Below are 230686 nucleotides of genomic sequence, written 5' to 3'. Positions count from 1 at the left end.
TCTTCTGAGAAACAGCCAACGCAATTTGCTCACGAATTTTCGCAGAGAGTTTGCCAGCTGCGAGTGCCCCGCTCAGTCCCAGATAGCCCTCCAAACCTGCTGTTGAGTTGGCCATCGTTCTCATCATATTGGGAACCATTCCCATCCGCGCCTTCACGGTGCCAAGCAATTCCTGGGTCTTGCCTTCTGTCTTGGAAACATCCACTGGAGCAATCCGGTAGCTCATCATCAACTCCTTAAAATCAGGGAAATACTGACTTGCCGTCTCAGGCGGCATCGTTCTGTTGATGAGAGTTACCGGGCCAACCAGCCTTTGTTACACGAATAATGGCCAGAGGACTTTCCTATGAATTGAACCCGATTTGCGTCGTTATTTCTTGCGGGCGGCTTCGCGCATCTGGCGGCGGGTGGTGAGGTATTCCTGCCACAGATCCAGCAGCGGCTTGCCAGTAGCTTCCTCAAAGAGGCTTTCCTGATAGGTTCCTTTTCGCATGTGGGCATTCAGTTTCGCAACAATCCCTGGCGCCTGATGATTCTCAAGCCAGAGAAAGAAGCCTCCCGTCAGACCATAGCCTTTGGTGAAACCTTTGGGGTCAGCACTGGTGGGGAACCAGGAAAGTGGTTTCCCTTCAAAAATCGCATATCGCAGATAATCTGCAATCCCTTCGGTCACCCAGCCGGGGCCGCTACGACCGGGATAAGCCTGGATGACATGCACCATTTCATGAATCACCATGCCGACATCTTCAGGATGCTTTTCGACCCAGTGCGAAGAGATCGTGATCTTATCGCGGACAGTAAAAGCCACCCCTTCATCCGTTTTCTTGAACATGATTTTCATCTGCCGGGGAGGGACATACCCTTCTGAGCCGAGCAGATTGACCATCCGTGGATACCACTCCTCCACCAGCGTCTTCGCATCATCACCCCACTTGGCAAGATCCGGCGTCTCCGTCGTGTCAACTTCCACCTGCACCATCGGCGAGAGGGCAGGTTGTTGAGCCAATGACACAGGGAGCCAGAGGCAACACACCACAAGAAAACCGGCATATCGAGCGGCCATAATGGTAGTCCTGATTAATCCACACTTAGCAATAAAAGCCTATCAACACTCCCTCTCCCGTAGGGCAGCCCAGAAAGTAGGGCAGGCTCCCGCCTGCCGATCCGGCTACCCGCGTTGCCACAAGAGGTTAACGAGATTGAAATGGGCGAGCGAAAGGTTTTCAACGCCTTGGCCACAACTCCAGCAACGACACGGGGTAGAAGCATTACGAGCCGGAAGCGTCAGCGACGGACATGATTTACAGCGACGGACACGACTAATTAATCACTCCACCGCCAAAAGAAAGTAGGGCAGGTTCCCACCTGCCGATTCGGCTACCCGCGTTGCCACAAGAGGTTAACGAGATTGAAATGGGCCAGCGAAAGGTTTTCAACACCTTGGCCACAACTCCAGCAACGACACGGGGTAGAAGCAGCGGCAGGCCTTGTTTTTATCGGTCATCACCCTCTTGTGCTTCCAGCACACAGGTCGCCCGAAAACAGGCAACCTGCGCCACCTCGCGAGCACGCGCGCTCAAGCTGCGACGCATAGCGAGAAGACGAAACCGTCTTGGGTAATGTACCGCTTGACTTAAACGCCTCAATCTCGCTGTCGATCGATTTGAGCAAAGTCAAGTCCCTGACACGCTGAGCCTTGACCCGTTCACGCTCGAGGGAACTTACAAGAGATTCACGTAGTTCGTTTATGGTTGCGGTGTATAGTTCATATGCCGCTTGAAGCTTGGCTTTACCGGAGTCCTGACCTCTCGCATAACTCGGGCAAATGAACGCGAGAACAGCCACGATCAACGTAAACCGTTTGAAGAAGGTCTGATTTATGGAGATACTCTAATTTGGATGAGGACGAGCGCCTACAATCACTGGGTTGTCGCCAGCAACGTTGATTTCAGATTCGAGCCGGACGGCAACTCCGGTGCATTGTATTGTCATCTGCCCGTTGCGATGACGGGGCTACGTACACTCATATTGTACGCTTATAGAAAAGCAGACTGGACACGCCATGAACTGGAAGTCGAAATAGCCAATCGAATCGCCAAGTCCCGGACTGTCAGGCGGACAAATGTGAGCGAGGCGCTTAGTTTTGACGCCACCTCGACAGTCAGGATTTGGGCAGTCGTCAATTCGTGAACCTTGAATCCAGTACGGATCGCCACACAGCTGCGAGTAGTAGTAATCGGGGTCTTCAGGAGGGACTTCCAGAGAGTCGAAATAGCCCTGAAGCTTTGCCGCGTCGTGATCGGGAAGCGTTTCCTGATAACCCAAGGACCGGTGCTTTACCCACAATGCATCGATTTCGGGCGTCATGGGATACAGTCGAATGGGTTGCTGAGTGATTTCGGGTCGCGCCTCATAATGAGGAGACTCGTAGTCAAAGAGCCAGTCGAGTCCCCCGTGCGAAAAACAATTAATCTCATCGTCAGCGACTACCTGATACGAAAGTACGCTGCATTGAGAGCACACATAGAGGGGGAGTCGTTGAAGTGGGCTGTAGCCTTTTTTCAACGTTACTGGGATGTCGTCCTCTGTGAGGTCCAAGTCCCAAGTCAAAGTCACTTCTCGCCTGCATTCAGGGCAGACGGCGCCCGAGTGTTGAGTCGGGCCGCCAAGCCTGTGCGGTGAAGGAGACGTCGTGCGTTGAACGTAGAAGGCCTCGGTCGTGAGGGCTTCCGATTCTTTAGCTGGTTTGCTCACACTGCTCTCCGTGTGACATGTGCGGGGTGGCGCAGGTTGACTGTACTCAGTCTAACTGGGTAGTAACGCCACAAGAGGTTAACAAAATTGAAATGGGCTAGCGAAAGGTTTTCAACACCTTGGCCACAAGTCGAGCAACGACACGGGGTAGAAGCATTACGAGCCGGAAGCGTCAGCGACGGACACGACTAATTAATCACTCCACCGCCAAAAGATCATCTTCAACTCCTTCCAAACCAAAGCATTCCTCACAACTCCACCTCGCTCCCGATTGCGAGATCACTAATGCGAGTGCCCGTCGCTAACGCTTCCGGCTCATTGGTATAGCTTGCAGGTTGGCCCAGTAAAAAGTAGGGCAGGCTCCCGCCTGCCGATTCGGCTACCCGCGTTGCCACAAGAGGTTAACAAGATTGAAATGGGCGAGCGAAAGGTTTTCAACGCCTTGGCCACAAGTCGAACAACGACGCGGGGTGGAAGCAGCGGCAGGCCTTGTCTTTATCGGTCATCACCCTCTCGCCCTTCCAGCACACAGGTCGCCCGAAAACAGGCAACCTGAACCTTCTAGCGATGTAGCAGCGGTTGACTGATTCCCAACCGACGCGCGACCTCGGAGACGGATAAATACATAGTCAAAGACCATGTTCAAAGCTTCACGCTTAAACTCAGATGTATACTTCTGACGCTCTTTCGACATGCTCTGGACTCCTCAAGGAAAAGCATACTCTCTTTTCCCCTCGCCCACATTTCATGGGCAAGTCCAGCCGGATACGTATCAACTCAAACACTTATAAACCATTTAAAAAAGTTTAATAATTCACAATTTACGTCTAAGTCGCATAAAAATGACGTACACAACCATAATAACAACTAGTAAGTTAAAAACAATTAAAAACGACACTGCACTGGAAATACCAAATTTACGAGCGTTTATATTCTGCAGGTTTTTACTCACTGCAGGCGTCGAACTAACAATTCTTTTTCCATCCCAAACAATCGCACCTACTTCTCCAGGAGGTGACATACTGGACGTCCAGTTCACCGAAACCCCAGGCTTAATTCCTTGAATTTTTTCTAGAGAAAACTCTGTTTCTGAAAAATCCAAGTTATACTTAATTTCTGAGTAACTTGCAATTTCAGACCCTATTACTACGCTATTCTCCCTTCGAGTATAAGAAACACTTACAGGAATACTAAAATCTAAATCAGAAACGTGCCTCCATTTCGTTTCAACGCTATCCTCAAGCCCCGAGCTATCCTTGCACGACAACATAAGCACATCGTTATATACGTCATCAGAAACAATCGCCTCACACCTCCCTCCTTGCATTGAATCCCACTTGATATTTAGACACGCTATGTCTTGAAATAGACGTTTCTCTGAAGTCACCGAGCTATTGTTCTTTGGTGCCCACACAGACTGAGGGTGCCAGTACCCCGACATAGACACCGTTGATGGAAGCAGACCCTGCCACCGTAAATCAGGCACAAATGCAAGCTGCGATATACGATTGTCGGCAACATCGTAAACAGACAACGCAGATGGCTTGACTTCTACAGCATCAGATTGATCTTCAAGAAAAATCGCTACAGTTTTCATTCCTGCGCAACCAGTGCAGATAGTCTTAGGCCTTTGACCATCATCAATAACCGCCATCGACCTTGCATTGGCGTAGTCGGAATTTATATACCATTCGCCACCGTATTTTTTATCACCGTAAACACCACTAATAGAACAACGAAAACTAACAGACTTTATTTGCAAACGACGATCAACAATATTCTTTAAAATATCGCCATCAGCAGCAATGCAGACTTGTGATACCGCCAGCATGACACAAAAGACAAAGCTTGTCATGCATAAGTGGAGCCTAGACCATACATATTGCATGTTATTTCTCCGGGTAAGTACACAGTAGTTGGACTCGACTTATTTGGTGTGTTTTATTGAGATACTGCTGTGGTTCACTTTTCCGAGCAAGGAGGCTCACGCATGCCAGGTTTCAGTCCTCATCAGTTTCCCATCTTTCTCACGCCCGAGCAACGTCAATCCTTCGATGAAATCACTCGCACTTGGGCATGCCCCGGCCAAGAAAATCCGGCATGCCCAAATGCTTCTCCTCAGCGATCGGCATCGGCCAGGTGGGCGGCTTACTGCGCACTGGCCCAAGTTGACTGTACTCAGTAAAAAGTAGGGCAGGCTCCCGCCTGCCGATTCGGCTAACCGCGTTGCCACAAGAGGTTAACGAGATTGAAATGGGCTAGCAAAAGGTTTTCAACGCCTTGGCCACAAATCGAACAATAACGCGGGGCGGAAGCAGCGACATACCTTATTTTTATCGGTCATCACCCTCTTGTGCTTCCAGCACAGAAGTCGCCCAGCGTAGTGATCAGGCAAAAGATGATGAGTATCGACAACTACTGCGTACGGAGTGGCAGGTCTGATCTTCCATCTTCAATTCTCTTAAACTCAGCCACTTCCGTGGATCGGCCCTCAACGTTTGGGCTGGGCCAAACCGAAACGAAAGCCGACGTTTCCAAAATAATGCAGTTCAGACACCAGCGTAAATCCAATCGTCTCTGCCCGGAACTTCAAGTTTGCCTGACCATATGGGTCTCGAATGTTCGAGAAATCATGTTGGCCCTGCCTCAATCGCTCGATGACTGCGCCGACCATTAACCCGCGGCAAATGCCTTGTGCGTTCTCGAAATACTCTCCGATCGGTGGTTCTCCGTAACCCGCTACGAGTGGGTTGCTCGCTGCATATCGATCATAGAGTTGCACGATTTGTTTTTTTGCTTCATGAAGATCTCGATCCATCAAAGTCGAAAGTTCTTCCAAGAAAAACGACAATTCACGAAGTTCGGCGATGACTTCCTGGTTCGAAATCTTGGCAAAAGTTCGAACGCTTTCATCACTGGCAAGCCACGGGCGGGAGTGCTGTAACAGTTGTGCGATGGTCACCAGCCCGTTTTCATAAGCGTTTGTGACTGCGCGGATTCGTTCTGCCTCGGCGTTCAACATTTGCTTCTTCGGTGAAAAACTTCCCAATCGGAAATGCCGCGTCGAAAGGTCATCAAGGGCTTCACGAGGGAATTCCAGCAGATACGCAGCGGCCGTCCCATTCGCCATGTTCTCGAACATGAAGCACTGGTGTTCAAATGGCCGAGCCTGCTCCGCCATGCGCCGTGCCAGAATTCGCACCCGCTCGACATCTCGATTGCCGTCAATCCATTCACCCGCTTCGTAATGCGCGCGTGCTCGAAGTAACACAACTTGGGCGAGCGTATGAAACTGGTTGTTTATTTCGGCATCGGACCAGCTTGAACTTGTGTATCGCCCCCAATCGCAATCACGCTGGGCCGACGAGTCATCGAAACGGACGAGCGCAGAGACAACGGCTGGCTGGCGGAGGAAAGACTTCTGTTTCTCTGAAAGTCTATTCATGAACCCGTAGTCACCATCATCAGACGTGGCCGAATCCACGTAATCCGGCACGTTTCTTCCCAGTTCAAGGATTGCCAGAAGGTAACTTGTGGCAGCGTTGTGATCAGCTGATGCTACATACCTGGACATTAAGGTGACGAACAGAACTATGAACATTGTTAGTAGCACGAGTTTTGGCAGGGTCGCTGCCGTCTGGAACTTCCGTGGCGTTGTGTTGCTCATAACGGCTTTCATGGGACAGCTACGTAGTAGTAGTAGGGCAGGCTCCCGCCTGTCGGTTCGGCTACGCGCGGGGTAGCAGGGTAGCCCAGGTTGACTGTACTCAGTCTACCTGGGTGGCAACGCCACAAGAGGTTAACAAGATTGAAATGGGATAGCGAAAGGTTTTCAATGCTTTGGCTACAAGTCGAGAAACGACGCAGGGTGGAAGCGCAACGAGCCGGAAGCGTCAGCGACGGGCATGACTTATTAATCACTCCGCCGCCACAAGTTCCTCTTCAACACCCCTCCGGATCAAAACATTTTTCTTGAATCCATCTCGCTCTTGATTGCGAGATCATTAATGCGAGTGGCCGCCGCTGACGCTTCCGGCTCGTTGGTATGGGACGCGGGGTGGAAGCAGCGACAGACCTTGTTTATCGGTCATCAGCCTCTTGCGCTTCCAGCACACAGGTCGCCCGAAAACCGGCAACCTGTACCACCCTGCGACAACAGCAGTTTGCTTCAGCACGTGGTTAAGCTGAATGGTCGGATGAAGAACAAACTTCCATTTTCCGAATCAAACCTTGCGCCAGGGAGAAGCGATGATCCACGTACTCGTCGGCTAGCACCGCTCCGGATAAGTCATGCACAACCTGATGAACCTTGACGAGGATGCACCCGTCCCCCTCAAGGTGAAAAGCTATCGGCTCCACATGCGGGCTGATCTCGCTCCATTGCTCTGTCCAATAGGCGCGAACGGCTTGCTGACCATCGACAAAACCGCCCTTGAACGCTCGTGGCCAAGCGACATCCGCCGTCATGGTCGCGAGAGCGGCGTCGATATCGCGGGCATTGAAGGCCGCATATGCCACACGCAATTGCTCAAATTCTAGCGGCGCAGGTTGATTTGGCATGGCTTCGCGGTGTTGGGATGTATTGCAGAACTGAATTTGTGATGTTCAGAACGAATTGAGCTGTTGATACCCGACTGGATCGGCTCGTCCATCCCTTTGTGCTGTGTCTCACTCGGCAGCGCTCCTCTCAGATCAGGCGCACGGCAAAGGACGCCAGCCAAAACAACGCGACTGTAGCATGAGTGCAATTCGACACAATACAAGCGGAGAGGACAGGACGCCGTTTGAACTTTTCATCGCCGGGGTCCGGGGCTGGGATACTGGATTGCAACGATTTTTCAACATTTCGGCGAATGGGACATGACCGCACAAGCGATCCAACTCACCTGTCGGTGAAGAACTCGGAGCTACGAACTTGGGAAAGCGATTGCGCACCCCGTCTGCCAGACGCAGCGCCGGTTCGGCGATGGCGACAGTGCCTCAGTATGGCACGAACACCTCGGTGATGATTTGCCCATTGACTTGGCGCTGCTGTGCCTTCCGCGGCTGTCCCCAGAATGTTCCCAAAAACCCTGCCTGCGGTCCAACAGCGATTAAGACCGAAAGAGGGACTTGGGTGATGTTGTAGAACAGGTGGTGGAGAGACTCGAAGGTCGAGCCATTGGGATTCTCTGAATTGTCATTCGTTTCGATCACAAACCTGTTCGCCTGATCGGGACCGACCAAGCAGTCGATTACGAGCTGAGAAATCGTCTGGTATAGGTGCGTGACGAGATCGGCTCGTTGAACATCGCGGCCAGCCGTCCGGTTCTCTACACCGAGGAAGCGATGGCTTCCGGTGTCGGCCACGTAGTCGTAGTCGCGGATGTCAGAGACGCAGTATCCATGTTGGGTAATGAGTTGCTGGAGTCGAGTCTCGAAAGCTACTTGGTCTGCGTCGTTGATGTTAAACCGGAACCGCAAGCTTCGGTGAAATCCGCCCTGATTGGGTTGAAGAGGTTGTTTGTACTCGTCAGGAATCTCTGCAATATCACAGTCGCCAGAGTCGTCGGCGGACGACCCGTACCTGGAAAACCAGAACCAGTTGAGCGAGCCAGTGAACTGAGCTGTGATGGGTTGAAACACCCTGCCGATGAGCGTCTCTGCCCAGTCACCGTGCTGTTCATTGGACGGCACAAAGACACGGGTTTGGCGAACGCCCATAGGTCAACCTCCGGTAGCAGAACTTCTGTTATCCTCCGAACGCTTGGATAATACCACACGGCATCCACAAACCCGAACCCACTGGGCAATTGGGATGCATTGAATCGACCTCGCAAAGATCTCCGATCAAGCGCTCGGCAGGAGATGCTAGCCAGAAAAAACAACGCAATCGCAACACGAACGCTACGTCGATGCAACATCAGCGGAGAGGACAGAACGCCATTTAAACTTTTTATCGCCGGGGTGAGAGGCTGGGGATCGGAACTGCGACGATTTCTCGATGCTTTGACAGAGGGAAATGACCGTGTGAACCGTTAAACTCAAATACTGCAGTGACTTCGAAGAGCTTGATCCGTGAAAAGGCGCAAGCAAAATTGGCCGAGAAGCGGATTGCGTGAACTTGGCATGCTCATGATCGACGACGAAGCCGGTTTCAGTGATGTCGCTGACCGAACAAGTCTCATCGTCGCCTCGAGTCCTTCTTTCGTACTCGTTCCGCCTTCTTCTCCTTGCGTCGCTGCTTCTTCTCCAGGGACTTTTGTGCCTTCGCCCGCTCAATACGATGTGCTTCGATCAACGGCTTATCCAGATGGCGGTCGAGCGCTTTGAGAATATGTTCGAACGCCTGCTCCTTCGTTGAGTACGACCTTTCACCCAAGAGCAGGTTGGACTTGTCGGCCTGGTGATAGGCACCGAGTGTGCCGTGGGTTCCAGTCGTCGCCTGTGCCATCCAGTCGTCGTCAATCGTATCCCTGCAAACACAGATGGTCCAACCTCGGTGGTGAGCGAGATGGTTGTCGAGATAGAAAGCCACGTTCCCCGCCACGGAGAACAGTTCTTTCTCCTTGCGCACCGGATACACGGGTCGCTTGTATTCGTCATCCGCAATCTCCTCAAGATTCTTGACGCCACTGCCGGACGTCATCGCAATGGAGCCGTGCTGAAAGAGAAAACCGTCGGGCGACAACGGGAGATATTCACCGGACTCATGGGCATAAACGTGAATCGCGATTTCTCGTCCCTGAAATGGCTCCAGATCGAGTGGATGGTCTGCGAATGGATTGATGCAGACATGCAGTCCGTCCAGCAGTGTCTCTTCGAACTCTGCTCGCGGCTTAGAGATGTAGTGAGGGTGGAGCCCATTCTCGTTGAACCGGGCTGCCGTCAAAATGGCGTTCAGTTTCCCATTCTTGGTCAGCGCACGCACTTTGGTGATTGTGGCCGTGTTGCTGAAGATGACCGCGCTGACTTCCGGCATCATCGTTGAAGTAAAGAACCCGAGTGGGATCGTCGCTCCATTATCCTTGATGATTTCGGGTAGCGAAGATTGGCCGATCGGCATTCGCTTTCCATCTGGCGTCGGAATCCACAGCGGTTGATCGAAGCCGTACAGAACTCGTCGCAGCGCATTATCGTTCTGCATGAAGAACGTGGGCTGTTCGAACGGTGCTGCACAGATCACAAACGGCTTGCCCTTGACGTGATCGAGTTCGGCGTAGCTCTCCTTCAGCTTCTTGTATTTCGACCAGATCGCACTCGCCAACCGAATCGTCGCGATGTGGACCGTTTCTTCCCGGTCGGCATTTACCAACTGGTCGAGGGACCGCCTCCACTCGGGGCAATACCCGTCCGCGTGGCTGGCAATCACCGCTTCCGCGACGACCGGTGTACCTGCGGCCGACTGGAGGACGAAGTCAGGACGATTGAAGGAGTAGTCTGCAGTAAAACCGAGTTCTCGAAACGCGGCGTGAAGATACAGTTCCCAGAACGAAGAATTGAATGTAGTCTGGAATTCCCTGACGAACTTGCCATCGCGGTCAACGAACCCGTCTGCCCACTTGTGCAGCGTATCCCACTCTTCGTCGAAGAATCCGGGAGCGATCAATGCTCGAAAGTTCGAGTGAAGCTTGTCTTGAGTAACGAGCGGCGTCCTCAGATCCATCACATGTCCCCCACACGTCTCTTTCGGCTGACATTTCAGACGGCTAGAAGACTTTGAAAATTTTCAAACGGGCGCGTTCGACCAGCAGAATTTCTTGAAACGTTCCCCGGCTGCAAACGCGCTGTACCTCTTCAATCCACCCACGAATCACATCATCGTCTTCGAAGGAGTAGTCTCCATCAAAGGCGACGATCAGAGTGCTTTGGTCCGCGTACCGCTTGGCTTGCTTTGACTCGATGGCGTCAACGATTGCGCGAGGGAACTGCAGGTGATCTTGTGCATGCTCGAAGTAGGTCGCGGGGCTGGCACCACCCGATGCGATATCCAATCTGATCATGTGCTCGTCCTTGGGTACGGCCTGCACCACTTCCCACAATTCGGCCTCGGCGATCCGGGCATCCCAGTTCTGCTTCTCGTCTCCGAGTTCGATCTGCTGATCCTCGGGAACGCTCCGGGCGTTGAGGACGGCGAGGATCGGTAAATACTCTTCCCGTAAATATTTGTGCGGATTCGTCTTGTCCGGCATTCGCTTGTGTTTCAAGTAGTCAGCGTAGACTGCGGGATGCACGCGATCCTGGGACATGTCGGAAATCATCTGCCGGAACTCGGCAATCGTCATTGTGAATCTCCTCAGCGCAGACATTCTCCGTAATCCATTCATTCATGCGACACCGAAAGGCCTGGAAAGGTTCGGCCGTGCTCGAAATCTCCCCGTCCGCAGCCTGGCCATAATACATCAGATCGCTACGCCGCAGGTCGGCTTTCACGTAGAGGATCTTGTGTTCGCGGTGTCTTCGCTTGGGAAGAAGTTCTTCAGGCGGTTAGTCTAAAACTGGACGGGGCAGTCGATGAAGCGGTTCTGGTCGGCGCGGGTGTAGTACCAGAGCGAATTTGAGTTTCAGAACGCGAAGTACGTCGCGTCTTGGAACGCACGGAAGCCGTCACGGTATTGGGCATATTTGGCATCAGCCATAACCGCGCGGAGGTGTTATGGCGTAGATGAGCAGATGCCAACAGAAAAGAAAAACGCCTCAAGTATAACCTGCAAAAACGCTTACAGCGCAAAACCGCAGGGCAGGCTGGGACCAAGTCGGCCTGTCAAAGTGGCGGCGGGATTTGAACCGCGTAAGTACCATTCTGGTAAATAGTTGCGAAAATTATTGGCCTGTCGGTATAAAGTTGAACCGACTCGTTTGAACCGGAAAATGGTTATAAATGTGCGGAAATAGCCAATCTCAGAAAAACAAGCGGAGAGGGCGGGATTCGAACCCGCGGTAGGATTTGACTCCCACGCCGCTTTAGCAAAGCGGTGCTATCGACCACTCAGCCACCTCTCCAGCACGCAGGAATGGTGGTCAACTCCCGCGTAGACCAAAAGTGTAACGAAAAGTTGTTCCATGACAAGAGAGTTGCCGCCTGTTCATTTGTGCTGGCTTTTCTTCACGACGGAAGGACGGATCATACCGGTTATGTCAGACCGTGCCCGGTTGTGCTTCATCTGAGCTGGTCGCGATTTGATGAATATTGCGAAGGGATTGTGAAAACAGACTTCAATTTCCAAGGAAAAATCCGCCAGTTAGTCACCGTAAAAGAGATTGTCACTTCGCAGTGTGGCTTCAATCAGTGATAATCGCCGCCAAACGGGTCGTTGCCTTCCGGGCTTGCCAATAGCTGTTGGGTCAAACTCAGCCGGGCAGCGACGATCGCTCCACAGGCTGTGCTGCATTCTGTCACATCGCTTAAGGGATGGCCGATGGCCACGATGACCTCGGTTCAAAATCTGCCATCCACTTCACCGAAAGCTCGCTGGGCGATTCTGGTGCTGCTGGTGGTGGCAATGATGCTGTCGTTCTCGTGGGATCTTCTCTTCGCAAGATGGGTTCACCAGTATCCGGCAAAAGGCGTTATCGAGGACTTTTTTGAAGCCGGTGAATATTACGGCCAGGCGTTTGGGGCCTTGCTGATCGTCATCACAGTCGGCGTGCTCGACCCCGTGAAGAAGCGCCTTATTCCCTGGCTGTTGGTGGCCTCGTTAGGCGCCGGTCTCACGGCCGACGTGGCCAAGCAACTCGTGGAGCGAAAACGCCCTCGTGAACTGCAATTGAAGGATCCCCAAGTCACCAACACCGTGTTATCATTGCTCCCCATTCTGGATGGAAAATTTCATAGCCACAGCTTCCCTTCAGGCCATACCGCCACGGCTTTTGGCTTAACAGTGGTTCTATCAGCCTGTTATCCCCGAGGTCGCGTCTGGTTTCTGATATTGGCCTGCATGGTCGGAATTCAACGGATTCAATCGCTGTCACACTTCCCCAGTGATGTTCTGGCTGGAGCAGCGATCGGTCTCACGATCGGGTGGCTTGTTCTTGATCGACGATTAAAGCCGCTCCTGAGCCTCACTTCAGAAGAAACGCTGCTCCCCGTGACATCCGCCTTGATCGATAACAAACAGCCTTTGCCCCAAACCGTTGAATAAGAAGCTGTCAATCAGGAACCTGAAGACAATGTGATTCTCTGTTACAGGATTCCCGATAAAGTCGGGGTGCCCCTCTGCGGAATTCAGAGTAAACTTCTCCCAGTCAACTCATGAAGACGTTTTGTCGATAAGTCATTCCTCACGACATTTGTCGGATGATCGTAGCCCTCTGATGGGGTGAGGTTGTGATTTGGCGAAACGTGATCTCTGGCAAGTTTATTTGACCGGATGAAACGTCAACGTTGTTGCTGTGGTACAACCTGTTTCTGATGAATTCAAAATCCCGTCTGTCCATCACGGTGAGTGTCATCAATTTGAGGAGCAAACGTCGGTGGCTAGTCTGAAGGTGATCAAAGGGCCGATTGTCGGACAGGTCGTTGAGCTGATTGAAGCTCGCATGATCCTGGGACGGCATGCCTCCAGTCAGATTGTGCTGGATCATCAATCGGTCAGCCGCCATCACGCCCAGATTATCCACGAGCATGACCAGTGCCGGATTGAGGATCTGCGCAGCCTCAACGGCACGTATGTCAACAACGAATTAATTCCAGGGCCTCGTCTGCTCCGCGATGGAGACATTGTTCGAGTATGCGATTTCGTCTTTGAATTTCACACTGGCCCTCTCACGCGCCACTTGCGCAAGCGGCCATCGAATGAAAACAAGTCAACGGCGGTCGAATCACGGGAAGTTCATCGATCGGAAGGGAGTGCGCCCCCTCCCGATTCTGCCTGGGCTCATCCTGTCTTCTCAGAACACCGGGTGATTGAACACCCCGGCCGCGCGACGTTGTCTTCTGAACATGAGGCCTACACGTCGCCAGCAGAGCGAGATGATAATGACGATGGCGGCAAGTCCTCGATTATTTCCACCCTGGATGCCGCCACAAGAGAAGGAATTCGCATCAATGTGAAGCCCGAGGTCAAACTGAGCGCCATTCTGGAAATCTCGTCAGCACTCGGTGGCCTGCTCGACCTGGAAGATGTGCTGCCTACCGTTTTGAAGTCGCTCTTTCGGATTTTTCCTCAGGCGGAATACGGCTTCTTTCTATTGAAATCGGACAGCGATTTCCCCAACACCGATGCTGCCAATCAGGCCCGAACTCCGAAACTGGCGGTCAGGGCAACATGGTCTCGAAGTGGTGAGCACCAGGAAAACGTGCCCGTCAGCATGACGATCATTCAGCAGGCCATGGAGAACGGCCAGGCAATTCTCTCGGCGGATGCTTCTGAAGACACCCGGTTCAATCGGAGTGAATCGCTGGCATCAATGAGAATTCGCTCCGTCGTCTGTGTGCCTCTGATGCGTTCTCCCACGGAAGCCTTGGGTGTCATTCAATTAAGTTCCCAGGATTTAATTCAACCCTTTACCAATGAAGATCTGGAGTTGCTGGTCAGCGTCAGTACCCAGGTGACTCTGGCCCTTGATAATGCCGCCATGCACGCGGCTGTTGTCCGCAAAAAAGCGTTGGATCGCGAACTGCATTTTGCGGCTCAAGTTCAAATGGGGTTTCTTCCTTCCAGTCGCCCGACCCTCAAATCATGGAAATTCGCCGACTTTTATGAAGCAGCGCATCAGGTCGGTGGAGACTATTTCGACTATATCCCTCAACCCGAAAAATCCAGCAGTGATGAATTGGCCGTCGCCATTGCTGACGTGGCTGGCAAAGGCGTTCCCGCAGCCTTGCTGATGGCCCGACTCTATGCCTCCACCCGCTATCATGTCCTCGCAGAAAATAGCTGGCCTGAAGTCATGCAGGCGCTCAACCGCGAGATGAATTCCGGCGGGCTGGGACATCGTTTCGTCACAATGCTGCTGCTCGCTTTGCAACCGGATTCTGGTGTGGGACGTGTCGTGAACGCGGGCCATCTTCCACCGCTGATTGTTCGTCAAAATGGAGCGATTGAAGTTCTCGGACTGAAATTTTCGGGAATGCCATTAGGTTTGGCACCCATCGGCACGGCCTACCATGAGTTGGAATTTGAATTGCTGCCCGGCGAAATGATCGTGGTCTATACCGATGGCATCACCGAAGCAATGAACAGCAACGAAGAGATGTACGGCCGCGAACGTGTCGTGGCATTGCTGAAAAAACAGAAATGGGAAGCCAACGCCTTTGTAACGGCTCTGGTCGCAGAAATTGAGGCCTTTGCCGATGATCGGTCTCAACGTGACGACCTGTGCGTGGTTGTCATGCAGTATGCACCAGTGACTCTCAAGGTGGGGGGCTAAAGCGCGCGGGCATGTCCTATCGATCGATTAAACGCATGCTGGGCGAAACCAGCCTTGAACGAAAATGTCGCTTTCTCTTTGGCAGCGGGCTGTTGCTGCTGATCACAGGCAGCTTCTATCTCTATGCCCGGCAGACCACCGACCTGGTCTTTCGTCAAAACCAGACCACGGCTCGATTGCTCGTCGCTCCCATCGTCATGGAGAAGCATTGGAAGTGGTCTGACAGCGGCAATATCGGCACCGACAACGTGGAACGCATGGCGGCTGAGCTAAAACCCGAAGGACTCAAGGATTACAGCTGGACGCTCCTCAACGCCGAACTTTCCAATCCTTCTCGACCCATGGATGGTGAAGGCCACATCGCATTAGAGGCCATTCGTGGCGGAGAATCTGAAGTCATCAAGGTCATCCGCGAACGCGCCCGGCAGGAATATGTCTATTACGGCGGCGTCTATGCCACCGAATCCTGCCTCGATTGTCATCGTCAACACAACCGCAATCCCAAGCTCAGAGCCGGCGATCTCATCGGAATGGTCAAGATTTCTCTCCCGCTCGAAAAAACCCAACGTTCGCTGGCGTGGAACAACGCCATCCTGCTCACCACGGCCATTGTCACCGCTTTCCTGGCAATGCTGGCGGCCTATGCGATTGTCCGCTACGTCATTGTCAAGCCGGTGCTGCACCTGAAAGATGTCAGCGATGCCATTGCCCGTGGCAGCCTGGATATGAGGGCCGATATCCGCACCGGTGACGAATTTGAAGAACTCTCCCATGCGTTCAACCGCATGTTGCGTCATCTGGTCACGGTTCAGGAAGAGTTGCAACATGTGAACCACGACCTCGATAGCAAGGTCGATGAACTGGCACAGGTCAACTTACGGCTCTTTGAACTCAATAAAATCAAGAACGAATTCCTGGCCACCATGAGTCATGAATTGCGGACACCGCTGAACTCCATTCTGGGCTTTAGTGAAGTGCTATTGGGAAACCCTACGCTGGTCGATAAGCAGCGACGGTATGTTTCCAACATTCAAACGGCTGGCAAAAATCTGTTGAATCTGATCAACGACGTGCTCGATCTGGCCAAGATTGAAAGCGGTCGGATGGAATTGCATCCCAGTGACTTTTCAATTCACGATCTTGTCGAAAGACAGGTGGGATCTTTGATGCCGTTGGCTGAAAAGAAGCATCTGGAATTGACCAGCGATGTTTCCACCGAGATCCCCCTGCTCTGGCAGGATGCCGGGAAATTGCAGCAGGTTTTGGGAAACCTGCTCTCTAACGCGATTAAGTTTACACCCGATGGCGGCAAGGTTCGCGTGCGTGTGGAGCAGTGCACGGCCCAGCATTTTTCCGAAGAAGGCACCAACCCTTCCGACACCAACGCCGAACGCGATCACCTGGCGTTGATTGTAGAAGACACCGGCATCGGCATTCCTCTGGAAGAACAGGAACGCGTCTTTGAGAAGTTCCGTCAGGGACAATCAACACCCGGGCAGAAAGATCTGCTGACCCGAGAATATGAAGGAACAGGTCTGGGACTATCAATTGTTCGCGAATTGTCGCGATTGATGGGTGGTGAAGTTCGTCTACAAAGTGAATTTGGTAAAGGGAGTGTCTTTACCGTCGTGCTGCCAATGCACGTCACGACTCCTTTGGAGTCAGACACCATTTTGCAGCTTCCCAAACTCGAATCACCCAGCCGCCTGATCGCTCATATCGGCCGCAACCATTAAACCCGTTTCCAAGCCAGTGTGCCGGCATCTGTACGTCATTTGTCCTGCTACAGACCCCAGGTTTTAACGACACGTTGCGCGCCATACTTGCGGCGTTTGGGCAAGCATGCTTTCGAGATCATCAACGCACCCTTTCAAATTGCGATTCGGATTACTGAGCGGTTTCCTTCAGAGACTTCACGCACTGCTGAATCAATGAGCGGGCTTCGATCCCTTCGGCCTGCCCATCATAATTCAGCAGCACACGGTGCTGAAGCACTTCCTGAGCAAAAGCACGAATGTCATCAATGGCCACATAAGGCCTTCCGTCAGCCAGAGCCTTGACACGTGCTGCACGAATCAGCCCCTGGGCCGCTCGTGGACTGGCTCCCCACTGCACGAATTGTTTGACCTCTGCCGGTGCGTCCTCGGTCTGCGGATGAGTGCTGAGAACCAGCCGGCAGGCATAATCACGGATAATGTCCGTCACGACCACTTTTTCCAGCAGTTGCCGCAACTCGAGAATCCGGTCACCCGTCAGCAACTGGGGCGTTTCCACGGGCTTCTTGAGAATCGTCCGGCTGACCACTTCATTAAGCTCTGCCCGGTTCAAAAATGGAACCACCACTTTGAAGAGGAATCGGTCAAGCTGCGCTTCCGGGAGGGGATAAGTCCCTTCCTGTTCCACGGGATTCTGTGTAGCCAGCACAAAGAAGGGCTGCTGTAAATGATGAATGATCCCCCCCGTCGTCACGGAGCCTTCCTGCATCGTTTCCAGCAGGGCCGACTGTGTTTTTGGCGAGGCACGATTAATTTCGTCAGCCAGCAATAACTGCGTGAAGATCGGCCCTTTGCGAAACTCGAAGCGATATCGGCCCGCTTCATCGGTCGACATGATATTCGTGCCAATGATGTCGGCAGGCATTAAATCGGGGGTGAATTGAATGCGACGAAACTCCAGCGCCAGCACGCGCGAGAGGGCCTTGACCAATTCCGTCTTTCCCAGGCCGGGAACCCCTTCCAGCAGAACATTTCCACCAGCAAAAATCGCCACCAGCACCGATTCAATGGCCACCTGCTGGCCAACAATCACATCGCTGATCGCACGACGAACCTTTTGAAATTCTTCGGCAAAGCGATTCGCTTCGTCGCGCAGGCCCTCGACCTGAGATTCCATGAAGACTCCGTTTCAGCTGAGTGCCAGGCTAGCACAACCTTGCCGACAGCAGATTTTTGGCAAAAAAGAGGCACGAGAACTTGGGAATATCCTACTGATCATCAGGGAAAATATCGCCATTGAAGCCTGATGCTTAAGGTGCGGCAGGTTCAGCGGGGGCATTGTTGACGACTTCCAGTTTGTGCTCTGCCACGTTGTATTCGTACTTCCAGCCACCCGGAAGGACAGGCAGGCGAATGTTGTTTCGCTTGATGATCTGCTCCATGAACTCTTCATAGGTCGCGGGGTATTTTCCATTCTCCGCTTCATAAAGCCTGACTGCGTGATCAATCTGAGCCACCATCGCCCGCTCAACCATTGGCCGATACGCCTCTAGCGGGCCGGTGATGGGATTGGTCACGTTCACTTTGTGATCACTGACTTCTTTCTTCTCTTCCGGCTTGAACTCGCCCACATCCTGCGTGGTCTTGCCAATGATGGAATCGGGGGATTTCTGCATCGGTTCTGTAAACCCGGGGCCACATGCACAAAAAGTGCTGATCAGCGATAAGCCGACCAGAGAGACTGACAGCCGGCGGGTCATCATGTTTGGAATGGCGTTGAAACTCATGCTCAAAGATCTCCAGTCGGCTATTGGTGAATAGCCGTCATCGGGTTTAATCAATAAAAACTTCATAACGAGGACGCATGCCATCGGATGGCTCGACGGCGGGCACTTGACCTGATCGGCACGGCATGTCTTTTCAAACAGGCTGGCTCAAGGTTGATCTACGCTATCAGAGACTTGCGGTTGACGGAGGGGTGAAATCAGCAGCTTGTCGCCTTTAGGGAGTCTGCTTTTTTCACTGGTCGTCGCGACATCAAAGAATCGGGTGTTGTAAGCCTTTTCGGGAGCATGCTTGGCCGCATCCAACGCACCGATATCGACCAGTTGCTGCGAAAGTTTCGCCCATTCCTCCGGCTCCATTTTTCCCAGATGGCCAGCAGGAAGCCGGGCAGGTTCGCAGAGAGGCTTCAGTGTTTCCACGCCAAAATCAAGGATATCCATTCCCATATCAGGATTGAGAGAATGGATGTACTCATTCGTCGCCTGAGGATCTTTCAGATACGTCTGCCAGCCTTTCAAAGAGGCTCTGACCACTTTCTCCACCAGAGCCGGGTCTTTTTCAATCAATGCCTGACTGGTAATGAGCAGACTGGTATAAGGATTAAATCCCAGATCGGAAACCATCAGATTAACAGGTTGGCCTCCCTGCTTTTTGGCATTGAACGGCTCACTGAAATTATAAGCCTGTGTGCCGAAGTCTTTCTCAGTCAGAAACGGAACAAGACTTCCGCCATAAGGGACAATCGTGGCCCTGGAAAGATCCAGCTTCTTTTGCAGGAACATGGCAAACGGCTGCCCGGGATTCATGGCCAGTGTGTACTTGGGTTTCGCCGCCAGGTCATCAAAGGTTTTGATCCCGGAACTTTCCTGAACCATCAGACAGCGCGGGCTGTCCTGTAATGGGGCCAGCACGGCCACCGCATCTGCTTCCTGAGCACGCACCAGCAGCAGTTTATCGGCATTGTCGACACCAAACTGGGATTGTCCCGCAGCCACATATTGAACAACGGGAATATCCGGCCCCCCCGGCTTAATACTCACCGCGAGACCCTCTTCCTCATAATAGCCCTTGATCAGAGCGGCGTAATAACCTCCATGCTCCGCTTCGGGAAACCAGTTCAAAGTGATTTCCACCGGAGTGAGCGGAGCGCCATTCTTCCCTTTCGCCTCTGTGCTTTTGGCTGATATGGTCGCATCAGAAGAGCATCCCCCCGCCAGTGAAAAAAGACTCAACACCAGCCCTGCTGCCGCGAAAAGAGAGACGCGTCTCGAAACAGAAATTGTCATGTTCATACCGGTTTCCTGAAGGGAACGCGTGTGAATTGTGATCAAGGTTAACGTTGCTCGCCCGGCGCCGCCGGTGCCCAACGGGAAAGGAGAGTCATGCTGAACAGGCCCACCGCCCCGAAAATGACCAGCCCCAGCAGTGTTGAAGCCAGCACCGCAGCGAACAGGGCATCCGTTTTCACCAGATCAGTATTCTGTCGAATAATAAATCCCAACCCAAAGTGCTTTGAACCATATCCCGCATAAAACTCTCCCACAATCGCTCCCACCACGGCCAGTCCACTCGACGTCCGGGCACCGGTGCATAACGAAGGAATGCTGTTGGGCAGACGAAGCTTCAGAAGGATTTGCCATCGCGAAGCGTTGTTCAGACGAAACAAATCCAACAAGTCGGCATCGATATTGACCAACCCTGCCGTGGCATTGGCGATCATGGGGAAAAGGCTGATCACAAAAGCAACAGCCACCACTCCACCAAACCCACGCCCCAGCCACAGGATGATCAGAGGAGCGACAGCAATAATCGGCACGGTCTGCAAAAAAATCGCATAAGGATAGCCACTGTTACGGATGATCGATGATTGCGAAAACACACAACCAATCAGCGTTCCCACAACCACACTGAGCAGAAACCCCGTCACCGCAGATCCTCCCGTCAGCAGCAGTGCCTGGGTCAATTTCTCCCGGCCATCTTCCACCGCCCGCAACACCTGCAAAGGGCTGGGAAGCACGTAAGGCTTGATCTCCCACCAGCGAACAGCCCCCTCCCAGCAGACCAGCACAATCAGAAACAGCAACACCGGCGAAAGGATCGTCCATCCCCATGAAAAGAGGATTCGTTTGAAGCGGGAATTTGACCCGAAATCGCCCGACAAAACAGGAGTTGTCATCTTGCCATGATCTCCCGCAATCGTCGGCTCACCTGACCGACAAACTGAGCAAACTCCACCGTCTCTCGTAGTTCTGTTGTTCGTTGAGGGCCAAACGGCACCGGAAGCATTTCCACAATCCGCCCCGGCTTAGAACTCATCAACCCCACGCGATCCGCCACAAAGACCGCTTCAGCCACATTGTGTGTGACGAACACGCCCGTCCATTTCTTTCGCATTCGCAAATGAACAATCTCTTCATTGAGCTGTTGACGCAGGACATCATCCAGAGCGGCAAACGGTTCATCCATCAGCACCATCTGCGGATCAGTCACCAAAGCCCGAGCCAGCGAAACCCGCATCCGCATCCCACCCGAGAGATTGCGAGGCCGCTTGTACCCATCAGCCTGATTCAACCCGATTAGCGGCAAGCATTGCTCAATAGCCGCCATTTGTTGAGCATAAGGAACGCCGCGCAGTTCTAACGGTAAGCGGATGTTATCTCTGACATTTCGCCAGGGAAGCAGCGTAGGATCCTGAAAGACAAACGCCAGACGATTCGTTTTTCGGGCAGAAACGGGATTCAATCCCCCGACAGTCACTTCTCCACTTGTCGCCGGGATCAATCCGGCAATGATCCGTAACAAGGTCGACTTGCCACATCCTGATGGCCCCAACAGCGAGACAAACTCTCCTTCAGCGACCTTCAGTTGAGTCTCATCCAGAATTTTAGGGCCAGTGGCATATTGCAGAGACAGGTTTTGAACGGCAATCAGTGGCTGCGATGATTGCAGCCCTGGTAATGCCTGCGCAACCGCAGAAACCGACGGCATGACCCCGCCGGCTTTCATCGATTCACTCTGTCCGGTGATGAGACTCTCGCCCAACGCCTGCCTTCCCCGCGCAACCTGAGTTTCACTGAGAGCCTGTCTGAGAAAACTCCCTCTCCCGCTTGCGGGAGAGGGCCGGGGTGAGGGCTGATGAACCATCAGTGTTTCCAATGGCAATGCACAAAACCTCATCGAGAGCCACTTGCTCCCCCCTCATCCGGCCTGCCACCCTCTCCCTCAGGAAGAAGGATTTGATACTTCCCGACAGACTCTGAGCCACAATGCAGCACTGGTGAAGCATAACCCGGCAAACGACTCCGACCACTCCCACTTCAGCAGAACTTTGTCAATCAGCTGACAAATCCGGCTTTTGCAACCACAGCTTTCACCTTCTCCAGCCCTGTTTTAACCACCACATCAGCCGGTTGCTGCCAATAGCTTCTATTAAACAATTCCAGCGAGAGGGCACCATTGAAGCCGCTGGCATGCAGCATGGTCAGCAACTCAGTCAAAGGGCAGACACCATCACCGGGATAAACGCGGTGTTCATCCTTGATCGCTTCCCAGGGAGGATCAGCCGGATAGTCGTTGATGTGGAAACACTTCATGTGCGAACCGGCAAAAGCTCCTAATCCCCCGAATCCTGAACCTCCTTTATAAATGTGATAAGCATCCAGCAGCGCCAGAGCCTGCGTGTCCCCGCACTGAGCCAACAGGTATGCGACCTCACCCAGTTTGTGCAGAGTCTTGGAGAAGCCCCACAATTCCAGTTGAGGCCAGACTCCCTCTTCCCGGCCCACCTGCACCAGAGCAGCAAACCGTTCAGAAAGGACATCCAGATTCATGCCCGTACGATCGGTGACACCGACAGGAGGCGCAGCAATCCGGGTGCCGCCAATCGCTTGAACCAATCGCATACACCGCCGGGCTTCATCCAGACCCTTTTGCCGCTGGGCAGGATCATCCACAAGAAACGCCGCAAAACCAATCGCACTTTCAACGGTCAGCCCTGCATCAGCGATCCGTTTTTTGAGATCAGGAAGTGTCCCACCTTCTTTAACATAAGCATCGATTTCATTGATCCACGGCTCGATGCCGTCGTAACCGGCCTGACTGATGATCTCAATTTCCTGCACCAGCGGAAGCTTCTGCCCGCGAATCGTGCTGGTGTTCAGGCAATATCGAAAAGGACGCGCGGAGGTGCTGGCTTGAATCACAGCCTGAGTTTTCTCCGCATTCGCCCTGGCTTGAGCCAATTCAACCCCGCCCATCGCTACGCCCGCAGCAGCCAGAGAAGACGCAGCCAGAAAGTTTCGACGGTTCGGCATGACATCGCTTTGAATTTGAGAAGATGAAAAATGAAAACGTTGCCTGGTTGTCACCAGTTCATGGATGAGTTAGTCTCTCAATCATATCCACTGATACTGATCTGAAAGATACCGGATTTGCCACATGAAGGCATCTCCCAATCGTATTTCGCACGGCCTGCCAGTTTGTTCTTCGCCTGAAAACCCACCCAGTGGCTCGTCAAACTTAAAAAACAGGGTTGAAACAGCAGCATAGTCCAACAACGAAGGACGTTGCCGCAACATCGACCCCAGGACGAAGCCGAGACACAGCACCAGAACTTCCCCCAGCCCATAATGTTTTGAGGATTGACACCATGGAATTCAATCGACGTCTGTTTCTTGGAGCCATGGCATTGGGTCTGGGAGCCTCACGGTACTCTTCCCACAGCGTCTGGGCCAAGGAAACGGCTGCCAACCAACCGATCCCTGCCAGCCCTAAAATTGTCGCAGCTGCCAACAAGTTTCTGCAATCCCTCAGTGATGAGCAGCGCGCGATGGTGCAGTTTTCGTTTGATGATCCCGAACGAGTCAACTGGCACTTTATTCCCAAGCCCCGCAAAGGGATCAAGCTGCGCGCATTGACCGGCCCTGCTCGCAGGTCGGCATATGCTCTGATGAAAAGTGGCCTGACAGAAACCGGCTATGACCAGGCCATCAAGATCATGAGTCTGGAAGAAGTCCTCTTCCTTTATGAAGCGGGCGACCGCGAAAAACGCCGCGAACGCCGCGACCCCGAGCAATATCATTTCAGCGTCTTTGGGACTCCGGGCACCGGCCTGTGGGGTTGGCGCGTCGAAGGACATCATCTCTCGCTCAACTATGTCCTCGATGGCGACAAGGTGATTGCTTCCACCCCTGAGTTTTATGGCTGCAACCCCGCCACAATGGAGTCGGCTCCCGGTCGTGTCCTGCGAGTGCTGGGCAATGAAGAAGATTTCGCTCGCAATGTGGTTCAGAAAGCCAATGACGCCACCCGCGCCAAGTTGATCATTTCCAGTGAAGCCCCCAAGGATATCTCTGGCCCGGCCGTTGCTCAGCCAGTCGTCGGCGCCCCTCAAGGCTTGTCCCTTCCCGACATGGGAATGGAATCCGCAGCCCAGGTGCGTGCTCTGGTCGGGGAATATCTGGCAAATATGACCGAACCAGTCGCTCAGCTGCGGCAGGCCGAAATTGAACGCAACGGCTGGGATAACATCCATTTTGCCTGGTGGGGAGGAATTGATCGCTATCAGCCGCACCACTATCTCGTTCAAGGCCCCACGTTTACCATCGAGTACAACAATACTCAGGATGGCGCCAACCACATTCACTCCATCTGGCGAAATGTGGGTGGAGACTTCGGAATCTCTCGCAACAGCTAAGTCATTTCACAACATGAGGTTACGAAACACTCTTGAGCTGTAACGTCCGTTCCTGTCCGGCGTTGCAACTCGCTGGACCCTGTTTCTTTGCGGTTTTTCAGGGTGGTAAAATCATCACCTGCGCTGCCGGTCATCCCTCCACTCAGGAGGGCACTGCCGTTGATTTTCCAGAGAAACGGGGCGGGCAGCTGGTTGCAAAAAGCAGAGTCCAGAAGTTTCTGAGTTGTAATCAACTCCCGATTTGATTTGGAGTTACGGCGATCTTCGCTCGTCGCTCGCTTGACGCTTCCCGCTCGGCACATTTATTCTCTGCTCGTGGCGCTTCCATTCTGATTTGACAGGTGAAGCAAAGAGTGATGAGCAGACCAGCGAGTCTGCGGACAAGCTCAACAACCTGTCTGGACAGAGTGGTCGTACCACTTGCCGGGAACAGGCGGATGATGCTGTTCTTGCGAGTTGTCATAGACGAATTTTTTAACTCCGAACGATGAACTGGCCCCATGAAGCCTGAACCGACCATTGAAGCACAGTTACAAGAACGTGAACTTGGCAAGCTGGTGCTGAAGTCCACTGGCTTTTTCGAGAAGTACGGGATCACACTGGTGGTGGTCTTTGCCGCTCTCGTGATTGGGATGCTGGCTTATGTTGTTTACGAAACGTCGCGATCTGCCCAATTGGCATCCGCCTGGTCAGATATTGAAGGGGCCACGCTCCCAGCCGACATGGAATCGCTGGCGGAACGCTATCAAGGGACTCCCCCTGGTGATTGGGCCTTGCTGAGAACAGCCGAACTTCGTTTTGACGAAGGGATGCTTCAGGCCAACCGGAACCGTGAGGCCGCCAACAGCGAATTCAAACAGTCCAAAGAAGCCTTTGAAAAGCTTCTGGCGGGTGCCGCTTACGCTGAAGTCCTGCGCGAGCGGGCGTTGTTTGGTCTGGCCCGTGTGCTCGAAGCGACCTCCACAGGCGACACCAAACCCGCCATCACCAAATACGAAGAACTTTCGGCTCAGTTCCCTCAGTCGATCTTCAAACCGATTGCAGATGAACGGGCCAAGGCTCTTGCATCACCACAAGCTCAGGATTTCTATTCCTGGTATAGCCAGCAGAACCCCAAGCCAGATCCTCTGGCCAAGCCACGCGATGGTTTGGGGGGAGCATTTGGCTTTCCCGGGCTGGATCTCCCTGGCCTGACACCTCCCGCTGGTGCTTCAACCGAAACAACGTCTCCTGTGAAATCTCCTGCTGACGAAATCCCCCCCGCAGCCTCGACAACACCTGCTCCTGAGAAACCAGCGACAGATAAGCCAGTCACAGATAAGCCCGCTGAAGGTGCTGCGACCGGCGAACTTCCTCCCACGCCAGCACCCTCTTCCTCTGCCAAGCCCGAAACTCCAGCAGCAGAAGGCACAGCCGCTCCTCAACCCGCCAAGCCAACGACTGCTGAGCCAACCACGACTGAGCCAGCCGCTCCCGAGAAGGCTCCTAATCCTTAACGGAAACCAGCTTTAACAAAACCTCTCAAGTGTTTGCGATAACCAAACATTCCACGTTTTCCGGCATACACAACTGGTTTTGTTAGACGTTCTCAGTTTCTGATCGAATCGATCAGCATCCTGTTGATAAAATATCCGTGAGTCACTCCCGGCGAGGATGGGCCTTGGTGCCGATTCTCGCCTCTTCCATTGAACGCCCCTTATCTCTCCAGGAACTGGTTGCCATGAACGAGCCATCACTCTTTGGTCTCGCTGACAACCCACAGCTGGTGCTGACCGTAGAAGCCAGAGCGCATGGCTGGCGCGTGGATCATTACCTCAGTCGGCTTTATCCCAACTTCAGTCGTGTCGCCTTCCAGCGAACGATTGAAGAAGGTCAGGTGCTGATTAACGGCCTCCCCGTCAAAATCTCCCGACGGCTGCGAGTCAACGATGTCATAGAGTTTTCCCTACCCGCCGAGCCTGATCAGCGCGTGCAGCCGGAAGACATTCCGCTGGATATCCTCTATGACGACGAAGCCTTCTGCGTGATCAACAAGACGGCGAACATGATCGTGCATCCCGGTCGCGGCAACTACCGGGGGACATTGGCCGGCGCCCTTCAGTTCCATTTTGACAGCCTGAGCGATGTCGCCGGCCAATACCGCGCGGGGATTGTGCACCGTCTGGATCGCGATACCAGTGGTGTGCTGGTGGTGGCCAAAGACAACACCGTTCACCAGCACCTCAGCAAGCAATTTGAAGAACGCTCGGTCGAGAAGGAATACCACGCCATCGTCTGGGGCGAGATGCAATTCGACGCCGACTTTGTTGAAACGCATGTGCGCGTCAGCTTCCGTAATCGCGAACGGATGATGGTCTGTCCTCCGGGGGACAACGCCCGCCTGGCAGCCACGTTCTATGAAGTACAACAGCGGTTCAAAGGTTTCACTTATGTGAAACTGCAACCTCAGACCGGACGAACTCACCAGTTGCGGGTGCACATGCACCATCTGGGACATTCGATTATCGCCGACCGGTTGTATGAAGGCCGATCCTGTGTGAAAATCTCTGATATTCTTCCGGAAACGCCTGAAGAGTCGGACGACACTTTGATCGACCGACAGGCGCTGCATGCCCGTCGTCTGGCGTTCAACCATCCCATCACCAAAAAGCGGATGGTTTTTGAAGCCCCATTGCCGCCTGACTTTCAACGAACGCTTGATTTCCTCAAAACTCACGCCATCAAGCCCAAAAAGCCCCCTTCGACACGACTGCGATAACCATTTTCTCGCCTATCGTGGCAAGCACAGACGGTCTGTTTCCTGTCTCTGGAACTGTTGTCAGAAATCCAATCCCTGGTGAGCTGACCCATGTCATACATGCAATTTCTGGTTCAGGGGACTCCCGATTCCGTCGATCACGCCGCCCTGCTGATCAAGGATTTGAGAACCGAAATCCGGCGGCATGACCAGCTTTATTATCAGGATGCCACCAACGAGATCAGCGATCTCGACTACGATCGTCTGCTGGCAAAACTCGTCGAACTTGAAACGGCATTCCCTCAACTGATAACGGCTGACAGTCCCTCACAAAAAGTGGGAGGCCAGCCGATCGATGGCTTTGTGCAGGTCGCACATGCCATCCCCATGCTCTCCATCGACAACGTCTACACCGAAGAGGGGCTAGCCGAGTTTGGTCATCGTGTGGCCACTCGAGCCAGGGAAGTCGGCTGGAAAAAACCGATGGAATGGCTGGCTGAATTCAAAATCGATGGAGTCGCACTCTCATTGATCTATGATGAAGGAAAACTCTCACGGGCCGTCACACGCGGCGACGGCCGCATGGGTGATGATGTGACCCACAACGCCCGGACACTCAAAGGGGTTCCTCTCGTTCTGGAAGAACCCCGGCAGCAAGGATCTCTCTTCAGCGAATCCACCTTGCCGCGCCTGCTGGAAATTCGTGGTGAAGCTTATATCAGCAATCAGGATTTCGCCCATGTCCGGGCAGCTCAACTGGAACGAGGCGAAGAACCTTTCAAGAACTCCCGCAACGCCACCGCAGGTTCCTTGAAACTGTTAGACCCCAGACTCTGTGCCCAGCGAAAGCTCCGTTTTTTCGCCCATTCGATCGGCGCGATTGATCAGGACGATGCCGCTGCTTTCAAAACCCACGCCGACTATCTCAAGACGTTGAAAGCCGTCGGCATGCCCACAGTCCCGATGACAGCTTGCCACGAAAGTTTCGAGGCCGCATTTGCTGCTGCCCAGCCGATGATGGAAGCCTTGCCAACACTTGATTTTGAAGTCGATGGCCTGGTCTTCAAGGTGAACGATCTCACCTTGCGGCAAGAACTGGGTATGACCAGCAAAAGTCCCCGCTGGATCGTGGCCTATAAATGGGAACGGTACGAAGCAGCCACCAAAGTGCTGAGCATCACCGTGCAGGTGGGGAAGACCGGCGTCCTGACCCCCGTTGCCAATCTGGAGCCTGTCGCCATCGCTGGCACCACAGTCTCGCGCTCCAGCCTCCACAATCGCGATGAAATCGAACGACTGGGAATCGGTGTTAACGATACCGTCGTTGTCGAAAAAGCCGGTAAGATTATTCCTCATGTCGTACGGGTGGAAGAACATCTTCGTCCAGAGAACTACAGCCCGTTCGTGTTTCCCACGCATTGCCCTGAATGTTCCACCGAAGTGGTTCAGGATGATGGCGGAGTCTATATCCGCTGCCCGAACATCAATTGCCCGGCACGTTTCCGCGAGTCCCTCCGCTACTTTGCTTCACGACAGGCGATGGATATTGAAGGGCTGGGCACCAAGCTGGTCGAACAACTCGTCAGCAGCGGTTTGGTGAAGTCGATCAGTGATCTCTACCGTCTGAGAGAGAAGCAACAGCAACTGCTGGATCTTGATCGATTGGGCGAAAAATCGGTGACAGCTTTGCTATCAGGACTGGACAATTCCTGCCAGCAGCCTTTATGGCGATTACTGACAGCCCTGAATATCCGGCATGTCGGCCAACGCACGGCCCAGATTCTTGCCGAACGATTTGGCTCCATTGATCAGATCAAAAACCAGACAATCGAAGAACTCTCCGCCACACCCGAAGTGGGAACCGTCATCGCCGCGTCGATCCATCAGTTTTTCCAATCCGGGTATGGGCAGACGCTGATTGAAGAACTGCGTGAACTGGGCCTCAATCTGGGGACTGACAAAGAAGAGGCAGCTGCAACTGAAGAAGCTGGCGAGAAAGCATTGACCGGAAAAACGCTTGTCGTGACAGGGACACTCCCTACATACAGCCGAGAGGAAATCGAAGACCTGATTCGGCAGCATGGCGGACATGCAGCCAGCAGTGTTTCCAAAAAAACAAGCTACGTCGTGGCAGGTGAAAATGCCGGGAGCAAGCTGACCAAGGCAGAGTCCCTCGGCGTTCCTGTTCTTGATGAAGCAGAGTTCATGAAACTGATTGGCAAGGCGTAGGGAGTTATGCCCACAATAAGAACGCCCACACAACCGGTTGTGCCTGTGAGAAACGCCCTGAATGCCTGGTAAAAACGGCACGCACAGAGGTTGTGTGAGAATGCCTCAGTTTTAGCCAAGTGCCACGTTGATGTCCGCATGACCTCACTCGATGCTGAAAACACCTCCCATGCCATCATCTGATCAATTTTCCAACGAGTTCCCGAATGCGCTGATCTGTCGCAGGTCATTCGTGACAGGGACTCTTGCCGGACTGGGAGCCACTTGCCTGGGTCTGATGGGTTGTCCGACTGGGCCAAAGGCACCTGTGGGACAACCCTTGGCGGGTGTCGGCATGAGAATTGTCAGTCCCGACGATTGGGAACTGAACAAGTTCTGGGATGTACTGATTGATGAATGGCAGGCCCAGACCGGGGCCAGTGTGGAGTTTACCGAAAAAGTGGAACCACCGGGGGGAGACGCCCGCCTGATTTTCGTGGCCAATTCCCAGCTTGTCACGTTAGACGAAGCGAAGCTGCTCTCAACATTTGAACCGGTCGATGCCGACGGTACGCCGCGAAAGGTCGATGTCTTTAACGGCCTGAAGCAACGTCTGGCGACACGAGATCAGCGCATGATCGCCATGCCCATTTCTCAGCCGGTCTTTGCCCTCTATTACCGCCGCGATCTTTTGGAAAAGGCCGGAAAGAAAGTCCCGAAAACCTGGGCCGAGTATGAAGCGTTGCTGGCATCACAATCGACCTGGGCCGAAGGACTGGGAATCATTGAGCCTTGGGGCGAATCGACTCGTTCAGCCTGGCTGCACGCACAACTGATCCCCATGCTCCGCCCTGCGGGTGACTTCTCGACCTGGTTTGATATTCGCACGGGCGAGTCCAACGTCAGCCAGGCAGTCGCAGAGGCATTCTTTCAGCGACTAGCCACCAAGTGGCCATCTCTGGCTTCTGAATCGGGTCAACTCACGGCAGTCGAGGCACGCGCCAAAGTTCTGCGGGGGGAAGCCGCGATGGCCGTGGGATACGAACCGTTCAGTCACCCGGGACAACCTCTGGATATCAAAATCGTGGATCATGATTCCACGGAATCGATCAGTACCGCCGAAGTGGGTGTCGCCATGCTTCCCACAGGAGTTGATGCCTATGATCCAAAGCGAAAAATCTGGTTGAAACCGACTTCCACTGAGTACCGTCCTACGCTCGTCGGTTTTGACGGCTGGAGTGTCGGATTTCAGGTGCCCGACAACATCAACCACGGCGGCCTGACCAGTCTTTGGGAATTGCTGACCATCAGCCGAGGTTCCGAAGCCTTTCCGGGCACCACTCAATCGTTGACGCGAGAGTCGCAGATGGCCGATTTAAGCCAGTTGCCCACATCCGGATTAAATGGAACCAGTGCCAACGAAGCCTTTGATGGCATTGCTCAATCCTTGCGTTCCACCGATGTGACGAACTATCTGCCAGTCACCGGTCAGCAGGATTTTATTGACGCAACCCAGGTCGCCATTGCCGCGTTTGTTCAAGCCCCCGATCAGCCGGATAAAGCGGCTCAGTTGCTGGTCGAAGGCTTTTCCAATGCCGTAAAACGAGTAGGTGCCCAACAGATTCGACAAAGCTACTGCCGTTCATTGGGGTTGCTTGCTGATTGACTCCAGGAGTTTCCTCTGAGAGCCGAGCCGACTGTGGACAACTCCCTCTCCCGCTCGCGGGAGAGGGCCGGGGTGAGGGCTGATGCTTCACTAACCTTTCCACTGGCAATGTTCGATCTCTCAACCATAACAACGCCCTCATCATCAACCAGCCTGCGGCCATCTTCTCCCTCAGGAAGAAGGGCTTGAAAGCTTCTGGTCACTCTTAAGAAAAGACGCACGCGACTGTCCATCGCGAAGCATTATCAATCAAGACGGGCTGATTCCTCTATCTCTCCCTTGAGAAATCAAGTAAAAGAGAGGGTTCACAAGACCTGTGAAACTCCGACTTAAGCACGTCAGTTTCACAGAAAAAACGAGTGAATCAATTTGAGAAGGGCTTTTTTTGCGAGAATTTCGGCGGCGGATGATTGGTGGCCTGGCCCTGTTGGGCATGCTCTGTGGGCTGGTTCCCACATGGGCCAACTGCTGCTGTCTCCGTCGATCCCTGGAAAAAGAGGCTGTCCAGCGGGCGGTGGCAGCTCAATGCGTGACAGACAACGCCACCGGTAACGTGGCTGACGATTCGTCCGCTGTCCCGACCCTGCCAGCTTGTTGCCAGAAACGTCAGGCGACGCAGACAAATTTCGCTGACGAATCGTTGAAGTCTGCAGCCAGTAAGGCCACGGTTTCACCCGAGGCGCCAGCCGGTGATCGTTTAGAAGAACCGAACTGCCAGTGTCACCTCTCGTGGCAGTTTCTGGTAGCTCCCAGAGAGCAGAAAACCGCCACTCAGCCATTCGGGCAAACACTCGCAACGCCATTGCCACTGGCCAATTGGCACCGCCTAGTGATGCCGAATCTCGTCTCTCTGACCGCCTATGCGAGGCCATCTCCTGATGGAATGGCACTCAAGACCGCGGCGCGATTATCGCGGCTGTGTCGTTGGACAATCTGAGCCGATTGTCTTTCAGCGAGACTCTCGTTTCATTGAGAGAACCTCGTTCTGCTCTCTCTGTTTTTACTCTCACGGTTTTCGATTGTGCGGGGATGATGACATCCCCTGAGGCACATCATCATTTCTCACAGCGATAATTGATCGCTGTTGATTCATCGTTATTGGGCACCAGTGTTGTGCCTCTTCTCTCAGAAAGAAACATCATGACCAAGTTCTTTGCCGCTGCTTCGTTCGTCGCTGTGTTTGCTGTGATGACTGCCACTGGTTTGATGGCCGCTGAATCCGCCAAGCTGGTTTGCCCTGTTTCCGGACAGCCTGTCGATCAGGCTCATTCCTCCACCCACAATGGGGGAAAAGTGCTGTTCTGCTGCCCCAAGTGCAAAGCGGCTTTTGATAAGGACGCCACCAAGTTTGCCGCCAAGGCCAATCTTCAACTCGTCGCTTCAGGTCAGGCTGTCCAGAAAAAATGCGTCTTCACCGGCGGCCCACTCGCTGAAGGCAAGACCGTGGACGTCTCTGGCGTAAAAGTTGGCTTCTGCTGTGAAAAGTGCCAGGGAAAAGCCTCCAAGACCACTGGCGATGAACTGACCAGTCTGGTCTTGAGCGACGCCGCCTTCAAGAAAGGTTTTGAAGTCAAAGCCGCCAAGTAAGCCTTTTTAGCGTCAGACATTTCATCGGTGGGCATTTCAAAACCGGGCTGTGCGGGTCGTTCATGACTGGCACAGCCCGGTTCTTTTCTGACGATCAATTCCCGACCGACGGAGGGTGAGCGGCTAAGGGCGACTCTTGCGCTGACTTGGCTTTTTCCACTTCAGCCACCAGGGCTTTAAGCGCGGCTTCATCCCCACGTCGGGCAATCAGCGTGGCCTGTGGCGTATGAACGATGACAAGATCGCTGACACCACTGGTCGCAATGAGATGTTGGTCGGTCGAATGAATAATGCAATGCCGCGTTTCAACGCCTACATGCTGGCCACGCACCACATTATTCAGCGCATCTTCTGGACAATGACGCGCAATCGCTTCCCATGAACCCAGATCATCCCAACCAAACGACGAACGAACGACCGCCAGCTTGGGGGCATGTTCAAGCACCGCATAATCCACCGAGATGGGGCGGAACTTCAGAAACACACGATTCCAGGCTGAGGGATCAGCCACCCGATCAATGACCGACAATTCCTCCAGCACCTCAGCGAGATCAGGAGCACTCTGCTTGAGAACGTTGAGGAACGTGCTGGCTTTCCAGACGAAGATACCGCAACTCCAGAGAAACCGCCCTGTGGCAAGATAGTTCTGAGCGGTCGCCAGATCGGGCTTTTCCCGAAATGAGGCGACTTCATGCAATACGGCCGGGCCATGATCAGCTGCAATAGCTGGCCCCATCTCCACGTAGCCATAACCCGTAGCAGGTGAAGTGGGAAGTGCGCCGATCAGCACAATGCGTTCAGGATCTTCCTCCACGGCCTTTTGAGCCAGTTGAACGGCTTCATGAAACGCCGGCAGGTCAGCGACAAGATGGTCACTGGGAAGAATGAGCAGCGTAGCATCGGGGTCTTTGGCAGCCACAATGGCAGCGGCAACAGCCAGGCAGGGAGCCGTGTCACGAGGGGCAGGTTCCAGCAGCAGGTGCCCACAAGTCATGGCAGGAATTTGTTGCAGCACCATGGCCTGAAAGGCTTCACGAGTTGATACAAGCATCTGGTCAACAGAGACCAGATCTTCCAGCCTCTCGACCGTTTCTTGCAGTAAGGTTTTTTCGCTCGCCAACGCGAGAAACTGCTTGGGATAATTCTTCTGGCTGACGGGCCAGAATCTCAACCCGCTTCCGCCCGCCAGAATGACTGCATGCAGCATGAATGATATTTCCTGTCGTTGATCCGGTTTTTGCCCGACGTTTCAAAGTCTCATTTGATTTTGAAGAGCATTGATTCGATCAACTAACGTCGGCTTACCAACGGTTTCCCCAGAATCGTCCTCGAAAGTCACTCATGATGTCCAAGAGGCACGGCGGGGGGTAGCATACAAGAGACGCCTGTTGATAATTCACCAGAAAATGTTCTTTGTTGCCGGCTCTCACCCCTGTTCATCCCGCACTCTTTAGCTGTGACCATCCCATGAGTCATGTGTTGATTGTTGATGACGAACCCGCCATTTGCTGGGGTCTGGAAAAGCTCTGTCGCAAGCAAGGAAATACCACTGCCGTGGCTTCTTCTGCAGAAGAAGCTCTGCAACTGAGCCACCGGGACGACTTCGATGTTGTCTTTCTGGATGTTCGCCTGCCGGGAAAGTCGGGCCTGGAAATTCTGGAAGCACTGCGTCAGCGAAGCTCTTTCCCACGCGTGATTGTGATGACAGCTTACGGCCAGCTTTCCACGGCTGTTGAAGCGGTACGCAAAGGGGCCTTTGAATATCTGGTGAAACCATTTTCCCTGGCTCAAGTCGAACAACTGCTGGAGCGTGTGACGCTGACATCGCAGGACACTTCCGCAAATCAGGATGAAACCACTGATTCTCTGGCAGCCAACACGAAACAACGCTCAGAAAGCCTGGTTGGTACTTCACCTGTGATGCAGGAAGTTTTCCGCCAGATCGCGCTGGTTTCAGGGTCGGAAGCTTGCGTGCATCTTTACGGGGAAAGCGGCACAGGGAAGGAACTTGTCGCCAGAGCCATTCACCGTTACAGCTTGCGGGAAAAAGGCCCCTTTGTCCCGGTCAATCTGGCGGCTCTCAACCCCGCACTGGCTGAAAGCGAACTGTTCGGCCACGTGAAAGGAGCCTTCACCGGGGCGGAAATGACACGAAAAGGCGTGTTCGATCAAGCCGCTGGCGGCACCGTGTTTCTGGATGAAGTTGCGGATATCCCTGCATCACTTCAGGTGAAACTGCTGCGGGCCTTAGAAGAGCATGAAATCTGGCCGGTCGGTGCCGATCAGTCTCATCATGTCGATTTCCGGCTGATTTCCGCCACAAATCAGAATCTGCTGGAAGCCGTCCGCAATGGCCGATTCCGGCATGATCTCTATTACCGGCTGGTCACGTTTCAACTGGAACTTCCCCCCTTGCGTGAACGAAAAAGTGACCTGCCGGAATTAGCACGCCATTTCTGTCGACAAGTGGCTCCCAAACGAGGGGAAATACATTTCAGCCAGGAGTTTCTCGATGCTCTGGAGAAACGCCCCTGGCATGGGAATGTTCGTGAACTGCGTAACGCAATCGAACACGCTCTGATCATTTCCCCGGTCGTCTCTCCCGCTCCCTGGCATTTGCCAGCACCCATGTCGCCCCTGCAACCTGGCATCACGCCAGACGTGCCTCAGTCACGTACTGAAAACTCTGTGTTGACCACAAACAAGTCGTTCACCTCACTGCCTCAAGCGGGCGAGGTCGAATCGCTGACACATGCGGTCAGGCATTGGGCACGGTCAATGACGCAAGAAGCCCGAGCGCAGAATCTGCGAAATCCCGATGCCGTTCTGGCACCGGATGGCACGGGACTGCACGCCCGGTTTCTGGAAACGGTGGAAGCGGAGTTATTTTCAACCGTTCTGGAACAATGCCGACAAAACATGTCCGAAGCGGCCCGCCTGCTGGGCATCCATCGCACAACCCTCAAGCGCAAACTCGAAGAGTACGGCCTGATTGCCGACGAAAACTGACCCCGCACCGTCGTCTGACCACTTAATTTTGACAGGCCGCTGACCTCATCCGCAGTCTCCTTGACCTGCTCAAAGGGCACCACAATTTTCGGTGACAAAGTTTGTCAGCGGCTTTCTTGTTGGAAATGCTGTTGCGCCCGATTAGCCTGCATATCGTTGGTAAATCAGTAATGTGCTGTGTTCAGAATGTCGCTCACGGAAGAATTGTTGCGTGCAATTCATCCATTGGCTGAATTTTACGTCTATTTCCATAGAGGCTTGCCACAGCAATGACGAATGCGCCCGATGCCGGTCGATCGACTCTTCCCGATTCATTGTTCACCTTTATTCGTGATGTTCGCAAAAAGGTGGGAACCGTTGTTGTCGGGCAGGATGTCGTGGTGGAACGATTGCTGATTGCCCTGTTCACAGGGGGGCATGTGCTGCTTCAGGGGGTTCCCGGATTAGCCAAAACATTATTGGTGGCGACCCTTTCCCGCTGTATCGATCTCGACTTTGCGAGAATTCAGTTCACCATCGACTTGCTCCCTTCAGACATTCTGGGGAGTGAAATTCTCGACCAGCGAAGTAACGATTTCCGCACGAACAAAGGGCCGATCTTTACGAACCTGCTGCTGGCTGATGAAATCAACCGCGCAGCTCCCAAAGTCCAAAGTGCATTGCTGGAAGCGATGCAGGAGCGAAAAGTCACCATCGGTAAAGAGACACACAAACTGCCCGCTCCCTTTGTTGTGATCGCCACACAGAACCCTGTAGAGCAAAGCGGGACTTTCGAGTTGCCAGAAGCGCAGCTTGACCGCTTCATGCTCTGCCATCGCCTGAGTTATCCCGGCCGGGCTGACGAAACTGAAGTGATCAAACGCAATATGCGACTGGGTGTTCGTCGGCAGGAAAAAGGGGCCGTTGCGCAAACGGAATTTGACGTTCTCGCCAACGAAAAAGTCGGAAGCATTGATGACCTGGTCGCCTGCATGGAAGCCGTCAACGAGGTTCACGTCAGTGACACCTTTGTTGAACATGTGGTCGAAATCATTGATCGAACGCGGCATCACCGGAACATCGAACTGGGGTGCAGTCCCCGAGGCGGGATTTCACTGGTGAAAGCAGCCCGCGCCAGAGCGCTCATTCATGGCCGTCCGTATGTGATCCCTGAAGATCTGTTCGCATTGGCGGAAGATGTCATTCTGCACCGCATCCGTTTGAACTACGAAGCCTTGGCCGATGGCCTGACACCTGCGCAGGTGCTGCGAGAAATTCTGTCCGAGCAGGAACCATCAGCCACTCGCAGAAATGGACAGCCCCTGACGATTTGACCGTTGACCGAATACGGTCGTTACCCGGCCAGAGTCAGAACTGGAGTCAGATTCAGAAAGCGGATGTCGCGGACTGTGAGTGACCGGATTACTGGGGGCGTTGCCAATTGGAAGGATTTCTGGAAACCACAGACACGCTGAGCAGTCGGCAGTTTCAAATTGCCATAAAACGCCTGGCGGATAGCTTGAGCTACGGAACAGATCGTTCCCCGTTTCTGGGGAGTGGTCTGGAGTATGTGCAATCGCGCCCCTATCAATGGGGTGATCCGATTCGTTCCATTGACTGGAGAATCACCGGAAAAACAGGCCGGATTCATGTGAAAGAATACGAAGCCCCCAAAAGACTTCCCTGTTATCTGCTCATCGATACTTCGGCCTCCATGACAGTCGCTTCAACGGGCAGAAGCAAATATGCCACCGCCCTGTTTATTGCCGGTGGACTGGCCTTTGCCTGCCTGGATCGTGCCAGCCCGGTCGGCGTGATCGGTGTCGGATCACGCGAGTTTCGCATCGAACCAAGCCTTTCCGCCGATCAGGTCATGCAATGGCTGCATCGTCTGCGGCATTATCGCTTCGATGAAACCACCGCGATTGCCACAAAAATCGGGGATCTTGCCAATCGTCTTCCCAGCCGATCTTTAATCATTCTGCTCAGTGACCTGCATCAACCCGAAGCAGAACCAGCAATCAAACTGATGGCACAGCGACATGACTGCCTGGTTTTGCAGTTGCGTGACCCGGCAGAAAACGGGCTGCCAGGGATTGGTTTTTTTCGTGGTCAAGAAGCAGAAACCGGGCGAACACTGACCGGGCATGGGCGAGTCAAATGGCTGGATCATCAGTCGATCACAGAGTCGCTCCGTCGCGCGGGAGTTGATCATTTACAGATCAATATCGACCAGCCCTATGCCCATGAACTGAGATACTTTCTGCAAGCAAGAAACGCTTTGTCGCGAGGAACCCGCTGATGCTGACTGCGCGAAAGATCCCCTTGCTGGCAAAACGCAGCCATTCAGTGATCGCAACAGGACAAGCCCTGGTGATTCGCCTGGCCTTGGGTCTGATACTGGCGTCGGGTCTGATACTAGCATCAGGCAGTGTCGCAACGGCCTGGGGGCAGGAAACCAGTGCTGCAAACTCGAAAAACATCGCCGAAAAGAAGACTCCCATTACGAATGGCGAAAAATCACCTTCAGCCACTGTGGGAATGCGGCAGCGATTGAAGCAGGTTGTGCTGCCGGGATCAGAACTCTCAGTGGTCGAAATTGATGATCGTGTTTCACCGATCATTCTCGGCATTGAACAGGTTTACCCACATGGTTCAGCCTTCCGTTATGACTTTGTCGTTCAGGGGCTGGAGCCTGGGAACTATGACCTGACCAAGTGGCTTCAGCGAAAAGACGGAACTCCCGTCGAAGGTTTACCACCGGTTCTTATCGAAGTGACCGGACTGTTGCCACCCGGCCAGATCGAGCCAAACCCTCCGGCCCCATCACTCTTTGGCCGACTGGGGGGATACAGCCTGCTGATCATGATCGGCACAATGCTCTGGCTGGCAGCGGGTTGGATGATCATGTTCTATGGCCGTCCACCCCATAGACAAACAATCGAAGAAAAGACCATCCCCCGAACATTGGCTGATCGTCTGCGGCCTGTCGTTCAGCGGGCCAGAAAAGGCGAGCTAACACAAACAGAACTGGCAGAGCTTGAACGACTGCTGCTGGCCTATTGGCGTCGTCGACTCAAGTTAGAAGACTTGCCACTGGCGGAATCCACCCGGCGATTAAAATCCGATAATGAAGCGGGGCCACTGATTCAGGCTCTGGAAAGCTGGCTGCATCAGGGCGTGACGCGCGATCAGGACAACGAGACCACCATCGCAACATTACTGGCTCCTTATGAAAACGTGCAGGCTGATGCGCTGGACACTGCGGAGGGTGGCGACATTTCCTCGACAGGACGAGCGACGCCGGTTCAGCAGGGAGCCACACGGTGAACTTCCAGCATCCTTATTTGCTGCTGTTCCTCCTGGCACCCGTCATATTGGCATGGTGGGTGTGGAATCGTCGCGACCGACGAGTGGTGTTGCCGTTTGATCATGGCCAAATGCGTTCGGGTCGTGGCTGGGCGTTTCTGATTAACAGTGTGGAAACGCTTCCCTCCCTGCTCCTGGCAGTGGTCGTGATCATTCTGGCGGGGCCACAACAATATGCAGAACCGCAAGACAAAAGGATCATGACCAATATCGAATTTTGCGTCGATATTTCGGGAAGTATGACGGCTAAATTCGGTGAGGGAAATCGCTACGACGCCTCAATGGCCGCGATTGATGGATTCTTGAACTACCGGAAGGAAGATGCCTTTGGTCTGACGTTTTTTGGTAGCTCGGTGCTGCATTGGTGCCCATTGACAAACGATGTCTCGGCGATTCGATGCGCGACACCATTCATGAGGCCCGAACGGGCGCCTCCCTGGTTTGGTGGAACAGAAATTGGCAAAGCATTGCTGGCTTGCAAAAAAGTGCTGGTGGGCCGACAGGATGGGGATCGCATGATCCTCTTGATCTCGGACGGTTTCAGTTCGGATCTGAGCAATGGCAACGATAGCGAAATTGCCCGGCAACTCGCTGAAGAAGACATTACGGTTTTCGCCGTTCTGGTCGGAGATGCGCCGGTTCAGCCCGAGTTGATCAACATCACGTCAGCGACAGGCGGAGAAGCATTTCAAGCCAGTGATCCGGGAGTCATGGAGAGCATTTTCCGGAAGATCGACACAATGAAACAGGCGCGCATGGAACGAACTGTGGCTGAGACGATGGATTTCTATTGGCCGTTTGCCTTATCGGGACTGGTGTTGCTGGCCATGAATACGCTCGGAGCCTTTGGATTGAGATACACCCCATGGTAGCTGAAATTGCCGCTGCTGGTGCGGTGCTGTTAATGCTGTTTGCCGAGTTGCTGCACGCCCGCCGGGTGAATGTGGCGGCTAGACTGGCGTTCGGCCCTGGTCGTCGACCGGCCAACTGGGTGCATGTGGCCGCTCCCTTGCGGATCGTGGCAGCAGGGGCACTGGCGTGGGGACTGGTGACGATCCTGCTGTTGCAACCCAAGGTTCATCAAATCTCTGAACCAATTTCTGAGAGCGAGCGTAAGCATCTGCTCATCGCACTGGATGTCAGTCCCAGCATGCGGCTGCAGGATGCCGGCCCCACAGGAAAACAGAGCCGGATCTCCCGTGCTTCAGATGTGCTGGCATCGGTTTTCAAGCGTATTCCCATGCAGATGTTTCGGTCATCGGTCATTGCATTTTACAGTGATGCCAAGCCGGTTGTGGTGGAGACCACCGATCTGGAAGTCGTGCGGAACATTCTCGATAACCTGCCGATGGATCATGCATTCAAAAGTGGGAAGACCGATCTGTTTGCAGGAATTGCTGAAGCCGCCAGAACAGCCAAACCTCTCCCCCCACGATCTGCCACGCTCCTGATCTTTTCGGATGGTGATTCCGTTCCCGCGACAGGGATGCCCAAGCTGCCGGCATCCATTGGACAGGTGGTGGTCGTGGGATTGGGCGACCATCTGGCGGGGCGGTTTATCGATGGAAAGCACTCCAGGCAAGAAGTTTCCACACTGAAGCAAGTCGCCTTGCGTCTGGGAGGGACATACCACAACGGAAATGAAAAGCACCTGGCGACTGATCTGCTTCGTGCGATGTCGTCGTCTCGCGGTGAGAGCCTGCTGGAACAACTCACCAAGCGGGAATACGCACTGATGGCCATCACGCTTGGCTCGCTGATCCTGTCGCTACTGCCGCTGGCGCTGCATTACGCGGGAACTCAATGGACACCCGGTGTGACGTCTCGTTCAAACAGGGATCTCCCCGGGCGAAAAATGGCAGGGAAATCACTGGCGGGACAATTGGTCAAATTTCGTCGGATCGGGTGGTGGAGTGGAAATCTCAGTGACAGTGATTAACGGACAGTGATTAAACTAAAAATGGAAGTCGCCTTCATGTAAAGATGTTGCTTGAGGGCAAATTGCCACAAAACGCTTCTTGCTATACTCCCGTTTTCTGACGAAGATATTAACCATCGCTCAAAGCGCGGAAATTGCTCAAATTCTGCGGAGTCACGTTTCACTCATTGCCAGTAGCGACACGTTGAGTGTTGCCGGAGTCTCCATTATGCGAATCGTAGCTTTGGCCATCTGGTGTCTGATTCCCTTATTCGTGCTGGGCTATCACTATGGCCCCGGTCAGCAAAGTGTGGCGCTGGATCAGGTCGACAGGTCACTTCAAAGTGCAAAAACGCTGGCTGGTGAGCAGGATTATGAAGCGGCCATTGCTGCGCTGAATGCGTCGTTAGAAAAGCTTCCTGCCGATAAATTTGACGAAGCGGCCCGGATTCGGCTGGAACGCGCGCGGCTGCAAATGCTCAATCACCAACTTCCCGAAGCCTTCAATGATGTGCAGGCTCTCGTCGATGAACTGGCTGAACGTCCTGCTGTTGATCCTCAATTGAAGTCGGAAGCTCAGGCCGTCTTTGCGAACTCACAATACTACGTGACATGGCTGATGCGATTGGAAGGCCGTTCACGGGATGACTGGGAACCACAGGTCGAATCCGCAAGGCAAATTTTCCGACAACTTGCCGAAGAAGCTGAGACCAAGGGAGACGCCGCGGCGGCAAAACTTCGCCGTGAAGATCTGGAAGCCTCGATCCGACTGGCCCGGATGGATGTGGGTGATCTCCAGGGATTGCCTTTGCCATCACAGTGCCAGTCATGCAAGAGCGGGAAATGCAATTGCAAAGGGAAAAAACCCAGCCAAAAGCAAGGCAACAAGCCACCGGAAGATGCCCGGGGCGCCAGTGCCGGCCCGCCACGCGATAACAGCGGTAACTGATTTTCACAGACTCTGATGTTCACCGCTCTGATGATTCTCTTGCGACAGTCCGTTTCTCTCCGGGACGTTGCCACTAAAGACCTTTTGTGAGTGATCAACTCTGGAAGAGTCGGGCGACGCTCTTTGGCATTCTGCACAGATTTCTCGTTCGTGACATTGAGGCGATTTCATGGTCTGTTCGTGTCGTTTTCTGTTAGTCACCGGGATGGCTCTGTCTGTTTCAGGAGGAGTTTTCCCAAGCGGGATCTTGCCGAGTGAATGGTTATCGAGTGCGGTCGCGCAATCTCCTCCCCAACCCGTCAGGATCCAGGGGGTGGGGAGCAACTCCTTGACCGGGGCAATTGTTCTGGACACCCGCGCGGCAGTTCCTGCATCAACCGTTTCTGCCAAGACTGCGGGAGCAACTGTAGCGGCCACCTCCGCAGCAGCGACACCCGCTCCTCCGACAAGACTCTCTCGCCTTCAACAACTGACATTCGATCGGCGACCTTCAGCCATTCTTAAAGCCTGGTCAACACCACCCAAGAGTGCAGACAAAACAGCGACAGAGACCACCGAAACGCCAGACCCTAAGGGAATCGCGACCACAGATTCTGCGCCAGTGGTCGATGAACCAGCAGATGCCACTGTTCCCGTCAAGACTGATGAAAAAACAGCGGTCGAAGCGGTTGCCAAAGCGGCGGAAGAGGCCCGGCTGGCCAAAGAAGCCCAGGCCAAGGCGGCCGAGTTGAGTGCTGAACTGACGCAATTTCAGCGGATGGTCACGCTGGGTGATTGGAATGCTGTCAGCAAGTACCTGAAAGGCTTGCCTGCCGATGAAGGGAAGGCTGGCTATGAGCAGATGCTGCGATCTCTCCAGGGCGGCCCACAGCGAGAGATCATGCCGGGAATGGGGCAACAGGATCCCGGACAGCAGTTCGCAGAAACAAACGTCTTTGAACCAGCCGATGTGGTGGGATTAATTGGAGCGGCTCCCTTGGCGATCGAGAAATCGCATCTTGCTTCTTTGGGAGGAATTGCGTCCATCTCGATCCGCACGACCGATGCCCCTGCTCTCTTGCGATCCCGATTGGCTGAACTGGTCGCCCAGGAAGGAAGTCCTTTGACAAAAAGGAATGCCGCCAGGTTGCTGGTCGCTGCGGGGCATCCCCAACTGGCCGATCAGTTCCTGTCAGATCTTGACACCGCAAAAGCAGCCAAAGATGCCGAAGAACTCAATCTGCTGGCAACACATTTTCTTTCGATCAACGACATTGCTGAAAAGACGGTGAATCTCGAAAAGGCATGGGCTGCTACTCAAAGCGTTCTGCTGATTAACGACGTTGCCGAAGACGAGTATCAGGTGGCCTTGCAGCGGGCGATTACTCTGGCACCCAGAGTGCGCGTTGAATTGGGAAAAGCCTGGCTGGCTGAGAGCTTTTCCAAAGATCAGGAACGAGGCAAACAAATCCTTGCCAATGTCGGCAGCAAAGTCTCACAAGGCATGCAACGGAGCGTGCGTGACTCGAACTCGCGGCTGCAGGGACTCAAGCTGCAACAGGGCGCCGTGACGGCCCTCCTGGAAAAAGACACCAAGCTGGATGAAACATGGTCACCGACATTGACGCTGCTGGTCAATAACTGGATTCGCGAAGCAGAGATCTCGCGGCTGTATGGAACATCCACCAGCTATGGGCCGCGCATGCAGCGGGACAATTTCGGCAACATCTACTTTATGAATTCCGATGGCATGATGGTGGGCGACCCGATGGGAGGCCGAGGGAATCAGGTCTCGGCGATTGCCGCAGGGGAACTGCTGGATCTCAAGCCGGGCGAAGAACAACTCCATCACGTGAATCAGGCGTTGCAGGAAAAGGTCATGCAACTCACCGCACAGCTTTATCTGAACGTCAACGCAGAAGAGGAAGCCTTTCCTTACATCGAAAAACTGGCGGCAACAAACCCTGACAAAGCCAGGATTCTGGCAGAAGAGTTTGTGCGTATCTGGACGAAAAATCACGATCCCAATGCCAATCGCCGCAACACCAACCCGTATATGTTCATGTACGGGTTTGAACAGCGGGCCGAGAGCATCCCTCTGACACGCTCCAAACAGGAACGCAATCTGAAAGAACTGTCGGACTGGATTGCCCGTCTTCGTAAACTCCCCATCGAAGATCTGGATGAGTCGCTGCTGGCGAACGCATTCACTTCCTGTCACAGTTCGGCCGAGGTTTACCGACCTGAAGCCATTGCTGCAGTCTTTGGTGGCCTGGAAACTCTCAAGCCGGAAACGCTCAGTAATCTGGTGCTCAAGATGCGGTCGAATCTGGGGACGCTCTGGCGGGCACCCGCTGTTCAGGACAATGCAAAAACCAATCGCAAGAAGCCGGATATCCAGCGGGAAGTACAACGCGGCTACGCTGTGGCAGGCGAGTTGACATCAGCCGCCATCAAAAGGTTTCCTGACGATTGGCGGCTGCAACTGGCCCAGGCGACCTTGACCCACGACGAAAACAATTACCGTCAGGAACTGGAAAAGACCTCCGAGTTTGTGCCTCGTCGGAATGAGTCCTTTGAGGAATTCGCCAAAGCAGCCAGTTTATATGCCAAGGCCGTGTTGGACATGCCCAAGGAAAAGCAGTCCGCTGAGGTCTATGAGCTGTGGTTTTATGCCAGCCTGGGAGCCGTCGATCTGGCAGCACTCGACCGGGATAAGCAACCGGATCTCAAGCAGCCTGCACTCATTAAAAAGGCTATCCAGGCTTTGCCTCCGGAAGTTGCCGAGCATCATCTGAGTATGTTTGCCAATTCGTTGTTCACGCGCATGAGTTCGGTTTCGCCCAATTCCAAGTCACGCTATCTGACCAGTGGCTTTGAAATTGTCGGTGACCACAAGCAGGCCCGTGAAGCCCGTAAAGTGTTCGACTATTACTCCGACCTGGTGTCTGAAATCAAACTGGCCACCCGCATTGATGGATCGAGTCTGGTGGGTCATGGACAACCCTTTGGCGTGTTTGTGGAACTGAAGCATACGGCCGAGATCGAGCGCGAATCGGGAGGCTTCCGTAAGTATCTGCAGAACCAGGGAAGCAGTACGAACATGTTCTATTACAACTATGGCCGGCCGTTGACCGATTATCGCGACAAGTTTGAAAAGTATGCCCGACAGGCTTTGGCCGAACATTTCGATATTAAGTCGATCACGTTCCAGGAAGAGACCGTCGCGTCGAAATCGGGAGACGAACATGGCTGGCGGGTGACGCCTTATGCCTATCTGTTGCTACAGGCAAAGGGGCCGCAGATCGATAAGCTCCCCCCATTGCGGATGGATCTGGATTTTCTCGACACGTCGGGCTTTGTCATTCTGCCCATTGAATCAACGCCAGTGACGCTGGATGCCAGCCCGACAAAGGTGGAGCCACGGCCTGCCGACAAGCTCGAAGTGGTGCAGACACTCGACGAGCGGCAAGCCAAAGAGGGGAAGCTGATTCTGGAAGTCAAAGCCACCGGATTAGGGGTCATGCCCGACCTGGATCAGTTGGTGAAAATGCCGCCAAATGAGTTTGAAGTCGTGAAGACGGAAGACAACGGGCCGCAGATTTCCCGCTTTGATAAGGAAGGCGATAAAACGGCAGTGGTCTCTGAACGACTCTGGACAATCACCTATGAGTCCGCGAAGACTACGGAAAAGCCGCCCACATCATTTATGTTTCCGCAGCCTGTTTCTGAAGCAACGAAAGCCAGCTATCAACGATATGTTGATGCCGATCTCGCGGAAGTCGAGCCTCGTGTTTCGCTGGAAGGAGCTTATCAGGCGAAGGCTTCACCCTGGCCCTGGAGAATCAGTATTGGTGGCGTGGTGGGCCTATTGGGAATGCTGTTTGTCTGGTTTGTACTTCCCAGGTCAAACACAAAAGTCACTCACACTGGTCTCTCTGTCCCTGAGCAATTAACGCCCTTCAGCGCACTGAGCCTGCTCCAGCATGTGAAAGCGTCTGCTCCTCTCAACGAGAAAGAAAAGGCGGAACTGGATCAGTCGATTGTTTCCATCGAACGCGATTACTTCGCCGAGGAAAAACCACCCTCCATTGATCTGCGGGCCACCGTGGAGCAATGGTTACGTCGCTCCAATCTCCAGACGAAGTAAAAGACAGTTTTCAGTGACGAGAAAGCAGGCAGGCGTCTCGTCGATCTGGTAACCATGGGTTGCTTTGAGTTTATACACAAGCCTGCTACTCTTCTGCCACGCTGCCAACTCATGAGTGAAGACTCACCGATGAGTGAGATCAATGAGAGGCCGATAGAACTTTTGGACTCAAACCGTGTGGAATTGGGTTGTTCGACATCTCGTGCCCGGAATGGCTGCCATCGCGACAGCAGCAGCAGTGTTGCTGCTGTCGGATCTTCCCAAAGGGGCACGTCCTCTTTCAGCGACCGATCAGCCGACAGTCCGGGTGGCGCTGTTACAGATGTCTTCCCAGACCATCATTGATGATGCCGCCAAAGAGGTGGTTGTCGCACTGGAAGAGGCGGGCTACAAAGAGGGGAGCACGCTGAAACTGTTGCGGCTCAATGCCGAAGGGGACATGGCCACAGCGAATGCCATGGCCACAGAAGTAGTGGCGGGAGAGTATGACGTGATTGTCACGCTTTCCACGCCTTGCTTGCAGGCTGTGGCCAATGCCAACCGGCGTGGCGAAAAGCGGCATGTGTTTGGACTGGTTTCCGACCCGACGGTTTCCGGAGTAGGGATTGGTGCCGATCCGCTAGCTCACCCGGCTTATATGGTGGGGATCGGTACGCTTCCACCGGCACAAAGATCTTTTGAACTGGCACGGCAGATCAATCCTCAACTGAAGCGTGTGGGAGTGGTCTGGAACCCTGCTGAAGTCAATTCTGAAATTGCTACGAAAGTAGCCAGAAAAACCTGCCAGGAAATGGGGATCGAGCTTCTCGAAGCAAATGCCGAAAACACGTCCTCAGTACGTGAAGCGGTGGTATCGTTGATTGCTCGCGATGTGGAAGCCATCTGGATCGGCGGCGATATCACCGTGCTGGCCGCGGTGGATCTGGTGGTTCAGTTGGCCGGACAAGCCAAAATCCCCGTATTCACCTGCATTCCCGGCAATGCGGCCAAAGGAACCTTGTTCGATGTCGGGGCCAATTACGCCGTCGTGGGCCATCAGGTTGGCACGCTGGCCGGACGGGTGCTGTCAGGGGAAGAGATCGCTCAGATGCCCTGGGAAGTCGCCATCCCTCCCAAACTCTTTCTGAACACTACGGTGATTGATCGGTTAGACGGCAAATGGAAATTCCCCAAAAGCCTGCTGCAAGAGGCTGATTCAATTATTGATGCCACGGGCGAAGTCCAGAAAGCCGCTCCCGAAAAAGTCCCCTCTGAGACCTCTCGACTTCAGGCTTCCCGACAGAGACAAACCTCCCCACGTCCACTGGCCAAACGCTGGGTGTTAAGGCTGCTCTCGTATGTGAATTCCATGGATGCAGAAGAAGCAGAAAAGGGAGTGCGTGAAGGGCTGAAAAAGGCAGGATTGGTCGAGAACCGCGACTTTGAATGGAAATCATTCAATGCTCAGGGAGATATGGCCAGCTTGTCGGGATTGGTCGATACGGCACTGGCCGACAAGCCTGATCTTCTGCTAACGGTATCAACTCAAGCCGTACAGGCGGCTGTGCAGAAATCTCGCGATGTACCAGTGGTCTTTACCATGGTGGCCAACCCCGTAGCGGCGGGATTGGGGAAAAGCGAAACGGATCATTTGCCGGGAATCACAGGGGCGTATGGCGTGGCTGATGCCGAAGGAATGATGCCACTGATCCATCAGTTACTGCCGCATGCCCGAACGCTGGGAACCTTGTATTCTCCTGCTGAAGTCAATTCGGTGTTTAACTTTGAGGTGCTTGGCAAGGCGGCTGAAACGTCCGGATTCAAACTGGTCTCGGGGGGAGTCAACACTTCGTCGGAAGTTCCCGATGCAGCGCAGGCTCTGTGTGGGCGAGGGATCGATGCCATCTGCCTGACGAACTCTAATCTGGTCAGTGCGGCTTTTCCGGGAGTGGTGCAAGCGGCCCGCCATGCCAAACTGCCGGTCTTTGCGTTTCTGGGAAGTGTTGCGGAAGGTGGCGCGGTCGTGGTGCTGGCCCGTGACTATCTCGAGATGGGCAAAGACTCAGGGGCCATCGCAGCAAGGATCATGCGTGGTGAGTCTCCACGTGCAATTCCCTGGCAGGCTTCAACGAGAAATCGGCTGTTAATCAACCTCGAAGCGGCTCGGGATTGTGGTCTGACAATCCCCGATTCACTGCTCAAGTCAGCCAATCGAGTCATTGGGCAGTAATATCAGCCAGTAACATTGGTTGGCAATCCTTGCTTTTGAGTCCCTCATGCAGATCACCTCGTTCCGAAATAATGACCTTCTGGAACTGCGTGTCAGCGGCCGCCTGGACGCTGAATGGGCAGATCAACTGAAGCAGGCCATTCAAAATGCTCTCCGAGATGGTTCTCATTCGGTCGTACTGGACTTTGCCGCAGTGCAGTATGTCAGTTCCGCCGGCTTGTCTGTTCTGGTTGATGCTCACAAACGATTTCAGGAAATTCGCGGATTCTTTGGCGTGGGCGGTCTGACAGAACCCGTTGAAGAAGTGATCCGTCTGACAGGTTTGGCCAAACTTCTCGTTTGTGACCTGGAGGCGATCCGGCTGTCTCACACCAGCGCACATGCCCTGAGCACGATGCACATGCCGGCAGGCATTAAGTCCACACCGCATGCGGACTATGAAGTCTATGATCTGGAAGCAACCGATCCGTTTCGCTGGCAATGCCAGGGAGATCCCGCTGCTTTTGATCGAGCGACCATTGATCCCGGTGTGGCCTGTCCCTGGTCAATTTCAGAGCAGGATTTTGTGATTGGTGTGGGAGCTTTTTCGGGCGGTTCAACGACATCCGGGATTCACCATGGCGAGTTGATCGCTGCTGCAGGAGCAGTGGCAATACAAACGGCAGGTGGCAGCGGCAGGCCCGACTATCAACTCTTGCAGGGTGGCTTTTCCCCCCGGCCAAATCTGCTCTATGGCGTGCGATGTACGGGGCAACCACGATGGCTGATGAGATTTGATCAGGAAGATCGGGAACGGCCGATTCCCTTGTCTTCGCTGGCACAGGATGCTCTGGATCAAGCAGGATCATCAACGGCGATGATTCTACTGCTTGCCGAAACAACGGGACTGGTGGGTGCCTCTTTGAGAAAATCGCCGACCGATTCATTCACCGGAAGTTCCCGTTTTGATCATCCGGCTATCCGGGAATGGCTGACGTTCACTTCAGAACGGGTCTTTGCAGAATCGTTGGCGCTGGTGGTGGGTGTTGTCGCGCGCGATTCAGCCACTCCCCAGAACTCACCATTGCGGACGTTTGTCAGGCCGCTGGCCGAATCATCAGATCTGCTGGGCCATTTTCATGCGGGTGTTTTCCCCTTCCGACCTTTCAAGAAGAGATTGCTGGAATGGGGCACAGTCATCCCGTCTCTCTTTGAAAGTGGCCAGCTTCAAGCCGTTATCCATTTATTAAACGACGATCGCCCCATTACCGGAGCAGGAGACAGCGAATTTGTTCGCGGTGCCTGTTGGGTCGGGCCATTGCAAGCGGAACAGGAGGTTCCCGAATGACACTGTTGATTGGCGCTGTCACGATGGGACTGATTCTGTCGCTACTGGCCATGGGAGTCCTGGTCAGTTTTCGCATCCTGTCGTTCCGTGACCTGACGGTTGATGGTTCGATTGCACTAGGTGGCGCAGTTGCCGCCACGCTGATTGTCAGTGGTGTTCCTCCTCTGGTGGCCACTCTGGCCGCCTTCTTTAGTGGTGCCCTTGCGGGAAGTGTGACCGGTGTGCTGGCAAGCAAACTCCGCATTAACGGCTTGCTTGCAGGGATTCTGGTGATGACCGCACTTTATTCGGTCAACTTGCGAGTGATGGGGAAAAGCAACGTCCCCTTGATGAGCCATACGACAGTTTTCACCAGTGTCCAGAAGTGGGCTGACAGTGACGACCGGTGGTCGTTTTTACTCTGGCAGGCTCCGACGCAGGATGTCTGGATGATGGTCTTCATTCTGAGCATGATCGTACTGACGGCTCTCCTGCTGTGGGCCTATTTCCAGACGCAGCATGGCCTCTCGATGCGGGCCACGGGTGATAACCTTGACATGATCCGGGCACTGGGAGTCGATGTCGGCTGGATGGTGGTCGCGGGGCTTGCACTGGCGAATGGCTTAGTGGCCCTGGCCGGTGCTCTCCTGGTGCAATACCAGGGGTTCGCGGATGTGCAGATGGGCATCGGGATGGTGGTCTGGGGTTTTGCAAGTGTCATCATTGGTGAGTCTCTGGTACGAGGAAAAAGTGTCAGCCTGCTGATCATTGGGGCGCTGATGGGTTCAGTCCTGTTCCGATTGCTGGTCGCGATTGCGCTGCGTTGGGGACTCAATCCGAACGATCTCAAGCTGGTGACGGCTCTCTTCGTGCTGGCTGCGCTTGTGCTGCCTGATGTGCTGGCCAAGCTTCGTCCTCGTTTGAAGACCACCGCGGAGGCCGCCGCAAATGCTTAAACTCAACAACCTGCGAAAGACATTCCACCCCGGAACACCCAATGAAGTTCGCGCATTGCGTGGCGTCAATCTGACGATTGAAGAGGGATCATTCGTGGTGGTGATCGGCACCAATGGTTCCGGCAAGTCAACGTTGCTCAATGCGGTTGCTGGCACTTTTCTTGTCGATGAAGGGCAGATTCATCTCGCCGGAAACGATGTGACCCGCTGGCCGGAACATCGACGGGCCAGGCACATTGGTCGTGTCTTTCAGAATCCGTTTACCGGGTCGGCACCGAATCTGTCCATCGCTGAGAATCTCGCTTTGGCGGCACGTCGTGGGCAGTCGCGCGGCCTGGGCTGGGCACTGCGAAGTTCTGAGCAAGATGACTTTCGCCAACAAGTCCGAGAGATGGGCCTGGGGATGGAAGATCGCCTCACCAATATGATTGGCAGCCTGTCCGGGGGGCAGCGGCAATCGTTGACATTACTGATGGCAGGGCTTCACCGACCCGACCTGCTTTTATTGGATGAGCATACTGCGGCTCTTGATCCCAAATCGGCTGACCAGGTCATTCTGTTAACCGAGAATCTCATTCGGAAACATCGGCTGACAACGATGATGGTCACCCATTCAATGCAACAGGCGGCTGCATTAGGCGACCGTCTGATCATGATGGTTCGTGGACAGGTCAGGTACGATTTTCAGGGGGAAGCCAAACGCCGCCTCACACCTGATGCAATTTTGGCGAAATTTGAAGAAGTCCGCCGGATGGATCAGCTGGACGAATCGGCCGCCGATCTCCTCCGCCGCCGATATGTCTAATGCGCATTCCCATTGAAAATAGCGACTGGCTTCCATGCTCGCAGTCGGAGGCCTGCTTATGGCTTTGAGCAGGCATTCCTTATGCAGTTCTCAACGCGCCGTTGAATTCTGGAAAGCGGATTAAGCGAGGGTAGCCCAGGTTGCTTTGCAACCTGGGCCGGCAAAGCCGGTGAGAGGTCGCAGCTTGAGTCAATCCGACGAGACCATACCCGGTCAAACAAAAGATGATCTGCCTCGCGTAGACAGAAGTGGTGAATGAACATTTCTTACCGCAGGCAGGGAAATGGCACGACCGATGACCACCGAACTGGTCATCGGTCGTGCGTCGCGGGCCAGCCAGAACCCCTTTGTTTCATTAACGCCTCCTGGAGACAACCTCCTACGGCTCTGCCGCCCAGGTTGCAAAGCAACCTGGGCCACCCATGTCAATTTCGTGGTGCGGTTCAGGTGGCGAAAAAGTTGTATGTAAAAGACTGCGGCTCTGAGCAAGCATGCCTGACGCATCTCTCAACACACCGATGAGTTCTGGAAAGCGGATTAAGATTACCCTCTCAGAAAGCAGCAAAGGCCGCCCTCAAAATTGATGAGGACGGCCTTTGCCTATTGATGATTCCGCCACATGGGAACACGCCCTTTCCCGCTGGCGGGAAAGGGCCGGAGTGAGGGGGATTTAACCGTCTGTGTTCCTGAGAGCCATCGGGTCAAACTCTCGTTTGCGGACGATTGGCACCCTGCACGATTGGCAACCTGTCAGAACAGAGGGTCGTACCACTTATTCCTTAGGAGTTTCAGCTGGGGCTGGTGTGCTATCAGCTGGCTTTGCGGGAGTTTCTTCAGTTGGCTTCGCTGGTGTTTCAGGAGTTGTTGTTCCGGCACCACCTGTCGAACCACCAGTGGCTGGCGCAGGAGCTGGAGTTGTGACTGGCTTAGGAGAAGAATCGCAACCAGCTGAAATCACCACGGCGAACGCACAGCAAAGACCCAATACAACCTGCTTCATTTTGTTCCCTTAAAGCGTGAGAATCATAAACCATGAACAGTCACAATCATTGGCATCTGCCGTTGCAAGATGCTCAAGAACATCTGCCGACTGGACTGTCCGATTTCATCTGACGTTGTAACATGCCTTGCAGGAGTTTTCCTGCCTCATTTTTCTATTCGTGGCAATTCAAGAAGAACAAATTTCCGGAACTCCTTCTGGTACAGTTTCCCTAACAAGAACGATCTGTTGATTTCTTTCTCTCTACTGAGACGAAAAAGTCCACTTTTGAGCCTGTTACCGTCTCTTCCTGGCGGGCTGCTGACTGGTATCTCGTGGCTGGCAGACAACACAATAGAACGTGGAACGCTGTGCCTGCACGATTCGCTCAATCACTCCATGACGGCAGGTTTGGCAGACTTCGCCGGCCTTGGCATAGACCCGATGTGAGTTCTGATACCCTCCCGCCTTGTTCAACGCATTGCGATAGGTTCCATCGGAAAGCGTGGAGCCTTCATGGAGAATGGCGGTTTCCAGGACATTCTTCGCCGATGATTCCAAACGACTCCATTGGCCTTGAGTCAGTTCTGATGCGGGCAGAAATGGCGAAATCCCCGCAGCATGCAGAATTTCACTGGCGTAGAGGTTCCCCACACCGGCCACCAGTTTCTGATCCAGCAGCGCCACTTTGATCGGGCGGGAGGTGCCACAAAATGCCAGACACCACCCAGCCGAGTCTAAACTGAGTGCATCAGGCCCCAATCTCCCTTGAGAAATCAATTCGTTGATAGCACCGTCTGGTCGCCAGGTGACCGTCCCCAGCCCTCGCCGATCCCAATACCAGACTGAAGTTGTCGCGAATTGAAATTCCAATCGCAGATGCTCTGGATCGGGTGGATCTGACATTAACATCAGCCCCGTCATTCGCGGTTCAATCGCCAAAGTTCCTCGCTGTGCGAAATCCAAGACGACACGTTTCCCCAGTCGCCAGACCCGCTCAATGGTGGCTCCTCGGACACGCCGACAGACTTCCCGCGGCGAAGGAATCAGCGTGATCGGACGATAGGGCGTTTTCATCAGCCGTAGATTAACCAGTTCCTGCTGTTCCATCGCAGACCGTACGCCACGAACCATGGTCTCCACTTCCGGCAATTCCGGCAAAACAGATCACTCCTTGCAAAAAACACGAAGAATAGCCAAGTCGAACTTGCCCAGTCGCGTCTGTTGGCCGATGTGACGACGACGGGTCTTTTCAGCAACACCTCAAGCCGGCCAGAAATGAATTGCCACGAACGATCGTAAGTCTTTCACCGATTGTGAGTAACAAATCGATCAAACCAATTCTACCTTAACAGGGCATCTCGTGGGATTCACGGAATGAGACTATCTGGCGCGAGGAGGCTGTAAATTCTCGACTCCAGCCAGAGTTTTTTACTGGCAAAGTGTCGGTGCTTTGAGGCAAACTAGGCAAAGCTGATAAATGACTCCATAAAATTTCGTTCGATTTTCAGAGATCGATCACATAGAGATCTCGCATAACTCATCGGGCTGGTGATCAACGAGCCTAATTGTTTGAACAATTTGACAATCCGAATCCACTGACTTTCAGCGAAAGAATGTGTTCCGAAGGGTGGTAAGTCGGCTACTGATAGCCATATGCCGCTTGCGGGACATGTTCGGTACGGCCTGATTCCTCGGGAGCCACGTTTCATGATTCATCCCATTTTCCGTCGCTCACTTGTTTCCTGGAGCGCTCGGGCTGCCCTGACTCTGGGAACGCTCGCTGCATCAACAACGGTGTCAGCAGCGGTTGATACGGAGATTGCCGGCCATCTTTCTGTTGGGGAATTTGGTCAAGCGACAGATCTGGCCATGGCGGTTGCTGATCAGGCGGAACGGACAGCCTTGCTCCAGCAAATTGCGGCGGCTCAGAACACGGTTGGGGAATTGCGTCCCGCCCATGCCACATTGCGACGAATCGCCAATCCTGCTGATCGCAATGCCGCCCAACGGGCTGCGGCTGGTGCGACGCACGCAGGCGGTGGCATGCAGATCGACTATGAAACCCTGATGCGTATCATTGTGGCTAACACCGGTGATCCCAGCGATCCTGGTCGTCCCGTTTGGCTGGAAAACGGTGGAACAGGCACGGTCGAGCCTTACCCCGCTGGTGTGCGAGTGGATGCCGATGGCCTGCTCCAACGCCAACCTCAATTGACGAGCCACAGCCTCAAGGCATTGAAATCAAATGCCCGTAAGGCGATCCTTAACGAAGACATGTCACAGACCAGTGGTCTGCGAATGGTCTCGCTCAAGCGATTAGAGCAGGCCGTGGCGGGTCGGTTGGCAGATGGCAACACCGTTCCCGAATCAATGGCTCATCTGGCGGGCCTGACGACGATTGAGTATGTCTTCGTCTATCCTGAAGAAGGTGACATTGTCATTGGCGGCCCTGCCGAAGGCTGGAATATTGATGCGGCTGGCCGGGCGATTGGTCAGTCGTCACAGCAGCCTGTGCTCAGCCTGGATGATTTTGTCACCATTCTTCGTGCCTATGCTCAGGGATCCAGCGATTTTGGTTGCTCGATCAACACCCGTGAGTCCGGCGTCAAAGCGTTAATGGAATACGCCGAAGCTTCGCAGCAAAAAGGGCCACTCTCACCTGCTGCTGTAAAGAGCTGGGTTAATCAACTCCAGAAGAAGCTGGGGCGGCAGGATATTGTTGTCTGGGGGATTCCCGCTGACAGCCATGCAGCACGAACGCTGGTTGAAGCCGATTATCGCATGAAACTGATCGGTGTTGACCAGCTCGATCTGGCCAAAGAAGTTCCCAGCTATTTTGACCTCCTGCCTGTCACGCTACAGAAGGGAGGCTCGATGGATGCTCTGCGATGGTGGTTGACACTCGACTGCCAGAGCTTGAGTCACTCTCCTGATCGCGATGCGTTTCAGTTACAGGGCACAGGGGTCAAGTGTCAGTCCGAAAACCAGATGTTAACGGCTGATGGGAAGCACCAATCCACCGGATTATCGGAAGGGACAAACCGCCAGTTTGCCGAAAACTTCACCAATCATTACGACAAGCTCTCGGCTAACGATCTGGTGTTCGGCGAAGCTCGCAATGTCTTTGAACTGGCCATGGCAGCCGCTGTGATTGTTCAGGAAAAGCTTGACGACAAAGCCCAGTGGAACTTTGGCGTGTTTGCTCCGGGTCAGGGCTATGAGTCAGCTCATCTTGCGGCTCCTACAGAAGTGGACTCAGTGGTCAATCACCGTGTTTACAACGGTAAGAACATTGTTGTTCAAGTGGCAGGTGGTGTAAGTGCCAACGCGGTGGCTGTTGTTCGCGACACCGCACGCAACACGGAATCTCCACGCCTGGATTCAGTTGCCAAAACTGCTGCCCGGCCCGAACTGCCAGAAGGCCGCTGGTGGTGGGACGCTGCTCGCTAATCCTCAGCACCACAAGCGATGCTTTAGCCGGCTTGCCATGACCGATTGATACGCATTATTCCGGGCAGGAAATCAAGCCCGGACAATCGATTAACCAATCACCCGTAGTTCTCCGTTCGCTGGAGATCTGCGGGTGTTTTTTTGATACGTATCGCCACTTGCCATCACGTTCTTAATGGCACGCAACTCGCCGTTGATTTCTGGAAAGAGGATGAGATTGTGAAAGGCACAACACATCAACGCGTGTGAATACTTGCAGTGGTGTGAAGCGTTACAGTAGGCTCTTCAGCGAGACTCTCTCAGGAAGGTTGCGGCTTTCCTGGGTCTTATGAACTGGCCTGCCTATTTTGTGTCACCAGGAGCCCCGCCACAATGCCTCATCAGTCATCACCTTTATTCTTCGCTCGCTCTCGAACCATTGCTCAATGGTATTCACGAGGCATCACAGCGCTTGCCGCTTGTGCCTTGTCAACAGGTTTGTTTTCCAATGACGCTCAGGCCGATGTGAAGCTTCCGTCGATTTTCAGTGACAACATGGCGTTGCAGCAAGGGCTTCCCGTCAAGGTCTGGGGTTGGGCCGATGACGGTGAAGAAGTGACAGTGACGGCCGGTGGTCACTCGGCTAAGACCACAGCGGCTGGCGGAAAATGGAAAGTCGAGCTTCCGGCCATTAAAGAGTTTGGCCCGACAACCTTTAAGGTGACTGGCAAAAACACCATTGAGCCAAAGAATGTCATCGTCGCAGACGTCTGGATGTGCTCTGGCCAGTCGAATATGGAATGGCCCGTTGCCCGTTCAAACAACCCGAAAGAAGAAGTCGCTGCGGCCAAGTATCCTTCCATCCGCGTGTTCATGGTGCCTAAGGTGGCAGCCAACGAACCCAAAGAAGACATCAATGCCCGCTGGATCGAAGTGTCACCTGAAACCGTCGGTGGCGTGACGGCTGTGGGCTATTTCTTTGGCCGGGAACTGCACACGACTCTTGATCGGCCCATTGGCCTGCTCAATGACTCCTGGGGCGGAACTCTTTGCGAAGCCTGGACAAGTGCCGCTCCTCTGGCAGCTGACCCTGACTACGCTGAGATTCTGAAGCGGGGCGAGGCAGCTAATAAAGACGACAAACAAAAGAACGGCCCGAATCGCCCTTCGGTTCTCTACAACGGCATGATTGCTCCTGTCGCTCCTTTTGCTCTCAAAGGAGCCATCTGGTATCAGGGAGAATCCAACGCCGGGCGTGCAGAACAATATCGCAAGCTGCTTCCCACCATGATTGCTGACTGGCGCAAGCAGTGGGGACAAGGTGACTTCCCCTTCTATGTCGTTCAATTGGCCAACTTCATGGCCAAGACGGAACAGCCCGTTGAAAGTCCTTGGGCCGAACTGCGGGAAGCACAATGGCTGACAGGGCAAAACGTTCCTCACTCCGGGACGGCTGTGATCATTGATATCGGTGAAGAGAAAGATATTCACCCACAGAACAAGCAGGACGTGGGTAAGCGTCTGGCTTACCTGGCATTAAAGAATACCTATGGCAAAGACATCCCGTCACAAGGCCCCGTCTATAAGGCCATGTCGGTTGATGGTTCCAGGGTGAAGCTGACCTTCGATCATGTCCATGGCGGTCTGGTGGCCAAGAACGGCGAACTCAAGGGCTTTGCTGTTTGTGGAGAAGACAAGAAGTGGGTCTGGGCCAAGGCCACCATTGAAGGCGATACGGTTGTCCTTGAAGCAGAAAAAGTCGCGAAGCCCATCGCTGTTCGCTACGGCTGGGCCAACAACCCCGACGCCACTCTGTTCAACAAAGCCAACCTTCCCGCCACCCCGTTCCGCACCGATGACTTCCGTGGCGCAACCACCGGCAACAAGTAGTGCCATGTCACGCCATTCTCTTGGGGTTCAATGCCAAGTCTTGAAATCGCCTTGAGTCTTACTGACCGTGGTGAAAACCAAACAAAGATCACCGGCTGCACGAAAGAGTGTGTTGCCGGTGATCTTGTTTTTAGCGGTCTCTATCGCTCAGAAAGCAATGGGAGATTCGAGTTCTTGCATTACTCCTGTTGTGAGAGAGCCGGGAGAATATTTCTGAACGGTGCTTCAACTCGCAGAACCGGGTAGCCGGGCTGTGAGATCAGAGGTTGTGCCAGTTCCCTTTGCAACAAACGATCCAATCCCGTCAGGGTTGCAGGAAGTGAACTCGCATTCGCTGTAGCAGCTGCTGTCGGCGCACAGCTCACGCAAGGAGGCGTGCTGGAAAGGATACCGAGTTGGATCAGAAAGTCTCCAAGATCGGTTTCTGTCTTGGTCGTTCCCACCGTCGTGACAAGCTTCATCTGCAGTTTCAAGGCGATCGGCTGCTCTGTTTGTAGCAGTTTTGTCGGACTGGGTTGCGCTGCCGCAGGAGCAGGAGTTGCCGCCCCCGCCGCAGGAGGCGCCGGTGGTGGGTTCAATACACCATTAATGATGGACTGAATTGGGAGTACTTTATCGCTTGCCGCTAATGAAACTCCCTTAAATTCACCCAGTGTCTTCTCCTTTCCAGAAATCAGAATTGCCGACAGCTTGCCTTCCAGAGTGCCACCCGGATGCTCAGCGACTTCAACCGCTGATTCCAGGGAGATGCCAGAAGCTGCACAGGCGGTGTAGAGAAGACAGCCGTGGAGTTCCCGCTTACCCACTTTGACTTCACTGGCTTTCACCGCCCCTTGATAAACAGGAATCTTGAGGTGTCCCGAAACGCCATAGGGGGTGGCGACGTGAGCATCGACAACGACTTCCTCACAGAGCATGCCGTTGATTCGTTCCTCTCTTTTTTCCGTCATGACCCCTTTCGGAACCGTGACCATCATGACATCGCGGCTGAGCAATTGCTTATCGGCACACTCCATCCCACCAATAATGACTCGCGTGGCATTGATATTGAAATGGCGTCCGACCAGGAAGAGTTGTGACGTCTTATCGGGATGGACGCCTGGCTCGCCATAGAAGCCGATGAGTTCCGGCCCCAGATGACGGGTGCCTTCCGAAAAGAGCTGGAAGCCACCCAGTGAGTTTTCAAACGGAATCTTGACCAGCGTGTCCTGCAATGGCAGCCGTTTTTCGAGTTGATCGACCGCCGTTAACAGGCGGCGGGAATCACCGGGGCGGCCAAATTCGCCATCGGTCAAACACTGAGCCTTGCATTGACGCAAATAGCCAATCTTTTCACCAATCCGGACAGAATCTTCAGTGGTAAATTCTTTCTGCTTCGGCTTGGTGAGATGGAACCAGTTGGTGCGAATATCCATGCGCATCTGTGGGACGAACGAGGGCATAATCACAATGGCGAGGAGTTCGCGAACACCCGGTTCTAATTGCCGGCGCTTGAGGTCATAATCCCGGCTGGGAGCACCGCAGAGCATCTCGCGGGTGATCGTTCTGAGGTTTCCTTCTGCGGGAGGTGCCTGAACGCGAGGATAGAATCGCCAGCCGAAGGTGTCGGAACCGTGAGAGAACCCGACAATCGTGCGGTTAAGCGAAATCGTGTCGAGTTCAAAGTCCAGACGACGGGCAAAGCGGCTGAAGTTCTGTCCGTTAATCTGGCCACTGGTGAAGGCGAGGGCCAGAGCTAACTGTGTTTCGCGGCGGCGGGCATAAGAATCCGCGACGTTCTGTTCCTGATTTTCGGGGTCGATGGCAAAGACATGGATCGGCCAGCGAACGCGAACATATTCACTAAAGATCTGCTTCGCTTCCGGGCTGGGATTGGTGTGATAGAAGGCGGGTTGCATATCACCAACAATCGCCGTCGATTTCTGCGATTCAACCCGCTTGATATCGGCAATCAACTGTTCGTTAAGCAGCGAAGACTCAACAACAATCGCCCAGGCAAGCGCGCGGGTAATATCTCCGGAGCAAATATCGTCAGCAGTGCCTTCAGGACAATCTTCTTCATGAGGCGCTGGCATTAGCTTATTCATGAACTGATTCCCAGAAGATCCCGCCGACTGATGTTTCACCATAGGCTGTATGCTTCTGTTTACAGGAACAGACGGCCCTTGCGGTGGTGTTGGAGGAATTTCTACATTATTTATATCATCTGCCGCTGGAACTAGCGGCACAGGCTCCCGCTGAAGCTGATGCGCAGAGATTTGTTTGATCTTTCCTGACGTTGGAAGAATCGTTGACTGACCATATTCTATGTCTGTTCCTGCTTTATCGAGGAAGTCTTCGCGAAGTTCCTGTAGGCCTTGAGTTCCTTGCGTGCAGGATTGAGAGTAATTGAGCATCCGCACAGATCGAACAACCAACGGTGCGTACTCTTCCCATGAGAATTTACACTCTTCTTCCATCTTACTAAGCAAGCGATGGGCAGCTTCGAGTTCTTCAGTCAGAAAACCGTGGACGTCCTGGAGGTGCAATCGATGAGCACCAGAAGATTCTCGGATGCGATCCAGATCCTGAGCAATAATCTTCAGTTCCTCAATCCCGAAGACACAAGGTATCTGTGTCGGAGAAACCGCATAGCGAGCTTTACGATCCCGAGGAGATCCGATGGAACTACTCATCGAGGAAGAAGAGATAGCTAGCTGCGATGAAATTGAGCCTGCAGCGCTATCAACAACAGAAGAGACCTTATCAATAGCCTCATTGACAGAGCTTGCAGTTAACATCACTGTTTTAGCATTACTTTGATCAGCTAAATTCTTTGCAAGCGAATCAATATCTGTTTGTGTTTGATTATCGCCTGTGATAGTGCTTTTAAGCTGATTGAAACTCATTACCATGGGTCGTTCAATGTTAATATTGAACCTACTAATATCGTTGGGCCGAACAATTACTTCGTCATCATCATCCATGACAGAATTATCGCACCCTAATGTCTGTTTAAGAGTTTCGAGAGATGGGGCTGACGTTGCAGACAAAATTAAGCAGGCAATATCATTCCTGGTCTCAATGACCTTAGGAAAGCATGATGGTGATTCCAGTATGCTAATTAATTCGCAAACTGCTATTTTTGCAGCTTCCGGATCATTAGTATCGATTTTTATGTCACGCAGCTTATCAAGGTCTGCCTTTAAGGCGACTCTTGTCTGGGGAGACATCTCCCACTTCCAGGGCCGTTGCTCGCTGAGTTTCAATACGGGAAGGCCGAGTTGGTCGATGAGGTCGTTGATGACCAGGTCTTTAAAAGTCGAGGCCAGCAGGTCGTCTGTGATTTCTGGTGTCAGCGTCATGGTGACTTCAGCGCCATAGCCCTGGCGGGTTTTATTGCCCGGCAGAATGGAGGCTGGCATCCGCATCAGGTTCAAGGCATAGCCCGGCGCGTCGGCAGTATCATCTCCTTCATTTATCCGACGAAGCTGATTGAGATGATCGACGTAGCGGGAGAGCTGATCCAGGAAGAGCGTCGGCTCAATCGAAACCCCGCCGATCGCTTCTTGTTTCGAACTTACGAAAGTTGTTCCTGAGGCCGTACGATCCACTTCGATAAACTCTGGCTGTGGAAAGCCTGTGCTGGGATCCTGATTAAAGACTTGCTGCACGCTCGCGGTCGGGGCTGTCGAGGAGCGATTAATCGCACCAGACAGCGTGGTCGCATTCAAGAGAAAGGCTGAGTCGGATTCGCGGATTTTGGCGTTGATGGTGGACTTAAACGTTGTGAGCTCTTGTTTGAGAATTTTCTCGTATTCGTCGCGGTGTTGTGTCCAGCGGGCTTCGCCCCAGACATCGGGTTGCTTGATGACAACACTGCCGTAGCCATCGATTTCCTTTTCGACCTCATCAATGGCGGCAGCCACCGCCTGAAGTGGGGTCTGGTGCTTACTGCTCCCCCACTTAATACCAGCGACTGCCGTTGAAGCACCAGGGGGAAGGAGCGTTGCCGTAATGGCAATCGCAGCTACCCAGCGACGGGTGGAGAGAGAATAGAGCTGGCCCATGAAAAGTCTTCCTTGACTCTCAACACGAGTAGACAAACGCGGAATTGTCTGGACAGCGCGCAAACCTATCGCGAAATGTCCAGTAGGCATCCTGCCTCGTGGCGAAAATCGGCTCTGTCTCCGTGTCCACTTGCCGCTATTTTTAACAGTGCATCAAAAGTTCATCTCGCCAATGGAAGACTAACGCTACGGTTTAACTATTCGTAAGGTTTAATGTGAGCTAATGGCTCTAAGTGAGTATTTCCACGATGAGTGAAAACCCTTGCGTATCCCGGAGAATTAAGAGTCTACCCGAGCGAAGTTTTGGAAACGCCACACAGTTTTCACACCTTCTTCAGCGAGGCGAACTTTTGGTTGCCGCGGAGACTGGTGACCGTGGGATTGAAGAAGTCGAGCAGCAGCAGGCCAGCGTTCTGGTCATAGAACAGTTCACAGTTTCCCGCTCGGCGCCAAGGATGCCGGCATGATGCAGTGGCTTGAGCAGATCGGAGAGCATGTCAAAATATTTGTCTCCTCCCGCTTTAGCGGCTCCCGCTGATCTGCCACTTTCCGCCCCGCCATCCTTCTCTCCTCTTCTTAAACGAAGAGGAAGAATAGCCGGCAAACCCCATGGCGCAAAAAAGCGTGCCGAACAGTATTGCCTGCGGCCGCCTTCTCCCTGAGGGAGAAGGGTTGGGTGGACACACTCGGGCAAATTCTATGCAAACAGTTCAGGCAGAACGGTGCCATCCCGCACAATCATCAGTGGTCGGCCTGTGTTGGTTTGATATTCTTTTTTCGAGTCAATCCCTAATGTGTGATAGAACGAAGCAGCCACATCATCAGGAGTGATGGCACGATGAGCCGGGGCCATCGCCTTGTCGTCACTTTCGCCAATGACCCGTCCGCCCCGGATCCCCCCGCCCGCCATTAACATAAACATGTTTCGGGCGAAGTGATCGCGGCCCACGCGAGTGTTGTTGATCTTTGGTGTGCGACCAAATTCTCCCGTCACAAAGACTGCGGTCGAATCAAGCAGGCCTTTCTGTTCGAGACCGGCGAACAACGCTGCCAACCCTTCATCGAAAGGCGGGAGCTGCTTTTCACGCAGCCGCGTCCAGTTGTCTTCGTGGGTATCCCAGCCCCCATAAGTCAGCGTGATAAAGCGGACGCCCGACTCAACCAGACGGGTCGCCAACAGACAGCTCATGCCAAAAGGTGTTGTGCCAAACTGGTTGGCAAATTGAGGGGACTCCTGGCTGACATCAAAGGCTTTTCGAGCCGAGGGAGACGTGATCATGGAGTAGGCCTGATGGGCGAACTGATCCATCCCTTCGAGCAGTTGGTTCTGCTTTTCATAGCCAGCGAATGTCCGATCCAGATCTTCCAGAAGATCTTTGCGGCGGTCGACTTCCTGAACCGTCAGATTTCCCTGAAGAGAAACCCCGCGCACGGCATAAGGCAAGCCCGCTTTGGGAGTATTGCCTGTGGCCAGAGGCGCATATTTCACACCCAGATAGCCTGACTTGGAACTGGTTTTGGGAATGGCGACATAGGCCGGGAGATCTAATTTGCCGCCCAGTTCTTTTGCTACGACCGAGCCATAGCCGGGGAACTCGAGTGACGGGATAGGCCGGTTCCCGCAGTTCACATACTGCGTTCCGAGTTCATGAGCCGCGAGTGTGTGCGACACGCCACGCAGAATGGTGAACTTGTCCATCTGCTGCGCCAGCTTGGGCAGGTGTTCGCTAATTTCAATGCCGGAAACATTCGTCTTGATCGGCTGGAATTCACCGCGGTATTCCGCAGGTGAATTCGGCTTCATATCAAAGGTGTCCATGTGGCTGGGGCCACCGCTCAGATTGATATAAATGGCGGCTTTCGCCTTGGCTTTCGATGACACTTCACCGGCCTGGCTCAATTGAAAGAAGTTGGCCAGACTCAGGCCGCCGACTCCCAGCAAGCCCGCTTTGAGTGCATCCCGGCGACGAACACCATCACAAGTAAAAGAAGTGGACATAAGAGAGAGCCTTTAGTGTTGAGTATTTATTCTGAATGATCGTGAGGTTGACCATCGGTTTAATCAGACGTCGAGTTTCGACAGCGGCAGATACGACAAACCGCTAAATGGCTTTTTTGAAAGTGCTGCGTTCTGGCGGCGTATTTTCCCATTCGTTTCCAAACAGATGGCGTCCACACGTCGCCACAATTCCCCGGAACCAGGGTTAATGATTGACGAGATATTCTTTGGTATTGAGCAATGCCCAGATCAAATCCCGGCTGCCCACTTTGACATCACTGGTTTCGTGAAAGTAAGCCATTGACCTGCGGCTTTCTTCGTTCGACGGATACCGCGAAAGTGTCCGCAAGTAGGCCGACTGAACAATCTGTGACAAGACCTGATCGCTGGGAAGCGTGCCCGCTTTTATCCCGGCGTTCGCTCCTGCTGTTTTTGAGGCTGGCGAATTCACCGCACCCTTCTGCTCGGCCCTGAGCTGCTGCTCAACCCGCTTGCGGAATTGCATCAACCCGGCAACCTGAGCCTGATTCTTCTCCTTGCGGGCCTTTTGAATTCGCTTGTCAATGCGATCCAGGGCATCGTTAAGATCGCGGCCTTTTTCATCCTGGCCATCAGCCTTGGCGGCTGGCTTGTTATCGCGGTTGGGCTTTCCTTTGCCTTCTTTCTCATCGGCCACCACAGAAGGAGCGGGAGTGACGGCATTGGCCCTGGTCACCACAGGATGCGGGCCAACCTTGATGATCTGCTCAACCCAGCCTCCTTTGCGGTCAATGGCTGCTAAAAGCTCCTGGTCGTTCTGGAGATACACCGTCTGTAGCAGACTAGGTTCCATAGATCGATCACAGTCGCAGTTGCTCTCACGGATTGAGCGGCCAAAAACGCCCAGCGCATAGACCTGAGTATTATTCCTCTTGCCACCCGCACCGACATCTTCAATGGCCCGAGCATTGAGTTGCTCGTTCCACTTGGCCAGTTCAAAATCGCTGGCGGTCGATTGCCGGATAATGTCATAGGCCACTTCGGCGGGGAGCCGACGAGGAACCGCCCGGCTGAAGTTCCGCTCATCCTGCTTGTTGGTTTCGTTAGGCTGCCATCCCAGTTGATAAGTCCGACTATTGGCAATGGTGCGATGTAACCATTTCATGTCATAGTGATGGGCGACAAACTCGCGCGTTAAATAATCCAGCAGTTCCTCGTTAGAGGGAGGATTGGCGAGGCTCAAGTCATCGGGTGGTTCAACAATCCCGACATTGAAGTAACTGGCCCAGACGCGGTTCACGAAAGAGCGGGCGAAGTAAGGATTCTCTTCCTCGCGCAACCAGTCCATGAGTGCAGTGCGGGGATCTTCCAGTTCTTCGATGACAATCTCGTCACCGCCCAGCACTTTGGCGGTTCGTCCCGACACGACCTGAGGCCGCTTGGCGTTCGGCTTGGCCTTGCTGTTCACAGGACGAGGTTTGACAGATGGCGTCACAAAGACTTCTTGGGAAGGAACCACACTCCCTTTGGCAATATAGTCTTTCAGTGCTCGATCCAGCATGTTCCCCTTCAGGTCTTTATCAACCCCCAGTTTGGTCAACATGGCGGCTTTGTCGTCACGGTTGCCGGGAACATCGCCGTAACGAACGCGGCCAAAGAAGTTTTTGAATCTGTCAAAGTCATCCTTCGTCCATTGATCGAAGGGATGTTTATGGCATTGGGCGCACTGCACCCGCAATCCCAGAAAAGTATAGGCAAATCCCAGAGCGCGCTCTTCGGGTGTGCGGAAGTTGCGACGTGCCCAATAGTGCGTCAGAGCGGGCTGATCGGCAAACGCACTTTGAGAATTCTTCGCGTAATATCCGCTGACTCGCTCGCAATACTGCTCGTAAGATTCCCTCTCCTGCCGACTGGTCGCAAGAATGATATTTTCCGCGATCTGATCGTAAGGGACGTTCTTCTCGACGCGATCATGAAGCCATTCATACCAGTCTCGGGCAGCCTGGCCAGCATTGTTTCCCACAACAGCGTTCTGGAGATATTGAGGATTATTCCCCGTGTAGTCGCACAGTTTTGTGGCCTGCCAGGCGGCATAGGCGGGGCGCTCAAGAAGTTCGTCAATCTTCTTTGAACGCTTGTCGACAGACTTCGATTTAAGAAACGCTTCCACTTCCTGCGGTGTCGGTAATGTCCCAGTGATATCGAGTGACACTCGGCGGAGAAACTCTTCATCACTGCTCAGGTCAGCCTGTACGACGCCGATCTTACGCAGCTTCTGAATGACTAACTCATCGATCTTCGTCGGAGTCGGCGTGGTGGGGTACTTGTCACCCGTCAGATTAGATACCGGCAGAATCACCGGCGAAGGGACAACCCCGTTGTCATAGAACGCCACCACATGGGAATCACCAGGGCCAGCTATCGTCACAAGACCTTCCTGAGTCACTTTGGCAATCTGATCATTATTCGACTGGAAGCGGCAGAGAGGAGTCACGTCTTCCCGTGAGCCATCCGACCAGACGGCGATGCACTGCAACTGCCAGGACTGACCAACTTTCTGGCCCAGCATCTCGCCGGGGATCACATCCAGACGCACGAACTCGGCGGTCTTTTCGGTGACTCCCTTTGCTCCCTGAGAAATCCATTTATCGAGAACGCGGTACTCCCACGTTCCCTGCTGGAGGACTTCGCCACCTTCGTGCGGAACTTGCTCAGTCGGCTTCTGTAAAATCAGACTTTTGGAACGATCTTTGAGATCCACGCGCGGCTTATCGCCCAGCACAAGGTTCTCATGATCAGATTTGAAGTCATACCCAAAGAGTGACAGCCGAAACCCACCTTGTCCCTGAAACGAACCATGGCAGGCACGGCCGTTACAACCCAGCTTGCCCATCAGCGGGACGACATGGCGGCGAAAGTCCGGCCCATCGACCGCTTTCACCTGCATGTCATAGCGTGCGTCAATGCGGCCAAGAACTGGCTGCTCACCCGTGGCTGCGTCGGCCTTCATACCAGCTTGGCCCAAGCCTGCGGAAGAGGCCTTGGGAACGTCGGGAGTGTTCGCTCCCTGCGCGACAGAACCCGTCCAGCCCGCCGTCATCCCCATCAGGATCCACAGGCAGGCGAAGGCACGCAAAGCGTCTCGCCGGTAACGAAGACTTTGGGATGGGTTCATCGGCGGCATATTCATCAGCCCAAGGCTTTCACGAGAAGGGATCATGGTATATCAATCCTTCGGTCTTACGTTTGATTCGTGCGGCTGGGCCAGTCAGTCCGTTTCCCGTTTGTCAGAACCAGTGCCAGCATTCATGTCAGAGTCAGATTTTTGTCGATTCTTTGGTTGCAGAGCTTTGGCTGGCACGGCTTTTTGTTGGCGTGACTTGGCCTGTGAAGCATTGGATTCCAGACGATCAAGCTCTCGTTCAATCGTCTGTCGTTCTCGCTCGGAGAGATCCGCTAATTGTTTGTTGACTTTCTCCAACCGTTCAGTGAGTCGTCCCCGCTCAGCCAGCAGGGAAGACTTACGCAATTCGGATCGCTCGATCAGTAATTCGCGAATCGATTCTTTGATGGAGAGGAGTGATTCATCACCGGCGGCTTCAGCAGTCTGTGCGCCAGTCATCGCCAGTCGGGCGGCGAGCAGGCGAATCCGCGATGTCAGTTTCCAGTCTTCCAACTCCACGCGACCGCGCTCGGCATTCTTCTCACCCATGCGTTCGATCCGCTGCATGGCTTTATGGACATCTTCAATCGCAGCGATGAACGAGGTCTTGTCGTACGTCTCAAGTCGCACCAAGAGTTCACTTAACTCGGGATGATGGGTCGCAGCGAATTCTTGAGCAGCAGCGATCATTCTGGGAGTCAGCTCCGGACTTTTAACCGCAGTTGCGCCGGGCTTGGTGAAATTCTTCGTATTACGAGCCGCAGGTTTGGGATTCGCCACTGCGGTTGCGCCATCAGTCTGTTTGGCAGCTTTCGTATCATCGGCAGAGACCACGCTGCCAAACATGATGGTCGCCGCGACAAGGCCAGCCAGCGTCTTTTCCAGGCCCTTCCAGACACGTCCCCTCTGCGGCACACGGGCTGTGTGGCAGAAGAATTTCGACACGGACAGGATGGCAAAGAAAAACCGCAGCATGAGTAAGTGACTTATCCTGATAAGCGAAATAAAAAATTTGAGGTGACTGAATGTCTATCGCACTGCTACTGAATGACGCCGGTGGCTCGTGGTAAAATGGATTCTGACTCAGGTGAAGGGGCTTGATGGTTATCCGTTCGATTCCGTGGTTCGCTGGCCATCAAAGCGGCAAACATCCAATCGGGAACATGTTCGTCGGTACGGTCGTCAGCGTCGTGAGACTGGCCGCTGGTCGACGAAGCGAGACTGTGTAAGCCTGTCTCTGGAGTCAATGAGCGACCGATTGACCCGATGGTGTCATGTTGATCGGACTCAATCTCGATGGCCTCCAGATCAATCGTGCGCCAGTTTCTCAGCAGCGTGGCGGCCATCCGGGCTTCATCGCCCGTGAGGGTCTGATCTTGAGGAATCAAGCCATTCCACAGAAACAGCACCACAGCAGCAGCGGTGGTTAAACCACAGCCAGCCAGCCAGCTTTGTTGCAGCATGGAACGACGGCGAACAGGCTTCTGGATCGAAGCTGGCACAGGTACTGAGGACACTGGTTCTGGTCTCACTGGTACAGGGGACACTGGCACCTGAGCGACAACCATCACCATGCGGGAGGCTTCAGCAACGGCATCGCAAGCAGCGAGATCATCCAGCAGTCGCAATTCAAACTGAGCCTGAACTTCAGAAGTCATCTCCCCCAGGACGTAACACAAAGCATCCCACTGCAAAGAACTCAGTGAGGCCTGGAGCGCGTCGATATCATGCCGCACGGCACCGCCGGGTACGGCCAAATCAGCGGGAGCGGGGTGAGAGTGTGCTGGAGGCTTCATAGTTCTGCTGCTGTCATCAATCACAGGTGGTCATCAATCACGGCTGAAGGGATCTTTGGCAAAAATCTGCTGAAGTTTTGCCATCGCCAGTCGCATGCGTGTCAACACGGTTCCCAGGGGAACGGAGAGTTCATCTGCGATCTGCTGAAATGTCTGATCCTGTCCAATCCGCTGCTCAATCACCTGTCTCTGTTCGTTGGGCAATTTTTTGAGTGCGGCCTGCAATGCCGCCTGCTCTTCGTGTTTGATGGTCTCAGTGATGGCCGGGCCGAAAGAATGAGCAGGCTCGACTCTTGAACTGTCTCTCACTTTTTCTGCGGCCCACTCCGTTAACTTGCGAGTCTGCGTTTGTTGATTCCGTCTTAACTGCAAGGCTTCGCGGTAAGCTACCTGAAACAACCAGCCGCGAATCTTGTTCTGATCAATCGTTCGCCCCGACTCCCACAATTTGACGAATGTTCTTTGAAGGGCTTCGTCAGCAGCTTCAGAGTCCTTCAACACACCACACAAAAACGCAAACAGTTCATGAGCGAACTGGGCATGCCAGTCCGAAAGCTGTTGTTCTTCCAGCTTTTGAGGGTCAGTTGGGTGCTTGGGGATTCTGTGGGCGTCACTCACGAATGGCCGATCTGCTGACAGCTCACGGTTTCACCTTGTCGATGCGTGCCGGGCCGGCGTTATTCTCAAAAAATCGACCCTGCCAGAAAAAAAGCCGCAAGATCCATCGTAACACCCTTCTGTGAAATGGGTTGAGAAATTATCCATTTCAAGGATTTTCTCGATCACATCGCGTGTCACTTGATTTTCTCACCAAATTCGAGCGAGTCCCCGGAAATTGGGAGTTGACATATTCCTGCATGGGAATACAAATAAAGCCATGCCAAGAGCCACGACCACTTCCGACGTTTTTAACGCGATTGCTGAACCCAGGCGGCGCGAGATTATTGAGTTACTCGCACGTCACGGAACCATGGCGGTGGGTGCGATTGTGGTGGCCATGGGGTTGGCACAACCTGCTGTTTCCAAGCATCTGGCGGTGTTGCATGAAGTCGGCATCGTTTCGGTCACTCAAGAAGGGCGACAGCGACTTTACGAACTCGAACCTCAAAAGTTGAAACAAGTGCACGAGTGGATGAGCCAGTTTGAGCGACTGTGGACGAACCAGCTCGATCGCATCAAAGAGCGGGCGGAGCGCATGGCTGCCGCACAACAAACCTCTCAACAGGAGATGAGTTAGCAATGAATTCAGACTTGATGAAGCTTGCGTCGGTCGAAACGCTGGAGATCCGCAAGGAGATTTCGATCGCCGCTCCGATGGAAATTGCCTTTGAAGCCTTGTTGGAAGAATTAGGCCCTGGCAGTGTTCTGCCTGATGGCAAGCCGTTCCCGATGAAGATTGAACCCAAGCCCGGCGGCCGCTGGTATCGAGATCTGGGCCATGACGCGGGGCATCTGTGGGGTCATGTTCAAGTCATCAAGCCACCCGCTTTATTAGAGATTTCCGGGCCGATGATGATGTCCTATCCTGCCGTGAATCACGTTCAATACCGATTAAAAACGGATGGCCAGCAGACCTTGCTGACACTATTGCATCGTGCCATGGGACTGATCCCCGATGAACATCGCGAAGGCTTTTCCGAAGGTTGGGAGCACGGCTTGCAAAGAGTCCGCCTGATTGCCCAGGAAAAATTCCAGCAGCAGCAATCCTCATGAGCCGCTGCTGTCCTGCCAACCGCCAGCAGACTCGCTGTTCGCAAACTCACGGCACGCAGACTTACCACCCTCCACAAACCAGTCCCGTATTCAAACCGATCACGGGGATGGCACGCATTCGCGAGGCGTTGGCCTGGGTGATTCCCGGCGTGCTCTTAATCCTGATGCCGAAATGTCCCGCTTGTCTGGCTGTCGCGGTCATGCTTTGGACGGGCGTGGGACTCTCGCTGAGTACAGCCGCTTTCTTGAAGTGGTCATTGCTGGCCACCTGCGGCGTTGCTCTTTCGATTCTCATCGTGCAGCGCTGGCGCGGCCTTTCACATTAAGTTTCTTGATCTTCCAATTCATTTGAGAGAAATCGTTATCATGTCGCATCCTGTTGTCAGTCGCGAAGAATGGCTTGCTGCCCGGATCGAACTGCTCAAGGAAGAGAAGGAACTGACTCGCCGGAGCGATGAACTGGCCAGAAAAAGGCAGGCTCTCCCGTGGGTCAAAGTGGACAAGGATTACCGCTTTGAGACAGAGCAGGGGAGTTCTTCGCTGGCCGATTTATTTCAGGGGCGTTCTCAGCTGTTGATTTATCACTTCATGTTCGGGCCGGACTATCAGGCGGGTTGCCCCTCTTGCAGTGCGATTGCTGATGGTTTTGATGGGTTCGCGGTTCATCTGGCGAATCACGATGTGATGTTCTCCGCCGTCTCGCTTGCTCCACTGGAAAAGCTCCGGGCTTATCAAGAGCGCATGGGCTGGAAGTTCCCGTGGGCGTCATCGGAAGGGAGTGACTTTAACAGTGACTACAGCGTGTCGTTTACTCCCGAAGAGTGGCGTCATGGAACGATCTATAACTTTCAGCCAACTCCTGCCAATCCGGAGGGCGCCCTGGCAGAAAATGGCGAAGTGGCCCGGCATCAGGAGCTACGGGAAAGCATTGCTGCGATGACGGGAACCAACTGGGCCACCTATTCCCGGCAAGCCCCCGGCATGAGTGCGTTCGTCCTGGAAGATGGCGTGGTCTATCATACCTACTCAGCCTATGCCCGAGGACTGGATGTTCTCTGGAGTGCCTATCAATGGCTGGATCGTGCGCCGAAAGGCCGCCATGAGACGGGCTATTGGTGGAAGAGGCATGACGAATACCAAACCAGGTAAGCCAGCCACTGGCCGGTCGTTGCTGACACACAGAAAACCATACGATTGAACCGTGGGATTGATCGGCCAGCAAACCATTCTGGCGCTGCGATGGGCCACATAACGCAAACAACCTGGTTTGATGAGGTGAAATTCAGGTTACGTTTCTGAAACATTTCGTTGCGTTTCAGCAACACGCCCCCGCTCCTGGAGCGTCAAAAATCAGGTGAAATACTCATTTTTGTGCTGAATCTTGATGGAAAATGACTTTGGCCTGAATTGTGCTAGTCATTCCCCGGAACTGAAGGCGAAAAAAGGCCATCACACGATGAACAGGCTGTTCATCATTATTTGGGAAGGAATCATCGCCTGGAATTGTTCGGGAGACGCCGCCATGGAACCTGTGGCTGACAGCAATGATGGCAACCTATATGCGACAAGTACCATTGAGCCGAGCATGGTCTATTTGTTCGTTGGCATGGGCGTGCTGTTTTTCTTTGTACTGACCATTTTTGGCTTTAGTCAGGGAAATCAGCATGCGGGCGAGCATGCGTTCAATACTCAACCGCATGCCACCGAAAGCTCTGAAGCAACTTCAGAGCCAGCCTCTGAAATCGGCGGGATCATTCCCGTTGCTCCGAGTCCTTGACTCATTCAATGATCAAGACCTGGAGCCATTGGTTCGGGATGACCATGTTGAAAAATGGAACGACATGGGCCTGCTCACTGGTCAAGTCATGAACAATTTGCCAACTTGAAGCGTGACAACAATACTGTCTCGCCGCACTTTCGCGAGTTTGTTCCCTTATGTCTGACCAGCCTCCTGCCGACTCTCCTGACGAACAGCCACCATTTTCCTCGAATCCGGATCCCTCGAATGCAGGGGCCTCTGGTGGTGGGGGAGATCTGAATTCTGGCGATGATCTGGTGCCAGCGAGCATCTCACCCGTCTTTCACCTCAGTCCGCGAATCACGCTGTTCCCGGTGATTCATGAGAGTGGTGATTTCGCCGTCGCGATCCGTCGATTCCTGCTGCATCATTCATTTGACTGCCTGGCTGTTCCGTTGCCCCCTTCATTTGCTGAGGCGGTGGAAGAGGCCATTCTGCAATTGCCGTCGGTTTCGCTGGTGATTCAGCGTGAGCTTCCGGTTTCTGCCAGTCCCCCCTGGTCACCAGGACGTGATGGCGACAGTCTTGAAGAAGGAGGAGCAGAGCTTTCCCGGTCAGCCAGTTATGTTCCCATCGAGCCTTGCCAGCCCGTGATTGCCGGGATTCGTGCGGCCATGGAAGAACGTATTCCCCGCGCGTTTATTGACCTTGAAACCGCGAACTTCGAGTGTCATACCGCCATCTATCCTGACCCTTATTCGTTGAAGCATACCACTCCGGAAGCGTTTGCCGCAGCGATTCTGCCCGCCATTCCTCCGCCTCCAGGCGAACAGGGCTGGCAGCGCATTCATACAATGTCGCATCGGCTGCGCGAGCTTGAGAAGAAGCATGAATCGATTCTCTGTATCTGCTCGCTGACCGATTGGCCCTGGCTACGCAAAGCCTATCAGGAAAATGTCCCGCCCTCTGACGATGATCTGGTCGAACCCGTCGAGGCCTATGCCGTTACGGCCGAAACGCTCCATTTCATGCTCGGGGAATTGCCCTATATTACCGGGCTGTATGAACGGGCACGGGCGGAATTGGAATCGGATGAAAACCTCAGTATCGATGGCGTCAAAGCCATGCTCCTGGCGGCGCGTGATGAGTACCGGGAAGATCTGGGATCGCGGGGCCGCAGGATTACGCCCAAACTGTTGCGAACATACCTGCAATATGTTCGCAACCTGACGTTGATCCAGCGGCATCTGACGCCCTCGCTGTATTCGTTGATTATTGCGGCTCAGCAAATCGCGGGAGACCTCTTCGCCGTCCAGTTGGCAGACGTAGCCCGGCAGTATGGCCATGCCCCGAACCGCGAATTGCCCGCGTTACGCATGGGGATTCATCAAGCTGCACTTCCTGATGGCACGTTATTGGGGATGAAAACGCGGCTGCCCGGTCAGACACGCACCTGGACTTCCCTGCAGCTCACTCCCAAGCCCCCGAAGTTACAGCAACAGGATTGGCAATCGCGTTGGAACCCTTTCCGTCAGTGCAGCTGGCCACCAGAAGATCTGGCGATTGAGAAGTTTCGCACGCATATCAAGGATGCCGCCATTGCTCTGCTGGGAGCAGACCTTGCACGGAGTGAGAAATTCACGACCAGCCTGAAAGATGGGCTGGATATGCGCGAGACACTCCGCAACTGGCATACGGGCGAGCTTTACGTTCGCGTCAATCCCCCCGCACGCGGCAGCCTTGATTGCGTGATCATGCTGTTCGATTCCCCTGCCGATCCTCGCACATATCCCTGGCGAGTGACCTGGCACGCTGAACATCACGATGAATCGACATTGTCGTTGTTCGCAACAGATTATCGAACGAACATGCAGGGGCCGGGCATCGGGATGGCCACATACGGCGGCGCGATGTTTCTATTTCCTCCGCGTCCGATTTCCGATATCTGGCGATCCCGCCAGTTCGATCATGCGGATACGCTGGAAGAACGACTCATTATGGCGGCCTGCCATTATTCGCGGGAAAAGCACGTGGCGATGATCAGTCCTTTACCGCCGGGGCTGGCGTGGAAGAAGATTGCTCAGCGCTATGGGAAAAAACTGATTCATCTTCCGCTTTCAAGGTTCAGTCAGGAAACCATTGAAAAGCTGAGAGTCTTCCATGTCCTGAACGGCACCAGCGTCCGAAGCTATGCGGCTCATTTCATTCGCAAAGGATGAACGCTCAACAGACAGGGATCAACAGAAAGGGCAAGTCTCCCGCAACGAATTCAGCCCGTTTGATTTTTCCAGGTCATTCTTCCCGGTTCTGTTCACGGATCTGTTCCTGAAACAGGATGGGTTCAATAAGAAACGTCATCAGGCGACCGTGGCGTTCAATTTCAATGGTAGTGGGCTTGTCGATGGCGTCAGCCGTGCGACGCCAGTTTTGAATGGTGCCAACCGGTTGATCATCCACACGATAGATCCAGTCGCCGGGTTGAATGCCGGCGACGGCTGCTGGTGAAAGTGGCACGACATCGGTGACACCCACGACGCCTGGCAGGGCGGCATCGCTGCGAGTTGCCAGCCCGACACGTACGGGAATACCGGCCAGCGTGACTTGCACTGTGGTTCGAGTGCCATCGTTTTTTTCCAATGCCACGGCCACTTGTTGAGGAGCGGAAACCACTAACGATTTCATCCGCTGAGTATTCAATTCATGATAAGGGCCAAAGGCCAGAATCCGATCACCGGCTGCGATTCCTGCAGTGTCAGCAGGGCCACCCGGTCGCACGCTGTTCACAATGATTTCCCCTTGCTCTCCCGCGTCTCCATTCCAGGTCATTCCAAGCCGTGGAGGGGATGCTGCAAGTGGAGTGGTGTAGCGAACACCCTGTCGGACTTCCTCGAAGACTTCATTGCGAAAAGGGAGCAACTGATCGCGTTCCGCCAGGTCTGCCGCCAGGTGAAAGACCCAGCGGGAAATTCGCTCAATCCCGTCGAAATTGAGACGGTCAGCGTCATCGGTGGGGCGGTGGTAGTCGTCGTGCAGTTCGGTATCGATTTGAATCGCCGGAATGCGTCGGCTGTAAAAAGGCCAATGATCTGTGTCAGGAGTTACGGTGTCGTCGAACTTTACGAAGAGTTGTGTTTCGCGATTGGCATGGGCCAGGGCTTGGCGTAACCCGGGTTGTGATCGCCAGCCTTGCACTTTGACCAGATCTTTACGCATGCGGCCTATCATATCGGCATTGATCACGTTACGAACTTGACCGGCCGGCATCAGCGGACTGTTGGCCCAGTGTGTTGATCCGTGAAGGCCGTCCTCCTCGCAGTCCCAGAAGGCGAAGATGATTGTCCGCTTCAAAGGTGGCAGTGCATCCAATGCTCGAGCAACAGCCAGCAGCATCGATGTGCCACTGGCGTTGTCATCGGCTCCGTTGTGAATCTGTCCCCAGCCACCCCGGCTGTTTTCCGAATTCCCAAAGCCGACATGATCGTAGTGAGCACCGATCAGAATGATTTCGTTTTTCAGCAGGGGATCAACACCGGGCTTCTTCGCGAGAATATTTTTGCACTCGCCGCGAAACTCCTGAAACCAGAGATTCGTTCCTGCGGGTTGGAGCTTTGTCTTTTTCAGTTCCGTCACGAGATAGGCCGCAGCGGCTTTTCCTCCACGAGACCCCGCTTTCCGGCCTTCCAATGAATCACTGGCCAGCACGCCTGCCACTTGTTTGAGGTAAGTGGTTGTAATGCTGGCTTCGGCTTTAGCCATTGTGGCCGCATGTAAGGTGCTGGTGGAACCTGCCAGTTCAGGAATGCTGGACGTGACGGAAGTGGGCGTTTCTGTCGCGAAGGCAGGAACCGTTCGGCTATGGCTGATGCTCAAACTCATGACCATGCCGACAGCTAAAAACCATCGCTGGCAGAAAACTGTCCAAGCCCCTGAGAACCGCGACATGTTGCATTTCCTGATCAAGGGCTGGAGTTGAGGTCAGCGGACAGAATTGATTGACCCAATTGTTCTCTACGTCCTATTCCGCTGATTGTGACAGAAAAGTGCATGCCGTAAGAGATTTCCTGCGTCATTCCTGAAGAGAACAATCAACACAAAGCCATGCTGTTTATGAAGTTGAGGTAAATCCAATGAAGGCATGACTGCTCGGTTGCAAGTTTTCCCAAGCTTATTGATACTACACGGACGCACAAGCTATGTGCAGTTCCTTCTCCCTCGCAGCGTTTTGCTCGGGCAGAGGGTTCTTTGCGTTTCCAGAATTGCCTGGAAACGGGCCTGTCGCCCAGGTCTCCACCCGAGAGGATTTTATGGCTCAGTATACGAAGACAGAAATTAAGAAGCTTCGCAAGAAGCGTCAGCGCCTCAAGAAGAAGCTGAAGTGCCGCTTCTGTCCTGATGGTTGCGATAAGCCACCACGTCCCATTTTTGTGGACTATAAGGATCTGAAGACCCTCCGTTCGATGATCGACCGTGAAGGGAATCTGCTGGCCCGTCGCAAGACTGGCACCTGCGTGAAGTACCAGCGCGCTGTCCGCGACGCCGTTCTTCGGGCACGCTTCATGGGTCTGCTCCCATACGTTGCCGAAGAATAACCGCTGTCTATTGCGGGCATCGCAATGACGTTTTGCCGATGAGCTGTGTTTGACATCCGTTTTTGATCGATTCAGCCCACTGATTGAGGTGCAACACCTTAACCAGTGGGCTTGTTTTTTGTGAGACCTGGCCATCACCGCCTTACTGATCGCGTAAAATCAGGCCAAAGCGTTTCTTCAGAGCGAGCATGCCCAGACCAGCCAGGATTGCCAACAGGGGTTCAATGGGTGCTCTCATTCTGGCGTTACTGAAATAGACCAGATGAGGAACGGCGACCAGCACGATCGTTCCTACAGCCCAGAATCCCCACAATGAACCGCTGCGTAACTGGCTCCAGGCTCCGATCGCTGCACTGACATAGAGCGTGGCATAAAAAAACGTCAGCATCCAGCGGAAGGATTGCGGCAGTTGATGTTCTCCCTGGCTTTGCGGCACGGCACTCCAGAAGTATTTCATGCGAAGAGTGGCCCCATGCAGAAAACCAGCCGGGTTATTGAGGATGGCTTCGCGTCCCCAGGCGGCTTGCAGACGGTCGCGTTCGACTTCATCAAGCCCGACCAGCTTTGTGGCATTATCGGCTTCCCATTGAGCAAATGCTTCGGGGGGCCAGACCGATGTGCCCGAGGTTTGCTCATGCTTCTGAATGACAGGATTATTGGCCAGCCACAGGGTGTAACCGCCGTGTGTTGTCGTGGCGATGGGATGTTTCATGACAACGGCATTGCGGAGTGTCCAGATCCCGATGGGTAAACTGGCTGCCACAAGCAGCAGGAGTAATCCCGGCCATTGTGAGCGTACTCGTGTGCCCGCTTCTGCTTGGGAAGGAGACCAGACCAGGCAAATGACTGTCCAGGGAATTAATAACAGCAAGGCAGGTCGAGTGAGCGTGGCCAACCCCAGGAGGATTCCCAGCAGGCCCATGAGGAATCGTCCTTGCGAGTGCGAAGATGTTGCAGCGAATGCGACTCCGCAGGCGATGAGAGCGACGATGGTCGCTGCCAGTGTTTCGGTCATCGGCTGAGCAGCATAAACCATCAGAAGAGGATTGATGGCGACGAGCAGGCCGGCCAGCCAGCCGGCGGCGAGGTCATTCCTTCCCCTCCGGCAACACAGCCGTAAGGCGGTTTGCACCGTTGCCCAGATGAGAACCAATGAGAGTCCCAACTGGATCGTCATGACAGCTTTGGGAACAGACGTCAGTTGAAGAAGTGGTGCCAGAAGAAGCGGGAACAGCGGAGGGCGGAAGGCGGTGGGAGTGCCGTTTGTGTCAACAAACCCCAAGCCGCTGGCGATGTTTTTTGCGAGCAGAAGATAGGCATCCCGGTCGATGGAAAGGGAACCGGAGCGAAGCATCATCCCTCCCAGACGAACAGCGACCGCCAGAAGCATGAGTAACACGAGGCTGCCGGTCGTACTGGTGACCCATTTCGAGAAGGCTTCGGGAATCAGTCGACGACGTGGCGGTTGAGAAGCCGGTAGCGTCGTCATGTTGGGAGGGTCTTCCTTCAATGCGTCTCTGGAAAAATGAATGCCGGACTTTGGCAAAGGAACTTGATCATGGAAACAATTCCCGGTCAACTCTTCTCTGTCGGATTGACTTGAGGTTCATGTTCCGGCCGAGATGTTGTCGCTCACATTCTCTTATTGAGGTATTTGTCATGACACAGGCTTTCCGTTCTGGCCTGCTGGCCGGTGTGGCGTTGATGGCAGGGATCGGTGCTCAGATGTTTGGCACTGGTTCTCCTGTGTTTGGGGCGGATAGCAAAGTGAAAATCACGCCCGACGTGGTCTATGGGCATAAAGATGGATTGGCTTTGACGTTTGATGTCTTCACGCCTGCAGAGAATGCCAAAGGGATTGGCGTCATTTTCATTGTCAGTGGTGGCTGGTATTCGAACTGGTCGCCTCCCGAGAAGTTGCAAGGAATGTTTACGGCTCTGACATCCAAGGGCTTTACGGTCTTTGCCGTGAGACATGGAAGCAGTCCTCGTTACGGGATCCCTGACGCTGTTGCTGATGTTCGCCGGAGTGTGCGTTATATTCGCAAGAATGCCGCCGAGTTTGGCGTGAATCCCGATAAGTTGGGCGTGTTCGGTATCAGTGCGGGAGGTCATCTCTCGTTGACGTTGGGGACAACCGCCGATGATGGCTTGTCCCAGGATGCTGATCCCGTGAACAAGGTGAGTGACCGGGTGCAGGCTGTTGTGGCGTTTGTGGCTCCGACCGATCTCACGGTGGCTGTCAAAGGGGCGAAGGATCGATTGCCTGCCTATGATCGTTTTCCGGCATTGAACCTCGACATGTCACAGGCCAAAGTCTATTCGCCGTTGTTTCATGTCAGTGCGGATGACGCTCCCACGTTGCTTCTTGCGGGAGCCAAAGATGACCTTGTCCCGATTTTTCATAATCGAAATATTCACGCCGCTTTCGATGAAAAACAGGTTGTGAATAAGCTGATCGAATACCCTGATGCCGGCCATGGCTTCCCGCCAGCCGATATGCAAAAGGCCATGCAGGAATTAGTGGGCTGGTTTGATGAGCATCTGGTGAAATAAGTCGTCAGTATTGGACGTGTTCTGCCCTCTCCTGATTAACTTCTTTGGACATCACTAATAATGAACGTTTTGACCCGCCGCGATTTTCTGGCCACTGGCTCGGCCATGATCGCCTTGCCAGCTGTTATGGCTCAGGGGGCAGACAAATCCCAGCCGTTACGATTCGGGATCATTACTGATTTGCATCAGGACGTCATTCCCGACGCACCGGCTCGACTGAAAGCGTTTATTCAGGCGATGCAGGAGGAGAAGGTCGATTTCATTTGCCAGTTGGGTGATTTCTGTGTTCCGAAACCTGCCAATCAGGAAATCATTGACATCTGGAAGACTTTCCCCGGGCCGAAATACCATGTGCTGGGAAACCATGACATGGATGGTGGTTTCAAGCCAGAACAGACGGTCAAGTTCTATGGCATGCCCGATCGCTATTACACCTTTGTGCAAGGCGGGCTGCGATTCATAGTGCTGGATGGCAACGAGCCTGGTGGCAAGCAGAAGGGCTATAAGAGGTTCATTGGAGAGAAGCAGACGGCCTGGCTTGAGGAGCAACTGAAATCATCGAAAGAGCCAGTGATTGTGCTTGTTCACCAGCCGCTCGATACTGATTCAGGTGTCGAAAACCGGTCTTCGATTCAGAAGATTCTGGAAGCGTCACTTGGCGGCTCATCACCCGTTTTGGCTGTCTTTGCCGGGCATCTTCATCAGGACTATGTGAAGCCAGAAAACGGGATCCCTTATCTTCAGATCAATAGTGCCGCCTATTACTGGATGGGAGAGAAATATGCCCATGAAAGTTATGACGCCGAGACTCACAAGCGCCATCCTTACTTGAAAAGCACTTGTCCTTATCAAGATCCACTCTGGGCGATTGTCACCGTGGATCTGTCAAACCGCACATTGCATGTGGAGGGGCGGAAAACCGGGTGGGTGGGCAAATCTCCCTGGGATGCCGGGGCAACGGAAGCGAGTCATCCGCCAGCGATCATTCAGCCGGCTGTCAGCAATCGGGATATCAAGCTTGGCTGAAGAATCCCTTCATGAATTGCCCCAGTAGACAAAATGAAACTCGAGTGTGAGGTGAAATATCTCAAATAGTTGGACGCGAGAACTAATGGCAACGGGCTAACCTCCTTTTTAGGATACATTCGCAACAACTGATGCGTCCTGAAAGGTCTTCAAGAATGCCTGCTTGCTTGTCCAGACGTCTTGTTATCCAATGGGGAATCGTTTCACTGGCCTGTGCCTGGATGATTGGCCTGGGAGCCATCGGCTCACTTCAGGGACAGGTGATTCCTCATCGTCAGGAGAAGCCCCCCAACGATCCACGGGATGCCCAGACCGCTGCAAAAATGATGACCGTTCCTGACGGTTTTACTGTGGAAGTTGTCGCCAATGAGCCTGAGATCGTTAATCCTGTGGCGATGGCCATCGATGAAAAAGGCCGCTTCTGGATTACCGAATCACTGGAATATCCGCGGCACAGTCCTGGCCCTGGGCAAGACCGCGTCAAAGTTTTAGAAGACACCGATGGCGACGGCAAAGCGGATCGATTCTCGGTTTTTCTTGATGGGCTGAATATCCCTAGTGGTATTCAAGTGGGACATGGCGGGGTCTGGGTGGCCAACGCGCCGGATCTTCTGTTTGTTCCTGATGCCAATCGCGATGGCATTGCCGATGGCCCTGCGCAGGTTGTCGTCACTGGCTTTGGGCGCGCCGACACGCATGAAGTTCCCAACTCGCTGACCTGGGGGCCTGATGGCTGGCTTTATGGACTCAATGGCGTCTTCAATCCCAGCCATGTGCGTTATGGGAAAGACAATCCTAACCGGGCAGCCGCTGAGAGCCAGAAGCATCCCGGCTGGCAGTTCACCGTCGCCATGTTCCGGATTCATCCGCAGACTCGTGAGTTTCAGGTTTTTTGCGAAGGAACCAGCAATCCCTGGGGCATTGCCTTTAATGATGATGGCCAGGCGTTTGTCAGTGCATGTGTGATCGATCATCTCTGGCATCTGGTTGAGACGGGCTATTATCACCGGCAGGGCGGGCCTTATCCTCCGCATACCTGGAAGATCGAATCCATCGTTAAACATAAACATCAAAAGGCAGCCTATTGCGGCATTACCTGGTTTGATAGCGATAGCTATCCCGAGCAATTTCGCAAGAAGCTCTATATGGGTAATGTCCATGGCGGATGTATTAATGTTGACCGCCTCGAACGCAACGGTTCGACCTATGCCGGAACAAGTGACCCTGATTTTCTCACGGGGAATGATGCCTGGTTCATGCCGGTGGTACAGAAAACCGGGCCGGATGGCTCGCTCTATATCCTCGACTGGTACGATCGCTATCATTGCTATCAGGATGCAAATCGTGACCCGGCCGGGATTGATCGCTTAAAGGGCCGGCTCTATCGCGTCCGTTACCAACAGACGCCTCGAAAGTTCAATTTTGATCTGGCGTCACTTAAAAATGACGAACTGATGCAGAAGCTGGAAAGCGCCAATGTCTGGACTCGCGGTACTGCTCAGCGAATTCTGGAAGAAAGACTTTGGCAAGGGGGTCACGAAGGAGACTCTCTACATCAACAACTGCTGGCGCGGGCACTCGACGGGGCGACTGCGACGCCTCTTCAGCGAACACTTTTTCAAATCGCAACCTTTGCACCAGGGTTCCATCCTGAGCAAATCCGTCAGGCAACGGCTCACGCTGATCCCTTGATCCGTGTGTGGGCACTTCGCACCGCGCCGGGAAGTTTGAAGGCACCAACAGATCATCCGTCAGCCGCAGCGCTCATCGTCCAGCAGATCAGTGCCGGTTTGTCAGACGCTCAGGATACCGTGAGGTTGCAGGCATTGATTGCGATGACGCGAGCAGCAGAGCAGGGCGTGACTGATGATGCTCTGCATCGGGCGTTCAAAGCATCTCTTGCGAAACAGGGAGAGGATGCACATCTCCATCGTCTCGCCTGGCAGACTCTCAAAGCGTTTTACTCTCAGCGACAGGAACGCCTGGGTGATCTGCTGGCATCGACAGAATACCGCTCCAGCCCGCTGGCGAAATCACTGGATGGTCGCCTGATTGACTGGGTGCTATCTCAACCCCATCCCGATGCGAAAGTGTTATCGACGATTCTCACGTCCGATCCTGCCAGCAATTCTGCACGGCAAGTGCTCAATGTCCTCGCAGCGCAGATTCAAACTCGTCAATTGTCAGGCGAACGCCTTGCGACGATACGTCATGCGATCAATCCCGCAGTTCAAAAATTGGTGGCTGATCAGGCCCATGTTCATTTCGTCCCCGCAGCGTTGCTGGCGACCACATGGGGAGATCAGGAAGGCTACGCGGCTGCCCGCAAAGCGCTGGAGTCATCGAGCTTCAAGGACGAAGAGCGTTTAGCAGCCGCCGGAGCATTGGTCGCTGCTGGTCAGGATGAAGTGCTCCGCAGCATGGCCGCGATCTTTGACAGTAAGCCGCCGGTTTCCGCTGAATTCAAAGGGAAGCTGCTAGCGACGTTGTCTCGACTGGATGATCCTGAAGTCGGCCCGTTTGCCCTCCATTATTACCCTCGGCTGGAAGTTGACCTCCAGCCCAAAGCCCTTGAACTGCTGACCCAGCGGCCGGTCTGGGCCATGGCCTTGCTGTCAGCCATGGAAAAGAAGCAGATCCCTGTCGCGGCGCTGAGTTCGCTTCAAGCACGCCGCATTGCTGATCTGGGAGATGAAAAGCTTTCTCAGCGATTGGGCGAAGTCTGGGGGCAAGTGCGTACGGGGCGCGATCCTCAGCGAGAGCGAGTTGTGGCTGAAATGCGGCATCTTGTTCGTACCACTCCCGGTGATGCCGTTCGCGGGCAGTTGGTTTTCAGCAAGGTCTGCGGGCAATGCCACAAGATTTATGGCGAAGGAGCCGATGTTGGCCCGGAGATCACGCTGAACGGCCGGAACGACTATCCACAGCTTCTTTCTAATATCTTTGATCCGAACCTTGTGATTGGAGCCGGGTATCGGTCATGCACAGTGATCACTGATGATGGCCGCGCGCTGAGTGGCCTGCTGATTGAAGATTCTCCCGAACGGGTGATTTTGAAGGTTCAAGGGGGGAAGACAGAGATCGTTCCCCGGAGCACGATCGAAGAGTCCAAGCTAAGTGAATTGTCATTGATGCCGGAAGGGATTGAAAAGCAGCTTTCGCGGCAGGAAATCGCTGACCTAATGGCGTATGTCATTCTTGATAAGCCGCCCGGTGATCCCACAGCCCGGCAGCTTCCCGGTGCCTTGGAAGCTCCGCCAAAAGAAACGACGAACGCGGCGGAATTTGGCTCCATCTTCCAGACCGTGGCCCCTGGTTTTGCAGAAGTTGCCTCGGGACTGCATGGTGTGGGTCTGCTCAAGGAATATGCGGGCAAGAAAACCGTTGTTCGCACGCACCCTGTCGATCAGAAGAAACCCATGATCGCCAAAGGGGTGTTTGACCTGCCAGCGGATCAATCCAGCCGCTTGCTGGTGGATGTGGCTCATGATTCCCGTGGTGACTTCCGGTTGGTCGTCAAAGTGAATGGTCAGGTGATTCACCGCGAGATCATTGGCAAAACCACGGCAGAGAACGGTTGGGCTTTCCGTGAAATTGACCTGACGAAATTCGCAGGAACCCAGCCAGTGATTGAGGTGCTCAATGAGGCCAACGACTGGGCTTATGAGTTTGCTTACTGGGGGGAACTGCGCGTGACGAGCGACACGAAATAGTGCCGCACCAAAACCGTCCCAGCTTGATCTTTGTCACGGGAGATCGCGTTAAAGCCAGAGTTTCATGCGGCTTTTGAGTTCAGGTGGCAATCGTTTCATGACCGCCTTTTCGATGGTCGGGGTGGGATATCGCGTGCTGAAGTGCATGGCAATGATCAGTTCATTCTGGAATCGATCTTTGCGCTCGATAAAGTCATCCAGATGAAGGTGGCCAAATTTGTGAACCTTTTCGCGGCGGTGTTCTGGGCGGAAAAAGGTCATCTCGGTAATCAATACTTTGGCTTGGTAAATCGCTTCACAACGATCTAATCCTGCTGGTGCGGTGTCTCCGGTGTAGGCAATCCAGGGTGTACGGATTTCAGCCGTGACTTCATTTCCCGCCAGGCGGATATCCCGGATTTGATCGCCGGATAATCCCTGATATTCGGGCTTCAGTTTCATTCGTCGGTTCCAGACGAGATAGCCCACGGAAGGAACGGTGTGCTGCGTGGGGAAAGTGGTGACCAGCCACTCGCGTCCCAGCTCAATTTCCGAACTGGCGTTCACACCAATCAGGTTGACCAGCATGCGTCCGCGGTCGAGCTTTTGCCAGGCACGGAGCATGCGTTCGGTATCGTCGACCACTTCTTCGGGGACATAGACTGTTGGTGGATCGAGCTTCATCATTCTGCGCCGGGCCACATAAGCCGGGAGGGCGGCCATGTGATCCAGATGGGCATGCGTGATAAAGAAGGTGGGCGTGCCGATGAAGTCCCAGGGAGTTCCTCCCAGATCGAAGCCAATTTTCAGCTCAGGGATTCGCCAGTAACTCTGCACCGCCGCTCGCGACCAACCTTCAATGGTGAGGTCGCCGACAGTCAGTTGGTGGACAGGCAGGTTTTCCAGCATGAGTCTCTCAATACTCGTTCATCGACGATCAGAAATTGGCGAGGAAGGGAAGTGGCATGGACATCGCCAACTCCTCGTCAGGAGGTCATTGTGCTCACGATCCTCAGAGGATCAAGAGACTTTGACCGGCTTACCTGTGTTGACACTGGCCAGTTCTGCATGACAGAGGGCCAGAGCATCACGGGCTAACTCGGCAGATAAGCCGCGAGGCACTTGCCCGGTCTGTACGGCGGTCACAACCTGTTGAAGTTCAGCGGTGAAAGCCGAACACCATTCTGTTCCTCCCTTGAGCTTCGGCTGCGTCATTTTGCCTTTGGTCAGGACGGTCAAAGGCCGGTCGGTGCACCATTGACCTGCAAGAGTCCCTGCGGAAAAGAGAAGGGTGGCCTGCTCAAAAAAGAGTTCGTAGCCATGGGCGAAATCCAGGCCTTGTGCGCCCAATCCCCCACTGATCGAAGAGACGGCGATCCCGCTGTCTTCAAAGACATAGTTCGAGTGGACATGGTTCAGAAAACCTTCTTGAACAAATCCACGAGAGAAGACCTGCTTGGGAGTGCCGCAGATCAATGAAATCAAGTGATTGTCATGGATATGCAGGTCGATCCCCCAGCCGCCAAGCTTGGTGAAATCGGACATCCCCTCTGACCACTTGGGGCTGGAAATGACTCGTCGGAAGTTAGCAGCCAGCAATTTCCCATATTTCTGGTTCGCCACGCACTCGGCGGCGAACTGGAATTCGGGGAAGTAAGGCAGGACATGGGCGACCAGCAGCAGCTTTCCCGCCTTCTTGGCGGCAGCCAGCATGCGGTCAGCCGACTTCAGATCGATGGAGATAGGCTTTTCGACCAGGACATGTTTACCGGCTTTCAGGGCTGCAATGGCCATTTCTTCGTGCTGGTCGTTGGGCAGGCAGATATCGATCAGGTCGATATCGGGATCAGCAAACATTTCGGCAGGCTGGTCGTAAGCGCTGATTTTTGTCAGGTCGAGTTTGGCGCCGCGTGGGCCGAAGTTTCCTTGAATGCCTGTCCAATCGCCCGCCAGTTTTTCTGCGCTGCGCGTGCAGATGGCAGTGACGGCTCCCCCCTTGAGCTTTGAACCAGCCAGGCGGCCATCTTCATGAATCTTGGTAGCACCGGAAAAGTGAGTCCATCCCATAAATCCGATGCCCAGGATGCCAATACGGATCATTTGATGAGCCTTTTCCGAAGTCGGGTCGTCGTAGTGCGAATGCGATTGAGGCAGCTTTCCGAAAGCGGGCCAGTAAATCAAGCGGAGTCGACAAGTTGGCGATTGAAGCGATTGGCAACCCACCCGAAAACCCGCCATTATGGCAGCCGAAGGACTGCTGCCCAAAATCTAGGCAGCCTGTTTTTTGAGCACATCCTGTATTTTTCATTTATGAACACTAACTTCGGCAGAAATTGCGGATTTTACACTGGATTCGTCGCACCCTGCGTTGATATCTTCTTGACGACGCCATCGGAATGACCACGCAACGGCTAGAAAGAGCTTGCGGGGAGGGCGATATCGGCGGTCTAGAAGCTGTCAGCCGATTCACAGGGACGCGAATTCGGATCACGAAGGGGGTGGGTTATGTTGGTGCTGTCACGCAAGCCGGGCGAGAAGATCCTGATTGGCGAGAACGTCACAGTGACGATCGTTCGTATCGGGCCAAATACCGTTCGGCTGGGTATTGAGGCTCCCCGCGATATGAACATTGTTCGCGAGGAACTCTGCACGGACACCGATCAGGCCCCCACAACAACCCACACGATTGATATCCATCACTCCTGATTTCGCCGACTGGCCCTGCCGTTCCGACTCAGCGTGGTTCTGCTGAATCGTCGGCACGTCCAGAAAGATTGAAGGCGTTGCTGGAGAGTGCTCACCGATGATTTCTGATTCAGAAAACTTCTGATTCAATCATTGGGTTTCGAGACTTTTTATTGATTTCTGTTGATTAGCCCATACTGGGGACACCCGGTATGGGTTTTGTTTTTTATTCAGATTCAGGCTTTGCTGTGCCAATCAGGTCGCCATAGGGAAAACCTATGGCTGTTTGCGAGGTGAAATTCCCCGGCAGATCGCCTCGTGCCATGCCGTAGTGGGAATTCAAGGCTCTTCACGCCATGCTCACTGCTCTGAGTGAGCAGCCGAATGTGAGTTTGCGGTCGATCTTCCCTCGTTTCGCAGAGCATGCTTGCTCAAATCCGCAAGCAGGGCACGAAACTCCTGTGATGCTGATGTGTCAACTCAAAGCCAAAAGCATGACACTTTTGCGAAAACAGTATTCATAATGCCACATCCTGGAGGCGGTGCAGCGGCGGTATAACCGGCAAGAACGGCACGTTGGAAGGGTTCAGCTGAGATTAGCCGGAAGGATCGGGGGAGAGTTTGTCACTCAGGTTCCTTATGGACGATATCGCCAGCACGAGCTTGGGCGAAGTTCTTCCCAGGTGTTTCGAGGGATCGAAAGTAAGGACTGAAATATGCTTCGTAAGATTTGCGCGTTGGCTGTCATTGGTGCCGCTCTGGCTGTTGGTGGAACGGTTGAAGCGGCTCAGAATCGCACCGTTGTCGTTAACCGTCCTGCGGGAGGCGGATTCTTTGCCCGCCTGATGGAACTTGAACGCCGTAAAAATGAGCGGATTCGTGAATGGTTCCGCGGCAATCGCTAATTGAAGATTGCCAGAAATGGTCACGATCCTGATAACGCCTGATAAAATCCAGGCGAATTCGCTGTGGCAATCTCTGGCATCAGCAAAGTGAAAGCAGGGAGAATTTCTTCGGAAGTTCGGCCCTGCTTTTACTTTTTCCCCCATACTTTTTTCTCAGGTCGTCAGCAGAGCGGGATTTTCCATGGCGATGCGTCAGACGTGGACGACTTGCGAGAAAGGATCCTGAGCTTCCCAGTCGAGTGTTGTGCGGATGACACGGGGAGGAGTTGGCGTGGTTTCTGAATTTGTGGCCAACGGTCTTTCGACAAAAAGCGCCGCTTCATAGTGCCCGTGTGGCTGAACATCGATTAATGTCCAGCGGGTGAGTTCCGTAGCGTCACGAGCGTGCGATTTAATTGCTGGAATGCGGCAATGAGGCGTGAGCGTGTCCAGGGGAACTTCAAACGCTTCCAGCGAATAAGCCAGCCCGACACCAATCGCTTTGATATAGGCTTCTTTGCGAGTCCAACAGCGAAAAAAAGCGCGTTGCACAGAAGACTCTGGCAACGATTCCAAAGCGGAGACTTCAGCAGGGGCAAAATATCGGCGTGCAAGCCGCAGGCATTCGGTGGTGCGGGCTGCTTCTTCCAGATCGACGCCCAGCCTGCCGGGGCCAATCGCGATGAGTGCCATTTCGCCTGAGTGGCTCACGCTGAAGTCATCAGATGACCCGTTCCATGTGGGCTTACCACTTGCCGTGGGTATCAACTCGATATCCTGAACCGCGACAGGAGTTGGGGTTGCCAGGTGGGCCAGTAATGTTTTCAGAGCCGCCCGGCAGGCGATGAATCGTCGGCTCACTTCAGGAAACCGATACCGGTCGGCTCGGGCCAGTTCAGTGGGTGAGAGCAGTTTTCGCAATGCCTGCTGTCGCTCTGCGGAGATGGAGAGCGGGACGCGCACGACATGGATCGGTGTGCAGGTCACATTTTCCTGAAGAGCGATGTGAGCAGGCGCAGGTTGAGAGGCCAGACAATTGGGTGACCAACCAGGTGACCAATTGGGCCAATCCTGCTCGCCACTGGCCTGAATTTCGGCAACAGCGGACGATGGGGGTAATCTTGAAATTCTGGTGATTTTTTCCATGGGCTACCCAGGGTCGACCAGAGTCACTGGCGGTCGTTTCGGGAGAAGGGGTATTCTGTGCGATAGCTCATGTTGTCGGCAAGCGGAAGCCAACCCGTATGTCGGCGGTCAACAGATTATGCCTTCATCAACAAAGGTTGTTCATGCGGATCCAGCAGTTTCTGGAACACCACGGCCTTTCACAAAATCCCTTCAGTCAGGAAGACGCCCAGAGCGATCCGCTGTTCAAGCGGTTTTGTGCCCAGGCGACATTTCATCCGGCCTGGGATAAAATCTGTGGCAATCCCGGTGAACCCTCAACCGCCGTTGTCTTTGGCGAAAAGGGGAGCGGCAAGACCGCTCTGCGTATGCAGGTTGTCGAGCAGATTGCCGAACATAACCTGAAAAATCCCAATGACCGGGTCTATGTTATTGAGTATGACGACTTCAACCCGTTTCTCGATAATTTCCGCCGGCATGTGGCTCCGCATTCCTCGCGCCCCGAGCGTTCGCTGAATCAGTGGAAGCTGTGGGATCATATGGACGCCATCCTGTCGATTGCCACGACACGGTTGGTAGATGATGTTCTGGAAGAGAACCTTTCGTCTCGTCCCGGTGCGTTTGAAATTCATGCCGATCGTCTGGCGAGTCTGTCACGTTCACAGAAACGCGACCTGCTGTTGTTGGCGGCATTTTTTGACAAAGCCCGCAGCACTCATCCTGCGACACGGTGGAATTCTTTGCGGAGCAAGCTGCGGTTTGCCAACTGGACAAGCTGGTGGGAACTAGTCTTGGGAGCCGTGGTCACCGTGCTTCTCTTTGGGCTGCTGGCACAGAACGGATCCCTCAATCAATGGGGCCGAGTCTGGCCCTGGCTGGTTCTGCTGGTGGCGTGGGGCCCGTGGCTGGTGAAGCAGACGCGACTGCTTTGGCTCTCGTGGAAGGTTTGCAGGCAGGTTCGTGTGCTCAATCATCCGTTGATGGCCTTGAAGCAAGTGCTGGCTGGCTTTGAAACGCGCGATCTGGTCGCTCAGCCGGTTCCTGCGAAAGATCGCAGCGACGACCGTTATGAGTTTCTCTCCAAGTTGCAAAGTGTCTTACGAACACTGGGTTTCACGGGTCTGGTCGTGATTGTCGATCGCGTGGATGAACCGCATCTCATTAACGGCAATGCCGAACGGATGCGTGATCTCATGTGGCCGATGTTCGACAACAAATTCCTGAAGCACTCGGGGCTGGGTTTCAAGCTGTTGCTGCCCATTGAAATCAGTCACTTTCTGACGCGAGAAAATTCCGAGTTTTATGAACGCTCCCGGCTCGATAAACAGAACATGATCCGGTCGCTGGAATGGACAGGCGAGTCGCTCTATGACCTGGCAAATGACCGAATGAAAGCCTGCACCAGCGGCAGCACGAACCCGCCCAAACTTCTGGAATGGTTCGATGGCAGCGTGACGGAATCGGAACTGGTCAGCACTCTTTCCCAGATGCGTGTGCCCCGACACCTCTTCAAGTTCTTGCATCAACTGCTGGTTGAACATTGCAATCGCTTCACCGAGGGGAATCCTCAATGGAAGGTCGATCGGGCGACGCTCCACTCGGCTCTGGCCGTCTACCGGCAGAACCTCAAAGCTTATGATCTGGGAATGGGGCCGGGCTGATAACGACACAAAGTCCTGTCTTGTCGAGATTTTACAACTGATTCCACCCTGATTTTAAGTTTAACGAGTCAGCAGCTTGAAGCGTTGTAAACAAGACTTGCGGTCACTTCTGATAGACTGAATTGGATCGTTGGATTGCAGGAAAACCCCATGAATGCTGGCGGCCGGTCGGAATCCTTTCATCGAACGAATGGCCAGGAGCCTGTCGTTGAGCAAGCGCTTGCTCAATTGGCAGACGCTGGTTTTGTTCGATTGGAAGGTTGGTTAAAGGGATTAAAGCCTGCCAGCCAGCTCCACCTTTCGCAGCAGGTGATCTCGACCGACTGGAATGTTTTGAAGGATGCGACACGTTCCAAAGCGGTGGATCCTCAGCAAGCCCATGAATCGCCTTCCGCTCGTGCCATGGCTCCCGAGCAACTCATCCGTCAGCCCAAAGATGCCAATGATTTCTCCAGTTGGCGCGAAGCCCACCGCCAGGGATGGGAACTGCTCAAACGCGGCCAGGTTGTGATCATGGTTGTGGCGGGTGGGCAGGGAACACGGCTGGGATTCGAGCTTCCCAAAGGCCAGTTTCCGATCGGGCCACTGAGCCAGACCTCGTTGTTTCAGCAGTTTTGCGAGCAGATTCGCGCGATTGACGCAGAAACCGGATCAACGCTGCCTTACTGCCTCATGACAAGCGATGCGACCCATGATGCGACGATCGCTTACTTTGAAGCCAACAATTATCTGGGATTAAAAAAAGAGCAGGTCTATTTCTTCAAACAGGGAAATATGCCCGCACTCGACACGACTCATGGTGAGCCTCTCCTGGCTTCTGCCGATTCATTGGCCATGAGTCCCGACGGGCATGGGGGAATGCTGCAAGCGTTTCGTGAGAGTGGCTTGCTGCAAAAGTTTCTGGACGAAGGGCGAACCACTCTCTTTTATCACCAGGTTGATAATCCTGCTGCGATTCTCGCTGACCCGGCATTCCTTGGCTGGCATCAAAAATACAACTCCCAGGTCTCCACAAAAGTCGTCGCCAAGAAATCGGCCAGCGAACGAATGGGCGTGGTCGTTTCGATCGATGGGGCCAGCCAGATCATCGAATACAGCGATATGCCGCCCGAACTGGCTCAACGAGTGGATGCACTGGGCCAATTGCAGCTATGGGCCGGCAACACGGCGATTCATCTGTTCGATCTGGCGTTTCTCAAAGAATTAAGTGAGCGGTCAGCCTTGCCTGTCCATGTGGCTCACAAACCTGTTCCCTGGTTTGATCCTCAAACGGGGGAGGTTGTCGCGAAATCAGAGCCGAATGCCTGGAAATTTGAACGATTCATCTTTGATACCTTGCCACTGGCCGAGCGGTCACTGGTGGTCGAAGCGGATCGCGCGCGGGAGTTTCATCCAGTGAAAAACCGGGATGGCGCTGACTCTCCGACATTGGTGCGGCAGGCGCTGCTCGACCTTCACCGCAGTTGGCTGATTCAAGCCGGTATGAAGGTCTCTCCGGGTGTGAAAGTTGAAATCAGCCCGCTGGTCGCGCGGGATGTCGAAACGTTAGCCCGGCTGTTACCTGCGGGGACAGAGTTCAAGTCGGATCTTTATCTTGATCTGCCCGCACTCGATGCGATCTGTCGACGTTAAATCCGTTCCAGCTTCAGCGTGGCGGCGTATGGGCGTCATTTCTCCTGAAAAATCTGGATCTTTACGCCGCCAGAACGCTACATATAAGTGCATATCAGAGAGAGGAACCGCTCAAGCTTTGAATATCATCGCGGTGATTACTCGCCCTTAACAACGACTGAAACCGGGTTGGCATAGTCTTGCCAGAGTCGGTCAATCTCCGTGGTGTCGGGAGCACCCGCCTGAGCAAAAAAGCGATAGCGGGTGACGTAAGGCTGCCCCGGTTCAATGGTGAACGCCCCCAGGACAACGGGCGTGAACGAGAAGTAGGGCATACTGGGATGCAACCGGACGGGCTGAGAGAAGCGGAAGTTGCTGGGGTGATCGAAGACGGTGATCCCTCCGGCAGGAGCTTGTCCGTCACGCGCGGGGAGTTGTCCCGTGAGATTGCACCATCGCGGGCGAGTGTGGTTGCCGTCTTTGCGTGATTTGCCGTCGCTGGTGAGAAAGTCGCAAAGAGCCGGAGTCTGCCAGAGGTGGTTTCCCCGGACACAGAGGCCGCCGTAATCGTTGCGAAGCAGTTTTAGCGGTGAATCAATGGCGCAGGTAAGCGTCGATTTCCAATCGAACAGGAAGCCGTCGGTTCGTCGATAAACTTGAACTTCCCAGAGTTCATTCAAAGCCACTTTCGGGCCAGTGGGAGCCGTCTGATCAACGTGTTCCAGCGTGGTGGAAAAGCTGGCGAAGACGGGGCCGCTGGTCGATTCTTTCAGTTGCTTGTGACGAACTTCACCTTGCAACTTGTGGCTGTTCCAGAAGTCGACCTTCCGGCCTTCAAACTCGGCATTAACCCAGGCGAACATGATTCCGTGCTGGTGCATGTGATCGGCAGGCATGGCGTCGGTTAACTCGCGGCCCAGAGGATCATAGAGAGGATGAATGAATCCGCTGCGCTGATAGAAAGGCTTGGACGGATCAGCCGAAGGCATTTCAGCGATCTGATATGTCAGCACGGGCAGCCTATCAACCGAGAGCGTGATGGCCTGCCCGGTGAGCCTGGCCGTGACTGCGGCCGATTCTTGCGGATTGGCTGTTGGGGGATTGGTAGGCGGTGGATTCTGGTTGGAGTGTGGTGAAATCAGGTATTGCCGCGTTTTTCCTGCGGGAAGGTTCTCCAGCATCCAGTGAAGTCGTGGTGGGGAACCGGCTTCAAGTTGGCAGGGAACAGTCCGCTGAGAATCGACTTCAACAACCGAACAGGCAGGGGCCTTCACAAGAGATTCTGGCAACTTGACCGCGAGGGGAACGTTCTCCCGATCCCATTTTCCGGCGGCAATCTCCACAATCACCGCTTCTGCTGCTACGCCGGGCAAGGCTGTCGCAAGCAACAGTAAGACAACAACAGCCAGCCAGCCCGGAAATCGGATCATGGGAAACTCTCCTTGAGCCAGGCGAGGGTCACTGACGGAAGTCTCGAGAGGCTTCCGTTCATCAACTGACCACAATTGCCGGGCCTGTTCAGCGTCGTTGGCGGCTCCTGTTCTGAAACCTCATGCCACATTGCTTTTATGTGTTTTTGATATTGGCAATACAGAAGCTGCCATAGGTATGCACGCGGTCTTTCGCATGCAGTTCTTCTGCCAAAGCGCGGTTGTACTGAAGAGCTTCGCCGAGTGTCTTCTTCTGGCCGTTGACCGTCACTTGAATCGGATTGACGAATTCGCCATTGAGACCAGCCGACCGCCACAGGACGCGAGCGTTGGGAGCTGCTTTATCCATGATTCCTTGCCATTCCTGCGTGAGAATGGTCATCGCAGGATCGCGTGAGAGCCAGTCCATATGGTCGAGCAGAATGAACCGTGAAATCTTGTGCGGTGTTTCCTGCAAGAAGCCCAGAACATGGTTGGTATGCGTGCTGACGTTCTCAATCGCACCGGCCTTGAGCTTGGCAAAACCTTCTGGTTTCAAATACTCGGGGCAGCATTCGGGAGTATATTGGCCGGTCAGGTAGACGCGCCAGAAGTAGTTGTCTTTGAGAGGCAGCTTAGTGAAGACGGCTTCCACGCGATCCATCACAAACTGAAGGATGCCGCCGGGATACTGCTCATCAATCTGCTTGCGCTGAGCACGCGGCACCCCCAGCAAGGCCAATGTCATATCGCGGCGCATGGCCCAGCGAATGAACGGTCTCCAGAGCGATTCGGCCAGCTTGTATTGCTTAAAAATATCGCGCTGTTGTTCGACACTGCTGGCAGCAAGGATGGCGTTGACGCCGTCGCGCACCTTGGCAATCCGGTCGATATAGACGTTAATAATATAGGCAAATGTCCCCGAGGTGCAGTGGAAATAGAATGATTTCCGCCGAGTGTCACCTGTGAAAAAAGCCTTCTTCCGATCCCAGAACTTGCGAGTGGTATCGCTGAGTTGAGGACGCAATTTCTTGGTATAGACGTTTGCCCAATCCGGGTGACCGCCGCGACCAAAGATCTGAAAGAAGTCTTCGTATTCGAGAGCACGCACGCCAGCCTGCTTGAGTTCCAGCAGCGCGTTCTGGCGGAGATTCATATCGACCGCGTGAACATGGCCCGCTCCGGCCAGCACATAATCCAGGGCATTGCAGCCTGCCGAGGTAATGACGACAACGCGATCTTCCGCTGTCAGTTCGAGTGCCACCCGGTCAAGCCGGGGGTCTTCCCAGCACTGGTTGTAAACCAGATTCCGACCATGAACGAGGTTGAACCAGGTCTTGCTGAGTTTTTCGACAACCATTCGTCAGTTCCCGGCCGCAATTTTCACGCGGGGGAAAAGGCGACCTTAACAAGAAGCGGCCACCACATGAGGACTTGTCGGTTCACTGCAGGCACAGGCCAATGCCGGAAGCGACAAGTTGTGGAGACGATCTCTTGAAAGGACGTTTTCACCGCAGGGATTTGCGGTGCCCGATTCCCGCATGGAGGGGGTTTCAAAGTAGTGGATCAGTTTAAGCTGACCTGAAGCATATTCCACGAACGCCGTACAATTCTCAACCCAATCTCCAGTGTTACAATAAATGATTCCATGGCGCTGGTCGTGTGCCGGTGTGTGGATGTGTCCGCAAATGACCCCTTCACACCCTTTCTCGAGGGCATATCGGGCGAGTCGCTGCTCGAAAGAACTGATGTAACGGACGGCCTGCTTGACACTTCGCTTGATGCGACCACTGAAGGAATAGCTGCCACTTGCCGGGGCCTGAAACCAGCGACTGAACAACCAATTGGCCGAGAGGAGCAGGTCGTAACCGATGGAGGCAACGCCGGAAATCCATTGGGCGCTCTGCTCGACCACATCAAATTTGTCGCCGTGAATCACCAGATATTTCTGACCACTGGCGGATTCAAAGACAAATTCGTCTTGAATGGTGACAAAATCAAATCCCCACTGAAATCGTCGCAGGAAGGCGTCGTGATTTCCGGGAGTCAGATAAATGGTGGTGCCTCCAGCGGCTAATTCATGCAAGCGGGAAAGAATGTCATTATAAACCTGTTTCCAGGCGAATGACTTTTTGAGCTTCCACCCATCGATGATATCACCCACGAGATAAAGTGATTCTGGCTCAACACTTCGCAAAAAATCCAGCAGTTCGGTGGCATGGGCATGCCGACACCCCAGGTGGGTATCGCTGATGAACACCGTGCGGATCGGGCGATCTGTCCGGAGATCGATCGGGGAGAGTTGCCCGCGTGCTGGAAATTCTTCCGGCCAATCCGTTCGCGGGGAATCCTGACGAAGCGGACGCCAATTCCACTCCAGATGCTCGGCGGCATCCCGTGGTGGTGAAAACGGCTGTAGCTGGGACTCAGCCCCAACCGGAGAAAACCGACCCTGGCTTTCCCGATTCAGGTGTGTCCGAGCCTGGTTTGACCCAGAACGGTCGCCGTTCAACGTGTCGTTGAAAACAGCGGAAATCATGGAGGACATGCGTAACTCCCGGCAGGATGTTCCTGCAAGATGACCCGCCCTGCCATGTGCCGAAAAAACGGTCTCCAGGAACCGCCTGAACGGACAATCGGCAAAACGGCTTCACCGGGGAAGCTCGCCAACACTGCGAAAAGAATTTCCCCAGTCTCAGTTATCATCCATACCAAGATGGTTTCGCGATGAATCTCTGGTGAAAGTTCCGCGAATCCCGTGCTCACTTAAAACAGAACCAGGTCAGTAGTTACCCTAAATCACGGTCGTTAGTGGTTTCAGCAATGCTGAGAAATTCTGTGAAAGTTCTGCGGCAATATGATCCCGCCCACATAGATTCTTCATCAGAACAAGGCGTGTGTGGTGGCACGGGAGCGACCATGGATTCTAAGATGATTGCGGCCAGCGCTGGCCCGGAAAAGTGAGTATGAATCCATCGGCTCCCTGCTCAAGAGTCAGATGGGATCCAGTTCACGCGACGATCAGCGCAGGTTGGCCTTATTCCGCAGATCCATTGTCAACAGGAACCTCGGGTGGCAGACCTACACGCACTTGTCGCAAAATTAGAGCAGAACATTGGCCTGGCACTTTTGGGTAAGCCAGAGCCTGTTCGTCGGTCGTTGGTTGCGTTACTGGCCGAGGGGCATTTGCTGGTCGAAGATGCTCCCGGTGTGGGAAAGACATCACTGGCCAAAGCGATCTCGAAAAGTCTGGACTGCGCCTTCACCCGCTTGCAGTTCACCCCGGATATGCTTCCCAGCGATATCCTGGGATCGAGTGTTTATCTTCCGAATCTGGGGAATTTCGAGTTCCGCAAGGGGCCGATTTTCACCAACGTCCTTTTGGCCGACGAAATCAACCGGACAACGCCGCGTACGCAAAGTGCGCTTCTGGAAGCCATGAGCGAAGGACAGGTTTCCATTGAAGGAACCACTTATCCTTTGGTCGCTCCGTTTTTTGTGCTGGCCACACAGAACCCGTTTGAGTTTGAAGGGACTTATCCACTTCCAGAAAACCAGCTCGATCGCTTCATGATTTGTGTGGAGATCGGTTATCCCAGCCGGGATGTGGAAAAGGATGTTCTCGTGCATCACCGTAGCGGACAACCTGTCGATCGCATTGGCCCGGTCATCACTGTCGACGAGTTGCGGCAACTGCAACTGGCAACCCGTGAAGTGAAGGTTGACGATTCGATCAACGATTACATTCTGGATCTGGTGACCGCGACACGTCATCACGAAGAACTGCAGCTGGGGGTCAGCACCCGCGGGGCCATTACGCTCTATCGGGCGGTGCAAAGCCAGGCTTTTCTGAGTGGGCGTGACTATGCAACCCCCGATGACGTGAAGGCACTGGCCGAGGCGGTTCTGGCTCACCGGATTGTGTTGAAAGGCGTGATGCGAGAAGGGCAGCGTGAGCGATCGAAAGCCGTTATCCGGCAGATCCTCAATAAGACAGCCACTCCGTCCTGATCACGACGTTCGGCTAGCCCGGATATCTCACCAGGGCGTGGGGGTGGTGTTTTTTTGCTGGTTGGTAATCGGTTGGAGGGCTGGTGGGGGCCGATCGTTGGGGATTTCGTGATCGCGGAGCGGAATTGCAACGGATTTCCGGCGGGTTCATGGTTTTTTACTCTGCTCAGCGCAGAACTTCTCCCCGCTCTTCGCTGTCGAAACAGGTCTTCGACCGAAGAGGCCTTGGCAAACTCCTGATTTCTAAGCCATAGGCTGGTTACACTCGCAGAGGTGTCCGTTCCTGACGCCGGAGGTTGCCAAGGATCTCTCGGAACAGCGCCTGATACGGATACGCCTGCGACAACGACAGCACCACCCGTCGCACACTCACACTGATTCGTCCACCGATCTTGAGCAGCCTGGCCCGAATCGTGTTGACCTGAGCTGTCGCCAGCGACGTGCCTTTCAGGCCGAACTCCTTGAGCGCTTTATGCAGCACATACGCCATGGTCGAGAACAGCACCCGCAACTGATTACTGCGCATGGCGTGGGTACTCGTGCGGTCGGCGAACAGGAACAACTGCTGTTCTTTAATCCGGTTCTCCATCTCGCCGCGAGCACAATACAGATCCTCGTATAGCGGCCGGGCAGCCATGCGTCTTTCCGGCAGACTCGTCACCACGAACCGGGGGTTGCTCCCTTTCGATAAGTGCTCAGCCTTGCCCACCACCCGGCGGGCCTGCGACCAGCTTTTCCGGGTGCGATACTCAAAGTCTTTGAACACCCGGGAAGAGGCCTGAGTCTGCTCGAACAGAGCTTGCGCCTCGTGCAATTCTTTCCCGATGATGTTCAGCAATCTCTTGTTCTTGGCCAGGCCGAAGACATAATCCACGCGGTTTTGTTCACACCAGTGCAGGATCGCTTCGCGACAGAAGCCGCTGTCGCCACGCACAATGATCCGCACCTGAGGCCAGGCAGCACGCAGCTTGGGAACGATCTTCGCCAAGACCTCCACGGTGCCCGCACAGGCGTCGATATTCGAGGGTTTGAGTAAGGCCAGGAGCGGCCAGCCATCACAAAAACAGGACAGCGGCAGGTAGCAATAATTCTGGTAGTACCCGTGAAAGAACTTGCCAAGCTGATCGCCGTGAATGGGGTTGTCTGTGGCGTCGAAGTCGAGAATCAGTTCTGGCGGTACGCACAGTTTGGCCTTCATCCGAATGAAGATATCGACCAGCGTTTCCTGCAACTGGTCGATGCTGGCGACAATCTTCTTGTAGCGACTTTTCGCACTGGCTCCGGGCGGTGTGAGTTCCAGCCGGTTGAGCGTGCTCTTGCCCGCCAGCGGCTTGCCGTGATCTTGTGGATGGAGGCGATTGTGGCCAGTGATATCCTTTCGTCCACAGAGCAGCGCCAGGAGAGGATCATGGCGAAGTTGTTCGTGATCGTTGAGGTCTTCATACCCCAAAGCCAGCCCCATCACCCGCTGGAGCAGGAGTTCTTCCACGGTGAATTCAATGAGTTCTTCATCGCGATGATCGGTGAAACACCCGGCCAACTGGCGGACGATGCCGAACCGCTCTTCGACTTCGCGGAGTAAGAGCCCCCCGGCATCGGAAGTGATCTTCCCGCCGTCAAAATCAGCGACCACTTCCCGGCGATCGTGGTGCTGAAAGAGCAGCTGCTGCGTGTTACACTCTGTCATGACGAGACGTCCTTGTGCTGGCGTGGTGAGTTGTGTGGTAACAACACTTTACGCAAATCCAGGCGTCTCGTTTATGCTGCGCTGTGAGAAATCCGGGCTAGAAACTCCCCGCAAAAACCGTCACAAGATGCGAACGTCTGATACTGACGTTCGCATCTTGACGAGCCGTTCGTTTACTCGGTGACTCGCACGGCAGGCTTGGGTCGGAAGAAGACCAGAAATGCGATGAGGGCCAGGATGACGCCACCAGCCGGCACCAGCCAGAACGTTGTCCAGTTGATGACCATCGTTCCGTCAGGCCCGGGAACTTTGCTGAACTCCGCGACATATCCCGACAGAATACTTCCCATCCACATGCCCACACCGTAAGTCAGGAAGCTGAAAAGCGCCTGACCACTTCCACGGATTTCCTTGGGGGCGGTGTTATCCACATGGATAAAGCCCGCAGCGAAGAAGAAGTCAAAGCAGATCCCGTGGAGCGCCACACCAATCAGCACGAGCATGAACGGTGAAGGAATGACGGCGAAAGCATAGCCGATCTTCTGCGAAAGCGTCGCATCGGCCATCAATTCCGGGCCGGGGCCACCAAATGCGAACAGGGTGTAACGCAAGCCCCAGCAGAACATCCCCAGCGCCAGCACCCAGCGCATCTTCATGGTCTTGAGGAACCATGGCAGGAAGGGAAGGAGTGCCAATTCGGCAAACTGACCAATGGTCATGACTCCCGCCACATCTTTGACACCTGCGCCAAATTCAAGGAAAGTTCCCGTAAAGGAATAGTAAAAGGCCAGCACAATCGTGATGAGAAACGACACCAGAAAAAAGACTGCAAACGAAGGGTCTTTGAAGAGTGCCAGTGCTTTCAGGAAGGGAATGCCATCTCCGGCTTTCCCTTGAGGAGGGGTATGAGGCATGACCAGACTGATCGCCCCCAGGAGTACCGAGAAACCCGCCGCCAGATAGAACGGCTTGCTGGTCTGGAATGCGGGTTCTGTCGCAGTGGAAAGGACATTTCCAACCAGCAGACCAGCGACAATCCAGCCAATGGTGCCAAAGACACGCACACTCGGAAAATCTCGCTCACCGCTGGGAACGTGAGTAAAGGCAATCGTATTAGAGAGAGCGAGCGTCGGGTTATAGAGCAGGGCATAAGCCAACGAGATCCCCCAGAGCAGCCAGTACTCTTCCGGACTCTTGACCTGTGCCATCCAGTAGAGCAGGCCCGCTCCCGCCAGATGACAAATCGCCATCACTTTTTCACTGGCCAGAAAACGGTCGGCAATCTGACCCGCAAAGAGCGTGGCAAAGATCGCTCCCAGAGGCATCAAAGCATACATGGCTCCCACATGTGTTTCGGTGAAACCCAAGTGCTTCAGATAATTGCCAAGGATTGTGAACCAACTCCCCCAAATAGCAAACTGCAGAAACATCATCAGCGAGAGCTTGGCTCTCAGCCCCATCGGTAAGGGCGGCAGATGAGACGGAGCGGTTGAGTCCAATGTCGTCGCGACCATAGATGGTGATTCCTTGCCGCCCGTTCATTCAGAGCGTGGCAGCCTCTGTTGTCTGAAGATCAATGGGGAAGTGCTGAATCCATTCACCCGGCGAGCGACGTGTCGTTCCACTCCGCAAGCATGAACCAGTAAGCATGAACCAGTGCGTGGATCATCCGTAGGGACATCCCCCTTCGCAAGTGGGCAGACGTGAAACACGCGAATTTCCAGCCTTCTTGCTGAGAGCATTCGATCAAAACGAATAACTTTTTCAGCGCGTTCCCTGAAGGCTCTCACTGGGAAGCCGTGAATCAGCCGCAACAAATTGTCAAATCCTCTAAACACCCCATGCTTCTTAATCTTTACAAACGGTTCAAATTCAATACAATCGTTATTAGCGGAGTAATCCGCGCAATCGCACCGGCGACGTCGCCGATGTGGTCGGAACAAACCGGGTGGCAACCCATCGAGGAGACGCAAGTGATTTTAATTAAAGCACTTTGGAATGATTGTCAGGGAGCAGTGCTCTCTGCGGAACTTGTCCTGCTGGGCACAATTGGCGTGCTTGGCTCTATTGTGGGCTTGAACGCCGCCGCGACTGCGGTGAACGACGAAATGGTCGAGCTTGCCCAGAGTTTTCGCAGTCTTGATCAAAGCTATGTCGTCCGTGGTCATCGCTCATGCGGGGCCTGGACTGCGGGATCTTACTATCGGCAACCGCATGTCGAAGAGTCTGTGGCAGCGATCTGCGCGAATGGCGAATTGGATCGTGATGCTGCGGAAGAACAGATTCGCCACGAACGTGGGGAATTTCAGCAGCCAGGAGACCTGGGAACAGGGGAAGCACTGCCTGAAAACGAAATTCGCGTCACTCCGAACGACGTCTAAAACCCTTCGCTTCATTGTTACAACCTGACGATTTGCCACACGTCTTCTTGTCACTGAGCGATTGTGTCTCACCCCTGTTCTGACCAGAGGAACTTCTTCTGGAGTTCACCAGAACGGGGGTGATTTCGTTTCATGACGATTGCTGAAGCTGAACGCCCCCTTTCCCAACCTTTCAAAACGACTCGCCAAAAACTGCGAAAGTCGAACTCAGTGCCGTGTCGCGGCTTTGTCTTCGGGTTGATGTCGCCGCAACGTCCTCCGTTGTCGGACTTAACAACAGAAGAGACCCGAATTTTAGACTTTGACAATGCACTCAGGGGGAATGTGTGTTGCGGCCCAGCCAATCCCTACCGTCTGAACGATCGGCAAAACCGGAGATCAGCGGAATTTGCCGATGATCAACTCGGAAAATCTCGATACAAAAGAGCAGTGGATAGAAATCTTTCTTCTGTCATTTTGATTTCACACATCGCGTGTGACAGATTTGATGATTCAAATTCAGCCGGCCTGCTCTCACCTGCAAAGCTGCGTGCGTTCACTTTTGTTCCGTACGGCATGAGTTTTTACTGACTTCCATTGGATTTGATGTTGCGAATCATGCAGGCCCCGCAACCTGTGTGTTCTACGCCTCATCATGTCCGCTGACTGCCATCGTCGCCCTATCCCCCTCAGGACGGCGATGGCGGTCTTTTTTTGCGCGCCGTTCAAGGCTAGTCTGGAAGTGGGCGGCTATCTGATGCCGCATAAAACCAGCGGCCTGATTCTGGCAAATGACTTGTTGCCGGAACTCTGCGGACAGAAGGCATATGCAAGCACGAACCATTGTCATCTCCTCAGGATTCGTTTGCATTGCCATTATGGGAGAGGCGTGCGGAGTATTTAGCCTTTCTGTGATGGCTGCTCCGCTGGTGCAGGTTCAGCCGGGGCCACCCGGAAGCCTGGAGAATTTTAACCTGGGCGTGAGCCTGTATCGTCAAAGCCGCTGGGGGCTGGCGGTGGAGTCCTTTCAGGAATTCATTCAGTCGCAGCCTAACAACCCGCGAGTTCCTGAAGCGCAGGTTTATCTGGGACTGGCGCTCATCAATCAGCAGCGCTATGACGATGCCCGCACGGTTCTGCGTCAGTTTCTTGAAAAGTCCCCCGAAAATGGAAACGCACCGCAAGCCCGGTATCGGGTGGCCGAATGCAGCTTTCTGTTGAATGACTTTGCCAACGCCAAGGTTGAACTTCAAACCTATCTTCAAAAACATCCCAAAGACCCTCTGGCTTCCCGTGCCCTGGCTTATCTGGGTGATGTGCTGTTGCAACTGAAAGATCCTGTCGCTGCGATTGCCGTCTTTGAAGACGCACGCAAGCAGTTCCCCAACGGGCCACTGCTGTCTGATATCGAATATGGTCTGGCTCAAGCCTATGCAGCGGCTGGCAAGCCAGAACCAGCGCTGGCACTGATGACGACAATTGCGGCCAACTCCAAGCATGCCCACGCGCCTGATGCACTCCTCTTTCTGGGAACACAGGCTTCCAATGCAAAGGACTCTGTTAAGGCCGCCGGATATTTTCAGTCGTTGATCGATCAGCACCCGCAAAGCCCGCTGTTGATGTCGGCTCAAACCAATCTCGGCTACGCCCTCTTTCAAGCGGCCCAATATGCCGATGCCGCCAGGCGATTCCAGCAGATTGCCGAGGGGCTGCTTAAGTCACGAGAAACCTGGACTCCTCAACAAAAACAGCAGGCAGCCAACGCCCTCTATTGGCAGGGGCTGAGCGAGAAGAATGACGCCAGGTATGAACAGGCCATCCTTGTCTTCGGCTCGGCTGCAGAACTGGCCGGAGAAGAAGCGGCTCTTGGTGAAGTCATTCTGCATCAACTGGCTCTCACCGAACGGGCAGCGGATCGCGGCAATGATGCCCGTAAGCACGCGCTGCAACTCGTACAGAAGTGGCCCAAGGGCGACCTGGCTGATGATGCCTTGCTTCTGGCGATTGATCTGTCTCTCGACTCACAAGATGCCGCTGAAACAGAACGGCTGGCGGCTCAGTTCGCCAAAAATTATCCCGACAGCCCGTTGAAATGGCATGTCCGCCTGCTTGAAGGGCGCCGCCAGTTGGAGGCCAGCACAAAGACGACAGACCTTCCGTTACTAAAGAAGGCGCGAGCTGCTTTTGAAGAAACACTTCAAGCAAGCCAATCCGTCGAACTTCAGGATCAGGCACGCTATTTCCTGGGGCTGGCGCTGCAACTGGAAGGGGATGTGCCGGGGTCGATGAAGATGATTGCCCCGCTGGTAGCAGCCGCCACTGAGACGAGCACGCGGCCAGAGATCATCGAGTCATTGGTCATTCAAATGTCAGGCCAGCTATCACTGGGAGAATGGGCACAGGCCGTTTCTACAGCCCGGCAATATTTGAAACTTTATCCGAAGGCCACCCAGCGACGCCGGGCTTATGCCCTGCAAGGTTTGTCATTGGCGAAGATGGGGTCGTGGCCTGAAGTCGAGAAATTACAACTGGCTTTTCTGGCAGAGTTCCCCGACGACCCTGCTGTGGCTGCGGCTGTGATGGATCAGGCGGAAGTGGCGGAAGCGGCTAAAGAATGGCCCGTGGCAATGGGCTATTTCCAACGGCTCAAGACACTGGCAGAGGGAACTCCCAACGAACCTTTTGCCTGGCGGGGAGTGGCATGGTCTCAGTTGAGGCAGGATAAATATTTAGAGGCTGCGAAAGAATTCCATGAACTGGCCACACGATTCCCACAGCACCCTTTAACAGCGGAAGCAACCTATTACGAAGGGGAAGCACAACTGCTGGCGGGTGACTCCGCTAAAGCTCTGGAAATCTTCCAGGTCGCGTTTGAGAAGTTTTCTCCTCAAGAGCCGGCTGAAGCAGGGGCTGAACGCAAAGCCCCAGTCATCTTTGGGTATCGTGCCGGCTTGCAAACTGCTCGAACGCTCGAGCAAATGAATCAAATGGAGAAAGTTGATCAGGCTTATACGCTTTTGCTGGAAAAGTATCCCAAAGCCGAAGTGCTGGATCAGATTCTCAATGAATGGGCGTTACTGAACTATGAAGCCGGTCGTTTTGATAGGGCCGATCAAATTTTTGCTCGCCTGATCGCTGAACGCCCTGAAAGTGAACTGGCTGACAATGCCATGTTAAGTCTGGCGGAAAGTGCTTTGATTAAAGCTGACTTTGAAGCTGCCAGAAAAAGTTTGGAGACGCTCGTTCAAAGTGAGAAGTCCGACAACGTTGTGAAAGAGCGTGCTCTTTATCAGTTAATCGTGCTGGCCATCGAACAACGACAGTGGGCCGACGCGATCCGGCTGGCCAATGACTATCTGACGAAATATCCGGACAGTCCCCAGAAGTTGCAAATTGCTGTCTCATTGAGCGAGGCTCGGCTGGCCAACGATATGACCACCGAAACCGCCTTGGAGGTCATTGCTCAGCTTGAAGAGATTCGGGCTGCTATTACGACGGCTCGTGCTGCGGGCGATGTTCAGGAGTGGCAAGGTAGGGCCTGGGTCTTATGGGCCGAAGCGAAACTTCGGACTAAAAGCTATGAAGGAATTGCCGAAGCGGCCAAAGAGCTGTCTGACTGGAAACCACCCGTGGCAGGGGCCTGGCAGATTCAGGAGGTGCTGGGGCGTTCGTTCAAGCAGCAGGCCAGGTTCGATGCAGCGAGAGCTGCGTTTATGGCCATCACTCGTGAGCCTTCCGCCCAGCAGACGGAGTTAGCAGCGAAAGCCCAGTTTCTCATGGCAGAAACTTATTTTTTGCAGGAAAACTGGAAGCAGGCCTTTCTGGAGTATCAGAAGGTTTATGCCAATTACGCCTATCCTGAATGGCGAGCCGCTGCGTTGTTACAAGCAGGCCAGTGCGATGAGCAGCGCGGTGAGTGGAAAGAGGCCATCGCCTCTTATGAACTGCTCTTACGAGAATTTCCCCAGGCTTCCCATGCGGTGGAAGCCAAACGGCGATTGGAAGCGGCGAGAAAAAGAACGCCATAGTCAGAGCTTCTTTTCCGCTCCGATCATGGCGTTCTTAAAGAGTCAGGCTTCGTAGACCCGGGCTTCGTCACAGTGAAGCAGATGATGCACGAAACAAACTGGGCTTTCAGCCGTTATTCGACCTTGTAACCCTTGGCCAGTTCTTCAAAGACATCGACATTCTTATCTGAAAGTCCCATGTCACGAACGATCTCGGTCGTGGCTTCTCGCCCACCGACCAGTTCGCGTGCGGTAATCGCAATCCGGCCTGTCGACTCATAGCTATAGGTCACTTCGACCGGAGAACCAGCCGGCAGATTGGCTGGCAAACCGGTGATGCGGAAGTCGCCAATCTGGGTACAGGCGGCAGGATCCTTCGCATCCCCTTCGAGAATATAGACATGGATCGTCTTTTGGTTCTCGGCGTTCGTTCGGAATCGCTGCGTAAAGCTGTAAGGGATGTTGGTGTTCTTGGGGATCATGATGTGATTGACTTTCCTGGCCCGGTCTTCGGGACTCGAAACCTTCACTCCCAGCGAGTGGGAATTCACATCATGAGTGGTCACATTGTTGAGTCGGTTGCGGATGGCATCCACCACTTGAGAGTTGACCACTCCCGAACGGGCTTCCAGCAATGCTGCGTGAATGGCGGCTCCCTGTGCGACCGCTTCTTCAGGGCGAAGGTCACGCGAGGGTTGCCGACCGCAGATTTCCGTCAGCATCTTTTCGACAGAAGGCATGTAAGTCGAACCACCCACCAGCACAACGTCAGCCAGGGTTCCGATCGTGACACCAGCCTGCTGAAGCACCAGCTCGGTGGTGTCTTGCGTACGCTGGAGCAGGTCTGCCGTCATGCGTTCAAAGTCTGTTCGCGTGAGGGAGACAGAAAGCGTCTTTCCACGGAAATAAACCGTCACGGGAACTTGTGGCTTAGAACTGAGATCTCGTTTTGCCTGCTCACATTCCCGATTAAAATCACGAATCGCATCGGCATCTTCGCGCGGATCTTCACCAAACTTCCGCAAGAACTGTTCGGCCACGTGATCCACCAGACGGCGCGTCCAATCGAGACCGCCCAGCATCACGTCACCGTCTGTTGCCAGCACCCGGAACTCGGTCGGAGTGTACCGCACTACGGTCACGTCGAACGTTCCCCCGCCCAGATCATAGACCAGAATGGTCTTGGGATCCTGGATCAGATCTGTCCGGCCTAATTCCCCCTTCATCCAGGCATAGGCCAGGGTCGCTGCGGTTGGCTCGTTGATGATGTCGATCACGTTCAGGCCCGCAATCCGGCCAGCGTCTTGAGTCGCTTTACGACGAACATCATTGAAATAATAAGGAACCGTCACCACGGCATTAGTGATGGGGCCAATCTGCTTCTCAGCATCCTGCTTCATCTTCTTGAGAATCAGAGCCGAGATGAATTCCGGCGTCAGCTTCTTCCCCTGATAGACCACATAGTAGTCTTTGTTCCCCATCTGCCGCTTCACGGCTTCGACGATATGATCGGCCGATTCCAGCGAGGCTCGCTCAATCGAAGGCCCCACCACGACCGAACCATCATCTGCGAGAAGCACCACCGAGGGCGTGATGTTGCGGCCATCGGCATTTTCCAGCGAGGCTGGCTGACCATCAGGGCCAATTCGGGCAATGGCCGAGTAAGTGGTGCCCAGATCAACCCCAACCGTATTTCCTGCGAGGAACTTCATAGGTCGTGCTCTGCTCTTTCAGTTCCGGAAAAACTCGCGATACAGCGAGCAACCCGGACAAGGTAATACGTGAAACCAGCAACATCGGGAAACGTTGTGAACGATCGTCGCGGGTCAAAGGGCCTGCTGGGGATGAGAGAAAACTCGCCTGCGCCATATGACTCTGACATTCTGGTAAGCACGAACCACCAAACGCAAGTATTGCTACCTGTTTACATGGCAGGAATCCCGAGAGGACAAGGCAATAAGTCCTGTGAGACGTTTGATGAAGCCACATTGTTCTTCTGTTCAACGGATCGTATGACGATACGTACAGTGAGATTTCATTCAAGTTCACTCAGCAAAGTGCTTTACTTACTGAATCGTACGATTGTCATTTGAAATGGTGCGTTGAAAATCCAAAGCCATGCTTGTGGCTTTGAGGAGCAAGCATGCTCTGTGGATTGATGGAAGATCGGCGTCAAATGAACATCCGGCATGCTCACTCAGAGCCGCTGTCTTTTATACACAACTTTTTCGCCACCTGAACCGCACCACGAAATTGGCATGGGTGGCCCAGGTTGCTTTGCAACCTGGGCGGCAGAGCCGTGGGAGGTTGTCTCCAGGAGGCGTTAATGAAACAAAGGGGTTCTGGCTGGCCCGCGACGCACGACCGATGACCAGTTCTGTGGTCATTTCGTGCCATTTCCCTGCCTGCGGCAAGAAATGTTCACTCACCACTTCTGTCTACGCGAGGCAGATCATCTTTTGTTTGACCGGATATGGTCTCGTCGGATTGACTCAAGCTGCGACCTCTCACCGGCTTTGCCGGCCCAGGTTGCAAAGCAACCTGGGCTACCCTCGCTTGGCAAGCCTGCCAACAAATGCTCAAGAAAACTTGTGTATAAAAGACAGCTCAGAGCCGTGAGTATGGCACTATGATCGCTCTTTCAGAGGGAAACGCGTATCGGAAGTTAAGCCCTGAATTGGCCCAGAACAATCGGTTTGCTGAAGGGTTAAAAGCCAGCGACTTGCCGATCGTGCAGGTGTTCTTTAAGAACTGCGCTCTGGGTGAAGATTTCCGCATCGAGGCCGAACTCTTTCCCCTTTTCCACGTAAGCCGCAATGTCATCGGTGTAAAAGCAGTCCTCGGGCTGGCAATCGATCACCTGGAGAGCGGCTTGATAGATCTGCGGTTCCGGCTTAATCGCTCCCACTTCACACGACAAAATGCGTTCATCAAAGTCGTTCAAAACATCGAAATGGCGTTCGACAAAGCGGACATGCGAGACGCTCGTATTGGAGAGCAGCACGAGACGCAGGCCACTGGCTTTGAGCCGCGCGAGGATCGGCAGCATGCTCGAATTCTCGATAAAGATATCAGCCGTGGCTTGATCGAGAGCAGCAAGAGACAACCGCTTTCCCGAGAGTTCTCCCAGAGCTTCTCGCATTTGCTCACAGGTTAAGAGTCCGCGTTCATAGTTCCATTGAAGGCCGGATTCCATCAGATGTTTGCGGCATTCTTCTCTCGACCAGCCACATAACGCACCGATCTGTCGACACATGCGCTCATGCGAGAAAAACACGAGCACATTGCCCATATCGAACAGGCAGGTCTTCAACATCCGAGGCTCCTTCCTCTGGCAAATGATCGCGGTGAGGCCATCATCATGACCGCATCAAGAACGAGAATCCACACGCAGTCATCTTCATGAGTCTCGTTGGTTCTTGTGAGGCGTGCCGCTGAGAGTGTCACCAGTCGAGCTTATGTTGAAGCCCAATTGGCCATCGTTTCGCGTGAAGCCCGTGGTTTCCAGGCCGATTTGAGCTTGAGGAATGGCTTTTCAATCAGCAGGTGACAAGCCGCCGCTGCCAGGAACAGGCAAAGAATGTTCCATGGAAAGCCCGGCCATTGCGTCGTTGACTCGGGACGAAGAAACAGACGATGCCAGAGATAAAGACTGTAGCTCAGGCCCCCGATCAACACGAGCAGCCTTGAGCACAGGATGCGCACCCAGAAGTTGGTACGAGTAAGTGACAAATAGACCATGGCTGTCATGGCACAGGCCGTCAGAGTGTAGCCAATCGTCAGGCTGAGCTTATCGGAAATCCCAGTGGCCATGGCCATTACCAGGAGCGCAATTGTCATGGGGAGTGCCCATGGCGAACGATTCCAGCCTTCGAGACGGCTGCGCCAGGATTCCTGTCTTAAGGCCAGCGCCAGCCAGCATCCGGCAGCAATCGTGTCCCAGCGAAAGCACGTCCAGATCTCCAGCACCTCGGCATCTTCCGGGCAAGCCATTAAGAAGATCCCTCGGGCCAGCAGCGTTCCGACAATCAGCACATTGATCAACCGCCAGGCGATAAACGGGGAGAGCATCACCATTGCCAATGGCCAGAGCAGATAGAAATGCTCTTCGATAGAAAGCGACCATAAATGCCCGACATCCCAACTGCTTTCCGGGACGAAATTCACGGTATATGTCGCTGCGGAAAGCCAATTGATGCGGCTGATCTCCACCTCCGATCGGCCATCCATCCCCCAGAGGAACGCGAGCAACAGAAAATATGCAGGCAAAATCCGCAGTGATCGACGCCAGTAAAACGCAGGAAGAGAAATCTCTCCAGTCTTTGCACGTTCATCCAGCATCAGTTTGGTGATGAGATAACCACTGATGACAAAAAACAAATCAACAGAGACTGATCCCAGCGTGTGGGTCAGAAATCGTTCGCCGGGAAAATGGGGAAAGCCCGACGTCATTGACCATTTAGAGAAGAGAACTCCCAAAATGGCAACGCCACGTAATCCGTCGAGGACGGGAAGTCGCATCGGAGATTGATCAAGTGGAGTTGGCATATCGGGTAAGTATGGCAATTTTTATGCCGTAAGAATTCTTGCCACTGACCCTGCTCGTCAGCGAGGGACTTGCCAAAGACGTTTCAGAAGACGATTTGAAGGGATTTATTGAGGGAGGCAATCCCAGCACGTGCAGCAGCTTGTAACCACGTTATGATGCGACGGCCATAAAGAAGGTTTCGTCGCCACAGCGGAAATCAGCCAGTTCTGCACGGTAAGTCTTCATTGTGGCAGCCTGGTGGTGGCTGCTTGATTGCGAATTTGTTTTGAAGTCTTGTTGATGTCACAAAGCCACGCTTGTTGTGTTCTGGCAACATGGGGCTGGTTTCAGGGCGATGGGATGTGCAGAAAAGAGGCTTGCCAGGTGACAGCTTTGTTTTAGGGATAGATTCGCAGTAATGTCTTTTTTTGTCGGGTGTTGCCACGAGTTCAGCCAAACTCATTGCCATGCCCGAAGTCTTCTCTGGGAAGAAGTCTTCGCTTCTTGATGATGCAAGCTGTGGTGTGTTGATTTATCCCAGATCACAGCCACATGTCACAGCCACGTGGAATGACAGGCCTTAAAGTAACGATAGCTCCCCCTCGGTACTCGACTGGAGTGGATCTTGCTCTCCCGATTTTTCATCGATCGTCCGATCTTCGCCAACGTCATTGCCATTGTGACGATGATTCTTGGTGCCGTGGCATTGATTCGATTGCCTGTTGAACAATATCCCTCGATCACGCCGCCCACGGTTCAGGTGACAGCCACGTATCCGGGGGCCAATGCCCAGGTGTTATCCGATACCGTTGCCGCTCCGATTGAGCAGCAGGTGAACGGTGTGGAAGGCATGCTATACATGTCCTCGACCTGCGCGAGCGATGGAACATACACGCTGACGGTCACCTTTGAAGTGGGGGCCAATCTTGATATGGCTCAGGTGCTGGTGCAGAACCGTGTCGCCCAGGCCGAACCCCGACTTCCCGAAGACGTCAGACGGCAGGGGATCAACGTTAAAAAGCAGTCAACGGCCATCATTCAAGTCGTCACATTGACCAGTGATGAAGGGAAGTTTGACAGCCTCTATCTCTCGAACTATGCGACTCTTTACATTCGCGACGAACTGGCCCGTATCTATGGTGTGGGCGAAATTCAGGTTTTTGGTTCCAGCGATTACGGGATGCGTGTCTGGCTGGATCCTGAACGACTCAAGGCGAGAAATCTCTCCGCTTCCGATGTTGTGGCAGCGATTCAGGAGCAGAACGTCCAGGTTGCCGCAGGACAGTTGGGAGCCGCCCCTGCTCCCACAGGACAGGATTTCGAGTACACGATCAACACGCTGGGTCGCTTGTCTGATGTTGAAGAGTTCAAAGACATCATTGTGAAAACGGCTCCGGGGAATGGCGGTCGCCTGACTCGAATCCGAGATGTGGCCCGTGTGGAACTGGGTGGCCAGCTTTACAACCTTTATTGCGAAAAGAGTGGTGTTCCTGCGGCTGGTCTGGCGATTTTCCAGCTTCCTGGCGCCAATTCGCTCAATGTTGCCGAGGGTGTGAAAAAGGCGATGGTTCGGCTGGAGAAGAAGTTCCCCACCGGTCTTAACTATGACATTCCCTTCGACACCACGTTGTTTGTGAACGAAGCCATTCATGAAGTCTATAAGACCCTGTTTGAAGCTGGCATCCTGGTGCTGATCGTGATTCTGGTTTTTCTCCAGGATTGGCGAGCGGTTCTTGTTCCTGCGACCACGGTTCCCGTCACAATTATTGGTGCCTTTGCACTGATGTGGGCCATGGGCTTTTCGGTCAATATGCTGACACTCTTTGGACTGGTGCTGGCCATTGGTATTGTCGTTGATGACGCCATCGTGATTGTGGAAAACGCGGCCCATCATATTGAACATGACGGGTTGGCTCCGCGAGAAGCGACGATCGTGGCCATGAGTGAAATCCTCGGGCCGATTATTGGCATTACACTGGTGCTGATGGCGGTCTTTCTGCCCACGGCAGGGATGCAGGGAATCACTGGCCAGCTCTATCGTCAGTTTGCTCTGACAATTGCCGCGACGGCTTTAATCAGTGCGGTCAACGCCCTGACGCTCAAGCCGGCTCAGTGTGCCGTCTATTTACGTCCTGTCCCACCCAAGAAGAACTTCTTCTATCGCGGATTCAACCGCGTTTATGATTTCATTGAAGGGATTTATGTCAGCATTGTGCGGGTGCTGGTGCGAATTCCCCTGGTGGCGATGGCAATGTACGTGGCCATTGTCGGCTCCACACTCATGCTCTTTATCTCGCTGCCAACCGGCTTTTTGCCGACAGAAGATCAGGGCTATCTGGTCGTCGGTTGCCAACTCCCTGATGGAGCCTCTCAAGAACGAACCAAAGCGGTTCTTCAGAAGATGAACAAGATTCTGAAGAATACGCCGGGGGTCGCCAACTGGGTGACGATTGGCGGACAATCATTGCTGGATCAGGCCGCATCATCAAACGCGGCCACGATCTATGTCACGTTATCCGAATGGAGCCACCGCAAGAGTCCGCAGGAGAGCCTGTTCGGCGTGCTGGGGGCGCTCCATCATCAATTTTCTACGATCGACCAAGCGATTGTTTTTGCCTTTCCTCCTCCGGCAATTCTTGGTCTGGGTGTGGCGGGCGGCTTTGAAATGCAGCTTCAGGATCGTGGCGGGACAGGGCTGGTGCAGCTTCAGAACATGGCCCAGTTGATGGCCGCCGAAGGGAATAAGCAAACAGCATTGACGGGATTAAACAGCAGTTTCCGTGCTCAGATCCCGCAGATTTTCCTTGATATCGATCGTGTGAAAGCCAAGTCACTCGATGTTCCTCTGGCTGAAATTTTCGGCACGCTTCAAACGGAATTGGGGTCGGCCTATGTCAATGATTTCAACCTGTTTGGCCGGACATATCAGGTACGGATTCAGGCCGATTCTCAGTTCCGCGTGGAGAAGGATGACATCACCCGGTTGGAAGTCCGTAACCGTGAAGGGAAGATGGTTCCCCTGGGGTCATTGGTCGAAGTTCGCGACTCTCTGGGGCCGCAAATCATCCGCCGCTACAACCTTTATCCGTCAGCTGCGATCAACGGCCAAGCGACTCCAGGATACAGTTCGGGGCAGGCCCTGGAGATTATGGAACAAATCGCAGGGCGATTTCTGCCCAAAACGATGGATTATGAATGGACGGGGATTTCCTTTCAGGAACGGCGGGTCGGGAATGAAGCCGTGTATGTGCTGGGGCTGGCCGTGGTGATGGTTTATCTGGTGCTGGCTGCTCAGTATGAAAGCTGGACAAGCCCAGCGGCGGTGATTCTGGTGGTGCCACTGGGCCTGGTGGGATCGGGCCTGGCCCTTTTATTCCGTGGAATGGACAATAACGTCTATACGCAGATTGGTCTGGTGCTGATCATTGCTCTGGCCAGTAAAAACGCGATTTTGATCGTGGAGTTTGCTCGTGATCTTCGTCACAAAGGGCACACGATTCTTGATGCCGCCGTTGATGCGGCGCGGCTCCGTTTCCGCCCGATTTTGATGACCTCGTTCGCGTTTATTCTGGGGGTTTATCCACTGGTAGTGGCTCAAGGAGCCGGTGCCGCCAGTCGGCAGGCTCTGGGGACAGCGGTGTTCGGCGGGATGATCACCTCGACGATTCTGGCCGTTTTCTTTACGCCCGTGTTCTACGTCGTGATGCAGGGAACGAGCGAATGGTACGCCCGCATGAGAGGGAAACCGGTGAGAACAGGCCCGCCCAGTGCTTCAGGAGCTGCGGCCTCAACACCGCACTCGCCACCCTCAGAGCCTGCGACATCGCATTGATTCGCAGGAACTGTTGCGGATCCGCATATGGTGGGGAGAAACAGTAAGAAACCTATTGGGCTGTTTTCTGTACCAACGCCTGGCTGGTATAGAACTCGGGCCGGTGATGAAATCTGGCCCGAGATTCAGGGGACTCAAAGAAGTAGAGATGGTCGCCATACCAGCTGGCATAGCCCAGTTGACCCAAGCCAGAGGATGGCTGTGACGATGCCAGCTTGACGACATCACGTCCATGAGCCACGGGCAGGTATCGCTCGGGGTTGGCCTGGAAGAGTGCCAGGGTTTCCGCACTGCTGAATTGTAATTCAAGACCTTCATGCTGAAGGGCATACTCGGTTTTGGCGTCGATCATTACTCGCTGATCTCGTAGCGCGACCGGGCAGTAGCCATGAAACAAGCCACGCTGCGGTCTTTCGAGAATGGTCTGGCGATGCTCTTCAAACCAGGCGGAGTCATCGCTCATGGGCAAGCTGGCGGAAGGTGAGGATTTGGCAGGGCGCTCATTCGGAATCAGAGCTGGTTCAAGCTCTGAAAAGTTCACTGGCATTTCACGGGCCTGAGGAGGATCGAATGCTGCCGGTTGAGCAGCCACAGGGCGAACCACGGCATCGGCAGGAGTGGCTGTGGATGATTCCCGAGGAGAGTCATCACTTTGTCCCCGCACCGTGAACAGGGGAGCGTCGCCGGGGTCATCCGTTTCTTCTTCAGAGGAATTCAACGGAAAGATATGCATGGCAGAAATCTGATTCAGCACTGTTTCCTTGAGATTCTGACCAGAAACCACGGTTGTCAGTGTGAGTGATTCTGCTACGAACTGGACCACCGAAGGGTTGGGTTCAGTCATCGCTGGTGAAGCAGCGTGATGAGAAATGGGCCTGATTTCCTGCGCCATTACAGGCTGGCTGGACACAGTTTCCACTGCGGGAACTTCCATTGCCGGAACTTCCACTGCGGGAATTTGGGTGGGAGCTGTTTGTACTGGCTTGAGAGGCTGCATCTGCTGAGGCAATGCCTGGGCGACAAGTGCGGGTTGAGTTGCCACAGGTGCTGGCCATGGTGTTGGGGCAGGGGCAGGGAAAGTGACAGGAGCAGAAGTTGGGGAAGAGGCCACTGTATAAGCTGGCTGAATGATGGGTAGCAAACCTTCCGGCGGGACACTGGGCGAACGGGTGATGGAAATGGTCGCCGGTGGAATGGTTTTGGCAGTCGCTAAGACAATGGCGGGCGTGGGACTGGTTGATGCTGGTTGTGACACTTCAGAAGCGCGGGGAGTGTTCCCCATGGCCATTTGATGACCGGCAACGGCGGCCACGACAGGAACCGTGGCGATGCTGGAAACTGGTTGAGCGCCAATCGTCGGGCTGGGCGGCAAATCGGTGTCGATTGCAGTGGTACTGGCAGGAACCGGGGTATTGGCTGCCACAGGAACTGAGGCCTTCGCAGGAAGGTCAGCAGCTGGTGTCGCAGGCTTGGTGGTGCTGTCTGCTAATTTTGGTGAATCAGACGTTTGTTTGGCATTGGCTAATTGCGACTTTTCTCGAGCCGCTTTGGCTTTCTCGGGGTCTTTTCTCAGATCGTGAATTTGCGCCAGACATTCCTGGGCAGTGGCTTCATCATGGCACTGCCGAAAGAGTGCAAGCGACTCATCCAGATGTCCTTGAACACCCCGAATGAGAGCCAGGTTATTTGTGAAGCGAGTTTCATTCGGGCGCTGTTCAAGTGCCTTACGAACGTGCTGCTCAGCTTTCAGATATTCCCCCTGACGGAAGAGGCAATACCCTGCATCGCTCCAGAGGTCGGCATTTTGAGGTGCCAGGCGGAGGGCCACATCGTAATGCGTCCACGCTGTTGGCAAGTCATCCAGTTGTGTGGTCACGACAGCGAGTCGATGCCGGGCCAGGGCATGGTCAGGTTCTGTAGCACAAATTTTTGCATAGAGGTCGCGAGCCTCTTTCAACCGGCCGCCAATTTCAGCTTGCGCTGCTTGTTCCAGCCATTGAGCTGTCGCCGTGGGGGCTGAGGCCGGTTTAGTGGTTTTTGCGAGTGTCGCAGGTGTTTTTTTGGCGGCAGAGACAACCGGCGCAGGGCTTTTCCCCGAAGTCTTAGAGCCAGCCTCTTTCGATTGGAAAAACGCCAGGGGTGACTGCAATGGTTTCCCCGCACATCCCGTCACAGGAAGTGCGAAAGCCATGCTCGTGATTCCGAGTGCCAGTCGCCATGCCAATCGCGTCATTGCCCATTCCTTGGAACGATCTCAGATCGTCGAGGTTTCTCGCAGTATCACCTCGCACTTGAGAGATCCTTCTGGTTATCGGCTTGAGAGAAACCTGGCGATGACACGGGTTTTTACCGATTGCAGGGACTTCGCTGACTTTTCCGAAGAAACGGATTGCAAAACCCTTTGAATGGCAAGAACTGCCGATAGATTCCGCCTGTTACTCAGGGGAAATCCGATCTGTGCTCTGGTTTAACAAAGAGAGTCATGAGACGAGTGCCGTGTCACGGCTTTGTCTTCGGGTTGATGTCGCCACAACGTCCTCCGTTGTCGGACTAAACAACAGAAGAAACCCGAATTTTAGACTTTGACAATGCACGAGGTGTCGTTTGAGAGCTCTTTGCGGCTCCTGTTAATGGCGAATAGCATGATGAAGGAGCACGATCCCGAAGGTCTGCCGCAGAAAATTTACAGTCGCTGGAACATCACAAAGACATCGACATCGCCGTGAACCGGATGTGCAAACGCGCCGGGGAGAGTTCCCACCACTTCAAAACCCAGGCTTTTCCACAATCGGACAGCCACCTCATTGGTGCTGACCACATAGTTGAACTGGATGGCTTTGAAACCCCGAGCGCGGGCACGTTCCAAAGAGTTGAGGCCCATTAGGCGAGCGACTCCACGTCCTCTTGAATGGGCGGAGGTCATGTAGCCACAATTGGCGACATGGGCGCCGCCACCGATCTGGTTCGGTCGCAAAAAATATGTCCCCAGTAGCTGGCCATCCTCTTCCACGACATATGTTTCGCGATCAGCCTGGCACCAGTATGCCAGGGCGGATTCTCGAGACAGATCCTGCGGGAGGGCATATGTCTCACCGGCTCGGATCACGGGTTCCAGAATCGCCCAAAGCTGATCAGCATCAGCAGGTTCCGCCAATCTGATGATCATGCCGGATGGGGTTGTCTGGGAAACCTTCTCATGATCTGGCGGTGATTCCATGGGCATTGTCCTGGCAACTTCCCACATGATTTCAGCGAAGTAGCACTTCAAGTAACAGAATGGCCGTTGAAAAGTAGATCACGACCCCCAGGATATCGCTCAATGAAGAGATCAACGGGTTGGACATCAGGGCGGGATCCATCCCCATGCGATCAAATATCAGCGGGAGTGAAGATCCCAACAGTGTTCCCATGGTGACAACCAGAGCAATCGTGCCAGCCACGACTAGTGCCTCGTGCATATCTCGTTTGAAGAGAAACACAACAGCGATAAAGCTGAAAGCCGCCATACTGGATGCCAGCAGCAAACCTGTCAGCAATTCATGGCCGGCTATCTTTGATTTCTGATTCTTGGAGGAAGGGTCAACGGTGATGGCACGAATGACCAGCGTGGCGGATTGCGAACCGGTATTCCCCCCACTGGCCAGAACCAGCGGCAAGAACCACTCCAGCCATTCATGGCGACTGGCAACGCCTGAAAAACTCTGATTGAGTTTTGCAGTGACAAATCCAACTGCGGCTAGCAGCAGCAGCCAGACGCCCCGCTTTTTTGCCATCGTGAAGACGGGCGTATCCAGATAGCCGGCTTCCAAGGGTTCAATCGCCGACTGACGATAGGCATCTTCGTTGGCCTCTTCCTGCACCAGATCAAGAATATCATCGTGGGTAATGATCCCCACCAGACGGTTTTCTTCATCCACGACAGGGATGGCGATCAAGTCGAAGAGTGCCAGTTGTCGAGCGACGTCTTCGGTGTCGTCGTCGACCTTCACTGCGACGACACCACGTCGCATCAGATCGCCAAGCCGTAAGCCTGGCTTGGCAAGAATCAATTGCCGCAACGTGATCACGCCATGTAATCGTCGTTGCAGGTCAGTGATGTAGATGTAATAGATCGTTTCGCTATCAGGGGCTTGTTGACGCAACCGATCCAGCGCTTCGCGAACAGTGATCTCTTCGGGAAGAGACGCATATTCGGTGGTCATGATCGAACCGGCGGAATCTTCGCGGTAGCTTAGCATCTTACGAATTTCTTCGCGTTCCGCTTTTGCAATCAGCGGTAGCAGGCTTTCCACATGATCTTCATCCATCCGTCCCAGCAGGTCGACCCGGTCATCAGCCGACATGACTTCGATCAGCTTGGAGAGATGCTCTCGTTCAACAGTGTCGACGAGTTCCAGTTGTTGAGAGGAATCAATAAAAGCGAAGAGTTCTGCTTGTCGTTCAAGATCACAACTTTTCAGAACGCGCCAGACATCGGCAGGGTCCAGGCCATGTAGAACTTCCGCTGCCACAGCGGGATAAAGCGCATTGCAAAATTCTTTAAGCCCGTACTCATCATCCTCCATGAGCATCAGACGTAAATCGGGTTGCAGGAGCTCGCTGAACATGTGCTACGAGTCTCCTGTATCCAAAGCCAAATGTCATTGGATTTAGCGGCAAGGCAGTCAGATGATATTCTGACAAGCACAACGCACGATTTCAGCATGCCAAGTAGAAGATACACCAACCGCGAACTGATATCGCCTATGGAAAAGCAGAACCCCGGCTGATCGATTGATCCACCGGGGTCGCATGTTGCCAATTTCAGAGGCTGACGGCCCTTTGGAAAATTCCAGAAGGCAATAATTATCGCTTGGAGAACTGGAAGCTGCGGCGGGCTTTCTTGAAGCCGTATTTCTTACGTTCCACCATACGACTGTCACGTGTGAGGTATCCCCCATCGGCGAGCGTCTGGTGCAAATTAGGATAGAGAACATCGAGAGCACGAGCGATCCCGAGGATGACGGCACCGGTTTGTCCGGTTGTTCCACCACCTTCAGCACGCACCCAAATATCGACTTGGCCGTACTTTTCGCAAGCACGCAGAGGAGCTTCGATTTTCAGGCGGTCGCGCTCAATCGGGAAATAATCCTCAAAAGCCCGCTCGTTGATCTTAATGTTTCCCGAACCTGGCTTAAGACGAACACGAGCAACCGAGGTCTTGCGACGACCAGTCCCCATCGCGACACCAAAGCGGTCAATACGGCCACGACGGTGAACGGCCCGTTCTTCTTGAACTTCAGCGACAGGGGCAGCAGCAGTACCACCTAAAGTCAGCTCAGAACCAGCGGTCACTTCCGCTGGAATTGAGGCAGGTTCTGTGGGATCGGCAAGAGTGATTTCGTCTGACATATCAGAGCATTCTCAGGAATTCAGTAGTAATCGGAATCGAAAAAGCCGGATCATTTTTCAGGGTGACAAAATCAACCGAGACGTTAAACCGTCTTGTCACATTCGTGATCATGAGGCTCTGAACGCGTAATTTCCGTTAGGAAACAACCTTTGTGGGCATCAGATGAGCCGGGAAGGCTTCTGGCTTCTGGGCCTGATGGGGATGTGTGTCACCATCATAGAGCTTGAGCTTATCGAGCATGTGCCGCCCTAATGCGGTCTTCGGAAGCATCCGCTTAACGGCTAACCGAAGAATTTCCTCGGGCTTCTTTTCCCAGAGGTTAATGGCAGGGATGTTGCGAAGACCGGAAGGCCAACCTGTGACCCACCAGTACTTCTTCTTGGCCATTTTCGTTGTATAAGCGGGGTGAGATGGGTGAACCATCGAACCGCCAGTGAACTGAACCTTACCAGCGTTGAGAACGACGACGTAATCGCCCGTATCAACATGCGGGGTATATTCAGGCTTGTGCTTGCCCATCAGAACGGTGGCGATTTGTGTCGCCAGGCGGCCAACAATCTGGCCTTCAGCATCAACGACGAACCACTTGGGCTGAACGTCTGCAGGCTTAACAAATGATGTTCTATCGGGAGCAGATTTTGTGGCCGTCGTCACAACAACAATCCTCAAATACACTTGCGGAAAAAATGACTTCCGCGTCGAGGCTGAAATCACGTCAGATGACCGACCAAATCAGGCCAGCATCGTTTAAGAAACGTCTAAATTAACGACGCCACCCGGATTCATCAACCGTTGTGCGATGATTTGCGTCAGAGAAAATCGTCCGCCTGAGACGTCTGTTGCCAGGCAGCTCAAACGGACGATAGGGAATTCTTCAAAAAGGCGTCCGCTGAGCTTGATCTATTGGGGCCAGCGTCAGCTTCTCTAAGACTGTTTCAGGGGCGCGTCAATCCTTCTCGAATGGCAAAGCGTGCCAATTCCACCCGATCGTGAATTCCGAGTTTGTGCATGATGCGATATTTATGACTGTCGACAGACTTCTGTGACAGGTGCATCAATCGGGCGATCTCTTTGACACTGGCCCCATTGGCCAGATGCCGGAGAACTTCAAGCTGTCGCCCTGTGAGTGACAACAACACTGAATCGGAAATGAGCGAAAAACGACGCGTGACGGCGTCCTGAACCAAACGGTGCTTTATGCCGTCTGAGAAAGTCGATTCGCCGCGAGTGGCCCGAAAAATCGCTTCACGCACTGTTTGAACGGGTTCACCCTTGAGCAAATAACCATAACAACCTGGTTTTAGCGCCCGAGAAAGCAGGACATCGCTGACAAATCCTGTGAGGTAAATCACACGGACATCAGCCACGCGCCCGCGAATGGCTTCCGCCAGATCGAACGCGCTTCGCCCCGGAAGTTCCACATCCAACACCACAATGTGTGGTTGCAATTCAAGGATCTGTGGCAGCGCCTGTTCGGTAGAACTGGCTGCTCCTATCACCCGAATCTGCCGGTCGGTGGAAAGATAGCTCGTCAGACAATCGAGCAGCATCTGATGGTCATCCACCAGAAAAATGCGGATCGGTGCCACAGAGGCACAGTGAGCATGGGAGTCCGCGACTTGAGAAGCGTTTTGCTTTTCAGGTAACGCGGGTAAGGACAGACGTTCTGCTTCTGCAGGCAGACAGGCTGTCCCGCCAGAAGAATCTGCCCAAGGCAGAATTCCAGTAGACGAAGGATAGTCAAGGTGAGGCTGCATCACCATAGTTCAGGTCTCGCGATTAACGGAATGGATTGGCCCGACAGTCCCGGCGGCAGCTTGCGAGATGGTACTGCCGATTCAGGAAAAACTGATCCATGCGGACATCATGGACAAAATACTACCGATAATTTCATTTCACACATTGAACAATTGATGACACAATGATGAGAGTGAAATCGTTATTAGCATCGCCTGCTTAAACGACTCCGCAGCAGTTGTTCACCCAGAGATCAATTCACATTATCAAAATGGAGTGATTCACCCTAGATTATTCGCAGGCTACTCAGTTTTTTTCTGGACAGGTTTTTCCTGAACTGCCCTGGGCCACATCACCGGTCTACAGCACAAACACCTATCAGCCTCTGATGAAATGCAAAGTTCCCGGTGCCTGAAGCAGTCGCCGGGAACTTTTTGTCTGTCTGTTGTGCCGAATGCTTAAGCACTGAAGACGGGCTTTATTTGGCTTTAATCGCCAGCGTCAACTGGACGTTTTCATCAATCTTGCCGGCACCGTAAGTGATCCCCCACTGGCTGCGGGGCAGGTTGAACTTACTCGTCAGCTCAACTCCCGACGTTGTTTGGGTGATGGTGGCGGGGAAGGTGATGGAGTTGGTTTTACCGTGCAGAGTCAGGTCACCCGTGACGTTGTAACCTGCGGCGGTCTTGGTAATCGCGGTCGAAACAAATTTGGCTTCGGGATATCGCTTCACTTCAAAAAAGTCGGGGGCCTTGAGGTGGCCGGTCAGTTTTTCGTCATCTGACCAGACCGAATCCATCACAATGGTGACAGCGATCTTGCTCTTGGTGAGATCTTCAGGAGCCGAGAAGGTTCCGGAAAGCTGCTTGAAGCCGCCAGCGTGGGAACCATCCTTCTTGGTGCCCACAAACCCGACGGTGGTGTTTTCACCTGTCAGTTTGAAATCAGCCGCTTCCACGGCAGGAACCATGGTCAGAGCTGTCAGCACTAACGTGGCGGCAAAGTGTGAAGCAGAAGTCTTCAGCGATTGAATCATCGAAGTCATACGCAGGCTCTCCCTCAGGGTGAAAAAGGCATTCAAAATTCTGGTACGTGCGTGTTCTGAAATTTAAGAACAAACTCTCACAGAGAGAACGCACAAGTTTCCCGGCAGAAGACGTTCTGCCGCTGGCAAAATCCTTTACCCGCATTCTTGGGAACTCTTTCATAAACAGCAATCACATTTTGCCAAGAACGATGGATTAAGAGGCTGTGGGGGAATTCGGCGCATTTGCGATGATGAGCGGTTTCATTCAATCTGCGGGATGGTGTTGTTATGCCGCAGGCAGGAGAGCGACATTGCCGATCAAGGGTGCAGGCTGGTTCAGAATGCACCGAATAAGGGCGTGTTATGTCGATTGGTGAAGGTTGGCGGAATCTGTTTGAGAACTGGCCAGAGACGATTCCCCGTCAAGGAATTCTCGTCACAAGCTATGGCGAGACGGTTCCTTTCAAGGCGTTTCTGATCTCGGGAAGTATTCTGCTGGTCGAACGTGAACTTCCCGACACACAGGGTGCCCGCAAGCTGATGATTGCTTATGAGTGCATTAATGCTGTCAAGTTACTGACGCCACTGGATCTGCCACGCCTGATGGTGATGGGTTTTCAGTCACCCATGTAGATTCAGATGTAATTTCTGGTCAGCCTGTACCGGAGAAATCAGTCCGGGCGTGGGACTGATAATGAGACACGGTTAAAGAAACACGGCGATGGAAATATCGCAACTTCTGGGCGAAAGGCGTATGCTTTCTCCCGGAATGTCCGTTTTTCAAGCCCGCAAAGAACCTGTTGCGTCTATGTCAAAATCTTCCAAGAAGACTCCCCGTGCGAATCCGTTCCGACCGTTACCGTCTCATCCGGGGCCTGGGCATGGATGGATTCCTGCTTCGACGCCGGGCTGGGAAGTGGCGATCGCGGGTGATCTGACAGACCAGCAATCGGATTTGATTCGTACGCTGATTGAACTCCCACGGAGATCAACCGGGCTGATTTATCTCGATTCTTGCGGCGGGAGTGCTTATGTCGGCCTGGCATTGGCCTCGCTTATTCGGTTGCGGGGACTAAAGGCGACGGCAATTGTCGCTGGTGAATGCAGTTCTGCGGCTCTCATGCCGTTTGCGGCTTGCACTGAGCGGTATGTGACCGACCATGCTTCGCTCCTATTTCACCCGATTCGCTGGCAAAGCGAAGAACAGATCAAGTTGGAAGAAGCCGTCGAGTGGGCTCGTCATTTCCGATTGATGGAGACCGATCACGATCAGCTGCTGGCAAAAATGTTCGGCTGTAGTGTGGAGTTGATCGTCGAATGGTCACGTCCCGGAAGATTTCTTTCCGGGGCAGAGATCATCGCTGCGGGGCTGGCTGAGAAGCTGGATCTGTTTGAAGGGGATCTCTGGCAACAGATCGAAGGGCATCGTGTGCACCGCCAGAAGAAAAAACTGCTGGAACCTCAAACCGAACTGGCCTGGACATAAGCCTCTCAGGTGAGACCGTATGGAGTGAGAATCACTCTGTCCTGACTGCTTTAAAGCACCGGGGGCGGCACAAAATCGCAGTCTTCTCTCAAAACCGGAGTATGGCTTTTTCCCCTGACATTGCATAATGGCGGCATGCAAGATGACACAGTCAATACGGAAGCCTTGCTGCAAAATGCCCGCGAAGGGAATGACGCTGCGGTTAATCACCTTCTGGAGCGGCATCGTTCCACGCTGCGCCGGATGATTGCTTTGCGGATGGATCGTCAGATGGCTCGTCGCGTCGATGCCAGCGATGTAGTGCAGGACGTCTTCATCGAAGCCACAGGCCGGTTACGCGAATATCTCGATCATCCCAAACTCCCTTTTCATGTGTGGCTGCGCCATCTGGCACGCGATCGCATGATCGATTTGCACCGGCGGCATCGGGGGGCACAACGGCGAAGTATTGATCGGGAGCAGGCACTTCCTTCCGGCCCGGAGAATTCTGGTGACAATCTCCTCGAGCAGTTCCAGGACTCTGAATTAACGCCAGCCGCCGAGAATATCCGTAAAGAGTTTGAAGAGCGATTTCTTCAGGCTCTCGCTCAGCTTGAACCCGATGATCGCGAAATGATCCTCATGCGACATTTTGAGCAATTGGGGAATTCGGAAGTCGCTGAGATTCTGGGATTAACCCCGCCCGCTTCGGGAATGCGTTATCTGCGGGCTTTGCGGAAGCTGCGCAGTGTACTGGGAGATGGTAACTGGGGTCAGCTCAAAGAGTAGTGCTCCTACTCAAGTGAGAGCCTGTCCGAGAATTCTCATCGCAATACGCAACACCTCTTCGAGTGCTACGTGCTCCCCCCTCATCCGGCCTGCGGCCACCTTCTCCCTCAGGGAGAAGGGTTTAAGAGTTTTCAGAGAGGCACAGAGTGACTGTTCTCTACAACAATCGTAATGCGCAACAAGAACAGAAGAGATAGATGGGTGGTAGGGGATGCCATCGTTTGGGATGGACTCGTTTCTCAAGAACCCATTCAAACGAAGCCTTGAATGGCCACGCTCATGATGCCAATTGACCAATTTTTACGAGTAACCTATTCTGCCATTCCCGCAAAGTCAGAAAAGGACTGGGGCAAAGGAATTGCCTGGCAGGTCGTTTTGCGGGTGTCGGAATTTTTTGAAGTCGCAAAATTCAGGAAGGATGAGCGATGAGTGCGCGACCGGCCGCCTCTTCACCGGAAATCAACCGCCCCTTCTTGAATGCCGATTCTCAGGCGGATGCCGTCTTTTCTCATCTGGACGAACTCCGCGAGGGACGCGAAATCCTACGGACGGAAGGCCAGGCGCTGCTGGATCTCTCCCGCCGGCTGGATGCTTCGTTTTGTGCGGCGGTGGAATACCTTTCGACAACTCACGGCGCCGTGATTGTCACAGGGATCGGCAAAGCGGGACTCATCGGACAGAAGGTGACGGCCACGTTGTGTTCTACTGGAACGCGCGCCTATTTCCTGCATCCCACGGAAGCCTTGCATGGCGATCTGGGATGTGTGGGGCCAGACGATGTGGTGCTGGCGTTTTCTAACAGTGGTGAGACGGCGGAACTGCTGGCGCTGCTTCCCATTTTTGATGAACGGCAGATTCCCGTCGTCAGCGTGACGGCGTCACCTGTCAGCACGTTAGGCCGATCGTCACAAGTGGTCGTCACGATGGGACGGTTGCATGAATGCGGCGTGCAGGGGTTGGCTCCTTCGACCACCACCACCGCCATGCTGGCCATTGGTGATGCTTTGGCTTTTGTCAGTTGTCGACGTCGGCAATTTTCCGCAAGAGATTTTGCCCGGCTGCATCCCGGCGGAAACCTGGGAAAACGATTAACTCTTGTCAAGGAAGTCATGCGCAAAGCCGCCGATGTGCGTATTGCTTCCGAGACCTCAACCGTGCGTGATGTCTTTATTGGTCAATCGAAACCAGGGCGTCGCACTGGTGCGGTGATGCTGGTGGATGAGGAGGGTCTGCTGACCGGACTCTTCACGGATAGCGATCTGGCCCGGCTGCTGGAACAGAAGCGGGATCATCAACTGGATGCTGAAATTCGCGAAGTGATGACCTGTCGACCAACCACCATTGCTCCAGAAATGCTGCTGGAAGAAGTGCTGCAATTGTTCGCTGAACGCCGCTTGAGCGAGCTTCCCGTGGTGGATGACGCGGGGCGGCCACTAGGGCTGGTTGACATCACGGACATGATTGGTTTGACGCCTCACGATGATTCCGTTTCGAAGGATCGAACCCCTCATTCCCCCACGCTGGAATTCATATCGCCTGCTGTGAAGTCATCTGATGCCGAGCCAACGACATGAAGCGGTTGGTGCTGACGGGGATGATCGTTTCCGTACTCTCCTGCCTGTTTGTGGCCTATCGTGCCGCTTGCACGCAGTTGATGAGCCGGCCTGAGCGAAAGGTCGTGGCGGCGGTTGCTGCGCCGGATGATCATTTGATGAGCGACGCCGAGAATGTGCGGATCGCTCGCGAGCATTTGTCGCATGTGCCCTGGACGATGGATTCCCGCTATCAGGTCAAATCTCAACACGCCTATTTGTATGCAAATGAATGGACACCACAGGGAAATCAGGGTGAGATTCGTTTTCGCCCACTAGCCATCGTGATGGTGAGTGAGCGTAAAGGGAAGCCCGAAGTGACCACGCTGGTGGCAGAAGCGGCCGTGCTGAAGTTTGCTTCTCAGTTTGATATTCGCTCACCGAATCCTGGGCGAATTATTGCCGGGGCTTTGGAAGGTGATGTGAAGGTCAGCGGGCCGGATGGTTTGAAAATCGCTGGTCGGGATTTCTATCTGACGGAATCCGCCGGCACGATGTACAGCGATCATCCGGTGACATTTGCTCTGGGGCCGCATCAGGGGAGCGCCGGGCAATTGCAGGCGGTGCTGATCCCTGCGGAATATGCGATGCGTTCAGATCTTCCGGCGATTGTCGGCATCAAGAGCGTGCGACTCTCCCGCAATGTCAAAATGGATGTGATTCTGAAAAACAAGCAGGAGCCTCTGCCTCTGCACATTCGCACGTCTGGCAGTTTTGAATATCTCGTTGAAGATGAACTCGCGGTTTTTGAAGCTCATCGTGAACAGAAAGACGACGTTCTCGTTTATCGGGAACCAGCTCCCGGGCAGACAGACTGGCTGCGCTGCGATCGTCTGACGCTTGGTTTTGTTCCTAAAAAGAAAGGGAACCGGAACGGCCACAGTGCGTCGTTGCTGGCCGAACCTTTGACTGTTCAGGAAACAGCCGATCCTCGCGATTCCCAATTCCGGAAGGTACGTACTGACTTGCAGTTCGCCACTTTCAAAGCCGAAGGAAAATCTGTCCGGGTTGTTTCGACACAACAGCAGTTCAATGGAGAAATGACCTCGCTTGTTTATGACTCCATTGATCGCACGCTGGTGATGAGTGATCCCAAAGGCGTGCAACTCTGGCATGGCTCCAATCATCTGGAATCACCCGGAGTGCAAATTACGTTGGGAGACAATGACACCATTGGCGACGTGCTGTGTGCCGGGCCGGGGGTTCTGGAAACACGTGATGTGGCCACACAGTTGATTCAATACGCGGCGGGTTGGAAAACGCACTTAAGAAAATACAGCGATGGGGAAAGTGGACTGGATGTGATTGAGTTGGCCGAGCAGGCTTCGTTCCGGCAGCCGGGACGACAGACAGCTTTGGGGGCGGATCAGATCCGGGTCTGGGTAACTCCTTTCAGTTCTCTCTCGCTGGATCGTACGAATCAGAAAGAGAACGGTACTGATCAGGCCGCCGCGCCGGCGCGCATGGAGCTAAATATTCAGCCCAAGCGCATGCTGGCTGAGAAGAATGTCGCGATGCTTTCTCCTCAATTGGAAGCGGAAGCCGACACACTGGTCGTCAATCTGGAAGGCGACTTTACCCGCCAGACCAAAGCCGCGGGGGCAGCAAACGCTTCTCAGCCCGCATCGGAGGAGAAAAAGCTTTCCTCCAGCAAACCGTTCCGGATGAAGGCGGGTCAGCTACGTGTGCGGATGATTCCAGACGCGATCACACATGACCCGATGGTGGCGGATGTCTGGACTGACCATGATTTTCAACTGAGCCAGGCCCGGGAAGAAAACAAGCTCCCTCTTGATATCAGAGGGAAGAAGCTGCATCTGCAAAACCAGGGTGAGACACGTCAGATCGTCCATGTCTTTGGAGCGCCTGCGGAAATCCGTGATAGCGGGATGCTGATTCGTGGGCCGGCCGTTCATCTGGATCGCAGCGAAAATCTGGCTTGGGTCGATGGTGCAGGAGTTTTACAGCTTCCCATCGAGAAGGACTCCACTGGCAAAGCGTTGGATCGTCCGGAAATTCTGGATATCTCGTGGAAAGAGAAGATGATCTTCGATGGCAAGAAAGCCATTTTTAACGGTGACATTTTTGCCAGTTTTGCCAATTTCACGCCTGAAGCGATCAATCATCACCGCATGAACTGTCAGCAGATGGAAGTCGAACTGACCCATGCGATTTCTTTTGCCAGAGAACAAGGCGAGCAACCGAAAACTGACTTGTCCGTGATCATTTGCCGGGATGGAGTTCAACTGGAAAGTTATGAACGCAAGCAGGGATTACTGACACAGATCCGCCGGGCGAATGTCTGGCAGATGAGATTGGAACCGACAACCGGCGCCGCCTCTGCTGTCGGGAAAGGGCGATTGCAAGTCTGGCGACGTGAACCCGAAGCGGATGTCGTTCAAGTGGCCGCTTCCAGTGCCAGGGCCAATCGGCCTCTCAGTTCCGATCAAAGCCCGTGGGATTACACCAGCGTTGAATTCGATGGAAAAATGTCAGGCAATATCGAAACGCGATCAACGTCATTCTATGACCGGGTGCAAGTGGTGCATGGCCCGGTGAGCAGTTCGGTCGAGACCATCCATCCTGACCGACTCACCAAAGATTCCGGCTCAATGAGATGCGATTCCCTGGAATTGCGGCAACGTCAGGCAGCCGAAGGAACCCATCGGGCGGACAATCCCACCTGGATGGAAATGTTCGCTAACGGGAATGCGATTCTGGAAGGAAATGGTTTTCACGGCCGGGCCGACCAGATCAGTTATGATCAGTCCAAGGGTCTCTTTGTTTTGAAAGCGACTGGAAACCGGGCCGCGACGATCTGGCGTGAGCAGCTTGCCACTCAAAGTGGTTCGGGAGGCGTGGAAGCTCGCCGGATGGCGTTCAATCCGACCACCCGGACATTAGAAGTCATCCAGGCCACAGCGGCCGGGGGCGGTTCGTGAGGCCCTTCGGCAGCGGAAAAGCAGGGGAAGCAGGGAAGTCGGGAAGTTCAGGTGGTCATTCCAACCGGCAATTAGAGTCGTTCGCCGCTGAGGTCGTTGTTCGGGCCAACGTTGTTGTCTTCGTCGCAGAAGTCAATAGTTTCGTACCAGCTGCTGCCGCCCCAGCAGGCGTTGTGGCCGCTCAGTCCTGAGTATTGATAGGCTTGTGACATTTTGCCGTAGCTACTGCCGACGTCTTCAAGCTCGTTATTGACGTTGAGGGCGACTTCAGAAAGTCCGACCACCATGGCAAGGACAGCAATTGTGGAAACCAGCACCAGTTCGGCGGAAACGATAAAGCCGGCTTCGTCACGGTAGAGAGCGTTGATGAGATTGGTCATTTTCAGGGCCTTTCTGGCGACGTGTGTCGCAGGTGTTCGTGTGACTCGCGAGTTGAACGTTGTGTTTCGCAGAGTGAAGGATGTGTAAAGCAGCTTGAATGCCAAAAGCGTTTTACAGGGCCTGAAAATCCGGGACTCCTGCCTGCGTTTCCCCTTATCATCTTTTCAACAAAGGTGTTACGTCACATTTTCTGACCAGAGTGAATGCAGGTCACTTCCGTTTCCCGGAGTTGACGTTTGAGGTCATAAATCAACATGCATGATCCGAGTGAACAAGAAATCGCTTTAAAGTATTTCTATTATTAATGTTGTGTAGAATGATTCCGTTTTGCGACACGTTGCCGATCGGCAGCATGCAGTCTGTGTGGCCGGAAAGTGGCAGGAAGTCGTCAAAGCAAAGTCAAGGTAAGGGGCCGATTGCCTTGACGGATCAGGGCCAGCGCGTATCATGCGATACGTTGGTTTTGCGAGAAGAGTCGTCTTCTGTGATGAATCAACACCGAATTGCGGACGTAGCTCAGTTGGTAGAGCACGACCTTGCCAAGGTCGATGTCGAGGGTTCGAGTCCCTTCGTCCGCTTTGCAATCGAGTTTCTTTGAATCCGAGTTTACTTGGATTGAAGAAACTTCAATCGTTGGTCTTCTGTGTTGTTTGTTGAGAACACGGTGGAAGGCCAGCGAAAAATGACGGAATGCAAGAAGGCGGCTTGGCACGAAGTTGACCGCATGTTGGCGTGATGTCAGCCTGCGTCAGTAGTGTTCAGGGCCGCCTTTATTGTTTTCCATGTTTGCTTAAAAGTGACATGCATTATCGAGGATGGCTGGTTTTCCTCAGCCGGGTGGTCTACGGTTTTGCTGATGAGTTCCTGTCGCTGCACGGGCTATGTGATCTGAATCTGAAGAATTAAGTGATGGGGCGGTTGGCTCCTTCCTGAAGACTGTTTTTGATTTGAAGGTGGCATCTCATGTCGACTGATACTGTCTCGGAAGTGGCGGGAGCCGATGGCAAGCGCAAATTGGCTCTGGAAGTCGATGTCCAGAATATTGGCCCTTGCCGTCGCCATGTCCGGGTGAAGATTGCGGAAGCAGAAATTAAAGAAGCCCGCAGGCAGTGCGTAAAAGACTTCGGTCTTTCAGCGTCTGTTCCCGGCTTCCGCGTGGGTAAAGTTCCTTCGGGACTTATCGAACGCCGCTTCAACAAGGAAATTTCCGAGCGGATCCGCGAGAAGCTCCTGATCGAAAGTCTGGAGCAGCTTGGCGATGAAAAGTCGATCGAACCCATCGACGAGCCACAATTTGATGTAGGCAGTTTGCAGATCCCTGAATCGGGTGATTTCGAGTACGAATTCGATGTTGAAGTTCGTCCAGACTTCGAGCTTCCTGCTTACTCCGGGCTGAATATCAAGCGTCCGGTTCATACTGTGACCGATGCTGAAATCGATAAGCGAATCCGTGAATACCAGATCGAACGCGCCGCAGAACGCGTGGTTGATCGTGAGATTGCCGCTGGTGATTATGCCCGCGTCACTCTGGAGTTCCGCCATAAAGAGAACAAGCTCTCCACTGTCTCCAGCCAGCGCGTGGTGGTTCGACCTGTTCTCAAGCTGCGTGAAGGCGAAATCACTGGCTTTGACCAGTTGCTGAGCGGAGCCAAAGCTGGCGATGTGAAGACAACGTCACTCACCGTCACCTCGGAAGCAGAAAATGTCGAGCTTCGTGGTGAAACGATCGAAGTGATCGTTACGGTTGTCAGCGTTATTGAATACGACCTCAAGTCGGTCGATGAAATCTCGCAGGAATTCGCCCTGGAATCCGGTGACGAAGTTCGCAGCGAAGTTCGTAAGACCCTTGAACGCCAGGTGGTTTACCGTCAGCGACAGGAAACCCGCCGCCAGGTGCTGGAGCAAATGACAGCATCGGCCGACTGGGAACTGCCAGAATCGCTGGTTCGTCGTCAGGTGGAGAATGCTCTCCGCCGAGAAATGCTGGAAATGCAACAAGCCGGCTTCTCCAATGATGATATTCGTGCTCGTGAAAACGAACTGCGTCAGAAATCTCTGAGCACGACTCGACAGGCTCTGAAGGAGCACTTCGTTCTGGATCGCATTGCGACCAAGGAATCCATCGAAGTCGAGCCATTTGAAATTGATGCTGAAATCGGGTTGATGGCTTACCAGCAAATGGAAACGCCTCGCAAGCTGCGTGCCCGGCTTCATAAGAATGGGATGATCGAAAATCTGGAAGCCCAGATCCGCGAGCGTAAGGCCGTTGATCACATTCTGGCTCATGCGAACTTTGAAGATGTGCCGATGGAGTCCGGCGATCCCGACAATGCCTTCGCTCTGCCTCATTCGGTAGCTGGTTCAGTCTCCGGAACAATTGAGGATAGCCAAGAGGAAGACAGCGACGAATAATCGTCTGCCGACCTGGAAAAGTGCCACTTCGGAAGAGGTGGCACTTTTCGATTCAAGCCTGCTGGCTTTGCCTCTCTGCCATTCGCAAGTTGCAAAACAGCACTCGACAGGATCTGCGGTATCTTCTGTAATCCCTCGATTCCAGCAAGCCATCGACAAGACCTGACGATGATTGCTGCATCACAATTCGAGTAAAGACCGTCGGTGAATTGAAACCGCCGACAACCGACAACACACAGAAGGAGTGCCTCTCGTGGGACGACCTGATTCCGGTCTGGGTGATTGGATGGCAGCCAGTGCTGCGGGGAGTTACTCCCGGCAGCGTCAAATGGGTCTGGGTGACCTGCTTCTTGAAAATCGGATCATCTTCCTTGATGGCCCGATTCACGATGCAAGTGCGAACTCCATTGTGATGAAGCTGCTGTTCCTGCAAGCGGAAAATCGCCATCAGGATATTCACTTCTACATCAATTCCCCCGGTGGCTCGGTCACAGCGACCATGGCCATTTACGACACAATGCAGTTTCTGCAGTGCGATATCGCCACCTACTGCGTCGGTTTGGCGGCCAGTGGTGGAGCCATCGTGCTCTCTGGCGGTACTAAAGGAAAGCGCTACTGCCTCCCTCACGGCAAAGTGATGATCCACCAGCCTTATGGGGAAGTGGGTGGGCAGGTTTCTGATATTGAAATCCAGGCCCGTGATATCCTCGACACTCGTCGGGTCTTAAACGAAATTCTGGCTCATCATTGCAATCAGCCGATTGAAATCATCGCTCGCGATACCGAGCGTGATTACTACATGAATGCTTATCAGGCCAAAGATTACGGCATCGTGGATGAGGTGCTCAGCAATCCGAAGCGTCCACCCGTGGGGATTCCTCATCCTCCCAATAAGCCTGAAGGGGAGACCGCTATGGCGAACCCCTCCGGTGAGGTGCAGGCTTAACACTTCGAGCATCACCAGCGCTGCTTGCCTATAAAATGTTCGGTTGCACGAGTCATTTCATAGGCATCAGCGGGTTGATTCGAGATTTCAAATAGCACATTGGCGTGTTGATTCCGACGTTCCTTTTCTCGTGAGAGAAGTCACTATGACTGCATTGGTTCCTTACGTCATCGAGAAGAACGGTCGCGATGAGCGGGCAATGGACATCTACAGTCGCCTGCTCCGGGATCGTATCATTATTCTGGGAAGCGGCATCGACGATGCTGTTGCCAATACCATTGTCGCTCAGTTGCTCTATCTTCAATTTGAAGATAGCAAGGCCGATATTCACCTCTATATTAACTCGCCAGGTGGCTCAATCACTTCGGGGATGGCAATCTACGATACGATGCAGTATCTCTCCTGTGATGTCGCGACTTACTGCCTGGGTCAATGCGCCAGCATGGGAGCACTGCTGCTGACTGCTGGTGCCGCTGGCAAGCGTCATTCGCTGCCGAATGGCCGCATTATGATCCACCAGCCGCTGGCCGGGATGCAGGGAACAGCGACTGAGCTGGAAATTCACGCCAAGGAAGTTCTGCGAGTGAAGCGTCGCATGAACGAGATCCTGCTCAAGCACACGGGTCAGACCTATGACCAGATTGAGAGAGACACCGACCGCGATAACTTCATGATGCCCGATCAAGCCAAGGCTTACGGTCTCATCGACAAGATTCTGGAAAAGATTCCTGCCACGCCACACGTCGAAGGCTAATGCCTGTTTTTGGCTTATCCACTGGATTCTCAAGACTCTCCGGGCCTCAATCCTCGGAGAGTCTTTTTTATCAGTCGATTAAAAGCTTGAGTCGATTAAGGGAACATGCCCGAAAAACATGACCCGGTGCGGCAGTCCCGTGTTTAAAATCTGGTGGTCAAAAGCCATCGAGTGATCATCATGGCCGATGTTGCTTCCCTGGAATTGTTCTTTCGTCAGCAGACCACTGGGGATGTCTGCTTTTGGCGATCGGGAGACGAGTGGCAAGACGCTCGCATGCACCAACACATGATTCATGTGCTGGAGGGGCGTCTGGATGCGCTGCGTTTTATTGAAGCGGCTTCATCTCATCAAGTGGTGGTGGATGCACTCCCCTGGCGATCACATCCGCTGGCCAGGCGACTGTCAGAGCTGATCTCATTGAATGGAGATCACTGGGTGAACGAGAATCATTCGCCTCCTTTGGGAACCGTTCGTCGTGTGAATATCGCGATCTCTTTGCCAGCGATGAATGATTTCAATACGCTGTTGTGGCAGGGAGCGTCCACCCTCTCATTTCTGATGGGAGACCTGGAACGTTGGTCAGGTCAGACAGATGTCGTGGGGAGTTCCCAAAGCGGGAAGACATTACGCGGGACGTATTGTTCAAATGTGTGGACAGTCTCCTGGCAGGGGGTGCTGATCACTCTGGAGGTTTCCAGTGGCTTACCTCGCCGGGTCTGGTGTGAAGCGGCCGGTGATCTTGGTTCTGTCGTGGTCGATGGCTTTTTGGCACCCTCGCAGGCAGCGAAACCTCGGCTGTGGCTCCATGATCTGGATGGCAACACACGGAGCGAAGACTTTTCAACAGCTTGTGAAATGGAATTGTTTTTTCACGAAATCCAGCAAGCGACACAGGATGAATCGCTGCGGGAGGCGTGGAAATATCGACTTCGTCAGACTTCAGTCATGTTGGAACTCCTGAAAAAATCCCTGGCAGAGTCGACGAATTCTCATGATCAGAGATAATTTTCATGGAAATATTGCCAGACGAGCGGGCGATGGCTGCTGGTGCCAGCCGGCTATCCCTGATTCGTGATTCAAGTCACAGAGGCTTCGCAATGAACTTGACCCCGACGAATGTCACTTCACAAGTCGCGACATTGCCTCAGGAAATGTCACCACTGGATCGACTTGAAGAGTTGCGTAGCAAACTGGTGCAACATCCGATTTATCAGGAAGTCAACACTCTGGGGCGACTCCGGATTTTCATGCGTGAGCATGCCTTCGCGGTCTGGGATTTCATGTCGTTGCTCAAGCGGATGCAGCAACTCTGCACTTGCACGAACGTGCCTTGGGTTCCTTCGCCTCGTCCGGAACTGAGCCGCTTCATCAACGAAATTGTTCTGGGTGAAGAATGCGACGAGGATGGTCGCGGCGGGTTCATCAGCCACTATGCCCTCTATTTAGAAGCGATGCAGGGGATCAGTGCAGATGCTCTTCCCGTTAGCCACTTTGTCGAACGGATTGGCCAGGGGGCCGATATTTACCGGGTTCTTGATCAGTTGCCGATCTTGCAGGCGACCAGGGATTTCGTGCGATTCACGCTTCAACTTTGCCGCGTGGGGCAACCTCACGAAGTGGCGGCAGCATTCTTCTACAGCCGGGAAGACATCATTCCTGACATGTTCAGTCGCATGATTCCGGTAATCGCCACACAGGGTGTTTCAGTGGAACGTCTGGTGCATTACTTTGAGCGGCATGTGGAACTTGATGGCGACAGCCATGGCCCGCTCGCTCGCATGGCGATGGAATATCTTTGCGAGGGAAATGTCCACAAGCAGCAACAGGCACTGACCACGGCGGCACGGGCTATTGAACACCGCTTATTGCTGTGGGATGGTATTCTGGAGGCCGTTCGTGCGCAGGCAGATTGATGAACGCTCTCCGATCACTGAAATTCCGTGGTCTGCTGATGTGATCGAATTGTCTGCCACTTCATTGCCATCCTCTGATGATCAGGAATGATTGTGCCAAAATCTCCCTTCATGAAGGCCACCATGCCGACGGCGCTCACCGTCTCGCTGCTGGTCATCTGGATTGCCTGGCAGTTCTTCATTGATCCACCGCCATTGCGACCGCCGGTGGAACAGGGAGCAGCCACGCCAACTCAGGTTGAGAATCTTCCCACAGTGACGCCGGCAGGGAAAGAGGCGACTCCGACGGTGGCAGTGACTGAGAAACACAGGGAATCGTCATCGACGAAATTTGATCCTTCATCGGTGAGGATCTCACCCCAGGATGACGAAGTTGCGACTCCCACGACAGCAAGCCAGCGCACTGTCGATGCGAAAACCGGGAAGCGGGCGTCATCGCCTCCTTCATCACGTGCGCCACCTCATGAACAACCGCCCGCCACCCGTTCGGTCACTTCTTCGGTCACTTCTTCGGTCATTGTGGCGGGGCAGACCATCAAAGATCTCAATGGAGCGATCGCCTATCGCGGCGATATCGATCTGACCGAGACGATCAACCGCATTAAAGCCGGTCGGCGGTTGTCGCATCGGAATGACGGCAGTGTCTTTCAGAACCGTGAACGCCGACTTCCCAGCAAAGAAAACGGGTACTATCGCGAGTGGGTGCATCCCACCCCCGAGATCAATGGCCCTGGCCCGCAGCGCGTCGTCACCGGACGTTCTGGTGAAATCTATTACACCGCCGACCATTACCGCACATTCAAGAAACTCAAGTGATCAGTGTGATGATAAAAGTGCCATGCTCACGGCTCTGAGCTGTCTTTTATACATAAATTTCTCATTCCCTTGAGCAAGCGGCACGGCATTTACACCATCAAGGGGTGATGACCAGATCAACCCACGGGAGTTCCGGCCTGGGATAAACCTGCTCATCGGAATGACTCCTTTGCGTTCTTCGCGCCTTTGCGGTGAGTCAAAGAATTTTTACCGCGAAGAAAAGAAGAGCGCGAAGGAATTCGGAAGAGATCGAAGGGAGACGAACGGTATGGGGCGGGAGCCTGCCCTGCGACTTTTGGACAGTATCAATCCTATGAATTCACTGGGCTGTGTGCCAGATCTTGAGGTAACGGCCGCAAGGTGCTATGGGCCACCCATGCCAATTTCATGGTGCGGTTCAGGTGGCGAAAAAGTTGTGTATAAAAGACAGCGGCTCTGAGAGTGAGCATGCCGGATGTTCATTTGATGCTGATCTTCCATCAATCCAAAGAGCATGCTTGCCTCAAAGCCGCCGCAAGCATGGCACGAAAGCTTTGAAAGACAGAGTGTGTGATATGGCAGAAATTCCCCAGACGCTCAGTCATCTCTTTCATCCTTCCCCACAAGAGTCATTGCGGGATGGTGCGTTCGTCCTGTCGATCAAGGCCGGAATTACGACAAAACAGGAACTCATGGACGTCTATGCCCAAGGGTTGGGATGTTCCTGGTTCGGGGAAAACTGGGACGCACTGGCCGACGCTTTGAATGATCTTTCCTGGCTGGAGGGTCGCCGTGTGATCATTCAGCATCAGGACATGCCGTTTGATTCCGGCCGCCGCAGCCAGCGCGTCTATCTGGAAATCCTGTCAGAAGCCGTTGCAGGCTGGCAGGTTGATGATCCGGGCCGGCTCACCATCGAGTTCCCGGCAGCCTGCTTCTCATAGCACTCAACGTTCTCAAAGAGAGACATGAGTGTGAAGGTCGCTTCAAAACGTGACTGCCACATGCGGGTTCAGCACGAGCGGGCATCGTCGCAGAAACGCTGCATGTGCGCCAGGCTTTCGCGAGCAATCACTTCGGCACCGGGGCGGTAATCGAAGACTTCCACCGAGACCCACTTGGCATATCTGGTTTTGAAGAGTGCGTCAAAAATCGGCCCGAAATCCGTGCTGCCCATGCCGGGGCCAAGAAGATTGGCATCGTTCACATGGAAATGGGCCGTGTAAGCGGCATATTTTTCGATCAATTGGTCAATGGGCGTAGGCTCGCTCAGCATGGCTTTCACATCCTGATGCAGCCGGACATAAGGCGAACCCACCTGATCGATCAGTTCCACGGCATCTGCACAGGTGTTGAGAAAGTTTGTCTCTCGGGGCGACAACGGCTCCAGGCATAAGGTGACCCGTTGCGATTCCAGCACGGGAGCGATGGTCTCGATGACTTCCCTTGCATGCGCCATGCCGGTTTCTCGCGACATCCCTGGCTCCAGTTGCCGCTGTTGCGGTGAACCGAGAACGAGAATATCTCCTCCCAGGTCGGCACAGGCCCGCGCAAGATCCGCCAGATAATCCGCCGTTCGCAGACGAGTGGCACGATCGGGCGTTGTCAGATGGAATCCTTCTGTTTTCGCCAGTAACCAGTGCAGCCCCAGAATGGTCAAGCCGTGGGATTGTGCCACGCGGCGGTACTCTGCTCGCTGCTCAGCCGTGACTTGATCAATGCGTGGGGCCAGTGTGAACGGTGCGACTTCCAGGCCCTGATAGCCTAATTCCGCCACAAACGCGCACTGACGTTCCCAACTCCACCCTTCAAACAATTCCTGACAGATGGCAAATCGCATTCTTTGTCTCCGTGAAATTCACTGCAAGCGCCGTATCACGGCACTGGCGATCTTTGAGCCATCGGTGACGACATCAATTTCGAGATACGCATAGCAGACGTTACTCGAGATTGCCAACAGGCCAGTGAAAGAAAGAGAGAGCATTCTGTGTGGTTGCGGCAGCCAGCACCTCGCGAGGAATCTGTCGCGCCTCGGCCAAAGCTCCCAATGTATACCGGACATGGGCTGGCTCATTGCGCTTGCCCCGCATCGGAACGGGAGCCAGATAGGGCGCATCGGTTTCAATCATGAGGCGATCCAGCGGAACGGTACTCGCAATGCTTCGTAACGTTTCATTGCGTTTGTAGGTGACCATGCCCGAGAACGAGAGCATCATCCCCAACTTCAGACACCGCTCGGCAGTCTCGGCATTGCCGGCAAAGGAGTGCATGGCTCCGTTCAGCGGTTGAATCTGTGACATCTCTTCCAACAGGGCCAACGTTTCCGACTCCGCATCCCGGCAATGAACCACGAAAGGCTTCTTAACCTGCCAGGAAAGTTCTATATGCCGTCGGAAGTAATCGAGCTGTTGTTCGATGGGTGTGTGATCCCAATAACGATCCAGTCCCGTTTCGCCCACACCCAGCACCACATCATTCTGAGCAAGCTGGCAAATCTCCTTCCAATCGTCAGAAGCAGCGGTGGCACAGTAGTTGGGATGAATGCCAACAATCGCCCGGACATGAGGATTCGTCCGAGCCAATTCGACCGCCCGTTGACTGCTGGCCAGCGTTGTCCCGATGGAAAGCATCCGGGTCACACCACTGGCAATCGCCCGCTTAATCACATCGTCTCGTTCGTTGGCAAACGCATCTTCATCAAGGTGGCAATGCGTGTCGATCAGTTCGTGCATGGTGAGTGTCAGGTCATTGATAGAGGGAGTCGTGCCGTGTCACGGCTTTGTCTTCGGGTTGATGTTGCCGCTACGTCCTCCGTTGTCGGACTAAATAACGGAAGAGACACGAATTTTGTACTTTGACAATGCAGTAGTTTCTTCTGCCTTCTGCTGGCCCGCTCTCAATCTCCCGCTTTCAAGCCAATTCCGGAGTACTCAAATCCCCGCTCTTTCATTAACTCGGGATCATACAGATTGCGGCCATCAAAGATGATCGGTGAGCGAAGTTTGTGCTTGATATAGTCAAAGTCCGGGTTTCTGAATTGCTGCCATTCGGTGACGATGGCCAGCGCGTCGGCCTCATTCAGTGTGTCGTAGTAATGTTCACAATAAGTGAGTTGATCGCCATAAATGGCTTTCACATTTTCCATGGCGACCGGGTCATGCACATTCACTTTGGCCCCTACTGCCAGAAGCTGATCGATGAGAACCAGAGCGGGGGCTTCGCGAATGTCATCCGTTCGTGGTTTGAAGGAAAGTCCCCAGATGGCAATGGTCTTTTTTTTGAGATCCTCGCCGAAGCGCTGTTTGATCTTGGAGAATAGCACTTCTTTCTGATGACTGTTCACGTCATCCACCGCATGGAGCATGCGCGAAGGAAGCCCCTTATCACTGGCGACAGCAATCAAAGCGCGGACATCTTTCGGGAAACAGGAACCGCCATAGCCCACGCCCGGAAAGAGAAACTGAAAACCAATTCGCTGATCGTGCCCAATGCCCCGGCGGACATCATTCACGTTGGCATTGACCGCTTCACAGAGGTTGGCCATTTCGTTGATAAAGCTGATCTTGGTGGCCAGCATGCAGTTGGCCACGTATTTCGTCATCTCGGCACTTTCCAGCCCCATGACCAGAAAAGGATTTTCCGTACGCAGGAAGGGCTTGTAAAGCTCCTCAAGGACAGCAGCCACTGATGGCTTCAGCACACCCACCACCACACGATCCGGCTTTGTGAAATCGTCGATCGCGCAGCCTTCTTTGAGAAACTCGGGGTTCGAGCAGATGTCGATTTCCCGACCCGCTTTCTCCTGAAGACGCAGCCAGGTCTTGCGGTTTGTCCCCACGGGAACCGTGCTTTTGATCACCACCACTGCACCGGGGGCGGCGTGTGGGGCCAGTTGGTCAACCACTTTCCAGAGAGCCGTCAGATTGGCGGAACCATCATCACCTTGAGGCGTCCCTACGGCGACAAAAATGCACTTGGCCTCTGGAGTCGCTGACACGAGATCTGTGGTGAATTTCAGTCGCCCCGCTTGTGAATTGCGAAGCACGAGTTCGGTCAAACCCGGCTCATAGATCGGGATGATTCCCTGTTTGAGGCGTTCCACCTTGCCGGCATCGATATCGACACACGTGACATCGTTCCCGCTTTCAGCAAAGCAGGTTCCTGTCACCAGACCAACGTATCCCGTTCCAATGACCACAATTTTCATCGCAGGACGCTTTCTGCTGGCTGAACGCGGGCCATGTCTCGCTGCCCTCGTATCTTAAAGGAATGAATGACCATGAATATCACGATCATCTTGTGTGATTACTCGTGCCGTGTCACGGCTTTATCTTCGGGGTTTCATGCGTAGTCACGTCCTCCGATGTCGGACTTGACTACCTGTTCAACCTCGCTTTTAAGCTTTGACAATGCACTAGTGCCGTGTCACGGCTTTGTCTTCGGGTTGATGTCGCCGCAACGTCCTCCGTTGTCGGACTTAACAACAGAAGAGACCCGAATTTTATACTTTGACAATGCACTAGGAAATCTTGTGGTAGTCCCGGTACCAATCAACAAATTTCTGAATGCCTGTTGCTAATGGGGTCGCGGGTTTGAAACCGACATCCTTCACGAGATCGTCGACATCGGCATAGGTGGCAGGAACATCGCCTGGCTGCATGGGGAGTAGTCGCTTTTCAGCCTTTTTCCCCAGGCATGATTCCAGAATACTGATCATTTCCATCAGGTCTTCCGGGCGATTGTTGCCAATGTTGTAAACGCGATAAGGAGCAGAACTGGTCGCAGGATCCGGCGTATCACTTTTCCATTCCTCATTGGGAACAGGAATGTGATCCGCCACTCGTACCACACCTTCGACAATGTCATCAACGAAGGTGAAGTCGCGACGCATCTTGCCTTCATTAAAGACATCGATCGGCTTGCCTTCAAGAATAGCCTTGGTGAAGATCCACATCGCCATGTCGGGGCGGCCCCAGGGGCCATAGACGGTGAAGAATCGCAGGCCCGTGGTAGGCAGTCGGTACAGATGGCTGTAAGTGTGAGCCATCAGTTCGTTCGCCTTTTTCGTGGCGGCGTACAGGCTCACGGGATGATCCACGTTGTCATGAATCGAAAACGGCATCTTGGTGTTGCCGCCATAAACAGAAGATGACGACGCATAGGCCAGATGCTTCACGCCACTATGACGGCAGCCTTCAAGAATTTCACAGAAACCAACCAGGTTACTATCGATATATGCCTGTGGATTGGTGAGCGAGTACCGCACTCCGGCCTGAGCCGCCAAGTGAATGACGACGTCGAATTTTTCTTTGGCAAACAGGCTTTTCATGGTCTCACGGTCGGCCAGTTCCACTTGGCGGAACTCGAATCCCGGCAGCGCTTTTAACTGGGCCAGCCGGTCATGTTTCAGACTGACCTGATAGTAATCGTTGAGGTTGTCCAGTCCGACGACAGTATCGCCCCGTGCGATCAGTTTGCGGGTGGTGTGAAAACCGATGAATCCAGCCGCCCCTGTGACGAGATATTTCATGATCGTGCCGACCTCATTGTTATTGAATCATCGAACCCTGTGGACTGTAAAACCGGGCGTCTCGGAGTCGCGCGTCTGCACCTCGCGCACAGGGCTTGCACGAGATGCTTTTGGGGGAAGTCCAAGGAAAAGAATGAAAACTGTCAAGAGAGGTTAGCACAATCAGGAAAGACCGGCAGTTCACGCAAGGATTTAAAGGATGCTCCTACTTTCATCCGCAGGAAGGGACGTCCCATTATTCCTGGAGATTTTCTTGCTCGTTAAGAAAATCAATGAGTTGCCTCAAGCGACCGGCTTCCCGGCGGTGAAAGTGAAATTTCAATCTTGGGAGCAGTTTCAGATGAGGTTCATCGGCTTCAAAAGGATGAGCCGTCGTGCGTTCGATTTGCCCCGCCACCACGATATCAGCGAATCTGGTGTTGAGCTGATCAAGGACTTCATCACTGATTTCATGATTCAGGCGCAGCACGAGGTTCTGTTTCACGAAACGCATACTGTTGTAGACACGGTAAAATGTCATCACTTCCCGAACGGCGTCGTCGGGACTGTTCACAAGTTTATAAAGAGAGAGATCAGCCGCAGAAATCAGGCCTCGCCCCAGAAGCTGTGATTTGATGAAATCCTGTAAGGCACACCAATAGTCGCAATCGGGCTGATCAATCAGCACCACTGGCATCAGATCACGTTTTCCCGTCTGCATGAGTGTCAGCGTTTCAAACAGTTCGTCGAGCGTGCCGAAGCCGCCGGGGAAGACCGCGACCGCATGGACTTCCTTCACGAACATCAGTTTGCGAGTGAAGAAGAACCGGAATGTGACCAGCTTGGGGTCACCGTCAATCAATGAGTGGGCCTGTTGCTCGAAGGGGAGCAAAATATTGACACCCATAGACATTGGCAGCCCCGCGCCAAGATGAGCGCCTTCCATGATACCGCCACCTGCACCGGTCAGCACCATCCAGTTGTTGGCCGCCATCTTCCGCCCGAATTCCATCGAGGCCAGATAGTCGGGATGATTGGGGGGTGTTCGTGCTGAACCGAAGACGGTGATTTTGCGATGCAGCCGGTAAGGAGTAAAGACTTTGAACGCATAGCGCAGTTCTTTTGCGGCCCGCGCAATAATCTTGATATCTCCGCGCGTGGCTCCGTCACGTTCCAGTCTGTCGGCGACCTCTTTGATCTGTGCCAGAAACGCTGATTTCCCACCAATCTCGGGTTCCTGTTCCGAAATCAGGGTATGTTCTTCGGTCTCTCCAGGGACAGGATGATGGAGTGGTTCATCCATTGAAATATCTTCCATAAGTTGGCGCGTCCTGATGAATAACAAAGTTCCTGATCAGTGAAAACGCTGTCAGGTTGTTATTGGATCACTCGACTCCGTACGGTAGGAAGCCACTCGGGAAACATTATTCACCGTCGCTGACTTTTTGCTGCGATCCATGATGTCCCCCTCCCGTTCAATTGAGTTCCCGACGGAGCCAGGCACGCGAGTAGGCCCAGAGCCGACTGGCACTGCGGACGGAAATCTGCAGGCTCTCGGCGGCTTCCTCCAGCGTCAATCCACCAAAGTAAAGCAACTGCACCAGTTCGGCTCCATCAGGTTTAATCCCCGCCAGTTTTTTTAATGCTTCATCGAGGGCCAGCACATCTTCATGCGGCTCTGCCAGGCAGGGGGGGAAGTCATCGAGGCTGTGCCGGGCAAGATCGCCGCCATGCTTGAGACTCTTCTTCTTGCGAGCATTATCGATCAGTATGCGCCGGATCGTGATCGCAGCCGCTGCAAAGAACTGGGCACGGCTTTTCCAATGCAACCGCTGACCAGGAAGTTGATCAAGTCCCATCGCCAGCTTCTCGGCGGGATTGATGGCCAGACCTTCATCGATGGAAAGTGAACCTTTCGGGAGACCAGTGGACGAAGACCCGACTGCGGGGGAATTTCCCAGGAGTCGCAAATAGGCTTCATGCACCAGTGCTGTTGGCTGGAGTGTCTGCCCGGCCGGTTCATGAGCCAACCGCGCTGCAGCCAGTTTGCGTAACTCCGTATAGACCAGCGGCAAGAGGTCGTCAGCCGCATGGGCTTCGCCGTCATCAATGGCGTGCAGCAGTCGCGTCAGGTCATCCATCATTGTCTCGAGCGAGCCATCAGCATGTCATCACAGACTTCTGCCGTGTCACGGCTTTGTCTTAGGGTTGATGTCGCCGCAACGTCCTCCGCTGTCGGACTTAACCCGGATATCTCACCAGGGCGTGGGGGTGGTGTTTTTTTGCTGGTTGGTAATCGGTTGGAGGGCTGGTGGGGGCCGATCGTTGGGGATTTCGTGATCGCGGAGCGGAATTGCAACGGATTTCCGGCGGGTTCATGGTTTTTTACTCTGCTCAGCGCAGAACTTCTCCCCGCTCTTCGCTGTCGAAACAGGTCTTCGACCGAAGAGGCCTTGGCAAACTCCTGATTTCTAAGCCATAGGCTGGTTACACTCGCAGAGGTGTCCGTTCCTGACGCCGGAGGTTGCCAAGGATCTCTCGGAACAGCGCCTGATACGGATACGCCTGCGACAACGACAGCACCACCCGTCGCACACTCACACTGATTCGTCCACCGATCTTGAGCAGCCTGGCCCGAATCGTGTTGACCTGAGCTGTCGCCAGCGACGTGCCTTTCAGGCCGAACTCCTTGAGCGCTTTATGCAGCACATACGCCATGGTCGAGAACAGCACCCGCAACTGATTACTGCGCATGGCGTGGGTACTCGTGCGGTCGGCGAACAGGAACAACTGCTGTTCTTTAATCCGGTTCTCCATCTCGCCGCGAGCACAATACAGATCCTCGTATAGCGGCCGGGCAGCCATGCGTCTTTCCGGCAGACTCGTCACCACGAACCGGGGGTTGCTCCCTTTCGATAAGTGCTCAGCCTTGCCCACCACCCGGCGGGCCTGCGACCAGCTTTTCCGGGTGCGATACTCAAAGTCTTTGAACACCCGGGAAGAGGCCTGAGTCTGCTCGAACAGAGCTTGCGCCTCGTGCAATTCTTTCCCGATGATGTTCAGCAATCTCTTGTTCTTGGCCAGGCCGAAGACATAATCCACGCGGTTTTGTTCACACCAGTGCAGGATCGCTTCGCGACAGAAGCCGCTGTCGCCACGCACAATGATCCGCACCTGAGGCCAGGCAGCACGCAGCTTGGGAACGATCTTCGCCAAGACCTCCACGGTGCCCGCACAGGCGTCGATATTCGAGGGTTTGAGTAAGGCCAGGAGCGGCCAGCCATCACAAAAACAGTACAGCGGCAGGTAGCAATAATTCTGGTAGTACCCGTGAAAGAACTTGCCAAGCTGATCGCCGTGAATGGGGTTGTCTGTGGCGTCGAAGTCGAGAATCAGTTCTGGCGGTACGCACAGTTTGGCCTTCATCCGAATGAAGATATCGACCAGCGTTTCCTGCAACTGGTCGATGCTGGCGACAATCTTCTTGTAGCGACTTTTCGCACTGGCTCCGGGCGGTGTGAGTTCCAGCCGGTTGAGCGTGCTCTTGCCCGCCAGCGGCTTGCCGTGATCTTGTGGATGGAGGCGATTGTGGCCAGTGATATCCTTTCGTCCACAGAGCAGCGCCAGGAGAGGATCATGGCGAAGTTGTTCGTGATCGTTGAGGTCTTCATACCCCAAAGCCAGCCCCATCACCCGCTGGAGCAGGAGTTCTTCCACGGTGAATTCAATGAGTTCTTCATCGCGATGATCGGTGAAACACCCGGCCAACTGGCGGACGATGCCGAACCGCTCTTCGACTTCGCGGAGTAAGAGCCCCCCGGCATCGGAAGTGATCTTCCCGCCGTCAAAATCAGCGACCACTTCCCGGCGATCGTGGTGCTGAAAGAGCAGCTGCTGCGTGTTACACTCTGTCATGACGAGACGTCCTTGTGCTGGCGTGGTGAGTTGTGTGGTAACAACACTTTACGCAAATCCAGGCGTCTCGTTTATGCTGCGCTGTGAGAAATCCGGGTTAACAACAGAAGAGACCCGAATTTTATACTTTGACAATGCATTACTCTATAGATGATGTCATGCTAACTGATGGTCTGGCTCACCGAAACAGGCGATCTCAGAGGCCAGACAGGCTTTGGGTCTCTCCTGCAAGTGGCACGAAGAGGGATGTCCTCCGCTCGATCAATGCCTTACTTGAGATGGCCGGCTTTCAATCCCTGCGTTGCGATTCCAGGGTCTGCCTGATCAATGCAGGGCGGTTGGTTGTAATGCTATCTACGCCTGCCCGTTGCATCGCTTTGGCCATCTCAGGCTGATCCACCGTCCAGACATGCATTTCGAGACCGGCGGCATGAACTTTCTTGACGAAAGGGGCATCTACCGCGTCGCAGGCTGAAACATCCACGCCGTGCACACCCAATTGCCTGGCCGTTTCAATAATGGTTTCAGCCGATGGCTTCCAACTGTTGGCCTTTTGATCCTTCTTGATACTGGCCAGGTAATAAACTTTGTATTGAGGGATCGCCTGGCGCACCGCCGCGCAGACATCTTCCTGAAAACAGATGACAACGATGGAGTCCGCAGGGACTTTGGAGCGGGCAAATTCTTCTTTAAGATAAGGGACGATCTCCGGGCCACATTTCACTTCAACCAGCATCCGCTTGCCTTGAGGAATGGTGGCCAGTGCTTCGGCCAGACGTGGCAGCTTTGTCCCTGCAAACCGGGGGGCTTTCCAGACACCGGCATCCTGAGTGGACAGTTCAGCCCATGTCTGCTGCCTGACAGCTTTATCGACGCCGGTTGTCCGTTTGGTCGTTTTGTCATGCAGGAGGACGATCTCGTTATCGGCACTGAGATAGACATCAATTTCGACGGCGTCCGCACCTTGTGCCCATCCCAGTTCAATCGCGGGAAGGGTATTTTCCGGGGCATCATGCGAGGCACCCCGATGAGCGACAATATCGACGGACAGAGGGCTTGGCTGATCAGCAGCTTCACTCATCCGAGAGTCCCACCCGCTATGAATCATGGTCAACACTCCCACGAAGCTCAGCATCCTCAGTAGCAGTCCGCGCACGCAACACCTCAGCAGTCAATTCAGTGATGAAAAACCTGGTCGCAGACCATTTCAACAAAATCACCCTGCCAATCCAGTTAGCAGGCGTTCTCTGATTGAACTGTCTTCGCTGATTTTTCACACATCAGACCGAGTTCAGGCGAAAGTGGCGTCGGATGAACGTCGTTTGCCCTGAAGAGAATGGGTTCTTACTCCGCCAGCATGCTGATGAGCCGTGGCATGGCATTAAGGAGTCTGGGGAAGAGTCGCCAGGAGATCATTCCCCAGTCTCACGATCTGCTCCATCCCTAATTCCAGCGGTTGGCGGCTTCGCGGCTGTCCGAGAACGGCTTCGTAGCGTCCCAGGAGAAATGTCCCTGATCCCAAGGTGCTCAGCCGAATTTCATAGTAGCGTTTCGATGAAGGAAGCGTGCTGGGAGGCATGGAGCGAATCAACACTTCCTGACCATCGACGTCGAATTCGAGCGGACCAAGGCTTTCCAGCAGATAATTCACCTTCTGACATAGGCCGTTGGCCCACTTTTTCAGGAGATCCATCGAGGCATTGGCCAGATGAGGAGCCTGAAGCTCCAATTCATCAATCGCGCAGCCATAAGGTTGAACTGCGAGCGTTCTTGCCGTCAGAGAGACCTGGTGTGTCCCAGAGGCAGGCAAAACTGTTGGCGAACCGGAGTGAGGGACAAGAGCTGTCACTGTCACGCTGATTGCCGGCTGATAAGGTCCACCCAGATATGACAGTAGCGCCGCCTTGAGGTCGTCTCCCAAAGTGATTATCCCCAGAGGGGCTGAAGCGGAGGAAGTCAATCCATTGGACATGAGGGTTCCATCCTACCGACCCCATGCTGGGAAGCCCGATGGCAGCAAGTCAGGAAGTCGCTATGAATCAATCTGGCTGGTCGAAGTAAGAGTCTATCCGAAAGCGCTAAAATCCTTCTTCGGTTGAGGGATCTCTAAAAGTCCTTCTCCCTGAGGGAGAAGGTGGCTGCAGGCCGGATAAGGGGATTGGTATTGGCTTTGGAAACACGGCTGGTTCATCGGCCCCTCACCCCAAACCCTCTCCCGCAAGGAGAGGGAGCCTTCCCGGCATTAACGCAAACACGGGAGATTCCTCAGTTAGGGAATTCTAGCTGGTGTCGGAGAAGTGGTTAATCCCGTTCTCCAGAGGATTGACGAGTTCCTCGAGAATTCTTTCGATTGCAGATAGCCATTTGACGGTCTCATCCTTCTGGATGAGTCGGGCAATGGGGAGAAAAGTGCTGCTTACTTATGAAGGATCAGCTTGCCATTGCGTGTTACACGCAGACGATACACTTCGCCCTGATGGTCAATGAGAATTTCTTTGCGACCTTGCATGAGCGATTGAGAATCGATCAGTTGGCCGGCGAGGGGCGAAGCCACAGGACGCACTTCAGTCTGCACACTGCTGGGCGCCTGGAGAGCAGCAGCTTCCGTCGTGGTTTCGCTGCTGATGGGCAGGGATGAGGCTTGAGAATTATCCATCAACAATGCCTTGAGTTCGATCAGGATCGGCTGTTTGTTCTGCCGCGATACTATTGATACTGAGATTCAGTGTCAATAGTATCGCGGTCGCCTCGCATCCCGCTACAAGAATTGTTGGTCTCCTGATTTGTTGATTCAAATCGATTGTTAAGAGATTCCAAAGGAAATTACGGGCGTTCCCCTTGAGACAGTCGGAGATTAATGGCCTCTACCAGCGCGGGAAGTGTGGACAACGAGTCAATGACGGCATGTGCCCCCGCGTTGAGCAAACGCTCTTTGGTCTTTGCCATCGCCACGGACTGTGCTTCCGGGGAGAGCGCTTGCCACTCAGGCAGCGTATAGCCCGTTTCACTGCTGGAATCACAGACTCCCACGCTCCAGACGCCGGCGTTCAGTCCCTCTTCAATATCAAGAATCGTATCCCCGACCTTCAGCACACTGGCTGCGGGGAATACTCCCAATTGCTGCATGACCCGATACACCATCCACGGAGCAGGCCGGCCTTGAGGGACTTCATCCCCATGGACTGAGCAGTCGGGCACAAATCCCTGTTCTTTAGCCTGTGCCAGCACCAACTGGGCGGCTGCTTCAAAGTAACCTGTGGTGCCGCCGATTTTGAGACCAGCAGTTCGGAGTTCATCAATCACAGGGAGAAGACCGGGCACCAGTTCTGCTGATTGCCGGATCGTTTCCAGCTGCAAAGGAGCCACAGCATGGTACAGCCGCTCGACATCGGCTTCTGTCCAGGCGGTTCCCTTGGTCTGCTGCCACCTGGCACCCACTTCCGGAAGCTTCAACATCTCGCGGATGTGATCTTTCTTGTGCATGCCCATGGGCGCTCTGGCTTCGGCAGAACTGACGGCCACGTTTTCTTGCCGAAACAACTCAATGAACGCCCTCACGGGAGCCATCGAACCAAAATCGATTGTTGTGCCGGCCCAGTCGAAAATGACCAGTTGTAGACCTTCAGCCATGCTGCACCCCTTGTTTTGCAAATAGTCAATTTCGTTGATCTGTCCACGTGATTATGAAACCAGAGTGACTGAAAGTCAATTTTATGGAATCAGTTCGCCGTTTTTTCACGATTGGAGCCACGGAAAGTCTTTGCAGACTGTGGGGGCTGCCGCTGTTGACTGAACGAAAGCTCAATGCAATCAGTGTGGTTTCCGCCGTGTTGGATAGCCCTTGAATTTCAGAAGGTGTTACCGGCTTTAGCCTGATTTCGGGCTGACCAGTGAAAATCAAGATGTGGCTGCCGATTGATGCTCTCTTCACCCGGGGGTTTAGGGTGATTGGGGGAAGGCTTCTTGTTGTCTGCACGAGGATAGGGGATTTCCCCCGGTTCCGCCGATGACGGCTGTATCTGAAGTGCGAGTTGCGCGGCTTTTTCTGTCGTGCGGACTCGGGTGGTTGCAGCCGCCGTTTCACTTTTCCAGTGCCCATGAAGTCTGAGCAGCAGATGGTTTTGACGATTGGCATTATCGTTCTGCTCAGTCTGCTGGCAGTGGATGTCGCTGTCCGTGTGAACTACGTCCGTATCGTTCTGTCAATGTTCGATACGAAGCCGCCGTTCAATGTTGCCCGCTCGACCCCTGTATCGGGAGCCGAGACGTTTGAGTTTCCGACGACGGATCACCTGACGCTCAGAGGTTCACTGCATCGACCAGCAGGCACAGCGCGTGGAGTGGTGCTGTTCTTCCCGGAATTGGATGGCTCGCAATGGCTGGCCCCCATGTACTGCGAAAGTCTGATCCGGGCTGGTTTCATCGTGGTCTCATTTGACTTTCGTAATCAGGGGGAAAGCGATGGCTTGCCCGGTTACGAGCCAAATCACTGGATGACCCGTTATGAAATCGAAGATGCGATTTCGGCTTTGGAATACATTGAATCCCGGCCTGATCTGAGCCATCTGCCGCTGGGCGTGATGGGGATCAGTCGCGGATCGACCGCAGCGCTGTATGTGGCTGCCAAGTATCCCCATATCCTCGCTGTCTGCTGCGATGGAGCTTATTCGATCTCAACGCTGACGTTCCACTTCGTGTCGCGGTGGGCTTCCATTTACCTTCCGTCCTGGGCCGAATCCTTCATCCCGGATTGGCATCTGCGATCAACAGGAATGATTGTCCGGTGGATCAGTGCCCGGCGGCGCCAGTGCTCCTATGTGGTCATTGAACCCTGGCTCACGAGGCTCCGACACTGTCCGACACTGCTCATTGCCGGTCAACGTGACAATTATGTCCCCGCCGACATTGGACAGCAATTGGTGCAGCGTATCCGTTCGCCACTGGCCAAACTGCTGGTCATCCCGCAGGCGAAGCATAATCGCGCTCGCCAGGTGGCTCCCGCACTGTACGACCAGGCTGTCGTCAGTCACTTTGAAACGATGCTTTCTGAAGTGGTTCTCTCGGCACCGTCACCGCAAATGCGGTCTTCCTCGGCCGCTTAAGCTTTGCCGACGCTGTCTGCAACCACGCAGCACATGGGCATGTTCGTGATGGGATCACACTTTCGCTGGCTTCTCTTAAAAAGTGGGCTTAAAGAGGGTTGAGTTTCTCCCAGTGTGAATTTCCCGGTGCGTTTCTCCTCGCATGTTGAATCCTGGCAACATGCCCTACCTCCGAAAAGCGGGAGATCAGAGCGATCCCCGTTTCTCGCCCCGACCCCGCTGATCTGCGCAACACGCCCGACCGGAGAAATTGAGTCCAATTTGGAAAGGGACTCCAAAAGCGACAAAAACACGCACAACAAGACGAACGGGTATTCTGCATAATCTGCAAAGAATTTATTGCGCGTGTACGCCGCGTCAAACTTGACCCATTTCATCAAGATTATCTGTTGGTATCCGCGAATGGACGTCTCAAGCACAGGCTGGTTCATACTTTGCGTTGACACAATCTTGAGTCATTTTTACACTCCGACCCACTTTGCCGGGCAGGATTCCGGCCTTCAGGAGGATTGGGGGAAACAGGTAAGGAGACACCTGGTGCAGGAGGGCAGCCGACTTCCGAGAGGTTTCCGCCTATTGATCTCCGGCATGATCGGGCTGGGCACAATGGCTTTGGCAGGCTGTGTCGATCTTGCCGCCCCTGCTGTTGTGACGATGACCAAAGCTTCTCTCCCGGCCCCGATTGAAATTCCCATTGAGACTTACGATGGGGGCGATGAGGAGTTTCCTAAAAGCTATGCAGCACCTCACACAGAAGACTCACGCAATGAATTGACTTTACAGCCGTATCGCGCGGCGAAAACAAGCCTTTCCGAAGAATCATCTTTACGACACATGAGTGGTCAGGAGTCTGGTGTCGTCAGTGCGGTGGGAGAAGAAAGTGATGTGACTCCGTTTGCCATACCGGCTTCGTGGTCAACTCGCTCATCAACCAGAAACTGGAAATACCTCGTCCTTCATCACTCGGCCACGAACTCAGGAGACGTTGAAAGCATTCATCAGGCACACCGAACCAATAAAGACGCAGCGGGCCGCCGCTGGTTGGGAATTGGTTACCACTTTGTGGTTGGTAACGGTTCCGGGATGCCAGATGGGGAGATTGCCCCGACGTTTCGGTGGCATGATCAGATTCAGGGAGCGCATGCCGGTCTGAAAGAGTTTAACGACTACGGGATTGGCATCGTGCTGATTGGAAACTTTGCGAAAAAACCACCCACGGAAACCCAACTCTCGGCTACCAAACGCCTCGTTTGTCATTTAGCTAGAGAGTACAAGATTGAACCTGGCAACATCATCGGCCATGGAGCAGTGAAGGCCACGGAATGTCCCGGCCGCCACTTCCCCCTGGATGACATCAAGAAGAGCCTCGTGACCAGCCAAGATGGCGGTTTCGGAGCCGCGCACCCGCATTCCACGCCGCAATGGTTTTTTGCGGTCGCGACACCCCGTCGCACGAAGGGAAGCAATTCGCAATGAACGGCAACTCGAAATCGCATTCGTCAGATGATCAATTTTTTTCTGGTGATCGCCATCAGCCAGAGCATTATCCCTTCTTTCCCGGAATGGATGAGGGATCCTCTGAGACTGATGAGATGATCTCAGACATGGCATCACTCTCCGCGGAACCTGCCAATGGTTCATCAAGCGGCCAAGGCCCGAGCAGTTCACCTGTTTGGACAGCCGAAGTCGTGCTGCCCGAAAAGCATGAACCGGGATACGCCTATCCTGTCTTGATCTGGCTGCACGGTGACGGGCAATCCGAGCAGGATGGCATTTCGACCATTCATCGGGTCAGCGATCAGAACATGATTGGCATTGCCCTGCGAGGCAACACTGCTTTGCGCCATGGCTTCACCTGGAACGCCAACCCTGAGGCGCTTTCCAAGTATGTGGACGCCTTGCTGCTGAGTCTCTCCATTCGATACCGCATCAATGCCGACCGTGTCTTCATTGGCGGTAACGACACAGGTGCCAATCTGGCCATGCAGATCCTGCTGGAGCAACCGGCAAACTACCGCGGCGCGGCTCTGCTCAGTCCACGATTGAAATCGTTGTCGCTTCCTCAGGGAATGACGCGACTGGCACGCGGCCGCCAGATTTTGGTGGCAACACAACTGACGGGCAGTCCGTCACATTTGATGGATCTGGTCGAACTGGATCGCCAGATGGAAGGCCTTGGGTTAGAAGTTCGTTCGCGGTACTACCAGCCCACCACTCGCAAGTTGACAACCCGCATGCTGCGCGATGTCGATCAGTGGATGCTCAGTTCTTTAAGCTCGGCCGTGGGTGTCTGACAGCGTTGCTCCATGTACTTGGCAGGGTAGCAACAAAAACTGAACCGCAGGATGCCCCCGGTTGAAATTCCGATTTCTACCGGGGTGGCCATGCCACAAGAGGTTTCTCATCAGGTCGACGGTGGTTTTGATTCAGCCTTATTTATGGGCAGGGATGCGATATGGCCGCTGTTCAGTGCCGTCACCTCTTTTTGCCTGCGGCACACAGGTAGCCCGCAGCGGGCAACCTGTGCCACCCCGCAGAGTTGGCAAATCTTTTCTGCTAAAAATTTCCAATGCGACCTGGATGCTCCAGAAAAGCGTTGCTACGGACCCGGTTCTTTTGCACAATGTCACGTGGAAGGAAGTTACTATACACATGGCGGTAGGACTGGCCCTTGCAGGGCAACCTTCACAGTGCAGAACGATACTGCTGAGACATAGATTATAGGCGACTGCAGCTCAGAATAATCAAGCTCTTAGATTTCTATTTTCAGTTCAAGGATGCAATCGTATGAACACAATGCCTCGGTCATTCTTGCATACTGCAATCCTACTTTTTCATGTATGCTGGTGCGCCACATATTGCTTTGCAAATAAAACTAACATTCTGGCAGAGACGGTTAATACTCGCCAAAAGATAAATAGAGTCAGCTTCAACTGTGTAGTCAACGGGAGATATGGCGACAAAGAATATTCATCGGAATGGGTGATTAAATCGGACTACGATGCCGTTCGCACTATTGCCACCACAGGGACTGGCGAAAGAGCAAGAACGATTTGCATTGGATGTGCAGGCAACAAATCGGTTGCTTTATTCGGTGGAGAAGCCCCTGCTGGAGAACATAATTTAAAGTCCGCACTTTCCATTTATGATAGCAATAACAAAGACCAACCGATTATTTTATTTGTTCCCGATATCAGGTGGCTTGGGCTTCTCCCGTCCAGTGTTGCCGGGACCATGTACTGGCACTTTAAGTCTGTTTGGTCGCATACGCCTGTTGAAGATATTGCTATTCAAGAAAGTATACTCCACGGGCTGCCTTGTATTAACGTAAAATGGTCTCCTACTATGGGCGGTGAATGTGAGGCCTTTATCACGGACGACCCCTACCATGAAGTTCTTTTGTTAATTTACAAAGACTTAAATGGCCTTGAAGAACGAGTTGAGACTGAATGGACCCGCATTGAAGAGTCAAAAGTTAGCGTGCCTGCTAAAATTATAAACACTCGTACTTCAAATGGTGAAGTCATGGCAACAGAGACAGCTCTTTTTACTAATGTCAATGTCTCGCCGGACTTTTCTAGTGATGATTTAAGCTTATCAGCTATCCCTGGATTAAAGCCTGGGGTATCGGTCAATTGGGCGTCAACTCAAGAACCACCTGGCAAGACTGGAACCATTATATGGAATGGAACGGCAATCGTTGAAGGATCAAGAGCCGCTCTAAAAGCCGCGAAAGACCCCTTGAGTGGTGCGCAGCGACTCTCTATTGCAATGTGGCTGTTCATAGCATTGAATGTCGCTGGGATATCAGGAATTGTATTTTATGCAATTCTGCGACATAGACGGCATACGCAGTAACTACCCGCAGGGTGGCCCCGGTTGAAATTCTGATTTCTGCCGGTGTGGCATAGCCATAAGAGGTTTCTCCTCAAGTCGACGGTGGTTTTGATTCAGCCTTATTTATGGGCAGGGATACGATATGGCCGCTGTCCAGTGCCGTAACATCTTTTTGCCTGCGGCACACAGGTAGCCCGCAGCGGGCAACCTGTGCCACCCCGCGGGCGGCTCTTTTTCTACTGACGGTATGAATAATCCGGGATAGAACACCCTGTCAGTCGATATTGGCGACCTCAACAGAACGAGCTTGAAACGCAACAACCTAAGGCATTCATCCGAAGAGAAACAGGACATGGCGAAGCGCGACCCGGAGAAGTCGGCTAGAAATCGGATTATTCTTGGATTGAAAAAAGAGTTGCGCACGCTTTTGCAGAGCGTCCTGAAGGAAACCGGCTTCAGGAATGAGGCATCTCTAAACGCAACTATCGGGAGCAAGAACGGTGCCTTCTTTGACCTCAAGCACGATGTCATCGTGAACCACGCAGCATTTGCAACGAAATGGATGCAGGGACTGAAGGACGCGGCAACCTTGCCCGGAAGATGCCAAAAAATGATGAGGTATCTGAAGGAATACCCATCCTTCAGAAGATACCTGCAAATCTTTATCAAGCGGTCTTACTTCAACCACTATGATGAGTTGGCGAGAAACCGCCCGCACGTGTCCGAGGCAGTATTATGGATCGGACAGGAAAACGCGAACTATGGCCTTACCGTCACACCACGATTCAAAAGCGGCGAATGGGAAAACGATAAGAGTGAGATCAGGGCTTTCAAAAACGTATACTGGACTATCGGTCACGTAATGGAGACTGGCCTCGTCGTGCCGGGAAAGAATAAGATTTTTCTATTCAAAAACGTTGATCATTACCTTCTATTCTTCACCGAGACGCTCGTCCGTAACTCCGGCTCAAAGTACGAGTACGCACTCGCTGAGAAGTATGCCAAGTTCGTGATAGATCAACCTGACCCGCTCGCGGTTCCTTTGATGATCCCGGAGTATCGTTATCGAGGGCTGGAGAAAAAGCACAAATACCGTCTCGATTTCCTAATCATCAATCCGTATACGATGGACAAGATCGGATTCGAGTTGTCACCTTGGTCGACTCACGGCTATCTGAGCAAGATTAAAGGTTTGACGCAGAAAAATGTGAACAAAATGGCGCAGGACAATTTCGAGAATGAGATGGAGAAACATCGCAAATTCTTCAAGACTCATGGAATCTACGCATTGATTTACACTGACAAAAACCTCAAAGACATCGATAAGCTATTTGACGAAGAAATCGCTCCACTGCTGTTACCCGAAAAGCCCGAAAGTATTGTGTCGTTCATCATCATGGAAGATTTGCTCGACGACTGACTCAAGCATTGGCAGGTTGCTGAAGAAGTCGTGTCTCTCTTGTGAGCAGGGATATTTCTGGTGCGATTTTGTGTCATCACAGTGGCCCTGGTTTATTGGGCCCGGCTGAAAGTTCCAATTTCGATGAGAAATCGGGGCCTTCAGTTGGAACATCCCCTCAATTCGCCGGAACCAGACGCATCATGCGTAACAGATTGTACGCCGCCGCCCCCAATTTCAGTTGTTGTCTCAGTTTCCGTAGGGTGGCCCCGGTTGAAATTCTGATTTCTAGCGAGGTGGCCAAGTGTGAGGATCGCTGGGTGGCACAGGTTGCCCGTCTGCGGGCTACCTGTGTGCGGTAAGCACAAGAGGCTGGTTGCCGATAAAACAAGTCATGTCACTGCTTCAACCTCGTGTCTTTGCTCGACTTGTGGCCAGGGCATTGAAAACCTTTCGCTAGCCCATTTCAATCTCATTGACCGCATTGATCTGTAACACGCTTATGACTGGTACGATTCGCAGTGAACAGGCCTGCTGCAGAATTTTTAGATGAGGTTCGACAGGGTATTGCCAACATTCTGATTGACCCTGCTCGTTTTGCCAGAGAACAGCGTAGTCGAAGCTACTACCAGATCCACCGTTTCTCTTATCTCATTATCTTTGAGGCAACCACGATCTCTATCGACTTCTAAGCGATCAGTCACGCCACCCGTCGCACTCAGCATTCTCAGCGGCAAATGAGTGATTGATTCTCCCACCCATATGAATTAATGTCGCCATATCAAGGCTGTTAGTGGACGGTTGGTGCGTTGCGTGATAGCGGTGCTGGAAACCAGACATCTTCGTATTTTGTAGGCCGATTTTTATTCCATCTGGAGATCGATCGATGGCGGTTCAGATTAATCAACTACTACAAAAAGCCTTAATGCAATATGCTAACTATAGTGAGAAGCAGCTCCTGAAATCTGGGCAGATTGCAGGAGCTGCCTCCCAGATTCTGCAGCGTAGGCGAAAAGTAACACAGCGAACCACATGGGCAATCATAGGGGTAGTGGCAGTGGGTATGCCAGCTATCATCTTAGTGCTTGCACTGATGATTCAGCGGACACCAGACACCAGAGACAACACCTTTGGTATGGTATTTTTTCTTATAGCTTTCGCTCAGATCCCAGTGCTCATTGAGTTGCGGTCCTTGCAAGCTCGCCTGGAAACTCTCATTATGGTCTGGCTGCTGAGCCAGCAGGAGCAGGATACATCGTCAGAACCAGAAGAGAGCATAGACGCACTGGCTCAGTTGGTTTTCACAATTAGCTAGAAAACCGAGTGTGTGAATTCAGCACTTTGCGGGAAGTACCTCTTGGATTGATCCCTATCTGGTGATTCCTTATCTCATATAGCTACCATATCGCAGGGTGGCCCCGGTTGAAATTCTGATTTCTAGCGAGGTGGCCAAGTGTGAGGATAGAGAGCAGCTATTGGTGCATTTCGCTTCGCTTCATGACACCCTACTGTTTCGACTTTGATACACAACTTTTCACCTCCTGAACCGCAGCACGAAATTGGAGACGGCTCAAGAGACGAATTGTTAGCTCTCATCTCGGCATTACAGGAGTTTCGTGCCATGCTCACGGCGGCTCTGAGTGAGCATGCCGGATGTGCGTTTGACGCCGATCTTCCATCAATTCAAAGAGCATGCTTGCTCAAAGCCGCAAGCTTGGCACGAGGCTACCCAGCGACAGAGCACAGGCTTGTGGTCAATTCAGGTGTTTTTCCTGTTACTTCTTAGCTGCCCGCAGTGAGCCATTGCGATAAGCGGCGGCCATTGCCATCGGGATCTGGGCTTCTGCCAGAACCACTTTGGCCTGGTTTTCTACGGTCAGCGCACGCATTTCCTGCTCAGCTGCCACCGCTCGCGCCCGGCGTTCTTCTGCTTTCGCCCGGGCAATTCGCTTATCGGCCTCTGCCTGATCTGCCTGCAAGCGTGCTCCGATATTGTCACCCACATCGATATCAGCGATATCGATGGAAACAATCGCATAGGCTGTCTGCGAATCCAGCCCTTTATCCAGCACGGCTTTGGCAATCAGAGCCGGGTTGGAGAGCACGTCGCGATGCGACTGGCAGGAGCCGATTGCCGAGACAATCCCTTCCCCCACGCGGGCGATCACAGTGTCTTCTGTGGCTCCACCGACCAGTTGCGAAATGTTCGTCCGGACGGTGACGCGGGCTTTGGCCTTGAGCTGAATTCCGTCACGAGCCACACCATCCAGCGATGTTCTGCCAAAGTGAGCGGGGTCAGGGCAATCAATCACCTTGGGATCCACGCTGGTACGAACGGCTTCCAGCACATTACGCCCCGCCAGATCAATGGCAGAAGCGGTGTCCCAATCCAGATCGATATTGGCCCGATGTGCCACGATCAGGGCACGGATGACGGTATTGATATTTCCGCCAGCCAGCATGTGGGCTTCAAGCTTTGATCGGGTAATCCCGTCGATCCCTGCCTGGGTCGACATGATCAGCGCGTCAACAATATGGTGGGGATTAATCTTGCGCAGGGACATGAACACCAGTGAAAAAGGGCTGATGTTCACACGGGTAAAGAATGCTCTCAGCCACAGGTTAAAGTAGGCCGCCAGCGTGATGAAAATCACAATGCCAATAATCGCCAGGAAGATCACCCCGACGATGATCAATGCGGTCATCAGTTCTTGCATGTCACCGATCCTCTGCTGGCAGTCGTTGCCGCAATATTCCTGGAGATTCTAACACAACCTCTGTGCCTGCCGATTTTGCCAACCATTCATGGCGTTTCTGACAGGCACAACCGGTTGTGTCAGGCGTTCTTAATTCAAGCGATTGATCGCAAGACACAAATCGAATCTGTGATCAACTGTTACGACTCGACGATGCCCCGGCTTTGACCAAAAGAAAGCCTGCCTCAAATGGGGTCAGAATTCTCTCGATGAAAGTCGTGCGGGCATTTCGCACCGTGAGCCGGATTCTAAGGCTTTCACAGAAGCCATCGCAAGATGCTCACCGCTGGCGCAAGAAGAATTCGCGGTGGAATCAATCACAAGCAACAAGGGGTCGTTAGAAATTGTTACGTGACTCTGAGAATTCACGCGGCTGGAAACTGCCGATTTCCTGTTGGCGAAGCACCGGTTGGCTCAGTTGTGACCGATCACGAGTGAGTTCGCCCTGCTCCGCTGGTTGGCTGTTTCCTTTTTCTGGAAGCGATGCCCGTCCGTTATTTGAGGGTTCGCCTCTGAGAAGCTGCTCCTGAGCCTGCTCTAAAGCGGCTCTTGCTGCGGCCAATCGTGGCTCAACAGGCATCGTTCGCCTGGTTGGCTGTGCCAGCGGCACGTCATCAGCCGGCGCATACCCTTCGTTCTGCGTCATGGCAGAATTCGTTCGGGAGTCTGCGAGTAACTGACTGCCCTGTGCTGCGTCTCGAGAAGAAATCTCTGGTGATTGTCCGCGCACTTGCATTTCCGCAGAGGATGCAGACGTTGCCGGTGAGGCTGATCGCCGTTCAAAAGGTCGGGTTAATGAGAAACCTCGCGGGGAAGCGCCGGGTTGCTCAGAGGAAGCGTTGCTGGCCACAACGGCGGCCACATTCCGATTGGTCGCTGGTGGGTTTGCTCGGGAATTCCCGGCTAACATTTCTTCTGGACGTGTGTAGTTGCGAGGACATCCCGCCACCACCCAGCGATCATGTTCCTGTTCAATCTGTTCGACGCTGCGATAGGCATAATGCTGAGTAAGAGCCGTGTCCCAACCTCGTTCGTGGGCTGTTTGCAGGAACAGGAGAAATTCGGCTTTACTCGACTTCGCAATCAAATAGTCGGCGAGCAGGTATCCCTGGGCATAAAGTGTCAGCACCTGCCGCTGATCCTGAGGATAGTTCTTCATGGAAAGCAGCGTGCGGAGCGGAATCTTGCGGTTTCCTCCGGTGGCTTCGATGGCCAGCTTTTCCAGTCGCATCCGTTCGCTTTCATGTTCGATCAGCGAAGCCGCCCCTTCGTCAGCCCAGCGGGGAAGCGGTCGGCGGAAGTGACAGGCGAAGATCGTATGATTGACTTCATGCGGGAGAACAGAATCCAGAATCCGCTCGGGAGTTCCCTGAACTTCCATGCTCCAGCCATAAACTTCGCCGCGATCGAAGTTGAAAGTGGTGGCTCCCCCAGCCGGGAAGTTTCCCACCTTGCAGGAGATCGGGCAAGGTTTTCCCCAGCGGGGCATGACCTGGCCGATCCAGGTCATCGAGAGATCGCGGCGATATTCCTCGGCGGCTTCTCCCACAATTCGGGCGAATTCGTCCGTGGGCGCCGTCACGATGAAATTGGGGGTTCGGTAGACGGCGGCTTGAATGGCCAGCGTCAGTGCAGGTGAGAAATAGAAAGCAATCGTAGCGAGAACGATTTTGGCCCAACTGGCATCCATGCGCAGGCTTTCTGGTCAGTGAAACAGACCCGGACAGTATCAAACAGAGGGATCAGGCAGCCCGCGTCATGCTGGCGTGCCAAATCTCTCCTAGGCGAATCATGCGCCACTTTGCCTCAATGCGCCAAGATGAATCGTAACTCACATTTCTGTAATGAGTTGTGACTAACCACTCTTTAACTCCCCTTGTTTTTTACCGAGTTTTTCGGCAGATTTTGCCTGTAAAAGTTTCAAGAATTTCCTTAAAACCGGGCATGTCGGGGAAGAAGGTGTCGTCCGATCCGCACATCTGACCAGGGTTTGCCTTGTCATCTTCCCACATTTCTTTGATATGGGTACATCCTGGTTACAGTGCCTGCCCGTTTGCGGTTCAGTGAAGAGAGGCCCTCGGGATGGTGGCCATTTCTTTTTGTGGTGATGTCCTGCGGCCCGGGATGACAAAGGATTGACCTGTGAACGCAACATTACACCCCGCCGCCGCTTCTCCACGGGAAGAAACCACTTTGGAGAAGAACGATCCCACGATTCTTTTCTTTGACGGAAACTGCGGCTTGTGCCAGAGGTCGGTGCAATTCGTTCTCAACCGTGATTCGCGGGGTGTGGTTCATTTTGCTCCGTTACAAGGCTCGACCGCTGAAGCGATGCTCCCTGTGACAGACCGCGAGCAACTCAGCTCGATGGTCGTTTCTCATCAGGGAACGCTTTATCGCCAGTCAACAGCGGCGCTGGTTGTAGCCAGCCAATTGGGGGGAGTCTGGCGACTGCTGGCTCTGCTGGGATATGGTGTTCCACGACGTTTGCGGGATTGGGCTTACCGAATTGTGGCCAGTAATCGGTATCGCCTGTTTGGCAAAGCCGACGCTTGCCGCCTTCCCCGTCCTGGGGAACGAGAACGATTTCTTGACTGAATTTGTGCCGCTATTCTTGATGGCCAAGCAGGAACCCGCGATGACAGAGTTTCCGGAACCCGTGGTGAACGATGGCCACGACTGGCCGGCAGATTTGTCCACCGTTCTGGAAGTAATTGGCGAATGGGCCACTTCCGGGATCTCGCGCGAGTTCCCGGCGGTGATGCCTCAAGTGTTGCATGCTCCCTCTCAGGTCACGCGCCCGCGCGAATTGTGGCCGGTGTTTTATGGGTGTTTTGACTGGCATTCCGCTGTTCACAGTCACTGGACACTGGCCCGCCTGGCACGCGCCTTCCCCCATCATCCTCAGGTGAAAGTCTGGGGCGAATGTTTAGTGAAAAGTCTGACTGAGGAGGGTCTGGCAGGTGAGTATGCTTATTTCGAGCAGCCGCTGCATCAGACGTTTGAACGTCCTTATGGTTGGGCCTGGTATATGACTTTAAGTCGGGAACTGCGGGATCATCCGTATGCGGAATTGCGGTCATGCTATGCGTGGGTAAAACCGCTGGAGAATCTGCTGCGCGAGCGATTCTTATCGTGGCTTAAGGGAATGAATCGCCCGATCCGGACGGGTGAGCACAATCAGACCGCGTTCGCGATGGGATTTGCCTATGACTATGCACAGGCTCTTGGCGATCAGGAATTCGGCCATGTGATTTTCGAGCAGGCATTGGCCTGGCATCAAACTGATCAGCAACTTCCCCTCGTACTGGAACCTTCGGCTCATGACTTTCTGTCACCCGCATTAGGAGTGGCTGACTTGATGGCCCGCTGTCTGCCCACTTCGGACGCCTATGGAGATTGGCTTCGAGAAGCTTTTCCCGCGTGGCATGCTGAGCCTGAGCAATTACGACAATGGCCTGTGGTGACCTCGCGGGATCGTGATGACGGAAAGGGAGCACACCTGGATGGTCTGGCATTCAGCAGAGCCTGGATGCTCTCACAAATGGCAGATCGGCTTCCTGAAAACCACCTTCTGAAGCAGCCATTGCGGGAAGCTAGCCAGTCTCAGGGGACTGCGGGGCTGGCGGTCTTTCAATCCGGTAGCTACATGACCAGCCATTGGGTTGGAAGCTTTGCTACAAAATGGCTGACCATTAAATTTGATAAGCGCCTGATATATGAAGCATGATATATAGTCAACGGCATGCTAGTCACACATAGCAACCTACCTCGTCTAAAGTTGCGAGTATGAACCATCGTTCTTTGGCAGTTTTAAACCAACTTCTAAAACAACAACTCACGTTGTTAGTCGAGTATAAACACTACTTGACCGAGTGCTTGAAAATAGACAACACTAATCAAAAGGTTGTAGGCGGCCAGAGCGAACTGAAACAATGCCATGATGAATACCCGCAGCTAAATCAAAGCGAACATCAGGTTCGCGATCCGGCAACATCAAAGCAGCGGTATGTGACGCGAAGGGAGCGAGAATTAAAACCTCACGTTGTGTCGACATGATGCTTCAAAATATACATGGAAGATGAGATCAAAATGATTCGCTAAACTAAAATTGATTTTTATTTAGCGTCGGAAAGGTCAATATCATAAACCACCTCCCTCTCACCACACTCAACTACAAGCGGCGTTGACTCCAACGATTGATATTTTTGGGCAATCCGAAAATAGTCTTGATTAAAATTCGGATCTGGAATTTGCTCGCCGTTCGCAAGTGTGACCATTTCAGGTTCAGGCAAAGTCACCACAACTTTGTATTGCCCCAAAGTAACGGGCACGTTCGGTGCAGGCTTGTAACGATAACGCCCGACGTCATCAACTTGGGTGACGAAACTTTCGTCACGATTTACGAGATAAAATGAAACTATAGTGCCTATTGGCAATGGCCTTCCTTCTGAGAGAATCGAGCCGGAAATCCCGCCGATCTGAGACACTGGACTATCACATCCATACCCCTGAATTATAATCGCAAACATAATTAATGCAGTGGCTTGCTTAGTAAATGACCTCATAGACCGCTACCCCCAGATAGATGCTAAAAGTCGCCGACCACTTGGCTATCCGCTCGGAAGCTGGCATGCTTAAGTGTATCAATGTCGATATTGTCACTGACAAAGGAAACGTGACCATCCACAAACAGACAGTTCACTCCCCCCGTGTGTTCCGAGTTAAGTGGGTTATTTCTTCCGAGGTTGATACTGATTCCCGCTTGGTCATAATTGACGGTGTTAGGGGGATATCGCATGGTAATAATGTTAGCTGTGCGATGTGGAGACCCCGGGAGTAACCCCGCTCCAGTGCTTCCCGTCGTCCAGCCGAGGCAGCCAGAACTTCCAATATAGATGCGATTACCGGAAATAAACCGGTTGTATAAAGAGTGCCCCTTGATGGTAGATATGTAAGTAGTATTTGAAGTGACAAGCCCTCCGCTTACCTCTCCGACCATGATGGTTGTAGAGGTTCCGTCGGTAACATCCCTTATACGGACTGATTTATTCGGAATTAACATTCCTTCGGCAGATAGTGTCCCCGTTGTGTTACCGTAACTGGCGTTGCTACCATTGGCGCCTGTGATACTTGACTGAGAAGGCTGAATATATAACATGGAATTGGTTGCCCCCGAGATCCCGATGTACCCGGCGCGTTTGAATTGATCATTCGATTGCTGCATAACAGTTGAGGGACAATTCATCACGGGCGGCGTCCCAATAGCCGTCAGAGTTGCAATATTGCTCGAATGATTGAAACCTCGTGAGGGCGAGGAATGATTGAGTTGACTGTAAACGGAAGAAAGATCCAAGTTGGGAAGGATTCCTACCCACCAGGAAAACCCAAACGGGTTCACCCCCCCTGGTGGCACTGCTGCTGCGGAGCCAATCGGGAACGCATTAAAAGCATCTTGATAATTGTGAAGCGCCAACCCAATCTGCCTGAGATTGTTGCGGCATTGGGTTCGGCGAGCAGACTCCCGGGCTTGCTGCACGGCAGGCAGCAGCAACGCGACCAGCAAAGCGATGATGGCAATCACGACGAGAAGTTCGATAAGAGTAAATGCCCGACGTTGTAAAGGCAGGAATTTTGCCATAGCTGTTTCTTGTTCGCTGTAAAAGGAGAGGCTCCAAGCCTATTCGAACTAATTTTCGATTCGTATCCAGCAAATTGGTCATATGCATTTTTGCGGGAAAGGCATCGCGATGGATATTTCATCCACACTGTAACCGGATTCGACGTTTGAGTCACAAGGAAGCCTGAGTCTTCACATATTATTCATGATTTCCGATAATTCTTCGAGAAAATCCGCCTAAGTGCTGTGCCTGCCAAAGAATAATACGATGACGCAATTGACCAACGACATGAACGGGCGGATCAAATATCCGGTTGTTCGGATAAGACGATAGCGTGAGTTTTTAGCCGATAAGTAGACCATCTCTTCTCAAGCAATGGCAGTAAAACATCGTTTTGCTGCTGTTTTCAAACTGACCACCGAAGCCTGAACCCACATTGATATGCGAAGTAAAACAGTAGGGTGGGTGAAATCTTAGCGCAACCCACTTTTTCACAGGATGTCGTAGTGGAAGGATTCATGAGCCAGTCGGGAACATGATCACCAATGCCATGCTCTTGCGTGCTGACATAAATGTGTTCGACGCAATATTTCAAATTCCGCCAAATCGGTTTGGCATGTTCGTACAGAACGTCGTCACATGTTCGTCTGCTCTCTCTACAATTGCGATCAGAATCACAAAACCAGTGGGTTGCGCTGAGCCTTAACACACTTGACATGACTTCGCCAAAATTGTTGACTATTAATTTTACTATAGCGTAACTACCGGCTGAAAGCCGGTAGGTTTCAAACCGTGAGCTACGGACTGAAGTCCTTCCGCTCACTTTCATATTTCAAGATCAATTGAAGACAAAGAGTTTGAATTCAATCTCAGATCAAGAACAATTCAGATGACAACCTGAAAGTTTCGCCTAAAGACGAGGGTTTTAATCCCATTGTGGGGATAACAGTTGGCACATCGGCTTCCTGAAAACCACTTTCTGAAGCAGACATTGCGGGAAGCCAGCCAGTCTCAGGGGACTGCGGGGCTGGCGGCCTTTCAATCTGGCAGCTATATGACCAACCACTGGGTTGGAAGCTTTGCTACACAATGGCTGACTATTAAGTTTGATCAGCACCTGATCTCTGAATCATGATAAATATCAGCGGGATTTCAGTTCGGACAATGCCAATTCCCAGTTGGTCTTTTGACTGGCCGTGGTGGTCTTTTTTGCCAGTTGTTCTGTCAGAAGTTTCTGGGAGACTTCTGGCCCGAGAACCTTGAGCAGCACATCACACAGCAGTTTTCGCCTCAGATCCGTCTCATCCTGGCCTAATGCCCAAACCACAGCCCCGATCGACTTCATATTGATCGGATCTTCACCGTAGACTGGCCCTCCATGGCTGACAAGCAGAGAGACTGCCGGGTATTCGCCTCGATACCACCCAAAAACAGATCCTCGAGTATCATGTTTATCAATATTCTGAATCAATCGATCAACGGTTGGAATCTCTGAAAAATCGCCAATCACAGTAAATGTATATCCAAGTTCGGTGCTGGTCAGCCGGGGGTCGTTCGCTAAATCAAACAGCGCGTTGATCACAGAACTGATCGAATGGGATGCGTCAGTCAATTGACGCTGTATTTCCGGTGCATCTCCGGCTGGGATGGTGATCACAATCTGATCAGTACGGTCTTTCCACTTCGGGCGAACAAGGTTTCTCTCATCCGCCAGGCCCGGCCAAATCGAAGCTGCCACAAACAGGAATAAAACGGAAATACTTATCTTTCGCATGGCAATTCCTTTCGTTTTTCAATTGTTCGATCTTTTGACCAAGAACAGCAAATGCTGGTGCATTCCGAAGACTTCATGCACCCTACGTCACGGTTCGATCTCTTGACCAAGGACAGTAGACAAAATGGACGTCCCAAGCTTGTGGCGGTGCGGGATTTTTTGCGCAACAAGGGCTGATGGAGTGAGGGGCCAGTTAATGGCCCGAAACTCTCAGACTTGTCTCATTTTTTGCCGAGCCAATCATGCAACGTCAATTTCGGAACCTCAAACCCGTTTTACCTAACCCGAGTTCATCTGCTGAACCAGCCCTCGTAAATCAGGGAAGTCCCCGCTTCACGCTCTGTAAAAGCGATGCGGGAGATATTGCGCGAACGGTTGCCATTGCCGGCAGTTCGGCGGCTTTGGTGGCCTTGCTGGAACTGTTTGGCACGTTCAACTTTGGAACGTGGAACACTCTTGTGACTGCCCTCGTCACGGTCGTCATTCGACTGCTTCAGCAATGGAGCGCCGACACGCGCCAACAGTTCCGCTCCCCCTCCCGGTGAGCGCAGTGAGCCAGTTAAAACCCCTCCTCTTACGCTTTCCAGAAATCAACGGCGTGTTGAGAGATGCGTCAGGCATGCTCCTCAAAGCTGCAAGCATGGCACACAAAGCACCGTTGAATCCTGGGTTCGTATCAGTCATTTCTTGTCAGGCTGAATTTCCATGTCGCTTCGCTCCACACTTTTCTGGTTTTTAATGGCCAGTGCGGCTCTGGCATTTTTTGTCGGAGTCGTGCATGCGGCTCAACTCCTCACGGGGGTCGCTCAGCGCGATCTGGGGAACTATGTGCTCACAGGATTTCCCCTCGGGCTGTCAGTCGTTCTGGCTGTTATAGGTTGGTGGATGATTCGGCCAACAGCGGCTCACAAGGATTCACCCCACCTCATACACGCCGATCCTTTTTCAGAGGTGGTGCAGGCGCTCGACGTTCTGCATCGCTTCTTTCCCGATGAATCGTCTCCTCAAGCTCTGCTGTTGCAAGTGGCGCAAGCCGCCATGTCTCAGCGATACGCCATCCCTTCCGAAACAGTGGCGCGTCGGCAGAAGAAGTCATCTCGACTTCAAGCTTCCCGCCGATAGTGCCGTGTCACGGCTTTGTCTTCGGTTTGAAGTCGCCGCAACGTCCTCCTTTTCTAAACCTGTCAAATCAGAATTGAATCTCCCCGAGTGCCCGGCTGGATTCTCTTTGTCTGCGGATATCACATCATGTTTTCGCCGTTCGTCGTGTTTGTGGGGCGGGTGTTTTGTGCGCCTGGCCCTGGCTCGCCCGTTGTGCTACCGGATGCTGGCCTTTCGTGTGTTCCCGCCTCGAGTGCTTCCGTCACTCTGACACACGCCAAGGATGGAATGCTCCGATGTTTCCGGGCTGGCAGCCTCTTCCTGGGAGTTCTCTTCTGCTCCTTAACCGGCTGCCTGGCACCCGCCCCACACGATGATGTCTCTCCCACAGATATCACCATTCCTTCGACCGACGAACACCTCTCACAGATGGCGATTGCTCATTATTCGCGACAACTGGGAGCCATTTTTAAGTCTGCGTCAACAGAACCCACACTGAACCCGGCCACTCTCCATGCTCAATTGAAAACGCGATTCGCCGCTGCTCGCCAGGAAGCGTTCGCTCCGCTGGATGCCCGACTTGAGCAGGTGATGAACCAGACGCCGCTGGATCAAAATTCTGCGCGGCAATTGCTTGTCGATTTGAGCCTGGGATTTGAAACAGCGGGGAAAGCAGAGAAGCAGAAAAGCAACAAAGCCAGAAGGGATTGAGTTTCTCTCATTCACCCCCAGCCTTACGCGCTCCTTCTCTCCCCCGTTTTTCTTTTCCTGCGACTTCGCTTCTCGGCTTTGTTGCTTTTCCGCTTCCCTGCTTTTCTGCTTCCCCAACCCAGGTTTTTCCCATGATGCAATACGGCTGGCGTGATGATCTTGAAGAGCGACAACAACTGTTGGCCACGTCACAACAGTCGCTCTATAAGCAGGCCATTACGGCGGATGCTCCTCCTGAAATTGATCCACGGCCATGGCATCGCATTGAGATGCAAGGATCGCTGGGAAGTTGTCAGGGGCATGCCCTTTCCAGTGTCGGTGAGATGGCTCATTGGATTGCTTCCGGCCTTGTAACCCAGTTTTCGCCATTGTTCGCTTATTACGCGACTCAACAGTTGGATGGCCTTCTGGGTGCCGATCAGGGAAGCACTATTCAAGGGGGTGTTCGCTGTGCCCGAGAGTTTGGTTTTTGTCCGCTGGAGGTTTTTCCGAATCCTCGTCCACTCCGCTACACAGGCAAGATCCCTGAGGGAGCCTGGTCAGCCGCCAGTCCTTTTCGCATTCGCTCTCACACGGTTTGCACGAGCTATGATGATGTCTGGACGTTCCTTGCCGCCGGACAAGGGGGCGTCTCAGCCGGTCTGGGCTGGAACGCAAGCATGACACCTCGGGGCGGGTTGATTGAAACATACCGCCCTGGTGGCGGTGGTCATGCGGTATCTTTTCTGGGTTATAGCCGGCGTCAAGATGCCTACCAGCGTCATTACCTTTGGCTGGCGAACAGCTGGTCAGAAAGCTGGGGAAATCGTGGCTGGGCGGAAGTCGCTCCGCATGCCATTGATGCCATGCTGGCTGACCGCCGTACTGTGATGGTTGGTCTTTCGGACCTCAGCCTTCCCATCCCTCGCCGCATTCCGTGGCGTGAAGATTCCGTCTTTGGGTAACGGATGGAAGAGAGGGGAAGCAGCAGAAAAGCGGAAAAGCAACAAAGCCAGAGAAGATTGCATTTTCTCGTCTTCACTTCCCGCCTTTTACGCCCCCTCTTCCTTTCCCTCTTTTTTCCTTTTCAGCTTCCCCGCTTCGTTGCTTTTCTGCTCTCTTCCCCTCTCACATCCCTATCGGTCAAATCCCATGTTCCAAGCTCTGCCTATTTCTCTGCTGTTGACACTCGCGCCTCTGTTCTGTGTGGTTGCTGAGGAAGCTCCCGCGAAACCAACATTCTCATGGACAGCTCTGTTTGAGGTGGCAGATGATCGTGAATTCGATTCCCTGAACACGGATTCTCAACAGGTCACGCCCGCGCCTGCTCGTTCCCTACAATGGGTGGTCTTTCATACAGCGACCTGCCAGCCCTGTATTGCGGCGATTCGCGATTTCCAACCCTGGCTGTCGGCCAGTGGCTGGCAAGTCGATAAGAACGTAACGGCTCATGTTCGCTTGATCGATGCTACCCGCGAGCCTGCTCTTGCGGCTCAATACCAGATCACGGCCTGGCCGACGTTTCTTCTTGTTCATAAAGGCCGGGTGCTGGAGCGGTATAGCCCTTATCCGGGGCGTCAACTTCTTGTGGATCGCTATTTGGCTGCCGCTAAATACATCCATTCGATCTCTACAATCTCTCCAGAGCCGATGGGTGCTATCTCGATTGGCTCGATTCCCCAAGGCTCGGCACAAGTCGTCAAACTATTGGAAGCGACCCGTCCTCTTCTGGAAGCCGGCGTTGATTTTGAAGGCCGCCTACTCCCCGCAGCAGACACAGGACAAAAGTCTTTACCAACCAGCACCATCATCCCCCTCACGGAGATGGCCAAGATCAAGCTCTATTGGCCGCTCATCTTTCGCATCTCCCGGCAACGCCAATCGTTACATATCAATTTCCAGAAGCCCTATCCCCAGTTCCTGCTCTCGACACCATTCCCTCTTGAACAACCCATTCAGGGGCTTACCGCCACGACCTCAGCCGTCGTGATTGAGCTTCCCAGAATGATTGATCTGAAAGTGCAACTGGAGTGACAGAAGAGTGAAAAATCAGGGTTCATTGCTCCTCTCCCATTCCGATGGGAGAGGCTGGGTGAGGGCGAGCCGTAGTTCAAATAGCGGTCTTCCTGCATGCTCGTTGAGAGCTAACCAGTCACGCTTTTTGATGGGAAACGCCCACTGGAAAATCCCTCACCCGGCCCCTTGCGGGGTTTGGGGCGGCGTTTGTGCGTCAGTTGTTTATTTACGAATGGGTCTTACGCCGCCAGGTTGATGATTGTTACTAAATCTGTTTCTACTCCTTTCCGGCACGCACATTCTATGTACCTCAATGTTAATTACCAGCTTGCGCCGCGTGTTGCGACCACTCATGCGGCCATGGTCTGCGATCATTTTGGACTCACGCTGCAAGGCCAGCAGCAGGTGATTGCTGAGAACTTTGAATTGCCGATTGCTCCCGGTCAGTTGGTGGCTTTTGTCGGCCCTTCGGGATCGGGCAAGTCGTCGCTAATGCGGGCTGCGGCAGCGCAGCTGGATCTCGATGAGTCGTCTCAAACTCTCTGGGTGGATCGACTCACTGAGCCAACGTCGCTTGTGGCGGATGCGTTGCCTCTTCCGCCCATGGAAGGCTTTCAGTTGTTATCGCAATGCGGGCTGGCGGAGCCTCAATTGTTTCTTCGTACGCCGCTGGAACTCAGCGATGGACAACGCTTCCGCTTCCGGTTGGCTTTCGCTGTTGCTCAAGCATTGGCCATGAGAAAGTCGGGCAGCAATGTCATGCCACAGTCAGCGCCATCGCAAACAACAGCCAGCGTTAATCACTGGATTGTTGCCGATGAATTCACTTCGCCACTGGATCGGACGTTAGCAAAAGTGATTGCACGAAGCTGGCGATCACTGACCCGCAAGCATGGCGTTGGTTCGCTGATCGCCACGACACATACTGATATTCTGGCAGATCTTGATCCCGATCTGATTGTGACCTGTAGCCATGAAGAACCACCGCAACTGAGTGGCCCGGCTGCCACGTCTTGTCGCCTGAATTGTCCTGTATCTTCCGTAAAAAAAAAGCGATCAGCTTCTTCGACGACCTTGCCATTACGACCGGCTCGAAGCGTGACTGGGCGTATTTTGCTCGGTGGCATTATCGATCTCACTCAGTCGGAATTGTCCGCTATGTGACTCTTCTCTGGCATGGCGATGATCCCATCGGGATCTGTGTTTTTACCAGTGCTCCCCTTTCTCTGCGTTTGCGAAACCAATACTTCGGCCTGTCGGGGCGTTGGACGCGCACGGGTCTCCAGGTTCTTGACAAACAGATCTGCCGACTGGCGCGGGTGGTGATTCATCCCACTTACCGGGGCGCGGGATTGGCGGCGCCGTTCGTCAGGGCCAGTTGCCAGCAGGTGCCCTGGCCATGGATCGAGTCGCTCGCGGAAATGGGTCAGTTCCATCCATTCTTTGAACAGGCGGGGTTTCTGAATCTGGGTGAATGTCGACCCGCCGCCGGTTCCATAAACAAGACATCAGACCGGCGTCTTCAGCATTCGCAGATTTATGGCACACGCTCGCTGACTGGTCAGAAGCGATTGCTTACCCATGAAACATTCAACAAAAGCCGATTTGCCAGTCCGACCTATTTTCTCTTCGACAATCGAGAAAACATCCAACAACATTTGAGAGACAGCTGAATTCATTATGCCATTATCTTCCGCTCATGATCAGCCAGATTTCACGCTGCTTCACCCCGCGCTCGATGAAGACCCTCCACTGCTCACCCCGGAGCAGCAGAACGAATTTCTTGAGCTTCTCACCAAGGGAGCCAGCTTTTTTGGTGCTTGTGAGAAGTTGGGATGCAGCCAGCTCCAGGTTGGCTTGACGCTGGCCCGGGATCGGGAATTTCCTGCCAAACTGTTGGCAACCAAAGAAGTGCAAGGCCAGAACGTGGTTGCTTCACTCTATCAGTCGGCTCTCAAGGGAAACGTGACGGCTCAGCAGTTCTGGCTCCGCAATCAACCGCCCGCCGACTGGCGTGAACCCGCCACGCGACTTGAAGGATCAGACCTCAGTGATGCCGACCTTATTGACCGCTGCCGAGAGGCAGGAATTGATTTCCCGCCTCAACTCGCAACGCGACTGGCAGAGGCTGATCTCTCGCCATGACCCGGCCTCTTTCCGCCGGGTGATCAAACTTTCTGCCGCTGACCGTACGGCTGGTCAAGCTCTGCTTGAACCCTGGCAGCAGGCTGATTTTCGCGCTTTGGATGCCGCCTGGCGCCAACTGGCTTTGGGATCACGAAAAGATTCATCGCCCACTTTTTCGGAAGACGAGTCCTCGTTGCCCATGATTCGCAGGGCGTATCTGGAGCGACCGCGTGGCCATTCCAAAACGTCGGATATTGCGTTGTCCTGCACGTGGATTCTGGCTTTTGCGCGGGAGCCTGTGAATGGAATCGCCGCGGCGGCTGATCGCGAACAGGCACAGCTTCTGCTTCAGGCCATGCAGCGTCTTGTTCGTCTGAATCCTCATTTACTGGGTGGGCTTCAGATCCAGCAGGAGCGGGTGATCAATTCGCTTACGAGCAGCCGGCTGGATGTCATTTCTTCTGATGTGGCCAGTTCGTGGGGATTGCTCCCGGACTTTGTGATTTGCGATGAATTGTGTCATTGGGCCAAGCCCGAGTTGTGGTATTCGCTGGTCTCGGCCGCTGCCAAGAAGCCGCAAACTCTTTTAACTGTTCTCAGCAATGCGGGGTTGGGTCGGACGTGGCAATGGGAGGTTCGAGAAGCGGCCCGGACATCTGATGACTGGTACTTCTCCACTCTGGATGGCCCGCAAGCGGCCTGGATCACCCCAGAGACCCTCGCCGAACAACAGCGACTGTTACCGGCCAGTGTTTATGCCCGGCTGTGGCTCAATCAATGGCAGCAGGCTGAGGGAGATTTTGTCACATTGACGGAAGCTCGTGCCTGTATCGATTCTGCGCTGGTGCGGCAGGAACATGGTCAGCCGGGCGTTCGTTATGTGGCAGCCATTGATTATGCCGAGAAGCGGGACTGGACAGTGGCCGTCATTCTCCATGCGGAAGGAGATCGCTTGATTGTCGACCGCATGGATGTGGCCATTCCGTCGCCCGGACGCCCAACCCCAGTGGCGTGGGTTGATCATTGGTTGACCTGGGCGGCCAGTGCTTTTGGTGGGATTGAATTTGTGCTTGATGAGTATCAGTTGCTGTCACTCATTCAGGAGCGATCAGCTGAGTTGTCTCTGGAACGATTTTCGTTCGCAGGCGGCAACGGCAACCACGCTCTGGCCATGTTGCTGCGGCAGCTCGTTATTGAACGACGGGTGGCGTGGTATCCTGGATGTGGTTCCCCCACGATTGACCAGCAGGATTTCAGTGCTGCCGCACAGCCGCGAGCCACACACGTTTCTTCTGGTCGCGATCCACATGACTTAACGGCGCCTTCAGAGCGTGACGATTCAGAACACGTCAACGATCTGGCTCAGGAGTTGGCGACGCTGATTCTTCGTCAGTCCAGCAATGGGCGGATCAGGTTTGATCATCGTCAGGAGGCTGGCTTTCACGACGATCGCGCTTTCGCGCTGGCCGCCGCTTGCTTGAAGTTGACGCAGACGCCACCGACAGAAATTTACTTCAACGCCACTCCCCCATTAGCGCAGGGTGGCTTTGCGTGGTGATGAATGATCGGGGTTGCCCGTTGTGGGTCGAAAATCAAAAGCTTGAGAATCACTCTCCTGGCGGCATAAATCTCAAGCAAGAATCAACACCCGCCACACGTGACAACAAACCGCCTGAAATCCAACACGGCCGCTCTCCCGCTCGGGGAGAGCGGCCGTGTCTGAAGAATTTCTTGCGGCAGTCGGCGGGGTGATGGGGCAGGCCAAGCAGAACGCTGTGGTTACCGATTAGAACGCACCGACAGAATCGCCACCGGATTTTGTACCAAGAGCGCCCCAGACGCCATAGGGGCTTTGTGAGGGGATCGTCGCTTGAGCTGCATTGGCGGCCTGATTGCCAGAATCAATATTTTCGCTGATGAAACGGACGGCCCCATCACCCATCAGCACATGGACACCACCGGTATGCTTACTGGTCGATGAGAAAATGCCCGGAGAAAAATCATTGGTACTACAGGAAGCCGAGTTGGGTGGGAGAATCGTGGTGATTTCACTGAACGGACCTGCTCCATCACACCAGCGAGCACCACGATACGCCTGTGGACTAGCTGTAGACACGTACTGATTTGTCGACTTATCAAAGACAGCTCGGCAAACATTAGGAATGTACGGGGCAGCTAAACTCCCATCCTGGTGCATGTTGCCCAAGTCCCTACTATTTACTGAAAAATCCATTTCGGCCATCAGAATCGTGTTACTGGTACCGTCTGTAATGTCGCCGATTCGTACACGGGATCGGTAGCCAAAAACACCACGGGGATTGCCGCGCTCTATATCACCGGATGGGACTGCATCTCCCGAGCTGAAACCATAAGAATTTCGGCCAGTGGGAGTGCCGCTGCGATGAACCCCAGTTGAGGGACATAACAACCCTGGGATTTGCGCACGCCAAGGAGCGTAATTAATGTTGTCACCGCCACCATTCCATGGGGCTGGCCCGCCGGGTGGTGCAGGTGTGGGAAGGCCACCTGTGTTTGTGAAGCCACCAGAAATCTGGTTGAACAAAGGGGCTTGATCAAAGTAAGGAAGAAGCCCGACTACCCCGCTGAGTCTTTGGATATTGCCCGTCAAATTCGAGCCACCAGAGCCTCCCTGTCGGTAAGTGAACACATTGAAGTTGTCGTGGTAGTTGTGCAGGGCCAAGCCCATTTGCTTGAGGTTATTACGACACTGTGTCCGGCGAGCCGCTTCCCGAGCCTGCTGCACCGCAGGGAGCAAAAGCGCAATCAGAATGGCGATGATCGCAATGACCACCAGCAACTCAATCAATGTGAACGCACGCCGAAAACGACGAACCGGCTGGGTCAGTGAGAAATGAGGCATCATTGCAAAGGATCCCGAGAAGAATGGCGGTCAGCAGAATGGCAACAGACGAGGCGTCAAATTCATGATTAAAACATATGATTGACACTCATAATAATATGCCAAGATGCTGATTCGTCAACCGCTTGTTCACAAAACTGATGATTTGTCTAGTGAACCATCGGCTGCTTTTGCCCACAGAGATGCTTGCTTTGCCATGAATCAATCGGGTTGGAGAGTTTTCCTTCGATCAAAATCGAACATTAAGCAGCTTGACCAGAAAACAAAGACACCCGGAATCCAGGACGGACGCCGGGTGCCTTTTCAAAAGTCAGGCAAAATCTCAAGCAGGTCATTACGCCTTGAGCGTGCCGCCGTAGCGGGCGTCTTTGCCGAGGAGTTCTTCGATTCGCAGCAACTGGTTGTACTTGGCAATCCGGTCGGTGCGGCTGGCCGAACCGGTCTTGATCTGGCCGGTGCCCAGAGCCACGGCCAAGTCGGCAATGGTGGTGTCTTCGGTTTCACCTGAGCGGTGGCTCATGATGGCGGTGTAACCATTGCGGTAAGCCAGTTGAACAGCGTCGATGGTTTCTGTCAGCGAGCCAATCTGGTTGACCTTCACGAGGATGCTGTTACCAACACCCTTGTCGATCCCTTCCTGCAATCGCTTGCTGTTGGTGACGAACAGGTCGTCGCCGACAAGTTGAACCTTCTTGCCGATGGCATCGGTCAGTTTCTTCCATGTGTCCCAGTCGTCTTCCGAAGCCCCGTCTTCGATGGAGACGATGGGATACTTTTCCGACCAGCTTTGCCAGATGCCGACGAGTTCGTCGCCGTTGACCTTCTTGCCGTCAATATCGTAGAGGCCGGTCTTCGAGTCATAGAACTCGGTCGACGCACAGTCGAGAGCCAGCTTAATCTGCTTGCCAGGCTCGTAACCAGCCTTTTCGATGGCTTCCGTAATGACCTTCAGGGCATCTTCGTTGGTCTTGAGGTCAGGAGCAAAGCCCCCTTCGTCACCCACGGCGGTGCTCATGTGCTGATCGTGCAGCACTTTTTTGAGGCTATGGAAAATCTCGGCACCGGCCCGAAGACCTTCAGAAAAAGAGGTGAAGCCGACAGGAACGATCATGAATTCCTGAAGATCAATCCCGTTGTTGGCGTGAGCACCACCGTTGATGATGTTCATCAGCGGAACTGGCAGCGTGTTGGCCCCGACACCACCCAGGTAACGGTAGAGTGGCAGGAAGCTGGCACGGGCAGCCGCATGAGCAGCAGCCAATGAGCAGGCGAGGATGGCGTTGGCACCCAGGCGCGACTTGTTGGGCGTGCCATCGAGTTCGATCATCGTATGATCGATGGCGGCCTGATCCGTCACGTTGAGATCAATCAGCGCGTCGGCGATGGTTTCGTTGACGTTTTCAACGGCTTTGCGAACACCCTTACCGAGGTAACGCTTCTTGTCGGAAGCGTCGCGGAGTTCGCAGGCTTCGTGAGCGCCGGTGCTGGCACCGCTGGGAACAGCGGCCCGGCCAATGGTGCCGTCTTCCAGTTCAATATCGACTTCCACCGTGGGATTTCCCCGGCTGTCGAGAATTTCACGGGCATGAACGCTGGTGATCGCGAGGGACATAGCCAATGCTTTCCTAAAGAGAACCTGAGACTCCACTTTGTCAGGTTTTCCTGGACAGTCAGCGGAGCATTCCAATGAACCGATGCGAGAGAAGGGAAAATTCTCCCGCGAGGTCTACACTTGTAGCGTCCCGAAGTCTCGCTGCCAATAAACTTCAGGCTCCGGCGCCACTTCCAGCAAGCGAATGAAATTTCGGAGAAGTTCAAAATGTTCACCGGGTTGGTTGAAGGCGTCGGCCTGATTCAGGGCGTGGCACTCGAAGAAGGGGGCATTTGCCTCACAATCTCACCCCCAGCGACAATGCAAACTGCTGACGATCCCGCCGTTTTGGGCGAAAGCATTGCCATTAACGGCTGCTGCCTGACTGTGGTGGCACTTTCGGAAAAGAGTTCCGGCATACCTGCCTGGTCGTTTCAGGCGGGGAGCGAGACGCTTTCCAAAACAAACCTTGGGAATTTGTCAGAGGGAAGTTTTGTCAATCTGGAACGGGCGATGAAAGCCAGTGCCCGGTTTGGCGGGCATGTGGTGCAGGGACATGTGGATGGTACGGCCAGCGTTTCCAGCATCGAACATGAAGACGAATGGGTCTTTATGGCGTTTGAATTGCCGCTGGAACTGGCCCGGCTCATCGTTCCCAAAGGGAGCATCACCGTCGATGGTGTGAGCCTGACGGTCGTCCGGGCCGAACTGAACGCGCCTGCCGGGACGGGCCTCTTCAGCGTGGCGCTCATTCCCCATACTCTCAAAGAAACGACCCTCGGCCAGCGAAAAGTGGGCGACCTTGTGAACATTGAAACGGACATTCTCGGGAAGTACGTCGATCGGCTGCTCAGCCTGCGACTTCCCGGCGCGTAACCACTCACAAACACACTGCACTCACTGTTATCGAATAGACCTCTTGATGTTTCTGCCGTGACTGGGCCATGGAATGAACCTGCTTTCCGCGACGATTCTGCTGTTTCTCATCATGGATCCGATGGGAAACGTGCCGCTGTTTCTCTCGGTCTTAAAGCATGTCGCTCCCGAGCGACGCTTGCGGATCGTCGTTCGCGAACTGTGCATTGCGCTGGGTGTGCTGTTGCTGATGTTGTTCTTTGGGCGTTATCTGTTGGTAGCACTCGATCTGCGGCAGGAATCGATCAGCATGGCAGGCGGCATCGTGCTGTTTCTCATTGGGATCAAGATGATCTTTCCGCCCCGAGATGGCATTTTTGGATCGTCACTGACGGGTGAACCGTTTGTTGTGCCGCTGGCCATTCCGAGTGTCGCCGGGCCATCGATGCTGGCGGCTCTGCTGCTGCTGGTGAATCGCGAGCCGGATCGCATCGCGACGTGGGCATTGGCATTGATCATGGCCTGGGGATTGTCGGCCGTGATTTTATGTGCTTCCACCTGGTTTTATCGTTTTCTGGGCGAAAACATTCTCACCGCCCTGGAGCGGCTGATGGGCATGATTCTGGTCGCACTGTCTGTGCAAATGTTTGTCGACGGCGTTCGCGTCTCGTTTGAAGCCAGGCCTCATTCGTCAGCAGCCGCACATGCTCCCGAAAAAACGACGCCGTTCGACGAAACCGCCGGGGAAAAAACTGTGTTGTCGGCGTCAAAACGCTAATCTATGCAGAGACTTTGATGGAACAGCGGCGTCAAATGGCCTCGCGAGACTCTGAATACCAACACACTCCACGACAAGACATCATAGAGAGACTGGTGAAAGATGCGTCGTCGCTCATTTCTGGCATCGATGGGAAGCCTGCTCACTCTGGCAGCGACCCAGCCGCAAGCATCACTCCGGGCGGCTTCTGTTCCCGTTGCGAAGCCAAAAATCCTCCTGCGGTCTTCCTGGCAAACAGTCAACATTGGTGATATCGCTCATACCCCCGGCGTCCTCCATCTGCTGGAGAAATATCTGCCCGAAGCCGATGTGGGGCTTTGGCCCAGCAGCGTCAATGATGGCGTGCGCGAACTGCTGCTTTCCCGCTTTCCCAAGCTCAAAATTGTGCAGTCCAAAGAAGAAGTGAATGCTGCTCTGAAGGAGTATGATTTTCTCTTGCACGGCTCTGGCCCATCGCTGGTCGGGGCTAAAGAAGTTGCCCGCTGGGCCGAAGAGACCGGCAAGCCTTACGGCATCTTCGGAATCACCGTCCAGTCTTTCAGTGATCAGGTCTTGCAACTGGTGAATGGGGCCAAATTCACCTACTTCCGTGACCCGGTTTCTTTGGAACTGGCGAAGTCGAAAGGGGCCAAATGCCCGATCATGGAATTCGGGCCGGATGGTGCCTTTGCCGTCGATCTGGCGAACAAACCCGCTGCCGATGCGTTTCTGGCCAAGAACAATCTCAAGGCGGGTGAATTCATCTGCTGTATTCCACGCCTGCGTTACACTCCTTACTGGCTGATCAAAAACAACAAGTTCGATGAAAAGAAAAACACCCGCAACGAGGAAATGGGCGAGCACGATCACGCACCACTGCGCGAGGCAATCATCGCTGTCGCAAAGGAAACCAAGGCCAAGATTTTGTTGTGTCCGGAAGACAGGACACAGATGAAAGTCGGCAAAGAACTGGTGCTCAGCCGCTTGCCGGAAAGTGTCCGCGACCGTGTTGTCTGGCGGGAAAATTACTGGCTGACCGATGAAGCGATCAGCGTTTACCGGCAATCGCTGGGAATGTTCGGCCTGGAGATGCACTCGCCCATCATGTGCATTGGCAACGGCATTCCGGCAATTGTGGGCCGCTTTGAAGAACAGACCAGCAAAGGCACCATGTGGAACGCGATTGGTCTGAGCGACTGGCTGTTCGACTTCGATAATCCCGATCAACTCGCCCGCCTGACCCCGACCGTTTTATCGTTGGTCAAAGATCCCGGTGCCGCCAGAGAAAAGGCAGCAGAAGCACAGAAATTTGTCGCGTCTAAACAAAAAGCCATGGTCGAGCAGGTCAGAGCCAATTTGTCGTAAACTTGCTGTCTAAGTTTACTGACAGGGTGGCCCAGACGTGCAAAGCCACGTTTGGGTCACCCTGCCAAAGAACAATTGAAACGTCGATGGAACACATGCGGATGTAGGCGGACGAGCAAACTGTGCCTGCCAGCGTTTCCCGCTTCAGGCTTGGAGGAGTAACGGCGTATTATGCTGTGACGAAAAAGCTTCCTGTTCTGACGAACCCAGACGTCCAAAGCGACGTCTGGGCCACCCCGCAGCATAGCATGGATGCCCCCACAAAAGCGAACACCGTGCGGTGTCGCCGAGGATGACCATGGGCGATCCGTCGCAACTTGTTTGAGATTCTGACGCATCCAAATTGACAAAAGACCACTCACGTCGTCAAAATTCTAAGCCATTTCGGCGGTCGAATACTTATTTAGGCGTTGCTACGAGCATTCAAATATGAACACACAAAACACTTGGATTTGCGATTCCTGCAACCAGTCAATCACAAAGATTGAGCACGGCTGGGTTGAGTGGCTAAGCCGCGATGAAGACGGCAAGCTTATTGGACGGGGCTTGCGGCTTGTTCACCATTGCTCTGCACATAATCCTCTCGACAATCGCTGCCAATACGATCAACGCGCCAATTACGTGCGCGACCGCTCCGTGCTTTGCGATGCTCCCTTGAAGGACTTTGTCGGCCCAGACGGGCTCATCACACTATTATCATTCATTGCCAGCGAGGAATTTCCCACCGTTGAGGCTCTCGAGATGATCAAGCGTCTTCACGTTCCCGGGTACGAACATGCTCGCTTCCACTTCGAGGCCGCGATTGCTAATCGTGTCTTCGAGCCCAACACGCAACCCGGATATTACTCGATGGACAACATCAACGCCGTCCTTGAATATGCCCGCAACGCCTAACCATGCGCTGCAGCGAACCCGGCTTGAGCGTCGCGGTTGCAATCATGGCATCCCACGGGTCGTTGAGCTTGGGCCGTTCGTATGACTATTTCCCATCCGCCGAAGCGTCGATAAATCGCCCCAATCCCGTTTCCCAGCTCTGGACGCCAGCAACAAAAAGTTCAAACGGCGTTCTGCCATCTTTGTCTTAATAGTAGACGGCTCGCTGCATCAACTAGCGGAGAGCCGTATTTCATTTACAGACAAGACTTACAATTTGATTAGAAGACGATTCAGCAGGTTCGATTATCCAGTAGTTCCGGTGCTGCCAAACGGCGTCTTTCCGCAAGCGTATTCCAGACACATTACGGAGTCCCAATCCCATTATCTGTTGCACCGTGGCATCTGCCAATACCGCAGGGTGGCCCCGGTTGAAATTCTGATTTCTACCATGGGTGGCCTAGTGGTTGACCAACTTGATATTGCCGGGTTTTGGTGCTGGTTGTTTGTTTTCGGTGTGGGGGTAGAGGAGTAGGGCAGGCTCCCGCCTGCCGTCCTTAACTGGAATGGCTGTGGTTGGAATGGCAGGCGGGAGCCTGCCCTACTGCGACTCTTTCGAGATCCATTCGATAGAGAAGTTGCGGGAAAAGTTGCAATACCTGCATCTGAATCCTGTACGGGCCGGGTTGGTGGGGAAGGCGGTGGATTGGCGCTGGAGTTCGGCGCGGTGGTACGAACAAAGGCGAACGGTCGGCGTGCCGATTTCGTGGGTGGAATGAAGCCGATTGAATGAGAGGGGCGCCCAGTGGAGAGTTTCTTGTGACTACCGCACCCAGACGTGCAAAGCCACGTCTGGGTCACCCTGCCTGGGCCGCCCGTCATTTCTCTATTTCACCCTATCAGTCAACGAGTGTTCTCGGCAGCAGGTGTTTTCAAACGGAACCGGTAAATCGGCCAGTGAGGTTTCCCGATCACCAGCTTTTCGTTAGCTTTGGCAGCACGAGAAAACTCGACAAGACTACGTTCGGTGCAAACTGAAGTTCATGACGCTTTGTCGAGGAACTGCCATGAGATTTTCGCTGACAATTTGTATTCTGGGCCTTTTCACAGGATGTGCCGACCTCCCGGCGCTGGTCGCTAATGACCAGGCGGCTTCTCAACCGCGAGAGAAGACGACCGCCAAACGCCCGCCCAATGTGCTGTTCATTGCCGTCGATGATTTGAATCACTGGGTCGGTCATCTCGGGCGGAATCCTCAGGCCAAGACTCCCAACCTTGATCGTCTCGCAAAAATGGGGCTCTCTTTTACCAATGCTCATTGTGCGGCTCCCGTCTGCAATCCTTCCCGAGCCGCTCTGCTGTCTGGCAAACGTCCAGGGACTTCAGGCATTTATGACAACGGCCAACCCTTCCGTTGGGCCATCCGCCCGGAAGACTCATTGGTGATGCAATTCCGGAACGCCGGCTACACCACGCTTGGAATGGGCAAGCTCTGGCATGGAGGCATGGGTTGGGAGGAACAATGGGTCGTGCCCGTTCCCGCGGAAACTTCCGTCAAAGCGAAGGTCGACGACCGCAGTATTGGTGGCATCAGGTTTGGTGTCATGGAGGGGAGTGATCGCGGTGTCAGCGATACATCCATCACCGATTTTGGCGTCAAGGAATTGGCCAAATCGCACGATAAGCCGTTCTTTCTGACGCTGGGTTATCACAAGCCGCACATGCCCTGGAATGTGCCTCAGAAATATTTTGATCTTCACCCCTTGGAAAGCATTCAGTTACCTCCCACCAAAGATGATGACCTGAGTGACATTCCGGCTGAAGGGATCAAGATGGCCAAGCCCCAGGGCGATCATGCCAAGGTGCTGGAGTCGGGCCGCTGGAAGGAAGCCATTCAGGCATATCTCGCGGCCATTTCCTACCTGGATGGCCAGCTTGGGCGCGTGCTGGATGCCTATGAGGCCTCCCCTGACCGAGACAACACCATCATCTGCCTCTGGGGTGATCATGGCTGGCATCTCGGAGAGAAACAGCATTGGCGCAAGTTTGCCCTGTGGGAAGAGTCCACACGGGCACCCCTGATCTGGGTTGTACCAGGCATGACCCAACCCGGCAGCCGTTGCAAACAACCGGTCGATTTCATGAGCATCTATCCCACGCTCTGCTCGTTGGCTCAACTCCCCCGGCCTGACTGGGTCGAAGGCCATGACATCTCGGCTCTCCTGGCTCATCCTGATCGCTCATGGGAGCAACCTGCACTGACGACATATGGGCGAAATAACCATGCAATCCGGACAGACCGCTGGCGATATATCCGCTATGCCGATGGGGGAGAAGAACTATACGACCACGCCAGCGATCCTTATGAATGGACAAACCTGGCCAATCGCCCCGAATCAGCAGAGGTGAAGTCTCAATTGGCACGTTTTTTCCCGAAAGCGAATGTCCCCGTGGCAACCGCTGCCGGCAAGACGGCTATCGGTACTGACGATCCTTCCGATCAAGGCAAAAGTCAGCGAACCGACAAGAGGAAAGGGAAGGGAAAAAAGAATGCCTGGGCAAACGCCACAACATCTCAACCCACTTCTCCGCCAGCCCCTTGCGGGGTTTGGGGCGGCGTATGAGGCCAGTCGTTCATCCACGAATGGGTCTTACGCCGCCAGATAGCAGTTGTTGATGAGGTTGACGGATTTGCTCCTCTCCCATTCCGATGGGAGAGGCTGGGTGAGGGCGAGTTCGTGCTTCAGAAAGCGGTCTTCCTGCATGCTCGTCGAGAGAGATCCAGTCACGTTTTTTGATGGGGAACGTCCACTGGAAAATCCCTCACCCGGCACTGCGTGCCACCCTCTCCCGCCTGCGCGGGCGAGGGGTAATTGCTCCTCCTATTTGGATGCTGGGGCATGCTGGCACGTCAAAACGGCTTACTCAGAGCGACAAGCGGGGCACGAGCAGTTTTTGAGAGAATGTCGCTCTGCAATGGGGGCTTATCTATCCGCCGAGGTATTGCGCATAGAGTGTCCGGGCGAGCGTTGCGTCTTCAGTCCCTTCGATATAAGCCCGGCTGTCGCGAAAAACGGTGAGTTCACAGGCATGGCCATGGGGACGAAAGCGGAGAAGATAAGGATTAGGCCGGACTTCACCCAATGATGAAAGCTGAGTCGCCAGACGCGTGAGGTCGAGTGCCTGAGCAATGGCGGGGCTAATCTGGACAGCATTACGACCGCAGAGAACCGTGGTCAGTGTCGTTTGCTGACCACTGAGCCAGAGACGCTCGCCGTGTTGACATGCCCGGCAATCAGCCGTTTTGCGAAGAGAGGTCAGATCCATCGAGCGGATTTGCCCTCCCCAGGCATCGATCAGCTTGAGCTGTGAACCGATGGCATCCCACTGCCCTAAAAGCATCTGAATAGCCAGCATGGCCTGCATGGAAGAGACCAGATGAACCGCTGGCCCTGCCACGCCCACAGCATCACAAGTGGCTGGCGTCGTTTGTGAGCCGCCCGATGAAGACGCCTCATCGTCGACCGGATTCACAAGACAACGGAGGCACGGGGTGTGGTAAGGGCGAATGGCCATCGCCTGGCCACTCATGCCCACGCACCCGCCGTGAACCCACGGGAGTTGTTTATCAAGAGCGGCATCATTGAGGAGCAGACGAAGTTCAAAATTGTCGGCTCCATCGACAACAAGGTCAACATTTTCCAGCAGTTCCAGAATGTTGTCCGGACGGATGTCCGCCACACGTGGTTCTAGCCTGATATCGCTATTGATCTGCTGGAGTCGGTTGGCAGCAGCAATCGCTTTCGGTGTTCGCTCGCGAGCATCTTGCTCGTCATAGAGGGACTGCCGCTGAAGGTTGGTGAGATCGACGAAATCGCGATCTATCAGCCGGAGCGTCCCCACGCCAGCCCGTGCCAGAAGCTCAGCTGCGGCGCTCCCCAGGGCACCCAACCCCAAGATCGCCACCACCGCTCCCGAAAGCCGTTCCTGCCCGGCAATTCCGATCTCTTCAAGAAGCATTTGGCGGTGGTAGCGGCTTTGGTCAGTCATCCCCCCATTGTGTCAGGTTGGTGCGCAAGCTCACAAGGGAAGCACAAAGCTTCGGCAAACCATATTCACATTATGATGTCGAAAACATTGGAGACATGAGTTCTCTTTGAGTATACTATACGCATGAATATTTCTCAATTGGCGCAACAAGAGGCGATAGGATGTAGGGGTCACTGATTGTTCAGATCTCTGTGCACATCTTGGTCGGGAGAGTTGGGTATGTCAGCAGTGAATCAAAAAGGTCAGAAAATCGAACTTCCCAGAGATGCAGCAACTTCTTTCTGGGACGAGATCCAGAAGAACTACGCCCAGGAGGATTCTTGTAGATGGAAGCTGTTGGCTATATTAGCGTTGCGCGAAAATTGCGACTGGACATTCGAGCAGATCGGCCATGCAACCGGGCTTTCGCGCGGGCACGTGACCCGCTGCTTGAAGCGTGTGAAAGGTGAGATGCAAAAACGGTTTGTGGCAGCCCAACAGATGCGAGATCGATTCTCTCTGAGTGATTGTGACATCAATTTGAGCGATCCAGAGAGAGAAGCCATCGCCAACGAAGAAACCAACCGTACCATCGCAGCCCCGATCGCACGCATGTCACAAAGCCTCCCGGCAACCAGAATGGCTGAAACAAGCCGTTTGAATTGAAGATCAGGTCTCGCCAAATCACGGGATAGGTCACTGTCCCCATGTGGCGTTTGAGTGGCGCTTAATCTGGCTCCATCACCTCAATGGTCAGTCGCTAACCATTGGCCCTTCAACAATTGACCATGGCAGCGTTCATGAATGGCTGTCTTCCCTTCGATGAAAGTTGTCAGTGATGGAACTCCGTCAGATTGCTTTGGCCGACTTGAAGCCGGCTCCTTACAACCCGCGCAAGGTTCTCCGACCGGGGGATCAGGGATTTGCTCGACTGGCTCGTTCGTTGGAAGAGTTCACGCTGGTTCAACCCGCGGTGTGGAACAGCCGGACAGGCCACGTTGTCAGCGGTCATCAGCGGATTGAAATTCTGCGGTCGCAAGGTTCCCGGGAAATTCCCTGCGTTGTGGTGGATCTCCCTCTGGAGCGGGAAAAGGCCTTAAATATCGCTCTCAACAACCGAGAAATCGGGAGTGATTGGGACGTTTCTCAGCTGACTGGGCTAATTTCCGAATTGAACGCTGTGCCGGATTTTGATGCCACACTGACCGGCTTTGATGAGCGGCAATTGCGGGAAATGTGCCTGGTGCCAGTGGCTTCGATTAACGAGTCAAAACCCGCTCCGCGTGGGGGCAAACGACGAAAGACGTCTCGTGATGCAACGCAGGCAGCGCCTGAGGCAGCGGAGTCACAGACGGATCATCGCCGGGTGATCGTGACTCTGGAAGTGGAAGCGGAGCAATGGGACGAGATCCGCCGAAAACTGGACGAACTGCTGGAGAAACAGCCGATTCCGATTCATGTCTGCTGGAATTAAACCCGTTTCCGGGTTAAGCGTGGCGGCGCATGGGCGTCATTTGCCCTGAAAAATTTGGGGGTTACGCCTCCAGAACGCGACTGTTAAGAGAGAAACCGCATCAAATACCCCGACAACACCCATTGTGCCTGTTTGATCTCTGGGGAAAGACTTATTTGCTGCCAGTGGTCACTGCTGCCGTCACGATCAGTTCGACGCGGTAGGCGGGATTCACCAGCGGTGCGTGAATACAGGCACGTGATGGGGCGTATTCTTCAGGGATCCAGGCATCCCACTGTCGGTTGAATTCGGCCAGATCTTCTGGAGAAGGTAAATAGATCACCACTTGCAACAGACTCTTCAAGTCGGTTCCCAGTCGGGACAGCATGGCTTCTACTTGCGAAAAGACCTGTCGAAACTGATCAGAGGCCTCTTGCTGCGGGTCGGCGGCGACTTCCACAAAATAGGCCGTCCCCTGATGAACAACAGCATCAGACCAGCGGCGAGTGACTCCGTGTCGAACGATCGGCGGAATCGCTGTCTCTTTCGGTACGGTTTCTTCCAATACGGTGTCCATGAATACGTTGTCTTTCAATACCGTGACCGCCGAAACCGTGTCCGTCGAAAAAAAATCATGGCGTCAGTCACACGCCAACAGCATGAGAGCCGATTCAACGAGGACTGATCCCAGGATTCAACGAGGACTGATCCCAGGATTCAACAGAACTTTATCTTCGAGTGGTTTGTCAAAGTCAAGAAATTGGGGTTGAATCACTGGCTGCGCCCCACAGCGGGATTCGACCCGAATTCATCACCATGACGATGCACAAGCCAGCATCCGAAGAGGATCTTTCATGACGGAACCAGCGACTGTGGCCACTCGTGGCGGACATGTGCCCGCCTTCTCAACTCCCCCCAGTGCCCCTGCGGTCTATATGACCACGGCCTTCGATCAGGCGGGCTTACCGGAATTTGATGACGTAGTGGCTGGTCGGGAACCAGGATATTTCTATACCCGGGTGACGAATCCCAACCATGAAGCGTTCATCTATGATGTGGCGACTCTTGAAGGTTTTGAACACGGCGTGGCCTGCGCCTCGGGCATGGGAGCCATCGCGGCGGCCGTTCTTTCCATTGTCAAAACGGGCGACCATATCCTCTGTGCGCGGGCCATTTATGGCAGTACGCATCAGTTTCTTTCGCAACTTCAGTCCAGTTTTCAGGTCAATGTGACATTTGTCGACACTTCCGATAAGGATGCTATCCGCAAGGCCATTCGTCCCAGCACAAGGCTGGCTCTGGTTGAATCCGTCTCGAACCCTCTGCTGGAAGTGTGCGATCTGTCCCAACTTCGGGAGATTCTGGGAAAGCAGATCACGTTGATTGTGGATAACACGTTTGCCACTCCTTTTGGCCTTCGTCCCAAACAATTCGGAGCCGACATCGTCTGGCACAGCGCCTCGAAGTATCTCAACGGCCATGGCGACGCCATGCTGGGCGTGATTGTGGGGCAAGAGGAAGCGATGCGCAAAGCCCGGACATCCATGCTGCTCTATGGCCTGAATGCCAACCCCATGGAATGCTGGCTGGTCTCTCGCGGGTTGCGAACGCTCCCCCTGCGCATGGCCCGAGTGACGGAAACAGCCGGGCAACTGGCCGAATGGCTGTCCGCTCATCCGCGGATTCAGCGAGTCTTTTATCCGGGATTGAAGTCGCACCCCACGCATGAGTTGGCCAGAACTCTCCTGAATGATCGTTTCGGAGGAATGATCTCTGTCGAGGTGGCAGGCGGGGCAGAAGCCATTGACCAGATCTTCAAAAAACTGGCCCCGACAATCCCCTTCTCTCCCACGCTGGCCGACGCCCGCACCACCGTGTCCTACCCCGCCGGGACTTCACACAAATTTATGGGTGAGAAAGACCGAGCCGCCTGTGGCGTGACAGAGGGCATCTTCCGGATTTCCATCGGCCTGGAAGACTTCCAGGATCTGAAATCCGAGTTCCAGCAAGCACTGGAATAAAAGCCCTTGCCATAAACTGGCCCATTTCGATGGACAGACCCTGCGGAGGCACAATGTACGCCGGCTTCGTGCCATGCTTGCGGCTCTGATCTGTCTTTTATACACAAGTTTTCTTGAGCATTTGTTGGCAGGCTTGCCAAGCGAGGGTAGCCCAGGTTGCTTTGCAACCTGGGCCGGCAAAGCCGGTGAGAGGTCGCAGTTTGAGTCAACCTGGCGAGGCCGTACTCGGTCAAACAAGAAACGTTCTGCCTCGCGCTAGCCTGGATGATTCATACTTCTCCGGAATTTCGACATAACCCCTTTGTTTCATTAACGCCTTCTGGAGACAACCTCCTACGGCTCTGCCGCCCAGGTTGCAAAGCAACCTGGGCCACCCATGTCAATTTCGTGGTGCGGTTCAGGTGGCGAAAAAGTTGTGTGTAATAGACAGCGGCTTTGAGCAAGCATGGCACGAAGCTCCCCGTGATGCCCTGTGTGATGTTGAGTTGATGAGGAGAAGAGTGCGGGGGATTTCTGGCAGAATCTGCTGGAAAACACTCCCGCTTCTTCCGGGATTGCAGCGAAGTTGCCTCACGGAACTGGTCGATACATTCCATATTGACGGCAAAGTTTTTCACGCGCCGTGACTGGGGCTTTTACGCGCACTGTGTTGGAACCAGCCTGTTGTTGGCGATTCTCTCTCTCAGGATCAGCGTTGACCACGTCTGGCAGTCAGTCATGTTCCCCATGAACGAGACATCCTTGAAGGTCAGTCACCCCTCTCTGAAACGAGGACTGGGATTGCTCGTGGCATGCGTTCTGGGAACTTCCGGTTGCATGATGCCAGATTCGCATCAGCCCGCTGGATTTAGCAGCACTTATTTCAAAGCGTTGCAGCACCAGATGCATCCCGCACAGGCATTACCAGTGACTCAAGACCAGTATGTTCCCGGGACTCCTCCGCCCGGCATGCATCTCCCCCAGACTTCCGTGCCCCCCAATCCATCGCAGGCATATGAGCAGGAAGCAAGAGGCCCAGGGTCACTGGTCGACCCATCCATGGCAGAGCCTCTGCATTACGGAGTCACCCCCAAGCCCGGTTATTTCTTTGGGTTCACATGGCCCGATTTTTCTCCGCCAGAACCACCTGCTGGCATCTCTGAAGCCGAAAGCCGCAGGTCTTCCCTGCTGCAATTCACGCAGCCCTCGCAGAAAGCGGCGACTTCCAAATCAGGAAGAAAATAAGTTTTTCTGCCCAAAAATCTCGCGCGCCTCCCCGTAATTTCCGTGCTGATTCCTGAAAACTTTTGCCCAGTTTGTTGTCATTGCGAATCTTCTTCAGACTTCCTCTCGACACGATCTCGTGAAGCGCTTACGTTTCCCATAAGTCTTGTGAATCGGCAAGGAGTGCCGTCTTCGCAAGAACATGAATTTTAATCTCGTCGAGAAAGAGGACTTTCCCAAAGCCATTCGGCAATGGAAGAGTCTCCTTCGGACTCAAGGATGGGTTCCGAAACCACGCACCAAGGATGGTGGGTATGCGACAACTTGTCACAAGCATCTGCCTGGCGATCACTCTCGCTCTGGTTGGGTGCGCCTCCACAAAGAGCAATCTGTTCGGCGCAAAGTCAAAAAGCACTGACCCGAGCAATTCCAGTGTGGCGAAGAAGGATGACAAGTCAGCTCCTCCTGCCAAATCGGCCAAGCAGACCGAACTCGAAGAACTTCTGGCCGCTCGCAAAGACGCCCCTGTCGCTTTTCGAGGTTCATCGGGATCGACTCCCGCCAATAAATCGGCATCGGCCACAGCCAACCCCGTTCAGCCATTTGGCGACAATTCCAAGCTGGCCAGCACCCGTTCGATTCGCGATCTCATGCGGGATGGTGCCCGATATGAATCGCAACAGAAGTGGGATCTGGCCGTTGATGCCTATCAGAGCGTACTGATCACCGAAACACAGCACTCAGATGCCCATCATCGACTGGCAGTCATCGCTGACCGCCGTGAAAATTATGACCTGGCTGACAAGCATTACCGAGTCGCACTTCAGCGGAAACCGACTGATCCCAGCCTGCTGAGTGATGTCGGTTATTCGCACTTCCTGCGCGGTAACTATGACCGGGCGGAAGGATATCTGAAACAGGCGGTCGAAGCAGATCCCAAGCATCGGGTGGCTCACCTGAATCTGGGATTAGTTTATGGCAAGCAAAACCGCTACGCCGAGTCGCTGGCCACTTTTCAGGTGGTGGCCTCTGAAGAAGAAGTTCAGCGCAATATGGCCATGCTCTTTCCCAATGGCCCACCAGGCGTGAATTCCAACACACAATTGGCTGATCGCGGTTCATCCTCACGAAACCCGGCCACGCCTGCGGCAAACGCCCCTCGTGCCAATTCTGAAAACAACAGCCTTCCCGAATGGGCCGCAGCTTCCCCCAATTCTGCTCCCACAGCTTCCTCAGCCACAACGCGAGAGACATCGTCAACCCCGGACTCTTGGACGGTCTCATCGCCGGGCACATCGGCAACACCCGCTTCTCAGGTTCCGCCAACCGGACTGGCCAGTGCTCAGCCTCGCAATGACTGGCCTTCCAATCCTGCTTCAGCCGCTTCAGGGAATAGTAACTTCTGGCAAGGCCATGGAAACACGCCTTCACCTCACCAGACAACAGCTCAGGCCAGCAACACACAGCCCTTTCCCACTCGTGGCATGGACTCACCCCTTCCCTCTCGTGGCATGGACTCACAGCGCGAGATGAACACCAACTCACCGATAGCGCCCGTTGGTCATCAAACGATGACCAACGCTGGTGCAGCCTCGCAACCTTCGATGGCAGCTCGTGCTCTGGGAACTCCTGTGAGTCCCGATTCCGCCACATTAGCAGCAGAACTCGCCATGAATTCCGGGTGGGGCAACCTGTTCCCTGCGAATCTTGCGGCTGGGACTTCACCCGCCGCGTCAACTCCCAACACCGCCTGGAATTCAGCATCTCCTGCTCCAGCAACACAGTTCCCGGTCATGACGCAGCAAACGACCTGGCCAGCAGCACCGGGCGAATATCGTGACCCTGGCCCTGGGGGATGGCCAGCCGGCGCACCAACTTCCAGTGTGCCACCGACCAATCTGGCAAGCCGTCCAGATGGCGGGAATGGTACCGCAGCGGGCGTCTGGCCTTCAGCAAACAATCAAGCCAACGACAATCGCAACATGGCACCCAATGGCGGTTCATTGCCTCTAATCAACGCTGGCCCTTCCAGTCAGCAAGTGTTCCGTCAGGACACAACGCAGGCCCAACCGGAAAAGGCGCCTCTCTTCCCGTCGCCCCAATGGGCATCAACTCATGACACCGCGTGGAAAACGTCTACTGAACAAGCACCGGCCAACCCGAATGATCGGCCAGCCTCAACAATCCAGCCCGCTCATTATCAGTCACCCTCTTCCAGCAATGGCCTGACCCGTCCCAACACTGGAGGCATGCCAGCAGCCGGAAACAATGCAGCACCTAACGGGCCAGCACCCTGGCCTTATGCAACAGGAGCACAGTCTTCTGGCAGTCAGGGATCTGGTGGAAACGTCCGACCGACCGCCTCCGTCTCATGGGAAGATTCGGGAAATTCCACGAGAAACTCTCCCGCAGGATCGCCTCCACCCTGGCCACACGGAAACTGATTAAAAACTGATTTGATCCGCATCCCCAATCAAGCCAAAGCTGACATCGCTGATTGAATATGAAAGTTCGGAATCCATTGCTGATCCGTCTGGCTGCGTGGCTCGCAGTCCGCACCATGCAGGGCCTCATGGCAACCTGCCGAGTGGAGTATCGTTCTTCAAATCCCGCGACCCGTCTCGATTGTGACTTCGGCCCGGATGTCCCCGAACGATACGTGGTGCCGGTCTGGCATGACCTGCTCCTCTTCCCCACGTTTACCGCAAAGCGTTCTGATCTTTGCTGTGGTTTGGTAAGCCGCCATGAGGGGGCCTCGTTTCTCTCAGCGGCGATCGAAATTCTCGGTGGTCATACCATTCGGGGATCCAGCCGTAAAGGCGGTGCCACGGCCGTTAAACAAATGATGGAACAGTCGGCAGGCTACCATATTCTCATCACTCCCGATGGCCCGATGGGCCCGCGTCGCGAAATGAAGCAGGGTGTGGTTTACCTGGCGTCTTCATTAGGCCGCCGCGTGGTGCCAACGGCCTATTATTGCTCAAATACCTGGCGAATTCGCGGTTCATGGACAGATCTGGTGATCCCCAAACCGTTCTCGAAAATCGTGGTCGTTTCTGGCGAAGCCATGGACATCCCCGCCGAATTAAGCCGGGAAGACCTAGCTCAATGGACAGCTGATTTACAGGCCGCCATGAACGAACTTCATACCGAACTTGAAGAGTCTGCGGGACAGCGCCCTCAGTTCGCGGAAAATAAAAACACGATTCCAGAACAGACAGAGGCCACCCGAAGCGCCGCTTAAATTCTGCTGCGTCACTCGGCTGTTGAAATTGGTGATGATGTCATGCGCCGCGAATCGACTCTTCATCAACAACTCAAAGAAATCTATGCCAAGTCTGCCGAGCGACGTGAAGTCAAGGTGGAGGGATATAGGATCGATGCCATTTCTCGCGGAACTCTCATCGAGATTCAGCAGTCGGGTCTCTCAGCCATTCGAGACAAGATCCGCGATCTGGTCGATTCCCATCGCGTACTGGTCGTGAAGCCCATCGTTGCCAGCAAACTGTTGCGTACTCGTGAGACACCCACGGGAGATTATGCGTCACCACGAAAGAGTCCTTCTCAAGGAACCTGGATCGATGCGTTCGATGAATTGATGCATCTCTTTCGCGTCTTTCCTCATCCCCGGCTGAAGATCGAATTGCTGCTGGTGGATATTGAAGAAGACCGCACACGCAAAGCGAAGCATCGATTTCGCCGGGCAGATTACACCGTCGATGACCGCCGCCTGGTGGCAATCCGGGAACGTGTTCTGCTGAAAACAGCGGCTGATCTGAAAAAGCTGGTGCCACCCTTTCCGGACTCTCCTTTCACGACGGCAGATCTGGCAGCGGCCTGGGGTGTGCCACGCTGGACGGCTCAGAAAATCGCCTGGTGTTTCCGCACCGTGGGAACCTGGCAACCGGTCGGGTTTTCTCAACGAAGCGTGCTCTATCTCCCCAAAGCCGCCTGAAACCGGTCAGCATCACTCCTCTCTCTTTTATTCCGTGATCCAAAAAACGGGATCCACTTCACAACACGAGCCGGAAGTGCTACGAGCCGGAAGCGTCAGCGACGGACATGTCTTACAGCGACGGACACGGCTTATAAATCACTCCGCCGCCACAAGTTCTTCTTCAACACCCCTCCGTACCCAAAAAAAATCGCTAATGCGAGTGCTCGTCGCTGACGCTTCCGGCTCGTTGGTATGGGACGCGTTGCCACGAGAACGATCTCTCGCCATCGCCCAGCACATTACGGCTTGGCAATCTTCAGCGCTCTGGCATTCTTCTCGTCAATTTTCAGAGCTTCACTGGCTTTGGTTTTTGCCTCTTCCATTTTTCCCTGAGAAACCAGAAGCTCTCCCCAACCGGCCCAGGCATTGGCTAGCCCGGGATCCAGTTCACACGCGATCTGAAACTCTTTAAGAGCCTCTGCTGGCTGTGACCTGGTCACTCCTTCCGCCAGCAGCCAATGGGCCTTGGCATCGAGAACGTCTATCTCCAGCACCATAGCCGCATACTTGGCAATGTTTGGCAAATCATGATCTTCAAAGGCCAGTTCGCTACGTTGCAAGCGGTATTCAGGCTCGTCAGATTTAATGGACGACAGCCTTTCCAGCACGCTCTTCAACCGATCACGCTGCTCTAAATGGGGCAGAATCTTTGCGAGCGCCAGTGTTCCCAGCAGATCGTCGGGAAACGACTTCTCGGCCAGCATGGCTTGCTTCATCGCTTCCTCCCAGCGTTTCTCCACGATCAATAGTGGTAGCAAATCGCCCAGCAGAGAACGATTGGGGTGTGCTTCATCAGCAGCGGCCAACAGTCGATTAATGGCTTTGTCAGGTTCATCAGCCCGGAGATCCAATTGAGCCAGGGCCATGGCTGCCGGAGCGCAATGGGGATCAATCTCGAGAGCTTTTTTCGCGAGCTTACGAGCTTCGTCTCTCTTCCGTAGAGTCACATTCAACTGAGCACTACGGCCCATCCAGAGCGGGCTGTCAGGATGTTCTTCAAGCCCGCGCTCAATCTGTGCTGGCGTCAACTCGGGTTCAGTTCCTGTACTCTTCGCCAGTTGGGCCACTCGCTCATCCAGAAACGTCAGATAGCCTGTTTCAAACTCTTTCACAGGAGTCTTGAACAGCTTTTCCAGTGCGACTTCAGTAGTCATTCCATCGCGATAGGCTCCCAATAACTTCTGAAGTGCCTCATCACCAAATCGTTGAACAAGGTACTCGGCATACAGGTCGCTCTGGCAATAAGTGAAGTTCCAGTCATCACCATTCCTGGCACGGATAAAGCCCAGGTTCAAATTGGAAAGATCTCGCAGTTCCCGGCGGGGAACCCGCTCTCGCAGCATGTCGTTCCATTCGATGGGCCGGGTGCCTCCTTCATGACGAACGGCCAGCGCTTCAGTAAACCAGTGAGGGATATTGAAGCCCGTCTGTTGCAAGGTCAGGACATGGACGTATTCATGCCGGATGACGCGAGCCCAGTTATAAGGTTCAGCCAGGCCATTGGGCGATGCCATGGCAATCATCATCCCGGTGGACGCGCCGATCGTCTGCACCCAGGGCAGACCAATCATGCGGGCACTGAACCATTCATGAGCCGACTGCCCGCTCCCTTTGCTATAGATTTCAATCGTTGTGCGGTGGGGTGGCTCGAAACCAAACAGCTTCACTAACTGAGGGTGAACGTCGTCTTCGAGATATTTTGATAGCCGCTGTGCCAGAAGTTCATCCTGCTTCGTGTCATAGCGGATCACAAAATGGTCAGTGGAAAGAGTGTGATAGCCATCCAGGAGCTTGATGACTTTGCGCATATTGCTGACCCGCAGATGATAAGGGTCCGCTTTGAAGGCATCGTCGAGCAACTTGCGGGCTTCATCAACCCGGCTCATCTGCAAGGTGAGCATCCCCAGATTATTTCGGGCCTGGGAAAGCTGAGGCATGACCGCCAGCGCCGCCCGATAGAATCGCTCTGCCCACTCATATTTGCGGTGCATTTCGAGAGCTTCAGCCGTCGTGACCAGAACCACGCCGCAAGTGCTGTTCTGCCGGGCCGCTTCGATCAAAGTGGCCTCATAACTGGCCGGCGTCGTGGCAGACGGATCCAGCTTTTCAATCTGATCCATGTGTTCCAGAATGGCGATTAGCCGGTCTTTCGAGTGGATGCCGTCCCTCTGGATCTGAGCGGCCACGATCAGACCCAGAATTTCCGGTTGGATGGGACAAATCTTGCGCGCCTGCTCCAGATGATTCAGGGCCTCATGCGGTTGGTTAGAAAAGATGAGCGCCCGGGCAATCAACGCATGAGCCAGTGGTTCTTCGGGAGCAATCGCCAAAGCCTCGTTAGCCAGCTTGGTCGCATCATCCCAATCATAATCCTGAGCGGCGGCTTCCGCCCGACCAAGGATCACTGCCACAGCCCGTGGATTGATCGCCATGGCTTTATTGAACTCGGCCAGAGCCTGGGGTTTGTTGTACTTTTCCAACAACAGGCGCCCCCCCAACTCATGAGCCTGCCAGCAAAGCGGGTCGGCTTTAATCGCATCGTTGCACAAGGTGTTCAGCACAAAATCAAAGATCTGCGTCCCGGTGTGCCAACGCGCATATTCCAGCGACCCTTCAGCAGCGAGCATCAGTTCTTCCGCACCTTCCGGCTGCACGCGATTGTAGTACCTCACGAAAAACCGCCAGGCATCGTCAGCCTGTTTCAATCGCCCCGTCGAACGGTAAACCTCGGCAAGTGTTCGCCGCGCCCAAAGTTCATCCGGAAGTATTTTGATCGCCGCCTGAGCCTTTGACTCGGCCACATCCAGCCTTCCCACTAGAAACGCCGACCATGCCAGCTGCCCCAGCACATGAGCATCATCGGGAGACTGCCTGGAATGCCGATCCAATCGCTCAAACGCGCTATGACGCTGGCCCGTCTCGATCTCAATACGAGCCAAAGCCATCTCGGCGCGACTGACATCATTGGCAGGGCCTTCAGAGGCCGAACTGTCGGGCTTTTCATCGCTCTCTTTTACCGGTGCGACGTCTTTTTGAGCCGCATCACGCAAGGCGGTATAAGCCTCACGCGCTTCGTCATAGCGTCCCTTTTGAAGGTGCTCGCGCGCGATGCTCCATGAAGGCTCAGCTTGAGGGTCCTCCGCCAAAACGGCATTCACCATAAGCAGCAAGTAGAACGGCCACAATGCGGCAAAGTAGCCGAAAGTCAGTGTTCGTGCCCATGACAACAAATGGTGAACGATCATCGATCAGGCTGCCTGAAGGAGTTGAACAATATGGGATGCCGGCATCCCATGTCCGTTTCCGGGAAACAGGGACGAGTCGGCGTCAGGCCTCAACTTCGGTCATCACTTCAGTGTGTCCCAACCGAAGAGATAACGCCAGCGGTACAACCCTTCAATCAATACAGAAGAGGGCATGAAGTTCCGACGGAATACACCAATGAAGCAGAGGCAGAGTCTATTTGGAATGCTGGTGCATTGGCATGCACCTTACGAATTTGCACTGATCCACGAAGAGAGTTAGCGAGGCTTGATCAATAATAAAAAGAGGCAGGTCACTGTTGTGAGCCTGCCTCTTTTCGCCGCCAGGGGGTGGCGGGCTGGTGAAGGTTTTTTCAACCCGAAGGAGACTTCAGGCAGAGGAGTGACACGGCATTATTCGGCATTCTTCAGAATGACGAACCGCTTGCCGTCGGCGTTGCGGAGATTCACCACGACCCCTTCCTTCAGGTCATTGGTCTTGAGGGCTTCCTGCACGTCTTCGGGATTGCTGATGGTTTTGCCACCGATTTTTTCGATGACATCACCCACCTTGATTCCCGCAGCCTGCACGACCGAGTCTTCTTCAACCTGAGTCACCACCACGCCTTCACCTTCAACGCCAAGCTGTTTGGCAATCCGAGGAGTCAGGCGATCAACCGTAAGACCCAGGTCTTCGAGCACATGCCCCTTGGGAGATTCAGTCTGTGGAAGCCGCTTGGCAGAGAAGTCGCCAGGCATTTCTTCTGCCGTCACGTTCAGTTGCAGATCTTTCCCCTGACGCTTACCGACAATCGCGTAGCTCTTGCCGATATCCAGTCGTTCAACAGCCGATTGCAGCGAACGGGGATCGTTGACAGACACACCATTGATCGAAAGCACCACATCACCGGGTTCAAGACCCGCTTTGGCAGCAGGTGAGTTGGGCATCACTTGTTGAACGACAACTCCTTCTCCAGCCTTGGCACCGAACTTGGTGGCGATGTCGGCACCGACCGTTCGGATCGATGTCCCGAGATAGGCTCGCTTCACCTGACCATTGGCCACAAGCTGCTTGCCAACCCACTGAGCCATGTTCACAGGAATGGCAAAGCTCACACCATCATACCCGCCACTGCGTGACGAGATCGCTGTGTTGATACCGATGACTTCCCCTCGCAGGTTGATCAGCGGGCCACCACTGTTACCAGGATTCACTGCCGCATCGGTCTGAATGAAGTCTTCACGCTCGGTGATGCCCATGCCCCGGCCTTTGCCACTGACAATCCCGGCTGTCACGCTGGTGTCCAGACCGAATGGACTGCCAATCGCCATGACCCAGTCACCTGGCTGAGCCGTATCGCTGTCACCTAAAGGCAGCGCCACCAGATCGTTGGCACCTTCAATACGCAGAATGGCAACGTCAGTGCGAGGATCAGTCTTGATGTCCTTGGCGACAAATTCACGACCATCCTGCAAAGTGACAATGACTTCATCGGCTCCATCGACCACATGGTTATTGGTCATGACGATACCGCTGGCATCGATCACGAAACCGCTTCCCATCCCGCGCTGCTGAGGAATCTTCTGCTGACGCGGAGATTTCATCATGTCGCGGAATCGCGGGTCATTGCGGAAGAAATCAGGAAGCTGCATCTCTCCATCGTTGATGGGGCCACCCGTTTCCATCACCCGACTCTTGCTGAGCGTACGGATCGATACGATCGCAGGAAGGCTTTGCGTAGCAACTTCACGGAAGGCCATCGAAAACTCGCCCGGCGTCAACACACGTGGCACCGCCACCGCCTGGCCATATTCGGCATACTGCATCGCTGCCACAGCAACAATAGCTCCAGCCGACAAAGTCGCCAGACTATGGCCAAATCGAGACATAAGATTCATCGATAACTCCTCAATTTTAATCACGGCCTGAACGGCTGAGTGTGAATGGAAAACAGAAAAAAACACGTGGCTCACCAGGGATTCCAGGAGTCGTGCGGTCACTCGAGCAGACCGCATCAGTTCCAGGACTTCCGCAGTAACGCCATTGACGCGAAGCGCGTGCCATTCAGGCACATGACCTTCGGGATCAAAACCGGGAAATCAACACTAGTGCATTGTCAAAGGATAAAATCCGGGTCTCTTCTGTTGTTAAGTCCGACAACGGAGAACGTTGCGGCGACATCAACCCGAAGACAAAGCCGTGACACGGCACCAGAACGGGACGAAAGACTCGCTGGCACACGCCATCATGGCCGAGGTGCCGGGGTGAGGTCATTTCGATGCCGTCAATCAAGTTACGGCAACGCCGCGCCAAATGTGGGAGAGAAAATTTCTCAGCTTTCTACAACGTGAGAAATTTCTGCAATCCTTTTTGCCAGCAATAGCTCAGGTCGAGACTTCATGGGCCAAATCACGATAGGCCCAACGACCCAATAAAAATCACCCGTCCTCTCCTAACAAGAGAACGGGTGATGGTGAAAGCCAATGAGAGCAATCTGCGAGACTGTATTAATCGTGATAGGTAACAGTCACACCGCGACGGCCCGATTCGACTTCAACGGAATACTTGCCGTAATCGTAAGTGACCTTGTCACCACCCTTGCGAACCTTGATCTTCTCTTCGCATGAGCAAGGAGGCACGCAAATTTTCACGTAAACGCACTGACACGGGTTGCAAGGATCAGGGATCGAAACAATCTTGGGGACAGCGCACGGAGCAATGTCCTTTTCGCGGCGGTATCTCACGCACTCAAACAATGCCACCGTGGGTGAAGAGACATAAGCCGCATCGGGACTGACCGTCGTGTAGCTGCCGTCATAACTCGGATCAGCCATGGGATGCAGAACCGTCTGCTCCTCACCAGGAACAGGTGGAATCTGCCCATAAGACGACAAGCCCAGCGAAGGGCCACCACGGGCAGGAACAGGTTGTTTGGCCTGAACCTGGCCTGCCGAGGAAATAGCCAGAACCCCCGCAAGTGTCGACAGTGCCACAGCACTGGCCAGCCCACGAAGCGAGAACGGGAATACAAGGCGATTCAATTTGAGCATCCATAAGCTCCTTTATCTTGTGATGCCTCCATGACCAAAACCAAAGGGTCGCAGGACAGTCAGCAACCCCCAGTCACATCCCCACGCGGGATGCCGGCATGGAAAGACATCAGCAAGGCACGCAGCAGTCATCTCTGAAGTTTATCGGCCACACACCAGTCTCCAGCGGCAAAAATTGCCGGACGCCGCTGCGAACCCTCCATGCTATCTCGCTCTAGGCATACTGGGCAAACTTTTCCGCCGCAAGGGTCAGCCTTTTTCCCCCTTCACCAAAAAACGCTCCGACTTCGCAGGTGGCTGGAAATTCCTGACACAAAATTCGCTTTACATCCTTTCACCATCACTTGATGATGAAGCCGCTCCAGGAAAAATCGCCACGATGAAAAGTTGCTGTGTCCACTTGATCAGTGGCCTCGGACTTAGTAGTTATTAAGTTCAGACATGCAGTAGCGCCCACTGCATGTCAATGCCATCACCATGAGTGTATGGCCACTGCTCTAAGATGCTCTTAAAAACCTTCGAGACCGCTGGATCTGAAAAAGCATTTTGACATTTCCAGACAAGCGGAACCGCTTTTAATAAGAGTTTTAGGCAGCTTGGAGCAAATCCCTTTTTCCGCTTGAAAATCCGCAGATTGGGCCATCGCCGGTGAACAAACTCTCTTTTTTCTGGGTCTGGGCGGGCCTGTCTCTCGGTGCGTATCTCTTTTCAGATACGCTTGTGGTCGCTTTCTCTGCTTCTCAGCTCGCCATTTCAAGAGACGACAATAAGGCACAATCCCCGGAAGCCGACTCAGAAACAAATGCCCCATCGTCCCCTGGGGAACCGCAATCTTCCACAGTACAGGGAAAACGCGTCCGGCCCAATATCCTTTTCATTCTGGCGGATGATCTCGGCTGGCGTGATACCTCGGCTTATGGCAGTCGGTTCTATCGGACACCCCATATTGACCAATTAGCTCAACGCGGAATCCTCTTCACAGACGCTTATTCCGCCAGTTCTTTGGGATCTCCCACACGAGCCAGCATCCTCACTGGCCGCTGGCCTGCGGCCCTTCATTTCACCGAAAACGGAGATCAGGCATCCCCCAAAGGACAAAGCCCGGACGTTCCCGATTCCGCCCCGTCACATTATTCCATGGTGGCACCAAGGTTTTGTACACAGCTTCCCGGCACAGCCATGACTTCAGCCGAGCTTCTGAAAAAAGCCGGCTATTCCACAGCATTTTTCGGCAATTGGCATTTGGGGGCATCTCCTGACGATCCGACCCATCACGGATTTGAACGGATGATGGAAGGATCGCCAATCGCAGTCCCTTCTCGCGAAAATCTCCCGATGCAGCAGGGAATGAAAGCCTCGTCTCAGACGGCACCTTGTGAACATATTGATGACGTTCTGACGCGTGAGGCGATTAAATTTCTTGAGACCAAACGGGATGAACCGTTCCTGCTGAATCTCTGGTATTTTTCCGTTCACGCTCCTTTTGAGGCAAAACCAGAGCTGATCCTCGCTGCTCAGTCACGTGTTGAGTCTGCCCGCGAAGCACAAAAATGCCCCACCATGGCCGCGATGATTCAGTCTCTCGACGACAACGTCGGCCGCCTGATGGCAGCGCTGGATCGCCTGAATCTCACTGATAAGACCATGGTCGTTCTGACATCCGATAATGGCGGCAACATGCACGCAGATGTCAAAGGCCAACTCCCCACCAGCAACCAGCCGCTGCGAAGTGGGAAAGGCTCCATCTATGAGGGAGGGAACCGGGTTCCGCTGATCATTGCCTGGCCCGGTGTTGTCACCCCGCGTCGCGTGACTCAGGAAGTCGTCTCCAGCGTCGACTTCCTCCCCACCTTGATCGACGCAGCGAACGCGTCACCACAACCCCCTGTCTCTCAGGATGGCCTCAGCCTGGTGCCACTGCTTAAAGAGAACAAAACATTAGCTCGAAAAGCGGTTTTTCAACATTTCCCACATTATCACCCGGCGACCGGCCAGACACCGGCAACTTCTGTTCGCAACGGTGATATGAAGTTAATCCGCTTCTGGGGCGGTCATTCCAACGGAACAGATCGCATTGAACTTTACGACTTAAAAAACGATCCCGGTGAAAAAACAAACCTTGCCCGTTCACGCCGGGATGAAATCATCCGACTGTCCGGCATGATCAATCGCTTTCTCAATGAGACAAAAGCGCTGGTTCCCCGAAAAAATCCGCAATTTTCCCGGCCACTCCAAGGCTGGGTAACAGTGGCAGAAGCCTCGGTTGAAGATGGAACTGTCATCCTGCAACGGCGGCCCAGCCAGGAAATTGTCATGGAGACAGAGGACGTGCCGCATGTCGACCAGCAATTACTGATGCACTGGCCCCAGCGGGTGACGTCTCCCATGACGGGCACCATTGAGTGGACAACGTTAAAACACCCTGAATTCAGTTCCGAACGATCTGTTCCTTTTCATGTGAACAAACGAAACGACTGGGAAGAGATGAATGTCACGATCCCCGTGACCGACCTCCTGCGTTCTCTTCGCATCAAATTTTCTGGTGGCTCGGGAGATGTCGAAATCGGCTGGATCAAAGCCGAACTCCGTGACGGCAATCTCGTGAAAGAATGGCAGTTCGGCGAAGTGGCATCCGAGTGACTACTCAGCTTGATCTCTTCTTCTCTCAAAAGCCCGAGAATCCGCAAAATCGGGATTATTCCGCCGACCGCTACCGTTTCTGTGTGGCATACTGAATAAGGCCGGGGTTTCTTCCTCCCCGTGTGAGTCCAACCCTCATCGCTGAAATAGTCACAAGAGATCAGGTGCTCACGAGCCATTGCGAGGTCGCGTTGCGATAAGAAACTTCGCGGGATTTCCTTCAATCGTGAAGCTTCGCCATTGAAGGAATTTCCGCGGGGAGTTTTCGTCGCGGATCTTTCCTTGAGGCCTGAAGAATGGTGTCAAAAGGCGCAGTTGGCGAAGCCCCTGCCGCTTGAAAACATGCGAAAAAGCAGTCGGAAGCAAGAAGGTCAAGCAAGAAATGAGGTCTTGACAAGAGAATTGAAGTCATCGTGCCAGGAAAGCCGAAAAGAACACCCAGACGGTTTGCATCGGAACAACACGACAAACGCCTTCGGGCGCCAAATCGTGTTGTGGCGGAAACGCCGGCAAATCGTCGACAAGGGGGGCAGGATACAAGCAGGCATTTTGTCATGCACAGAGCAGGGACGCTCTGCCGGTTTGAGTACGTCCCGCCCCTCGCTCGAATTCGAAACAAAGGATCGGGTCGAATTCGATTTCCAACGTTCGGCATATTTCGAATGATTCGATCAAGCCTCCGCCAAGCGGCTTGATCGGTTTACTCGAAGGCTTACAGCAGTCAGGGTGATCGGCCCTGACTGCAACTTGGTTGCGGCCATGATAGCCACAAAAGGTCGTGCGAGGGTCAAGATCCGGAGGGTCGCGACACCCTTCTGTGTGTGAACAATAATTGGTGATTGGAGTGCCCGCGATGAGAACGATCTTCACGACTGGCCAGGTCGCTAAGATCTGCAAAGTTGCCCCTCGAACCGTCTCAAAATGGTTCGATTCAGGGCGTCTGCGCGGCTACCGCATTCCGGGATCGCAGGACCGCCGGATTCCTCGGGAGCACTTAATCCGCTTCCTCAAGGAACACGGCATGCCTTTGGGCGAACTCGAAGACGAAGCGATGGGCAAACTGCTCCTCGTGGGTCTCGATTCCCAGGTCCGCCACAACCTGACCGAACTGATGCCAATCGAAGACTTCAAAATCGAAGCAGCAGCCAGCGGGTTCGAAGCGGGCATTCAGGCAGAGTCGCTGCATCCGGACGCTGTAGTCATTGACTTCAGTATGGGACGGCATGAAGCAATGTTGATCGCTCAGAACTTGCGTAAAAACGGCGAATATGCCGACGCAGTTCTCGTAGCATTGCTGACCGATGAAGATACCGCCAGCGGCATCGACCGCTCGCTCTTCAGCGAAACATTCCGTAAACCATTCGATGCCGCGCTGCTTGCAGAACGAATTCGAACCCTGGTAGGCCGCAAAAAGCAACTGGCCTAAACCCAGAACCCTTGCCGCAGCCAAATCCAAGAGGCACTCGATACGTCGGGTGCCTCTTTTCTTTTTTTTATCTACGGCAAACTCCCAGTCCTTTTCCCCTCCAGAGAAGCTGGCCGCAAGACCAGATAAGACCTCAACCTGGCGGCGTAAGACCCAATCGCGGATGAACAGTTGGCCTTATACGCCGCCCCAAACCCCGCGAGGGGACGGGTGAGGGATTTCCCAATGGGCGTTCTTTGTGAAACACATGTGCCAGGGATGCCTGTTGATTTTGAGTATCTATAGATCGCTATTTCAGCATCGGTTCGCCCTCGAAAATTAGACACAACCGTGTCCGTGAAACCTGGGCCACCTCAATCGACTTCAACATATCCGTCCGAATATTAAATGTCATTAAGCTGACTGAGGTGGTAGCCGTTCTCGTGGAGTACCTTTGCGGCTCGCATCACTCGAGAGGCTTGCAGCACGAACAACAACAGAACGACTCCGCCGCAGCACATTGTCGGGATGGCTGCCAGTAGCATCACGGGGATCAATCCCCAGAACATGATCGGTGGCCCCAGGCGATGATGTAATAACGTCATGATCGCCCCGGCCACGGGAATGACCGAAAAGCAGGTAATACACATCGCTGTAATGAGGAGAGATGCCAGAAACCGATCTTCGGGCTGCGCTTCTGGGCCGAAAACTTGGGCACCATTAGCGGCGACAAAAATCCCCGTGAGAATCGGGATCAGGAACACGACAATCACCAATGGCAAACGCTCCTGCCGATAGCGTTTTTTGGCCTCTCGCAACTGTTTGAGAAGCTCAGCCGACAAAGGCTGCGCCAGTCGGCCATCAAAGACTTCCCCACAAGCGTCACAGGACAAGGCGGCGGGAGGCCGAGAAACGCCGCACATAGGACAGACTTTTGGTGACTCCATCACCCAACCCCTCATTAACCAGGGGGCCAGTCGAGATTTCGGCCACCCAGCAGATGAATGTGGAAATGGTGAACAGTCTGACCGCCATGTGCCCCGCAGTTAATGACAGTCCGATAACCATCATGCAAATGTAATTTGGCGGCGATTCGACTGGCCACAATCAACAGGTGCCCCAGCAGATCACGGTCAGTTTCCACCACGTCTGCAAGTGAGCGAATCTCTTTTTTTGGAATGATCAAAACATGGGTCGGAGCCTGCGGATTAACGTCCCGAAACGCCAGGCAAAGTTCATCTTCATATACGACGTCGGCAGGAATCTCTTTGTCGATGATTTTTTTGAAGATGGTCATGAAACCTCCAGGAACAACAAATCGCATAAAAACGGTGTGGTTCGTCTTACCCGGCCAGTGATCACGTTACCAGCATGCGTCCCTCAAGAAGTCAGAATCTCTTTCCGATTTTTCATGGATTTGAAGCTGACAAAACTGAAATTCAACTCTTCAATCTCAACCTGTTTTTCACACCGGATATTGGCCAATGGGTGATCATTGATGCCTGGCTCTCATCTTGGCTCAATCTGAATAATTGTGGAAATCATCTATCAGTTTGAGAATATCTTCGTTGTCGCAAAGCCTTCCGAAGCGGATACTGGAGCATCATGGCAGATGGCCATCGAAGTTCCTGTGGCTCACTGAGGCCATTTTTCGGAGAAAATAAGTGCTGCGACTTCTGCTCGTCTCGAATGTTTTTCTGGCTGCCTGGCTGTCGATGCTCCCCGTCCATGCAGCCGGGGGAGTGTGGAATGTCCCTGTTGCAGGAAATGTCTACTCAGTGGATCCGGGAAAAGACGTTCGCGTGGGTCGCCGCGAAGGGAGTGGGCTTTCATGGAGCGACACCCAAGAGAAGTTTGCGGTTTACATCCATGTCGATCGGCCTGCAACACTTGAACTTTCTTTTCAGGGAAATGTCCCAGAGGGGACATCTCAACTGCTTGTATCAAGCGGTGATCAGAAGTGGCCTGTCACGATGACCGGCAGCACGCTCGGAACTCACAAAATTGGCACGCTGGAGGTTCCCCAGGCGGGCTACTTCCGTATTGAGATTCAGGGTGAAAAGCGCACCGGCAACGTCTTTGCCCAGATTCGTGATCTGGTCGTCACGTCACCCACTGAAGATCTCAAGATCGACTATGTGCGGGATAACGAAGGGAATATGTTCTATTGGGGACGTCGCGGGCCTTCCGTCCATCTCACTTACACCATGCCCAAAGACGCCAAAATTCAATACGGCTACAGCGAACTCACGGTGCCGGAAGGGAAGGACACCATGGGGTCATACTTCATGGCCAACGGTTTTGGTGAAGGTTATTTCGGCATTCAGGTCAACGGGCCGAAGGAACGCCGGGTGCTCTTTTCGATCTGGAGTCCGTTCAGCACCGATAACCCCAAAGATATCCCGGAAGATCAGCGGATCGTGAAGCTTGCGTCGGGCGAAGGCGTGCGCGTGGGAGAATTTGGCAACGAAGGTTCTGGCGGGCAAAGTTATTTGGTTTATCCCTGGAAGGCGGGCGTCACCTATCGCTTTCTGACAGAAGTGAAACCCGATGGCCCCAATAGTACTGTCTATACCTCATGGTTCAGTGAAAAGGGGACTCAGGATTGGAAGTTGATGGCCAGTTTCCGCCGGCCGAAAACACAGACCTATCTCAAACGATTCCACTCGTTTCTGGAAAACTTTAATCCCAGCTATGGGAACATCAACCGCGGTGCCTTTTATGGCAATGTCTGGGTGCGGGATGTTGAAGGGCAATGGCATGAATGCACCCAGGCGAAATTCTCCGTCGATCCGACAGGCGGAAAACGCCATCGTCTCGATTACAATGGCGGTGCTGACGGCAATCGCTTCTTTATGAGCAATTGCGGTTTCTTCAATGATACCGGCAAAGTGGGTGAAACCTTTACTCGCGAATCCACAGCCAGCCAAAGACCAGAAATCAACCTGGAGTCTCTGCCCAGGTCGTAAATAAAAACCAGCGGGTACCGGGAAAAATCCCGAAGGTATTTCCCCTGCCCACCGGCCTCACCCCGCGTTGACATGTGAAGTCTCCCTCTCCCGCCTGCGGGAGAGGGTTGGGGTGAGGGGTATTTAACCGCCTATATTTCAGATAGCTATCAATAGCATTTCATCGATGGCTATGTGATCCCTTTCATTGAGAGTCACGCGTTCCCCCTCATCCGGCCTGCGGCCACCTTCTCCCTCAGGGAGAAGGATTTGACAGCCTTTGAATATTACGAAGCTGGTAACGCCTCAGATCCGGCAATCTCTGAGGCGTTACACATCGGCAAAAACTTGCAGGCCATTCGGCCATCTTCTTATTTCAGCGACGAACCCAATGCAGGCGAACCAGTGTTGAGCCAGATTGAAATTTGGGCCGGAAGTGCTTCGGGCGGCTGTCATCCACCGCCGTGATGGCATAAGGAGCCAGGCACAGATCCAGTTCCTCACCCTTAAGACGGTAGATCCCGTGATAGATCGGTTTACTATTGGAATCGTAGAGATCGAACTGACGTGGTTCATCGAGATACTTACCAGGATGAACCCGGAAGTTATATGTCGCGACAGGCAATCGTGAGTTCGGCTGCTCGATGCGGATAATGTTACCGTCGATACGAACCTTATAGTCTTTTCCTTCTGGTTGACCTGATCGCAGCACGTTCTTGGTCACACTATCCACTGACCAGTCACCCGAGAGTAATCTCAGATCGGGATCATTGGCCTGCGCCATGCCGATGAGAGCAAAGCTGGCCAGGGCAATACCAGCCAGTCTTGGCTGCGAAAACAGGGCTTTTGAAAACAATCCAAGCCCGCCACGAGGCCGCGTACGACCCGCAAAATCGTTTGACATGAATGACTGCCTTGAGAATACCGAAAGCCGAACGACCAGCGGGCGAAATGCCCAGAGTGTGAGTGATTCAGAATGCGAAATGGGAGAATTCCCTGAGTTCCTGAACAGAACCACCACGATCCTACCACTCTCAGAGGGCGTGAACAGGTGTTGAATCAACAAATGTCACTGATTTTTCATTTCCGTTAACAACACCTGCCGCCAGTTCCTCTCTCCCCCTACGGCATTGTCAAAGCATAAAATTCGGGTCTCTTCTGTTGTTAAGTCCGACAACGGAGGACGTTGCGGCGACATCAACCCTAAGACAAAGCCGTGACACGGCACTACAATCTTGGAAACACCGGTACTTCACACGGAATGTTGCCAATCCAGGCATGAGGAATTGCCCCACAGGAGTTGATTGATGTCCGATTCCCGACTCCGCTTTTCGCACCGTGTGGAGCACTATCGAAAGTACCGCCCTGGTTACCCGCAGGAAGTTCTCGACACGTTACGGCAGACCATCGGGCTGACCTCGCAGCATGTGGTGGCCGATCTGGGTTCGGGAACCGGGATTTCATCGCGGTTGTTTCTCAACAACGGCAACGCGGTCTACGCGATCGAACCCAACGCCCCCATGCGAGCCGCTGCTGAGAAGTGGCTGGCAGAGTTTCCTCACTTCCACAGCATTGCAGGTTCAGCCGAAGAGACCACACTGCCAGCGGCCAGTATTGATCTGGTGGTGGCAGCCCAGGCATTTCACTGGTTCGACATTCAGCCAACCCGTTGTGAAGTGGCCCGGATTCTCAAGCCGGAGGGTTGGGTCGCACTGCTTTGGAATCAACGGCAACTCGCCGGTTCACCGTTTCTTGAAGGCTATGAAAAGCTATTGAAAACGTATGGCACCAATTATGAAGCCATTCGTGATTCCCATCGTGATCCCACCCGATTGCAGGAGTTCTTTGACCCACAAGGATGGCAGCGGATGGAGCTGGAAAATCACCAGCAACTCACCTATGAAGAATTACGCGGTCGGCTGATGTCATCGTCTTATGTGCCGCTCGAAGCTCAGCCGGGACATGCCAACATGATTCTCGACCTGAGAACGCTATTCGCCCGGCATGAAAAGAGTGGAAAGATTGCGATGAACTATGTGACGGAACTGCTGGTCGGCCACGTCACTCGGTCGGTTTGAAAGACACAGTACAGGCAAAACTTCATCATCAACTGCTCACCGCCACCGGCTTATGATGGCGATTCATTGAAACTCACATCATTGATTGCACCATTCACGTCCGATGGTGAGTCGTACATGCTGAGTCTATGGAGTGGCTTCGGTTTGTGAAGGCCTGTTTTCAGCCTCGGTCTTCTCATCTGGACTGGCCTTTTCCTGGGCAACTGATTCAATCTGATTCTTTGAATGCATCTCCTCTCCCAGTTTTTTGAGTTTTTGAATTGTCGCCTTATTCCGTGCCTGCTGGGCTTGTTGTCGCAGTTTGGCTGTGTCACAACCAAGGCTGCACAATGCCAGACTAAGCAGCATCAGAAGAGTTTTTTGCATGAGTTTTTCCTGTGCGATAAACATTGTTAATCAGGCGGGTGAGTCAGGAATTTCGCGCACATTCTGAAATCACTGCGGACGTGAATGATCGGCGACCCAGCGGCTTCCAGAATCTTCATGCGGAACACGGGCCAGCTTCATCAGACGGATGAGTTCGTGCAAATCGTCTGCACTGAGATGCCCCAGTTGATGTTCATGGCATTGCCGAACCGGTTCTTCGAGTTCTTCCAGCAGCTTGAGTCCTGCTTCAGTCAGAGCAACTTCAACCACGCGCCGGTTCTCGACGCGCCGGGTTCTGACAACCAGACCCCGATCTTCCAGCCGGTCAATCAATCGGGTGATATCTGGTGCGCGACTGATGAGACGATCAGCAATCTGAAGCGTCGCCATCCCTTCCGGATAAACACTCCGCAGTAATCGAAGTGCGTTGTACTGCTGTGCGGAAAGTTCAAAACCGCTGAAGACCTCTTCTTCAATGGATTTCATCCGGTCATAGGTTCGCCACAGCTGCAGATAAGCTTCCTGCTTCAACGAATCAAATCGCAGTGGCCTGGAATCATCCGCCTCGGAAACGGATTCTTGAGGAGCTTCTCCCGGCGTTTCCTGGCGAGCAGGACGCGACGATTTTGCAGGCATGGAAAACAACCTTCCGCCACTCAAGGCGCAGAAACCAAGACACACCATCGGGACGCCATACAAAAGCACCCTTCTGATAGCCCATCAACGACCGATTCGGCGAAGACCTGAAATCGTCAGATTAACAGAATTGATATTCTTATTAACGTGCTCGTTCGTCAAAACAACATTCTAACTAACAACAGAATATCCATCTGAGCTAAGAAAACTAACACTCCTGCAAGCAGTCTGCCAGATGAGGGATCTTTCCCAAGCGATACTCAACAGCAAACTCTCGAGACTCGACTTCACTGAAAGCCTGATGAACGGCGTTTTGCTTCTGTTGCGGCGGAAGTTTTTTCATTTCATCCAGAACAAAATAAACGAGCAAAGTCGTACCAATCACCACAATTCCCATCAAAATCACAAGCACCCAATCTCGACGAACAACCGCCTTTTCAGGCTCTCCTATCGGGTACTGCATCGTCACCCTCTGACCAATCCGATGCGCCGGTGGACGGAATGACATGGAATCTTCCACTTCACATTGGCCATTTTCCGTCTCGAACCGCAGAACACTTTTTGTCAACTGGTCGCCATCACTGTCGCGATGGGTCAACTGGCGAATGACCTCGGCCTCCACAATTTGACTATTGATTCGCCTCAGCAAAACTCGAATCAACGACAATGATCCCGTAAGAATCATGAGTAACGGAATGCCGATCTTCAGCACATGAATCCACGTGATGGCCATTCCAAAAAGCTCCATCAGACACCCCTCGTGAAAATCAGCCTTTGCAGTGACGCCACTTCCCATCATAAAATCAATGCCAGACAAGATCTGCCATCAACCTCTATAATTGATCGATGAGATCACCACGTGAGTGAGAAACTGACCAGCAACCAAAATCAATGATTCTGGAATTGAACCACCATGAGCTTTGTTCAGGATGATGACGACTGGTGGAAAAAAGGGAAGAAGCCCAAAGACTGGTCGGAAGACGATGACACCTACGACACGTTCGACGACGATGGCAAACCCGAGTTCGTCATTTGCCCCCATTGTGGCGCTGAAGTCTATGAAGATTCCGTTCGATGCGCCATTTGCGGCGAGTACATGATTCGCCAGTCGAACACTGGCCCCCAAAAATGGTGGGTCTATCTGGTTGTTGGCCTCTTGCTTGTCACCATGTTTCTATGGCTCTTTCGATAATCTCGAACAGAGAGACCGATTTGTTATTTTGTAGAACTCAGAGGTGAAAATCTGACGCAAACCGGAGCACCCACACTGACCGGTTCTCCATGAGGAGTCAGTGTCCCTTTCGCTGAATCGAAACCGAAAACCTGAACCGAGTTGCTTCCCTGATTGGCTGATATCAGCCATTTCCCCGTAGGGTCAAACGCAAAATTGCGAGGGGTTTTCCCGCCCGAAGGAACATTCGCCGTTCGCGTCAGTTCCCCGGTCTCTGCTTTAATGCTGAAGACGGCCAGACTGTCGTGGCCCCGGTTCGATCCCACCAGCCAGTTTCCCGAGGGATGAACGACAATCTCAGCCGTGGTATTCCCCGACATGCTCACGTCCTTCGGCAAGGTTGAGACAGTCTGAACAGGTTCCAGATCGCCCTTTGTCGAATCATATCGGAACGCGGTGATCGTCGATGTCAACTCATTGATGACATAAGCAAACCGGCCATTGGGATGAAATGCCAGATGACGCGGGCCAGATCCTGCCGCGACGGGAGCCGAGGGAATTTCGTGTGGCACCAGCTTTCGCGTCGCAGGATCAAACTGATAAATAAAAATCTTGTCGCAACCCAGATCTGCCGCGAACGCATAGCGGTTCGAGAGATCAAGATTAATAGAATGGGCATGCGGTTTGGTTTGCCGCTGCTTATTAACGCTGGAACCTTCGTGTTCCTGAACCGAGACAGGTTTCTCCAGCAGTCCTTCAGCGTTCAAAGGCAAGGAGGCCACAGTGCCTCCTCCATAGTTGGCGACAAAAACCGCGCTCCCCGTGTGATCAACTGACAGATGACAAGGCCCCGCTCCACCAGAAGGTTGCCAGCCCAACTCTTTAAGATCACCCGAAGCAGGATCGAGCGAAAAGGCGACGACTGCTCCCGTAGGCTTCCCGGATTTATCGCCAGGCAATGCTTCAGCAACTTCGCTCACGCTATAAAGCAACGGCTTGGACGGATGGATAGCGACGAAAGACGGGTTCTTCACCTTAGCGACAAGTTGCGGTGCAGTGAGCGACCCCGTCTGAGCATCAAACGTCGAGCGATAGATCCCTTCACTGGTGCCTGAGGTATAAGTCCCGAAATAGACATGAAACAGCGAAGAGGCTTTTTCCTGGCCAACAGCCAGCGAGGAATGAACCAGGTTCCCGATCAGCAACAGACCGGCGACCAGAAGCTTGTTGACCAGCCCACAAATTGTTCCCGCCGAAAAATTTCGCATCCCTGCCCCAATCATGCTGATATACCGTGCTCGATCAACAGAAGGCGTTCTGCCTCGATGAATAAAAAGAAGTGAAGAAAGACTCATTTCTCGCTACGGGCAGGATCAGTTCCCTGAAGAAAACCCGACAGACGCACCAGCGCGAGCGCCATGATTTCTTGCTATGTCGCTCATCGTGATCGTCAATGCAGTGTGTGATGGATGCCGTAAGACTGTCAAGGACAGCAAGGAACGTCTGTCTTCTGCACCCGTCTTCCACACGGACACCTTTCCCCTGAGTTTTGTAGCTTGGTTCAGATCCCGTAGACCGTGCCCGGTCAACAGAAAGACGTTCTGCCTCGCGCATAAACTAAAGTGAAGAAGGATCCATTTCTCGCCGCGGGCAGGACAAATTTCAAAAACCTCTTGGAGAGATTGCTGGATCTTGTCAAGATTCCCCCTGCCAAGGATCAGGCCGACGGAGATTGACACGATGCCCGCTCATTTTTCATGGATGTATCCCGCGACTTCGTCGTACAGGGTCTTGCCAGCCAGCCAAACTTCCGATCATGTTCTCAAAACGAAAAATCGTCGCGAGATGAAACTGGCATGGGCCACACTGCTGGTGCTGTGCACATCGGGGCTTTGCGGATGCCAGGGTGAGAACACGGCAAAACCCGTGGCAGAAGTCTCTCAGGAAGCTCAAGAAGCCGTCGCAACTCCGTCAGAACTCGTGTCATCAGGTGGTGGCTTATTGATTCCACCATCCGACAGCCGTCCTCTGTCATCTCCCGGTGGGCCACTGCTCTTACCAGTCCCCGATTTTCCCAGCTCTGAAGGCAATAACACTTCACGATTAACGAATTCCGCTCAACGCGGGATGAATGAACAAGGTCAGCCACAAAGTTCACCGGCTGCCGAGAAAGCCTTTGCCCGACTGATCGAAGCCGCCCGAGGCAATGCCGATAACAACCAATGGCAAGCAGCAGAATCGGAACTGCAACAACTGGGAACAGCGGCACTGAGCACATTGGTGAATCATCTGTCTCACGACGAAAAGATGGTTCGAGAACTGGCCTCGATGTTCCTGGCTCAACTCGGCCCTGAAGCGGAAACCGCCAGTTCCTCGCTCGTCAAAGCCTTGCAAGATGACTCACTGTTTGTGCGTGCGAATGTCGCCTCGGTGCTCTCCACCATTCCTGCTCAAGAGGCAGTGGTCACTCCCGTGCTGATTGAACTTCTGGAATCTCCTGAAGCGAACATCCGGATGATTGCCGCAACGTCACTGGGCAACATTGCCGGGAATTCAGAACTGTTTGCAACTGTGGAACGCCCTTTACTCAAACGCCTGGGAGATGATGATTCCCAGGTGCGGTCAGCCGCCATCCGGTCGTTGTCGCTGCAATCCCCACCCGCTCCGATAGTGCGTCAGGGGCTGCTTGCCGTAGCTCGAAATCAGCGTGATCCCATGCAGGAAGAAGCAGCCGCAGCCTTACGCCGGCTCGATGGTCAACCCGCTCCCGGTGAAGCAACACAGACCGGCAATGTCGAATGACATGATACCGTGCTCGCTCAACAGAGAGACGATCTGTCTCGCGGCATAAAGAAGAAAGACTCATTTCTCGCCGCGGGCAGGATCATGCCATCATGCCACGGCTTCTGGGGGAAGCCGCAGGACGGCTGAGGTTCCATCCAGCCGTTGCAGCCGGCCAAATCGTTCAAAAAAGACTTCGTCAATCGCCAGTCGCGCCCCCAGATCCGTCACGCCGTTGTAATCGTCGAAGACAATTGTTCCACCAGAAACCATCAGTCCGTCAACAAATCGGCAGGCTTCTAACGTGCTGGCATACAAATTGGCATCAATGTGAGCGAACGAGCAGTGGCGCGCGGTCAGCCCTGAAGCCGCAAACGTTGACTCAAATAACCCCGCATGCAATCGAACACGATCGGCAATGCCTAGCGTTTCACACCGCTGCTGTAATGTGTCGACGTAATCTTCAGCCAACTCGAACTCGTTGCTCGTGCGGACACCATCGACGTTGAGAAACGTCAAAGGGATGGGCTTACCAAACAGATCGAAGAGATGCACGGTTTGATCGATCTTTTCCCGCGCGCCCAGCATCGCTAACGCCAGACCGGTTGTCCCGCGAAACGAGCCACATTCAACAACCATCGAGCCACGCCGCGCCACGCGCCACCACTCCGCGCAGATCGCAAGAAACCGGCGGGGCTTAAGACAGACGATACAGCCCGCCTGTTGCAGTTCATTAAGCACGTCTTCCATCGCATCAGGAAGCTCCAGCGGCTGCGGCCGTTGTCCAAACAGTTCAACGCCCGGATTGCTGATGACGGCCAGATCCCGACCCAGTTTTTTCTGTGCCCCCCGCAAGCGAAAATACTGGGGCACATCACTGAAGTAATAACGCGGCCCCAATTGTGCCGCCCGGTAGGCTTTCTCCCACAAAGAGGAAGCATAAAAACCATCATGGAAAATGGCATGCTTCTCGAGAGGATGTCTTTCTCCGGCATGTTGGCCCGTCATTTGTCCCACGCTTTCCACTCACGCTTTCCACGGACACTTTTTATTGACGCAAGCTGACTCAAAGAAGTTCAAAGATCGACCGGGGCCGGTGTGCCCCCCATGGGACGACGCCTGTGACGCCACAACAGTTTCAATCTCGCCAGAACACGCTCAGTAATCCGCGAGCGATCCACAAACTGCCAGCAACCTCTGGGGCCTGTGCGAAACAATTTCCACACAACGGGCATGACAGATGATGACTTCGATCGCAGTCGACCGGCCAGCGCCACATTGAGATCAATACTGATCTTCCCCAACCTGATCGGAAGCGTTCGCCCAGGGTACTGAGCCTGCCACTTTGCAGCATGCGGCTCAAACGCCTGATCCAGTTGTTGACGGAATCGCTCTAAATGATCACTGCGCTGGATTGTCTGACTGTCGTGATGAATTCGAAATCCTGCAAAAGGGTGGGGATCGTAAGCCACACTTCCCTGGCGAGTCAGCCGCATCCAGAAATCCCAATCGGCGGTGTACCAGAGTTCCGGAGCCAATGGGCCAATTTCTGACAAAGCCTGCTTACGAAAGACCGGTGCCGGGATCGACACAAAATTCTGAACCAGAAGTCGCTCAAGGCAGTCATCACCTGATGTGAGTCCCGCCGTCAAAGGGGCGCGCAAACGTCCGATGCGTCGCCCATTTTCATCGAGATAAACCACACTGTGAAAGTACCACAGCGCCTGAGGAAATCTGTCCACCAGCCGCAAAATGGCACGAAGACGACCCGGCAGCCAACAATCATCCTGATGCAGAAACCCGATCAATTCTCCAGTGGCATGTTCCAATCCGCGATTTGTCGCAGCAACCCAGCTTCCCGAAGGCTGCTGGGGAATGATTTTGATTGTCAGACGATGCTCATACTCGCGAAGGATCGCCAACGAAGAATCGGTCGAGCCATCATCAACGGCGATCAGTTCCACAGCCGCTGGATCAGACAGCGAGGCAACTTCCTGCACCACACGATCAAGGGCGAAACGAAGATATCGCTCGCCGTTATAGACCGGCATCACAATCGAAAGCCAGGGAGTCATTGCGGTCATAAGAGATTCAAAAGCATAAAAATTCTACCAGCACCCGCGTGAGCCTGCTGACATTCACGAACACTCACCTATAGACAGAATCTGATTCTCAAAGTTGTGGCAAGTCATTGTGAAAATCCGATGAGCACAGAAGTCCAGATGAAAAATTCTGGTGGAAAACCTTTCCATGAAATTGGCTGATAAAAGCAAACTCACAATTCTGAAACCTGATTCTAAAGGCAAATTTCTCTGTGAGTAACTCTTAAATACTGGAAAAACGGTCTTCACATATCAAAGAAGTCATGATCCCGCCCGGCATTTGTCATTCATGGGCTGGGCAATTTCTGCGCATGTTGGTCAAATTGCAGTCGGACAAAAGCAGATCGCCCAGTCGAACAAGCCCACGGTGATGTCCGGCGCCGGCAGATTTTTGATCGAGTAAACGTGGCAGACGCAACATCAGGTACACCCGCATCCACAGGAGGATGGACTGTCCGCAAAGTGCTGGAATGGACAACAGCCCATTTGAAAAAGCACGGAAGTTCCACCCCACGCCTGGATGCCGAACTCTTGCTGGCACATGCCCGGCACTGCCAGCGAATCCAGCTTTACACGCACTATGACACCGAACTGTCCGACGAAACACGGGCCGTCATGCGCGATCTGGTTCAACGCCGGGCACTACATGAACCTGTGGCTTACCTGCTGGGCGAGCGGGAGTTCTTCAGCCTGTCGTTCGATGTGTCCCGGGATGTCTTGATCCCCCGCCCAGACACAGAAACATTGGTGATCCAGGCCATTGAATGTCTGAAACCTCAACCCCTCGATGATGAAACTATTCCGCCAGCCGAAGCGGTTCGTTTCGCAGATCTTTGTACTGGTTCCGGCTGTATCGCAATTGCCATCGCCAAACAACTCCCACTGGCTCAGGTGGTGGCGACCGATTTGAGTGACAAGGCCCTGGCTGTGGCCCGTTCCAATGTCACGCGACACCAACTGCAAGAGCGCATCGAACTCCGGCAAGGTTCACTGCTGGAACCGCTCCAGGGGCTGGCCCCCCTGCATCTGATCACCTCCAATCCGCCATATATTCCTAAAGCCGATATTGAAACGCTCGATCCTGATGTTCGTCAGCATGAACCTCGGATGGCGTTGGATGGCGGCAAAGATGGCCTTGATTTTCTCAGACCGCTGATCCAGCAGGGCGCCGATCATCTGCTGCCCGGCGGGTGGATGTTGTTGGAATTTACCCCTGAACAAGCGGAAACGTTGCAATCAATCGCCCAAGCAACCGGCGACTGGTCGCACATTGAAATCATCAAAGATCCGGGGCACGACCCACGTGTTCTCAAACTCCAGAAAAAATCGTAAGGCCCTTTTGTACAATTCCTGCATAAGAACCCTGTGGTATGCGTCGATTTTATGTCCCTGAGTTGATGTCCTCCTGGAAGACAGGCCCGCTTTCTCTGGAAGGAAGTGAAGCTCACCACGCCCTGCATGTCTTGCGGCTCAAAGTCGGTGAAGACATCTCTCTGTTTGATGGAGCCGGACATGTCGTGGCAGCTAAAGTGACCACAGTTGGCCGCAAAAGCCTGGAATGCCAGCCACTTGGCGAACCAGAGACCACACCCGCACCATTCCCGGAGATCACCTTGATGGTCGCGGTGCCCAAAGGTGACCGCCTCGACTGGTTGATTGAAAAGGCCACAGAACTCGGGGTCACAACATTGATCCCGCTTGCGACCACGCGTTCCACCGTTGACCCCCGCGAAAGCAAACTCGATCGCCTGCGGCAAACCGTCATCAGTGCTTGTAAGCAATCCCATCGTGATTGGTTAATGACCATTCGAGAGCAGATCGATCTTTCCACCTGGTTGAAACAATCCCATGCTTCACCCGCATGGTTTGGAAGCCTGTCCACAATGGCACCAGATCTGCCCCTTGAGCCAAACCCACCTGCTGCGAACACCTTGAAGACATTGACAATTCTGGTCGGCCCCGAGGGAGGCTGGACTAGCGAGGAAGAAACTCAGTTACTTCAACAAGGGGTTCGTCCCGTCTCTCTGGGACAATATGTCTTGAGAACCGAAACAGCAGCAATTGCCCTGGTCGCCAATGCCCTCACAAGGAATAACTAATTAGTGAATATCATTATTGAGACGATTGAGACATCTCTATGGAATGAGATAGATATCTGCCACAGTCATAGAACGCACATCAAACCGGTTTCTCAAGAGGGCCTTGACGATCCAGAATCATGAACTGGTAAGGCCTCAATTCTAAAGTTGTCCCAGAAGAGATCGTAGTGCCCGACACCTGATCGATCACTGTCCGTCGCAATCCTAATCCTCTGAGAATACGACCTTCAACCACTTCAACCCGTTCAGTGAAATTGGCAAGAATCAAAACACTGGCTTGGCCGTGCGTGCGGAAATAGCCCAGGACATGATCGTTCCCTGTGCCGACAAATTCCGTTTTGCCAGGTCGAAATGCCAGATTCTGCCGCCGGATGATCCCCAGCTTGAGAATTCCATCATGAATACGAGCCGCCGGTCCTTCATGATCTGCCACCTGCTGCATCTGATCCCACTGGAATTGTGGCCTGTGAATCCAACGCGAATCAGCACTTCTTAACGGATCGTTTCGGTAATTCTCGTCATTGAGAGAACCAATTTCATCCCCTAAATAAATCAGGGGAATGCCCCCGATAGTCATCACAACACCATACAGCAATAGCACTCTTCCGATCGCCAGATCAATCTCGTCAATGTCACTATTGCGGATGGCTTTTCCCAAGCCGGCTAACGACGCACACGTCCCCGAAACCCGGGCATCACCAGTACTGGAATTTTCCTGAAATGGAACTCCTTCGGCAAAACTTCCTTCAACCCGACCTGTATAGAATTGAGTCAGAAAGCGCCGATGAGCGCTGGGGTCATACCCCGCTTCCCGAATCTCTTCGTCCGTGATCGACCAGCCGATATCATCATGACTCCGAATATAGTTAACCCAGACACACCCTTCCGGAAGAGGAAAGCGCTTTTTAACCGAGGCAAGCAGCGTACGAATATTTCGCGTCGCCAGCGACTCCCAAAGTAAAGCCATCAGCTCAGGGTTATAGCTGAGGACACATTCCGAACGATTGATATAGCTACGCACTTCATCAGGATGCACAATCGCTTCAGATTTGAAGACAACCGCTGGCGCTGCAATTTGCGTCGCCGCATTCAGGACACTGACAATCGTATGGGCTTGCGGCAGGTTCTGGCAACTCGTTCCCAATTCTTTCCAGATGAAAGCAATGGCATCGAGACGAATGATCTCAACGCCGCGGTTTGCAAGAAATAATAGCTCATCGAGCATACGCACGAGAACTTCGGGATTACGATAATTCAGATCCCATTGAGAAGTATAGAACGTCGTCCAGACCCATTGGCCCAGAGCCGTCTGATATGTAAACGCGCCAGGGTGCTCTTCTGGAAAGACTTCAACCAAAGTCCGTTCATACTGATCCGGTAACGTTCTGTCCTTAAAGAAGAGATAATAATCCTGATAGTCCCGCTCACCTTTCAAGGCCCTCTGCGCCCATTCGTGCTCATCTGAGGTATGATTAAAAACGAAATCCAGAACAAGAGATATCCCGTGTCGGCGGAGTTGCGTGGCTAAGTGTTCCAGATCCTCCATCGTGCCGAATTTTGGATTAACGGTCCGATAATCGCTGACAGCATAGCCACCATCACAATCAGTCGAATGCACTTTATAAATAGGCATCAGGTGCAGATAAGTAATCCCTAATTCAATCAGATAGGGGATCCTGGATTCAAGATTTCTTAAGGTTCCGGCAAAGAGATCAACATAGCACATCGCCCCCATCAGGCGTGGTGCCAGATACCAGTCTTTATCGGATTCACGCAGGGCATCGAATGCCTTAAGTTCTGCTGGCCTCTCGAGAACCGAGCGGAAAACAACCGCCATCAGTTCTTCCAGATGATAAAACGAGTCGAAGCGATCGCCATAGAGTTGATAGAAACTCTGAAACAGTAACCGGTGCTGCTCCTCCAGTCGACGTTCCAGGACATCCCAGTCACCATCAGGAAAGTCGGCTCCAAACCTCCTTTGCATGCGATCAATGACGCGGCTTTTCAGCTTTCGCAACTCACCTTCAGAAAGTGGTGAAACGGCCAATCGCCCGGAGACTGAAGATTCTGGTATCGATGACACGACCACGTCTCCTTCACTGGCTCAATGATGGCCATGAATTGAAACCAATAGTATTCTCTATCTGGCTATCTCAATCCGAAATGTAGCAAACCTTCAAGAATACCCGCAGCGTGATGGGCCTTGGCCAGATAAATGTCGGCGTTGTCCTGGAGAATTCGATCTCTGAGTAAAGGTTCTGAATTCCCAACAGCGATTGCACGATATGGTCTTCTTAAAAGATCCCAGTCGTTACAGGAATCCCCGGCCACGACAATTTTCAGATCATCTCGCGAAACCTGGCCCATCAGGAAGTCGAGAGCGGCCCCTTTTCCCGAACGTTCAGGCAAGATATCGACATATTGACCATGCGACGCAATGACCTGACAAGGGCAGCCTTCTGCCCATAGCTGGTCTCGTAAGAACAATTCCTCTTCCGCCGATATATCTTCGGCTGTCGCCAGATAACTCAATTTAAACGGACGCTGGGTATGAGGTTCTGTCTGAGGAACCAACCAGCCTGTTCCCGAGATAATCTCTGCAATCCGCGAAGGATGCCATGTTTCTCCCAGCCAATCCGACCATTCCGGCCAATGCTCATGCTGGTCTCCCAGCACAATTTCACTACCGACCGAAGCAATCATAATTTCAGGAAAAGGAACATCCCACTCCCGACAAACATCATAGATCAATGCGGGTGCTCGCCCTGTGGCCACTCCCAGCATCCATTTCCCTTGTTGTCCTTCAATCCAGTGGAGGAGATCCTTTAATGATTCACGATCACCCACAAGCGTGCCATCGATATCGCTGATGAGTAATCCATGAACGTTATCCAGCCGTTGATGGAGCCTTTCAATAAGGCTCGAACGATTCACCGCAGAACGTCCCGAAGTGCTATGACCCTGCAAGGCCGGCAGGTCGGGAGCAGCCGTCGAGAAAGGATGAGATAATGTGTTCCAGCCGGGATGTATCTGCGAGACAATTCGTAAATAGTGCTCGACATGGGCTTTCCAGGCATAGTTAGAGCGAACGTTTTTTATTCCGTTGGCACTAAATTCATCCCAGAGCGATCCATCAGTCAGCAGCTTCAGAATCCCGGCAGTCAGGGCCTCCTGATCAGTGACATCCAGCACAATGCCGCTATTACAGAGAGCGACAATATCTTGCGGGCCGCCATTTTCCGTCGCGACAAACGGCAGGCCTGTGGCACTGGCTTCAATCGTCGTGAGGCCAAACAATTCAATAAAAGCCGAGTTGACAAAGACCCCTCGACCGCTGGCGGCCAGTCGATAAAGTTCAGGAACATCTAATTCAGAATCGTGCCGCTTGGGAATCGCCATTTTTCCATATAAATCATAGCGATCCATTAGCAGCAGAATGTCAGTTAATACTTCGCGTTCGTTACCCGACATCGTATTAATGTCTTCACGAATACCCGCGAAAACAGCGAGATTAGCAATCGCCCGTAACTCAGGACTTTCTCCATAAGCCTGAATCAACGACTGGATATTCTTCCGGCGGTCAGGCCGACAAAGCGCCAGAATCAGCTTTTTCTGAGGATCAGCAAGAAAGCGGGCAAGTTGCCGCTGCATCCGACTGCGGGCCTGTTTGAAGCCTTCGCCAATCTCTTCTCCAGGCAATTCATAATTGTAGTAGGGAAAGAATCTTTTAAGATCCAACCCCGGCGCAATGACTTCAACCACAGTCTCCTCGGGAATTTGGTATCCCTGATATTGCGAGTGCTTTTCATGGAGTGTGCTGGTAATCACGGCAGCAGCAGCATCCAGACACAATTGCTCTTCCGAAATACGGTGATCGATGTTGAGCAGTTGATTGGCTTTGTCATGCGTCCAACCTTCAGACGCTAAATAAGCCAGTTTGGGCTTACCGAGCGAATGCCCGGTGAAAATGAATGGGACTTCGAGTTTGCGTGCCAGTTGCCTTGCAACCACGCCTGCGTCGGCATAGTGACCATGAATCCAGGCCAATGGCCAGGGTTGTGCCTGCGTAAAGGTTTCCAACGCTTGAGCCAACTGACCCAGATAAGGCCAAAGGTCTTCCTTTCGCACATATTGATCATCAGCGCACGAGATCCGCACAATCCGGCAGCGGGGCGAAAGCGTTTCAATCTCGCGGGAATATTCGCCATCCAGAGGCTGGCCATCTGTCCCATGGCCGCTTAATCGGCGAGTCACCAGATCGACTTGCGTAATCCGCGGATCCTCGGCCAGCGCAACGGCCAGATCCAGAACATAGCGAACCTGACCACCGGTATCGGCATCGCGCCCCATTTCAATGGAGTCGCCTCGAACGAGCCCATGGAGACTCAGGATTTGCACATACATCAACACCCCCCAGACCAACTATTCGTTGATTTGCCATACTAGCAGATTTTGAGAGTCAAGATGATCTCGCTCCGTCTGGAAACTCAGAAAAGTCCATAAAATCAGCCTATTTTCTTATTTTCCACCCATAACACACTGCTGATTTCTTATGTAATTCTTTTCTCACCCCCTGTCGGGTGGATCAACAAAGTGCGAAAAAGACCGGCAATTTCTGCCGATCAGTGGACGTTCGCCTGGCCTTCGATGTCATTAACTTTGCGGATTATTCGGAATAATCCAGAAGGCAGGGTCGTACCATCCGCCGGTTGTATCGGGGAGATCATAAAGGATCGCTTGCCGGCCTCCTGATTTCCGATACCCCCCTCAGATGGACGATGCCCCGCCGGATCGTTCATCCCCTGGCGGCTCAGGAGGAGACTGCCAGAACATCACACGGAAGCTGCCCGCTACGGGAGACTTTCGGGAAAGGACCAGGGATGGGTCTGACCTCTGCTCTCAATACGTCGCTGAACGGTCTCTCACTCAATGAAGTGACGATCGACGTGCTTGGCAATAACATTGCCAATGCCGGTACGAACGGCTTCAAGGCTTCGACCGTCCGCTTTCAGACCCAGTTAGCCAGAACCCTTTCGATTGGTTCACGTCCCACGACAACCGATGGCGGGACAAACCCGCGCCAGGTCGGATTAGGCGCCACCACCTCGGCCATCAGCAAAGACTTCACTCAGGGAAGTCTTTCCAACAGCACCAGCCCTTCCGATCTGGCCATTCAGGGGGAAGGCTTCTTTGTCATGGATGGTTCCAGCGGACGAACATATACCCGCAATGGAAACTTTCTCCGCAGTAGCGATAGTTATCTCATTAACGATCAGGGTCAGTTTGTTCAGGGTTATGGCATCGACGATGAATTCAACATCGTCACGACACAACTGACCCCTTTGCGTATTCCCCTGGGCGAAATGAACGTCGCGCAGCGGACATCGCGAATTACGATGGGTGGGGCACTTTTCCCAGCCGGTGATCTGTCCACTCAAGGATCGATTATCAACAGTGAAGTCCTGACCGACAGCGCCACAGGCTTGCCAGCAACCGGAACAGGTTTACTCAGCAACATCGAAAACGCAGGCGGAGCCAACTACTTCACCGTTGGCCAGACGCTGACCTTCGCCCCACGCAAAGGGGGACGTGTCGTTGAAGAGCAATCGTTCGTGGTGTCTGCCACCTCCACCATGGCCGAATATGTCGACTTCATGAACAACACCCTGGGAATCCAAAACGGCTCCGGGATACCTAACGATGCCACCACCGGCGGACAGCCAGGAATCGCGCTGGTTGCCGGACAAATCCAGATTGTCGGGAACACAGGAACCCAGAACGATATCAGCATCACTTCAGGAGATATTCAGAGTGACGGCGCCGTTGTCCCGATGGCTTTTACCAAATCGGAATCAAGCAATGGGGAAAGCGCCGCCACAGAATTTATTGTCTATGACTCGTTGGGACAAACGGTCAATGTCCGCATGACTTCAGTTCTGGAAAGCCGCGGCCCGGGAGCCACCACCTTCCGTTACTTCCTGGAAAGTGCCGAAGACAGTCGCCCGGGTGTCGCCATCGGAACCGGCCTGATCACCTTTGACAGCGAAGGAAAAATGACAGGCGATATCACCCAGATGTTTACGCTGGAACGTTCCGACACCGCAGCCGTCAGCCCCATGCAGATCGAAATGGATCTTTCCCAGATTAGCGGCATCTCGTCCGAACAATCCGGAAGTGCCTTAAACCTCTCGACCCAAAATGGTTCAAAGCCCGGCACATTGCAAAGCTATGTGATTGATGAACAAGGTTTGATCAACGGGATCTTCGACAACGGCCTCATCCGCTCACTGGGGCAAGTCGTGATGGCCCGGTTTGCCAACGCTGATGGTTTGCTGGAAGCGGGTGGAACAGCGTTTCGCGAAGGGGTCAGCTCAGGTGTTCCTCAAATTGTGACGCCAGGTTCGTTTGGAGCGGGCACAATTGCTTCTGGAAAGATCGAACTTTCCAACACCGACATCGGCCGTAATCTGGTCGACCTGATTGTCGCCTCAACCAATTACCGAGGCAACGCACGAGTCATTTCATCCGTTCAGGATCTGACCAACGAACTTCTGATGCTCGGCCGGTAATCACGAGTGAGAACGTCACTCTGGCCCGCAACTGTCAGACTTTCTCCAGATGTGAGCGATGATCTCAATCCGAAACTGGCATTCCTTCGGAATTCGCTCTTTCTGGGGTTCTTCTCTGATCTTCTTCTATAGAACTTTATGTTCTATCGGAGTAAGAGAATTAGAGGTGCCGTAAAATTGTGGAATGTGAATAACTTATTCACCGTAACTGCAATTTCAGCAGCAGTTTAGATGGGTTTTCCCACAATGCGACACTGTCAATGGCCTGTGGTAAGTCTGTTCTTCAACATGCCATATCTCGTGCTGAGTCAAAGGGTTCTCCACAGTCGGTCTGAAAAGTGATTTCAGGCTGTGGGAACCCGGCCAACTTGACCCGTACTTTCCGATACAAATCGGCCATCGCTCACCAAGTTATCGACGGTACTTCAGGTAATTTACGAGAAATTTCCGCTTTACCGATGAGTTAACCGGATGGGATATTACTGATGAATACTTGAGTTATAGTGATTTTTCTGTTTCCGGGAAGGCTCCCTCTCCTTGCGGGAGAGGGTTGGGGTGAGGGGGCCGATGAACCAGCCGTGTTTCCAAAGCCAATACCAATCCCCTTATCCGGCCTGCGGCCACCTTCTCCCTCAGGGAGAAGGATTTGAGAGCTTCCGGATAGCCTCTCAGTCAACATCATGACGAGGGAGACTGTTCCATCGCTTGAAGTGCCAATCGCAGGTTCGTTTGTGTCCATAAAAGTGGCGTAATGTCGTTGGGAATGTATTTCCCTTCTTCAGAAAAATACGACTCAGGGCATTTGAAACCACCAAAACGCGAATCCTCCGGCGTCAGTTGAGACAACGACCGCAACAGATGGAACTTCTGCATGGCCAGATCTTCTTCCCGGCCATGTGAGCGATACCACTCACCGGCAATGATTGAAATGATGGGGTCAAACAGGCACCATTGAGCCTCCTGCCCCCCCTTCAATAGCTTGTCTCGAATCGATTGATCTTCGCTGTAGTCCGTGGAGCGTTTTTCCGCACTCACCAGGGTGCGGTAGTCAGCACACCAGTAGGAATCGCCCACATAGCGTCTGACGCCGTATGGCCCCACGAGATGCTGGATCACATTGGCCACAATCGTGCGAGCCATTGGTTCCCTGGTCACTTGCAGCGGCCAGATCAGAAACAGCAGGGCTGCATCGACAGACCGTTGTTTGGTCACGTTGGCTTGAATGCACTCATTGGGAAGGATTTTTTCGAGAGCGACCTGCCCCTGTGTGGCCAACTGACTGCACAGTTCTGACGTCGCTCCCCGACCAGCAGTGCGAAATTCCGGGTGTTCGTCAAGAACGACGGCCCACATGCGGAGAGCCGCGACTACGACACCAATACTGGAGGCCTCAATTTTCCGCTGCTCTTCCCAATGACCACTGTCTTCGTCATGGGCATAATCAATCGCTTGGAAGTAATGCGGGAATTCGTTGAGGACAGCCGCATCGTCAATTGATAACGTGAGCTGCCCGGAAGTGGCCAGTTTGGCAGTCAACCATACAAAATAGGCCAACGCATCATTTTGTGCGTGCGACCATTTTTCAGCATTTTCCTGCAGCGCCAGGCCATTAAAGCGAATGTGAGGACGCTCCTGAACATTGTTCTTATCAACCCGGCCTTCAATGACATTCGCCAGGCGAGGCTTCTGGGTGGCGAAGAACTCAAGCAGCGCTTTGACATCAGCAACGGCTGTCTCAATCTCACCCCAGAGAAAATGTCCGTGGGCAACGTGAATGTTGTCACGAACCCAGACGTTCTGATACCCGGTTAAATGAAAATCTTCGGCAACAGAAGTTGCAGCAGCAAAGAGACCCGTGGGCAATGTCGGAAACTGAAATGTCCCCTTTTCCATGAGTAAACGGGTCACGTCACGAATTTGCGCAATCGACCAGGTTTCCAATGAGACATTGGGATCCAGAATGGCGGCCAGTTCGGGGAGGAGTGGCTGTGCCGGGTAATGTTCCTGCATTTGAATCCTCTTGGTTCGGGCAGACTTGCTGTTGTGAAAAGTGAGATGATTTGAGAATAACTTCACCCATCAGAAATAAAATTCCCGGGGTAGAATTGGTAGGTCATGGTGCCAACGGTGTAGCAAGACCACAGATCTCTGAAAACAGCAATCTCATGTCAACATGCAAACTGGAAAGTCATCACAGCAGGTGTGGCCAGACTACTGCTATAAATTTGGGTCGCTTGTGTTGTTAAGCCTGACAACGGAGGACGTAGCGGCGACATCAACCCGAAGACAAAGCCGTCACACGGCACGAGTGACCTCACTTATTTTCATGATCAGAGTGAGAGAATACGGTGAGATCGCATGATCATCTGACGATGAATAAGCAAGTTTTGATAGATTTCATCTGCTTTCGTTTTTTTTCTTGACGGGCAAAAAAGAAGCGTGCTCTAATTTCAATGATTTATGCCGGGAAACATGTCATTTTTTGGAAGAATGTTGTGACAAAGTACCGACCCCCCAGAATCAATTCGTGACATAACACAAACCCAAAGGTGAGAATACGTGATGCAGGAAGCGTGGAGTATCGTTGATGCCAAGAGCAAACTGAGTGAAGTGCTTAATCTCGCAGAACAAGAAGCCCAGTTTATTAATCATTGCAACCGTCAATATGTCGTTCTAGATGGAGATGAATACCAGAGATTGATCGGAAATCTTCCCAGTCTCAAGGAACTCATTTTGCAAGGGCCTGGTCTGGAAGACATTGATTTTGATCGCGATCAATCAGGTAGCCGGAAATTAGAATTGTGAGAACGTTGCTAGATACCTGTGTTCTTGCGGAAATTCAGCGTAAGCAAGGCTCTGCTCGAGTTCGTAGTCGATTGGAAGCAATTGCAGCCGAGGATCTCTATCTCAGCGTGCTCACACTTGGTGAAATTCGTAAAGGCATTGATAAGCTTGAAGAAAGTGTGAGGAAAAGAGCACTTGAGTTATGGCTTGATCAGGTTGTCCTCACTGCTCAGAGGCGAATTCTCCCGGTTGATCGTGAAACGGCCCTCATTTGGGGCGAAGTGACCGCCAGAGCTGAGAAGAAAGGACGTCCGATCCCTGCGGTTGATGGACTCATCGCCGCAACGGCTTTGCAACATGGTCTTCATTTAATGACGCGGAACGTGTCTGATTTTGAGGCCACAGGAGTGCTACTCATTAACCCTTGGGAATGATTTCTATAGAATTTCTTCCCTAAGCTGATTAGCCATCTATCGCTGTATCAGCATGCGGCCTTTCTCCGTCAGTCGGTATTTTTGAAGGCGGCTTCTGGGCTTATCCGGGATGGTCATTTCGATAAGACCCCAGGTAATGCCTGGTTGCTGATAGAATTCTCGAAAGTGTTTTTCATCTTTCAGGCCCAATATTACCTGAATTTCCTTTCGACCCATCTCTCCCTGGATGATAGCCAGCATCTTGATCACTTCGGGGGTGACTTCGGGGGTGACTTCGGGGGTGACTTCGGGGGTCAGATGTTCTCTGGAGATTCCTAATGGCACCGTCACCGTAAACATCTCGCTATCCTCGAAGATCGGTTTACCTGAGCCGGGAGCGTAATGCGGCAAGTATTGGTTGACGCGACGAACGCCCGAACCAAGCTCTTCATACTGGCCCATTTGCAGCATGAACTTGCAGATCGCCGGATTTTTTGGAAATGGAATGAACCGATTGGGGTTAATCTGGCCAAAGTAGTGCGGCACATTCGGGTTTTTGAACTCTACACGGTCAGCGTATATCACCAGCGTGGCTGGTGCTGCGCTCGTATAATCCCGGTGGGCAATAATGTTGGCAACCAGTTCGCGGAAGATCACTTCCCGCAGGTTGATACTTGTCACTCCTTCTTGATAGAAGGGGTTATTTAAATGCTTCTCGACAAATCCCATCATCTGATCGAACGCATCGATTAAGTTGGTACGAATGATGAGCCGGTCGTCATATCGTTCTGTATCCCGACGACGTAGCAGACAATCAAACTTATATCCCGGTGCAAGTTCCTGAATCGTCAGGTCAGTTCCAAACATTAATCCGGCCGCGAGGTTATACATCAACTGGCCGGTTTCCGGGTCTTTGCGGATAAACCCCGCCACTCTCAGCAATTCTTCCGGCGGCAGATTGGCCCAGGGGTGCTTGGGACGGTGCGAACGCATGAACTGCTTGGCTTTACGAAACAGTTTCGGGTTGAGGTCAGCCATGCCAAGATGTGGAAAGACCTTCTGCTCGGTAAAGATGCCCAGTTTGCGATTCAACAATCCCGCCAGTCGATTCACACCTTTGACGCGATAGTCACCATCTTCGCTGCGAAGATAAACAACACCGGCTGTGGAATGAACCTGTGAACTGGCCGGAATCTGCACTTTAATGACCCATTTTCCCTGGATCTCTTCTTCCTGAGGAAACAGGAGATAGGGGGGATCCAGTTTTTGTGGGTTATTCGAGAGATTGGCAATGTCAGCTTTGAGGCGAGGTATAGCGGTGGGATCAACGCCGGTGACTTCGCCGGTTTTGTCTTCGACACCGAGAAGAATCGTGCCGCCTTCCATGTTCAGAAAAGCGCAGACGGTCTCAAAGAAATTCGAGGGCAACTGGTTAGTTGCGCGCTTGAACTCCAACGAAAGTCCTTCGGAAGTTCCGAAAGGGTGCTTGGTCTTTGCGACTCTTGGCATGTGCTGATCTTTATAAGCTTAGATCAAACTTCTGATGTTGTTAGATATCAACAAAATTATGAATGATATCTGGCAGGCATCACCAGTGCCGTGTCACGGCTTTGTCTTTGGGTTGATGTCGCCGCAACGTCCTCCGTTGTCGGACTTAACAACAGAAGAGACCCGAATTTTAGACTTTGACAATGCACCATTTTGTTTGGTGTACTTATCTCTCCTTCAATAGATCATTTTCGCGACAATGCCAGATTCATCAGTTCCTCGCAACAGGATTTGTTTGACTATTGGTTCTTCAGCTTACCATTGGGCCGAAGGTGTGAGCCATGCCGCTGGAAGAGTGAGGCTGGTCGTCTCACTGGTGGTCTGTTCGGCAGGTGATTTTCCTGACACACTCAATGAAGCGGCCGCACCAAAGATCTGGCGATAACCGAGATAACTGGTACATAGTCGTGGATTAAGTTCGACAACCAGCGGATGATCGCTTCCCTCGGGCCAGATCAGATCCACACCGGTGTAACCCCAGAGATCGGGAATCGTCGCACAAGCGGCAAGGGCCAAAGCCTCCAGAGTCGCTCGTTCAGCAAGTGTAAATCCCGCAGCGGGAAGTTCGCCACCAGAATAGACCAAACGTGTGATGGTGGGGTCATCAGTTGGCTGTTCTTCAATCTTCTGAGATGCAGCAGGCCAGGCGAACGATTGCGATAGCCCTGCTTCATTTCTCTGAGTGATCACAGCGACCGAAGCATGTCTTCCCGACAGATACGGCTGTGCGATCCAGTGGGGACGACTTGCAAACTCAGGTGTGATGTTTTCCACAACCAGGAGTCCAGCACATCCCACACCGTCGGCTGGCTTGATAACCAGTCGACCGGACGATCCCGGCTCATTAAGGCGGGCGGATTCAGCAACAGGCACTGTGGGGATGGTGGCAATACCGTGTTCTTCGAGATGAGCCGCCAAGGCCAGCTTGTCGCCAGCCAGTTGAATGGCGGCAACGGATGAGTTCAGTACGTTTCCTCCCAGGAACTGGCACAGTTCGACCATGGCTCCCAGAATGCCGTCGGTCTCGGGAGCGATGAACAGAATGGCCCAGCCTCCGGTGATGGCGGAATGGACGAGTGCTCTCGCGTGATCCTCATCTTCTGTCCACAGCCAGTGAACTTTGTTGGTTTCTGATTCGTTGGTCACCCACTTTGATTTCCAGGTGCTATGAACCAGTCCTGCGACCCGCGCTCCCGATTGAGCAAGATCTTCGGCAAGACACTTCAACATGGCCGCGCCTTCTTGCAGGTTAGCATCAGAAAACGCTGAATCCTCAGAGGCATCGCCTTCAAAGGCACACAGATATTCGCAAATTAATACGGGACGATTCATCAATTCATTCTAACTAGAGATGCGATTGATCGGGTGAAGTATTCAAAATGGAAGCGTAAGACAGATGGCTTAATTGCTGGAACCGCCAGATTCCCAACCAGCAACCACAGCGTCAGGAGCCAGGACAAAAATTTCTACCCGGCGGTTTCTCTGGCGACTTTTGTCATCTGAGTTAGGAACCAGCGGCTGGAACATGCTGTAACCAGCGGCTCCCATGCGGTTATCTGTAATCCCCGATTTCTTGAGAGCCAGTACAACCGAATTGGCCCGGTCTGTCGACAAGTGCCAGTTGGTAGGATGCTTGTTAGCCACTGCTTGCCTGGAGATCGGCTTGTCGTCAGTGTGGCCCACGACCAGCACTTTGAGATGCTTGGAATCACTGCCATTCATGATCTTGGCAAACTCCTGGAGCAGAGCGAAAGCTTCAGGACGAATCTCGTCGCTGCCGGAAGCAAACAACAGATTTTCCTGGAACTTGCTGACACCTGTCTGTGGGTCGAATTCAAAGTCAGGATACTTCTTACGCAAGTCTTCCATCCGCTGGCTGGCATCGTTGGAAAGAGGATTCTTCACGCTACTGGTCAGCATGTTCTTGTACTTGTCTTCCAGGTTCTGGTTGGCAGCCATGATGTTATCCAGCCGTTGATTGGCGAGATCCAACCCATTGCGGAGCGTGACATTCTGTTGTTCCAACTGGGCCTTATCGGCAGCCAGTTGTGACAGCGATCCCTGGAACTGGTTGCGCTCCATCGCTAAGCCCTGATACTGCTGATAGAGCTGACGCGACTGAAGCTGGCTTTGGCGCAGCATGCGTTTTTCCCGGCAGTGGCAACCAGATTGTGTGGCCACCAGCAGGCAAAGAATCGCAAGGATGAGACAACGTAAATACGGGCCCATGACGGGACTCCTGCGGCTACGAACTCTGTGTTCCCTGAGAGGCAGGCCTTGAGAATCAGGCCATGGCTTCAAAGAT

The 230686-nt window shown here is 53.6% G+C and carries 179 protein-coding genes and 2 tRNA genes (1 of these 181 running past the window's edge); 97 read left to right on the top strand and 84 right to left on the bottom strand.

What is annotated here, in order from left to right; translation table 11 throughout:
- From SH287x_RS18915 to SH287x_RS18875, 9 genes are all read right to left on the bottom strand, one after another.
- Positions 1 to 277: the beginning of a carboxymuconolactone decarboxylase family protein gene (locus SH287x_RS18915; protein ID WP_479515947.1), read on the bottom strand. Its footprint begins 317 nt before the window's first position; only the first 277 of its 594 coding nucleotides appear in the window; the start codon lies at positions 275 to 277; its stop codon lies off the left edge, out of view.
- Between the two features lie 93 nt (positions 278 to 370).
- Complete coding sequence (locus tag SH287x_RS18910) at positions 371 to 1063, bottom strand: basic secretory protein-like protein (RefSeq protein WP_479515946.1); 693 nt, start codon at positions 1061 to 1063, stop codon at positions 371 to 373.
- Positions 1064 to 3568: 2505 nt separating this feature from the next.
- Positions 3569 to 4609 (bottom strand): hypothetical protein, encoded by a 1041-nt coding sequence (locus SH287x_RS18905; RefSeq protein WP_479515945.1) that lies wholly within the window; start codon positions 4607 to 4609, stop codon positions 3569 to 3571.
- Positions 4610 to 5245: 636 nt separating this feature from the next.
- A complete protein-coding gene (locus SH287x_RS18900) occupies positions 5246 to 6421 on the bottom strand; it encodes a hypothetical protein (RefSeq protein ID WP_479515944.1) in 1176 nt (391 codons plus the stop codon).
- 512 nt (positions 6422 to 6933) lie between these two features.
- The gene (locus tag SH287x_RS18895) at positions 6934 to 7314 is read right to left on the bottom strand and encodes a nuclear transport factor 2 family protein (RefSeq protein WP_479515943.1); all 381 of its coding nucleotides are present in this window, start codon (positions 7312 to 7314) and stop codon (positions 6934 to 6936) included.
- Between the two features lie 420 nt (positions 7315 to 7734).
- The gene (locus SH287x_RS18890; protein WP_479515941.1) at positions 7735 to 8457 is read right to left on the bottom strand and encodes a hypothetical protein; all 723 of its coding nucleotides are present in this window, start codon (positions 8455 to 8457) and stop codon (positions 7735 to 7737) included.
- A 460-nt stretch (positions 8458 to 8917) separates the two neighbouring features.
- The gene (locus SH287x_RS18885; protein WP_479515940.1) at positions 8918 to 10399 is read right to left on the bottom strand and encodes a hypothetical protein; all 1482 of its coding nucleotides are present in this window, start codon (positions 10397 to 10399) and stop codon (positions 8918 to 8920) included.
- A 43-nt stretch (positions 10400 to 10442) separates the two neighbouring features.
- Positions 10443 to 11018: a hypothetical protein gene (locus tag SH287x_RS18880; RefSeq protein ID WP_479515938.1), complete on the bottom strand. Its 576-nt coding sequence runs from the start codon at positions 11016 to 11018 to the stop codon at positions 10443 to 10445.
- 629 nt (positions 11019 to 11647) lie between these two features.
- Positions 11648 to 11736, bottom strand: a tRNA-Ser gene (locus SH287x_RS18875).
- 416 nt (positions 11737 to 12152) lie between these two features.
- Here SH287x_RS18875 and SH287x_RS18870 point away from each other — a divergent pair.
- The 3 genes from SH287x_RS18870 to SH287x_RS18860 all read left to right on the top strand — a co-directional run bounded on the left by SH287x_RS18870 (position 12153) and on the right by SH287x_RS18860 (position 16841).
- Entirely contained in the window at positions 12153 to 12875 is a 723-nt protein-coding gene (locus SH287x_RS18870) for a phosphatase PAP2 family protein (RefSeq protein ID WP_479515937.1), read from the top strand.
- 331 nt (positions 12876 to 13206) lie between these two features.
- A complete protein-coding gene (locus SH287x_RS18865; RefSeq protein WP_479515936.1) occupies positions 13207 to 15105 on the top strand; it encodes a SpoIIE family protein phosphatase in 1899 nt (632 codons plus the stop codon).
- An 11-nt stretch (positions 15106 to 15116) separates the two neighbouring features.
- Positions 15117 to 16841, top strand: coding sequence for an ATP-binding protein (locus SH287x_RS18860; protein WP_479515935.1), 1725 nt, complete (start codon positions 15117 to 15119; stop codon positions 16839 to 16841).
- Positions 16842 to 16992: 151 nt separating this feature from the next.
- On the opposite strand, the gene SH287x_RS18855 is transcribed toward SH287x_RS18860, so the two are convergent.
- The 6 genes from SH287x_RS18855 to SH287x_RS18830 all read right to left on the bottom strand — a co-directional run bounded on the left by SH287x_RS18855 (position 16993) and on the right by SH287x_RS18830 (position 22918).
- Complete coding sequence (locus SH287x_RS18855; protein ID WP_479515934.1) at positions 16993 to 17997, bottom strand: AAA family ATPase; 1005 nt, start codon at positions 17995 to 17997, stop codon at positions 16993 to 16995.
- A 133-nt stretch (positions 17998 to 18130) separates the two neighbouring features.
- Entirely contained in the window at positions 18131 to 18607 is a 477-nt protein-coding gene (locus SH287x_RS18850; RefSeq protein WP_479515933.1) for a hypothetical protein, read from the bottom strand.
- A 147-nt stretch (positions 18608 to 18754) separates the two neighbouring features.
- Positions 18755 to 19897 (bottom strand): ABC transporter substrate-binding protein, encoded by a 1143-nt coding sequence (locus tag SH287x_RS18845; protein ID WP_479515931.1) that lies wholly within the window; start codon positions 19895 to 19897, stop codon positions 18755 to 18757.
- A 41-nt stretch (positions 19898 to 19938) separates the two neighbouring features.
- Complete coding sequence (locus SH287x_RS18840; RefSeq protein WP_479515930.1) at positions 19939 to 20781, bottom strand: ABC transporter permease; 843 nt, start codon at positions 20779 to 20781, stop codon at positions 19939 to 19941.
- The gene (locus SH287x_RS18835) at positions 20778 to 21749 is read right to left on the bottom strand and encodes an ABC transporter ATP-binding protein (protein WP_479515929.1); all 972 of its coding nucleotides are present in this window, start codon (positions 21747 to 21749) and stop codon (positions 20778 to 20780) included. The genes SH287x_RS18840 and SH287x_RS18835 overlap by 4 nt, the downstream gene beginning before the upstream one ends.
- A gap of 191 nt (positions 21750 to 21940) precedes the next feature.
- The gene (locus SH287x_RS18830; protein ID WP_479515928.1) at positions 21941 to 22918 is read right to left on the bottom strand and encodes a sugar phosphate isomerase/epimerase family protein; all 978 of its coding nucleotides are present in this window, start codon (positions 22916 to 22918) and stop codon (positions 21941 to 21943) included.
- Between the two features lie 335 nt (positions 22919 to 23253).
- Between SH287x_RS18830 and SH287x_RS18825 the strand changes: the two genes are divergently transcribed.
- The 7 genes from SH287x_RS18825 (at position 23254) to SH287x_RS18795 (ending at position 32498) form a co-directional block, all read left to right on the top strand.
- Positions 23254 to 24300: a DUF3500 domain-containing protein gene (locus SH287x_RS18825; protein WP_479515927.1), complete on the top strand. Its 1047-nt coding sequence runs from the start codon at positions 23254 to 23256 to the stop codon at positions 24298 to 24300.
- A 500-nt stretch (positions 24301 to 24800) separates the two neighbouring features.
- Positions 24801 to 25796 carry a tetratricopeptide repeat protein gene (locus SH287x_RS18820; RefSeq protein WP_479515926.1) on the top strand — a complete coding sequence of 332 codons (996 nt, stop codon included), beginning with the start codon at positions 24801 to 24803 and terminating at the stop codon, positions 25794 to 25796.
- A gap of 167 nt (positions 25797 to 25963) precedes the next feature.
- Entirely contained in the window at positions 25964 to 27058 is a 1095-nt protein-coding gene (locus SH287x_RS18815; protein WP_479515925.1) for an RluA family pseudouridine synthase, read from the top strand.
- Positions 27059 to 27148: 90 nt separating this feature from the next.
- Positions 27149 to 29266, top strand: a complete 2118-nt coding sequence (ligA, locus tag SH287x_RS18810; protein WP_479515924.1) for an NAD-dependent DNA ligase LigA — start codon at positions 27149 to 27151, stop codon at positions 29264 to 29266.
- A gap of 169 nt (positions 29267 to 29435) precedes the next feature.
- The gene (locus SH287x_RS18805) at positions 29436 to 30911 is read left to right on the top strand and encodes an extracellular solute-binding protein (protein ID WP_479515923.1); all 1476 of its coding nucleotides are present in this window, start codon (positions 29436 to 29438) and stop codon (positions 30909 to 30911) included.
- A gap of 385 nt (positions 30912 to 31296) precedes the next feature.
- Positions 31297 to 31848, top strand: coding sequence for a hypothetical protein (locus tag SH287x_RS18800; protein WP_479515922.1), 552 nt, complete (start codon positions 31297 to 31299; stop codon positions 31846 to 31848).
- 203 nt (positions 31849 to 32051) lie between these two features.
- Positions 32052 to 32498, top strand: coding sequence for a hypothetical protein (locus tag SH287x_RS18795; RefSeq protein ID WP_479515921.1), 447 nt, complete (start codon positions 32052 to 32054; stop codon positions 32496 to 32498).
- 94 nt (positions 32499 to 32592) lie between these two features.
- Here SH287x_RS18795 and SH287x_RS18790 read toward each other — a convergent pair whose 3' ends face one another.
- A complete protein-coding gene (locus SH287x_RS18790) occupies positions 32593 to 33705 on the bottom strand; it encodes a mannose-1-phosphate guanylyltransferase (RefSeq protein ID WP_479515920.1) in 1113 nt (370 codons plus the stop codon).
- Between the two features lie 206 nt (positions 33706 to 33911).
- Here SH287x_RS18790 and SH287x_RS18785 point away from each other — a divergent pair, with 206 nt between their 5' ends.
- The 12 genes from SH287x_RS18785 to SH287x_RS18730 all read left to right on the top strand — a co-directional run bounded on the left by SH287x_RS18785 (position 33912) and on the right by SH287x_RS18730 (position 51127).
- Positions 33912 to 35507 carry a sigma 54-interacting transcriptional regulator gene (locus tag SH287x_RS18785; protein WP_479515919.1) on the top strand — a complete coding sequence of 532 codons (1596 nt, stop codon included), beginning with the start codon at positions 33912 to 33914 and terminating at the stop codon, positions 35505 to 35507.
- A gap of 269 nt (positions 35508 to 35776) precedes the next feature.
- Positions 35777 to 36820, top strand: coding sequence for an AAA family ATPase (locus SH287x_RS18780; RefSeq protein WP_479515918.1), 1044 nt, complete (start codon positions 35777 to 35779; stop codon positions 36818 to 36820).
- A 107-nt stretch (positions 36821 to 36927) separates the two neighbouring features.
- Entirely contained in the window at positions 36928 to 37788 is an 861-nt protein-coding gene (locus SH287x_RS18775; protein ID WP_479515917.1) for a DUF58 domain-containing protein, read from the top strand.
- A complete protein-coding gene (locus tag SH287x_RS18770) occupies positions 37788 to 38816 on the top strand; it encodes a hypothetical protein (protein WP_479515916.1) in 1029 nt (342 codons plus the stop codon). The genes SH287x_RS18775 and SH287x_RS18770 overlap by 1 nt, the downstream gene beginning before the upstream one ends.
- Positions 38813 to 39727, top strand: coding sequence for a vWA domain-containing protein (locus SH287x_RS18765; RefSeq protein ID WP_479515915.1), 915 nt, complete (start codon positions 38813 to 38815; stop codon positions 39725 to 39727). The genes SH287x_RS18770 and SH287x_RS18765 overlap by 4 nt, the downstream gene beginning before the upstream one ends.
- Positions 39721 to 40794 carry a vWA domain-containing protein gene (locus SH287x_RS18760; protein WP_479515914.1) on the top strand — a complete coding sequence of 358 codons (1074 nt, stop codon included), beginning with the start codon at positions 39721 to 39723 and terminating at the stop codon, positions 40792 to 40794. Before SH287x_RS18765 ends, SH287x_RS18760 begins: the two co-directional genes overlap by 7 nt.
- A 208-nt stretch (positions 40795 to 41002) precedes the next feature.
- Positions 41003 to 41722: a tetratricopeptide repeat protein gene (locus tag SH287x_RS18755; protein ID WP_479515913.1), complete on the top strand. Its 720-nt coding sequence runs from the start codon at positions 41003 to 41005 to the stop codon at positions 41720 to 41722.
- A 169-nt stretch (positions 41723 to 41891) separates the two neighbouring features.
- On the top strand, positions 41892 to 45851 hold the full coding sequence (locus tag SH287x_RS18750) for a hypothetical protein (RefSeq protein ID WP_479515912.1): 3960 nt from the start codon (positions 41892 to 41894) through the stop codon (positions 45849 to 45851).
- Positions 45852 to 46026: 175 nt separating this feature from the next.
- On the top strand, positions 46027 to 48060 hold the full coding sequence (locus tag SH287x_RS18745) for an ABC transporter substrate-binding protein (protein ID WP_479515911.1): 2034 nt from the start codon (positions 46027 to 46029) through the stop codon (positions 48058 to 48060).
- Between the two features lie 46 nt (positions 48061 to 48106).
- A complete protein-coding gene (locus SH287x_RS18740) occupies positions 48107 to 49387 on the top strand; it encodes an STAS domain-containing protein (protein WP_479515910.1) in 1281 nt (426 codons plus the stop codon).
- On the top strand, positions 49384 to 50322 hold the full coding sequence (locus tag SH287x_RS18735) for an ABC transporter permease (protein ID WP_479515909.1): 939 nt from the start codon (positions 49384 to 49386) through the stop codon (positions 50320 to 50322). Before SH287x_RS18740 ends, SH287x_RS18735 begins: the two co-directional genes overlap by 4 nt.
- On the top strand, positions 50315 to 51127 hold the full coding sequence (locus tag SH287x_RS18730) for an ABC transporter ATP-binding protein (RefSeq protein WP_479515908.1): 813 nt from the start codon (positions 50315 to 50317) through the stop codon (positions 51125 to 51127). Before SH287x_RS18735 ends, SH287x_RS18730 begins: the two co-directional genes overlap by 8 nt.
- Positions 51128 to 51899: 772 nt before the next feature.
- Here SH287x_RS18730 and SH287x_RS18725 read toward each other — a convergent pair.
- Positions 51900 to 52127 (bottom strand): hypothetical protein, encoded by a 228-nt coding sequence (locus SH287x_RS18725; RefSeq protein ID WP_479515907.1) that lies wholly within the window; start codon positions 52125 to 52127, stop codon positions 51900 to 51902.
- 276 nt (positions 52128 to 52403) lie between these two features.
- Positions 52404 to 53267 carry an Fpg/Nei family DNA glycosylase gene (locus tag SH287x_RS18720; RefSeq protein WP_479515906.1) on the bottom strand — a complete coding sequence of 288 codons (864 nt, stop codon included), beginning with the start codon at positions 53265 to 53267 and terminating at the stop codon, positions 52404 to 52406.
- Positions 53268 to 53816: 549 nt separating this feature from the next.
- Between SH287x_RS18720 and SH287x_RS18715 the strand changes: the two genes are divergently transcribed.
- The gene (locus SH287x_RS18715) at positions 53817 to 55559 is read left to right on the top strand and encodes a DUF1598 domain-containing protein (protein WP_479515905.1); all 1743 of its coding nucleotides are present in this window, start codon (positions 53817 to 53819) and stop codon (positions 55557 to 55559) included.
- Positions 55560 to 55931: 372 nt separating this feature from the next.
- Complete coding sequence (locus SH287x_RS18710; RefSeq protein ID WP_479515903.1) at positions 55932 to 57428, top strand: sialate O-acetylesterase; 1497 nt, start codon at positions 55932 to 55934, stop codon at positions 57426 to 57428.
- Between the two features lie 179 nt (positions 57429 to 57607).
- On the opposite strand, the gene SH287x_RS18705 is transcribed toward SH287x_RS18710, so the two are convergent.
- The 6 genes from SH287x_RS18705 to SH287x_RS18680 form a co-directional block, all read right to left on the bottom strand.
- Positions 57608 to 61477, bottom strand: coding sequence for a hypothetical protein (locus tag SH287x_RS18705; protein ID WP_479515902.1), 3870 nt, complete (start codon positions 61475 to 61477; stop codon positions 57608 to 57610).
- Between the two features lie 697 nt (positions 61478 to 62174).
- A complete protein-coding gene (locus tag SH287x_RS18700; RefSeq protein WP_479515901.1) occupies positions 62175 to 63476 on the bottom strand; it encodes a DUF1501 domain-containing protein in 1302 nt (433 codons plus the stop codon).
- 205 nt (positions 63477 to 63681) lie between these two features.
- A complete protein-coding gene (locus SH287x_RS18695; RefSeq protein ID WP_479515900.1) occupies positions 63682 to 66675 on the bottom strand; it encodes a DUF1549 domain-containing protein in 2994 nt (997 codons plus the stop codon).
- Between the two features lie 48 nt (positions 66676 to 66723).
- Positions 66724 to 67593 (bottom strand): GumC domain-containing protein, encoded by an 870-nt coding sequence (locus SH287x_RS18690; RefSeq protein ID WP_479515899.1) that lies wholly within the window; start codon positions 67591 to 67593, stop codon positions 66724 to 66726.
- Positions 67594 to 67658: 65 nt separating this feature from the next.
- The gene (locus SH287x_RS18685; RefSeq protein ID WP_479515898.1) at positions 67659 to 68414 is read right to left on the bottom strand and encodes a hypothetical protein; all 756 of its coding nucleotides are present in this window, start codon (positions 68412 to 68414) and stop codon (positions 67659 to 67661) included.
- Between the two features lie 33 nt (positions 68415 to 68447).
- Complete coding sequence (locus SH287x_RS18680) at positions 68448 to 69032, bottom strand: RNA polymerase sigma factor (protein WP_479515897.1); 585 nt, start codon at positions 69030 to 69032, stop codon at positions 68448 to 68450.
- 259 nt (positions 69033 to 69291) lie between these two features.
- Between SH287x_RS18680 and SH287x_RS18675 the strand changes: the two genes are divergently transcribed.
- The 6 genes from SH287x_RS18675 to SH287x_RS18650 all read left to right on the top strand — a co-directional run bounded on the left by SH287x_RS18675 (position 69292) and on the right by SH287x_RS18650 (position 74084).
- On the top strand, positions 69292 to 69651 hold the full coding sequence (locus SH287x_RS18675; protein ID WP_479515896.1) for an ArsR/SmtB family transcription factor: 360 nt from the start codon (positions 69292 to 69294) through the stop codon (positions 69649 to 69651).
- Positions 69652 to 69653: 2 nt separating this feature from the next.
- Entirely contained in the window at positions 69654 to 70127 is a 474-nt protein-coding gene (locus SH287x_RS18670; protein ID WP_479515895.1) for an SRPBCC family protein, read from the top strand.
- Positions 70124 to 70453: a hypothetical protein gene (locus SH287x_RS18665; protein WP_479515894.1), complete on the top strand. Its 330-nt coding sequence runs from the start codon at positions 70124 to 70126 to the stop codon at positions 70451 to 70453. Before SH287x_RS18670 ends, SH287x_RS18665 begins: the two co-directional genes overlap by 4 nt.
- Positions 70454 to 70493: 40 nt before the next feature.
- Positions 70494 to 71276, top strand: a complete 783-nt coding sequence (locus SH287x_RS18660; protein ID WP_479515893.1) for a DUF899 domain-containing protein — start codon at positions 70494 to 70496, stop codon at positions 71274 to 71276.
- A 307-nt stretch (positions 71277 to 71583) separates the two neighbouring features.
- Complete coding sequence (locus tag SH287x_RS18655; RefSeq protein WP_479515892.1) at positions 71584 to 71904, top strand: hypothetical protein; 321 nt, start codon at positions 71584 to 71586, stop codon at positions 71902 to 71904.
- 278 nt (positions 71905 to 72182) lie between these two features.
- A complete protein-coding gene (locus tag SH287x_RS18650; RefSeq protein ID WP_479518736.1) occupies positions 72183 to 74084 on the top strand; it encodes a hypothetical protein in 1902 nt (633 codons plus the stop codon).
- A gap of 73 nt (positions 74085 to 74157) precedes the next feature.
- On the opposite strand, the gene SH287x_RS18645 is transcribed toward SH287x_RS18650, so the two are convergent.
- On the bottom strand, positions 74158 to 75807 hold the full coding sequence (locus SH287x_RS18645; protein ID WP_479515891.1) for a M28 family peptidase: 1650 nt from the start codon (positions 75805 to 75807) through the stop codon (positions 74158 to 74160).
- A gap of 362 nt (positions 75808 to 76169) precedes the next feature.
- Here SH287x_RS18645 and rpsR point away from each other — a divergent pair, with 362 nt between their 5' ends.
- Positions 76170 to 76454 (top strand): 30S ribosomal protein S18, encoded by a 285-nt coding sequence (gene rpsR / locus SH287x_RS18640; protein ID WP_479515890.1) that lies wholly within the window; start codon positions 76170 to 76172, stop codon positions 76452 to 76454.
- A 142-nt stretch (positions 76455 to 76596) separates the two neighbouring features.
- Here rpsR and SH287x_RS18635 read toward each other — a convergent pair whose 3' ends face one another.
- Positions 76597 to 77943: a hypothetical protein gene (locus SH287x_RS18635; RefSeq protein WP_479515889.1), complete on the bottom strand. Its 1347-nt coding sequence runs from the start codon at positions 77941 to 77943 to the stop codon at positions 76597 to 76599.
- A 170-nt stretch (positions 77944 to 78113) separates the two neighbouring features.
- On the opposite strand from SH287x_RS18635, the gene SH287x_RS18630 reads away from it, so the two are divergent.
- The 3 genes from SH287x_RS18630 to SH287x_RS18620 all read left to right on the top strand — a co-directional run bounded on the left by SH287x_RS18630 (position 78114) and on the right by SH287x_RS18620 (position 83749).
- Entirely contained in the window at positions 78114 to 79010 is an 897-nt protein-coding gene (locus SH287x_RS18630; protein ID WP_479515888.1) for an alpha/beta hydrolase, read from the top strand.
- Between the two features lie 60 nt (positions 79011 to 79070).
- Positions 79071 to 80036: a metallophosphoesterase family protein gene (locus tag SH287x_RS18625; protein WP_479515887.1), complete on the top strand. Its 966-nt coding sequence runs from the start codon at positions 79071 to 79073 to the stop codon at positions 80034 to 80036.
- Positions 80037 to 80257: 221 nt separating this feature from the next.
- Positions 80258 to 83749, top strand: a complete 3492-nt coding sequence (locus tag SH287x_RS18620; protein ID WP_479518735.1) for a PVC-type heme-binding CxxCH protein — start codon at positions 80258 to 80260, stop codon at positions 83747 to 83749.
- A gap of 48 nt (positions 83750 to 83797) precedes the next feature.
- Here SH287x_RS18620 and SH287x_RS18615 read toward each other — a convergent pair whose 3' ends face one another.
- A complete protein-coding gene (locus SH287x_RS18615) occupies positions 83798 to 84637 on the bottom strand; it encodes an MBL fold metallo-hydrolase (RefSeq protein ID WP_479515886.1) in 840 nt (279 codons plus the stop codon).
- Between the two features lie 111 nt (positions 84638 to 84748).
- Positions 84749 to 85966 carry a Gfo/Idh/MocA family protein gene (locus SH287x_RS18610; protein WP_479515885.1) on the bottom strand — a complete coding sequence of 406 codons (1218 nt, stop codon included), beginning with the start codon at positions 85964 to 85966 and terminating at the stop codon, positions 84749 to 84751.
- 267 nt (positions 85967 to 86233) lie between these two features.
- On the opposite strand from SH287x_RS18610, the gene SH287x_RS18605 reads away from it, so the two are divergent.
- Positions 86234 to 86434, top strand: a complete 201-nt coding sequence (locus tag SH287x_RS18605) for a carbon storage regulator (protein ID WP_479515884.1) — start codon at positions 86234 to 86236, stop codon at positions 86432 to 86434.
- Between the two features lie 695 nt (positions 86435 to 87129).
- On the top strand, positions 87130 to 87318 hold the full coding sequence (locus tag SH287x_RS18600; RefSeq protein WP_479515883.1) for a hypothetical protein: 189 nt from the start codon (positions 87130 to 87132) through the stop codon (positions 87316 to 87318).
- Positions 87319 to 87510: 192 nt separating this feature from the next.
- Here the strand turns inward: SH287x_RS18600 and SH287x_RS18595 are convergent, their stop codons facing one another.
- A complete protein-coding gene (locus SH287x_RS18595; RefSeq protein ID WP_479515882.1) occupies positions 87511 to 88443 on the bottom strand; it encodes a 4'-phosphopantetheinyl transferase family protein in 933 nt (310 codons plus the stop codon).
- A 143-nt stretch (positions 88444 to 88586) separates the two neighbouring features.
- On the opposite strand from SH287x_RS18595, the gene SH287x_RS18590 reads away from it, so the two are divergent.
- Together SH287x_RS18590 and SH287x_RS18585 are read left to right on the top strand one after the other, a co-directional pair.
- Positions 88587 to 90083, top strand: coding sequence for a hypothetical protein (locus SH287x_RS18590; protein WP_479515881.1), 1497 nt, complete (start codon positions 88587 to 88589; stop codon positions 90081 to 90083).
- 150 nt (positions 90084 to 90233) lie between these two features.
- Complete coding sequence (locus SH287x_RS18585) at positions 90234 to 91715, top strand: UTP--glucose-1-phosphate uridylyltransferase (RefSeq protein ID WP_479515880.1); 1482 nt, start codon at positions 90234 to 90236, stop codon at positions 91713 to 91715.
- A 137-nt stretch (positions 91716 to 91852) separates the two neighbouring features.
- On the opposite strand, the gene SH287x_RS18580 is transcribed toward SH287x_RS18585, so the two are convergent.
- From SH287x_RS18580 to SH287x_RS18570, 3 genes are all read right to left on the bottom strand, one after another.
- Positions 91853 to 93124 carry a DUF6807 domain-containing protein gene (locus SH287x_RS18580; RefSeq protein ID WP_479515879.1) on the bottom strand — a complete coding sequence of 424 codons (1272 nt, stop codon included), beginning with the start codon at positions 93122 to 93124 and terminating at the stop codon, positions 91853 to 91855.
- Positions 93125 to 93260: 136 nt separating this feature from the next.
- Positions 93261 to 94463, bottom strand: a complete 1203-nt coding sequence (locus SH287x_RS18575) for a BtaA family protein (RefSeq protein WP_479515878.1) — start codon at positions 94461 to 94463, stop codon at positions 93261 to 93263.
- A 45-nt stretch (positions 94464 to 94508) separates the two neighbouring features.
- Complete coding sequence (locus tag SH287x_RS18570) at positions 94509 to 95651, bottom strand: UDP-2,3-diacylglucosamine diphosphatase (protein ID WP_479515877.1); 1143 nt, start codon at positions 95649 to 95651, stop codon at positions 94509 to 94511.
- A 524-nt stretch (positions 95652 to 96175) separates the two neighbouring features.
- Between SH287x_RS18570 and SH287x_RS18565 the strand changes: the two genes are divergently transcribed.
- Positions 96176 to 97114 (top strand): AAA family ATPase, encoded by a 939-nt coding sequence (locus SH287x_RS18565; protein ID WP_479515875.1) that lies wholly within the window; start codon positions 96176 to 96178, stop codon positions 97112 to 97114.
- Positions 97115 to 97373: 259 nt separating this feature from the next.
- Here SH287x_RS18565 and SH287x_RS18560 read toward each other — a convergent pair whose 3' ends face one another.
- Positions 97374 to 98801, bottom strand: coding sequence for an IS1380 family transposase (locus tag SH287x_RS18560; RefSeq protein ID WP_479515874.1), 1428 nt, complete (start codon positions 98799 to 98801; stop codon positions 97374 to 97376).
- Positions 98802 to 98974: 173 nt separating this feature from the next.
- Positions 98975 to 100315 (bottom strand): MFS transporter, encoded by a 1341-nt coding sequence (locus SH287x_RS18555; protein WP_479515872.1) that lies wholly within the window; start codon positions 100313 to 100315, stop codon positions 98975 to 98977.
- Between the two features lie 459 nt (positions 100316 to 100774).
- Here SH287x_RS18555 and SH287x_RS18550 point away from each other — a divergent pair, with 459 nt between their 5' ends.
- Positions 100775 to 101182: a hypothetical protein gene (locus SH287x_RS18550; protein WP_479515871.1), complete on the top strand. Its 408-nt coding sequence runs from the start codon at positions 100775 to 100777 to the stop codon at positions 101180 to 101182.
- An 806-nt stretch (positions 101183 to 101988) separates the two neighbouring features.
- On the top strand, positions 101989 to 105189 hold the full coding sequence (locus SH287x_RS18545) for a tetratricopeptide repeat protein (protein WP_479515870.1): 3201 nt from the start codon (positions 101989 to 101991) through the stop codon (positions 105187 to 105189).
- 113 nt (positions 105190 to 105302) lie between these two features.
- Here SH287x_RS18545 and SH287x_RS18540 read toward each other — a convergent pair whose 3' ends face one another.
- The 3 genes from SH287x_RS18540 to SH287x_RS18530 form a co-directional block, all read right to left on the bottom strand.
- Positions 105303 to 106880 carry an Hsp70 family protein gene (locus SH287x_RS18540; protein ID WP_479515869.1) on the bottom strand — a complete coding sequence of 526 codons (1578 nt, stop codon included), beginning with the start codon at positions 106878 to 106880 and terminating at the stop codon, positions 105303 to 105305.
- 995 nt (positions 106881 to 107875) lie between these two features.
- A complete protein-coding gene (locus SH287x_RS18535; protein WP_479515868.1) occupies positions 107876 to 108484 on the bottom strand; it encodes an HAD family hydrolase in 609 nt (202 codons plus the stop codon).
- A gap of 140 nt (positions 108485 to 108624) precedes the next feature.
- The gene (locus SH287x_RS18530; protein WP_479515867.1) at positions 108625 to 109689 is read right to left on the bottom strand and encodes an acyltransferase family protein; all 1065 of its coding nucleotides are present in this window, start codon (positions 109687 to 109689) and stop codon (positions 108625 to 108627) included.
- A 632-nt stretch (positions 109690 to 110321) separates the two neighbouring features.
- On the opposite strand from SH287x_RS18530, the gene SH287x_RS18525 reads away from it, so the two are divergent.
- The gene (locus tag SH287x_RS18525) at positions 110322 to 113528 is read left to right on the top strand and encodes an efflux RND transporter permease subunit (RefSeq protein WP_479515866.1); all 3207 of its coding nucleotides are present in this window, start codon (positions 110322 to 110324) and stop codon (positions 113526 to 113528) included.
- A 52-nt stretch (positions 113529 to 113580) separates the two neighbouring features.
- Here SH287x_RS18525 and SH287x_RS18520 read toward each other — a convergent pair whose 3' ends face one another.
- The 7 genes from SH287x_RS18520 to SH287x_RS18490 all read right to left on the bottom strand — a co-directional run bounded on the left by SH287x_RS18520 (position 113581) and on the right by SH287x_RS18490 (position 121702).
- Positions 113581 to 115761, bottom strand: coding sequence for a hypothetical protein (locus tag SH287x_RS18520; RefSeq protein WP_479515865.1), 2181 nt, complete (start codon positions 115759 to 115761; stop codon positions 113581 to 113583).
- A 450-nt stretch (positions 115762 to 116211) separates the two neighbouring features.
- The gene (locus SH287x_RS18515; protein ID WP_479518734.1) at positions 116212 to 116694 is read right to left on the bottom strand and encodes a GNAT family N-acetyltransferase; all 483 of its coding nucleotides are present in this window, start codon (positions 116692 to 116694) and stop codon (positions 116212 to 116214) included.
- An 82-nt stretch (positions 116695 to 116776) separates the two neighbouring features.
- Positions 116777 to 118135, bottom strand: a complete 1359-nt coding sequence (gene mgtE / locus SH287x_RS18510) for a magnesium transporter (protein WP_479515864.1) — start codon at positions 118133 to 118135, stop codon at positions 116777 to 116779.
- A gap of 238 nt (positions 118136 to 118373) precedes the next feature.
- Positions 118374 to 118748, bottom strand: coding sequence for a 30S ribosomal protein S9 (rpsI, locus tag SH287x_RS18505; RefSeq protein ID WP_479518733.1), 375 nt, complete (start codon positions 118746 to 118748; stop codon positions 118374 to 118376).
- 307 nt (positions 118749 to 119055) lie between these two features.
- A complete protein-coding gene (gene rplM, locus SH287x_RS18500; RefSeq protein ID WP_479515863.1) occupies positions 119056 to 119574 on the bottom strand; it encodes a 50S ribosomal protein L13 in 519 nt (172 codons plus the stop codon).
- Between the two features lie 281 nt (positions 119575 to 119855).
- A complete protein-coding gene (locus tag SH287x_RS18495; RefSeq protein WP_479515862.1) occupies positions 119856 to 120677 on the bottom strand; it encodes a response regulator transcription factor in 822 nt (273 codons plus the stop codon).
- Between the two features lie 458 nt (positions 120678 to 121135).
- Positions 121136 to 121702 (bottom strand): YceI family protein, encoded by a 567-nt coding sequence (locus SH287x_RS18490; protein WP_479515860.1) that lies wholly within the window; start codon positions 121700 to 121702, stop codon positions 121136 to 121138.
- A 345-nt stretch (positions 121703 to 122047) separates the two neighbouring features.
- On the opposite strand from SH287x_RS18490, the gene SH287x_RS18485 reads away from it, so the two are divergent.
- The 5 genes from SH287x_RS18485 to SH287x_RS18465 all read left to right on the top strand — a co-directional run bounded on the left by SH287x_RS18485 (position 122048) and on the right by SH287x_RS18465 (position 128472).
- The gene (locus tag SH287x_RS18485) at positions 122048 to 122317 is read left to right on the top strand and encodes a hypothetical protein (protein ID WP_479515859.1); all 270 of its coding nucleotides are present in this window, start codon (positions 122048 to 122050) and stop codon (positions 122315 to 122317) included.
- Between the two features lie 88 nt (positions 122318 to 122405).
- Positions 122406 to 123170, top strand: coding sequence for a ClpP family protease (locus SH287x_RS18480; protein WP_479515858.1), 765 nt, complete (start codon positions 122406 to 122408; stop codon positions 123168 to 123170).
- Between the two features lie 135 nt (positions 123171 to 123305).
- The gene (locus SH287x_RS18475) at positions 123306 to 123938 is read left to right on the top strand and encodes a sigma-70 family RNA polymerase sigma factor (protein WP_479515857.1); all 633 of its coding nucleotides are present in this window, start codon (positions 123306 to 123308) and stop codon (positions 123936 to 123938) included.
- Between the two features lie 425 nt (positions 123939 to 124363).
- A complete protein-coding gene (locus SH287x_RS18470) occupies positions 124364 to 125512 on the top strand; it encodes a KpsF/GutQ family sugar-phosphate isomerase (protein ID WP_479515856.1) in 1149 nt (382 codons plus the stop codon).
- Positions 125509 to 128472 carry a hypothetical protein gene (locus SH287x_RS18465; protein ID WP_479515855.1) on the top strand — a complete coding sequence of 988 codons (2964 nt, stop codon included), beginning with the start codon at positions 125509 to 125511 and terminating at the stop codon, positions 128470 to 128472. Before SH287x_RS18470 ends, SH287x_RS18465 begins: the two co-directional genes overlap by 4 nt.
- A 71-nt stretch (positions 128473 to 128543) precedes the next feature.
- Here SH287x_RS18465 and SH287x_RS18460 read toward each other — a convergent pair whose 3' ends face one another.
- The gene (locus tag SH287x_RS18460; RefSeq protein WP_479515854.1) at positions 128544 to 128852 is read right to left on the bottom strand and encodes a branched-chain amino acid aminotransferase; all 309 of its coding nucleotides are present in this window, start codon (positions 128850 to 128852) and stop codon (positions 128544 to 128546) included.
- A gap of 506 nt (positions 128853 to 129358) precedes the next feature.
- On the opposite strand from SH287x_RS18460, the gene SH287x_RS18455 reads away from it, so the two are divergent.
- The 8 genes from SH287x_RS18455 to SH287x_RS18420 all read left to right on the top strand — a co-directional run bounded on the left by SH287x_RS18455 (position 129359) and on the right by SH287x_RS18420 (position 136620).
- A tRNA-Gly gene (locus SH287x_RS18455) sits at positions 129359 to 129431 on the top strand.
- A 385-nt stretch (positions 129432 to 129816) separates the two neighbouring features.
- Positions 129817 to 131265 carry a trigger factor gene (gene tig / locus SH287x_RS18450; RefSeq protein WP_479515853.1) on the top strand — a complete coding sequence of 483 codons (1449 nt, stop codon included), beginning with the start codon at positions 129817 to 129819 and terminating at the stop codon, positions 131263 to 131265.
- Between the two features lie 286 nt (positions 131266 to 131551).
- Positions 131552 to 132211, top strand: coding sequence for an ATP-dependent Clp protease proteolytic subunit (locus SH287x_RS18445; protein ID WP_479518732.1), 660 nt, complete (start codon positions 131552 to 131554; stop codon positions 132209 to 132211).
- Positions 132212 to 132356: 145 nt separating this feature from the next.
- Positions 132357 to 132965, top strand: coding sequence for an ATP-dependent Clp protease proteolytic subunit (locus SH287x_RS18440; protein WP_479515852.1), 609 nt, complete (start codon positions 132357 to 132359; stop codon positions 132963 to 132965).
- Between the two features lie 180 nt (positions 132966 to 133145).
- Positions 133146 to 133973, top strand: a complete 828-nt coding sequence (locus tag SH287x_RS18435; RefSeq protein WP_479515851.1) for a hypothetical protein — start codon at positions 133146 to 133148, stop codon at positions 133971 to 133973.
- A gap of 5 nt (positions 133974 to 133978) precedes the next feature.
- The gene (locus tag SH287x_RS18430; RefSeq protein WP_479515850.1) at positions 133979 to 134881 is read left to right on the top strand and encodes a DUF3050 domain-containing protein; all 903 of its coding nucleotides are present in this window, start codon (positions 133979 to 133981) and stop codon (positions 134879 to 134881) included.
- Positions 134882 to 135004: 123 nt separating this feature from the next.
- On the top strand, positions 135005 to 135697 hold the full coding sequence (locus SH287x_RS18425) for a guanyl-specific ribonuclease (protein WP_479515849.1): 693 nt from the start codon (positions 135005 to 135007) through the stop codon (positions 135695 to 135697).
- Positions 135698 to 136251: 554 nt separating this feature from the next.
- Positions 136252 to 136620 (top strand): barstar family protein, encoded by a 369-nt coding sequence (locus SH287x_RS18420; RefSeq protein ID WP_479515848.1) that lies wholly within the window; start codon positions 136252 to 136254, stop codon positions 136618 to 136620.
- A gap of 68 nt (positions 136621 to 136688) precedes the next feature.
- Here the strand turns inward: SH287x_RS18420 and SH287x_RS18415 are convergent, their stop codons facing one another.
- The 11 genes from SH287x_RS18415 to phnX form a co-directional block, all read right to left on the bottom strand.
- The gene (locus SH287x_RS18415) at positions 136689 to 137516 is read right to left on the bottom strand and encodes a sugar phosphate isomerase/epimerase family protein (RefSeq protein WP_479515847.1); all 828 of its coding nucleotides are present in this window, start codon (positions 137514 to 137516) and stop codon (positions 136689 to 136691) included.
- A 100-nt stretch (positions 137517 to 137616) separates the two neighbouring features.
- Entirely contained in the window at positions 137617 to 138408 is a 792-nt protein-coding gene (locus tag SH287x_RS18410) for a TatD family hydrolase (protein ID WP_479515846.1), read from the bottom strand.
- Positions 138409 to 138572: 164 nt separating this feature from the next.
- Entirely contained in the window at positions 138573 to 139883 is a 1311-nt protein-coding gene (locus SH287x_RS18405; RefSeq protein ID WP_479515845.1) for a UDP-glucose dehydrogenase family protein, read from the bottom strand.
- Positions 139884 to 140195: 312 nt separating this feature from the next.
- Positions 140196 to 141209 carry an NAD-dependent epimerase gene (locus tag SH287x_RS18400; RefSeq protein ID WP_479518731.1) on the bottom strand — a complete coding sequence of 338 codons (1014 nt, stop codon included), beginning with the start codon at positions 141207 to 141209 and terminating at the stop codon, positions 140196 to 140198.
- 232 nt (positions 141210 to 141441) lie between these two features.
- Positions 141442 to 142503 (bottom strand): LOG family protein, encoded by a 1062-nt coding sequence (locus SH287x_RS18395; RefSeq protein WP_479515844.1) that lies wholly within the window; start codon positions 142501 to 142503, stop codon positions 141442 to 141444.
- A gap of 157 nt (positions 142504 to 142660) precedes the next feature.
- Positions 142661 to 143326: an ECF-type sigma factor gene (locus SH287x_RS18390; RefSeq protein WP_479518729.1), complete on the bottom strand. Its 666-nt coding sequence runs from the start codon at positions 143324 to 143326 to the stop codon at positions 142661 to 142663.
- Between the two features lie 346 nt (positions 143327 to 143672).
- Entirely contained in the window at positions 143673 to 145100 is a 1428-nt protein-coding gene (locus tag SH287x_RS18385; protein ID WP_479514981.1) for an IS1380 family transposase, read from the bottom strand.
- 289 nt (positions 145101 to 145389) lie between these two features.
- Positions 145390 to 146223: a glycerophosphodiester phosphodiesterase gene (locus tag SH287x_RS18380; RefSeq protein WP_479515843.1), complete on the bottom strand. Its 834-nt coding sequence runs from the start codon at positions 146221 to 146223 to the stop codon at positions 145390 to 145392.
- Positions 146224 to 146481: 258 nt separating this feature from the next.
- Positions 146482 to 147072, bottom strand: a complete 591-nt coding sequence (locus SH287x_RS18375; protein WP_479515842.1) for a hypothetical protein — start codon at positions 147070 to 147072, stop codon at positions 146482 to 146484.
- A 444-nt stretch (positions 147073 to 147516) separates the two neighbouring features.
- On the bottom strand, positions 147517 to 147756 hold the full coding sequence (locus SH287x_RS18370; protein WP_479515841.1) for a hemin uptake protein HemP: 240 nt from the start codon (positions 147754 to 147756) through the stop codon (positions 147517 to 147519).
- 167 nt (positions 147757 to 147923) lie between these two features.
- The gene (phnX, locus tag SH287x_RS18365; RefSeq protein ID WP_479515840.1) at positions 147924 to 148730 is read right to left on the bottom strand and encodes a phosphonoacetaldehyde hydrolase; all 807 of its coding nucleotides are present in this window, start codon (positions 148728 to 148730) and stop codon (positions 147924 to 147926) included.
- 485 nt (positions 148731 to 149215) lie between these two features.
- Here phnX and SH287x_RS18360 point away from each other — a divergent pair, with 485 nt between their 5' ends.
- The 6 genes from SH287x_RS18360 to SH287x_RS18335 all read left to right on the top strand — a co-directional run bounded on the left by SH287x_RS18360 (position 149216) and on the right by SH287x_RS18335 (position 156753).
- On the top strand, positions 149216 to 150202 hold the full coding sequence (locus SH287x_RS18360; protein WP_479515839.1) for an alpha/beta hydrolase: 987 nt from the start codon (positions 149216 to 149218) through the stop codon (positions 150200 to 150202).
- 537 nt (positions 150203 to 150739) lie between these two features.
- Positions 150740 to 151678: a peptidoglycan recognition protein family protein gene (locus tag SH287x_RS18355; RefSeq protein WP_479515838.1), complete on the top strand. Its 939-nt coding sequence runs from the start codon at positions 150740 to 150742 to the stop codon at positions 151676 to 151678.
- Positions 151679 to 151806: 128 nt separating this feature from the next.
- Complete coding sequence (locus tag SH287x_RS18350; protein WP_479515837.1) at positions 151807 to 152496, top strand: alpha/beta hydrolase; 690 nt, start codon at positions 151807 to 151809, stop codon at positions 152494 to 152496.
- A gap of 493 nt (positions 152497 to 152989) precedes the next feature.
- Positions 152990 to 154060, top strand: coding sequence for a hypothetical protein (locus tag SH287x_RS18345; protein ID WP_479515836.1), 1071 nt, complete (start codon positions 152990 to 152992; stop codon positions 154058 to 154060).
- Positions 154061 to 154391: 331 nt separating this feature from the next.
- Entirely contained in the window at positions 154392 to 155459 is a 1068-nt protein-coding gene (locus tag SH287x_RS18340; protein WP_479515835.1) for a topoisomerase, read from the top strand.
- Between the two features lie 865 nt (positions 155460 to 156324).
- On the top strand, positions 156325 to 156753 hold the full coding sequence (locus SH287x_RS18335) for a hypothetical protein (RefSeq protein ID WP_479515834.1): 429 nt from the start codon (positions 156325 to 156327) through the stop codon (positions 156751 to 156753).
- Positions 156754 to 157213: 460 nt separating this feature from the next.
- On the opposite strand, the gene floA is transcribed toward SH287x_RS18335, so the two are convergent.
- On the bottom strand, positions 157214 to 158155 hold the full coding sequence (floA, locus tag SH287x_RS18330) for a flotillin-like protein FloA (RefSeq protein ID WP_479515833.1): 942 nt from the start codon (positions 158153 to 158155) through the stop codon (positions 157214 to 157216).
- 376 nt (positions 158156 to 158531) lie between these two features.
- Entirely contained in the window at positions 158532 to 159884 is a 1353-nt protein-coding gene (locus SH287x_RS18325) for a hypothetical protein (RefSeq protein ID WP_479515832.1), read from the bottom strand.
- Positions 159885 to 160336: 452 nt separating this feature from the next.
- On the opposite strand from SH287x_RS18325, the gene SH287x_RS18320 reads away from it, so the two are divergent.
- Both SH287x_RS18320 and SH287x_RS18315 read left to right on the top strand, forming a co-directional pair.
- Positions 160337 to 160792 (top strand): thiol-disulfide oxidoreductase DCC family protein, encoded by a 456-nt coding sequence (locus SH287x_RS18320; RefSeq protein WP_479515831.1) that lies wholly within the window; start codon positions 160337 to 160339, stop codon positions 160790 to 160792.
- A 40-nt stretch (positions 160793 to 160832) separates the two neighbouring features.
- The gene (locus SH287x_RS18315; RefSeq protein ID WP_479515830.1) at positions 160833 to 161924 is read left to right on the top strand and encodes a DUF2891 domain-containing protein; all 1092 of its coding nucleotides are present in this window, start codon (positions 160833 to 160835) and stop codon (positions 161922 to 161924) included.
- Positions 161925 to 162089: 165 nt separating this feature from the next.
- Here the strand turns inward: SH287x_RS18315 and SH287x_RS18310 are convergent, their stop codons facing one another.
- The 3 genes from SH287x_RS18310 to SH287x_RS18300 all read right to left on the bottom strand — a co-directional run bounded on the left by SH287x_RS18310 (position 162090) and on the right by SH287x_RS18300 (position 163835).
- Positions 162090 to 162251 (bottom strand): hypothetical protein, encoded by a 162-nt coding sequence (locus tag SH287x_RS18310; RefSeq protein ID WP_479515829.1) that lies wholly within the window; start codon positions 162249 to 162251, stop codon positions 162090 to 162092.
- Between the two features lie 61 nt (positions 162252 to 162312).
- Positions 162313 to 162684: a hypothetical protein gene (locus SH287x_RS18305; RefSeq protein WP_479515828.1), complete on the bottom strand. Its 372-nt coding sequence runs from the start codon at positions 162682 to 162684 to the stop codon at positions 162313 to 162315.
- Between the two features lie 101 nt (positions 162685 to 162785).
- Positions 162786 to 163835 (bottom strand): DUF1559 domain-containing protein, encoded by a 1050-nt coding sequence (locus SH287x_RS18300; protein ID WP_479515827.1) that lies wholly within the window; start codon positions 163833 to 163835, stop codon positions 162786 to 162788.
- A 929-nt stretch (positions 163836 to 164764) separates the two neighbouring features.
- On the opposite strand from SH287x_RS18300, the gene SH287x_RS18295 reads away from it, so the two are divergent.
- Entirely contained in the window at positions 164765 to 164950 is a 186-nt protein-coding gene (locus SH287x_RS18295) for a DUF2891 family protein (protein ID WP_479515826.1), read from the top strand.
- A gap of 6 nt (positions 164951 to 164956) precedes the next feature.
- Here the strand turns inward: SH287x_RS18295 and SH287x_RS18290 are convergent, their stop codons facing one another.
- The gene (locus tag SH287x_RS18290) at positions 164957 to 165589 is read right to left on the bottom strand and encodes a hypothetical protein (protein WP_479515825.1); all 633 of its coding nucleotides are present in this window, start codon (positions 165587 to 165589) and stop codon (positions 164957 to 164959) included.
- A 242-nt stretch (positions 165590 to 165831) separates the two neighbouring features.
- Here SH287x_RS18290 and SH287x_RS18285 point away from each other — a divergent pair, with 242 nt between their 5' ends.
- The 9 genes from SH287x_RS18285 to SH287x_RS18245 all read left to right on the top strand — a co-directional run bounded on the left by SH287x_RS18285 (position 165832) and on the right by SH287x_RS18245 (position 173081).
- Positions 165832 to 166134: a hypothetical protein gene (locus SH287x_RS18285; protein ID WP_479515824.1), complete on the top strand. Its 303-nt coding sequence runs from the start codon at positions 165832 to 165834 to the stop codon at positions 166132 to 166134.
- A 160-nt stretch (positions 166135 to 166294) separates the two neighbouring features.
- Positions 166295 to 166711: a hypothetical protein gene (locus SH287x_RS18280; RefSeq protein WP_479515823.1), complete on the top strand. Its 417-nt coding sequence runs from the start codon at positions 166295 to 166297 to the stop codon at positions 166709 to 166711.
- A gap of 126 nt (positions 166712 to 166837) precedes the next feature.
- Positions 166838 to 167401: a hypothetical protein gene (locus SH287x_RS18275; RefSeq protein ID WP_479515822.1), complete on the top strand. Its 564-nt coding sequence runs from the start codon at positions 166838 to 166840 to the stop codon at positions 167399 to 167401.
- Positions 167402 to 167532: 131 nt separating this feature from the next.
- Complete coding sequence (locus tag SH287x_RS18270; RefSeq protein ID WP_479515821.1) at positions 167533 to 168345, top strand: C1 family peptidase; 813 nt, start codon at positions 167533 to 167535, stop codon at positions 168343 to 168345.
- 187 nt (positions 168346 to 168532) lie between these two features.
- Entirely contained in the window at positions 168533 to 169414 is an 882-nt protein-coding gene (locus SH287x_RS18265) for a hypothetical protein (RefSeq protein WP_479515820.1), read from the top strand.
- Between the two features lie 285 nt (positions 169415 to 169699).
- On the top strand, positions 169700 to 170560 hold the full coding sequence (locus SH287x_RS18260) for an ATP-binding cassette domain-containing protein (protein WP_479515819.1): 861 nt from the start codon (positions 169700 to 169702) through the stop codon (positions 170558 to 170560).
- Positions 170557 to 171069 carry a hypothetical protein gene (locus SH287x_RS18255; RefSeq protein ID WP_479515818.1) on the top strand — a complete coding sequence of 171 codons (513 nt, stop codon included), beginning with the start codon at positions 170557 to 170559 and terminating at the stop codon, positions 171067 to 171069. The genes SH287x_RS18260 and SH287x_RS18255 overlap by 4 nt, the downstream gene beginning before the upstream one ends.
- Positions 171070 to 171076: 7 nt before the next feature.
- Positions 171077 to 171541 carry a hypothetical protein gene (locus SH287x_RS18250; RefSeq protein ID WP_479515817.1) on the top strand — a complete coding sequence of 155 codons (465 nt, stop codon included), beginning with the start codon at positions 171077 to 171079 and terminating at the stop codon, positions 171539 to 171541.
- Entirely contained in the window at positions 171450 to 173081 is a 1632-nt protein-coding gene (locus SH287x_RS18245) for a terminase large subunit domain-containing protein (RefSeq protein ID WP_479515816.1), read from the top strand. The genes SH287x_RS18250 and SH287x_RS18245 overlap by 92 nt, the downstream gene beginning before the upstream one ends.
- Before the next feature lie 228 nt (positions 173082 to 173309).
- On the opposite strand, the gene SH287x_RS18240 is transcribed toward SH287x_RS18245, so the two are convergent.
- Both SH287x_RS18240 and eno read right to left on the bottom strand, forming a co-directional pair.
- Entirely contained in the window at positions 173310 to 174407 is a 1098-nt protein-coding gene (locus SH287x_RS18240) for a DUF1559 domain-containing protein (RefSeq protein WP_479515815.1), read from the bottom strand.
- Positions 174408 to 174738: 331 nt separating this feature from the next.
- Positions 174739 to 176016, bottom strand: coding sequence for a phosphopyruvate hydratase (gene eno, locus SH287x_RS18235; protein WP_479515814.1), 1278 nt, complete (start codon positions 176014 to 176016; stop codon positions 174739 to 174741).
- Between the two features lie 207 nt (positions 176017 to 176223).
- On the opposite strand from eno, the gene SH287x_RS18230 reads away from it, so the two are divergent.
- From SH287x_RS18230 to SH287x_RS18205, 6 genes are all read left to right on the top strand, one after another.
- The gene (locus SH287x_RS18230) at positions 176224 to 176871 is read left to right on the top strand and encodes a riboflavin synthase (RefSeq protein ID WP_479515813.1); all 648 of its coding nucleotides are present in this window, start codon (positions 176224 to 176226) and stop codon (positions 176869 to 176871) included.
- A gap of 73 nt (positions 176872 to 176944) precedes the next feature.
- The gene (locus SH287x_RS18225) at positions 176945 to 177628 is read left to right on the top strand and encodes a YhgN family NAAT transporter (protein ID WP_479515812.1); all 684 of its coding nucleotides are present in this window, start codon (positions 176945 to 176947) and stop codon (positions 177626 to 177628) included.
- Positions 177629 to 177730: 102 nt separating this feature from the next.
- Positions 177731 to 178972, top strand: a complete 1242-nt coding sequence (locus tag SH287x_RS18220; protein ID WP_479515811.1) for a polysaccharide pyruvyl transferase family protein — start codon at positions 177731 to 177733, stop codon at positions 178970 to 178972.
- Positions 178973 to 179401: 429 nt separating this feature from the next.
- Positions 179402 to 179866 carry a hypothetical protein gene (locus SH287x_RS18215; protein WP_479515810.1) on the top strand — a complete coding sequence of 155 codons (465 nt, stop codon included), beginning with the start codon at positions 179402 to 179404 and terminating at the stop codon, positions 179864 to 179866.
- Between the two features lie 551 nt (positions 179867 to 180417).
- Positions 180418 to 180624: a hypothetical protein gene (locus SH287x_RS18210; protein WP_479515809.1), complete on the top strand. Its 207-nt coding sequence runs from the start codon at positions 180418 to 180420 to the stop codon at positions 180622 to 180624.
- 288 nt (positions 180625 to 180912) lie between these two features.
- On the top strand, positions 180913 to 182469 hold the full coding sequence (locus SH287x_RS18205) for a sulfatase (protein ID WP_479515808.1): 1557 nt from the start codon (positions 180913 to 180915) through the stop codon (positions 182467 to 182469).
- Between the two features lie 364 nt (positions 182470 to 182833).
- On the opposite strand, the gene SH287x_RS18200 is transcribed toward SH287x_RS18205, so the two are convergent.
- Positions 182834 to 183895, bottom strand: a complete 1062-nt coding sequence (locus tag SH287x_RS18200; protein ID WP_479515807.1) for a ThiF family adenylyltransferase — start codon at positions 183893 to 183895, stop codon at positions 182834 to 182836.
- A 219-nt stretch (positions 183896 to 184114) separates the two neighbouring features.
- On the opposite strand from SH287x_RS18200, the gene SH287x_RS18195 reads away from it, so the two are divergent.
- Positions 184115 to 184540, top strand: coding sequence for a hypothetical protein (locus SH287x_RS18195; protein ID WP_479515806.1), 426 nt, complete (start codon positions 184115 to 184117; stop codon positions 184538 to 184540).
- 172 nt (positions 184541 to 184712) lie between these two features.
- Positions 184713 to 185348, top strand: a complete 636-nt coding sequence (locus SH287x_RS18190) for a ParB N-terminal domain-containing protein (protein ID WP_479515805.1) — start codon at positions 184713 to 184715, stop codon at positions 185346 to 185348.
- A gap of 151 nt (positions 185349 to 185499) precedes the next feature.
- Here the strand turns inward: SH287x_RS18190 and SH287x_RS18185 are convergent, their stop codons facing one another.
- Positions 185500 to 185904, bottom strand: coding sequence for a RidA family protein (locus tag SH287x_RS18185; RefSeq protein ID WP_479515804.1), 405 nt, complete (start codon positions 185902 to 185904; stop codon positions 185500 to 185502).
- A gap of 277 nt (positions 185905 to 186181) precedes the next feature.
- Between SH287x_RS18185 and SH287x_RS18180 the strand changes: the two genes are divergently transcribed.
- From SH287x_RS18180 to SH287x_RS18160, 5 genes are all read left to right on the top strand, one after another.
- Positions 186182 to 187348: a trans-sulfuration enzyme family protein gene (locus SH287x_RS18180; RefSeq protein ID WP_479515803.1), complete on the top strand. Its 1167-nt coding sequence runs from the start codon at positions 186182 to 186184 to the stop codon at positions 187346 to 187348.
- 816 nt (positions 187349 to 188164) lie between these two features.
- Positions 188165 to 188572 carry a polyadenylate binding domain-containing protein gene (locus SH287x_RS18175; RefSeq protein ID WP_479515802.1) on the top strand — a complete coding sequence of 136 codons (408 nt, stop codon included), beginning with the start codon at positions 188165 to 188167 and terminating at the stop codon, positions 188570 to 188572.
- Between the two features lie 293 nt (positions 188573 to 188865).
- Complete coding sequence (locus SH287x_RS18170) at positions 188866 to 190995, top strand: tetratricopeptide repeat protein (RefSeq protein WP_479515801.1); 2130 nt, start codon at positions 188866 to 188868, stop codon at positions 190993 to 190995.
- Between the two features lie 59 nt (positions 190996 to 191054).
- Positions 191055 to 191795, top strand: coding sequence for a lysophospholipid acyltransferase family protein (locus tag SH287x_RS18165; protein WP_479515800.1), 741 nt, complete (start codon positions 191055 to 191057; stop codon positions 191793 to 191795).
- A 42-nt stretch (positions 191796 to 191837) separates the two neighbouring features.
- The gene (locus tag SH287x_RS18160) at positions 191838 to 192506 is read left to right on the top strand and encodes a DUF8091 domain-containing protein (RefSeq protein ID WP_479515799.1); all 669 of its coding nucleotides are present in this window, start codon (positions 191838 to 191840) and stop codon (positions 192504 to 192506) included.
- Positions 192507 to 192787: 281 nt separating this feature from the next.
- Here the strand turns inward: SH287x_RS18160 and SH287x_RS18155 are convergent, their stop codons facing one another.
- The 3 genes from SH287x_RS18155 to SH287x_RS18145 all read right to left on the bottom strand — a co-directional run bounded on the left by SH287x_RS18155 (position 192788) and on the right by SH287x_RS18145 (position 198841).
- Positions 192788 to 195793, bottom strand: a complete 3006-nt coding sequence (locus SH287x_RS18155; protein ID WP_479515798.1) for a peptidase MA family metallohydrolase — start codon at positions 195791 to 195793, stop codon at positions 192788 to 192790.
- Positions 195794 to 196204: 411 nt separating this feature from the next.
- Positions 196205 to 197689: a Do family serine endopeptidase gene (locus SH287x_RS18150; protein WP_479515797.1), complete on the bottom strand. Its 1485-nt coding sequence runs from the start codon at positions 197687 to 197689 to the stop codon at positions 196205 to 196207.
- Between the two features lie 609 nt (positions 197690 to 198298).
- Positions 198299 to 198841 carry a hypothetical protein gene (locus tag SH287x_RS18145; protein WP_479515796.1) on the bottom strand — a complete coding sequence of 181 codons (543 nt, stop codon included), beginning with the start codon at positions 198839 to 198841 and terminating at the stop codon, positions 198299 to 198301.
- Positions 198842 to 199489: 648 nt separating this feature from the next.
- Between SH287x_RS18145 and SH287x_RS18140 the strand changes: the two genes are divergently transcribed.
- On the top strand, positions 199490 to 201481 hold the full coding sequence (locus SH287x_RS18140; RefSeq protein WP_479515795.1) for a sulfatase: 1992 nt from the start codon (positions 199490 to 199492) through the stop codon (positions 201479 to 201481).
- An 853-nt stretch (positions 201482 to 202334) separates the two neighbouring features.
- Positions 202335 to 202907 (top strand): helix-turn-helix domain-containing protein, encoded by a 573-nt coding sequence (locus SH287x_RS18135; RefSeq protein WP_013111107.1) that lies wholly within the window; start codon positions 202335 to 202337, stop codon positions 202905 to 202907.
- A 383-nt stretch (positions 202908 to 203290) separates the two neighbouring features.
- Here SH287x_RS18135 and SH287x_RS18130 read toward each other — a convergent pair whose 3' ends face one another.
- Entirely contained in the window at positions 203291 to 203809 is a 519-nt protein-coding gene (locus tag SH287x_RS18130) for a hypothetical protein (RefSeq protein WP_479515794.1), read from the bottom strand.
- 38 nt (positions 203810 to 203847) lie between these two features.
- Positions 203848 to 204183, bottom strand: coding sequence for a histidine triad nucleotide-binding protein (locus tag SH287x_RS18125; RefSeq protein WP_479515793.1), 336 nt, complete (start codon positions 204181 to 204183; stop codon positions 203848 to 203850).
- A 367-nt stretch (positions 204184 to 204550) separates the two neighbouring features.
- Here SH287x_RS18125 and SH287x_RS18120 point away from each other — a divergent pair, with 367 nt between their 5' ends.
- On the top strand, positions 204551 to 205855 hold the full coding sequence (locus SH287x_RS18120) for a DUF3472 domain-containing protein (protein ID WP_479515792.1): 1305 nt from the start codon (positions 204551 to 204553) through the stop codon (positions 205853 to 205855).
- Positions 205856 to 206210: 355 nt separating this feature from the next.
- Here the strand turns inward: SH287x_RS18120 and SH287x_RS18115 are convergent, their stop codons facing one another.
- Positions 206211 to 206738 (bottom strand): hypothetical protein, encoded by a 528-nt coding sequence (locus SH287x_RS18115; protein ID WP_479515791.1) that lies wholly within the window; start codon positions 206736 to 206738, stop codon positions 206211 to 206213.
- Positions 206739 to 207141: 403 nt separating this feature from the next.
- Between SH287x_RS18115 and SH287x_RS18110 the strand changes: the two genes are divergently transcribed.
- Positions 207142 to 207912, top strand: a complete 771-nt coding sequence (locus SH287x_RS18110; protein WP_479515790.1) for a class I SAM-dependent methyltransferase — start codon at positions 207142 to 207144, stop codon at positions 207910 to 207912.
- A gap of 126 nt (positions 207913 to 208038) precedes the next feature.
- Here SH287x_RS18110 and SH287x_RS18105 read toward each other — a convergent pair whose 3' ends face one another.
- The 3 genes from SH287x_RS18105 to SH287x_RS18095 all read right to left on the bottom strand — a co-directional run bounded on the left by SH287x_RS18105 (position 208039) and on the right by SH287x_RS18095 (position 209647).
- The gene (locus tag SH287x_RS18105; RefSeq protein WP_479515789.1) at positions 208039 to 208278 is read right to left on the bottom strand and encodes a hypothetical protein; all 240 of its coding nucleotides are present in this window, start codon (positions 208276 to 208278) and stop codon (positions 208039 to 208041) included.
- A 69-nt stretch (positions 208279 to 208347) separates the two neighbouring features.
- On the bottom strand, positions 208348 to 208914 hold the full coding sequence (locus SH287x_RS18100) for a MarR family winged helix-turn-helix transcriptional regulator (RefSeq protein WP_479515788.1): 567 nt from the start codon (positions 208912 to 208914) through the stop codon (positions 208348 to 208350).
- 208 nt (positions 208915 to 209122) lie between these two features.
- Positions 209123 to 209647 (bottom strand): DUF3592 domain-containing protein, encoded by a 525-nt coding sequence (locus tag SH287x_RS18095; protein WP_479515787.1) that lies wholly within the window; start codon positions 209645 to 209647, stop codon positions 209123 to 209125.
- 180 nt (positions 209648 to 209827) lie between these two features.
- Between SH287x_RS18095 and SH287x_RS18090 the strand changes: the two genes are divergently transcribed.
- On the top strand, positions 209828 to 210106 hold the full coding sequence (locus SH287x_RS18090; RefSeq protein ID WP_479515786.1) for an LPXTG cell wall anchor domain-containing protein: 279 nt from the start codon (positions 209828 to 209830) through the stop codon (positions 210104 to 210106).
- Positions 210107 to 210129: 23 nt separating this feature from the next.
- On the opposite strand, the gene SH287x_RS18085 is transcribed toward SH287x_RS18090, so the two are convergent.
- On the bottom strand, positions 210130 to 211353 hold the full coding sequence (locus tag SH287x_RS18085) for a lactonase family protein (RefSeq protein ID WP_479515785.1): 1224 nt from the start codon (positions 211351 to 211353) through the stop codon (positions 210130 to 210132).
- A 472-nt stretch (positions 211354 to 211825) separates the two neighbouring features.
- Here SH287x_RS18085 and SH287x_RS18080 point away from each other — a divergent pair, with 472 nt between their 5' ends.
- Positions 211826 to 212887, top strand: coding sequence for a HEAT repeat domain-containing protein (locus tag SH287x_RS18080; protein ID WP_479515784.1), 1062 nt, complete (start codon positions 211826 to 211828; stop codon positions 212885 to 212887).
- A gap of 90 nt (positions 212888 to 212977) precedes the next feature.
- Here the strand turns inward: SH287x_RS18080 and SH287x_RS18075 are convergent, their stop codons facing one another.
- A complete protein-coding gene (locus tag SH287x_RS18075) occupies positions 212978 to 213874 on the bottom strand; it encodes a TylF/MycF/NovP-related O-methyltransferase (RefSeq protein ID WP_479518728.1) in 897 nt (298 codons plus the stop codon).
- Between the two features lie 68 nt (positions 213875 to 213942).
- On the bottom strand, positions 213943 to 214950 hold the full coding sequence (locus SH287x_RS18070) for a glycosyltransferase (RefSeq protein WP_479515783.1): 1008 nt from the start codon (positions 214948 to 214950) through the stop codon (positions 213943 to 213945).
- Positions 214951 to 215373: 423 nt separating this feature from the next.
- Here SH287x_RS18070 and prmC point away from each other — a divergent pair, with 423 nt between their 5' ends.
- Positions 215374 to 216300 (top strand): peptide chain release factor N(5)-glutamine methyltransferase, encoded by a 927-nt coding sequence (gene prmC / locus SH287x_RS18065; RefSeq protein WP_479515782.1) that lies wholly within the window; start codon positions 215374 to 215376, stop codon positions 216298 to 216300.
- Positions 216301 to 216338: 38 nt separating this feature from the next.
- Positions 216339 to 217067 carry an RsmE family RNA methyltransferase gene (locus SH287x_RS18060; RefSeq protein WP_479515781.1) on the top strand — a complete coding sequence of 243 codons (729 nt, stop codon included), beginning with the start codon at positions 216339 to 216341 and terminating at the stop codon, positions 217065 to 217067.
- A 79-nt stretch (positions 217068 to 217146) separates the two neighbouring features.
- Here the strand turns inward: SH287x_RS18060 and SH287x_RS18055 are convergent, their stop codons facing one another.
- Positions 217147 to 219150 (bottom strand): amylosucrase, encoded by a 2004-nt coding sequence (locus SH287x_RS18055; protein ID WP_479515780.1) that lies wholly within the window; start codon positions 219148 to 219150, stop codon positions 217147 to 217149.
- 65 nt (positions 219151 to 219215) lie between these two features.
- Positions 219216 to 221471, bottom strand: a complete 2256-nt coding sequence (locus SH287x_RS18050) for an HAD-IIB family hydrolase (RefSeq protein ID WP_479515779.1) — start codon at positions 221469 to 221471, stop codon at positions 219216 to 219218.
- 476 nt (positions 221472 to 221947) lie between these two features.
- On the opposite strand from SH287x_RS18050, the gene SH287x_RS18045 reads away from it, so the two are divergent.
- Positions 221948 to 223636: a flagellar hook-basal body complex protein gene (locus tag SH287x_RS18045; RefSeq protein ID WP_479515778.1), complete on the top strand. Its 1689-nt coding sequence runs from the start codon at positions 221948 to 221950 to the stop codon at positions 223634 to 223636.
- Positions 223637 to 224314: 678 nt separating this feature from the next.
- Here the strand turns inward: SH287x_RS18045 and SH287x_RS18040 are convergent.
- Positions 224315 to 225646, bottom strand: a complete 1332-nt coding sequence (locus SH287x_RS18040) for a glycoside hydrolase family 15 protein (protein ID WP_479515777.1) — start codon at positions 225644 to 225646, stop codon at positions 224315 to 224317.
- Between the two features lie 549 nt (positions 225647 to 226195).
- Here SH287x_RS18040 and SH287x_RS18035 point away from each other — a divergent pair.
- Together SH287x_RS18035 and SH287x_RS18030 are read left to right on the top strand one after the other, a co-directional pair.
- Positions 226196 to 226441, top strand: a complete 246-nt coding sequence (locus SH287x_RS18035) for a hypothetical protein (protein WP_479515776.1) — start codon at positions 226196 to 226198, stop codon at positions 226439 to 226441.
- Positions 226438 to 226854, top strand: a complete 417-nt coding sequence (locus SH287x_RS18030; protein ID WP_479515775.1) for a type II toxin-antitoxin system VapC family toxin — start codon at positions 226438 to 226440, stop codon at positions 226852 to 226854. The genes SH287x_RS18035 and SH287x_RS18030 overlap by 4 nt, the downstream gene beginning before the upstream one ends.
- A 36-nt stretch (positions 226855 to 226890) precedes the next feature.
- On the opposite strand, the gene SH287x_RS18025 is transcribed toward SH287x_RS18030, so the two are convergent.
- The 3 genes from SH287x_RS18025 to SH287x_RS18015 form a co-directional block, all read right to left on the bottom strand.
- Positions 226891 to 228342 carry an RNA/DNA-binding domain-containing protein gene (locus SH287x_RS18025; RefSeq protein ID WP_479515774.1) on the bottom strand — a complete coding sequence of 484 codons (1452 nt, stop codon included), beginning with the start codon at positions 228340 to 228342 and terminating at the stop codon, positions 226891 to 226893.
- A gap of 294 nt (positions 228343 to 228636) precedes the next feature.
- Positions 228637 to 229611: an ATP-grasp domain-containing protein gene (locus SH287x_RS18020; protein ID WP_479515773.1), complete on the bottom strand. Its 975-nt coding sequence runs from the start codon at positions 229609 to 229611 to the stop codon at positions 228637 to 228639.
- A 171-nt stretch (positions 229612 to 229782) separates the two neighbouring features.
- Entirely contained in the window at positions 229783 to 230610 is an 828-nt protein-coding gene (locus tag SH287x_RS18015; RefSeq protein WP_479515772.1) for an OmpA/MotB family protein, read from the bottom strand.
- Positions 230611 to 230686 lie beyond the last annotated feature (76 nt).

Source organism: Planctopirus sp. SH287, assembly GCF_056500625.1.
Note: the sequence above shows the minus strand (reverse complement) of the source record. Positions and strands in the feature narration are given on the sequence as shown.

Excerpts from the sequence above, each read along its gene's own strand:
- SH287x_RS18910 (WP_479515946.1), bottom strand. The coding sequence starts at position 1,063 with ATGGCCGCTCGATATGCCGGTTTTCTTGTGGTGTGTTGCCTCTGGCTC.
- SH287x_RS18905 (WP_479515945.1), bottom strand. The coding sequence starts at position 4,609 with ATGACAAGCTTTGTCTTTTGTGTCATGCTGGCGGTATCACAAGTCTGC.
- SH287x_RS18900 (WP_479515944.1), bottom strand. The coding sequence starts at position 6,421 with ATGAGCAACACAACGCCACGGAAGTTCCAGACGGCAGCGACCCTGCCA.
- SH287x_RS18895 (WP_479515943.1), bottom strand. The coding sequence starts at position 7,314 with ATGCCAAATCAACCTGCGCCGCTAGAATTTGAGCAATTGCGTGTGGCA.
- SH287x_RS18890 (WP_479515941.1), bottom strand. The coding sequence starts at position 8,457 with ATGGGCGTTCGCCAAACCCGTGTCTTTGTGCCGTCCAATGAACAGCAC.
- SH287x_RS18885 (WP_479515940.1), bottom strand. The coding sequence starts at position 10,399 with ATGGATCTGAGGACGCCGCTCGTTACTCAAGACAAGCTTCACTCGAAC.
- SH287x_RS18880 (WP_479515938.1), bottom strand. The coding sequence starts at position 11,018 with ATGACGATTGCCGAGTTCCGGCAGATGATTTCCGACATGTCCCAGGAT.
- SH287x_RS18870 (WP_479515937.1), top strand. The coding sequence starts at position 12,153 with ATGGCCACGATGACCTCGGTTCAAAATCTGCCATCCACTTCACCGAAA.
- SH287x_RS18860 (WP_479515935.1), top strand. The coding sequence starts at position 15,117 with ATGTCCTATCGATCGATTAAACGCATGCTGGGCGAAACCAGCCTTGAA.
- SH287x_RS18855 (WP_479515934.1), bottom strand. The coding sequence starts at position 17,997 with ATGGAATCTCAGGTCGAGGGCCTGCGCGACGAAGCGAATCGCTTTGCC.
- SH287x_RS18850 (WP_479515933.1), bottom strand. The coding sequence starts at position 18,607 with ATGAGTTTCAACGCCATTCCAAACATGATGACCCGCCGGCTGTCAGTC.
- SH287x_RS18845 (WP_479515931.1), bottom strand. The coding sequence starts at position 19,897 with ATGAACATGACAATTTCTGTTTCGAGACGCGTCTCTCTTTTCGCGGCA.
- SH287x_RS18840 (WP_479515930.1), bottom strand. The coding sequence starts at position 20,781 with ATGACAACTCCTGTTTTGTCGGGCGATTTCGGGTCAAATTCCCGCTTC.
- SH287x_RS18835 (WP_479515929.1), bottom strand. The coding sequence starts at position 21,749 with ATGGTTCATCAGCCCTCACCCCGGCCCTCTCCCGCAAGCGGGAGAGGG.
- SH287x_RS18830 (WP_479515928.1), bottom strand. The coding sequence starts at position 22,918 with ATGCCGAACCGTCGAAACTTTCTGGCTGCGTCTTCTCTGGCTGCTGCG.
- SH287x_RS18825 (WP_479515927.1), top strand. The coding sequence starts at position 23,254 with ATGGAATTCAATCGACGTCTGTTTCTTGGAGCCATGGCATTGGGTCTG.
- SH287x_RS18820 (WP_479515926.1), top strand. The coding sequence starts at position 24,801 with ATGAAGCCTGAACCGACCATTGAAGCACAGTTACAAGAACGTGAACTT.
- ligA (WP_479515924.1), top strand. The coding sequence starts at position 27,149 with ATGTCATACATGCAATTTCTGGTTCAGGGGACTCCCGATTCCGTCGAT.
- SH287x_RS18805 (WP_479515923.1), top strand. The coding sequence starts at position 29,436 with ATGCCATCATCTGATCAATTTTCCAACGAGTTCCCGAATGCGCTGATC.
- SH287x_RS18795 (WP_479515921.1), top strand. The coding sequence starts at position 32,052 with ATGACCAAGTTCTTTGCCGCTGCTTCGTTCGTCGCTGTGTTTGCTGTG.
- SH287x_RS18790 (WP_479515920.1), bottom strand. The coding sequence starts at position 33,705 with ATGCTGCATGCAGTCATTCTGGCGGGCGGAAGCGGGTTGAGATTCTGG.
- SH287x_RS18780 (WP_479515918.1), top strand. The coding sequence starts at position 35,777 with ATGACGAATGCGCCCGATGCCGGTCGATCGACTCTTCCCGATTCATTG.
- SH287x_RS18770 (WP_479515916.1), top strand. The coding sequence starts at position 37,788 with ATGCTGACTGCGCGAAAGATCCCCTTGCTGGCAAAACGCAGCCATTCA.
- SH287x_RS18760 (WP_479515914.1), top strand. The coding sequence starts at position 39,721 with ATGGTAGCTGAAATTGCCGCTGCTGGTGCGGTGCTGTTAATGCTGTTT.
- SH287x_RS18755 (WP_479515913.1), top strand. The coding sequence starts at position 41,003 with ATGCGAATCGTAGCTTTGGCCATCTGGTGTCTGATTCCCTTATTCGTG.
- SH287x_RS18750 (WP_479515912.1), top strand. The coding sequence starts at position 41,892 with ATGGTCTGTTCGTGTCGTTTTCTGTTAGTCACCGGGATGGCTCTGTCT.
- SH287x_RS18740 (WP_479515910.1), top strand. The coding sequence starts at position 48,107 with ATGCAGATCACCTCGTTCCGAAATAATGACCTTCTGGAACTGCGTGTC.
- SH287x_RS18735 (WP_479515909.1), top strand. The coding sequence starts at position 49,384 with ATGACACTGTTGATTGGCGCTGTCACGATGGGACTGATTCTGTCGCTA.
- SH287x_RS18730 (WP_479515908.1), top strand. The coding sequence starts at position 50,315 with ATGCTTAAACTCAACAACCTGCGAAAGACATTCCACCCCGGAACACCC.
- SH287x_RS18725 (WP_479515907.1), bottom strand. The coding sequence starts at position 52,127 with ATGAAGCAGGTTGTATTGGGTCTTTGCTGTGCGTTCGCCGTGGTGATT.
- SH287x_RS18715 (WP_479515905.1), top strand. The coding sequence starts at position 53,817 with ATGATTCATCCCATTTTCCGTCGCTCACTTGTTTCCTGGAGCGCTCGG.
- SH287x_RS18710 (WP_479515903.1), top strand. The coding sequence starts at position 55,932 with ATGCCTCATCAGTCATCACCTTTATTCTTCGCTCGCTCTCGAACCATT.
- SH287x_RS18705 (WP_479515902.1), bottom strand. The coding sequence starts at position 61,477 with ATGGGCCAGCTCTATTCTCTCTCCACCCGTCGCTGGGTAGCTGCGATT.
- SH287x_RS18700 (WP_479515901.1), bottom strand. The coding sequence starts at position 63,476 with ATGTCCACTTCTTTTACTTGTGATGGTGTTCGTCGCCGGGATGCACTC.
- SH287x_RS18695 (WP_479515900.1), bottom strand. The coding sequence starts at position 66,675 with ATGATCCCTTCTCGTGAAAGCCTTGGGCTGATGAATATGCCGCCGATG.
- SH287x_RS18690 (WP_479515899.1), bottom strand. The coding sequence starts at position 67,593 with ATGCTGCGGTTTTTCTTTGCCATCCTGTCCGTGTCGAAATTCTTCTGC.
- SH287x_RS18685 (WP_479515898.1), bottom strand. The coding sequence starts at position 68,414 with ATGAAGCCTCCAGCACACTCTCACCCCGCTCCCGCTGATTTGGCCGTA.
- SH287x_RS18675 (WP_479515896.1), top strand. The coding sequence starts at position 69,292 with ATGCCAAGAGCCACGACCACTTCCGACGTTTTTAACGCGATTGCTGAA.
- SH287x_RS18670 (WP_479515895.1), top strand. The coding sequence starts at position 69,654 with ATGAATTCAGACTTGATGAAGCTTGCGTCGGTCGAAACGCTGGAGATC.
- SH287x_RS18665 (WP_479515894.1), top strand. The coding sequence starts at position 70,124 with ATGAGCCGCTGCTGTCCTGCCAACCGCCAGCAGACTCGCTGTTCGCAA.
- SH287x_RS18660 (WP_479515893.1), top strand. The coding sequence starts at position 70,494 with ATGTCGCATCCTGTTGTCAGTCGCGAAGAATGGCTTGCTGCCCGGATC.
- SH287x_RS18655 (WP_479515892.1), top strand. The coding sequence starts at position 71,584 with ATGAACAGGCTGTTCATCATTATTTGGGAAGGAATCATCGCCTGGAAT.
- SH287x_RS18645 (WP_479515891.1), bottom strand. The coding sequence starts at position 75,807 with ATGTCGCGGTTCTCAGGGGCTTGGACAGTTTTCTGCCAGCGATGGTTT.
- rpsR (WP_479515890.1), top strand. The coding sequence starts at position 76,170 with ATGGCTCAGTATACGAAGACAGAAATTAAGAAGCTTCGCAAGAAGCGT.
- SH287x_RS18635 (WP_479515889.1), bottom strand. The coding sequence starts at position 77,943 with ATGACGACGCTACCGGCTTCTCAACCGCCACGTCGTCGACTGATTCCC.
- SH287x_RS18630 (WP_479515888.1), top strand. The coding sequence starts at position 78,114 with ATGACACAGGCTTTCCGTTCTGGCCTGCTGGCCGGTGTGGCGTTGATG.
- SH287x_RS18625 (WP_479515887.1), top strand. The coding sequence starts at position 79,071 with ATGAACGTTTTGACCCGCCGCGATTTTCTGGCCACTGGCTCGGCCATG.
- SH287x_RS18620 (WP_479518735.1), top strand. The coding sequence starts at position 80,258 with ATGATTGGCCTGGGAGCCATCGGCTCACTTCAGGGACAGGTGATTCCT.
- SH287x_RS18615 (WP_479515886.1), bottom strand. The coding sequence starts at position 84,637 with ATGCTGGAAAACCTGCCTGTCCACCAACTGACTGTCGGCGACCTCACC.
- SH287x_RS18610 (WP_479515885.1), bottom strand. The coding sequence starts at position 85,966 with ATGGCGGGTTTTCGGGTGGGTTGCCAATCGCTTCAATCGCCAACTTGT.
- SH287x_RS18605 (WP_479515884.1), top strand. The coding sequence starts at position 86,234 with ATGTTGGTGCTGTCACGCAAGCCGGGCGAGAAGATCCTGATTGGCGAG.
- SH287x_RS18600 (WP_479515883.1), top strand. The coding sequence starts at position 87,130 with ATGCTTCGTAAGATTTGCGCGTTGGCTGTCATTGGTGCCGCTCTGGCT.
- SH287x_RS18595 (WP_479515882.1), bottom strand. The coding sequence starts at position 88,443 with ATGGAAAAAATCACCAGAATTTCAAGATTACCCCCATCGTCCGCTGTT.
- SH287x_RS18590 (WP_479515881.1), top strand. The coding sequence starts at position 88,587 with ATGCGGATCCAGCAGTTTCTGGAACACCACGGCCTTTCACAAAATCCC.
- SH287x_RS18585 (WP_479515880.1), top strand. The coding sequence starts at position 90,234 with ATGAATGCTGGCGGCCGGTCGGAATCCTTTCATCGAACGAATGGCCAG.
- SH287x_RS18580 (WP_479515879.1), bottom strand. The coding sequence starts at position 93,124 with ATGATCCGATTTCCGGGCTGGCTGGCTGTTGTTGTCTTACTGTTGCTT.
- SH287x_RS18575 (WP_479515878.1), bottom strand. The coding sequence starts at position 94,463 with ATGGTTGTCGAAAAACTCAGCAAGACCTGGTTCAACCTCGTTCATGGT.
- SH287x_RS18570 (WP_479515877.1), bottom strand. The coding sequence starts at position 95,651 with ATGTCCTCCATGATTTCCGCTGTTTTCAACGACACGTTGAACGGCGAC.
- SH287x_RS18560 (WP_479515874.1), bottom strand. The coding sequence starts at position 98,801 with ATGACAGAGTGTAACACGCAGCAGCTGCTCTTTCAGCACCACGATCGC.
- SH287x_RS18555 (WP_479515872.1), bottom strand. The coding sequence starts at position 100,315 with ATGGTCGCGACGACATTGGACTCAACCGCTCCGTCTCATCTGCCGCCC.
- SH287x_RS18545 (WP_479515870.1), top strand. The coding sequence starts at position 101,989 with ATGCAAGCACGAACCATTGTCATCTCCTCAGGATTCGTTTGCATTGCC.
- SH287x_RS18540 (WP_479515869.1), bottom strand. The coding sequence starts at position 106,880 with ATGAAGTTCCTCGCAGGAAATACGGTTGGGGTTGATCTGGGCACCACT.
- SH287x_RS18535 (WP_479515868.1), bottom strand. The coding sequence starts at position 108,484 with ATGTTGAAGACCTGCCTGTTCGATATGGGCAATGTGCTCGTGTTTTTC.
- SH287x_RS18530 (WP_479515867.1), bottom strand. The coding sequence starts at position 109,689 with ATGCGACTTCCCGTCCTCGACGGATTACGTGGCGTTGCCATTTTGGGA.
- SH287x_RS18520 (WP_479515865.1), bottom strand. The coding sequence starts at position 115,761 with ATGACGCGATTGGCATGGCGACTGGCACTCGGAATCACGAGCATGGCT.
- SH287x_RS18515 (WP_479518734.1), bottom strand. The coding sequence starts at position 116,694 with ATGATCATCAGATTGGCGGAACCTGCTGATGCTGATCAGCTTTGGGCG.
- mgtE (WP_479515864.1), bottom strand. The coding sequence starts at position 118,135 with ATGTTCAGCGAGCTCCTGCAACCCGATTTACGTCTGATGCTCATGGAG.
- rpsI (WP_479518733.1), bottom strand. The coding sequence starts at position 118,748 with ATGGGGACTGGTCGTCGCAAGACCTCGGTTGCTCGTGTTCGTCTTAAG.
- SH287x_RS18495 (WP_479515862.1), bottom strand. The coding sequence starts at position 120,677 with ATGCAGCCTCACCTTGACTATCCTTCGTCTACTGGAATTCTGCCTTGG.
- SH287x_RS18490 (WP_479515860.1), bottom strand. The coding sequence starts at position 121,702 with ATGACTTCGATGATTCAATCGCTGAAGACTTCTGCTTCACACTTTGCC.
- SH287x_RS18485 (WP_479515859.1), top strand. The coding sequence starts at position 122,048 with ATGTCGATTGGTGAAGGTTGGCGGAATCTGTTTGAGAACTGGCCAGAG.
- SH287x_RS18480 (WP_479515858.1), top strand. The coding sequence starts at position 122,406 with ATGGAAATATCGCAACTTCTGGGCGAAAGGCGTATGCTTTCTCCCGGA.
- SH287x_RS18475 (WP_479515857.1), top strand. The coding sequence starts at position 123,306 with ATGCAAGATGACACAGTCAATACGGAAGCCTTGCTGCAAAATGCCCGC.
- SH287x_RS18470 (WP_479515856.1), top strand. The coding sequence starts at position 124,364 with ATGAGTGCGCGACCGGCCGCCTCTTCACCGGAAATCAACCGCCCCTTC.
- SH287x_RS18465 (WP_479515855.1), top strand. The coding sequence starts at position 125,509 with ATGAAGCGGTTGGTGCTGACGGGGATGATCGTTTCCGTACTCTCCTGC.
- SH287x_RS18460 (WP_479515854.1), bottom strand. The coding sequence starts at position 128,852 with ATGACCAATCTCATCAACGCTCTCTACCGTGACGAAGCCGGCTTTATC.
- tig (WP_479515853.1), top strand. The coding sequence starts at position 129,817 with ATGTCGACTGATACTGTCTCGGAAGTGGCGGGAGCCGATGGCAAGCGC.
- SH287x_RS18445 (WP_479518732.1), top strand. The coding sequence starts at position 131,552 with ATGGCAGCCAGTGCTGCGGGGAGTTACTCCCGGCAGCGTCAAATGGGT.
- SH287x_RS18440 (WP_479515852.1), top strand. The coding sequence starts at position 132,357 with ATGACTGCATTGGTTCCTTACGTCATCGAGAAGAACGGTCGCGATGAG.
- SH287x_RS18435 (WP_479515851.1), top strand. The coding sequence starts at position 133,146 with ATGGCCGATGTTGCTTCCCTGGAATTGTTCTTTCGTCAGCAGACCACT.
- SH287x_RS18430 (WP_479515850.1), top strand. The coding sequence starts at position 133,979 with ATGGAAATATTGCCAGACGAGCGGGCGATGGCTGCTGGTGCCAGCCGG.
- SH287x_RS18425 (WP_479515849.1), top strand. The coding sequence starts at position 135,005 with ATGCCGACGGCGCTCACCGTCTCGCTGCTGGTCATCTGGATTGCCTGG.
- SH287x_RS18420 (WP_479515848.1), top strand. The coding sequence starts at position 136,252 with ATGGCAGAAATTCCCCAGACGCTCAGTCATCTCTTTCATCCTTCCCCA.
- SH287x_RS18415 (WP_479515847.1), bottom strand. The coding sequence starts at position 137,516 with ATGCGATTTGCCATCTGTCAGGAATTGTTTGAAGGGTGGAGTTGGGAA.
- SH287x_RS18410 (WP_479515846.1), bottom strand. The coding sequence starts at position 138,408 with ATGCACGAACTGATCGACACGCATTGCCACCTTGATGAAGATGCGTTT.
- SH287x_RS18405 (WP_479515845.1), bottom strand. The coding sequence starts at position 139,883 with ATGAAAATTGTGGTCATTGGAACGGGATACGTTGGTCTGGTGACAGGA.
- SH287x_RS18395 (WP_479515844.1), bottom strand. The coding sequence starts at position 142,503 with ATGGAAGATATTTCAATGGATGAACCACTCCATCATCCTGTCCCTGGA.
- SH287x_RS18390 (WP_479518729.1), bottom strand. The coding sequence starts at position 143,326 with ATGGATGACCTGACGCGACTGCTGCACGCCATTGATGACGGCGAAGCC.
- SH287x_RS18385 (WP_479514981.1), bottom strand. The coding sequence starts at position 145,100 with ATGACAGAGTGTAACACGCAGCAGCTGCTCTTTCAGCACCACGATCGC.
- SH287x_RS18375 (WP_479515842.1), bottom strand. The coding sequence starts at position 147,072 with ATGTCCAATGGATTGACTTCCTCCGCTTCAGCCCCTCTGGGGATAATC.
- SH287x_RS18370 (WP_479515841.1), bottom strand. The coding sequence starts at position 147,756 with ATGGATAATTCTCAAGCCTCATCCCTGCCCATCAGCAGCGAAACCACG.
- phnX (WP_479515840.1), bottom strand. The coding sequence starts at position 148,730 with ATGGCTGAAGGTCTACAACTGGTCATTTTCGACTGGGCCGGCACAACA.
- SH287x_RS18360 (WP_479515839.1), top strand. The coding sequence starts at position 149,216 with ATGGTTTTGACGATTGGCATTATCGTTCTGCTCAGTCTGCTGGCAGTG.
- SH287x_RS18350 (WP_479515837.1), top strand. The coding sequence starts at position 151,807 with ATGGCATCACTCTCCGCGGAACCTGCCAATGGTTCATCAAGCGGCCAA.
- SH287x_RS18345 (WP_479515836.1), top strand. The coding sequence starts at position 152,990 with ATGAACACAATGCCTCGGTCATTCTTGCATACTGCAATCCTACTTTTT.
- SH287x_RS18340 (WP_479515835.1), top strand. The coding sequence starts at position 154,392 with ATGGCGAAGCGCGACCCGGAGAAGTCGGCTAGAAATCGGATTATTCTT.
- SH287x_RS18335 (WP_479515834.1), top strand. The coding sequence starts at position 156,325 with ATGGCGGTTCAGATTAATCAACTACTACAAAAAGCCTTAATGCAATAT.
- floA (WP_479515833.1), bottom strand. The coding sequence starts at position 158,155 with ATGCAAGAACTGATGACCGCATTGATCATCGTCGGGGTGATCTTCCTG.
- SH287x_RS18325 (WP_479515832.1), bottom strand. The coding sequence starts at position 159,884 with ATGGATGCCAGTTGGGCCAAAATCGTTCTCGCTACGATTGCTTTCTAT.
- SH287x_RS18315 (WP_479515830.1), top strand. The coding sequence starts at position 160,833 with ATGACAGAGTTTCCGGAACCCGTGGTGAACGATGGCCACGACTGGCCG.
- SH287x_RS18310 (WP_479515829.1), bottom strand. The coding sequence starts at position 162,251 with ATGTCGACACAACGTGAGGTTTTAATTCTCGCTCCCTTCGCGTCACAT.
- SH287x_RS18300 (WP_479515827.1), bottom strand. The coding sequence starts at position 163,835 with ATGGCAAAATTCCTGCCTTTACAACGTCGGGCATTTACTCTTATCGAA.
- SH287x_RS18290 (WP_479515825.1), bottom strand. The coding sequence starts at position 165,589 with ATGCGAAAGATAAGTATTTCCGTTTTATTCCTGTTTGTGGCAGCTTCG.
- SH287x_RS18285 (WP_479515824.1), top strand. The coding sequence starts at position 165,832 with ATGCAACGTCAATTTCGGAACCTCAAACCCGTTTTACCTAACCCGAGT.
- SH287x_RS18280 (WP_479515823.1), top strand. The coding sequence starts at position 166,295 with ATGTCGCTTCGCTCCACACTTTTCTGGTTTTTAATGGCCAGTGCGGCT.
- SH287x_RS18275 (WP_479515822.1), top strand. The coding sequence starts at position 166,838 with ATGTTTTCGCCGTTCGTCGTGTTTGTGGGGCGGGTGTTTTGTGCGCCT.
- SH287x_RS18270 (WP_479515821.1), top strand. The coding sequence starts at position 167,533 with ATGATGCAATACGGCTGGCGTGATGATCTTGAAGAGCGACAACAACTG.
- SH287x_RS18265 (WP_479515820.1), top strand. The coding sequence starts at position 168,533 with ATGTTCCAAGCTCTGCCTATTTCTCTGCTGTTGACACTCGCGCCTCTG.
- SH287x_RS18260 (WP_479515819.1), top strand. The coding sequence starts at position 169,700 with ATGTACCTCAATGTTAATTACCAGCTTGCGCCGCGTGTTGCGACCACT.
- SH287x_RS18250 (WP_479515817.1), top strand. The coding sequence starts at position 171,077 with ATGCCATTATCTTCCGCTCATGATCAGCCAGATTTCACGCTGCTTCAC.
- SH287x_RS18245 (WP_479515816.1), top strand. The coding sequence starts at position 171,450 with ATGCCGACCTTATTGACCGCTGCCGAGAGGCAGGAATTGATTTCCCGC.
- SH287x_RS18240 (WP_479515815.1), bottom strand. The coding sequence starts at position 174,407 with ATGATGCCTCATTTCTCACTGACCCAGCCGGTTCGTCGTTTTCGGCGT.
- eno (WP_479515814.1), bottom strand. The coding sequence starts at position 176,016 with ATGTCCCTCGCGATCACCAGCGTTCATGCCCGTGAAATTCTCGACAGC.
- SH287x_RS18230 (WP_479515813.1), top strand. The coding sequence starts at position 176,224 with ATGTTCACCGGGTTGGTTGAAGGCGTCGGCCTGATTCAGGGCGTGGCA.
- SH287x_RS18225 (WP_479515812.1), top strand. The coding sequence starts at position 176,945 with ATGAACCTGCTTTCCGCGACGATTCTGCTGTTTCTCATCATGGATCCG.
- SH287x_RS18220 (WP_479515811.1), top strand. The coding sequence starts at position 177,731 with ATGCGTCGTCGCTCATTTCTGGCATCGATGGGAAGCCTGCTCACTCTG.
- SH287x_RS18215 (WP_479515810.1), top strand. The coding sequence starts at position 179,402 with ATGAACACACAAAACACTTGGATTTGCGATTCCTGCAACCAGTCAATC.
- SH287x_RS18205 (WP_479515808.1), top strand. The coding sequence starts at position 180,913 with ATGAGATTTTCGCTGACAATTTGTATTCTGGGCCTTTTCACAGGATGT.
- SH287x_RS18200 (WP_479515807.1), bottom strand. The coding sequence starts at position 183,895 with ATGACTGACCAAAGCCGCTACCACCGCCAAATGCTTCTTGAAGAGATC.
- SH287x_RS18195 (WP_479515806.1), top strand. The coding sequence starts at position 184,115 with ATGTCAGCAGTGAATCAAAAAGGTCAGAAAATCGAACTTCCCAGAGAT.
- SH287x_RS18190 (WP_479515805.1), top strand. The coding sequence starts at position 184,713 with ATGGAACTCCGTCAGATTGCTTTGGCCGACTTGAAGCCGGCTCCTTAC.
- SH287x_RS18185 (WP_479515804.1), bottom strand. The coding sequence starts at position 185,904 with ATGGACACCGTATTGGAAGAAACCGTACCGAAAGAGACAGCGATTCCG.
- SH287x_RS18180 (WP_479515803.1), top strand. The coding sequence starts at position 186,182 with ATGACGGAACCAGCGACTGTGGCCACTCGTGGCGGACATGTGCCCGCC.
- SH287x_RS18175 (WP_479515802.1), top strand. The coding sequence starts at position 188,165 with ATGATGCCAGATTCGCATCAGCCCGCTGGATTTAGCAGCACTTATTTC.
- SH287x_RS18170 (WP_479515801.1), top strand. The coding sequence starts at position 188,866 with ATGCGACAACTTGTCACAAGCATCTGCCTGGCGATCACTCTCGCTCTG.
- SH287x_RS18165 (WP_479515800.1), top strand. The coding sequence starts at position 191,055 with ATGAAAGTTCGGAATCCATTGCTGATCCGTCTGGCTGCGTGGCTCGCA.
- SH287x_RS18160 (WP_479515799.1), top strand. The coding sequence starts at position 191,838 with ATGCGCCGCGAATCGACTCTTCATCAACAACTCAAAGAAATCTATGCC.
- SH287x_RS18155 (WP_479515798.1), bottom strand. The coding sequence starts at position 195,793 with ATGATCGTTCACCATTTGTTGTCATGGGCACGAACACTGACTTTCGGC.
- SH287x_RS18150 (WP_479515797.1), bottom strand. The coding sequence starts at position 197,689 with ATGAATCTTATGTCTCGATTTGGCCATAGTCTGGCGACTTTGTCGGCT.
- SH287x_RS18145 (WP_479515796.1), bottom strand. The coding sequence starts at position 198,841 with ATGCTCAAATTGAATCGCCTTGTATTCCCGTTCTCGCTTCGTGGGCTG.
- SH287x_RS18135 (WP_013111107.1), top strand. The coding sequence starts at position 202,335 with ATGAGAACGATCTTCACGACTGGCCAGGTCGCTAAGATCTGCAAAGTT.
- SH287x_RS18130 (WP_479515794.1), bottom strand. The coding sequence starts at position 203,809 with ATGTGCGGCGTTTCTCGGCCTCCCGCCGCCTTGTCCTGTGACGCTTGT.
- SH287x_RS18125 (WP_479515793.1), bottom strand. The coding sequence starts at position 204,183 with ATGACCATCTTCAAAAAAATCATCGACAAAGAGATTCCTGCCGACGTC.
- SH287x_RS18115 (WP_479515791.1), bottom strand. The coding sequence starts at position 206,738 with ATGTCAAACGATTTTGCGGGTCGTACGCGGCCTCGTGGCGGGCTTGGA.
- SH287x_RS18110 (WP_479515790.1), top strand. The coding sequence starts at position 207,142 with ATGTCCGATTCCCGACTCCGCTTTTCGCACCGTGTGGAGCACTATCGA.
- SH287x_RS18105 (WP_479515789.1), bottom strand. The coding sequence starts at position 208,278 with ATGCAAAAAACTCTTCTGATGCTGCTTAGTCTGGCATTGTGCAGCCTT.
- SH287x_RS18100 (WP_479515788.1), bottom strand. The coding sequence starts at position 208,914 with ATGCCTGCAAAATCGTCGCGTCCTGCTCGCCAGGAAACGCCGGGAGAA.
- SH287x_RS18095 (WP_479515787.1), bottom strand. The coding sequence starts at position 209,647 with ATGGCCATCACGTGGATTCATGTGCTGAAGATCGGCATTCCGTTACTC.
- SH287x_RS18090 (WP_479515786.1), top strand. The coding sequence starts at position 209,828 with ATGAGCTTTGTTCAGGATGATGACGACTGGTGGAAAAAAGGGAAGAAG.
- SH287x_RS18085 (WP_479515785.1), bottom strand. The coding sequence starts at position 211,353 with ATGCGAAATTTTTCGGCGGGAACAATTTGTGGGCTGGTCAACAAGCTT.
- SH287x_RS18080 (WP_479515784.1), top strand. The coding sequence starts at position 211,826 with ATGCCCGCTCATTTTTCATGGATGTATCCCGCGACTTCGTCGTACAGG.
- SH287x_RS18075 (WP_479518728.1), bottom strand. The coding sequence starts at position 213,874 with ATGACGGGCCAACATGCCGGAGAAAGACATCCTCTCGAGAAGCATGCC.
- SH287x_RS18070 (WP_479515783.1), bottom strand. The coding sequence starts at position 214,950 with ATGACCGCAATGACTCCCTGGCTTTCGATTGTGATGCCGGTCTATAAC.
- SH287x_RS18060 (WP_479515781.1), top strand. The coding sequence starts at position 216,339 with ATGCGTCGATTTTATGTCCCTGAGTTGATGTCCTCCTGGAAGACAGGC.
- SH287x_RS18050 (WP_479515779.1), bottom strand. The coding sequence starts at position 221,471 with ATGTATGTGCAAATCCTGAGTCTCCATGGGCTCGTTCGAGGCGACTCC.
- SH287x_RS18045 (WP_479515778.1), top strand. The coding sequence starts at position 221,948 with ATGGGTCTGACCTCTGCTCTCAATACGTCGCTGAACGGTCTCTCACTC.
- SH287x_RS18040 (WP_479515777.1), bottom strand. The coding sequence starts at position 225,646 with ATGCAGGAACATTACCCGGCACAGCCACTCCTCCCCGAACTGGCCGCC.
- SH287x_RS18025 (WP_479515774.1), bottom strand. The coding sequence starts at position 228,342 with ATGCCAAGAGTCGCAAAGACCAAGCACCCTTTCGGAACTTCCGAAGGA.
- SH287x_RS18020 (WP_479515773.1), bottom strand. The coding sequence starts at position 229,611 with ATGTTGAAGTGTCTTGCCGAAGATCTTGCTCAATCGGGAGCGCGGGTC.
- SH287x_RS18015 (WP_479515772.1), bottom strand. The coding sequence starts at position 230,610 with ATGGGCCCGTATTTACGTTGTCTCATCCTTGCGATTCTTTGCCTGCTG.